This window comes from Variovorax sp. OV700, from assembly GCF_900099805.1.
In the GTDB taxonomy this organism is placed as follows: Bacteria; Pseudomonadota; Gammaproteobacteria; order Burkholderiales; family Burkholderiaceae_C; genus Variovorax.
Map to the genome: position 1 here is coordinate 1 of NZ_FNDR01000009.1, position 225758 is coordinate 225758.

Annotated in this window: 206 protein-coding genes, 1 pseudogene and 1 riboswitch (1 of these 208 running past the window's edge); of the genes and pseudogenes, 118 read left to right on the forward strand and 89 right to left on the reverse strand. The window is 66.4% G+C overall.

The window, feature by feature from the left end; genetic code table 11:
• Positions 1–165: 165 nt before the first annotated feature.
• The 3 genes from gyrB to dnaA form a co-directional block, all read right to left on the reverse strand.
• Positions 166–2790 carry a DNA topoisomerase (ATP-hydrolyzing) subunit B gene (gene gyrB / locus BLR24_RS20295; protein WP_093020199.1) on the reverse strand — a complete coding sequence of 875 codons (2625 nt, stop codon included), beginning with the start codon at positions 2788–2790 and terminating at the stop codon, positions 166–168.
• Positions 2791–2924: 134 nt separating this feature from the next.
• Positions 2925–4031: a DNA polymerase III subunit beta gene (gene dnaN, locus BLR24_RS20300; RefSeq protein ID WP_093020201.1), complete on the reverse strand. Its 1107-nt coding sequence runs from the start codon at positions 4029–4031 to the stop codon at positions 2925–2927.
• 90 nt (positions 4032–4121) lie between these two features.
• Positions 4122–5501 (reverse strand): chromosomal replication initiator protein DnaA, encoded by a 1380-nt coding sequence (gene dnaA, locus BLR24_RS20305; protein ID WP_093020203.1) that lies wholly within the window; start codon positions 5499–5501, stop codon positions 4122–4124.
• 320 nt (positions 5502–5821) lie between these two features.
• On the opposite strand from dnaA, the gene rpmH reads away from it, so the two are divergent.
• The 6 genes from rpmH to BLR24_RS20335 all read left to right on the forward strand — a co-directional run bounded on the left by rpmH (position 5822) and on the right by BLR24_RS20335 (position 10456).
• Positions 5822–5956, forward strand: coding sequence for a 50S ribosomal protein L34 (gene rpmH, locus BLR24_RS20310; protein WP_007834827.1), 135 nt, complete (start codon positions 5822–5824; stop codon positions 5954–5956).
• Positions 5957–6054: 98 nt separating this feature from the next.
• Positions 6055–6447, forward strand: coding sequence for a ribonuclease P protein component (locus BLR24_RS20315; protein ID WP_093020205.1), 393 nt, complete (start codon positions 6055–6057; stop codon positions 6445–6447).
• Positions 6444–6731: a membrane protein insertion efficiency factor YidD gene (yidD, locus tag BLR24_RS20320; RefSeq protein ID WP_093020207.1), complete on the forward strand. Its 288-nt coding sequence runs from the start codon at positions 6444–6446 to the stop codon at positions 6729–6731. The genes BLR24_RS20315 and yidD overlap by 4 nt, the downstream gene beginning before the upstream one ends.
• Positions 6728–8416, forward strand: a complete 1689-nt coding sequence (gene yidC / locus BLR24_RS20325) for a membrane protein insertase YidC (RefSeq protein WP_093020209.1) — start codon at positions 6728–6730, stop codon at positions 8414–8416. Before yidD ends, yidC begins: the two co-directional genes overlap by 4 nt.
• Positions 8417–8494: 78 nt before the next feature.
• A complete protein-coding gene (gene mnmE, locus BLR24_RS20330; RefSeq protein WP_093020211.1) occupies positions 8495–9904 on the forward strand; it encodes a tRNA uridine-5-carboxymethylaminomethyl(34) synthesis GTPase MnmE in 1410 nt (469 codons plus the stop codon).
• Between the two features lie 90 nt (positions 9905–9994).
• Positions 9995–10456, forward strand: coding sequence for a Crp/Fnr family transcriptional regulator (locus tag BLR24_RS20335; protein ID WP_093020213.1), 462 nt, complete (start codon positions 9995–9997; stop codon positions 10454–10456).
• An 81-nt stretch (positions 10457–10537) separates the two neighbouring features.
• Here the strand turns inward: BLR24_RS20335 and BLR24_RS31075 are convergent, their stop codons facing one another.
• Positions 10538–10990, reverse strand: a complete 453-nt coding sequence (locus tag BLR24_RS31075) for a hypothetical protein (protein WP_254787470.1) — start codon at positions 10988–10990, stop codon at positions 10538–10540.
• Here BLR24_RS31075 and BLR24_RS31080 point away from each other — a divergent pair.
• Entirely contained in the window at positions 10989–11501 is a 513-nt protein-coding gene (locus BLR24_RS31080) for a hypothetical protein (RefSeq protein WP_254787473.1), read from the forward strand. The genes BLR24_RS31075 and BLR24_RS31080 overlap by 2 nt on opposite strands.
• A 29-nt stretch (positions 11502–11530) precedes the next feature.
• On the opposite strand, the gene BLR24_RS20345 is transcribed toward BLR24_RS31080, so the two are convergent.
• Complete coding sequence (locus tag BLR24_RS20345) at positions 11531–13516, reverse strand: monovalent cation:proton antiporter family protein (protein ID WP_093020217.1); 1986 nt, start codon at positions 13514–13516, stop codon at positions 11531–11533.
• Positions 13517–13603: 87 nt separating this feature from the next.
• Here BLR24_RS20345 and BLR24_RS20350 point away from each other — a divergent pair, with 87 nt between their 5' ends.
• From BLR24_RS20350 to BLR24_RS20365, 4 genes are read left to right on the forward strand one after another with little or no spacing between them, the layout of a single operon-like run.
• Positions 13604–14602 (forward strand): KpsF/GutQ family sugar-phosphate isomerase, encoded by a 999-nt coding sequence (locus BLR24_RS20350; RefSeq protein ID WP_093020219.1) that lies wholly within the window; start codon positions 13604–13606, stop codon positions 14600–14602.
• Entirely contained in the window at positions 14602–15150 is a 549-nt protein-coding gene (locus tag BLR24_RS20355; protein ID WP_093020221.1) for a KdsC family phosphatase, read from the forward strand. The genes BLR24_RS20350 and BLR24_RS20355 overlap by 1 nt, the downstream gene beginning before the upstream one ends.
• A complete protein-coding gene (gene lptC / locus BLR24_RS20360) occupies positions 15147–15785 on the forward strand; it encodes an LPS export ABC transporter periplasmic protein LptC (protein WP_093020223.1) in 639 nt (212 codons plus the stop codon). The genes BLR24_RS20355 and lptC overlap by 4 nt, the downstream gene beginning before the upstream one ends.
• 36 nt (positions 15786–15821) lie before the next feature.
• Positions 15822–16604, forward strand: a complete 783-nt coding sequence (locus BLR24_RS20365; RefSeq protein WP_093020225.1) for an SDR family oxidoreductase — start codon at positions 15822–15824, stop codon at positions 16602–16604.
• An 89-nt stretch (positions 16605–16693) separates the two neighbouring features.
• Here the strand turns inward: BLR24_RS20365 and BLR24_RS20370 are convergent, their stop codons facing one another.
• On the reverse strand, positions 16694–17266 hold the full coding sequence (locus BLR24_RS20370) for an RNA recognition motif domain-containing protein (protein ID WP_093020227.1): 573 nt from the start codon (positions 17264–17266) through the stop codon (positions 16694–16696).
• A 261-nt stretch (positions 17267–17527) separates the two neighbouring features.
• Positions 17528–17703, forward strand: a riboswitch (yybP-ykoY riboswitch).
• A 16-nt stretch (positions 17704–17719) separates the two neighbouring features.
• Here BLR24_RS20370 and BLR24_RS20375 point away from each other — a divergent pair.
• The 4 genes from BLR24_RS20375 to BLR24_RS20390 all read left to right on the forward strand — a co-directional run bounded on the left by BLR24_RS20375 (position 17720) and on the right by BLR24_RS20390 (position 20785).
• On the forward strand, positions 17720–18283 hold the full coding sequence (locus BLR24_RS20375; protein ID WP_093020229.1) for a TMEM165/GDT1 family protein: 564 nt from the start codon (positions 17720–17722) through the stop codon (positions 18281–18283).
• A gap of 128 nt (positions 18284–18411) precedes the next feature.
• Positions 18412–19587: a homoserine O-succinyltransferase MetX gene (locus BLR24_RS20380; protein ID WP_093020231.1), complete on the forward strand. Its 1176-nt coding sequence runs from the start codon at positions 18412–18414 to the stop codon at positions 19585–19587.
• Positions 19584–20171 carry a methionine biosynthesis protein MetW gene (metW, locus tag BLR24_RS20385; RefSeq protein ID WP_093020233.1) on the forward strand — a complete coding sequence of 196 codons (588 nt, stop codon included), beginning with the start codon at positions 19584–19586 and terminating at the stop codon, positions 20169–20171. The genes BLR24_RS20380 and metW overlap by 4 nt, the downstream gene beginning before the upstream one ends.
• Positions 20172–20194: 23 nt before the next feature.
• The gene (locus BLR24_RS20390; protein WP_093020235.1) at positions 20195–20785 is read left to right on the forward strand and encodes an IMPACT family protein; all 591 of its coding nucleotides are present in this window, start codon (positions 20195–20197) and stop codon (positions 20783–20785) included.
• On the opposite strand, the gene BLR24_RS20395 is transcribed toward BLR24_RS20390, so the two are convergent.
• Positions 20730–21662 (reverse strand): ion transporter, encoded by a 933-nt coding sequence (locus BLR24_RS20395; protein WP_093020604.1) that lies wholly within the window; start codon positions 21660–21662, stop codon positions 20730–20732. The two genes, BLR24_RS20390 and BLR24_RS20395, sit on opposite strands and share 56 nt — an antisense overlap.
• A 137-nt stretch (positions 21663–21799) precedes the next feature.
• Here BLR24_RS20395 and BLR24_RS20400 point away from each other — a divergent pair, with 137 nt between their 5' ends.
• Positions 21800–22318 (forward strand): bactofilin family protein, encoded by a 519-nt coding sequence (locus tag BLR24_RS20400; protein WP_093020237.1) that lies wholly within the window; start codon positions 21800–21802, stop codon positions 22316–22318.
• Here BLR24_RS20400 and BLR24_RS20405 read toward each other — a convergent pair whose 3' ends face one another.
• Positions 22319–23116: a DUF72 domain-containing protein gene (locus BLR24_RS20405; RefSeq protein ID WP_093020239.1), complete on the reverse strand. Its 798-nt coding sequence runs from the start codon at positions 23114–23116 to the stop codon at positions 22319–22321. It abuts the gene before it with no gap.
• A 91-nt stretch (positions 23117–23207) separates the two neighbouring features.
• On the opposite strand from BLR24_RS20405, the gene BLR24_RS20410 reads away from it, so the two are divergent.
• Both BLR24_RS20410 and BLR24_RS20415 read left to right on the forward strand, forming a co-directional pair.
• A complete protein-coding gene (locus BLR24_RS20410) occupies positions 23208–24719 on the forward strand; it encodes a M20 family metallopeptidase (protein ID WP_093020241.1) in 1512 nt (503 codons plus the stop codon).
• A gap of 14 nt (positions 24720–24733) precedes the next feature.
• Positions 24734–25585: an alpha/beta hydrolase gene (locus BLR24_RS20415; RefSeq protein WP_093020606.1), complete on the forward strand. Its 852-nt coding sequence runs from the start codon at positions 24734–24736 to the stop codon at positions 25583–25585.
• Positions 25586–25594: 9 nt separating this feature from the next.
• Here BLR24_RS20415 and BLR24_RS20420 read toward each other — a convergent pair whose 3' ends face one another.
• From BLR24_RS20420 to BLR24_RS20440, 5 genes are all read right to left on the reverse strand, one after another.
• Positions 25595–26779 (reverse strand): MFS transporter, encoded by a 1185-nt coding sequence (locus BLR24_RS20420; RefSeq protein WP_093020243.1) that lies wholly within the window; start codon positions 26777–26779, stop codon positions 25595–25597.
• Positions 26780–26912: 133 nt separating this feature from the next.
• Positions 26913–27368 carry a YidB family protein gene (locus tag BLR24_RS20425; protein ID WP_093020608.1) on the reverse strand — a complete coding sequence of 152 codons (456 nt, stop codon included), beginning with the start codon at positions 27366–27368 and terminating at the stop codon, positions 26913–26915.
• Positions 27369–27470: 102 nt separating this feature from the next.
• Entirely contained in the window at positions 27471–28835 is a 1365-nt protein-coding gene (locus BLR24_RS20430) for a M20/M25/M40 family metallo-hydrolase (protein WP_093020610.1), read from the reverse strand.
• A 69-nt stretch (positions 28836–28904) separates the two neighbouring features.
• Complete coding sequence (locus BLR24_RS20435) at positions 28905–29639, reverse strand: 16S rRNA (uracil(1498)-N(3))-methyltransferase (RefSeq protein ID WP_093020245.1); 735 nt, start codon at positions 29637–29639, stop codon at positions 28905–28907.
• Positions 29640–30734 carry an aminoglycoside phosphotransferase family protein gene (locus BLR24_RS20440; RefSeq protein ID WP_093020247.1) on the reverse strand — a complete coding sequence of 365 codons (1095 nt, stop codon included), beginning with the start codon at positions 30732–30734 and terminating at the stop codon, positions 29640–29642.
• Positions 30735–30968: 234 nt separating this feature from the next.
• On the opposite strand from BLR24_RS20440, the gene BLR24_RS20445 reads away from it, so the two are divergent.
• Genes BLR24_RS20445 through rsmA form a run of 3 tightly spaced genes read left to right on the forward strand, consistent with a single transcriptional unit; the run spans position 30969 to position 35742 of the window.
• Complete coding sequence (locus tag BLR24_RS20445; RefSeq protein WP_093020249.1) at positions 30969–33548, forward strand: LPS-assembly protein LptD; 2580 nt, start codon at positions 30969–30971, stop codon at positions 33546–33548.
• A 17-nt stretch (positions 33549–33565) separates the two neighbouring features.
• On the forward strand, positions 33566–34975 hold the full coding sequence (locus BLR24_RS20450; protein ID WP_093020612.1) for a peptidylprolyl isomerase: 1410 nt from the start codon (positions 33566–33568) through the stop codon (positions 34973–34975).
• Positions 34975–35742, forward strand: a complete 768-nt coding sequence (gene rsmA / locus BLR24_RS20455) for a 16S rRNA (adenine(1518)-N(6)/adenine(1519)-N(6))-dimethyltransferase RsmA (protein ID WP_093020251.1) — start codon at positions 34975–34977, stop codon at positions 35740–35742. Before BLR24_RS20450 ends, rsmA begins: the two co-directional genes overlap by 1 nt.
• A 353-nt stretch (positions 35743–36095) precedes the next feature.
• On the opposite strand, the gene BLR24_RS20465 is transcribed toward rsmA, so the two are convergent.
• The 3 genes from BLR24_RS20465 to BLR24_RS20475 form a co-directional block, all read right to left on the reverse strand.
• Positions 36096–36521: a barstar family protein gene (locus BLR24_RS20465; protein WP_086012221.1), complete on the reverse strand. Its 426-nt coding sequence runs from the start codon at positions 36519–36521 to the stop codon at positions 36096–36098.
• Positions 36522–36571: 50 nt separating this feature from the next.
• The gene (locus tag BLR24_RS20470; protein ID WP_093020255.1) at positions 36572–36985 is read right to left on the reverse strand and encodes a guanyl-specific ribonuclease; all 414 of its coding nucleotides are present in this window, start codon (positions 36983–36985) and stop codon (positions 36572–36574) included.
• Between the two features lie 180 nt (positions 36986–37165).
• Complete coding sequence (locus tag BLR24_RS20475; RefSeq protein WP_093020614.1) at positions 37166–39508, reverse strand: NADP-dependent malic enzyme; 2343 nt, start codon at positions 39506–39508, stop codon at positions 37166–37168.
• 166 nt (positions 39509–39674) lie between these two features.
• Here BLR24_RS20475 and BLR24_RS20480 point away from each other — a divergent pair, with 166 nt between their 5' ends.
• The 9 genes from BLR24_RS20480 (at position 39675) to BLR24_RS20520 (ending at position 57090) form a co-directional block, all read left to right on the forward strand.
• Entirely contained in the window at positions 39675–40727 is a 1053-nt protein-coding gene (locus tag BLR24_RS20480) for an SPFH domain-containing protein (protein WP_093020257.1), read from the forward strand.
• Between the two features lie 9 nt (positions 40728–40736).
• The gene (locus BLR24_RS20485; protein WP_093020259.1) at positions 40737–42215 is read left to right on the forward strand and encodes a DUF4178 domain-containing protein; all 1479 of its coding nucleotides are present in this window, start codon (positions 40737–40739) and stop codon (positions 42213–42215) included.
• Positions 42216–42273: 58 nt separating this feature from the next.
• Entirely contained in the window at positions 42274–42492 is a 219-nt protein-coding gene (locus BLR24_RS20490; RefSeq protein ID WP_015868006.1) for a DUF350 domain-containing protein, read from the forward strand.
• A 14-nt stretch (positions 42493–42506) separates the two neighbouring features.
• Positions 42507–44048, forward strand: coding sequence for a polyamine aminopropyltransferase (locus BLR24_RS20495; RefSeq protein WP_093020616.1), 1542 nt, complete (start codon positions 42507–42509; stop codon positions 44046–44048).
• A 7-nt stretch (positions 44049–44055) separates the two neighbouring features.
• Positions 44056–45675 carry an FAD-dependent oxidoreductase gene (locus BLR24_RS20500; RefSeq protein WP_093020261.1) on the forward strand — a complete coding sequence of 540 codons (1620 nt, stop codon included), beginning with the start codon at positions 44056–44058 and terminating at the stop codon, positions 45673–45675.
• Entirely contained in the window at positions 45672–46790 is a 1119-nt protein-coding gene (locus BLR24_RS20505) for a saccharopine dehydrogenase family protein (protein ID WP_093020263.1), read from the forward strand. Before BLR24_RS20500 ends, BLR24_RS20505 begins: the two co-directional genes overlap by 4 nt.
• Before the next feature lie 511 nt (positions 46791–47301).
• Entirely contained in the window at positions 47302–53316 is a 6015-nt protein-coding gene (locus BLR24_RS20510) for an alpha-2-macroglobulin family protein (protein ID WP_093020265.1), read from the forward strand.
• Positions 53317–53336: 20 nt separating this feature from the next.
• On the forward strand, positions 53337–55661 hold the full coding sequence (gene pbpC, locus BLR24_RS20515; RefSeq protein ID WP_254787475.1) for a penicillin-binding protein 1C: 2325 nt from the start codon (positions 53337–53339) through the stop codon (positions 55659–55661).
• Between the two features lie 76 nt (positions 55662–55737).
• On the forward strand, positions 55738–57090 hold the full coding sequence (locus tag BLR24_RS20520; protein ID WP_093020267.1) for an esterase-like activity of phytase family protein: 1353 nt from the start codon (positions 55738–55740) through the stop codon (positions 57088–57090).
• Positions 57091–57136: 46 nt separating this feature from the next.
• Here BLR24_RS20520 and BLR24_RS20525 read toward each other — a convergent pair whose 3' ends face one another.
• Genes BLR24_RS20525 through speD form a run of 3 tightly spaced genes read right to left on the reverse strand, consistent with a single transcriptional unit; the run spans position 57137 to position 59642 of the window.
• Positions 57137–58531, reverse strand: coding sequence for an aminopeptidase P N-terminal domain-containing protein (locus BLR24_RS20525; protein WP_093020269.1), 1395 nt, complete (start codon positions 58529–58531; stop codon positions 57137–57139).
• Entirely contained in the window at positions 58528–59238 is a 711-nt protein-coding gene (locus BLR24_RS20530; protein WP_093020271.1) for a nucleotidyltransferase family protein, read from the reverse strand. The genes BLR24_RS20525 and BLR24_RS20530 overlap by 4 nt, the downstream gene beginning before the upstream one ends.
• A gap of 23 nt (positions 59239–59261) precedes the next feature.
• Complete coding sequence (gene speD / locus BLR24_RS20535) at positions 59262–59642, reverse strand: adenosylmethionine decarboxylase (RefSeq protein WP_093020273.1); 381 nt, start codon at positions 59640–59642, stop codon at positions 59262–59264.
• Positions 59643–59777: 135 nt separating this feature from the next.
• Here speD and BLR24_RS20540 point away from each other — a divergent pair, with 135 nt between their 5' ends.
• Together BLR24_RS20540 and gap are read left to right on the forward strand one after the other, a co-directional pair.
• The gene (locus tag BLR24_RS20540; RefSeq protein WP_093020275.1) at positions 59778–61889 is read left to right on the forward strand and encodes a transketolase family protein; all 2112 of its coding nucleotides are present in this window, start codon (positions 59778–59780) and stop codon (positions 61887–61889) included.
• A 66-nt stretch (positions 61890–61955) separates the two neighbouring features.
• On the forward strand, positions 61956–62957 hold the full coding sequence (gap, locus tag BLR24_RS20545; RefSeq protein ID WP_028259923.1) for a type I glyceraldehyde-3-phosphate dehydrogenase: 1002 nt from the start codon (positions 61956–61958) through the stop codon (positions 62955–62957).
• Between the two features lie 72 nt (positions 62958–63029).
• Here the strand turns inward: gap and BLR24_RS20550 are convergent, their stop codons facing one another.
• The 5 genes from BLR24_RS20550 to BLR24_RS20570 form a co-directional block, all read right to left on the reverse strand.
• Positions 63030–63626, reverse strand: coding sequence for a hypothetical protein (locus tag BLR24_RS20550; protein WP_175543315.1), 597 nt, complete (start codon positions 63624–63626; stop codon positions 63030–63032).
• A gap of 18 nt (positions 63627–63644) precedes the next feature.
• The gene (locus tag BLR24_RS20555; RefSeq protein ID WP_093020277.1) at positions 63645–64241 is read right to left on the reverse strand and encodes a YajG family lipoprotein; all 597 of its coding nucleotides are present in this window, start codon (positions 64239–64241) and stop codon (positions 63645–63647) included.
• Positions 64242–64324: 83 nt separating this feature from the next.
• Positions 64325–64633 (reverse strand): putative quinol monooxygenase, encoded by a 309-nt coding sequence (locus BLR24_RS20560; protein WP_055807416.1) that lies wholly within the window; start codon positions 64631–64633, stop codon positions 64325–64327.
• A 97-nt stretch (positions 64634–64730) separates the two neighbouring features.
• Complete coding sequence (locus tag BLR24_RS20565) at positions 64731–65069, reverse strand: protealysin inhibitor emfourin (protein WP_093020279.1); 339 nt, start codon at positions 65067–65069, stop codon at positions 64731–64733.
• Positions 65066–66136, reverse strand: a complete 1071-nt coding sequence (locus BLR24_RS20570) for a M4 family metallopeptidase (protein ID WP_093020281.1) — start codon at positions 66134–66136, stop codon at positions 65066–65068. The genes BLR24_RS20565 and BLR24_RS20570 overlap by 4 nt, the downstream gene beginning before the upstream one ends.
• 144 nt (positions 66137–66280) lie before the next feature.
• Here BLR24_RS20570 and BLR24_RS20575 point away from each other — a divergent pair, with 144 nt between their 5' ends.
• The gene (locus BLR24_RS20575; protein ID WP_093020283.1) at positions 66281–66571 is read left to right on the forward strand and encodes a YciI family protein; all 291 of its coding nucleotides are present in this window, start codon (positions 66281–66283) and stop codon (positions 66569–66571) included.
• 22 nt (positions 66572–66593) lie between these two features.
• Here BLR24_RS20575 and BLR24_RS20580 read toward each other — a convergent pair whose 3' ends face one another.
• The 3 genes from BLR24_RS20580 to BLR24_RS20590 form a co-directional block, all read right to left on the reverse strand.
• Complete coding sequence (locus tag BLR24_RS20580; RefSeq protein ID WP_093020285.1) at positions 66594–67649, reverse strand: pirin family protein; 1056 nt, start codon at positions 67647–67649, stop codon at positions 66594–66596.
• Between the two features lie 164 nt (positions 67650–67813).
• Positions 67814–68230: a VOC family protein gene (locus tag BLR24_RS20585; protein WP_093020287.1), complete on the reverse strand. Its 417-nt coding sequence runs from the start codon at positions 68228–68230 to the stop codon at positions 67814–67816.
• Positions 68231–68327: 97 nt separating this feature from the next.
• Positions 68328–69710: an amidase family protein gene (locus BLR24_RS20590; protein WP_093020289.1), complete on the reverse strand. Its 1383-nt coding sequence runs from the start codon at positions 69708–69710 to the stop codon at positions 68328–68330.
• A 52-nt stretch (positions 69711–69762) separates the two neighbouring features.
• Here BLR24_RS20590 and BLR24_RS20595 point away from each other — a divergent pair, with 52 nt between their 5' ends.
• A complete protein-coding gene (locus BLR24_RS20595; protein ID WP_093020622.1) occupies positions 69763–71379 on the forward strand; it encodes a CYTH and CHAD domain-containing protein in 1617 nt (538 codons plus the stop codon).
• On the opposite strand, the gene BLR24_RS20600 is transcribed toward BLR24_RS20595, so the two are convergent.
• The 5 genes from BLR24_RS20600 to BLR24_RS20620 all read right to left on the reverse strand — a co-directional run bounded on the left by BLR24_RS20600 (position 71376) and on the right by BLR24_RS20620 (position 74966).
• Positions 71376–72212 carry a DUF6216 family protein gene (locus tag BLR24_RS20600; RefSeq protein ID WP_093020291.1) on the reverse strand — a complete coding sequence of 279 codons (837 nt, stop codon included), beginning with the start codon at positions 72210–72212 and terminating at the stop codon, positions 71376–71378. The two genes, BLR24_RS20595 and BLR24_RS20600, sit on opposite strands and share 4 nt — an antisense overlap.
• A gap of 14 nt (positions 72213–72226) precedes the next feature.
• The gene (locus BLR24_RS20605) at positions 72227–72703 is read right to left on the reverse strand and encodes an FKBP-type peptidyl-prolyl cis-trans isomerase (protein WP_093020293.1); all 477 of its coding nucleotides are present in this window, start codon (positions 72701–72703) and stop codon (positions 72227–72229) included.
• A 23-nt stretch (positions 72704–72726) separates the two neighbouring features.
• A complete protein-coding gene (locus BLR24_RS20610) occupies positions 72727–73317 on the reverse strand; it encodes a hypothetical protein (RefSeq protein ID WP_175543316.1) in 591 nt (196 codons plus the stop codon).
• 18 nt (positions 73318–73335) lie between these two features.
• The gene (locus tag BLR24_RS20615) at positions 73336–73899 is read right to left on the reverse strand and encodes a hypothetical protein (RefSeq protein ID WP_093020295.1); all 564 of its coding nucleotides are present in this window, start codon (positions 73897–73899) and stop codon (positions 73336–73338) included.
• 122 nt (positions 73900–74021) lie between these two features.
• Complete coding sequence (locus BLR24_RS20620; RefSeq protein ID WP_093020297.1) at positions 74022–74966, reverse strand: LysR family transcriptional regulator; 945 nt, start codon at positions 74964–74966, stop codon at positions 74022–74024.
• Positions 74967–75051: 85 nt separating this feature from the next.
• On the opposite strand from BLR24_RS20620, the gene BLR24_RS20625 reads away from it, so the two are divergent.
• The 23 genes from BLR24_RS20625 (at position 75052) to BLR24_RS20735 (ending at position 99272) form a co-directional block, all read left to right on the forward strand.
• The gene (locus tag BLR24_RS20625) at positions 75052–75438 is read left to right on the forward strand and encodes a DoxX family protein (protein ID WP_093020299.1); all 387 of its coding nucleotides are present in this window, start codon (positions 75052–75054) and stop codon (positions 75436–75438) included.
• 46 nt (positions 75439–75484) lie between these two features.
• Positions 75485–76354 (forward strand): pirin family protein, encoded by an 870-nt coding sequence (locus BLR24_RS20630; RefSeq protein ID WP_093020301.1) that lies wholly within the window; start codon positions 75485–75487, stop codon positions 76352–76354.
• A gap of 299 nt (positions 76355–76653) precedes the next feature.
• Positions 76654–77445, forward strand: coding sequence for a class II aldolase/adducin family protein (locus tag BLR24_RS20635; RefSeq protein WP_093020302.1), 792 nt, complete (start codon positions 76654–76656; stop codon positions 77443–77445).
• A gap of 90 nt (positions 77446–77535) precedes the next feature.
• Entirely contained in the window at positions 77536–79104 is a 1569-nt protein-coding gene (locus tag BLR24_RS20640; RefSeq protein WP_093020304.1) for an ABC transporter substrate-binding protein, read from the forward strand.
• A 40-nt stretch (positions 79105–79144) separates the two neighbouring features.
• Positions 79145–80116, forward strand: coding sequence for an ABC transporter permease (locus BLR24_RS20645; protein ID WP_093020306.1), 972 nt, complete (start codon positions 79145–79147; stop codon positions 80114–80116).
• A complete protein-coding gene (locus BLR24_RS20650) occupies positions 80113–80964 on the forward strand; it encodes an ABC transporter permease (protein WP_093020308.1) in 852 nt (283 codons plus the stop codon). The genes BLR24_RS20645 and BLR24_RS20650 overlap by 4 nt, the downstream gene beginning before the upstream one ends.
• Positions 80961–82619 (forward strand): ABC transporter ATP-binding protein, encoded by a 1659-nt coding sequence (locus BLR24_RS20655; protein WP_093020310.1) that lies wholly within the window; start codon positions 80961–80963, stop codon positions 82617–82619. Before BLR24_RS20650 ends, BLR24_RS20655 begins: the two co-directional genes overlap by 4 nt.
• Positions 82619–83581, forward strand: coding sequence for a 2-hydroxyacid dehydrogenase (locus BLR24_RS20660; protein ID WP_093020312.1), 963 nt, complete (start codon positions 82619–82621; stop codon positions 83579–83581). Before BLR24_RS20655 ends, BLR24_RS20660 begins: the two co-directional genes overlap by 1 nt.
• A gap of 26 nt (positions 83582–83607) precedes the next feature.
• Positions 83608–84978: an aspartate aminotransferase family protein gene (locus BLR24_RS20665; RefSeq protein WP_093020314.1), complete on the forward strand. Its 1371-nt coding sequence runs from the start codon at positions 83608–83610 to the stop codon at positions 84976–84978.
• A 49-nt stretch (positions 84979–85027) separates the two neighbouring features.
• Complete coding sequence (locus BLR24_RS20670; RefSeq protein WP_093020316.1) at positions 85028–85954, forward strand: DMT family transporter; 927 nt, start codon at positions 85028–85030, stop codon at positions 85952–85954.
• Positions 85955–85994: 40 nt separating this feature from the next.
• Positions 85995–86738, forward strand: coding sequence for a GntR family transcriptional regulator (locus tag BLR24_RS20675; RefSeq protein WP_093020318.1), 744 nt, complete (start codon positions 85995–85997; stop codon positions 86736–86738).
• Positions 86739–86756: 18 nt separating this feature from the next.
• Complete coding sequence (locus tag BLR24_RS20680) at positions 86757–87785, forward strand: histone deacetylase family protein (protein ID WP_093020320.1); 1029 nt, start codon at positions 86757–86759, stop codon at positions 87783–87785.
• Positions 87782–88837: a phosphotransferase gene (locus BLR24_RS20685; RefSeq protein ID WP_093020322.1), complete on the forward strand. Its 1056-nt coding sequence runs from the start codon at positions 87782–87784 to the stop codon at positions 88835–88837. Before BLR24_RS20680 ends, BLR24_RS20685 begins: the two co-directional genes overlap by 4 nt.
• Positions 88838–88847: 10 nt before the next feature.
• Positions 88848–90131 carry an aspartate aminotransferase family protein gene (locus tag BLR24_RS20690; RefSeq protein ID WP_093020324.1) on the forward strand — a complete coding sequence of 428 codons (1284 nt, stop codon included), beginning with the start codon at positions 88848–88850 and terminating at the stop codon, positions 90129–90131.
• 64 nt (positions 90132–90195) lie between these two features.
• A complete protein-coding gene (locus BLR24_RS20695) occupies positions 90196–91401 on the forward strand; it encodes a M20 aminoacylase family protein (RefSeq protein ID WP_093020326.1) in 1206 nt (401 codons plus the stop codon).
• Between the two features lie 17 nt (positions 91402–91418).
• Positions 91419–92423, forward strand: a complete 1005-nt coding sequence (locus tag BLR24_RS20700) for a tripartite tricarboxylate transporter substrate-binding protein (protein ID WP_175543317.1) — start codon at positions 91419–91421, stop codon at positions 92421–92423.
• Between the two features lie 468 nt (positions 92424–92891).
• Complete coding sequence (locus BLR24_RS20705) at positions 92892–93809, forward strand: dihydrodipicolinate synthase family protein (RefSeq protein ID WP_093020328.1); 918 nt, start codon at positions 92892–92894, stop codon at positions 93807–93809.
• Between the two features lie 29 nt (positions 93810–93838).
• Positions 93839–94975 (forward strand): branched-chain amino acid ABC transporter substrate-binding protein, encoded by a 1137-nt coding sequence (locus tag BLR24_RS20710; RefSeq protein ID WP_093020330.1) that lies wholly within the window; start codon positions 93839–93841, stop codon positions 94973–94975.
• A 14-nt stretch (positions 94976–94989) separates the two neighbouring features.
• The gene (locus tag BLR24_RS20715; protein WP_093020332.1) at positions 94990–95925 is read left to right on the forward strand and encodes a 4-hydroxyproline epimerase; all 936 of its coding nucleotides are present in this window, start codon (positions 94990–94992) and stop codon (positions 95923–95925) included.
• Positions 95926–95936: 11 nt separating this feature from the next.
• A complete protein-coding gene (locus BLR24_RS20720; RefSeq protein ID WP_093020627.1) occupies positions 95937–97043 on the forward strand; it encodes an NAD(P)/FAD-dependent oxidoreductase in 1107 nt (368 codons plus the stop codon).
• On the forward strand, positions 97040–97288 hold the full coding sequence (locus BLR24_RS20725; RefSeq protein ID WP_093020334.1) for a (2Fe-2S)-binding protein: 249 nt from the start codon (positions 97040–97042) through the stop codon (positions 97286–97288). Before BLR24_RS20720 ends, BLR24_RS20725 begins: the two co-directional genes overlap by 4 nt.
• Entirely contained in the window at positions 97285–98577 is a 1293-nt protein-coding gene (locus BLR24_RS20730; RefSeq protein WP_254787478.1) for an NAD(P)/FAD-dependent oxidoreductase, read from the forward strand. Before BLR24_RS20725 ends, BLR24_RS20730 begins: the two co-directional genes overlap by 4 nt.
• A 26-nt stretch (positions 98578–98603) precedes the next feature.
• Complete coding sequence (locus BLR24_RS20735) at positions 98604–99272, forward strand: GntR family transcriptional regulator (RefSeq protein WP_093020631.1); 669 nt, start codon at positions 98604–98606, stop codon at positions 99270–99272.
• A gap of 39 nt (positions 99273–99311) precedes the next feature.
• Here the strand turns inward: BLR24_RS20735 and BLR24_RS20740 are convergent, their stop codons facing one another.
• The 8 genes from BLR24_RS20740 to BLR24_RS20770 form a co-directional block, all read right to left on the reverse strand.
• Positions 99312–100520, reverse strand: a complete 1209-nt coding sequence (locus BLR24_RS20740) for an acyltransferase family protein (protein ID WP_093020336.1) — start codon at positions 100518–100520, stop codon at positions 99312–99314.
• Positions 100521–100537: 17 nt separating this feature from the next.
• Complete coding sequence (locus tag BLR24_RS20745; protein WP_093020338.1) at positions 100538–101593, reverse strand: MerR family transcriptional regulator; 1056 nt, start codon at positions 101591–101593, stop codon at positions 100538–100540.
• Between the two features lie 17 nt (positions 101594–101610).
• Positions 101611–101934 carry a hypothetical protein gene (locus BLR24_RS20750; RefSeq protein WP_093020340.1) on the reverse strand — a complete coding sequence of 108 codons (324 nt, stop codon included), beginning with the start codon at positions 101932–101934 and terminating at the stop codon, positions 101611–101613.
• A gap of 88 nt (positions 101935–102022) precedes the next feature.
• A complete protein-coding gene (locus BLR24_RS30770; RefSeq protein ID WP_175543319.1) occupies positions 102023–102193 on the reverse strand; it encodes a hypothetical protein in 171 nt (56 codons plus the stop codon).
• 96 nt (positions 102194–102289) lie between these two features.
• Positions 102290–103741, reverse strand: coding sequence for an ATP-dependent RNA helicase DbpA (dbpA, locus tag BLR24_RS20755; RefSeq protein ID WP_093020342.1), 1452 nt, complete (start codon positions 103739–103741; stop codon positions 102290–102292).
• Positions 103742–103826: 85 nt separating this feature from the next.
• A complete protein-coding gene (infA, locus tag BLR24_RS20760; RefSeq protein ID WP_015867950.1) occupies positions 103827–104099 on the reverse strand; it encodes a translation initiation factor IF-1 in 273 nt (90 codons plus the stop codon).
• A 61-nt stretch (positions 104100–104160) separates the two neighbouring features.
• A complete protein-coding gene (locus tag BLR24_RS20765) occupies positions 104161–104427 on the reverse strand; it encodes a hypothetical protein (RefSeq protein WP_093020344.1) in 267 nt (88 codons plus the stop codon).
• Between the two features lie 387 nt (positions 104428–104814).
• Positions 104815–105870: a sugar phosphate isomerase/epimerase family protein gene (locus BLR24_RS20770; protein ID WP_093020347.1), complete on the reverse strand. Its 1056-nt coding sequence runs from the start codon at positions 105868–105870 to the stop codon at positions 104815–104817.
• Between the two features lie 127 nt (positions 105871–105997).
• Between BLR24_RS20770 and BLR24_RS20775 the strand changes: the two genes are divergently transcribed.
• The gene (locus BLR24_RS20775) at positions 105998–106885 is read left to right on the forward strand and encodes a gamma-glutamyl-gamma-aminobutyrate hydrolase family protein (RefSeq protein ID WP_093020349.1); all 888 of its coding nucleotides are present in this window, start codon (positions 105998–106000) and stop codon (positions 106883–106885) included.
• A gap of 12 nt (positions 106886–106897) precedes the next feature.
• Here BLR24_RS20775 and BLR24_RS20780 read toward each other — a convergent pair whose 3' ends face one another.
• Positions 106898–107080, reverse strand: a complete 183-nt coding sequence (locus tag BLR24_RS20780) for a hypothetical protein (RefSeq protein ID WP_093020351.1) — start codon at positions 107078–107080, stop codon at positions 106898–106900.
• A gap of 74 nt (positions 107081–107154) precedes the next feature.
• The gene (locus tag BLR24_RS20785; RefSeq protein WP_093020633.1) at positions 107155–110103 is read right to left on the reverse strand and encodes a DNA topoisomerase III; all 2949 of its coding nucleotides are present in this window, start codon (positions 110101–110103) and stop codon (positions 107155–107157) included.
• Positions 110104–110286: 183 nt separating this feature from the next.
• On the opposite strand from BLR24_RS20785, the gene BLR24_RS20790 reads away from it, so the two are divergent.
• Genes BLR24_RS20790 through BLR24_RS20800 form a run of 3 tightly spaced genes read left to right on the forward strand, consistent with a single transcriptional unit; the run spans position 110287 to position 111958 of the window.
• Complete coding sequence (locus tag BLR24_RS20790; protein ID WP_093020353.1) at positions 110287–110928, forward strand: SET domain-containing protein; 642 nt, start codon at positions 110287–110289, stop codon at positions 110926–110928.
• A gap of 2 nt (positions 110929–110930) precedes the next feature.
• Entirely contained in the window at positions 110931–111752 is an 822-nt protein-coding gene (locus BLR24_RS20795; protein ID WP_093020355.1) for a biotin--[acetyl-CoA-carboxylase] ligase, read from the forward strand.
• A gap of 8 nt (positions 111753–111760) precedes the next feature.
• Positions 111761–111958 (forward strand): sporulation protein, encoded by a 198-nt coding sequence (locus BLR24_RS20800; protein ID WP_093020356.1) that lies wholly within the window; start codon positions 111761–111763, stop codon positions 111956–111958.
• 21 nt (positions 111959–111979) lie between these two features.
• Here the strand turns inward: BLR24_RS20800 and BLR24_RS20805 are convergent, their stop codons facing one another.
• From BLR24_RS20805 to BLR24_RS20815, 3 genes are all read right to left on the reverse strand, one after another.
• Entirely contained in the window at positions 111980–113428 is a 1449-nt protein-coding gene (locus tag BLR24_RS20805; RefSeq protein WP_093020358.1) for a sensor histidine kinase, read from the reverse strand.
• A gap of 38 nt (positions 113429–113466) precedes the next feature.
• The gene (locus BLR24_RS20810; protein WP_093020360.1) at positions 113467–114141 is read right to left on the reverse strand and encodes a response regulator; all 675 of its coding nucleotides are present in this window, start codon (positions 114139–114141) and stop codon (positions 113467–113469) included.
• Between the two features lie 72 nt (positions 114142–114213).
• A complete protein-coding gene (locus BLR24_RS20815; RefSeq protein WP_093020362.1) occupies positions 114214–114702 on the reverse strand; it encodes a MarR family winged helix-turn-helix transcriptional regulator in 489 nt (162 codons plus the stop codon).
• 146 nt (positions 114703–114848) lie between these two features.
• On the opposite strand from BLR24_RS20815, the gene recA reads away from it, so the two are divergent.
• From recA to BLR24_RS20835, 4 genes are all read left to right on the forward strand, one after another.
• A complete protein-coding gene (gene recA, locus BLR24_RS20820; RefSeq protein WP_093020364.1) occupies positions 114849–115967 on the forward strand; it encodes a recombinase RecA in 1119 nt (372 codons plus the stop codon).
• Positions 115968–116012: 45 nt separating this feature from the next.
• The gene (recX, locus tag BLR24_RS20825; protein ID WP_093020366.1) at positions 116013–116486 is read left to right on the forward strand and encodes a recombination regulator RecX; all 474 of its coding nucleotides are present in this window, start codon (positions 116013–116015) and stop codon (positions 116484–116486) included.
• A 10-nt stretch (positions 116487–116496) separates the two neighbouring features.
• Positions 116497–116895 carry an SRPBCC family protein gene (locus BLR24_RS20830; protein WP_175543320.1) on the forward strand — a complete coding sequence of 133 codons (399 nt, stop codon included), beginning with the start codon at positions 116497–116499 and terminating at the stop codon, positions 116893–116895.
• Positions 116896–117020: 125 nt separating this feature from the next.
• The gene (locus BLR24_RS20835; protein WP_093020370.1) at positions 117021–117749 is read left to right on the forward strand and encodes a hypothetical protein; all 729 of its coding nucleotides are present in this window, start codon (positions 117021–117023) and stop codon (positions 117747–117749) included.
• A gap of 31 nt (positions 117750–117780) precedes the next feature.
• On the opposite strand, the gene argC is transcribed toward BLR24_RS20835, so the two are convergent.
• Positions 117781–118704 (reverse strand): N-acetyl-gamma-glutamyl-phosphate reductase, encoded by a 924-nt coding sequence (gene argC / locus BLR24_RS20840; RefSeq protein WP_093020372.1) that lies wholly within the window; start codon positions 118702–118704, stop codon positions 117781–117783.
• Between the two features lie 205 nt (positions 118705–118909).
• On the opposite strand from argC, the gene sucC reads away from it, so the two are divergent.
• From sucC to BLR24_RS20880, 8 genes are all read left to right on the forward strand, one after another.
• The gene (gene sucC / locus BLR24_RS20845; protein WP_055807511.1) at positions 118910–120076 is read left to right on the forward strand and encodes an ADP-forming succinate--CoA ligase subunit beta; all 1167 of its coding nucleotides are present in this window, start codon (positions 118910–118912) and stop codon (positions 120074–120076) included.
• 10 nt (positions 120077–120086) lie between these two features.
• Positions 120087–120980, forward strand: a complete 894-nt coding sequence (gene sucD, locus BLR24_RS20850) for a succinate--CoA ligase subunit alpha (protein ID WP_015867930.1) — start codon at positions 120087–120089, stop codon at positions 120978–120980.
• Between the two features lie 95 nt (positions 120981–121075).
• Positions 121076–121762 carry a TerC family protein gene (locus BLR24_RS20855; protein WP_093020374.1) on the forward strand — a complete coding sequence of 229 codons (687 nt, stop codon included), beginning with the start codon at positions 121076–121078 and terminating at the stop codon, positions 121760–121762.
• Between the two features lie 26 nt (positions 121763–121788).
• Positions 121789–122595, forward strand: coding sequence for a Stp1/IreP family PP2C-type Ser/Thr phosphatase (locus BLR24_RS20860; protein ID WP_093020376.1), 807 nt, complete (start codon positions 121789–121791; stop codon positions 122593–122595).
• A 68-nt stretch (positions 122596–122663) separates the two neighbouring features.
• Positions 122664–123317, forward strand: coding sequence for an FHA domain-containing protein (locus BLR24_RS20865; protein ID WP_093020378.1), 654 nt, complete (start codon positions 122664–122666; stop codon positions 123315–123317).
• A 66-nt stretch (positions 123318–123383) separates the two neighbouring features.
• On the forward strand, positions 123384–125648 hold the full coding sequence (locus BLR24_RS20870) for a CHASE2 domain-containing protein (RefSeq protein ID WP_093020380.1): 2265 nt from the start codon (positions 123384–123386) through the stop codon (positions 125646–125648).
• Between the two features lie 29 nt (positions 125649–125677).
• Positions 125678–126460 (forward strand): 3',5'-cyclic-nucleotide phosphodiesterase, encoded by a 783-nt coding sequence (locus BLR24_RS20875; protein ID WP_093020382.1) that lies wholly within the window; start codon positions 125678–125680, stop codon positions 126458–126460.
• 204 nt (positions 126461–126664) lie between these two features.
• Complete coding sequence (locus tag BLR24_RS20880; RefSeq protein ID WP_093020384.1) at positions 126665–127153, forward strand: pilin; 489 nt, start codon at positions 126665–126667, stop codon at positions 127151–127153.
• A gap of 296 nt (positions 127154–127449) precedes the next feature.
• On the opposite strand, the gene BLR24_RS30460 is transcribed toward BLR24_RS20880, so the two are convergent.
• The 7 genes from BLR24_RS30460 to BLR24_RS20915 all read right to left on the reverse strand — a co-directional run bounded on the left by BLR24_RS30460 (position 127450) and on the right by BLR24_RS20915 (position 135811).
• Complete coding sequence (locus BLR24_RS30460; RefSeq protein ID WP_139188781.1) at positions 127450–128157, reverse strand: energy transducer TonB; 708 nt, start codon at positions 128155–128157, stop codon at positions 127450–127452.
• Between the two features lie 102 nt (positions 128158–128259).
• Entirely contained in the window at positions 128260–132447 is a 4188-nt protein-coding gene (locus BLR24_RS20890) for a PilC/PilY family type IV pilus protein (RefSeq protein ID WP_093020388.1), read from the reverse strand.
• A 14-nt stretch (positions 132448–132461) separates the two neighbouring features.
• A complete protein-coding gene (locus tag BLR24_RS20895) occupies positions 132462–133106 on the reverse strand; it encodes a pilus assembly PilX family protein (RefSeq protein ID WP_093020390.1) in 645 nt (214 codons plus the stop codon).
• Complete coding sequence (locus BLR24_RS20900) at positions 133103–134329, reverse strand: PilW family protein (RefSeq protein ID WP_093020392.1); 1227 nt, start codon at positions 134327–134329, stop codon at positions 133103–133105. Before BLR24_RS20900 ends, BLR24_RS20895 begins: the two co-directional genes overlap by 4 nt.
• Positions 134326–134745: a type IV pilus modification protein PilV gene (pilV, locus tag BLR24_RS20905; protein WP_093020635.1), complete on the reverse strand. Its 420-nt coding sequence runs from the start codon at positions 134743–134745 to the stop codon at positions 134326–134328. Before pilV ends, BLR24_RS20900 begins: the two co-directional genes overlap by 4 nt.
• Positions 134745–135344 (reverse strand): GspH/FimT family pseudopilin, encoded by a 600-nt coding sequence (locus BLR24_RS20910; RefSeq protein ID WP_093020394.1) that lies wholly within the window; start codon positions 135342–135344, stop codon positions 134745–134747. The genes pilV and BLR24_RS20910 overlap by 1 nt, the downstream gene beginning before the upstream one ends.
• On the reverse strand, positions 135344–135811 hold the full coding sequence (locus BLR24_RS20915; RefSeq protein WP_302848515.1) for a type IV pilin protein: 468 nt from the start codon (positions 135809–135811) through the stop codon (positions 135344–135346). Before BLR24_RS20915 ends, BLR24_RS20910 begins: the two co-directional genes overlap by 1 nt.
• A gap of 156 nt (positions 135812–135967) precedes the next feature.
• Here BLR24_RS20915 and BLR24_RS20920 point away from each other — a divergent pair, with 156 nt between their 5' ends.
• The gene (locus BLR24_RS20920) at positions 135968–137713 is read left to right on the forward strand and encodes a PglL family O-oligosaccharyltransferase (RefSeq protein WP_093020398.1); all 1746 of its coding nucleotides are present in this window, start codon (positions 135968–135970) and stop codon (positions 137711–137713) included.
• Between the two features lie 21 nt (positions 137714–137734).
• On the opposite strand, the gene moaC is transcribed toward BLR24_RS20920, so the two are convergent.
• Positions 137735–138217, reverse strand: a complete 483-nt coding sequence (gene moaC / locus BLR24_RS20925) for a cyclic pyranopterin monophosphate synthase MoaC (protein WP_093020637.1) — start codon at positions 138215–138217, stop codon at positions 137735–137737.
• Positions 138218–138271: 54 nt separating this feature from the next.
• Between moaC and BLR24_RS20930 the strand changes: the two genes are divergently transcribed.
• Positions 138272–139840: a M48 family metalloprotease gene (locus BLR24_RS20930; protein ID WP_093020400.1), complete on the forward strand. Its 1569-nt coding sequence runs from the start codon at positions 138272–138274 to the stop codon at positions 139838–139840.
• An 18-nt stretch (positions 139841–139858) separates the two neighbouring features.
• On the opposite strand, the gene BLR24_RS20935 is transcribed toward BLR24_RS20930, so the two are convergent.
• The 3 genes from BLR24_RS20935 to BLR24_RS20945 form a co-directional block, all read right to left on the reverse strand.
• Positions 139859–140212, reverse strand: coding sequence for a phage holin family protein (locus BLR24_RS20935; RefSeq protein WP_093020402.1), 354 nt, complete (start codon positions 140210–140212; stop codon positions 139859–139861).
• A gap of 85 nt (positions 140213–140297) precedes the next feature.
• On the reverse strand, positions 140298–140762 hold the full coding sequence (locus tag BLR24_RS20940) for a hypothetical protein (RefSeq protein WP_093020639.1): 465 nt from the start codon (positions 140760–140762) through the stop codon (positions 140298–140300).
• Positions 140763–140843: 81 nt separating this feature from the next.
• A complete protein-coding gene (locus BLR24_RS20945; protein ID WP_093020404.1) occupies positions 140844–141590 on the reverse strand; it encodes a TerC family protein in 747 nt (248 codons plus the stop codon).
• 487 nt (positions 141591–142077) lie between these two features.
• On the opposite strand from BLR24_RS20945, the gene BLR24_RS20950 reads away from it, so the two are divergent.
• Both BLR24_RS20950 and BLR24_RS20955 read left to right on the forward strand, forming a co-directional pair.
• Positions 142078–142542, forward strand: coding sequence for a DUF3717 domain-containing protein (locus tag BLR24_RS20950; protein WP_093020406.1), 465 nt, complete (start codon positions 142078–142080; stop codon positions 142540–142542).
• A 13-nt stretch (positions 142543–142555) separates the two neighbouring features.
• Positions 142556–142861 (forward strand): putative signal transducing protein, encoded by a 306-nt coding sequence (locus tag BLR24_RS20955; protein WP_093020408.1) that lies wholly within the window; start codon positions 142556–142558, stop codon positions 142859–142861.
• 17 nt (positions 142862–142878) lie between these two features.
• Here BLR24_RS20955 and BLR24_RS20960 read toward each other — a convergent pair whose 3' ends face one another.
• The 4 genes from BLR24_RS20960 to purB all read right to left on the reverse strand — a co-directional run bounded on the left by BLR24_RS20960 (position 142879) and on the right by purB (position 148329).
• Positions 142879–143439: a YaeQ family protein gene (locus BLR24_RS20960; RefSeq protein ID WP_093020410.1), complete on the reverse strand. Its 561-nt coding sequence runs from the start codon at positions 143437–143439 to the stop codon at positions 142879–142881.
• A 34-nt stretch (positions 143440–143473) separates the two neighbouring features.
• Positions 143474–145639, reverse strand: coding sequence for a TonB-dependent receptor family protein (locus BLR24_RS20965; protein WP_093020412.1), 2166 nt, complete (start codon positions 145637–145639; stop codon positions 143474–143476).
• Between the two features lie 44 nt (positions 145640–145683).
• Positions 145684–146820 carry a PepSY-associated TM helix domain-containing protein gene (locus BLR24_RS20970; protein ID WP_093020414.1) on the reverse strand — a complete coding sequence of 379 codons (1137 nt, stop codon included), beginning with the start codon at positions 146818–146820 and terminating at the stop codon, positions 145684–145686.
• Between the two features lie 129 nt (positions 146821–146949).
• Positions 146950–148329 carry an adenylosuccinate lyase gene (purB, locus tag BLR24_RS20975; protein WP_093020416.1) on the reverse strand — a complete coding sequence of 460 codons (1380 nt, stop codon included), beginning with the start codon at positions 148327–148329 and terminating at the stop codon, positions 146950–146952.
• Between the two features lie 119 nt (positions 148330–148448).
• On the opposite strand from purB, the gene BLR24_RS20980 reads away from it, so the two are divergent.
• Positions 148449–149060, forward strand: coding sequence for a glutathione S-transferase N-terminal domain-containing protein (locus tag BLR24_RS20980; RefSeq protein ID WP_093020418.1), 612 nt, complete (start codon positions 148449–148451; stop codon positions 149058–149060).
• Positions 149061–149345: 285 nt separating this feature from the next.
• Here BLR24_RS20980 and BLR24_RS20985 read toward each other — a convergent pair whose 3' ends face one another.
• Positions 149346–149984 carry a glutathione peroxidase gene (locus BLR24_RS20985; RefSeq protein WP_093020420.1) on the reverse strand — a complete coding sequence of 213 codons (639 nt, stop codon included), beginning with the start codon at positions 149982–149984 and terminating at the stop codon, positions 149346–149348.
• A gap of 129 nt (positions 149985–150113) precedes the next feature.
• Between BLR24_RS20985 and BLR24_RS20990 the strand changes: the two genes are divergently transcribed.
• From BLR24_RS20990 to BLR24_RS21000, 3 genes are all read left to right on the forward strand, one after another.
• Positions 150114–150971 (forward strand): ferritin family protein, encoded by an 858-nt coding sequence (locus tag BLR24_RS20990; protein WP_093020422.1) that lies wholly within the window; start codon positions 150114–150116, stop codon positions 150969–150971.
• 81 nt (positions 150972–151052) lie between these two features.
• Positions 151053–151934 (forward strand): RNA polymerase sigma-70 factor, encoded by an 882-nt coding sequence (locus BLR24_RS20995; protein WP_093020424.1) that lies wholly within the window; start codon positions 151053–151055, stop codon positions 151932–151934.
• Positions 151935–152025: 91 nt separating this feature from the next.
• Complete coding sequence (locus BLR24_RS21000; protein WP_093020426.1) at positions 152026–152493, forward strand: carboxymuconolactone decarboxylase family protein; 468 nt, start codon at positions 152026–152028, stop codon at positions 152491–152493.
• A 37-nt stretch (positions 152494–152530) separates the two neighbouring features.
• On the opposite strand, the gene BLR24_RS21005 is transcribed toward BLR24_RS21000, so the two are convergent.
• On the reverse strand, positions 152531–153673 hold the full coding sequence (locus BLR24_RS21005; protein WP_254787480.1) for a septal ring lytic transglycosylase RlpA family protein: 1143 nt from the start codon (positions 153671–153673) through the stop codon (positions 152531–152533).
• A complete protein-coding gene (gene glnE, locus BLR24_RS21010) occupies positions 153666–156458 on the reverse strand; it encodes a bifunctional [glutamate--ammonia ligase]-adenylyl-L-tyrosine phosphorylase/[glutamate--ammonia-ligase] adenylyltransferase (RefSeq protein WP_093020430.1) in 2793 nt (930 codons plus the stop codon). Before glnE ends, BLR24_RS21005 begins: the two co-directional genes overlap by 8 nt.
• 25 nt (positions 156459–156483) lie before the next feature.
• Between glnE and BLR24_RS21015 the strand changes: the two genes are divergently transcribed.
• From BLR24_RS21015 to BLR24_RS21030, 4 genes are read left to right on the forward strand one after another with little or no spacing between them, the layout of a single operon-like run.
• On the forward strand, positions 156484–160698 hold the full coding sequence (locus BLR24_RS21015; RefSeq protein ID WP_254787482.1) for a YhdP family protein: 4215 nt from the start codon (positions 156484–156486) through the stop codon (positions 160696–160698).
• Positions 160695–161510, forward strand: a complete 816-nt coding sequence (locus BLR24_RS21020; RefSeq protein ID WP_093020432.1) for a carbon-nitrogen hydrolase family protein — start codon at positions 160695–160697, stop codon at positions 161508–161510. Before BLR24_RS21015 ends, BLR24_RS21020 begins: the two co-directional genes overlap by 4 nt.
• A gap of 2 nt (positions 161511–161512) precedes the next feature.
• On the forward strand, positions 161513–163561 hold the full coding sequence (locus BLR24_RS21025; protein ID WP_093020434.1) for a two-component system sensor histidine kinase NtrB: 2049 nt from the start codon (positions 161513–161515) through the stop codon (positions 163559–163561).
• A 37-nt stretch (positions 163562–163598) separates the two neighbouring features.
• Positions 163599–164225, forward strand: a complete 627-nt coding sequence (locus BLR24_RS21030; RefSeq protein ID WP_093020436.1) for a response regulator transcription factor — start codon at positions 163599–163601, stop codon at positions 164223–164225.
• Between the two features lie 4 nt (positions 164226–164229).
• Here BLR24_RS21030 and BLR24_RS21035 read toward each other — a convergent pair whose 3' ends face one another.
• From BLR24_RS21035 to BLR24_RS30775, 3 genes are all read right to left on the reverse strand, one after another.
• Positions 164230–164793, reverse strand: coding sequence for an OmpA family protein (locus BLR24_RS21035; RefSeq protein ID WP_093020437.1), 564 nt, complete (start codon positions 164791–164793; stop codon positions 164230–164232).
• A gap of 107 nt (positions 164794–164900) precedes the next feature.
• Entirely contained in the window at positions 164901–165560 is a 660-nt protein-coding gene (locus BLR24_RS21040) for a YiaD family glycine zipper/OmpA-like lipoprotein (protein ID WP_093020439.1), read from the reverse strand.
• A gap of 195 nt (positions 165561–165755) precedes the next feature.
• Positions 165756–165920, reverse strand: a complete 165-nt coding sequence (locus tag BLR24_RS30775) for a hypothetical protein (RefSeq protein ID WP_175543321.1) — start codon at positions 165918–165920, stop codon at positions 165756–165758.
• Here BLR24_RS30775 and BLR24_RS21045 point away from each other — a divergent pair.
• The gene (locus tag BLR24_RS21045; RefSeq protein WP_093020441.1) at positions 165919–167067 is read left to right on the forward strand and encodes a murein transglycosylase A; all 1149 of its coding nucleotides are present in this window, start codon (positions 165919–165921) and stop codon (positions 167065–167067) included. The genes BLR24_RS30775 and BLR24_RS21045 overlap by 2 nt on opposite strands.
• Positions 167068–167202: 135 nt before the next feature.
• Entirely contained in the window at positions 167203–169470 is a 2268-nt protein-coding gene (locus BLR24_RS21050; RefSeq protein ID WP_093020443.1) for a PhoX family protein, read from the forward strand.
• Between the two features lie 45 nt (positions 169471–169515).
• Here BLR24_RS21050 and BLR24_RS21055 read toward each other — a convergent pair whose 3' ends face one another.
• Positions 169516–169980, reverse strand: a complete 465-nt coding sequence (locus BLR24_RS21055) for an Lrp/AsnC family transcriptional regulator (protein ID WP_093020445.1) — start codon at positions 169978–169980, stop codon at positions 169516–169518.
• Positions 169981–170085: 105 nt separating this feature from the next.
• Between BLR24_RS21055 and mdeB the strand changes: the two genes are divergently transcribed.
• The 10 genes and pseudogenes from mdeB (at position 170086) to BLR24_RS21105 (ending at position 181778) form a co-directional block, all read left to right on the forward strand.
• Entirely contained in the window at positions 170086–172740 is a 2655-nt protein-coding gene (gene mdeB, locus BLR24_RS21060; RefSeq protein ID WP_093020447.1) for an alpha-ketoglutarate dehydrogenase, read from the forward strand.
• 72 nt (positions 172741–172812) lie between these two features.
• A complete protein-coding gene (locus BLR24_RS21065; protein ID WP_093020449.1) occupies positions 172813–173589 on the forward strand; it encodes a FadR/GntR family transcriptional regulator in 777 nt (258 codons plus the stop codon).
• Positions 173590–173778: 189 nt separating this feature from the next.
• Entirely contained in the window at positions 173779–175065 is a 1287-nt protein-coding gene (locus BLR24_RS21070) for an MFS transporter (RefSeq protein ID WP_254787491.1), read from the forward strand.
• Positions 175066–175075: 10 nt separating this feature from the next.
• A pseudogene (gene ltnD / locus BLR24_RS21075) lies at positions 175076–176005 on the forward strand (L-threonate dehydrogenase); the annotation flags it as partial.
• Between the two features lie 21 nt (positions 176006–176026).
• On the forward strand, positions 176027–177043 hold the full coding sequence (denD, locus tag BLR24_RS21080) for a D-erythronate dehydrogenase (RefSeq protein WP_093020455.1): 1017 nt from the start codon (positions 176027–176029) through the stop codon (positions 177041–177043).
• Between the two features lie 3 nt (positions 177044–177046).
• Positions 177047–178318, forward strand: a complete 1272-nt coding sequence (otnK, locus tag BLR24_RS21085; RefSeq protein WP_093020456.1) for a 3-oxo-tetronate kinase — start codon at positions 177047–177049, stop codon at positions 178316–178318.
• Positions 178319–178612: 294 nt separating this feature from the next.
• Entirely contained in the window at positions 178613–179278 is a 666-nt protein-coding gene (locus BLR24_RS21090) for a class II aldolase/adducin family protein (protein ID WP_093020458.1), read from the forward strand.
• 18 nt (positions 179279–179296) lie between these two features.
• Positions 179297–180115, forward strand: a complete 819-nt coding sequence (gene otnI, locus BLR24_RS21095; RefSeq protein ID WP_093020460.1) for a 2-oxo-tetronate isomerase — start codon at positions 179297–179299, stop codon at positions 180113–180115.
• Positions 180112–181314 (forward strand): amidohydrolase family protein, encoded by a 1203-nt coding sequence (locus tag BLR24_RS21100; RefSeq protein ID WP_093020462.1) that lies wholly within the window; start codon positions 180112–180114, stop codon positions 181312–181314. The genes otnI and BLR24_RS21100 overlap by 4 nt, the downstream gene beginning before the upstream one ends.
• Positions 181311–181778: a RidA family protein gene (locus BLR24_RS21105; RefSeq protein WP_055807648.1), complete on the forward strand. Its 468-nt coding sequence runs from the start codon at positions 181311–181313 to the stop codon at positions 181776–181778. Before BLR24_RS21100 ends, BLR24_RS21105 begins: the two co-directional genes overlap by 4 nt.
• Here the strand turns inward: BLR24_RS21105 and BLR24_RS21110 are convergent.
• The 8 genes from BLR24_RS21110 to BLR24_RS21145 form a co-directional block, all read right to left on the reverse strand.
• Positions 181771–182421, reverse strand: coding sequence for a TetR family transcriptional regulator C-terminal domain-containing protein (locus tag BLR24_RS21110; protein WP_093020464.1), 651 nt, complete (start codon positions 182419–182421; stop codon positions 181771–181773). The genes BLR24_RS21105 and BLR24_RS21110 overlap by 8 nt on opposite strands.
• Complete coding sequence (locus BLR24_RS21115) at positions 182418–183389, reverse strand: PDR/VanB family oxidoreductase (RefSeq protein WP_093020466.1); 972 nt, start codon at positions 183387–183389, stop codon at positions 182418–182420. Before BLR24_RS21115 ends, BLR24_RS21110 begins: the two co-directional genes overlap by 4 nt.
• An 18-nt stretch (positions 183390–183407) precedes the next feature.
• Positions 183408–183998 carry an NAD(P)H-dependent oxidoreductase gene (locus BLR24_RS21120; protein ID WP_093020468.1) on the reverse strand — a complete coding sequence of 197 codons (591 nt, stop codon included), beginning with the start codon at positions 183996–183998 and terminating at the stop codon, positions 183408–183410.
• A 155-nt stretch (positions 183999–184153) separates the two neighbouring features.
• On the reverse strand, positions 184154–185182 hold the full coding sequence (locus tag BLR24_RS21125; protein WP_093020470.1) for an ABC transporter substrate-binding protein: 1029 nt from the start codon (positions 185180–185182) through the stop codon (positions 184154–184156).
• 422 nt (positions 185183–185604) lie between these two features.
• Complete coding sequence (locus BLR24_RS21130; RefSeq protein ID WP_093020472.1) at positions 185605–186984, reverse strand: FAD-binding oxidoreductase; 1380 nt, start codon at positions 186982–186984, stop codon at positions 185605–185607.
• Positions 186974–187864, reverse strand: a complete 891-nt coding sequence (locus BLR24_RS21135) for an ABC transporter permease (RefSeq protein ID WP_217636336.1) — start codon at positions 187862–187864, stop codon at positions 186974–186976. The genes BLR24_RS21130 and BLR24_RS21135 overlap by 11 nt, the downstream gene beginning before the upstream one ends.
• Positions 187848–188642, reverse strand: coding sequence for an ABC transporter ATP-binding protein (locus BLR24_RS21140; protein ID WP_093020474.1), 795 nt, complete (start codon positions 188640–188642; stop codon positions 187848–187850). The genes BLR24_RS21135 and BLR24_RS21140 overlap by 17 nt, the downstream gene beginning before the upstream one ends.
• On the reverse strand, positions 188633–189454 hold the full coding sequence (locus BLR24_RS21145; RefSeq protein ID WP_093020476.1) for a creatininase family protein: 822 nt from the start codon (positions 189452–189454) through the stop codon (positions 188633–188635). Before BLR24_RS21145 ends, BLR24_RS21140 begins: the two co-directional genes overlap by 10 nt.
• Before the next feature lie 197 nt (positions 189455–189651).
• Between BLR24_RS21145 and BLR24_RS21150 the strand changes: the two genes are divergently transcribed.
• From BLR24_RS21150 to BLR24_RS21175, 6 genes are all read left to right on the forward strand, one after another.
• A complete protein-coding gene (locus tag BLR24_RS21150; RefSeq protein ID WP_093020478.1) occupies positions 189652–190167 on the forward strand; it encodes a DUF1269 domain-containing protein in 516 nt (171 codons plus the stop codon).
• 45 nt (positions 190168–190212) lie between these two features.
• Complete coding sequence (locus tag BLR24_RS21155; protein WP_093020480.1) at positions 190213–191373, forward strand: cytochrome c oxidase subunit II; 1161 nt, start codon at positions 190213–190215, stop codon at positions 191371–191373.
• Positions 191374–191399: 26 nt separating this feature from the next.
• A complete protein-coding gene (gene ctaD / locus BLR24_RS21160; RefSeq protein WP_093020482.1) occupies positions 191400–193166 on the forward strand; it encodes a cytochrome c oxidase subunit I in 1767 nt (588 codons plus the stop codon).
• A 138-nt stretch (positions 193167–193304) separates the two neighbouring features.
• Complete coding sequence (locus BLR24_RS21165; protein ID WP_254787493.1) at positions 193305–193919, forward strand: cytochrome c oxidase subunit 3; 615 nt, start codon at positions 193305–193307, stop codon at positions 193917–193919.
• Positions 193920–193930: 11 nt separating this feature from the next.
• Positions 193931–194632 carry a heme-copper oxidase subunit III family protein gene (locus BLR24_RS21170; protein WP_093020486.1) on the forward strand — a complete coding sequence of 234 codons (702 nt, stop codon included), beginning with the start codon at positions 193931–193933 and terminating at the stop codon, positions 194630–194632.
• A gap of 8 nt (positions 194633–194640) precedes the next feature.
• A complete protein-coding gene (locus tag BLR24_RS21175; protein WP_093020488.1) occupies positions 194641–194955 on the forward strand; it encodes a cytochrome C oxidase subunit IV family protein in 315 nt (104 codons plus the stop codon).
• A 14-nt stretch (positions 194956–194969) separates the two neighbouring features.
• Here the strand turns inward: BLR24_RS21175 and BLR24_RS21180 are convergent, their stop codons facing one another.
• The 4 genes from BLR24_RS21180 to BLR24_RS21195 form a co-directional block, all read right to left on the reverse strand.
• Positions 194970–196595: an MFS transporter gene (locus BLR24_RS21180; protein ID WP_093020643.1), complete on the reverse strand. Its 1626-nt coding sequence runs from the start codon at positions 196593–196595 to the stop codon at positions 194970–194972.
• Positions 196596–196658: 63 nt separating this feature from the next.
• Positions 196659–197429, reverse strand: a complete 771-nt coding sequence (locus BLR24_RS21185; protein ID WP_093020490.1) for an amino acid ABC transporter permease — start codon at positions 197427–197429, stop codon at positions 196659–196661.
• 28 nt (positions 197430–197457) lie between these two features.
• Complete coding sequence (locus BLR24_RS21190; protein ID WP_093020492.1) at positions 197458–198216, reverse strand: basic amino acid ABC transporter substrate-binding protein; 759 nt, start codon at positions 198214–198216, stop codon at positions 197458–197460.
• Positions 198217–198287: 71 nt separating this feature from the next.
• Entirely contained in the window at positions 198288–198764 is a 477-nt protein-coding gene (locus tag BLR24_RS21195; RefSeq protein ID WP_093020494.1) for an Lrp/AsnC family transcriptional regulator, read from the reverse strand.
• A 177-nt stretch (positions 198765–198941) separates the two neighbouring features.
• On the opposite strand from BLR24_RS21195, the gene BLR24_RS21200 reads away from it, so the two are divergent.
• The 5 genes from BLR24_RS21200 to BLR24_RS21220 all read left to right on the forward strand — a co-directional run bounded on the left by BLR24_RS21200 (position 198942) and on the right by BLR24_RS21220 (position 208651).
• The gene (locus BLR24_RS21200; protein ID WP_093020496.1) at positions 198942–202550 is read left to right on the forward strand and encodes an indolepyruvate ferredoxin oxidoreductase family protein; all 3609 of its coding nucleotides are present in this window, start codon (positions 198942–198944) and stop codon (positions 202548–202550) included.
• Positions 202551–202838: 288 nt separating this feature from the next.
• Positions 202839–203174, forward strand: coding sequence for a preprotein translocase subunit YajC (gene yajC / locus BLR24_RS21205; RefSeq protein WP_055807698.1), 336 nt, complete (start codon positions 202839–202841; stop codon positions 203172–203174).
• Between the two features lie 85 nt (positions 203175–203259).
• Complete coding sequence (secD, locus tag BLR24_RS21210) at positions 203260–205143, forward strand: protein translocase subunit SecD (protein ID WP_093020498.1); 1884 nt, start codon at positions 203260–203262, stop codon at positions 205141–205143.
• Positions 205144–205161: 18 nt separating this feature from the next.
• Positions 205162–206115 (forward strand): protein translocase subunit SecF, encoded by a 954-nt coding sequence (gene secF, locus BLR24_RS21215; RefSeq protein WP_093020500.1) that lies wholly within the window; start codon positions 205162–205164, stop codon positions 206113–206115.
• 142 nt (positions 206116–206257) lie between these two features.
• Complete coding sequence (locus BLR24_RS21220) at positions 206258–208651, forward strand: DUF1631 family protein (RefSeq protein WP_093020502.1); 2394 nt, start codon at positions 206258–206260, stop codon at positions 208649–208651.
• Between the two features lie 4 nt (positions 208652–208655).
• On the opposite strand, the gene BLR24_RS21225 is transcribed toward BLR24_RS21220, so the two are convergent.
• The 3 genes from BLR24_RS21225 to BLR24_RS21235 all read right to left on the reverse strand — a co-directional run bounded on the left by BLR24_RS21225 (position 208656) and on the right by BLR24_RS21235 (position 211664).
• The gene (locus tag BLR24_RS21225; protein ID WP_093020504.1) at positions 208656–209174 is read right to left on the reverse strand and encodes a Smg family protein; all 519 of its coding nucleotides are present in this window, start codon (positions 209172–209174) and stop codon (positions 208656–208658) included.
• An 84-nt stretch (positions 209175–209258) separates the two neighbouring features.
• Positions 209259–210428 (reverse strand): DNA-processing protein DprA, encoded by a 1170-nt coding sequence (gene dprA, locus BLR24_RS21230; protein WP_093020506.1) that lies wholly within the window; start codon positions 210426–210428, stop codon positions 209259–209261.
• A 21-nt stretch (positions 210429–210449) separates the two neighbouring features.
• Complete coding sequence (locus BLR24_RS21235; protein ID WP_093020508.1) at positions 210450–211664, reverse strand: LysM peptidoglycan-binding domain-containing protein; 1215 nt, start codon at positions 211662–211664, stop codon at positions 210450–210452.
• Positions 211665–211824: 160 nt separating this feature from the next.
• Here BLR24_RS21235 and def point away from each other — a divergent pair, with 160 nt between their 5' ends.
• The 5 genes from def to BLR24_RS21260 are packed head-to-tail and all read left to right on the forward strand — an operon-like array spanning position 211825 to position 214871.
• Positions 211825–212346 carry a peptide deformylase gene (gene def / locus BLR24_RS21240; RefSeq protein ID WP_093020510.1) on the forward strand — a complete coding sequence of 174 codons (522 nt, stop codon included), beginning with the start codon at positions 211825–211827 and terminating at the stop codon, positions 212344–212346.
• Positions 212347–212348: 2 nt separating this feature from the next.
• Positions 212349–212849: a hypothetical protein gene (locus BLR24_RS21245; protein ID WP_093020512.1), complete on the forward strand. Its 501-nt coding sequence runs from the start codon at positions 212349–212351 to the stop codon at positions 212847–212849.
• Positions 212846–213799, forward strand: a complete 954-nt coding sequence (gene fmt, locus BLR24_RS21250) for a methionyl-tRNA formyltransferase (protein ID WP_093020514.1) — start codon at positions 212846–212848, stop codon at positions 213797–213799. Before BLR24_RS21245 ends, fmt begins: the two co-directional genes overlap by 4 nt.
• On the forward strand, positions 213799–214539 hold the full coding sequence (locus BLR24_RS21255; RefSeq protein WP_093020516.1) for an AzlC family ABC transporter permease: 741 nt from the start codon (positions 213799–213801) through the stop codon (positions 214537–214539). Before fmt ends, BLR24_RS21255 begins: the two co-directional genes overlap by 1 nt.
• Positions 214536–214871 carry an AzlD domain-containing protein gene (locus tag BLR24_RS21260; protein ID WP_093020518.1) on the forward strand — a complete coding sequence of 112 codons (336 nt, stop codon included), beginning with the start codon at positions 214536–214538 and terminating at the stop codon, positions 214869–214871. Before BLR24_RS21255 ends, BLR24_RS21260 begins: the two co-directional genes overlap by 4 nt.
• A gap of 18 nt (positions 214872–214889) precedes the next feature.
• Here the strand turns inward: BLR24_RS21260 and BLR24_RS21265 are convergent, their stop codons facing one another.
• Genes BLR24_RS21265 through BLR24_RS21290 form a run of 6 tightly spaced genes read right to left on the reverse strand, consistent with a single transcriptional unit; the run spans position 214890 to position 220405 of the window.
• The gene (locus BLR24_RS21265) at positions 214890–215870 is read right to left on the reverse strand and encodes a Bug family tripartite tricarboxylate transporter substrate binding protein (protein ID WP_093020520.1); all 981 of its coding nucleotides are present in this window, start codon (positions 215868–215870) and stop codon (positions 214890–214892) included.
• Positions 215871–215911: 41 nt separating this feature from the next.
• Positions 215912–216889, reverse strand: a complete 978-nt coding sequence (locus BLR24_RS21270; RefSeq protein ID WP_093020523.1) for an MBL fold metallo-hydrolase — start codon at positions 216887–216889, stop codon at positions 215912–215914.
• A complete protein-coding gene (locus BLR24_RS21275) occupies positions 216886–217089 on the reverse strand; it encodes a DUF2783 domain-containing protein (protein WP_093020525.1) in 204 nt (67 codons plus the stop codon). The genes BLR24_RS21270 and BLR24_RS21275 overlap by 4 nt, the downstream gene beginning before the upstream one ends.
• A complete protein-coding gene (locus tag BLR24_RS21280; protein ID WP_093020527.1) occupies positions 217086–218735 on the reverse strand; it encodes an FAD-dependent oxidoreductase in 1650 nt (549 codons plus the stop codon). Before BLR24_RS21280 ends, BLR24_RS21275 begins: the two co-directional genes overlap by 4 nt.
• Positions 218736–218742: 7 nt before the next feature.
• On the reverse strand, positions 218743–219864 hold the full coding sequence (locus tag BLR24_RS21285; RefSeq protein WP_093020529.1) for an alpha/beta hydrolase family protein: 1122 nt from the start codon (positions 219862–219864) through the stop codon (positions 218743–218745).
• Positions 219857–220405 (reverse strand): VOC family protein, encoded by a 549-nt coding sequence (locus BLR24_RS21290; RefSeq protein ID WP_093020531.1) that lies wholly within the window; start codon positions 220403–220405, stop codon positions 219857–219859. Before BLR24_RS21290 ends, BLR24_RS21285 begins: the two co-directional genes overlap by 8 nt.
• Before the next feature lie 85 nt (positions 220406–220490).
• Between BLR24_RS21290 and BLR24_RS21295 the strand changes: the two genes are divergently transcribed.
• The 5 genes from BLR24_RS21295 to BLR24_RS21315 form a co-directional block, all read left to right on the forward strand.
• Positions 220491–221399, forward strand: a complete 909-nt coding sequence (locus tag BLR24_RS21295) for a LysR family transcriptional regulator (protein ID WP_093020533.1) — start codon at positions 220491–220493, stop codon at positions 221397–221399.
• A gap of 89 nt (positions 221400–221488) precedes the next feature.
• The gene (locus BLR24_RS21300) at positions 221489–222682 is read left to right on the forward strand and encodes a phosphoglycerate kinase (protein WP_093020535.1); all 1194 of its coding nucleotides are present in this window, start codon (positions 221489–221491) and stop codon (positions 222680–222682) included.
• 84 nt (positions 222683–222766) lie between these two features.
• Positions 222767–224215 carry a pyruvate kinase gene (gene pyk, locus BLR24_RS21305; RefSeq protein WP_021012969.1) on the forward strand — a complete coding sequence of 483 codons (1449 nt, stop codon included), beginning with the start codon at positions 222767–222769 and terminating at the stop codon, positions 224213–224215.
• A gap of 281 nt (positions 224216–224496) precedes the next feature.
• Positions 224497–225207, forward strand: coding sequence for a hypothetical protein (locus tag BLR24_RS21310; protein ID WP_093020537.1), 711 nt, complete (start codon positions 224497–224499; stop codon positions 225205–225207).
• Positions 225204–225758, forward strand: partial view of a hypothetical protein gene (locus BLR24_RS21315; protein WP_139188783.1) — the 5' portion only. Its footprint extends 483 nt past the window's final position; the window shows 555 of its 1038 coding nt (coding positions 1–555); it begins with the start codon at positions 225204–225206; its stop codon lies beyond the right edge, outside the window. The genes BLR24_RS21310 and BLR24_RS21315 overlap by 4 nt, the downstream gene beginning before the upstream one ends.

Below are 225758 nucleotides of genomic sequence, written 5' to 3' on the forward strand. Positions count from 1 at the left end.
AAAACGCCCGATGAAGTTCATCGGGCGTCTCTGGCCGGCTGGATCAAGCCGGTTATATGTCCTTCATAGGTGTCAACCTATGGCAGGACGGGTCAACCAACTCTGCCAGAAATTTTTTACCTATCTGGCACAGCTTTCACTTTCCGTCCGAGACGACACGATCGATCAAACGTCGATATTCGCCGCCCGCAGCGCGTTCTGCTCGATGAACTCGCGCCGCGGTTCCACCTCGTCGCCCATCAGCATCGTGAACACGCGATCCGCCTCGATGGCGTCGTCGATCTGCACGCGCAGCAGGCGGCGCACGGTCGGGTCCATGGTGGTTTCCCACAGCTGCGCGGGGTTCATTTCGCCCAGGCCCTTGTAGCGCTGGCGCGAGGTGGCGTTCTCGGCCTGGCCGATGAGCCACTTCATCGCGATGCGGAAGTCGGCCACCTTTTCTTCCTTGGCGCGCTCGCCTTCGCCGCGGCGGACGATGGCGCCGTCGCTGCTCAGCAGGTTGCGGAAGGTGTTGGCGGCTTCGGCGAGCGCGGCGTAGTCGGCGCCGTGCACAAAGTCCTGGGTGAGCACGCTGCTCTTGATGTTGCCGTGGTGGCGGCGGCTGATGCGCAGCAGCGGCTTGTCGGTGCGTGCATCGAACTCGCTGCTCACTTCGGCCGGCACGCCGGTGGTGTTGAGTTCGCGCAGCTTGGCCTGCAGCGCCACGGCCGAGGCTTCGGCCGCGGGGGTGGTGTCGAGGTCGAGCGCCACGCCGTCGGCAATGGCGCGGAGGGCCTCCGCATCCATGAAGTTGCGCAGCCGCGCAATCACGGCTTCGGCCAGCTGGTGCTTGCGCGCCAGCTCGGCCAGGGTGTCGCCGGTGAGCGTGGTCGAGTTGGGACCGCCGGTTTCGATGCTCGCGTCTTTCAGCGCCACCTTGAGCAGGAAGGCGTCGAGTGCGGGGCCGTCCTTCAGGTACTGCTCTTCCTTGCCGACCTTGACCTTGTACAGCGGCGGCTGCGCGATGTAGATGTGGCCGCGCTCGACCAGCTCCGGCATCTGCCGGTAGAAGAACGTGAGCAGCAGCGTGCGGATGTGGGCGCCGTCGACGTCGGCGTCGGTCATGATGATGATGCGGTGGTAGCGCAGCTTGGCAACGTTGAAGTCGTCCGCTCCGCCGCCCGCGCTGGTGGCGCCGGCGCGGCCGATGCCGGTGCCTAAAGCGGTGATCATGGTGAGAATTTCGTTGCTGGTGAGCAGCTTCTCGTAGCGCGCCTTTTCCACGTTCAGGATCTTGCCGCGCAGCGGCAGGATGGCCTGGAACTTACGGTCGCGGCCCTGCTTGGCGGAGCCGCCGGCGGAGTCGCCCTCCACCAGGTAGACCTCGCAGAGCGCGGGATCTTTTTCCTGGCAATCGGCCAGCTTGCCGGGCAGGCCCATGCCATCGAGCACGCCTTTGCGGCGCGTCATTTCGCGGGCCTTGCGTGCGGCTTCGCGGGCGCGGGCGGCCTCGACGATCTTGCCGCAGATGATCTTGGCGTCGTTCGGGCGCTCCTGCAGGTAGTCGGTCAGCAGGCGGCCGACGATGTCTTCGACCGGGGCGCGCACTTCGCTGGACACCAGCTTGTCCTTGGTCTGGCTCGAGAACTTGGGCTCGGGCACCTTCACGCTCAGCACGCAGCACAGGCCTTCGCGCATGTCGTCGCCGGTGACTTCGACCTTCGCCTTCTTGGCGAACTCGTTTTCTTCGATGTACTTGTTGATGACGCGGGTCATCGCGGCGCGCAGGCCCGTGAGGTGGGTGCCGCCGTCACGCTGGGGAATGTTGTTGGTGAAACAAAGCACTTGCTCGTTGTAGCCGCTGTTCCACTGCATCGCCACTTCGACGCCGATGTGCGTGCCCGGGATGCCGCCGTAGGTGTCGGCCGGCTTTTCGCCAGCGGCATAGAACGAGTTCGGATGCAGGACGGTCTTGCCCTTGTTGATGAACTCCACGAAGCCGCGCACGCCGCCGGCGCCCGAGAAGTCGTCTTCCTTGCCGGTGCGTTCGTCGTGCAGACGGATGCGCACGCCGTTGTTCAGGAAGCTCAGCTCGCGCAGGCGCTTGCTCAGGATCTCGTAATGGAAATCGGCGTTCTCTTTGAAGATCTCGGTGTCGGGCAGGAAGTGCACCTCGGTGCCGCGCTTGTCGGTGTCGCCGATGACCTTCATGGGCGACACCTCGAAGCCGTTCACGGTCTCGAGCAAACGGTTCTGCACGAAGCCGCGGCTGAACTCGAGTTCGTGAATCTTGCCTTCGCGGCGCACGATGAGGCGCAGCTTCACGCTCAGCGCGTTCACGCAGCTCACGCCCACGCCGTGCAGGCCGCCCGAGACCTTGTAGCTGTTCTGGTTGAACTTGCCGCCCGCGTGCAATTCGGTGAGCGCAATTTCGGCAGCCGAGCGCTTGGGCTCGTGCTTGTCGTCCATCTTCACGCCGGTCGGGATGCCGCGGCCGTTGTCGGTGACGGAGATCGAGTTGTCGCTGTGAATGGTGACGACGATGTCATCGCAGTGGCCGGCCAGTGCTTCGTCGATGGAGTTGTCGACCACTTCGAACACCAGGTGGTGCAGGCCCGTGCCGTCGGAGGTGTCGCCGATGTACATGCCGGGGCGCTTGCGCACCGCCTCGAGCCCTTCGAGGATCGTGATCGAGCCTTCGCCGTAGCTGGTGTCGGCGGGCGTGATCTCGATCGGCACCGCACTCTCGATCTCGGGGGTGTAGACCGGTTCGGTGTGGGGCACTTCGGGCTTGTTCTCTTCTGCACTCATTCGGATATTCCTCTATCTCTCACGGCATTCACGGGATTTTTCGGGCTCTGGGAGCCTGTTTTTCCGGCCTCTTGAAAGCGCAAACCCGCGGAGGGCCGCGGGCTGACTGCGCAAGGCGCTGTGCTTTCTGTCTTCTAGATTCGCATCGGCATCACGACATATTTGAAGGATGCGTTCTCGGGGATGGTCAAAAGGGCGGAGCTGTTGGAATCGGCCAGGTCCAGCTTGACCATGTCCTGATCCATGTTGGACAGGGCGTCGATCAGGTAAGTGACGTTGAAGCCAATCTCGATGGCGTCGCCGCCGTAGTCGATGTCGAGTTCGTCCTGCGCTTCTTCCTGTTCCGCGTTGTTCGATGCGATGCGCAGGGTGCCGGGCTCGATGTTGAGCCGCACGCCCTTGAACTTCTCGCTCGTCAGGATGGCGGTGCGCTGCAGGCTGGCCAGCAGAGGGGCGCGGCCGAGCGTGACGCTGTTCTTGTGGTTCTTGGGAATCACGCGGTTGTAGTCGGGGAACTTGCCCTCGACCAGCTTGGTGACGAACTCCATGCCGCCAAAGCTGAACTTGGCCTGGTTGTTGGCAAACTGCATCTCGATGGCGCCTTCGGCATCCGACAGCAGGCGCTGCATTTCGAGCACGGTCTTGCGCGGAAGAATGACTTCCTGGCGCGGCACTTCGACGTCGAGCGTGGCCGACGAAAAAGCCAGGCGGTGCCCGTCGGTGGCCACCAGGCTCAGCTGCTTGCCTTCGGCCACGAACAGGATGCCGTTCAGGTAATAGCGGATGTCGTGCACGGCCATGGCAAACGAGACCTGCGAGAGCAGGTCTTTCAGCGTCTTTTGCGGCACGCTGAACACGGGGCCGAAGTTGGCGGCTTCCTGCACCAGCGGAAAGTCCTCGGCCGGCAGCGACTGCAGCGTGAAGCGGCTCTTGCCGCCCTTGAGCACCAGCTTGCTCGCGCTCGATTCGAGGCTCACGGTCTGGTCGGCCGGCATGGTGCGCAGGATGTCGATGAGCTTGCGCGCGCCGATGGTGGTGGTGAAGCTGCCTTCATCGCCGCCGAGTTCGGCCGTGGTGCGGATCTGGATCTCGAGATCGCTGGTCGTCAGCTGCAGCTGCCCGCCGGTCTTGCGGATGAGCACATTGGCGAGGATCGGCAGCGTATGGCGCCGTTCCACGATGCCCGCCACCGATTGCAGCGCGGCGAGGACTTTGTCTTGGGTTGCCTTCAAAACGATCATGTCTTCTTCCTCTTCTCTTTATCTCTTGGAATCCGCTTGTAAGACGCCATTCTCCGCTGTCGCGAGGCGCATTCTTGATGACATTCGGGGTCAGCCCTTGAGCGTTTGCTCGAGCACGTGGAGCTGCTGGTTGAGTTCGGTGAGCTGCTGGCGCTCGCCCGAAATCTTGCGCACCGCGTGCAGCACCGTCGTGTGGTCGCGTCCGCCGAAAAGTTCGCCGATTTCAGGCAGGCTCTTTTGCGTGAGCTCCTTGGCCAGGTACATCGCGATCTGCCGCGGCCGCGCAATGCTGGCCGGGCGCTTCTTGCTGTACATGTCGGCGACCTTGATCTTGTAGTAGTCGGCCACCGTCTTCTGGATATTTTCGACCGAGATCTGCCGATTCTGGATCGACAGCAGGTCGCGCAGCGCCTCGCGCGCCAGGGCGATCGAGATTTCCTTCTGGTTGAAGCGCGAGTACGCCAGGATCTTGCGCAGCGCACCTTCGAGCTCGCGCACATTCGAGCGCACGTTCTTGGCGACGAAGAAGGCCACCTCTTCCGGCATTTCGGCCGATTCGGCGCGCGCCTTGTTGATCAGGATGGCCACCCGCATTTCGAGCTCGGGCGGCTCGATAGCGACGGTAAGGCCCGAATCGAAGCGCGACACCAGGCGCTCATGGATGTCGGCCAGGCCCTTCGGGTAGGTGTCGCTGGTCATCACGATGTGCGACTTCTTGGCCAGCAAGGCTTCGAACGCGTTGAAGAATTCTTCCTGCGTGCGATCCTTGTTGGCGAAGAACTGCACATCGTCGATCAAGAGCAGATCGAGCGAGTGGTAGCGCTCCTTGAACTCGTCAAAAGTCTTGCGCTGATAGGCCTTGACCACATCCGAGACGAACTGCTCGGCATGGATGTAGAGAACTTTGGAATCCGGACGGTCGGCGAGCAGCCGGTTACCCACAGCGTGCATCAGGTGGGTCTTGCCCAGGCCGACGCCGCCGTAGATGAACAGCGGGTTGTACAGGTGGCCCGGCATGCCGGCCACGTGCATGGCCGCGGCGCGCGCCATGCGGTTGGCTGTACCCTCCACCAGGGTGTCGAAGGTCAGGCCCGAATTGAGGCGGTTCTTGAAGCCAGCGGCCGCCGGCTCCTCGCCTGGCCCGGCCACGTCGCGCGGCACGTCGGTTTCGGCCAGAACGGCAACGGGCGTAGAGCGCACGGGTGCTTCCCGCGGAGCAAGCGCTAACTCAACTGCCACCGGCTGGCCGTACATCTTCTCGGCCATGGCGGCAATCTTGCCGGCGTACTGGGCCCGGATCCAGTCGAGCTTGAAGCGGTTGGCAACGAACACCGTCATGCGCGAAAGGTCGTCCGCGACCTGCGCCGTCAGGGGTTTGATCCAGGTGTTGAATTGCTGCTCGGACAGCTCCTGCGCGAGCTGGTCGACACAAGCCTGCCAGAGGCTCTCACCGATGCCGTCAGTCGACATGGGTGCTTGAAAAAGTGGTGTGTCCCTCGGCCATTTTTTGGTATATGTATTGTGGATATGCTCTGCTGCAAGGCGGCTCGCATTCTAACTTGTCAAAACCTTATCCACATCCCCGGGTGCACCCGGCAAAGGCCCGCAAAGTTGCTCGATGTTTGGTGTTGGGCCGAATGTTTGCGATAATTGCGGGTTTCCCTGAAAACCTCATTGCGTCTTTCGGGGGTCATCCGAAAAACGCTCCCAGCGCTCGCATGTCCGATATGGCCTTCATGGCTTCATAGGGGACATCGCGGATATCGGGGGAATCAGCAGGAAATCTCATCATGAAACGCACTTACCAAGCTTCCAAAGTCCGCCGCGCCCGTACCCACGGCTTTCTGGTCCGTATGAAGACCCGTGGCGGCCGTGCCGTCATCAACGCACGCCGCGCCAAGGGCCGCAAGCGCCTGGCCGTCTGACGGCAGTTCTGCCGTTGCCAGCCGCCGAGCCGCCAGCGCCAGCTTTCGCCGCCAGTCTTTCTGGCCCGACCAGCGACAACGCAAGCGACCCGGCTTCCATGCAGCGGCTCAAGACCCGCGCGCAGTTCCAGGCCGTCCTCGCAGGTGCCACCGTGGCGCGCACTGCTCATTTCGCATTGCATCGCTGCGCGCTCGATTCGTCGAGCGCGCAGCCTTTGTTCGCGTCCGACGATGTCTGGCTGGGCGCCATGGTGCCCAAGCGCTGGGCGCGCCGCGCGGTCACACGCAACGCCATCAAGCGCCAGATCTATATCGTGAGCGCCGCACCCGATGCGGGCCTGCCCCGTGCGGCGCACGTGGTGCGGCTGCGCGCGGGATTTGACCGCAAGGAATTCGTGAGCGCCTCCTCGGACAAGCTCAAGGCCGCCGTGCGCGCCGAACTCCAGCAACTGCTGGCGCGGGCCGCACGCTCCTCTGCACCCTCGTCATGAAGCTCTTGCTGATCGGCCTCGTGAAAGGCTATCGCCTGCTGCTGAGCCCCTGGCTCGGGCAGTCGTGCCGCTTCGAGCCGACCTGCTCCGTCTATTCGATCGAGGCGCTCGAAGTCCACGGCGCTCTCAAGGGCAGCTATCTCACCCTGCACCGCATCGTGCGCTGCCAACCCTGGTGCCAGGGCGGGCACGATCCGGTTCCACCGAAATCACGGCGTCGCACTGGCAAGCCAGGCTCGCTGTTTTCGTCTCTTCTCTCCTCCGACAAGAAGTCTTCGTCATGAACGATATACGCCGCACGATCCTGTGGGTGATTTTTGGTTTCTCGCTGGTGCTGCTGTGGGACCAATGGCAGGTCTTCAACGGCAACAAGCCGACCTTCCTGCCGTCGAGCAAGCCGGCTGCCGTGGCCTCCGCGCCGGCAGGCAGCACGCCGGCCGCCAGCAACGGCGTGCCAGCCGCAGCGTCCGCCACCGGCGGCAGTGCGGGCGCCGTGCCCACGCAGGCCGCTCCGGCCGCGCCGCGCGAGCGGGTCAGCGTGACCACCGACCTGTTCAAGGCAGTGATCGACAGCGAAGGCGCCACGGTCAACTACCTGGAGCTGCTGAAGTACGAGGAAGCCGACCGCACCAAGCACGTCGTCCTGCTCGAGAACGACTCGCCCGCCACCCGTTACGTGGCTCAGACCGGCCTGCTGAGCCAGACCGGTGAACCGTTCCCCAACCACCTGACGCCGATGACGCCGAAGGCCGGTCCGCGCGAAATGGCCGAAGGCCAGAACACGCTCGAAGTGAGTTTCGAAAGCGCGCCCTCGGGCGGTTTGAAGTACGTCAAGACCTACGTGTTCAAGCGCGGCGACTACACCATCGGCGTGCGCCATGAAGTCGTCAACGTGAGCGACCAGCCGCGCGACGCGCAGCTCTATATGCAACTGCTGCGCCACGGCACGGTGGCCGCCGGCACGATGTTCGGCACCAACACCTTTACCGGCCCGGCCGCGTACACCAACGAGAAGAAGTTCCACAAGCTCGACTTCAAGGACATCTCCAAGGGCAAGATCGAACCGCCGCCGCCCGCCAACGACGGCTGGATTGCGATGGTGCAGCATTACTTCGTCTCGGCCTGGCTGCTCAAGGGCGACCCGGCGAGCGAGCAGCTCAAGCGCGAGTTCCGCGTGAAGGACTTGGGCGACAACCTGTACACCGTGGCCATGGTGGCCACGCTGCCGAAGATCGCCCCGGGCCAGACGCAGGTGGTCAACAGCGCGCTGTTCGCCGGACCCGAAGAAGAAAAGAAGCTCGAAGCCATTGCGCCCGGCCTGGACCTGGTCAAGGACTACGGCATCTTCGCCATCATCTCCAAGCCGCTGTACTGGCTGCTGAACCAGCTGCACGGCATCCTGGGCAACTGGGGCTGGGCCATCGTGGCGCTGGTGGTGCTGCTGAAGGCGGCCTTCTACTGGCTCAACGCCAAGGCCTACGCCAGCATGGCCAAGATGAAGGCCATCAACCCGAAGATCATGGAAATGCGCGAGCGGCTGAAGGACAAGCCGCAAGAGATGCAGCAGGAGATGATGCGCATCTACAAGACCGAGAAGGTCAACCCGATGGGCGGCTGCTTCCCGATCGTGATTCAGATCCCGGTGTTCATCGCGCTCTACTGGGTGCTGCTGTCGTCGGTCGAAATGCGCCACGCACCGTGGATCGGCTGGATCACCGACCTGTCGGCACCCGATCCCTGGTACATCCTGCCGGTCGTGATGACGCTCACTTCGCTGTTTCAGACCTGGCTCAACCCGACGCCGCCCGATCCGATGCAGGCCAAGCTGATGTGGATCATGCCGCTCGCGTTCAGCGTGATGTTCATCTTCTTCCCGGCCGGCCTGGTGCTGTACTGGATCACGAACAACGTGCTGTCGATTGCGCAGCAGTGGTTCATCAACAAGCGGCTGGGCGTGCTGGGCAAGTAAGCGCAGCGGCCTTAGCCACCCACGCAAAGGGCCGCATCCGCGGCCCTTTGCCTTTTTTGCTGAAAGAATCGTGCTTCCATGACCTTCGCCCGCACAACCGATCCCATCGTCGCCGTCGCCACCGCCTCGGGGCGCGGGGCCGTCGGGATCGTGCGCGTGTCCGGTGCCCGGCTCGCGCCGCTGATCGAAGCCCTCTGCGGCCGGCCGCTGAAGCCGCGCGAAGCCACCTATCTCCCGTTCCGCGACGCGGCCGGTGAACCGGTCGACCACGGCCTGGCGATCCACTTTCCATCGCCCCATTCGTTCACCGGCGAGGACGTGCTCGAGCTGCAAGCCCACGGTGGAACGGTGGTGCTGCAGCTTTTGCTGGCACGCTGCCTCGAAGCCGCTGCCGAGGCCGATCCGGTCACCGGCCGCCCGCGCCTGCCCGGCCTGCGCGTGGCCGAGCCGGGCGAGTTCAGCCAGCGCGCCTTCCTGAACGGCAAGATCGACCTGGCCCAGGCCGAGGCCATTGCCGACCTGATCGACGCCAGCACCGAGGCGGCCGCGCGCAGCGCCGGGCGTTCGCTTTCGGGTGCGTTCTCGCGCGAGATCCACACGCTGCGCGAAGCGTTGATCCATCTGCGCATGCTGGTCGAGGCCACCCTCGATTTTCCCGAGGAGGAGATCGACTTTCTCCAGAAAGCCGACGCGGCCGGGCAGCTCGTGAAGTTGCAGACGCAATTGGCGGCGGTGCAACAGCGCGCGAAACAGGGGGCGCTGCTGCGCGAGGGCATCAAGGTGGTGATCGCAGGACAGCCCAACGCAGGCAAGAGCTCGCTTCTCAATGCGCTGGCCGGCGCTGAGCTGGCCATCGTGAGCGCGGTACCGGGCACCACGCGCGACGTGGTGTCGCAGACCATCCAGATCCACGGCGTGCCGCTGCATGTGGCCGACACGGCGGGCCTGCGCGAAAGCAGCGACGAGGTCGAGCAGATCGGCGTTGCGCGCGCCTGGGGCCAGATCGAGAGCGCCGACGCGGTGCTCTTCCTGCACGACCTGACACGAGCCGGCCTGCCCGACTACGCCGCGGCCGATGCCGAGATCTTGCGCGGCCTGCGGCAGAAGCTGCCCGCGAGCGTGCCGGTGCTCGATGTCTGGAACAAACAGGACGCCGCGCCAGCGGCAAACGCGGCACAGGGCGTCGTCCTGTCTGCCAAGACCGGCCTGGGCATCGAGGCGCTGCGCGAGCAACTGCTGGCCATGGCCGGTTGGCAGGCCGTGCCCGAAGGTGTCTACCTGGCGCGCGCGCGCCACGTGCAGGCGCTGGGCCGCGTCGAAACCCACTTGGCATTGGCTGCGAGCCATCTGGCAGCACAGGCGCAACTGCTCGATCTGCTGGCCGAGGAGCTGCGTTTGGCGCAGAACGCGTTGAACGAAATCACCGGAGAGTTCGGCGCGGACGACCTGCTGGGCGTCATCTTTTCGCGCTTCTGTATCGGCAAATAGAGACAGCCAACCCGAAAAACGTAAAGAGTTGTAGCCGAAAACCGCGCCCTTCGCGGATACTTCGGCACAGATGCGGGGGTTGAGAAAAGCATGTCCATCCAGAACCTGAGCCGCGCCATCGCGGAAAACAACAGCAACGACGCCTTTGCGCTGACGCTGAACGTACAACAGTGGGAAACGCTGGCGGGCTATCTGCAGCCCATCGCGACCGGCGTCGGCGACGTTCTCATCGAGCAGGGCACGCACGACCGCTCGGTGTACTTTCTCGAGAGCGGCGCCATCAGCGTGCACCGCGTGAGCAGCAAGGAACAGATGAAGCTGGCCGTGCTCATGCCGGGATCGGTGGTGGGCGAAGGCTCCTTCTTCTCGCGCGAGCCGCATTCGGCCAACGTGGTGGTCACCGGCGCGGGCCGGGTATGGCGCCTCACGGCGGTCCGCTTTTCGGAAATGTCGAATCGGCAGCCCAACCTCGCCCTCGAGATCTCCATGGGTCTTGGCGCGGTAATCGCCAAGCGCATGGCGCACCGGTCCAAGCGCGTCGCGGTCACCTGAAGGTTCCTTCCGGCCATTCCGCATGAAGTGCAAACCGTGGCGGCACGCCGCGGTCCGTTCCCGAAAATCGTTCCCCGTTCCCTAGAAGTCAGTCGAAATGGCCTTGATCTGTCCGGTCTGCAGCACGGAAAACCGCGAGGGCGCGAATTTCTGCAAGAGCTGCGGCGGCAAGCTGGCGCCTGCCGCACCCACGCCGATTCCACCGCCTCCCGCTCCGCGCAGCCGGTCGGAGCGCGAGTGGGCCACCACCGCGCCCGCGCAATTGCGCGCACCCACGATTCCCGGCGGGCTCTTCGGCGCCGGCATGCCAGTCGCAGCCACGGGACCGATTGGCGCCGCAACTCCCGCGGACGACCAAACCCTCCTTGCTGCGCTCGGCCGCTTGAGGCGCTCGCCTTCGTCGCCGCGGGAACCTCGGGCAAGGAAGTCCTCCAGGCGCGGGACGCCGCGGACCCCCCGTGCCGAGCCCCGGAAGCCGTGGCGCACGCGCGTTTTCTGGCTCTGGCTGTTGTTGCTGGCGGCGGGCCTGCTCATGATCATTGCGGGCTGGCGGGGCTACGGAACGGACACACCGGACGAAGAAGTCGAGATTGCAAAGCCGGCCATGCCGACCGAGACGCCTGTGCGACCGGCGCCATCGCCCGAGCCGGTAGCGGCAGTGCCTGAAACTCCGCCCGCGGTGGTGCCGCCAGCTGCGGAAAGCACGCCGCACGATGCAGCAGCGGCCGTGCCTTCACCCCCCAACTTCAAGCCGGCGCCTGCCGCCGCAGGCAAGTCGCGCAAGGCGACGCCCGCGGCACCGTCACAGGCTGGCGCTCCCGAGTCCGTGCCGGCCGCCACTGCCGCAGCTGCAACGCCGCCACAGGCACCCACGGCTTCAGCCGATCCGCAAGCCCTTTGCGGCGACCGCAACTTCATCGCGAAGGCCCAGTGCATGGCCGCGCAGTGCCTCAAGCCCGAATACAAGCCGCACGCGCAATGCGAAGCCGTGCGCCGGCAGCAGCGCATCGAAGAAGAAAAGCGCAATCCAACGCTGATCAACTAGCTCGGCGCCGCCGATTCCGCGGCAGGGGCCTAGCCCTTTTGCAGTCGTTCTATGGCGACCGCCAGGGCTGCCGGCTTGCCGGACAGCACGAGGGTGTCACCATCGGTCAACACCGTGTCGTCGGTCACTGTCTGGGCCTGGCCGTTCTGCCGGCGCAGGCTGGCGACACGCACGCCCAATGATTCCAGCGCCATTCGCGCCAGCGTCTGGCCCACAGCACGGGCGCCGGGGGTGAGAGTGAACGTGTCGAGCCGTTCATGGTCGATCTCGTCCGCGTTGTCGTCGTCGGCGCCGTGGAAGTAGCCGCGCAGCAGGTTGTAGCGCGCATCGCGCTGGTCCTGCACCACGCGGATCACGCGCCGCATCGGCACCCCCACCAGTGCGAGCGCATGGCTCGCGAGCATCAGCGAACCCTCGATGGCCTCGGGCACCACTTCGGTCGCGCCCGCGGCCTGCAGCTTTTCAAGGTCGTGGTCGTCCTGCGTGCGCACGATCACGGGCACCTGCGGCGCGTGGGCGCGGGTGTTGGCCAGCACCTTCATGGCGCCCGGCACGTCGAGGTAAGTCACGACCACGGCGCTGGCGCGGGCCAGGCCGGCAGCCATCAACGCCTGCAGCCGCGCCGCGTCGCCGAACACCACCGAATCGCCGGCCGCGGCGGCCTGCCGCACACGGTCGGGGTCGAGGTCGAGCGCCATGTACGGAATGCCTTCGTGCTCCAGAATGCGCGCCAGGTTCTGGCCGCAGCGCCCGTAGCCGCAGATGATTACGTGCTTCGCGGTGTTGATGGTCTTGCGCGCGATGCTGGTCATCTGCAGCGATTGCTGGAGCCAGTCGCTCGCCACCAGCTTGCGCACGATGGCGTTGGTGTACATGACGATGAACGGCGTGGCGAGCATCGACAGCACCATCGAGGCCAGCACCGGGTTGGCCAGCCACGGCGGCAGCAAGCTGCGCTCCTGCGCCAGCGTCAGCAGCACGAAGCCGAATTCACCGGCCTGCGCCAAGTACAGGCCGGTGCGCAGCGATACACCCGAGGTGGCGCCCAGCACTCGCGCCAGCACAGTCACCAGCACGAGCTTGAAGGCCAGCGGGAGCAGCAGCAACACGGCGACCAGGGCCCATCGGTCCACCACGATGTGCCAGTCGAGGGACATGCCCACCGTGATGAAAAAGAGGCCCAGAAGCACATCGTGGAACGGGCGGATGTCGGTCTCCACCTGGTGCTTGTATTCGGTTTCCGACACCAACATGCCGGCAATGAAGGCGCCCAGAGCCAGGCTCAGGCCGGCCAGTTCGGTGAGCCACGCCAAGCCGAGCGTGACCAGAAGCACGTTCAAAATGAAAAGTTCCTCGCTGCGCCGGCGGGCCACCAGGGTGAGCCACCAGCGCATGATGCGCGGCCCGCCATAGAGCAGCACGCCGATCAGCAAGGTGGCCTTCACCATCGCGAAGCCGATGGCCTTGGCCAGCGCTTCGGGCGGTGCGCCAAGCGCGGGAATCAGCACCAAGAGCGGCACCACGGCCAAGTCCTGGAACAGCAGCACGCCCATCACGCGACGGCCGTGTTCGCTCTCGAGCTCGAGCCGCTCGGCCATCAGCTTGACCACGATCGCGGTGCTGCTCATGGTGAGCGCGCCCGACAGCGCCAGCGCCGTCTGCCAGCCGAGCCGCCAGGCCGGCGGGAGCTGCGAGGCGATTAGAAGCGCACCGGCGGTGGCGATGGTCATCGTCAGCAGTACCTGCAAGAGGCCGAGCCCGAACACGTGCTTGCGCATGGCGCGCAGCTTGGGCAGGCTGAACTCCAGCCCGATCACGAACATGAGGAACACCACGCCGAACTCGCCCAGGTGCAGGATGGCTTCGGAGTTGTGCGCCAATCCCAGCGCATGGGGCCCGATCAGCACGCCGGCCGTCAGATAGCCGAGCATCGGCGGCAGTTTCAGCGAGCGGCAGACCACCACGCCGATGACCGCGGCCAGCAAATACATCAGCGTGAGATCGAACGTAGACATGGTCGGATGCTAGAGCAATGTCCATGCCCCGCGCGTGCCGCTTTCCCTCGGCGACCGGCCAGGACGGCCGGCCCGTAAAATCCTGCGATGAGTTCAGCTCCCCTGCCCCCCGTGGTCGATGCCGACGCGATCCTTGCGCGCGCCCGCGTCACCTTCGACATCGAGTCCGACGCCGTGCTCGGCCTCAAGTCGCGCGTGGGCCCGAGCTTCGTCGACGCCGTGCGCAAGATCCTCGAAGTGCGCGGCCGCGTGGTCGTCATGGGCATGGGCAAGAGCGGCCACGTGGGCCGCAAGATCGCCGCGACCCTGGCCTCGACCGGCACGCCGGCCATGTTCGTCCATCCGGCCGAGGCCAGCCATGGCGACCTGGGCATGATCAAGGCGGTCGACCTGGTGCTGGCCATCTCCAACAGCGGCGAGGTCGACGAGCTCACCGTGATCCTGCCGGTGGTCAAGCGCCAGGGCGTGCCCCTGATCGCCATCACCGGCCGCGTCGATTCCACCTTGGCCCGCCATGCCGACATCGTCATCGACGCCGGCGTCGCCAAGGAGGCCTGCCCGCTCAACCTCGCCCCCACCGCGAGCACCACCGCCCAGATGGCGATGGGCGATGCGCTGGCGGTGGCGCTGCTCGATGCACGCGGCTTCGGCTCCGAAGACTTTGCGCGCTCGCACCCCGGCGGCGCGCTCGGCCGCAAGCTGCTCACCCACGTGGCCGACGTGATGCGCTCGGGCGACGAAGTGCCGCGCGTCGCCCCCACCGCCACGCTCAGCGAACTGATGCGAGAGATGAGCTCCAAGGGCCTCGGTGCCACCGCGGTGGTCGACGCCGAAGGCCGGGCCATCGGCATCTTCACCGACGGCGACCTGCGCCGCCAGGTCGAGACCGGCGGCGACCTGCGCGGCCTGACGGCCGTCGACGTGATGCACCCCGGTCCGCGCACGCTGCGCGCCGATGCGCTGGCAGTCGAAGCGGCCGAGCTGATGGAAGAACACCGCATCACCAGCGTGCTCATCGTCGATCCCACGGGGCATCTGATCGGCGCGCTCAGCATCAACGACCTGATGCGCGCGAAGGTCATCTGATGCCGCTCGACTTCCAGGCCGAGACCTTGCTCGCTGCGCAGGATGTGCGCATAGCCTTCTTCGACATCGACGGCGTGCTGACCGATGGCGGCGTCTATTTCACCGAGCACGGCGAAACCCTCAAGCGCTTCAGCATCCTCGACGGCTACGGCCTCAAGCTGCTGCGCCTGGCCGGCATCACCCCCGCGGTGATCACGGGGCGAGATTCGAAGCCGCTGCGCGTGCGGCTCGAAGCGCTCGGCATCGAGCATGTGCGCTACGGCACCGAAGACAAGCTGCCGGCGGCTGAAGCCATGCTCCAGCAGCTCGGCTTCGGCTGGCACCAGGCCGCCGCCATCGGCGACGACTGGCCCGACCTGCCGGTGCTGGCGCGCGCCGGCTTTGCGGCGGCGCCCGCCAATGCGCACCTGGAGGTGCGCGAAGCGGTCAACTACGTCACCCGCGCACGCGGCGGCGAAGGCGCGGCGCGCGAATTCTGTGATCTGCTGCTGACGGCCTGCGGCCAATATCGGCGCCTGCTCGACGCCGCCCGGGGTCTCCAGCAATGAAGGGTGCCTGGAACCTGCTGCGCGACGTACTCGACCGCGCCACCATCTACCTGCCCATCATCCTGACCGCGGCGGTGGCGCTCGGTACCTACTGGCTGGTGCGCAATGCGCCCAAGCTGCTCGAACCCACCGCCAAGGTCGCACCCACGCACGAGCCCGACTATTTCATGCGTGGTTTCGTGATCAAGAACTTCCTGCCCAACGGCGACCTGCGCAGCGAACTCCATGGCAAGGAAGGCCGGCACTACCCGGACACCGACACGGTCGAGGTCGACGACGTGCGCATGCGCTCCGTCTCGCCGCAGGGCTACACCACGCACGCCACCGCGAATCGCGGCGTGTCGAACTCCGATGGCAGCGAGATCCAGCTCTTCGGCAATGCCGTCGTCATCCGCGACCCGGTCGTGGCGCCGGGTGGCAAGGGCACGCCACGCCTGGAGTTTCGCGGCGACTTCCTGCACGCCTTTCTCGACTCCGAGCGCGTGACGTCGAACAAGCCCGTCACGCTCATTCGCGGCACCGACCAGTTCACCGCCGACAACCTCGACTACGACAACCTGAGCGGCGTGGCCAACCTGACCGGCCGGGTGCGCGGCGTGCTGATTCCATCTGCCGCAGCCGGCAAACCGCGCTGAAGAAAAAAAGCCACCACCCCGGAAGACAACCCGCGAATGAGCCCATCTCCCCTTGTCTTCATCACCGGCGCGTCGAGTGGCATTGGCCAAGCCCTTGCCGCCAGTTTTTACCAGGCAGGCTACCGGCTGGCGCTGGCCGCCCGGCGCACCGGGGAGATCGAAACCTGGGCCGCCGCCTCCCAGTTGGATCCGTCGCGCTATCAGGTCTATAGCGCCGACGTGGCTCAGACCGACAGCATTGTGGGTGCGGGCGCCGCATGCATCGAACGCCAGGGCCTGCCCGACGTGGTGATTGCCAACGCCGGCATCAGCGTGGGCATCGACACGGCGGAGCGCGAAGACATCGAGGTGATGGTCCAGACCTTCGCCACCAACAACGTGGGCCTGATGGCCACATTCCATCCCTTCGTTGCGGCGATGCGGCAGCGCGGCAGCGGCCGGCTGGTCGGCATCGCGAGCGTTGCGGCCATCCGCGGCTTGCCGGGGCACGGGGCCTACTGCGCCAGCAAGTCGGGTGTGGTCGCGTACTGCGAGAGCCTGCGCGGCGAGCTGCACAACAGCGGCGTCAAGGTCGTCACGCTCTGCCCGGGCTACATCGATACCCCGCTGACGCAGGGCAACCGCTACGGCATGCCCTTTCTCATGAAGGCCGAGGACTTTGCGGACCAGGCGCTGCGCGCCATCGAGGCCGGCACCAGCTACCGCGTGATTCCCTGGCAGATGGGCGTGATCGCCAAGCTGATGCGCATGCTGCCGAACGCCTTGCTCGACCGCGCCGTGCAAGGCCGCGCCCGCAAGAAGCGCAGCGGCGAAAGCTGAGCCTTCCTCGGGCGCCGCCTCTTTGCGTCCGTCCCAATGAAAAAGGCTCCCGAGGGAGCCTTTTGTCTGTGCGAGCCGAAGTGCAGGGCTCAGTAGCCGCTGTTGCCACCGCCGCCGTAGCCGCCGCCGCCACCACCGGAGCGGCCACCACCGCCGCCGCCGCGAGGACCGGCGCCGTAGGGGCTGCGGAAACCGCCGTCGCCACCACCGCCGCCACCGCCACTGCGTCCACCACCGCCGCCGCCGTAGCCGCCACCACCGGAGCGGCCACCGCCGCCGCCGCTGCGATCGCCGCCGCCACCACCGTAGCCCCCACCGCCGCCGCCGTAGCCACCGCCACCACCGCCGCCATAACCACCGCCGCCGCCGCCGCCGCCGTAGCCGCCGCCACCACCGCTGCGCGGGGGACGTGCTTCCATCGGGCGTGCTTCATTGACGACGACGCTGCGGCCGCCCAGGGGCTGGCCGTTCATGCCGTTGATGGCGGCTTGCGCTTCCGCGTCGCTGCCCATCTCGACGAAGCCGAAGCCCTTCGAGCGGCCGGTGTCGCGTTCCATCATGACCTTGGCACTGGTCACCGAACCGAATTGTCCAAAAGCCTGTTCGAGATCACCGTCGCGCACCGAGTAAGGCAGGTTGCCGACGTACAGTTTGTTGCCCATCAAGGGACTCCTATAAACACATAGCAAGAAAAGCGATGGAGTCCCGAAAGCATCACTCAACCAAGAGCTGTCGAGTCGCGCGAAACTGACCGATCACCGAACTTCCTCCCGGCAAAATCAAGAGGGAGGCTCGTGCATTATGGGTGAAATATGTGAAATGCAAGCAGGAATTTGCCGCTTCCTGCAGGGCCTCCAAAAATTACGAAAAGCTAGCGTCTGCTTACCTGCAGACAGAGGGCGCTCGGCGGGTTAGGTAGAATCCCGAGCGTCATTGGGGAGTAGCCGCCTTCCACCGCGAGAAGGGCCCGCGTCAACAGACTTGTCCTGACCCACACAGGACATGGCGCGTGCAGTGAATCACCTGGCGAGACCTTTGACCGTGCAACTTCGGGAATATGGCCGAAGGTGTTGCACGGTCAATTGCGTCCTTCGGCCCAAGGAACCCCTGCTTTCATGGAAGCTTTTCTCGTTGCAACGGGCGTGGTTGCGCTCGCCGAAATGGGCGACAAGACCCAGTTGCTGGCCCTCTTGCTGGCCGCTCGTTTCAGAAAACCCTGGCCCATCGTGCTCGGCATCTTCGCCGCCACCATCGTCAACCATGCACTGGCCGGCGCGGTCGGCAACTACATCACCCGTTGGCTCGGCCCCGAGGTCCTGCGCTGGATCCTGGGGGGCTCGTTCATCGCCATGGCGGCCTGGATGCTGATTCCCGACAAGCTCGACGAAGACGACGCGCCAGCCGCCTCGCATTACGGCGTCTTCGGCACCACGCTCGTCGCGTTCTTCCTGGCCGAGATGGGCGACAAGACCCAGATCGCGACCGTCATGCTGGCCGCACGCTTCACGCAGGCCTATGTGTGGGTGGTGGCGGGCACAACGCTTGGCATGATGCTGGCCAACGCCCCGGTGGTCTGGCTCGGCGACAAGATCGTGAAGCGGGTGCCGATCACGCTGGTGCACGGCATCTCGGCCGTGATCTTCCTCGTGCTTGGCATCGTGATGATCGTCGGCTGGTAATCCGGCAGGGCGATATACTGCTTCTTGCGCCGATTTGCTTCAGCTTGCGGGCGCTTTATAAATTCAGCTAAAGACAGTCAGTTGGCGAACAACCCGGCTCGTTTTTGGCGAGGCCGGGTTTTTTATTGATGTCGTCACCTTCTTTGGTCGTCTCTTCGCAGTCGATGCAGTTCGCAGGCCCGCTGGCCTTGCGCAGCGGCGCCTCGCTCAGCGACTACACGCTCGCGTATGAAACCTACGGCACCCTGAACGCCGACCGCAGCAATGCGGTGCTGGTGTGCCATGCACTCAACGCCTCTCATCATGTCGCGGGCACCTACGAAGGGCAGCCCAAGTCCGAAGGCTGGTGGGACAACATGGTCGGCCCGGGCAAACCGGTCGACACCGACCGCTTCTTCGTGATCGGCGTAAACAACCTGGGCTCCTGCTTCGGCTCCACCGGTCCGATGCACGTGAACCCCGCCACCGGGCGCGTCTATGGCGCCGACTTTCCGGTGGTCACGGTCGAGGACTGGGTCGACGCCCAGGCCGTGCTGCTCGATGCGCTCAGCATCCGCACGCTGGCGGCCGTGATGGGCGGCAGCCTCGGCGGCATGCAGGCGCTGTCGTGGACGCTGCAGTACCCCGACCGCGTGCGGCACGCCGTGGTGGTGGCCAGCGCGCCCAACCTCACGGCGGAGAACATCGCCTTCAACGAAGTGGCGCGCCGCGCCATCGTGACCGATCCCGATTTTCATGGCGGCCACTTCTACGATCACGGCGTGATTCCCAAGCGGGGCCTGCGCATCGCGCGGATGATCGGCCACATCACTTACCTGAGCGACGACGTCATGAACGAGAAGTTCGGACGCATTCTGCGCAGCGCGGTCGAGGGCGAGGCGGCGGGGCTGAACTACCGCTATTCGACGCAAGAGATCGAGTTCCAGATCGAGAGCTACCTGCGCTATCAGGGCGACAAGTTCAGCGAATACTTCGACGCCAACACCTACCTCCTGATCACGCGCGCGCTCGACTACTTCGACCCGGCGCGCGCCCATGGCGGCAACCTCAGCGCGGCCCTTGCCCAGGCCACCGCCAAATTCCTGCTCGTGAGCTTCAAGACCGACTGGCGCTTCTCGCCCGCGCGCAGCCGCGAGCTCGTGAAGGCGCTGCTCGACAACCGCCGCAACGTGAGCTATGCCGAAATCGACGCACCGCACGGCCACGATGCCTTCCTGCTCGACGACGTGCGCTACATGGGCGTGGTGCGGTCCTACTTCGAGCGGGTGGCGCACGAGATCCAGGCCGAAGGGACAGCGCAATGAGCGATATCGAAACCCAGCGCCTCATCGCCAACCTGGTGCCCGAAGGCTCGCGCGTGCTCGACCTCGGCTGCGGCGACGGCGCCATGCTCGACCTGCTGCAGCGCGAGCGCGGCTGCAGCGGCTATGGCGTCGAAATTGCCGACGGCAACGTGCTGCAGTGCATCCGCCGCGGCGTCGACGTGATCCAGCTGAACCTCGACGAAGGCCTCGCGGTGTTCGACGACGCCACGTTCGACGTGGTGCTGCAGATCGACACGCTGCAGCACCTGCGCAATGCCGAGGTCATGCTGCGCGAAACCGCGCGCGTGGGCCGCATCGGCATCGTCGCCTTTCCCAACTTTGCGCATTGGCCCAATCGCATCAGCATTGCGCGCGGCCGCATGCCGGTGACGCGCCGCCTGCCCTACCAGTGGTACGACACGCCCAACATCCGGGTCGGCACTTTCAAGGACTTCGAAGTGCTGGCGCAAAAGAACAGCCTGCGCGTGCTCGATGCCTTCGGCGTGCAGGAAGGCCGCAGCGTGCGCTGGCTGCCCAATGCTCGGGCGGGCACGGCCGTGTTCAAGTTCGAGCGGGAGCGCTGAGCGCCCTGAAGCACGGCGGACTCATGAGCTTCACGCTCTCGCATCCGGCGCACAGCGAACTGCTGATCAAAAAAAGCCGCTTCATCGGTTGCGTCCAGCCGGTGGCCGACCGGGCCGCGGCACTGGCCGTGGTGGCCTCGCTTCGCAACGAACACCCCGCCGCGGCGCATGTCTGCTGGGCGCTCATGGCGGGCGGCCAATCGGCCGCCAACGACGACGGCGAGCCGGGCGGCACCGCCGGACGCCCGATGCTCGAGGTGCTGCGGCACCAGCAGCTCGAAGGCGTGCTTGCCACGGTGGTGCGGTACTTCGGCGGCATCAAGCTGGGCGCGGGCGGGCTCGTACGGGCCTACACCGATGCCGTGGCGCAGGCCTGCCTCGGGGCGACGCTGGTTCCGCTCGTGCGCCAGCGGCTGCTGCAATGCGCCGTGCCCTATGCGCTCGAGGGGCTGGTGCGGCGCGAGATTGCCGCCGTCGCCGGCGCTGCGCTGGTCGAGGTGCGGCATGGTGACGCGGTGGACTTCACTTTCACGCTGCCCGAGCCCGACGCCGCCAGCTTCATCGCCCGCCTCGACGATGCTGCGCAAGGGCGCGCCGTCTGGCCGCAGGCGTGAGCCGACGCGCGGGAGCCGTCGGGGCCAAGGGAGGCATCATCGCCAGCACGCCGCGCGGCGCAAGTGCCACCGACACCGTCGTATCGTCGTCGGGACCGCGCCGCGCCATCTCGGCGGTGACGATGCCCGTCGGCACGGCCAGCACGCCCCAGCCCAGCAGCATCATCACCGAGGCAATGGCACGGCCGAGGTCCGTCTTGGGCACGAGGTCGCCGAAGCCCACCGTGGCCATGGTCGATATGGCCCAGTAGATGGCGACCGGAATGCTGGTGAAGCCGTGCACCGGGCCCTCCACCACGTACATCAGCGTGCCCATCACCAGCACCACCAGCATCACGAAGCCGACGAACACCGTGATCTTGCGGCGGCTCGCGGCCACGGCCGAGACCAGCGCGCGGTATTCCACCGAGTAGCGCGACAGCTTGAAGATGCGGAACACGCGCAGCAGCCGCAGGACGCGCACGTCGATCAGGTAGGCGAGCTCGGGCGCGAGCGCCACCAGGAAGGTCGGCAGCAGCGCAAGCAGGTCGATCACGCCATAGAAACTCAGCGCATAGCGCAGCGGCTTGTTCACGCAGGCGAGCCGCGCGATGTATTCGAGCGTGAACAGAATGGTGAACGTCCATTCGAGCACGTTGAACACGGCCCGCCATTGCTCGCGGATCGGCTGCACGCTGTCGAGGATCACCACCAGCACGCTGGTCACGATCACGGCGATCAGGATCAGGTCGAAGAGCAGGCCCGCGCGCGTGTCGGCCTCGAAGATCACCGTGAACAGCCGGCGTCGCCAGCCGCTCGCCGGTTTGTCGAAGCGCGCGTCGATGGTTGAAGAGATGGCGAAGGTCCGGGCAACAGGGTCGGTGTTCGATCGGGTCATCTTTGCGGGGCCGGAGGCACTGGAGAGCGCCATTGTCGGACGGCCATGGGATTTATTCAGTTACGTTTCTTGCGCAATGAAGTGCCGCAGGCCGCGAGGGGGTTCTTACGATAGCCCCTTTGTTGAGGAGCTCCCCATTGGCTACACAGTCCCCCTTTTTCGGCAAGCGTGATCGTGACACCGACTCGTTGACCTCTCGCCCCGCGCCGCTGGTGGGCTCGGGTACCAATCTCTCGGGTTCGCCCGTCAATCCTTCTTCGCTGACCGCTCAGCAAGGCGGCCTCACCGCAGCAGCGACCGCACCCGCCAAGGAAGGCGGCAGCAAGCTCACCGTCGGCCCCAACATCAAGCTCAAGGGCGTCGAGATCACCGATTGCGACACGCTCGTGGTCGAAGGCCTGGTCGAGGCCACGATGGACTCGCGCCTGATGCAGATCGCCGAACAGGGCGAGTTCAAGGGCTCGGCTGAAATCGACATCGCCGAAATCCGCGGCGTGTTCGACGGCAACCTCACGGTGCGCGAAAAGCTCGTGATCCATTCGACCGGCAAGGTCACTGGCAAGATCCGCTACGGCAAGATCGTGATCGAAGAAGGCGGCCAGCTGTCGGGCGAAATCAGCTTCGGCGCCAAGCCGTCGCTGCAAGCCGCGGCCTGATCAGGCCGCTTCTTCAGGCGGCTTCCAGCCCAGGCGCTCCAGCAAGGCACCGGCCGCGGCCGGTGCTTTTTCTTTGGCGCCGTTGATGAAGTAGACGAACACCTCGCGCTTTTTGGGCGATTCGGCCCACTGCTGCGCGCGCTCGGCCCAGCTGTCGAGCGCTTTCGGCGCATAGCCCGTCTTGAGCTTGGCGTCGGCCATCATGAGCCGCGCATAGGCGAAGTCACCGTCGGGCTCTTCGAACGACGGGAACTTGTCTGCGTCGGTGAACACGGTCGATACCTTGTACTTCTTCGCGAGCGCCTGGTAGGCGGGCGTGATGAAGCTCTCGTGCCGCACGTCCATCACGTGGCGAAGCGCGCGGCTGCCCTCCTTCTTCGGCAGCAATTGCAGAAAAGCCTCGAAGTCCTCGGCGTCGAACTGCTTGGTGGGCATGAACTGCCACACGATCGGGCCGAGCTTGTCGCCCAGTTCGACTACGCCGCTTTCGATGAAGCGTTTGATCGAGTCTCCCGCGGTCGCAAGCACCTTGCGATTGGTGGTGAAGCGCGAGGCCTTCATCGAGAACATGAAGTCGTCGGGCACCTCGTCGTGCCACTTGCGGAAGGTCTCGGGTTTGAAGGTGCTGTAGTAGGTGCCGTTGATCTCGATGGCGCTCACGTGGCGGCTCGCATAGCGCAGCTCCTTGGCCTGCGCGAGCCCCTTGGGATAGAAGTTGTCGCGCCAGGGTTCGTAGGTCCAGCCGCCGATGCCTACCCTGATATCCATCTGGTTCGAAGTCGATGTTGCCTTGCTCACATTGCGCTCCGGGTTGAGATCGCCCGCACTCTACGCGGGGTCGCGCACGGGCGCAAAATGCGTTTTTTCGTCACCCGCGGAGAACTCCCCGATGAACGCCCCCCTGCACCGCGAAATGCCCGCCGCAACGCTCGATGCCGAGCGCGCCCTGTCCGATGTCAGCGCCCGATGGGACGGCGACATCGTCAGGCAACTCACCGACTACATCACCATTCCCGCCAAGTCGCCCGGCTTCGACGCCGACTGGGCCGCTCACGGCTACCTTGAAACGGTACTGCGCAACGCGGCTGCCTGGGTCGAGGCGCAGAAGGTCGAGGGCCTGAAGCTGGAGATCGTGCGCCTGGAAGGCCGCACGCCGGTGCTGTTCTTCGAAGTGCCGGCCACCGGCACCGACATGGGCGAGACCGTGCTGATGTACGGCCACCTCGACAAACAACCCGAATTCACCGGCTGGCGCAACGACCTCGGCCCCTGGACGCCCAAGTACGAGAACGGCCTGCTCTACGGCCGCGGCGGTGCCGACGACGGCTATGCGGTCTACGCCAGTGTCGCCGCGCTGCAGGCGCTCAAGAGCCAGGGCGCAGCGCATCCGCGCATCGTGGGGCTCATCGAGACCTGCGAAGAAAGCGGTTCCTATGACCTGCTGCCGTACGTCGACGCACTGCGCCCGCGGCTGGGCAATGTCGAACTGGTGATCTGCCTTGATTCGGGCGCCGGCAACTACGACCAGCTGTGGCTCACCACGTCGCTGCGCGGCATGGCCAGCGGCACGCTCAAGGTCGAAGTGCTGACCGAAGGCATTCACTCCGGCGACGCGTCGGGCCTGGTGCCTTCGAGCTTCCGCATCATGCGGCAGGTGCTCGACCGCCTCGAAGACAGCGCCACCGGCCGCCTGCTGCCGGCGAGCTTCCATTGCGAAGTGCCGGCCGATCGCCTGGCGCAGGCCAGGGCCACCGCGGCCATCCTCGGCGAAGAGGTCTACAAGCGCTTTCCGTGGGCGCACTACGACTGCGGCGGCTCGACCATGTTCGCGCTACCGACCACCACCGATCCGGTGGAAGCGCTGCTCAACCGGACTTGGAAGCCCACGCTGTCGGTCACCGGCGCGGAAGGCTTCCCGGCGCTCAAGGATGCGGGCAACGTGCTGCGCCCGTACACCGCGTTCAAGCTCTCGCTGCGCCTGCCTCCGCTCGTCGATGCGGCCGAGGCAGTGCAGAACCTGAAAAAGCTGCTCGAGGACAACGCGCCCTACCAGGCACGCGTGACCTTCGAAAGTGGCGGCGGGGCCACGGGTTGGAATGCGCCGACGATTACGCCCTGGTTCGAAGACGCGCTCAACAAGGCGTCGCGGGCGCACTTCGGCGCCTCGTGCGGCTACATCGGCCAGGGCGGCACCATTCCGCTGATGAACATGCTGAGCGCCGGCTTCCCGAAGGCCCAGATGATGGTCTGCGGCGTGCTCGGCCCGAAGAGCAACGCGCACGGACCCAACGAATTCCTGCATGTGCCCTACGCCAAGAAGCTTACCGCTGCCGTGGCCGAGGTGATCGCGGCCCTGCCCGCTGCGCATCGCGCCGCGGCCGCGGAGCCGGTCGCCGCTTGACCGGACCCGCGCCGCTGACGCCACCTTTGCCGCCGCCGCGCGTTTCGCTGTCCACGCATGACGGCGAGACGCTGGCGCTGCGCCGCTTTCCCGCGGCCGGTGCGTCGCGCGCCGTGGTGGTGCTGGTGCATGGGCTGGGCGAGCATGCCGGCCGCTATCAGGCATTGGCCGAGCGCTTGCACGGGTGGGGATTCGCCGTGTGGGCGCATGACCATCATGGGCACGGCGAGTCCTCCGGCGCGCGCGGCGGCCTGCCGAGCGAGTTGCGGCTGGTCGACGACCTTGCGCTGGTCATCGACGACGCGCGGCGCGAGAACCCCGGCCTGCCGCTGGTGCTGCTGGGCCACAGCTTGGGCGGGCTGGTCGCGGCCAGCCTGGTGGCGCGCGGCGTACGGCCGGTCGACGGGCTGGTGCTGTCTTCTCCGGGGCTCGATCCCGGCCTGAATAAGTTCCAGAAGGCACTGCTCGCGGTGCTGCCGCGCATTGCGCCCGGGCTTCGCGTCGGCAATGGGCTGGACGACAATTTTCTTTCGCACGACCGCGCCGTGGTGCAAGCCTACCGAGACGATCCGCTCACGCACGACCGCATCGGCGGCCGGCTTGCGCGCTTTCTCGCGCACGAAGGGGCTTTGGTGCAGCAGGCGGCGGCGCATTGGCCGGTCCCCACTTTATTGATCTACGCGGGCGACGATCGTCTGGTGGTGCCGGCCGCCAGCCGTGCCTTCGCCGAGGCGGCCGCGCCCAGCGGGATGGTCGAAGCGCGGTGCTTCGAATCCCTGTACCACGAGATATTCAACGAGCTGGATACCGGGCCGGTGTTCGCCGCGCTGCAGCGCTGGCTTGACAAGCGCTTTCCGCCGGACTGAAGGGGCGTTTCAGGCGCCTGCAGCGGCAGCCGCAGCAGCGCGCCGGCGCGTCTGCGCGAGCCACAGCAGTGCCGCGCCCGTGAGCACCACCGGCACCAGCGAACCGTAGTTCAGCAACTGCCAGCCCTGCGTGGTGACCAGCACGCCCGAGGCGAACGAGGTCAGCGCCAGCGTCGCGAACACGCAGAAGTTGAGCGCGCCCTGCGCCCGGTCGCGCTCTTCGGCCGTGTAGGCCGTCAGCGACAGTGTCGTGCTGCCGGTGAACAGGAAATTCCAGCCCACGCCCAAGAGGCAGAGCGCCACCAGGAAATGCTGCAGTTCCACGCCCGACAGCGCAACGGCGATGCAGCCGAAGTTGAGCGCGAGCCCCACCCCCATCACGGGCAGCGCGCCAAAGCGGCGGATGAGGTGTCCAGTGAAGAAGCCTGGTGCGAACATGCCGATCACATGCCATTCGAGCACCAGGGCAGCATCGGAAAAAGGCAGGCTGCAGATCTGCATGGCGATGGGCGTCGCGGCCATAAGCAGGTTCATCACGCCGAAGCCCAGCGCCCCCGCCGCGGCCGCCACGATAAACACCGGCTGCCGCATGATCTCCGAGAGCGGCCGCCCGCCCAGCGCCTGCTGGCGAGTCAGCGTGGCGGGAAAGTCAATGAACCGCATGACCCCCATCGAGAGCAGTGCCACTGCTGCCAGCGCGATGTAGGCACCCGCGAACGGCACCGCAAACACTTCGCGCGTGGCGGCCGCCAGGTTGGGGCCCGCCACCGCGCCGATCAACCCGCCGGCCATCACCAGCGACACGGCCTTCTCGCGCCAGGCCGGCGCCGCGAGTTCGGCGGCGGCAAAGCGATACAGGCCCGCGTTGGCGTTGTAGTAGCCGGCCACTACCGTGGCAAGGCACAAGAGCCAGAAGTTCTTCGACACGGCCGCGAACGCGCAGAGCAAAGCCGAGCCCAGCGCCACCGCCAGCCCGATCTGGAACGAGCCGCGGCGGCCGAAGCGCTGCTGGGTGCGCGCCACCAGCCCCGTGGTGAGGGCGCCGCCCACCACGTAGCCCATGACCGGCAGCGTGGCCATCCAGCCGTGCGGCGCGATGCTCAGCCCCACCAGCCCGTTGATGGCAATGAAGGTGACGTTGTTGGTCAGGAACAGGCCCTGGCAGATGGCAAGCAGCCAAAGGTTGCGGTTCATGGAAAAGTGGCGAAGGCGCGCAGCGGCATGGAGGCTGAGGTTCTACGCGATTCGCTTCCGGTGCGCCAGCCGTAATGCGCAGGCCAAAAAAAAGCGCCCTCGCGGGCGCTGGAATTCTTGATGAGCCAATGGCTCAGGGCTGCCTGTTCTGCAGCAGGCCGCCGAGCGAACTCAGCAGGTCGCTCTGGTCGCCAAGGCCCTGCTCCGGCACCTTACCGTGCGGCGTGAGCTGGTCGATGAGTACCGGCAGCAAGGTGGCCAGCATGGGCAGCAGCGTTTGCGCATTGATGCCGAGCCTGGAGGCGATGTTGGCAATGGTGTCGCTGCCCAGCGCGTCCTGCAGCTGTCCGCCGGATACCGGCTGGTTTTCTCCCTTGCCGATCCAGGAGCCGATCACGTCGCCCATGCCCGCTTGCTCGAACTTGGAAACCAGCCCTCCCAAGCCCCCTGCGCTGCCGTTGTTGGCGAGCAGCCCGCCCAGCGCGCCGGCCAGGCCGCCGAGATCGCCCATCCCGCCGCCCTGCGGTTGCTGCTGCTGTTGGCCCGCGCCTCCGAGCACCTGACCGAGTACCGAATCGAGCAATCCCATGGCCATTTCCTTGGTGTGTGACAGAACCGCCCGCATTTTCCAACGCAAACGGACCGCGAGCCGACAGTGGAGGTGCCCACTATCGCCGCGTCGTGTGACAAATTACCGGGTACGCGCCGGCCGTTTAGGCAGCAATGCGGGACTGACTCCTTGCATGCCCACCAGGCCGAGCACCGTGACGAGCGAATTCTGCGCGCCCTTCCATGCATCTGTCACGTCGATCGACTCGCTCAGGGCGTGAAAGCCGGTGGACCTGCCGCCCCCGCCGATGATGATGGCCGGGATGCCGTACGACATCGGCACGTTGGCGTCGGTGCTGCCGCCGCGCAGCAGCGTCTTGTGGCCGAAGGCCGTGTTCGAGCGGATGGCCGCTTCCACCATGACCGAGTCGGAGGGCGTGCGGCCGCCCGGCCGGTCGCCGATCAGCTTGTTGCTTGCGCTGAGTGTGCCGACGTTCCAGCGCTTGTTCTCTTCGACCACGGCCTCGTCGATGGCCGCGAGGATCTTCTTCTCCGTCTCGAGCAGCGAGGCCATGTCGTCCGAGCGGATGTCGACGGCCATGCGCGCGTCCGGCGCGATGGTGTTGACCGAGGTGCCACCGCCCACGGTGCCGACCGTGAACGTGGTCTTCGGGAAGCTCGGCGTGCGCACCTCGGCGATCTTGGCAATGGCGCGGCCCATGCCGTGGATCGCGCTGGGCACCTGGCCGAAGGCGGCGAAGCTGTGGCCGCCCGGACCCTTGAACGTGACTTCGTAGCGGTGGCTCGCGGTGCCCAGGATCAGCACATTGCCGTCCGGCGAAGGCTCCAGCCCCACCATGCCATCGATGTCCAGGTGGTCGCGAAAGATGGTCTTCATGCCGCGCAGGTTGCCCAGCTCTTCCTCGCCCACATTGGCGACGAACAGCAGGTCGCCCACCGTCTGCACCTTGTTGTCGTTGAGCACCTTGAGCCACGACAACAGCACGGAGAGGCCGCGCGTGTCGTCCGCAATGCCGGGCGCATGCAGCTTGCCGTCGTGCTCCTTCACCTTCACGTCGGTGCCGGCGGGAAACACGGTGTCCAGGTGGGCCGAGATCAGCAGCTTGGGGCCGTTGCCCGTGCCCTTGCGCAGGCCGACCACGTTGCCTTCGGCATCGATCTTCGCGTCGGCGAGGCCCAGCGCCTTCATGCGCGCGAGGAAAGCTTCGGCGCGCTTCTGCTCCTTGAATGGTGGTGCCTCGATCTCCGTCAGCATCTTCAGGTCTTCGACCGTGCGGTCATGGTCGGCCTTGACCGCGTCGAGCAGTTTCTGGACCGTGGGCGCCGCCATCAGTTGGGTAAAGGCTTTTTCCACCTCGGGACCGACCTGCGCGGGCGTGGGCGCAACGGCGGTGTTCTGGGCTTTGGCGCCCTGCACGGCGCAGAACATGGCCAGAACAACGGGCGCAAGGGGCGCGAGCCGGAGGGCGCGTGGTGAACGAAGCATGGCGTGAAGATCCTTCTCTTTGTCTGTCATGACGAATGGGTGAGGCACGCTCGCCTCACGGGAACACAGTCAGGGGCCGGCGAGCGATACCAGTGCCGCGAGCGCTGCCGTCTCGGCGCGCAGCACGCGCGGACCGAGAGTGATCGGCGCAAAGCCGCATGCCAGGGCCTCCTTCTCCTCCGCGCCGCTCAGGCCGCCTTCGGGGCCGCTCAGGACCAGCACGCTGCGATCCGCCGGGGCCGATGCGGTGGCATCGGCGAGGCGCCGCGTACCGTCGGCGAGGCTCAGGACAAGGCGCAGCGCGGTGCCGCTGTTGTTCGCATCGATCCAGGCCGGCGGGCTCGAGAACGGCCGCACTGGATGGATCACCGGCACGCGGTTGCGGCCGCATTGCTCGCAGGCCGCAATGGCAATCGCCTCCCAATGCGCCCTTTTCTTTTCAGCGCGCTCGCCCGAGAGACGCAGCACGCCATGGGCCGTCGCCAGCGGCTGGATGCTTGCAACACCCAGTTCGGTGGCTTTCTCGACCAGCCAGTCCATGCGCTCGTTGGCGGGCATGCCGACCGCGAGATGCACCGCGCGCGCTGCTTCGCGCTCTGTGGCCGCGTGAACGCCAAGCGTCACCGAAACGTCGCTGCGCCCCATGCGCTCGACCGTGGCCGCGTATTCGCCGCCCGAGCCGTCGAACAGCGTGAGCGCGTCGCCGGGTTGCATCCGCAGCACCTGCACGTGGCGCGCCGCGCCGGGTGGCAGTTCGAACGTGGCACCCGCAATCAGCGGCACCGGGCAATGGAAACGGGGCATCTAGGGCCGACCGTAGACGAAGCCGGTGAGCGCCGAGCTGCCTTCGATTTCGTCGATCACGCGCAGCAATGGCGTCAATTCCATGTAGCGGCTGGCCGTCGAGCGGATGTAAGCGATGAATCGGGGCGTGTCGGCCAGGTAGCGGGGCTTGCCGTCACGCAGTGTCAGGCGGGCGAAGATGCCGGCCACCTTGAGGTGGCGCTGCAGCCCCATCCACTCGACCGAGCGGTAGAAGGCGCCGAAATCGGCGTCGACCGGCAGCCCGGCCTTGCGGGCGGCTTCCCAGTAGCGGATCGTGACGTCGAGCACGAACTCCTCGTCCCAGCTCAGGAAGGCATCGCGCATCAGACTTGCGATGTCATAGGTGATCGGGCCGTAGACCGCGTCCTGGAAGTCGAGCACGCCCAGATCCGCTCCGTCGCGGACCATCAGGTTGCGCGGCATGAAGTCGCGGTGAACATAGACGCTTGGCGAGGCCAGGTTGCTTTCGACGATGAGCTTGAAGCTGCGTTCCAGCCGTTCCTTCAGCTTGCCCTCGACGGCAATGCCGCGGTGGCGCCCGATGTACCACTCGGGAAAAAGCGCCAGTTCGCGCTCGAGCAGCGCGCGGTCGTAGGGCGGCAGCACGCCCGGCCTGGATGCCAGCTGCCAGCGGATCAGCGCGTCGATGGCCTGGTCGTAGAGCGGACGGCTCGCGTCGGGCAGGGCCGGATCGATGACCTCGAGCATGGTCTGGCGGCCCAGGTCGTCCAGCAGCAGGAAGCCGTTCGCCCGGTCCCATTCGAGCACCTTGGGCGCGGTGATCCCGGCTTCGGCCATCAAGCGGGCGACCTGCACGAAGGGCTCGCTGTTTTCCTTGTCCGGCGGCGCGTCCATCACGATGCGAGTGTCACCATCGTCCGCGCCGTCGACGCGAAAGTAGCGCCGAAAGCTCGCGTCGGCTGACGCAAGGCGCACGGTTTCGGGCAGCAAGCGGTGCGTGGCGGAGATGCCGGCCAGCCAGTGCCGGAAGGTCGCGGATCGCTGCGGATCGGTCCAGGGAATGGCTTCGGCGGAGGGGGTAGGCTCGGAAGCCGGGAGCGGGGGTGCTGTCATGGATAATCGATTCTACAAATCCGCCTGGCGCGGCAACTCCTGCGGTCCTCCCCGGTCGAACAGGGCTGCCGCCGGCTCCTGCAACCCGCCGGCCTGCCGCGCCGTCCTCCCGACGATCCTTCGTTCCTGACCGATGCCTACGATCCAAAGCCCCCACGCTTGGCACCTTGTGCACTCGCAGCCCTCCCAGGGGAGACTGCGGGCCTTCTCCGGAACGACTGGGCGGGTGGCTTGATGAGCCGACGCGTTGCCTCGCGGCGTTCCGGCCCGCCCCTGCCATTGGCCGTGTTGTCGCTGGCGCTGCTGCATGCGCATGGCGCGTCCGCGCAGCCGGCGGGCGGCCTCGACGGTCCGCTCACGCTCAAGCGCACGCCGCAACTGACCGAAACGCTGCCGCCGAATGAACGCAGCCAGCTGCCGAGCCTCATCACCGGCGACCGGCTGTCGGGTCGCCAGGACCTCGAAACCGTGGTCGAAGGCCATGCGACGCTGCGGCGCGGCGAGGTCGCCATCACCGCCGACCGGCTCGAGTACTACCAGCCCGACGACCGCGCCAAGGCGCGCGGCAACGTGCGGGTCAACCAGGCCGGCAATGTGTACGAAGGCCCCGAACTCGAGCTCAAGCTCGAGACCTTCGAGGGCTTTTTCAACAACGTGCGCTACTCCTTCCTCGTCAACGGCGGGCACGGCGAGGCGCAGCGCATCGATTTCGTCGACAGCAACATATCGGTGGCCCGCAGTGCCACCTACACCACCTGCCGCCGCGAAGATTTTCCGGGCTGGATGCCGGCCTGGCTGCTGACCGCGGCCACGATGACCACCGACACCGAGGAAAACGTCGGCGTGGCCACCGATGCGCGACTGAGTTTCATGGGCATCAGCACGCCGCCGCTTCCGAGCGTGAGCTTTCCGCTGTCGAACCAGCGCAAGAGCGGGCTGCTGCCGCCCACGATCGGCGTCGACAACAACAACGGCATGGAGATCTCGCAGCCGTACTACTGGAACATCGCACCCAACCGCGACGCCACTTTCACGCCAACGCTGATGAGCAAGCGGGGCCTCAACCTGGGCTCGGAATTCCGCTACCTCGAGAAAGACTACAGCGGCACCATCCGCCTGGACCTGATGGGCAGCGACCGCCTGGTGGGACAGCGCTACAACGAGCTGCGCGCCACCCAGCTCCAGCAACTGGCCAACGGAGAAATCCAGGCCAAGGACCTGACCGCTGCGCCCAACAGCAACAAGCGATGGGGCATCTGGGCCAATCACCACCAGGAGTTCAATGCCAAGGCGCTGGGACTGGATTCGCTGTCGGCCAACATCAACATCAACCGGGTCAGCGACGACGACTACTGGCGCGACTTCACGCGCACGCCCACCCTGGCGCAGCGCCAGCTGCCGAACGAAGCGGCGCTCAACTGGGGCAAGGGCGACTGGAGCGGCGGGATTCGTGCGCTGCGCTACCAGACGCTGCAGTACAACTTGTCGCCCATCGTGCCGTCCTATGACCGGATGCCGCAGATCACGGCCAACTACAACAAGTACGACTGGCACGGCTTCGACGTTTCGCTGAACCTCGACTACACGCGCTTCCGCGTCAACAGCATCCTGGCGGGCCAGCCTGGCTTCGACATCAACCAGCAGTCGCAGCCCGACGGCGATCGCGCCTTGGCGATAGCCACGATCAGCCGGCCGTTCATCACGCCGAGTTCCTTCGTCATTCCCAAGCTGCAGCTGAACACGGCTTCGTACAACTACTACCTGCCGCAGTCGGACATTCCGAAGCTCACCGTCAATGGCATCACATATGTCAATGGCGTGCCCTACAACGGGAATTCGCTCTACTTCTTCCCGACCTCGAGCAACCGGACGGTGCCGACCTTCAGCCTCGACAGCGGCCTGATCTTCGAGCGCGACGCGAGCTACTTCGGCCGCGCCTTCCGCCAGACGCTGGAGCCGCGCGCGTACTACGTCTACACGCCGTACCGCAACCAGAGCATGCTGCCGAACTACGATTCGGCGGCCAACGACTTCAGCTTTGCGACCATCTACACCGAGAACGCCTTCTCGGGCAACGACCGCATCTCCGACACCAACACGCTCACGCTGGGCGTGACCTCCCGCCTGATCGACCCCGACACCGGGGTCGAGGCCGCGCGCTTCGGCGTTGCGCAGCGACTGCGCTTCAGCGACCAGAAGGTCACGCTGCCGGGCGGCATCCCGGTGACCGATCGTGCGAGCGACCTGCTGCTGGGCGCGCAGATCAACTGGACGCCCAAGTGGAGCCTGGACACGGTGGTCCAGTACAACCCCGACACGCGCAAGTCGGAACGCTCGGCCATCAGCGCGCGCTACAACCCCGAGCCGTACCACAACTTGAGCGCGGCCTTCCGCTACCAGGCGCCCAGCACGCCGACCGCGACCGACGGCAACAAGTCTTTCGATGTGGGCTGGCAGTGGCCCCTCAACGACCTGTGGGGCGACAAGGGCAAGGACCTCGGCCCGGGCAAGGGCCAGGGGGGCGGACGGTGGTACGCGGTCGGCCGGCTCAACTACAGCCTGCAGGACGAGAAACTCACGGACGGCGTGCTCGGCTTCGAGTACGACGGCTGCTGCTGGATCGGACGCGTTGTGCTGCAGCGCGTCACCACCGGCCAGGTGACGGCCAACACCCGCATCATGTTCCAGCTCGAATTCGTCGGATTTTCCAGCATCGGATCGAGTCCCATGCAGGCCCTGCGGCAGAACATCCAGCGCTACCAGCCTCTTCGCCAGCCCACCGAAGGGCCGAGCCGCTTCACCAATTACGACTGAGACGATTGAGCAACGCCATGAAACACATCCGTTCCATCCTTACCTTGGGCTGCCTCGCGGCGCTGGCCGCATCCTCCGGCGCGCAGGGCCTGCGCCCCGGTGGCGGCAGCGGCATCACGGACATCATGCGCGCCGGCCCCCGCCTTGCGGCCCCGGTTGCACGCCCGGCACCGTCCAGCGCCGCGCCGGTGCAGCGCTCGGCCGAGTACATCGTTGCACTGGTCAACTCCGAACCCATCACCAACACCGAAGTGCAGTCGCGCGTCACGCGGCTGATCCGCGAGAACGCCGAGGCCGAGCGCGTTCCGCGCGCCGAGCTCACCCGCCTGGTGCTCGAGCGCCTGATCTCCGAGCGCGCCCAGCTCCAGCTGGCCAAGGAAAACGGCATCAAGGTGGACGACGTCGCCATCGACCAGGCCGAGCAGACCGTGGCGCGGCAGAACCAGGTCACGGTCGAAGAGCTGCGCCGCCGCGTGGTGGCCGAGGGCATCTCGCCGCGTGAATTCCGCAACGACCTGCGCGACCAGCTGCTGCTCACGCGCCTGCGCGACCGCGAGGTGGAATCGAAGGTCAAGATCAGCGACTCCGAAGCCGACGAATACCTGCGCGACCAGCGAAATTCCCCCACCAAGGACGCGGCGCTTCAGAACATCAACCTCGCGCACCTGCTGGTCGCCGTGCCGGAGAACGCGACCCCTGCGCAGGTAGCCACTTTGCAGCAGCGGGCTCAAGGCCTGGCGCAGCGCGCCCGTTCGGGCGAAGACTTTGCCAAGCTGGTGCAGGAAAACTCCGATTCGCCCGACCGCGCCAATGGCGGCGCAGTCGGCATGCGCACCGCGGACCGCTATCCCTCGCTGTTCGTCGAAGCCACGCAATCCACAGCGGTCAACGGCATTGCAGGGCCCATTCGCTCGGGCGCCGGATTCCACGTGCTGAAGGTGCTGGCCAAGTCGCAGCTTGGCGCCACCGATGCCACCGTCACCCAGACGCAGGTGCGCCACATCCTGCTGCTCAACGACCCCAAGCGCACCACGGCCCAGGCCGTGGCGCAGCTCGCCGAATTCAAGCGCCGCGTGCAGTCCGGCACGGCCGATTTCGCTGGCCTTGCGCGCGACAACTCGCAAGACGCGAGCGCCAAGGAAGGCGGCGACCTGGGATGGTCGCGCCCCGGCCAGTTCGTCCCTGAGTTCGAGGAAGCCATGGACCGGCTCGCGCCGGGCCAGATCAGCGATCCCGTGGTATCGCGCTTCGGCGTCCACCTGATTCAGGTGGTCGGCCGGCGCGAATCCAAGCTCACCCAGGCCGAGCAGCGCGAAGCCGCGCGCGCCGTGCTGCGCGAACAGCGGGTCGAAGAGGCCTTCACCACCTGGGTGCAGGAAGTGCGCGCGCGCGCCTACGTCGAGTACCGCGAGCCGCCCCAGTCCTGATGGCCCATATCGCCAGGAAACGGTTCGGGCAGCACTTCCTGTCCGACGGGGGCATCATCGAAGCGATCGTGCACGAGATCGCGCCGCAGCCTGGCGACGCCATGGTCGAGATCGGTCCTGGGCTGGCGGCGCTCACGCAGCCCCTGGTGGAGCGGCTCGGGCGCCTGACGGTCATCGAGCTCGACCGCGACCTGGCCAAGCGGCTGCGCGATCATCCGCAGCTCGACGTCATCGAGTCCGACGTGCTCAAGGTCGATTTCGCCGAGCTCGCTGCCAGGTTTCCGGCCCCGCTGCGGGTGGTCGGCAACCTGCCCTACAACATCTCCACGCCCATCCTGTTCCATCTGCTGGGCTTTGCGCACCTGATTGCCGACCAGCATTTCATGTTGCAGAAGGAAGTGATCGACCGCATGGTCGCCCGGCCCGCCACGTCCGACTACAGCCGCCTGAGCGTGATGCTGCAGTGGCGCTACGAGATGGAAAACGTGCTGTTCGTGCCGCCTGAGAGCTTCGACCCCCCGCCGCGCGTCGACAGCGCCGTGGTCCGGATGGTGCCGCTGGCCCAGCCGCCCGCCGTGGATGCCGCCCGCCTCGGCGAGATCGTACAAGTCGCCTTCAGCCAGCGCCGCAAGATCATGCGGCACACCCTGGGCAAGTGGCTCGACGAGCATGGCTTCGAGGGCGAGTTCGACGCCCAGCGCCGGGCTGAGGAAGTGCCAGTGGCCGAGTACGTCGCCCTGGCGCAGGCCGTTCCCCCGCGCCAATGAAAAAAAGCCCGCCTTGGCAAAGGCGGGCTTTCGTTCGTGAACACCGCGGAACCGGCTTTGCCGGGCCGCAGGTGTTGCCCCCTTGAGGGGGAGGCGGCTACACGAAGTGAGCCGCTTCGGGGGTGGGCCTATTCAGGCTGCCGCTAGCCAGTAGCCCGCGTTGAACGGGCTGCTCATGCGCAATGCGAGCGGCGAGACGTCGACCAGTTTGTCGGTCGGCATTTTTTCGCCTTCAGGCTCCGTGCCGGCTGCTGCGGTGGCCGGGTTGCCGTTGATTTCGATGCCATCGAGTGCTGCGCCGTTCGGCTGAGCCTCGTTCGCCCGTTCTGCTTGGCTGGTGTGTGCAGAACGGGCTACAGAAAAGAATAGAAGCACCGGAACGGGACTTTTCGGTCCCCCCAGTAGTCGGAGGCGTCCCGGAAGATGTCGAGCAGTTGCTCGCGCGCTTCCTTGTCGAACTTGGCGTTGGCAGGGATCTGCTCGAGCACGATCACAAAGCCGGGCTGCGGGCCCGATTTATGCAACGGGTCCGTCATGCAGTCGTACAGCGCGTCAAAATTCTTGCCGAAGTGCGCCGGAAAGGTGAACTGCTGGGCAATCAGGTCGAGAACGTCCTGCTTGGTCTGGGCGTTGCCCAGGTTGGCGTACAGGAAATGCTGGCCCGCGGCGTTCGCGGCTTCCTGCAGGTCGTTCACGCGGAACGCACGAATCGACTGCACGATGTTCGGGCGTACGGCACGAAGGGATAGTGTCATCTCCGCTGGTCTTTCCATAGTCATCATCATTTCTTCGGGGCGCTTCGGGGCGCCGCTCAAGTCGTTGTCATCGCTCATGGTGCAATCCGTCTGAAACTCGCGTAGTGGTCTGCCGTGTACCAGCAGGCCTCGGGTGTCGTGCGCTGTTCACCGCCGCAGACAATGCGACGCGCCCCGCGATCGCGCGAGCCGGGCGTTGCCACCGTGTACTCGCGGTAATGACCGCGCCGCGCTGGCGGCAAGAGACGCTCGCGATTGCCAAATACCGTGCCGTCCTTTTCATATTGGAAGGGGCCGCCACTCAGAATGGCTTCGTAGGTTCGCTGGCCCTGAGCCGGTAGTTCGGCCAGTGCAATCGAATCCTGGGCGGGCTTTCCGGTGCCAAACCAATCGCGGCGGGCCTCGGCCCCGGTCGCCAACGCCGCCAGCAAAAAGCCGGTGAGCGCAAACTTAGTGACTGAGGACGTGATCGAGGCGTAAGCCGCCATGGGGCACCACAAGAAAAGAGCGGGGTTCCGAATTAGCGATCAACCCTGGGGTTAACCCGCAAATTCAAGCCCGCGAGTGTGCACCACGCCGACGAAAATAGCAAGCGACTGCCCAAAGTTTGAGCAGTGCGTGGGACGGGGAGTGGCGCCTAAAGTGGGCGGCCACTCTCGAAAAATGTCTTATCGCTCAGCGTTTGCGTCAGCGACTGTCAAGGCCGTCATGTTCACGATGCGCCGAACAGTTGCGCTGGCCGTGAGAATATGCACAGGTTTGGCCGCGCCGAGCAGCACCGGGCCGATGGCGATGTTGCCGCCTGCCGCAGTTTTAAGCAGGTTGTAAGAAATGTTCGCTGCGTCGATGTTCGGGAATACCAGCAGATTGGCATTGCCCGCGAGTGCGCTGTGCGGCATGACGACGGCCCGCTGCTTGCTGTCGAGCGCCACGTCGCCGTGCATTTCGCCGTCCACCTCGAGCCAGGGCGCCTGAACGCGCAGCAAGTCCAGCGTCTTGCGCATCTTGATCGCGCTGGGCTCGTTGCTGGTGCCGAAGTTGGAGTGCGACAGCAACGCGGCCTTGGGCTTGAGGCCGAAGCGCATCATTTCCTCGGCCGCCATGGTCGTGATTTCGGCCAGTTCCTCGGGCGATGGGTCGTAGTTGACGTGCGTGTCCACCAGGAACACCTGGCGATCGGGCAGCAAAAGTCCGTTCATGCAGGCGTACACCGGCACGTCCTGTGGGGTGCTCTCGCAGCCGCCGGGGCGCTTGCCGATCACCTGGTCGATGTAGTGCAGGTGGATCAGCGTGGTGCCCCAGGTGCCGCAGATCATGCCGTCGACCTCGTCCTTGTGCAGCAGCATGGCGCCGATCAGCGTCAGGCGGCGGCGCATCTCGATCTTGGCGGTCTGCACCGTCTGGCCCTTGCGCTCGGTCATGCGGTGGTAGGTCTGCCAGAAGTCGCGGTAGCGGTGGTCCTGCTCGACGTTGACGATGTCGTAATCGAGCTCTTCCTTCAGTCGCAGGCCGAATTTCTCGATGCGCTGCGCAATGATGGCCGGGCGGCCGATCAGCGTCGGGCGGGCAATGCCTTCATCGACCACGATCTGGGCGGCGCGCAGCACGCGTTCTTCTTCGCCCTCGCAGTAGGCCACGCGCTTCTTCTGCGCCCGCTTGGCGGCATCGAAGATCGGCTTCATCGTGGTGCCCGAGGCGTAGACGAAGCTCTGCAGGCGGTCGCGGTAGGCGTCCATGTCCTTGATGGGGCGCGAAGCGACGCCGCTTTCCTCGGCGGCCTTGGCCACCGCCGGTGCGATCTTCATCATCAAACGCGGATCGAAGGGCTTCGGAATCAGGTATTCCGGGCCGAAAGACAGCTTTTCGCCGACGTAGGCGGCAGCAACGCGCTCGCTCTGCTCGGCCTGGGCCAGATCGGCAATCGCGCGCACCGCGGCAATTTCCATCTCGTCGGTGATCGTGGTGGCACCCGAATCGAGCGCACCGCGGAAGATGTACGGGAAGCACAGGACGTTGTTGACCTGGTTCGGGTAGTCGGTGCGGCCCGTGGCCATGATCACGTCGGGGCGCACGGCGTGGGCGTCTTCGGGCGCGATTTCCGGGTTCGGATTGGCCAGTGCGAAGATCACCGGCTTGGCCGCCATCTTGGCCACCATCTCGGGCTTGAGCACGCCGCCGGCCGACAGGCCGAGGAACACGTCGGCACCCGCGATCACCTCCGACAGCTTGCGCATGTCGGTTTTTTGCATGTACTGGCGCTTGTCGTCGTCCATCAGCTCTTCGCGGCCTTCGTACACCACGCCGGCCAGGTCGGTCACGAACACGTTTTCGCGCTTCAGGCCCACCTTGAGCAGCAGGTTCAGGCAGGCCAGCGCCGCGGCGCCCGCGCCCGAGGTGACCAGCTTGACCTCGCCAATGTCCTTGCCCGCGACCTTGAGGCCGTTGAGCATGGCCGCCGCCACGGTGATGGCCGTGCCGTGCTGGTCGTCGTGGAACACCGGGATCTTCATGCGCTTGCGCAGCTCGCGCTCCACGTAGAAGCAGTCGGGCGCCTTGATGTCTTCGAGGTTGATGGCGCCGAAGGTCGGCTCCAGCGCGGCGATCACCTCGACCAGCTTGGCCGGGTCCTTCTCGTCAATCTCGATGTCGAACACGTCGACGCCGGCGAACTTCTTGAACAGCACGCCCTTGCCTTCCATCACCGGCTTGGCGGCCAGCGGGCCGATGTCGCCCAGGCCGAGCACCGCGGTGCCGTTGGTGATCACCGCCACCAGGTTGCCCCGCGCCGTGTACTTGAAGGCGTTGGCAGGGTCCTTGACGATCTCCTCGCAGGGCGCGGCCACGCCGGGCGAATAGGCCAGCGACAGGTCGCGCTGGTTGACCATCTGCTTGGTCGCGGCGATGGCAATCTTGCCCGGCACCGGAAGCTCGTGGTACTCGAGGGCGGCGCGCCGCAGTTCGGCGCGCTTGTCTTCGGGCGTGGGGGTCGATGAGGTCGTCGAATCGGACATGGGCCGTTGCTCCTGGTGGCGCTTCTTCTGGGGGCGCCGATTGTAGACCTCGGCCAAGGACGCCATAGGCCGCATGGCGGAGATGTGCCCTGCCGAAAGCATGGCGGCCCGTCAAGACGATGTGGCAATATGTACGTTCCGGAAAAAAATTAGACGAGGAGCGGCCATGGCCCTGATGGATTTCATCAAGAAACAGTTCATCGACATCATCCAGTGGACCGAGACTGGCGATGGCACGCTGGCCTGGCGATTCCCGATGGCCGAGATGGAAATCCAGAACGGCGCCTCGCTCACCGTGCGTGAGTCGCAGGTGGCGGTGTTCGTCAACGAAGGCCAGGTGGCCGACGTCTTCGGCCCCGGCATGTACAAGCTCACGACGCAGACGCTGCCCGTGCTCACGTACCTGAAGAACTGGGACAAGCTGTTCGAGTCCCCTTTCAAGAGCGACGTCTACTTCTTCAGCACCCGCCAGCAGGTCGACCAGAAGTGGGGCACGCCGCAGCCCATCACCATCCGCGACAAGGACTTTGGCGCGGTGCGCCTGCGTGCCTTCGGCAACTACAGCTTCCGCATCGGCGATGCCAAGCGCTTCCACACCGAGATTTCCGGCACGCGCGACATCTACAGCGTGGCCGACCTCGACGGTCAGCTGCGCGGCCTGGTGCTGCAGAACATCAGCAACGCCATCGCTTCCAGCGGCGTGCCCTTCCTCGACCTCGCGGCCAACCAGATCCAGTTTGCGCAGGCGCTTGCGGCGCAGCTGGTCCCTGAGTTCGAGAAGATCGGCATCAAGCTCGAGAACATCACGGTCCAGAACGTCTCGCTGCCCGAAGAGCTGCAGAAGATCCTCGACCAGAAGATCGGCATGGGCATGGTCGGCAACGACATGGGCAAGTTCATGCAGTACCAGACGGCGCAGGCCATTCCCAAGTTCGCCGAAGGCGCGGGCAGCGGTGGTGGCGGCATCGCGGGCGATGCCATGGGCCTGGGTGCCGGCGTCGCGCTCGGTCAGGTGCTGGCACAGAACCTCGCACAGGGCCTGAGCCCGAGCGCAGCGGCCCAGGCCGCGGCGACCCAGCAGCAGCCCGCCGTGGCGGTGGTGAGCCCGGCCGACGTGATGACCACGCTCGAGAAGCTCGGCGAGCTCAAGACCAAAGGCATCCTCACGCAGGAAGAGTTCGACGCCAAGAAGGCGGAGCTGCTCAAGAAGCTGGTCTAAGCACCGGCGATGGCTGAGCAACCAGGCGCCGAGCGCGCCTATCGCGCGCCCTGCCCCGGCTGCGGCGCGCCGGTCGAATTCAGGTCCGCGCAATCGGCCTTTGCCGTTTGTCCGTATTGCCAGAGCACCGTCGTCCGCCAGGGCGAGACGCTCGCGCGCATCGGCAAGATGGCCGAGCTGTTCGACGACTTCAGCCCGCTGCAGCTGTTTGCCGCCGGCCGAATCCAGAACCAGCCGTTCACCATCGTCGGCCGGCTGCAATACAGCAACCCCGGCGGGCGGTGGACCGAATGGATCGCCGCGCTCGACGGCGACCGCACCGGCATCCTCAGCGAGGACAACGGGGCCTATGTCTTTGCGCTCCCTTTCGAGCTGGAGCGCGCTGCGCCTCCGCCGATCGAGCTGCGCGTGGGCGCCACCACCGCGTTCAACGGCCAGAGCTACACCGTTTCGTCGAACGAACAGGTGGCGCTGCTTTCCGCCCAGGGCGAACTGCCGCACCTGCCCGAGCTGGGCCGCGCGTTCCCCATGGTCGAGCTGCGCAGCGACAAGGGCCTGGTGCTCAGCATCGACTACGGCACGGAACCGCCCAGCGCCTACCTGGGCCGCTCCGTGCAGCTGGAAGACCTGCAGCTCACGGGCCTGCGCGACGAATCCGCCAAGGACGAAAAAGGCCGCGCCTTCAATTGCCCCCATTGCGGCGCGCCAATCGCGGTCAACCTGGCCGACAGCAAGAGCATCACCTGCGGCTCGTGCAACAGCATCATCGACCTGTCGCAGGGCATTGGCGGCGAGCTGAAGCACGCGGAGCAGAACGAGCCCGTTCGCCCGCTCATCGCCATCGGCAGCATGGGCCAGCTGCAGGGCGCGCAGTGGCAGGTGGTGGGGTTCCAGCATCGCATGGGCGCGGAGCCCGGCGACGACGAGCACTTCGGCTGGAACGAGTACCTGCTGTACAACAAGAAGCGCGGCTTCAGTTTCCTGGTCGATGCCGAAGACGGCTGGAGCATGGTCAAGCCGACCACCGGCGCGCCGGTGATGGCAGAGAACGGCAGCACCGCTACCTACCTGGGCAAGCGCTATGTCCAGCAATACGCCTACAACGCCGAGACCACCTACGTGGCGGGCGAGTTCTACTGGCAGGTGGAGCGCGGCCAGAAAACCTTCAACCGCGACTTCGCCAACGGCAATGCGCTGCTCTCGATGGAGCGCTCGGCCAACGAGTTGACTTGGTCCTCGGGCAGCAAGCTCGACAGCGGCGTGGTGTCCGCGGCGTTCAAGCTCGACGACAAGAAAGACATGTTCGTGCGCGGCGATGCGTCGCCAGTCAGTGCCGCGTCGGGCCTGGGCTGCGGCACCATCATCTTCATCGTGATCGTTGTCATCGTGCTGCTGGTCATCCTGAGCACCTGCAGCGGCTCGTCCAGCGGATCGCGCAGTTCGGGCGGATCGTACGGCGGCTACTCGAGCGGCGGCGGCCACAAATGAAAGACAGGCAGGTTCGCATTGATGTCATCTAATACTGCTACTACGACTGGAGGTCCCCATGGGATTTGAATGGCTGAAACCGGGCGTGGTCCTCGGATCGCTCGTGTATGCGCTGCTTGGCGTGCTGATCTTCTGGCTCTGCTTCCTCATCATCGACAAGCTCACGCCTTATGACCTGTGGGGCGAAATCGTCGAGAAGCAGAACGTGGCGCTTGGGTTGGTCGTGGCCGCCATGAGCCTGGGCATCTGCGTCATCGTCGCAGCCGCGATCCATTGAGCGGGGAGGCGGCGGTGTCCGCGCGTTCTGCCGATGCGCGCGGGCCGCAGCCCGTCGAGATCGCGCTGCTAGCCAGCGTATTCGTGGTGGCCGCCTGCGGCCTGGTCTACGAACTGACCGCGGCCGCGCTGAGCTCCTACCTGCTCGGCGATTCGGTGCTGCAGTTCAGCACCATCATCGGCACCTACCTGTTCGCGATGGGCGTGGGCTCGTGGCTCTCACGCTACTTCGAGCGCCAGCTGCCGGCGCACTTCCTGCGCATCGAGCTGCTCGTGGCGCTCGTCGGCGGTGCCCTGCCGGCCATTCTCTTTCTCGCGAATGCCTACGTGCCCGGCGCGTTCCGGTTGCTGCTCTACGGGCTCGTGCTGGTGGTCGGCACGCTGGTGGGGCTGGAGATTCCGCTGGTGATGCGCATCCTCAAGCGCAACATCCAGCTCAAGAACCTCGTGTCGCAGGTTCTCACCTTCGACTATCTTGGCGCCCTCGCCGTGTCGGTGGCCTTTCCGCTCATTCTTGTGCCGCAGCTCGGCATGATCCGCACCGGGCTCTTGTTCGGCTTCATGAACGCGGCCGTGGCCGTGTGGGCGCTGTGGCTGTTTCGGCATGAGCTGCGCCGCATCGGCGCCCACGCGTTCGCATGCTTTCTTGCGCTGGCCGCGCTGCTCGGTGCTTTTGTGTGGGCCGACCATATCACCACGCTGGCCGAAGACAAGTTCTACCAGGACCGCATCGTCTTCAGCGCCACCTCGCCCTACCAGCGCATCGTGGTCACGCGAGGGCAGCTCGGGCATCGCCTCTTTCTCAACGGCAACCTGCAGTTCGCCGAGCGCGACGAATACCGTTACCACGAGGCGCTGGTTCATCCGGTCATGGCCGCGCAGGGCGCGCCAAAAAAAGTGGCGGTGCTCGGCGGCGGCGACGGCATGGCCGTGCGCGAGATTCTCAGGTACCCGTCGGTCGAGTCGATCACGCTGGTGGAGCTCGATCCGAACATGACGAAGCTCTTCACCGAGCACGAAACGCTGGCCAGGCTCAACGGACATTCGCTCTCGTCGCCGAAGGTGAAGATCGTCAATACGGACGCGTTTCAATGGCTGCAGCAGGAAGCAGACATGTTCGACGTGATCGTGGTCGACTTCCCCGATCCCACCAATTTCGCGATCGGCAAGCTCTACACCAACAGCTTCTATTCGCTGCTCGAAAAGCGCCTTTCTGCGAGCGGCTACGCGGTAATCCAGACCACCTCGCCGCTGGTGGCGCGCAAGAGCTACTGGACCGTGGCGACCACCATCGAATCGGTCGGCCTGCGGGCCACGCCGTACCACGCGCATGTGCCGAGTTTCGGCGAGTGGGGCTACATCATCGCAAGTCGCCGGCCCTATCGCATGCCCGATGCGCTGCCTTCGGGCCTGCGCTTCCTCGCGCCGTCAACATTGCCGCTGATGTTCGACTTTCCGCTCGACATGGCGCGCGTGCCGGCGGAAGTGAACCGCCTCTCGAACCAGACCCTCGTCACCACTTATGAGCAGGAGTGGGGCAAAGTGGTTGCGCACTAGCGTCGCCATGCAAAGGCGCGATTTCCTCGGCGTAGCGGGTGCGGCGGGCGCTCTTGCGCTCGCCGGCTGCGAGGCTTCGCTGCCGCCCATCGAAGGCGGCTTTACCGGCATCGACGTGGCACGCGGCCATGCGATGCGCGATGGCGCGCTCAAAAGCCAGGCACCCGCGGCCGTGAAGCGCACGCGCGTGGTGATTGCCGGAGGCGGCGTGGCCGGCCTTGCCGCCGCGCGCGCATTGCGTCTTTCGGGCATCGAGGACTTTGCCCTGCTCGAGCTCGAAGACACGCCCGGCGGCAACGCGCGCGGCGGCATCGTCAACGGCATTGCCTGTCCGCTCGGGGCGCACTATTTGCCCGTGCCCAACGACGACGCGCGCGAAGTGCAAGACCTGCTGGAGGAATTCGGCCTGCGCCGCCGCGTGGCGGGCCGCTGGGAATACGACGAGCGCAACCTTTGCCACAGCCCGCAGGAGCGGCTGTTTTTCCGCGGCGAGTGGCAGGACGGCCTGTTGCCCGTGCACGACGTGGGCGAAAGCACGCACGCGCAATACCGCAAGTTCGCGCAGCAAATGGACGCGTTGCAGCATGCAGCGCACTTTGCCATCCCCACGCTCAAGGTGGCCGTCACGCCCGAGCTGCTCGCGCTCGACGCCCTTCCGTTCGAGCGCTGGCTCGACAGCGAAGGCTTCAGCGACGCGCAACTGCGCTGGTATCTCGACTATTGCTGCCGCGACGACTACGGCGCCGGCATCGAGCAAGTCTCGGCCTGGGCCGGCATTCACTACTTTGCAAGCCGGCACGGATTTCACGCGCCGGGTTCATCGGGCAGCGGTTCTGACTCGACTCCCGAGCGCGACGGCGTGCTCACCTGGCCCGAAGGCAACGGCTGGCTCACCCAGCGCCTGGCCGCGCCGCTCGGCGACCGGCTGCATACGGGCCAGGTCGTCACGCGCATCGCCGAGATGCGTGGCGGCGTCGAGGTCGATGCGTGGGATGCCGCGTCGAAATCGGTGGTTCGCTGGCAGGCCGAGCGCTGCATCGTCGCGCTCCCGGTGTTCATTGCGGCGCGTGTGGTCGAGAGCGCGCCCGCGGTGCTCGCAAACGCCGCCGCGCATGTGCGCTACGCCCCCTGGCTGGTCGCCAACGTGCATCTGCGCGGGCCGCTTGCCGATCGTGCGGGCGCCGCGCCGAGCTGGGACAACGTGGTCTACGGAACCCGCGGCCTCGGGTATGTCGATGCACGCCACCAGACGCTCGACCCCACGCCGCGCGGCACCGTCATCAGCTGGTACCGCCCGCTCGGCCCGAGCCGCTACGACGCGGCCGATGGCCGACGCCTGCTGCAGGGGCGCCCGTGGACCGGCTGGCGAGACGAATTGCTCGCAGAGCTGTCGGTGCCGCATTCCGATCTGCCTGCGCTGGCCACGCGCATCGAGATCACGCGCTATGGCCATGCCATGGCCATTCCCACGCCGGGGCTGCTGGCCCGAATCGGCACGGCGGACCCGGCGCAGCGCGGGCGCATTGCGGCGGGCCGTCTTTCTTTCGCGCATGCGGACTGGTCGGGCTACTCGATCTTCGAGGAAGCCTTCACGCGCGGGCATGTCGCGGGCATGGGCGTTTCATGAAAGTCCTGGTGCTTGGCGGCTATGGCAACTTCGGCGCGCGCATCTGCCGAGCGCTGGCGCCGGATGCAGCCATCGACCTGATGATCGGCGGCCGCGATCTTCAGCGCGCAACCAGTCTGGCCGAGTCGCTGGGCGGCACAACGCGCGGCGTGCGCATCGACATCCAGTCCGGCGACCTTGTTGAAAGCCTGCGCGACCTCGGCGCCGAACTTGTCATTCACACTGCAGGCCCGTTCCAGAACCAGGACTACCGCGTGCCGCAAGCCGTGGCAGCAGCGGGCGCGCACTACATCGATCTGGCCGACGGACGACGCTTCGTCTGCGACTTTCCCGCCGCGCTCGACGCAACCTTCCGCGGCGCGGGCCGCACCGCCGTTGCGGGCGCGAGCACCGTGCCGGCGCTCTCGTCGGCGGTGGTCGACCATCTCGCTGCCGGATGGAAAAGCATCCGAAGCATCGACACCTGCATTGCGCCGGCACAGGGCGCGCCACGCGGCGTCGCGACGCTCGCGGCCGTGCTCGCCTATTGCGGAGAGCCGGTCCAGGTCTGGCACCGCGGCGAATGGACCGGCCGCCCCGGCTGGTCCAACGCGACGACCGTGCGGTTCGCGCGCATGAAGCCGCGCCGCGGCGCCTTGTGCGACATCCCCGATCTCGAACTTTTTCCGGCGCGTTATGCGGGCGTCCAGTCCGTCATGTTCCGAGCGGCGCTCGAAGTGGGTCTTGCGCAGCATGCCTTTGCTTTCATGGCGTTCATGCGCCGCGCGGGCTTGCTGCGTGCGCCGCAAAAACTTGCGCCGCTGCTGCATTCCGCAGGCGGTGTGCTCGATGCGCTCGGCACAGCGCTGGGCGGCATGGTGGTGCGCGTCGAGGGCACGGATGCGCGTGGTGCCGCTGCGCGCCGCGCCTGGCACATCGCTGCCGACGACAACCACGGCCCCGAAATTCCCTGCATGGCCGCCATCCTGCTGGCCCGCCGGCTCGCACGTGGCGATGCCTTGCCCATCGGCGCGCACACCTGCGCCGGCTTGCTCACGCTCCCGGAGTTCCAGCCCGAGTTCGCACGCTGGGACATGGTGACCGATGTGATCGACGAGTCATTGGCCATTTCATGACGTCTGGACCATGGTCGTCGTGTTCTGGCTGATGGTGAACAAGCCGCAATTTCATTCTGAGATGAGAACTTTGTTTGAAGCAGGTTGTTCAGGGCGCGCTCCCGCCGACGTGGTACCTTGCTCCGCGAATGTTCCCCGGCCTGCGGCCTCCTCCTTTATTTCGCTGCGCAAGGCACCCCATCGACGGGAGCGTTGGTCAGAGCACTGGTTGATCAGCCAGCACAACGACAGCTCTTGGCGGGCGCAGGGCGCCGGGCGCTCCCCGCAGCGAAATAAAGGAGGAGCCGAAGGCGGGGGACATTCGCGGAGGGGAGTACCCGGTGTCCTGTGCCCGCGCCCTGAACAAGAGCGCCCTGAACAAGAGCAACCCAACGCACAACGCACCATCCATCACTGAAGTGGCCTTGGCGCGGGCCTGTGCAGTTTTCACGCAGACTTCACACACAGCGCCGTCTCTTCACAGATCGCCGGCAGACTGCCAGGCGCCAACAAAAACATCGGGGGAGCTTCCATGCTTCAGGTTGCGAATCGAAAACTCGCGTCGCTCAGCGACGTGCTCTTCACCGGGCTGGGCCGTGCGCTCGGCTTTTTGCGTCCGCTCGCGCGCGGGCTCATCGGTTCCTGGCGACCCCCGGGCTGGCTGCGCATCGTGGGTGCGTTTCTTCTCTTCGGACTGCAGTGGCTGCAGCAACGGCTGGCCTGGCTGGTGGTGCTTGCATTGCTCGTGCTGGCCGGCTGGATGGCGAGCCCGCACATTCTTAAGTGGTGGCACGGCCTCACGCCCGACCGCGTCGAACCCGTGGTCGCCACCGCGCAGATCGTGCCGCCACCGCGCACGCAGATCGAGAACGACAAGGGACCGAACCCGCTCGTCATCAACTTCTCGGCCTCGGTCGCGCCGATTGCGCGCATCGGCCAGGAGGCCACCGGCATCACCATCGAGCCTGCCATTGCCGGGCGCTGGACGTGGAGCAGCCAGAAGAAGCTGGAGTTCCTGCCCGCGCAGGACTGGCCGGTGGGCCAGCCGTACAAGGTGCAGCTTGCGAACAGCGCGCTGGCGCCGCACATCGAGATGGCACTGCGCAAGTACGAGTTCACCTCGCCCGAGTTCAGTGCGCGCATCGCGGGTGCCGAGTTCTATCAGGACCCGGTGCAGGCGAACGTGCGCCGCGCCCTCTTCCGCGTGAGTTTCTCGCATCCCGTGAATACGGCCGAGTTCGAGAAGCGCCTGGTGCTCACCTATGACCAAGCCTGCGGCACCTCGTTCTTCGGCGTGGGCAAGTGCACGAGCGAGAAATTCACGGTCAGCTACGACAAGCTTCGCCTCGCCGCCACCCTGCAGTCCGAGCCGCTGCCCATCCCCGAGAAGACGCGTCCCGTGGTGCTCAGCCTCGCGGCCGGCGCGGTCGCACAAAAGGGCGGCCCCGGCCAGCGCAACGACGCTTCGCGCGCCGTCGACATCCCCGGACTCTTCAGCCTCGACATTGCCAGCGTTGAGCCCACCATCGTCACCGGCGAGAGCGGCGAGCCCGAGCATGTGATGCACATCACTGCCTCGATGCCGGTGCACGAGCGCGAGATGGCGCGCGTGGTGCAGGCCTGGCTGCTGCCCACCACGGAAGAAGCCAAGGGCGACCCGGACGAGAAGTTCGATTGGTCCGCCGAGCCCTCGAAGATCACCGACGCCGTGCTGCGCCGCGCGAAGAAGCTCGCGCTGCAGCCCATCGCGAGCGAGCGTGAAGTGACCGAGATGGTCAGCTTCCGCATGCCACAGGCCGAAGGCGGCCGCTACCTGCTGGTGCGCGTCGCCAAGGGCCTCAAGACGCCGGGCGGCTACCAGCTCGGCGCCGCGCGGCAAGAGGTGCAACTGCTCAAGACCTTCGCGCCCGAGCTCACCATCATGAGTCAGGGCTCGCTGCTCGCGTTGTCGGGCGAGCGCAAGCTGCCGATCCTGGTGCGCGACCTGCCGGGCATCCGTCTGGAAATCGGCCGCCTGCTGCCGCAGCAGCTGCAGCACCTGGTCACCCAGACCAACGGCGACTTCGCGCATCCGCAGTTCTACGGCGGCCTGCAGTCGGACAACCTCGTCGACCGCTTCCAGAAGGAGATTCCGCTCAGCATTCCCGCCGGCAAGGCGCACTACGAAACCGTCGACTTCGCCGAGTACCTGCGCAGCGACGTGGCGGATCGCCGCGGCGTGTTCCTGCTCAAGGTGCAGGGCTACGACCCCAAGGCCAAGAAGAAGGCCGAAGGCGATGCGGCGCAGGCCCAGCCGGAAGATGAACAACAGGAGCAATCGTCCGAAGGCGAAGGCGACCCCGAAAGCGGCAACCCCGAAGACAAGATTGACCAGCGCCTGGTGCTCGTCACCGACCTGGGCATCGTCGTCAAGAAGTCGCTCGACGGCACGCGCGACGTGTTCGTGCAGAGCATTGCCAATGGCCAGCCCGTGGCCGGTGCGCTGGTCGAGGTGTGGGGGCGCAACGGCATGATCATCGCGTCGCAGGCGACCGGCGCCACTGGCACCGCCAAGCTGCCAAACCTGGCCGGCTACCAGCGCGAGAAGGCACCCGTGGTGCTGGTGGTGCGCAAGGACGGCGACCTGAGCTTCCTGCCCTTCAACCGCAGCGACCGCACGCTCGACATCTCGCGCTTCGACGTGGGCGGCCTGCGCGCGGCCGGCGTGCCCAACCAGATGACGGCCTATGTGTTCAGCGACCGCGGCATCTACCGCCCGGGCGACACCATGCACATCGCGATGATGGTCAAGGCCGGCAACTGGGGCACGTCGCTGCGTGACCTGCCGCTCGAAGCCGAGATCATCGATGCACGCGGCCTCAGCGTGCGCCGCGAAAAGCTCAAGCTCGGTCCCGGCGGCGCGGCGGAAATCGCCCATGCCACGCAGGACACATCGCCCACCGGCAACTACACCGTCAACCTCTACCTGCCGCGCGAATCCTCGCCCGGCAACCCCGAGGTGGAGGGCCTGCTCATCGGCAGCACCACGGTGAAGGTGCAGGAGTTTCTGCCTGACCGCACCAAGGTCGTCGCCAAGCTCAGCAGCGAGCTCGCCGAGGGCTGGGTCAAGCCCAAGGACCTGAAGGCGCTGATCGATGTGCAGAACCTTTTCGGCACGCCCGCGCCCGACCGCAAGGTGGAGGGCACGCTCACGCTGAGTCCGGCCTTCCCGGTGTTCCGCGCGTTTGCCGACTACGCCTTCTTCGATCCGCAGCGCGCCACCGAGAAGCAGGTCGACGACCTGGGCAGCGTGCAGACCAGCACCGACGGCAAGGCCGAGTTCGACTTGCGCCTCTCGCGCTTCGATGCCGCCACCTACCAGGTGCACGTGCTCGCCAAGGCCTTCGAGCCCGAGGGTGGGCGCAGCGTTTCGGCCGAGGCCCAGACGCTGGTGAGCGACATGCCCTACCTCCTGGGTGTAAAGGTCGACGGTGACACCAGCTACGTGAGCAAGGGCGCCGCGCGCAATGCCACCCTGATCGCGATCGACCCGCAGGCGAAGAAGACCGCCGTGGCCGACCTGAAGATGGAGCGTGTCGAGCGCAAGGTGCTGTCGGTGCTCGTCAAGCAGGACAGCGGGCTCTACCGCTACGAGTCGCGCAGGAAGGAAATCGTGCTCGACGAGAAGCCGCTGGCGATCGTTGCGGCCGGCAACACCATTGCGCTCAATACGTCCACGCCCGGCAATTTCGCCTACGTGGTGCGCAATGCCGGCGGGCTCGAACTCAACCGTGTTGAGTACAGCGTGGCGGGCAATGCGAACGTCTCGCGCTCGCTCGACCGCAACGCCGAACTGCAACTCACGCTCGACCGCAAGGACTACGAGCCGGGCCAGGAGATCGAGATCAGCATCCGCGCGCCGTACGTGGGCGCCGGCCTCATCACCATCGAGCGCGACAAGGTCTACGCCCACGCGTGGTTCAAGACCGACAAGACCGCTTCGGTGCAGAAGATCACGCTGCCCAAGGAGTTCGAAGGCACCGGCTACATCAACGTGCACTTCGTGCGCGATCCGGCCTCCGACGAGGTCTACATGAGCCCGTTGTCGTATGGCGTCGTGCCCTTTGCCACCAGCCTGGCCAAGCGCACCGCCAACCTGCAGCTCGCCAGCAGCGAACTCGTCAAGCCCGGCCAGACCGTGAAGATGAAACTCACCAGCGACAAGCCCACGCGTGCCGTGCTGTTCGCGGTGGACGAAGGCATCCTGCAGGTGGCGCGCTACAAGACGCCCGATCCGCTCAAGCACTTCTTCCAGAAGCGCGCGCTCGAGGTCGGCACGCTGCAGACGCTCGACCTGATCCTGCCCGAGTTCAAGAAGCTCATGCAGGGCGCCGCACCCGGCGGCGATGGCGAAGGCGAGCTCGGCAAACACCTGAACCCGTTCAAGCGCAAGCGCGACAAGCCGGTGGCGTATTGGTCGGGGCTGGTCGACGTGAACGGCAGCCGCGAGTTCAGCTACACCGTGCCTGAAAGCTTCAACGGCAGCCTGCGCGTCATGGCCGTGGCGGTGAACGACGAGACCACCGCCGCCAAGAGCACCCGCACCGTGGTGCGCGGCGACATGGTGATCCTGCCCAACGCACCGCTCGCCATGGCGCCCGGTGACACGGTCGAAGTGGGCGTGGGACTCGCCAACAACATCGTCGGTTCGGGCAAGGAAGCGCCCATCGCGCTCACGCTTACCGCATCGGGCGGGCTCGAGGTGGTGGGCGACGCCACGCAGACGCTCAAGGTCAACGAGCGCGGCGAATCCAGCACCAAGTTCAACGTGCGCGCCAAGCCGGGCGAGCAGGCGGTGCTGGGGTCTTCCGCGCTGGTGTTCACCTCTACGCACAAGACCTTCAGCGCGCGTCTCTCGACAGAGGTGAGCGTGCGGCCCGCATCGCCCTTCGTCACCCTGGTACAGGCCGGCAGCTTCCAGCGCGCGGGCGAGCTGTCGAGCAGGGCCGACCTGTATCCCAACTTCCGCAAGAGCGACGTGGCGGTGTCTGCCGCACCGTGGGCCTTTGCCACCGGCCTCATGCAGTACCTGGAAGCCTATCCGCACGGCTGCACCGAGCAGATCACCAGCCAGACCTTCCCGGCCGTGCTGCTGTCGGGCCGCCCCGAGCTGGTAAAGGAAATGGCGCGCGGCCGCACCGCCGAGCAGGGCCCGATGCCCGAGGCACGCAAGACCTTCGAGCGCTACCTCGTGCAGCTGCGCGCGCGGCAGACGGCCGATGGCGGCTTCTCGCTGTGGCCCGGCGCCGGCACCGATGCCTTCGCCACACTGTACGCGGTGCACCTGCTGGTCGAAGCCAAGGACCACAAGCTGCCCGTGCCGCAAGATCTGCTGCAGAAGGCCAACACCTACCTGCAGGGCTGGCTCGGCAGCGGCGATGCCTCGCTCGACGGCTGGCGCCAGCGCACGCAGGCGGCCTACCTGCTGACGCGACAGGGCATCATCGCGCCGGCCGCACTGGCCAACCTGCGCGAAGCCTGGCGCACCCAGCAGACACGGCAGGCTCAAGGCTGGAGCGACGACCTCGGTGCCGTATACCTCGCCGCGAGCTACCAGCTCGTGAAGCAGGAGCAAGTCGCCAACGAACTGCTCAACCCCGTGTGGTCCGACCTGCTCGCGCGCACCGAGAAGAACACGCGCCGCAATGTCTGGGGCGCCTACTACGATCCGCTGGTGCACGACAGCATGACGCTGCACCTGGTGGCGCGGCACTTCCCGAGCCGCCTCAAGACGCTCAAGCCCGCGGTGTGGGAGCGCATGGGCGCGATGGTGCGCGACGGCTGGTACAACAGCCTGTCCTCGGCCTCGATGCTGCTTGCTGTCGACGCGTACTTTGAGGCGGTGGCGCAGAACGCCGAGGGCAAGCTCACGGCGCAGACCGTCAACGCGCAAGGCCAGGCCGCGGCGCTCGCGCTGGGCGCGGTGAACCCGATCACCCGCGCGGCGGTGCCCATGGGTACCGCGAAGCTCAAACTGTCGAACGACAGCGACTTCAACCTCTACTACAGCTGGGCCGAACAGGGTTTTGAACGCAACGTGCCGGCCACGCCGGTGAACCAGGGCCTCGAGATCTTCCATGAAGTGCTCGATGCCAAGGGCAACCCGGTCACCAAGGCCAAGCTCGGCGAAGAGGTCACGGTGCGGGTGCGCGTGCGCAGCCTGGAGCGCGCGCAGCTGAACGACGTGGCGCTGGTCGACGTGCTGCCTGGCGGGCTGGAGCCGGTGCTCCAGGCCGTGGGCGACGACGAGGAAGCCAACGCCGACGCGCCGATCTGGAAGAAGCGCCTCGGGGGCAACGGCTCGTGGAAGGTGCAGTACGCAGACATCCGCGAAGACCGCGTGGTGTTCTACGGTGCCGTCAACAAGGATCTGCTCGAAGTGACCTACAAGGCGCGCGCCACCAATGTGGGCGACTTCGTGGTACCGGCCGCGTATGGCGAAGCGATGTACGACCGGCGCGTGTACTCGCGCTCGGCGGGTGCGCGCTTCCAGGTCGTCGCGAACTGACGCTGGGCAGCGAGGCCGTCATGCGCTTCAGTGCAAAGCTGGGAAGACTCCGCAAGCCCGCGCTGTGGGCGCTGGCGGCTGCCTCCCTGCTCGCGCTGCTGCGCTTCTCGCCGCACGCCCCGCTCAGCGAAACCGTCGGCAGCTCCCGCGCCGTGTACGCGCAAGGCGGCGAGCTCTTGCGCCTTACGCTCGCAAGCGACGAGCAATACCGCCTCTGGGTGCCGCTCGACCGCATCTCTCCAACGCTGGTCGACGCAGTGCTGCTCTACGAAGATCGGCGCTTCTACGCACACCCCGGCGTCAACCCCGCCGCGCTGGTGCGCAGCGCCTGGCGCATTGCCAGCGGCGAGCGCAGGCAGGGTGGCTCGACGCTCACGATGCAGCTTGCACGGCGCATCTACGGCATCGACAGCCGCACGGCCATGGGCAAGGTTGCGCAGATCGGCGCGGCGCTGTGGCTGGAGGCGCGCTTCAGCAAGCGCGAGATCCTGGAGGCGTACCTCAACACCGCTCCCTATGGCGGCAACATCGAAGGCGTGCAGGCCGCGAGCCTCATCTACTTTCGGAAGGACGCCGCCAAGCTCAGCCTGCCCGAAGCGCTGACGCTCGCGGTGATTCCGCAGAACCCCGTCAAGCGCATTGCCGAGCGCGGCCGCAATGCCGAGCTGCAGTCGGCGCGCGAACGGCTCTGGGCGCTGTGGGCCGAGCGCGACTCGACCGCGAAGCAGCACGCGCCCGACGCGCAACTCGCGCTGTCGGCGCAGTCGCGCGGCAGCCTGCCCTTTCTCGCACCGCACGCCACCGACATGCTGCTCGCGCAGGAGCGTGGGGTGCAAGAGATACGGACCACCATCGACCTGCGCATGCAGGCCACGCTCGAACGCGTGATGAGCCAGTACCTGCGCACGCATGCCGACGTGGGCATGACCAACGCGAGCGCGCTGCTGCTCGACGCCTCGACCATGCAGGTGCGCGCCTTGATCGGCTCGGCCGATTGGCACAACGACGCCATCGCGGGCCAGGTCAATGGCACGCAGGCCAAGCGCTCGCCGGGCTCCACGCTCAAGCCCTTCATCTATGCGCTGGCGCTCGACCAGGGGCTGCTGCATCCGAAGACGATGCTGAAGGATGCGCCGACTTCCTTTGGGCCCTACACACCCGAGAATTTCGACCACCGCTTCGCCGGCCCGCTGCCCGCGCAGGAGGCGTTGATTCGCAGTCGCAACATCCCGGCGGTGGCCGTGGCCGCGAAGCTGTCGAAGCCCGGGCTCTACGACTTCATGCGGCTGGCGGGCGTTTCGAAGCTGCAGAGCGAATCGCACTACGGCCTGGCGTTGGTGCTGGGCGGCGGCGAGGTCACGCCCGAGGAGCTCGCGGGCCTCTATGCCACGCTGGCCAACGGCGGCGTCTCGCAGCCGCTGCGCTACACGCAGCCCGCGCCCGACGAGCGGCCGGCCCAGCCGCTGCGCCTGCTGAGCGAAGAGGCTTCTTTCATCACGCTCGACATGCTGCGCCACACGCCGCGGCCCGACACCACCGTGCCTGCTCGCCCGGCTATCGCATGGAAGACGGGCACCTCCTGGGGCTTCCGCGATGCATGGACCGCGGGCGTGTTCGGCCGCCATGTGCTGGTGGTGTGGGTCGGCAATTTCGACGGCACCAGCAACCCCGCGCTCGTCGGCGTCGATGCGGCTGCGCCGCTGTTCCTGCGCATGGTCGATGCGTTGCGCGCCGAGCGGCTCGATCCCGGCGAGGTCGCAACGCGGCAGCCTGCGGACTTGCGCCAAGTCGAGGTCTGCACCGCGACGGGCGGCCTGCCCGATGCGCTGTGCCCGGTGCGCACCACCACGTGGTTCATCGCCGGCAAGTCGCCGATCCAGGTCAGCAACCTGCATCGCGCGGTGTGGGTCGACGAGACGACCGGCAAGGTGGTGTGCGGCCCGCAGCCCAATGCGCGGCAGCAGGTGGTCGAGCAATGGGGTAGCGACATGCGCCGGCTGTTCCGCCAGGCCGGGCTGCCGCGCGCGAGCCTGCCGGCCGATGGCTGCGAGAAAGGCAATGCGTCTTCGGAGACGGCGCCGCTCATCACCTCGCCATTGCGCGGCGTGCGGCATACGCTGCGTGTGAAGAAGCCCGAGCCGCTGGTGCTGCGCGCCGAAGCGGCGGCCGGCACGCAGACGATCTACTGGTTCGCGGACGACGCGCTGATCGGCCGTGCCGCGCCCGGCGAAGGCATCACCTGGATGCCCGACCTCGCGGACTCGGGTCGGCGCTACGTGCTGCGCGCGGTCGATGACCAGGGGCGCACCGAATCGCGCGAGGTCACCGTCGACATCGCACCCTGACCCGGCTGCATGTCATGGCCGCGTCACGCGCAATCGGCATGGTCTCGCGTTTCGACTGAAACCGTTCTTCTTGCTCATGACGCGCCTCGCTTCTCTCTCTTTCATCGCCCTTGCCGCCGCGCTCGCTTGCGGCAACGCCGCCGCACAGACCGCCTTCCCCGCGACGCTCGCCGGCCACGCCGTGTTGCCCGCGCAGAGCTTCGTGGCCGCGCCCAAGGACGCACCTGCCGACTTGCAGGCCAGCGGCAAGTTCACCTCGGGCAAACGCGTGGAGGCGCTGGGCACGGTCGAAGGCCTTTCGGCCGGCCGCGGCACGGGTGTTTCGGTGCCCTTCAAGGGGCAGCCGCTGCAAGGCCATTCGGGCATCAAGAAGATGGACGACGGCACGTTCTGGATCCTCACGGACAACGGAGCCGGCGCCAAGGCCAACTCGCCCGACTTCATGCTCTACCTGAACCACTACAAGGTGGATTTCAAGAGCGGCAAGTTCAATCGCATCGACACCGTTTTCCTGCACGACCCCGACAAGAAGGTGCCCTTTCGCATCATCCACGAAGGCACGAAGCAGCGCTACCTGACGGGCTCCGACTTCGACCCAGAGAGCTTTCAGTTCGCCGGCGGTGCGTTGTGGATCGGCGAGGAGTTCGGCCCCTTCTTGATCAAGGCCGACTTGAAAGGCAAGGTGCTCGCGGTGTTCGACACGCTGGTCGAAGGCAAGGCAGTGCGCTCGCCCGACCATCCCGCAGTCATCACGCCGGGCGTGCCGGGCGGTGCGGTCGATTTCCAGATCAAGCGCTCCAAGGGCTTCGAAGGAATGGCTGCGTCGAAGGACGGCAGCAAGCTCTACGCGCTGCTCGAAGGCCCGGTGTGGAACGCCGAGACAAAAGACTACGAGAAGGTTGAAGGCAAAGAAGCGCTGCGCGTGCTGGAATTCGACGTGGCCACTGAGAAGTGGACCGGCCGCCACTGGAAGTACGTGCTCGAAGCCAACGGCAACGCCATCGGCGACTTCAACATGATCGACGCCACCACCGGCTTGATCATCGAGCGCGACAACGGCGAAGGCACGAGCGAGAAGGCCTGCCCCGAAGGTCAGAAGCGCACTGACTGCTTCCACGACATCGCGAAATTCAAGCGCGTCTACAAGGTCGAGCTGAACGACGCCAACGTGGGCGGTGCGGTACGCAAGATCGGCTACGTCGATCTGCTCAACATTGCCGACGCGGCCAAACTCGCGCGCAAGCCACTCAACGACGGCGTGCTCAAGTTCCCGTTCTTCACCATCGAGAACGTCGACGTGGTGGATGCCACGCACATCGTGGTGGGCAACGACAACAACCTGCCGTTCTCCAGCAGCCGCGAGCCGAACAAGGCCGACGACAACGAGCTGGTGCTGCTCGAAGCGGGCGCGCTGCTGCAGGCAAAGTAAAGGGGAAAGTTAAGGCGCTGCACCGCCGACCGCCGACCGCGGGCCGTCAGGCCCGCATCAGCGCCTCGATCTCGTCCGCCTTCACCGGCACGCCGCGCGAAATGAGTTCGCAGCCCGTGGCCGTGACGATCGCGTCGTCCTCGATGCGGATGCCGATGTTGTGGAATTGCTCGGGCACGCCGTCGCCGGGCCGCACGTAGATGCCGGGCTCCAGCGTCATCACCATGCCTGGATGCAGGATGCGGCTCGGCCGGTTCTTGATGACTTCGTTCGACAGCGGATCCTTGCGCTCGCTCACCTCGCCCACCTGCGTGGGCTCGACGTAGCTGCCGCAGTCGTGCACGTCCATGCCGAGCCAGTGGCCCGTGCGGTGCATGTAGAACTGGAAGTAGGCCCGGCTGTCGATCACGTCGTCCACGCTGCCCACCTTTTTGGCATCGAGCAGGCCCAGGTCGAGCATGCCCTGCGCCAGCACCTTCACGGCGGCATCGTGCGGATCGGTGAAGCGGTTGCCGGCCTTGGTGGCCGCGGCCGACGCATCCTGGCTGGCCAGCACCAGGTCGTACAGCGCGCGCTGCGGCCCGCTGAACTTGCCGTTGGCCGGAAAGGTGCGCGTGATGTCGCTCGCGTAGCTGTCGAGCTCGCAGCCCGCGTCGATCAGCACCAGCTCGCCGCTTCGCACCGGCGCCGCGTCGGCGCGGTAGTGCAGCACGCAGGCATTGGCGCCGGCCGCCACGATGGAGCCGTACGCCGGGTACTGCGAGCCGCCCAGGCGAAACTCGTGCAGCAGCTCGGCGTCGAGGTGATATTCGCGCACGTCCTTGCCTTCGCGCAGCATGCGGGCCGACAACTGCATCGCACGGATGTGGGCGCGCGCGCTGATCTCTGCGGCGCGCCGCATGGTGTCCTGTTCATGCGCGTCCTTGAAGAGGCGCATTTCATCGAGCGGCCCGCACAGGTCGCGCTGCTCTTCGGGGCACAGCGCGCCGTAGCGCACGCGCGCGCGCACCGATTGCAGCCAGCCGTCGATGCGAGTCTCCAGACCCTTGTGAATCGCGAACGGAAACCACACGGTCGACCTGTTCTCGAGCAGCTTCGGCAGCTTGGCGTCGAGCTCGTTGATCGAGAAAGCCTCGTCCACGCCCAGCGCCTCGGGGGCCGCATCGGGGCCCAGGCGGTATCCATCCCAGATTTCGCGCTCCAGATCCTTGGGCGCGCAGAACAGCGTGGCGCGGCCGTCGCCCGCGAGGACCAGCCAGGCGTTCGGTTCGGTGAAGCCGGTCAGGTAATAGAAGTAGCTGTCGTGGCGAAACAGGAAGTCGCTGTCGCGGTTGCGCTGCCGCTCGGGCGCAGTCGGCACGATGGCGATGCCGTCCTTGCCCAGTTGCGAGGCGAGGCGCGCGCGGCGCTCGGCGTAGATCTTGGTGTCTTCTGAGGTCATCTTGGCGTGTTCAGTTGAAGAAGCCGTTCGGGCGTTCCCACATCGGTCCAGGGCCCGGTGTAGAGCTGGGCGCTCACGAGTTCATTGTCCATCGCGGCGCGCAGGATGGGTGCCAGCGGGGCTTTGGCGCCCACCGGATTGCCGGGGGGAATGTCGCAGTAAGGCGGCCCAAAGAGCGCGGCCCGGTACAGGCCGATGGTCGAGAAGGTGTATTTTTCGGCCGCCGAATTGAGCGCCAAGCCATCGGCGGACAGCCCGAAATCGCCTTTCGGGTTGTGCGCCGGGTTCGGCACCAGCCACAGATGGGCGAGCTTGCCGCTCGCCGCGAAACGGTCCACCGATTCCTGAGTGAAGGCGAAATCCGGCGCGAACACATCGCCGGCCGCGACCCAGAAAACCTCGCCCAGCTGGGGCAGCGCGCGCACGATGCCGCCGGCCGTTTCCAGCGCTCCACCAAAGTCGCGGCCTTCGTCGGAATATGAAATTGATAGCGCGCTGCGCCCATTCAGCAAGGGCCTCGCGCCGAACCGGCTGGAAATCTTCTCGCCGAGCCAGTCGGTGTTGACCACCAGTTCGCTGAAGCCGCCGGCGGCCAACGCCTCCATCGGCCATTGCATCAGCGGCTTGCCGCGCACTTCGAGCAGCGGTTTCGGCGTGGTGTCGGTCAGTGGCCGCATGCGCTCGCCGCGGCCTGCGGCAAGGATCATCGCCCGAACGGAAGCCCGGGTGCTCAAGCCGCCACCTTGCCGCGCAGCAACTCGTTGCGTTCGCTGTGGCCGGGCTTGAACAGGGAGACCAGGCATTCCATCAGCGCATGCGCCTTCGCCGAATGGTCGCCGCCGAAGTTGCACACATACACGTCGAGCGTGGCGCTGCGCTGTTCGGGCCAGGTGTGGATGCACAGGTGCGATTCGGCCAGCAGCACCGTGGCCGTCACGCCGCCCGGTCCCTCTGGCGTGGCCGGAAATCCGTGGACCAGCTGGCCCACCGGCTGCAGCCCGGCGGCGGTAACCGCCTTGAGGCAGACGGCGCCGAGCGCCTCCTTGTCGGTGAGCCATTGCATGCCGCATTGGCAGTCGTGGAGATCGGCGGTGAGGTGCAGCCCATGCATGGGTGGCAACTCTAGCAGTCCGGGCGCTGCCAAAGAACATCGGCCGGGTGTCGAAGGCGTATTGAAGGGGGTCGGAGCGAGCCCGGTAAAATCGCGGGTTCCCCCCAATCCACATTCCCCGAAAGTCCTCCGCCCATGGCAAACCAAGCCCTGATGGCCAACGCGATTCGCGCGCTGGCCATGGATGCCGTCCAACAAGCAAACTCCGGACATCCGGGCGCACCGATGGGCATGGCCGACATGGCCGTCGCACTCTGGGGCGAGCACCTGCGCTACAACCCCGCGAACCCGCACTGGTTCGATCGCGACCGCTTCGTGCTGTCGAACGGCCATGCCTCGATGCTGCTGTACGCGGTGCTGCACCTCACCGGCTACGACCTGCCGATCAGCGAGCTCAAGAACTTCCGCCAGCTGCACAGCAAGACCGCGGGCCACCCCGAAGTCGACGTGACCCCCGGCGTGGAAACCACCACCGGCCCGCTGGGCCAGGGCATCACCAATGCCGTGGGCTTTGCGCTGGCCGAGAAGCTGCTTGCGTCCGAGTTCAACCGCAAGCACCACGCCATCGTCGACCACCACACCTACGCTTTCCTGGGCGACGGCTGCATGATGGAAGGCGTCAGCCACGAAGCCTGCGCGCTGGCCGGCGCCTGGCACCTGAACAAGCTGATTGCGCTGTACGACGACAACGGCATCAGCATCGACGGCCAGGTCAAGCCCTGGTTCATCGACAACACCGAAGAGCGCTTCAAGGCCTACGGATGGAACGTCATCGGCCCGATCGACGGCAACGACGCCAAGGAAGTGTCCAAGGCCATCGCCAAGGCGAAGAAGCAGGACAGCAAGCCCACCCTCATCATCTGCAAGACGCAGATCGGCAAGGGCAGCCCAAACCGCGCCAACACCGCCAAGGCCCACGGCGAGCCGCTGGGCGCCGAGGAAATCACCCTCACCCGCGCCGCGCTGAACTGGCCGTACGCAGCCTTCGAGGTGCCGGAGGAAGCCAGTGCCGACTGGGACCACAAGGCCGAAGGCGCCTTGGCCGAAGCGGCCTGGAACGACAAGTTCGACGCCTACGCCAAGGCCTTCCCCGAACTCGCGGCCGAGTTCACCCGCCGCATGCGAGGCGAGCTGCCCAAGAACTTCCACCAGGTGGCGTTCGACACCGTGGTGGCCGCCCACACCAAGGGCGAAACCGTGGCCAGCCGCAAGGCCAGCCAGCTCGCGCTCGAGGCCTTCACCGCCGCGCTGCCTGAAATGCTCGGCGGCAGCGCCGACCTCACCGGCTCCAACCTCACCAACACCAAGAGCACGGCCGCCCTGCGCTTCGATGCGAAGACCGGCACCGTGGTCATGGACGTGCCAGTCCAGCAGCCCAACCAGGGCGCCGAAGACGAAGCCGCACCCGAGAGCACCGCCGACAACGCCGAGCCGCCGCACGGCGTGATCGGCCGCCACATCAACTACGGCGTGCGCGAGTTCGGCATGGCGGGCATCATGAACGGCGTCTCGCTGCATGGCGGCTTCATTCCCTATGGCGGCACGTTCCTGACCTTCAGCGACTACAGCCGCAATGCCATCCGCATGGCCGCGCTCATGAAGCGCCGCGTGGTGCACGTGTTCACGCACGACTCCATCGGCCTTGGCGAAGACGGCCCCACGCACCAGTCGATCGAGCACGCCGCGTCGCTGCGCCTGATCCCCAACCTCGACGTCTGGCGTCCGGGCGACACCGCCGAAACGGCCGTGGCCTGGGCCGTGGCGCTGCAGAACCAGTCGCGCCCCACGGCGCTGCTGCTGAGCCGCCAGAACATCGCCTATGCGCCGAAGGGCGACCTCGGCGACATCAGCCGCGGCGCCTATGTGCTGTCGGAACCCGAAGTCGTCGGCCTCAAGAGTAAGAAGACCGCCGCGGTCATCATTGCCACCGGTTCCGAAGTGCAATTGGCCCTGGCCGCGCAGAAATTGCTGGCCGAGAAGAAAATTGCGGTGCGCGTGGTGTCGATGCCCTCGACCACCACCTTCGACCGCCAGGACGTGGCCTACAAGAAGAGCGTGCTGCCCAAGAAGCTGCCGCGCATCGCCGTCGAAATGGGCTGCACCGGCGGCTGGTGGAAGTACGGCTGCGCGGCCGTCGTGGGTATCGACAGCTACGGGGAGTCGGCTCCGGCATCGGCGCTGTTCAAGCATTTCGGGTTCACGGCAGAGAACGTTGCCGCCACGGTCGAAGCCGCCCTGCGCGACTGAGCCCGGCCAGGCGCATTCTTTCTTTCTGTTCGATCAAAAAGTTTTTCAACCTTAGGAGCAAATCAGATGGCTATCAAACTCGGTATCAACGGCTTCGGTCGCATCGGTCGCAACGTGCTGCGCGCAGCGGTGCAGAACTTCAAGAACGACATCGAAATCGTTGCCATCAACGACTTGCTCGAGCCCGACTACCTGGCCTACATGCTCCAGTACGACTCGGTGCACGGCCGCTTCAAGGGCGAAGTCACGGTTGAAGGCAACCTGCTGATCGTCAACGGCAAGAAGATCCGCCTCACGCAAGAGCGCGATCCGTCGCAGCTGAAGTGGAACGAAGTCGGCGCCGACATCGTGCTCGAGTCGACCGGCCTCTTCCTCACCAAGGAAACCTGCCAGAAGCACCTCGACGCGGGCGCCAAGAAGGTGATCATGTCGGCTCCCTCGAAGGACGACACCCCCATGTTCGTCTACGGCGTGAACGACAAAAAGTACGCCGGCGAAGCCATCGTCAGCAACGCCAGCTGCACCACCAACTGCCTGGCGCCGCTCGCCAAGGTGCTGAACGACAAGTGGGGCATCAAGCGCGGCCTGATGACCACCGTGCACGCTGCCACCGCCACGCAGAAGACCGTTGACGGCCCGAGCAACAAGGACTGGCGCGGCGGCCGCGGCATCCTGGAAAACATCATTCCCTCGAGCACCGGCGCTGCCAAGGCCGTGGGCGTGGTGATCCCTGAGCTCAACAAGAAGCTCACCGGCATGAGCTTCCGCGTGCCGACCTCCGACGTGTCGGTGGTCGACCTGACGGTGGAACTGGAGAAGGAAGCCACCTACAAGGAAATCTGCGCGGAGATGAAGTCGCAGAGCGAAGGCGCGCTCAAGGGCGTGCTGGGCTACACCGAAGACAAGGTGGTGGCCACCGACTTCCGCGGCGACCCGCGCACCTCGATCTTCGACGCCGAAGCCGGCATTGCACTGGACGGCACCTTCGTGAAGCTCGTGAGCTGGTACGACAACGAATGGGGCTACTCGAACAAGTGCCTCGAAATGGTGAAGGTCGTTTCGAAGTAAGCCTTCGAAGCTCCAACGAAAAACGCGCCCTTGGGCGCGTTTTTTCATGGGTTCGCGCAGAAGGGAATCGCGTCAGCGCAGCTTCTCGTTCCGCCGGATTTCGCTGCTGAGCTGCGACGTCATCCGCGTCGCCGCGCGCCGGGCGGCCAGTCCGTAGTCGCCGTTGAACTCGCCGAATTCCGCGGTGCCGTTGCCGACCGCGCGCACGCGCGTGACCTCGGCGCCTGCGGCATCGCTGACCACGCAGCTCACCTCGGCGGTGAACGACGTGGGCGGCCAGGTGATCCAGGAGGACGAGCTCGAATCGGTCTTGATCTGCGGCGTGAACACCAGCGACACGCCCGCTGTCTCGTTCGCCTTGGCATCACCGGCGGTCCGCAGCACGACCACGTCGCGGTACACCGCGCGCAGCGCGTCGCGAATCGACTTTTCGAGGTCGCGGTACGGGTAGTAGCTCACGCGATCGCCGCTGCCGCCGGCGGTGGTCACCTGCTGGTCGCGCTGGGTGTCGGTCATCACGTAGGCCACCTTCTTAGGAAGGAGATGGGCCCGTGCGCGGGGCGGCGCCGTTTCCGTGATCATCGTGATCGGATGGGAGCAACCTGCCACTGCGATGGTCAGGGCGACAGCGGCCAACAGGCGAGTGGCCGAAGAATGACGAGACGGCATGGTGCGGCTTTCTCCGTTCTAGGGCGCAATGGCCGCGACGAACTGCGGGTCGGCATACATCTGGCGCAGCAGCGCGCGCACCAGCCGCGGGTAGGCGGCCTGCCCGGCGGGCACGGCCACGATGTTCGCGTAGCTTGAATCGAAGGCGATCTCGCCGCGATAGGTCTTGCGCAATCGCTGCGCGGCCGCACGCGTCACGACCACTTCCACGTCCATGCGGCCGGTGCCGTTGATCACGCCAAGGTCGAGTTCGTTGACCACGATCCGCGCCGCGATGCGGGTCGGCGCCTTGGGGTCGTAGGCCGATATTTCTCCCAGGTCGCGCATCAGCGCGTCTTCCAGGTATTGCGCAAAGGTGCCACTGGGTGACACCAGTTTCGCGCGGCGCAGGCCGAGCGTGTTGATGCCGTCGTTCGGATCGGTCGGCTGCACCTTCGCCACGGCCACCATGCCGGGGCGCGCGGCTTCGAGCCGGTCGAGCGCTTCGTAGTCGGCTGCGTAGGGCGGCGCTGCAAGCTGCGCGCAGCCGGATACCAATACTCCCGCGGCCAGCGTGCCGAGCGTTGAGATGAAAGCGCGCAAGCGCAAACCATGCGGTCTGAAGAAGATCGCCATGCTTGTATCCCTCCTCGAGATGCCTGCTCCCGGCGCGAGGGTAGCAGGCATTGCGCCGCGCGCGAAGGCCGCTCTCGGACCTCTCAGACCGGTTCGAGCACGTGGATCAGCTTGCTCTCGACCAGCTCCTTCGTCCTGGCGCCGTGCGCCGCCATGTGCGGTGCCACCGCATGGGCCTGCAGGTGAGCCAGCGTTTCCCACTTCTCGATGACCACGAAGGTCTCGGGGCCGAAGCTGGCCTTCGATGTCGGAACGCCTTGCGCATCGATGGTGGCCCCGTATTCGATGCAACCCTCTTCAGCCAGCACGGCCGCGCGGTTGGCTGCAAAGGCTTCGAGCAGTTTGGCGCGCTGGCCCGGCTTGGCGTTGATGACGGCGACGACGTGAATCATGGAAAGAAGCTCCGGTGTGGTTGTGGATGTCAGTCGCCGAATCTAAAAGATTCGCCGCATCGGCGCCGGTCCCGCGCGCGACCCTGTCATCGCGCGCTCAGCGGTCGGCGGCGTCTTTCCAGAGGTGCACCAGCGCTTCGGGCGCCTCGGTCTCGGGCACTTCGAAGCTGACCGAACCCGAATGGGCGGTGGCGCTCTCCACCACCACTTCGACGCGGTAGAAGCGCTGGTCGCCACCCGGCGATCCGGGCTCGTCGCGCTGCTCCGCATGCGGGGCGGCGCTTTGCAATGCCTCGCCGATCCGCTGGCGCAGTTCTTCGCTGCAATTGCCCAGTTGGTAGCTGCGCGGGCGCGAAAGCCCCGGCAAGTAGGCAACGCCGCCTTCGCGCGTCACCCGCACGACGGAAGCCTGGTCCAGGGGCGGAAGCTGAATCATGATGGCGTGACTCCCACGGTGTTCCATGCGGCGCCGACCGCCTTGTGCACCGCGCTGTCGGCGCCAAAGCGCCTGGCCGCATTCTCCACGCTCAGTTGCGCGAAGACCTCGAAATCGGCGTCCTGGCGCAGCCGCCGGTCGCACACCGTGTCGTACCAGACGCGGCCCGCGGTCTCCCATGCCGCGCCGGGGATGGCCGTGGCGGCGAGGTAGAAGGCGCGGTTCGGAATGCCGGAATTGATGTGCACGCCGCCATTGTCCTGCCGCGTGACGACAAAGTCTTTCATATGGGCAGGCTGAGGGTCTTTGCCCAGCACCGGGTCGTCGTAGGCCGTGCCGGGCTCGGCCATCGAGCGCAGCGCGCGCGCCTCCACCTTGGCGGTGAAAAGTCCCGCGCCCACCAGCCAGTCGGCCTGCTGCGCCGTCTGCTTCAGGAGGTGCTGCTTGACCAGGACGCCGAACACGTCGCAGATCGATTCGTTGAGCGCCCCCGGTTGCCCTTGGTAGACCAAGCCGGACTCGTGGTCGATGACGCCGTGCGTGAGCTCGTGGCCGATGATGTCCACCGCGATCGTGAAGCGGTTCATCACTTCGCCGTCGCCGTCGCCGAACACCATTTGCTTGCCGTTCCAGAAGGCGTTGTCGTAGTCGTTGCCGTAGTGCACGCTGCCGGTCAGCGGCATGCCCGCGCCGTCGATGGAGTCGCGCTCGAAGACGTCGTGGTACAGGCGGTAGGTGGCGCCCAGGTAGTCGTAGGCCTCGTCGGCTGCGATGTCGCCGATGGCGGCCTGCCCTTCAGCGCGCATCAGCCGGCCGGGCAGGCTCATGGCGTGATCCGCGTCGTGGATGGCGCGCGCGGGCGAGCCGCGCCGAAGGTAGCGCGGCGCCGGGCCCGACGACACGCCTTTCGAAGCCACCGCTTCTCGAAGGCCGCGGTGTTCGCGGTCGATCATCAGCGTCTGGGCCGCTCGTGCGCTGGCATGCGCGCTGGCACGTTCCGCCAGGCGGTCCAGCAGGTACGGCGGTACGAAGCTGGGTGGCAAAAGGGGTGGCGACCGAAGCGGCATGGGCGACTTTCTCCAGCAGTGGGACGGTAGAAAAGACGGTAGCAGAAACCCGTAAAACCTGGATCACTCCGTTACTTCTGGTGTCACGTAATGCCACGGGCAGGCCATAGGATCGGAGCTCCCGATCCACTTGCCGCTTTAGCCATGTTCATCGTCACCCTTACCTACGTCCGCCCCCTTGAAGAGCTCGATGCTTTGATGGACGGGCACATGGCGTGGCTTCGAAAACACTATGAAAGCGGACTCTTCCTGGCCTCGGGCCGCCAGGTGCCGCGCAAGGGCGGCGTGATCTTCGCGCGGTCCGGCGAACGGGCCGCGCTCGAGGCGGTGCTGGCACGCGATCCGTTCGTGCAGAACGGCGTGGCGACCACCGAAGTGATCGAGTTCGTGCCGAGCATGACGGCACCCGCCACCGAGATCCTCAAGACCGTTTGACGCGGCCCCGAGGCTGCGCGCTTCAGGCCTCCGGCGTTTCCTCGCGTCCGCCAGGATGCCGCGCAAAGCGCGCGGCGCCGCGGCTGTGCACCGGTGCTGGGTCGTCCCAGGGCCAGCCGCCGAACTGCGTGCGGCGGTAGTCGTCCAGGGTCTGGCCGATCTCGGCCTGCGTGTTCATCACGAACGGGCCGTACTGCACCACCGGCTCGGCGATCGGGCGGCCCTGCAGCAGCAGGAACTCGCTTGCTTCGGCGTCGCCATTGAGCAGCTCCACGGACGCATCGGCACGCAGCTCGATGGCGACCGGGCCTTCCACGCGCTGGCCCGCGATGTGCGCGACGGCTCCCTTGAAGAAGTACAGCATGCGCCGCGTGCCTTCGCCCGCAGCCGCCGGCAGCGTCCATTGGGCGCCCGGCGTCATCTTGAGCGTCCAGATCGCCACGTCGGCATCGGCCTTTGCCGCCCATGAATCGGGCGGCGGCGCGAGCGGTGCAATGGGCGCGGCCGGTGCCTGAGCGTGGCCGAACCGGCCCGCGATGACCGCGACCTCGGTGCGGCCGCCCTTCGCGTCGTCCGATGCAAGGCGCGGAATCGCCTCCGACCAGAACATCGTGAAGTGCGGCTCGGCCATCTTGCTCTGGGCCGGAAGGTTGAGCCAGATCTGGAACAGCTCCAGCGGATTGGGCGCGTTCGCATCGAGCAGCGGAAACATCTCCGAATGCACGATGCCCTTGCCGGCCGTGAGCCACTGCACGTCGCCGCCGCCGAAGCGCGCGGTGGCGCCCAGCGAATCGGAATGGTCGACCAGCCCCTTGCGAACGATGGTCACCGTCTCGAAGCCCCGGTGCGGGTGCGAGGGAAAGCCCGGCACCGTCTCGCCGTGGTACATGCTCCAGCCGTCCTTGCGGCTGAAGTCCTGGCCGATCTGGCGGCCCGCCAGCGGGGCTTCGGGCCCCATCCGCGCGTTGGCCTTGGGATAGGCGTCGTCGTGATAGACGCAGAACAGGAACGGGTCGATCGTCTGCCACGGAAAGCCGAGCGGGCTCACCTGCAGGACGGGGGCTGCGGGCTTCTTCATCAAAGTTGTTGCTGGACACCTCGGTATTCCTTTCCGTTGGGGCGCCGCCGAACGTATGGCGGCGCTGTTCCCAGGAATATCGGGGCTCGCGCGCTTTAAGAAAGGGCCCTTTCGCGCAACAGTGAGAAGCGGATATGGAACGATGGGCATCGCTTTCGTTCTTTTCAGCGCCGCGGCATCACGGGGTTCTGGTGGGGCACTTCGGCGTTCGGGTCCATGTACATCAGCTCCCACAGGTGGCGGCCGTACATGAAGCCATAGTCCTGCGGCGCGCGCGGCACCGTGCCGCCAGCGGCCACGGCCTTGGCCACCATCTCGTCGACCTCGGCCCGGCTTTCGCACGAGAGGCACAGCAGCACCTCGGTGCTCTTGCTGGTGTCGGTAAGGCTCTTGTCGGTAAAGGTCTTGAAGAAGTCTTCGACCAGCAGCATGGCGTGGATGCTGCCCTCCTGAATCACCATGCAGGCGGCGTTGGCGTCGGTGAATTGCTCGTTGAAGGTATAGCCCAGCGCGGCAAAAAAAGCCTTGGACTTCTCCAGGTTCTTGACGGCGAGGTTCACAAAGATCTGCTTGTTGGCCATGGGTTGTCTTCCTGTTTCGATGAAGAGTGGATCGGATTTGCGGCGTGTTGTGTACGCCGTCCACAAAAGATATCAAAGAAAATGGACGGTGTCCACATTATTTTTCAAGCGCTGTTCTCGTCAGCAATCGGGCCAGGGCGATGGTGCTGCGGTCCTCGAAGTACGGACCGACGATCTGCACGCCCAGTGGCAATCCGCCCTTCGTGAAGCTTGCGGGAGCGACCGTGGCCGGCAGTCCGCCAAGGCTCGCCAGCGCGGCCCAGGCGCCCAGCGTGTCATATGGCACCTTGACTCCATCAACAGTGAGTGTTCGCTTTCCGAAGTCCGGCTCGCTCACATGCTCGAAGGCGGCGCATCCGACTGCGGGACACAGCACCGCGTCGAATTGCGTGAACAGCGCTCGCAGTTGCGTCCGGATGCGCGTGCGCGTGGCGAGCAGGTCGAACCAGGCGTGCAGCGACATCGGCGACCGGCCGCCCGGCTCGACGTGCGCGAGCACGGTTTGCACGATCTGGTCGTAGGTGTCGCCGATCTCGGCCAGATCGGGCAACAGATCGGACGCCTCGGCCACCACGGCGCCCGCCTTCGCCAGCCGCCGGCCCGCGCCTTCGACGGTGGCGCGCACGTCCGCGGCCACGGCGGCCTGCGGATGCGCCGTGACCACGAGCACGCGCCAATTCTTTGCGGCCGTGTGGCGCGGTGCGGGCAGCGCGAAGCAACCTTTTGCCACACGGACTGCATCCGGCCCAGACAGCACCTGGAGCGCCAGCAACAGGTCGTCGGCGCAATGGCCGATCGGCCCGATCACCGAAGGCAGCCCGGAGGGCGCCTCCTCGGTGCCCGGAAACGCAAAGCCGCGCGTCGGCAGCAGGCCCTCGCTCGGCTTGTGCGTGTACACGCCGCAAAAGCTTGCGGGCACGCGCAGCGAACCCGTCAGGTCGCTGCCCAGTTCCAGCGCCACCATGTCCGTGGCCACCGCCACGGCGCCGCCGCCCGACGAGCCGCCCGGCGTGCGCGTGTGGTCGAGCGGGTGCACTGTGCGGCCATACACCGGGTTGTCGCATTGCCAGTCGGCCAGGCCCGGCGGCACGTTCGTCTTGCCAAGAATCACCGCGCCTGCCGCCTTCAAGCGCTGCACGGCGACGGCGTCATGCGGCGGAACGAAATCGCGGAACGGCGGCAGGCCCCACGTGGTCGGCAGGCCCGCGATGTTGAAAGCTTCCTTCACCGTCATCGGCACGCCGAGCAGCGGCCGGCGCTCGCCGCGCGCGAGCGCCGCATCGGCTTCGGCGGCCTGGCGCCGCGCACGGTCGAAATCGCGCACCACCACCGCGTTGAGCGCGCCATCGAGCGCTTCGATGCGGGCGATGGCGGTTTCGCACAATTCCACGGCACTCGCCTCTCTGGCAACCAGTGCCTTGGCCGACCGTGCGGCGCCCGCGGCCAGCAAGGCGGTTGGGTCGGGTGATGTCGTGCGCATGGAGACCTTTCTCGCTTCGGCGGCGTGTCCGGGAATGCTCGAACGGAGCATCATGGCCGCCATGGAAATCGAGTTCAAGTTTCATATTCCCGCGGGGCGCCTGAAAGCCGTCGAGGCCGCCTTGCGGCGCGGTACCGTGGTGCGCACCCGCCTGCAGGCGCGCTACTTCGACACGGCCGAGCAGGCGTTGGCCTCCCAAGGCATCGTGCTGCGGCTGCGCAAGGAAGGGCGGCGCTGGGTTCAGACCGTCAAGGCCACGGGCGGCAACGCGCTGCACCGGCTCGAGCACAACGTCGACCTGGGCGCAGCAGCGGCCGGCAGCGCAGCGCCGATGATCGACCCGCAACGCCACCAGGGCACACCCGTGGGCGACCGGCTCGCCAAGGTGCTGGCCGCAAGCGGTGCGGCGCTGGTCGAGCGCCAGTCCACCGACATCGTGCGGCTCACGCGCGACGTGCGCACCACGGGAGCCGGCGGCGCAGTGGTCGAACTGGCGCTCGACGTCGGCCAGGTCGTCGCCCACGCGGGCACGCCCGACGAGCGCGAATCGCCCGTGTGCGAGCTGGAGCTCGAACTCAAGCGCGGCGATGTGCGAGGCCTGGTCGCGCTCGCACGCCGATGGTCCCACCAGCACGGCCTGTGGTTCAGCACCGTTTCGAAGGCCGAGCGCGGCGCGCGGCTGCTGGCAAAGCTCGACGTGGTTCCGGCCATCAAAGCCGAGACGCCGCGTTTTTCCAAAGAACCCGACGGCCGTGCCATTCAGCAAGGCGTGGTCGCGTCCTGTCTCGCGCAGATGCTGCCCAACGCCAGCGAGATCGCGGCGGGCAGCACCGACGAAGAGCAGATCCACCAATTGCGCATCGGCATCCGGCGCCTGCGCACGGCGCTGCGCGAACTGGCGGGGCTCGACGAGCGTACGGAGCTTTTCAATGGCGCCGAATGGGAGCCGCCACTGGTCGAGGCCTTTCGCGCGCTTGGCGTCCTGCGCGACCGCGATCAAGTGGTCATGCTGGCGCAGCCGCAACTGCGAGACGCGGGGGCGCCGGAGTTCGATCCGCTGGTCGGCGACGATGCGGCAGCGGCCCACGCGCCCTCGCCTGGCGACGTCGTGCGCGCGCCGGCTTTTCAATCGGTACTGATTTCCCTGATCGGATTCACCGCGGCGGAAACGGCGACAGTGGAAGACGCGCCGAAAAGTGATGCCGGAGCACCCGAACAAGCCCCCTCGCCATCGGGACCGCTGGATGCCAGCGATGCGCGCCGCTATCTGCGCAAGCGCTTGCAGCGCCTGCATGGACAGGTCGCGCGCGATGGCCGGCGCTTCGAGTCGCTGAGCTCCGAAGACCAGCATCGCACGCGCAAAAGGCTCAAGCGCCTGCGCTATCTCGCCGAGTTCGCGATGCCGTTGTTCGCCGATGCGGACGATAAAGAAGAAAAATCAGCCGCCGAGCGCTACCTGAAACGCCTGCGCCCGGCGCAAGACGCGCTGGGCAAGTTCAACGACGAAGCTGTCGCACAGGCGCTCTACCGCGAGGCCACCGCGCGCGATGCGCGCGCGTGGTTCGCCGTCGGCTGGTTCAGCGCTCGCCACGCGTCGGGCGCAAAGGCCTGCCGCAAGGCGCTCGGCAAGATCGTGAAGGCGCCGCGGTTCTGGAAGAAGCGCAGCTAGCTACGCAGATCCAGGCTCAACTGAGAACCTGGAAGCGATGGATCAATGCTGCGCTTTGCCAATTTGTGAGCTGCGGCTCCAGCTGCCCATGAAAACAGGCCCATCCACGAGAGCCACAGGGCGAGCGCAATGAGCATGATCAGAGACCATCGCTGCTCGCTCAACGTCTTCTTCATGAATGCGGCCGTGCCGTCCGACTTCAGGATGTCGCAAAGGATTCCGACTTCCTGTTCACTGAACGATGTGCGCATTGCATTCGTACTCGCAGCTTGCGAACAGTCGTCGACTTTCAAGGCCGCGACGTTGAGAGGCCAAACAGCTTTCATTTGAGTCGGACTCGCCCAGAAAGACCGCTGCGTGCTCTTCAGTGTGAGAAGTGCTTGAGACGAGAAGAGGCTCATCACGCAGACGCAGCCGATCGCGGCAACGAAAAAAAGCCGGACCAGTCTCAAAGCTTGAGAAAAACGCGACGGCAGCTTGTGAACCCGGACTTGACGAAGCTCCGCATCAAAGAGCTCTCCGCACATGCTCAACGTGCGCATCTGCACTGCGTTCAGCTTCGTCCATTCAATGAGTTGATGCGCCTCTTTCAAACTGGCGACGGGCACGCCAGCAAACATGCGAAACGAGATCAGGCTGGTCTGCTCATCAACGAATGCGCGAACCTGAGGGTCGGAAATTTCCTGGTTCCCATGGACCAACCGCCACAAGCGGCTAAAGAGCACATGGCGCGACTCAGTGCGGCACACAACCCAGAGAAAAGCCGCCCCGATCAACAACGGCGCCACGACGCCGAAAACACTGGAGATGTTGGAGGCGTTCGGGAAATCCATGATCCGACTACGGATCAGTGATGGTGCCCGTGCGCCCCATGCACATGCCGATGCTCGATCTCCACCGGCAGCGCCGCGCGCACGTCCGTCACTTGGAGACTGAAGCGCAGTGCCTTGCCGGCCCATGGATGGTTGCCGTCGAGCAAAACGACCGGGCCCTTGATCTTCATCACGGTAAACAGGTGCTCGCGTCCGTCGTCGAGTCGCCCCTCCAGCTGCCCACCGACCTTCACGCCCGGCGGAAAGTCGGCCTTGGGAATGCTGCGCACCAACGACTCGTCGCGCAGGCCGAAGGCGTCTTCAGGCGCCAGGTGCAGCGTGGTCTGGAAGCCCTTTTCCTTGCCATCGAGCGCTTCCTCGATCTTGGGCAGCGTGTTCTCGTACCCGCCATGCAGATAGGCCATCGGCTCGGGGCTGGCTTCGATCAGCTTGCCCTGGGCGTCGGCGACCTTGTACTTGAGGGTGACGACGGTGTCTTTTTCGATTTTCATGCGGTGATTGTCCCGCAGCCGGTTTATCGGAGCTTCGGATTGCCTCGAATCTCAGCGCTCAGCTTCTCTGCAACATCCGTTCCGGCACGGTTGGCCGCGAGCCCGAAGTTGCTTTTGAACTCGCTGAATTCCGCATTGCCCTTGCCGTTGACACGCACGCGCGTCACTTCCTGACCGTCGGCATCCGTCACGCGGCAGACGATTTCGGTGCCGAATTGCGTAGGTGGCCAAGTGAAAGGCGACGGCGAACTCGAGGTGGTGACGATCTCCGGCGTGAACACCAGCGATGCGCCCGATTCACGAAGAGCCTTGGTGTCGGCCGCGGAGGGGACCACGACCACATCCGTGTATACCGAGCGCAACGTGTCACGCAGGGCTTTTTCGAGATCGCGGTAGGGGTAGTAGCTGACGCGGTCACCGCCACCGCCGGGGGTAATGACCTGTTTGCCGCGCTCTGCGTCCGTCATGACATAGGCGACTTTCTTCGAGGAAAGGGTCGCTTCGACGCGTTCGGGCGTCTTCTCTGCCTGAATGGCGATGGGGTGCGCGCAACCTGCGAGCACTGCGACGAAAGCGATGGCTGCCGCAACGCGGCCGATACGAAGCATGGACATGATGGATTTCCCTTTGATTTATTTGCCGATGGCTGCAACGAAGGCCGGGTCCGAATAGACATTGCGGACCAAGGTGCGCACGAGGTTCGGATATTCCGACTGGCCCTTGGGAATGGCGACCGCGCCGGCGAAGCTGGATTCAAAGCTGGTGCGCGCCTGGTAGGTCTTGCGCAGCCGCTCGGCGCCCGCACGCGTCACTGTCAGTTCGACATCCATGAGCCCCTCGCCCGTGTTGATGCCGCCGATGGCCATTTCGTTGTGCTGGATCACTGCGTCGATTCGGGTGTTCGCGTCGGGGTCATAGACCGAGATCTCCTTCAGATCGCCGATCAGCGCGTTTTCAAGGTACTTGGCAAAGCTGCCGCTCGGCGACTTGAGCCGTGCGCCCCGGAGAGTCAGGTTGTTGACCGCATGGTTCGGATCGGTCGGCTGAAACGTTGCGACAGAAGTTTTCTCAGGCCGCGTTGTCTTGAGCCGGTCCAGCGACGCGTAGTCAGAGGAATAGGAGGGCGCCATGAGCTGGGCACAACCGGTTGCAAGCAATGTGGCCGTGCAGGCCACTGCGAAGCGCAGGCGAAACATCGTGAACTCTTCCCTCTGTTATGAATGAAGAGGAATCTAGCATGTTGTTACAAACCTCTCGGTTGAGTGCGGCGCGCAATTGCCCCGCCCAGAGCACTAAACCAGCTTGACCGCCAACTAATTCACGAAATCCGACCGGCCTTCGCCCCCCGCAACATCTCCGGCAGCCCCTCCACCCCACTCAGCTTCTCCATCACCATCCCGATGAATGCCGACACCGCCAGCGGCAGGTGCTTCCGGCTCGGGTACAGCACGCTCAGCCCCTGCCCCGTGCGCTGGTATTGCGGCAGCACGCGCACGAGCCGTCCGGCTTCGAGGTCGGGCCGGGCCATGGTGGGCGGCAGCAGCGCGACGCCCAGGCCGGCGAGCGCGGCCTTGCGCAGCGCCTGCGCGGTGTTGCCGGTGAAGCGGCCCGTCACCTGTACTTCTTCTTCCTCGCCATCTGGGCCGGCCAGGCGCCACGGGGTGCGGCCGCTGGGATGAGGCGAGGTGATGCAGTCGTGGTTCGCCGCCAGGTCTTGCAAGGTGGCGGGCGCACCGTGCGCGGCAATGTACGCGGGGCTCGCGACCATGCCATCGGTCCGCACGCTCATGAGCTTGCGTCCGACATAGCCTGAGTCGGGCAGCACGCCGCCGCGGAATGCGATGTCGATCTGCTCGGCGATCAGGTCGGCCTTGGCGTCGCTGAGCACGAAATCCACGCGCACCAGCGGATGCGCGGCCAGGAAGTCGGCGACCCATTCCATCGGGAAGAAATCGAAAAAGTCGGCGGTGGCCGCCACACGCACCAGGCCGCTGGGCTCGCGGCTGCCGGTGATCAGCTCCTGCCCGGCCTCGACCAGCCCGTCGACCGCGCCCGCGCAGCGCTCATGAAAAGCCTCGCCCGCGCTGGTGAGCGTGAGCTTCCGGGTGGAGCGCTGCATCAGCCGCGTGCCCAGCTGCGCTTCCAACTGCTGGACGCGCCGGCTCACGGTGTTGGGCGGCAGGCCGAGTCGGCGCGCCGCCTCGGCAAAGCTGCCATGGCGAACCACCTGCACAAACACGGCGATGTCGTTGAGGTCCAGCATGGCAGTGATTCCTTCTTTCTGTGGACGAGTGCAATCCGATTCTGCCGTCTAGTCGATCAATGGGTGCGGTCCTAACCTTGGAGCCATGACTTCTTCAGCTTTTTCTTCTCCCACCCAGCGCCGGATCGTCTGGGGCGTTCGCATCCTTCTGGCGCTGGCTTTCGGTGCCGCCGGCACCGCCAAGCTGGCCGGCGCACCGCAGATGGTCCAGGTGTTCGAGGCCATCGGCTTCGGCCAGTGGTTCCGCTATGTGACCGGCGTGGTCGAAGTCGGCGGCGCGGTGCTGCTGCTGGTGCCGGCGACCGGTTTCCTCGGCGGCTTGCTGATGGCCGTGACCATGGTTTTCGGCGTGGCCACGCACCTGGTGCTGATTGGCGGCAACCCTGCACCGGCCATGGTGCTCGCACTGCTTTCGGCGTTCGTGACCTGGCGCCTGCGGCCCGCGACGCGGCTGGCGGCCAGAGCGGCCTGATCTCTTTCCTCTTGTTCTTCTTCTTCTATCGATTCAGGAGCATCCCATGACCACCGCCGTTGCCACTGCTGCAACCACCACCGAAGCCCGCCCCATCGTCTACCGCACGCGCGGCTCGCAGCACGGGCCGATCATCCGGCTCATGAGCCCGGGCGACCTGGGCGAATTTCTGAAGCCCTTCGTGTTTCTCGACCTGTTCGGTTTCGACACCACCGGCAGCCGCAAGGGGTTCGGCATTCACCCGCACTCGGGCATCGCCACGCTGACGTGGCTGATCGAAGGCGACACAGTGTACGAAGACACGACCGGCGAAAAAGGCGTGCTGCCGGCCGGCGGCGTCGAATGGATGCGCGCCGGCAACGGCGTGTGGCACGACGGTGCGCCCGCGCCGGACACGAAACGCGTGCAAGGCTTCCAACTCTGGGTTGCTTTGCCGGCCGCAGAAGAAAACGCGCCTGCACAAAGCATCTACCTGTCACCCTCGCAGGTACCGAGCGAAGGCCCGGCGCGCGTCCTGCTCGGTCGCTACGGCGCGGCGCAAAGCCCCATTCCGGCCCCCGCGCCCATGAACTACCTGGCCGTGCAGCTGAAAGACGGCGAGCACTGGCGCTACACGCCGCCCGCCGGCCACACGGTGGGCTGGGTCGCAGTCAACGCCGGCCAGCTCGACGCCGGTGACGACAGCGGCGAGCCGATCGCCACCGGCGAACTCGCAGTGTTCGAGGAGTCCGGCGCAGCCATCGACTTCGTGGCCCGCGGCGACACGGCCTTCGTGTTGGGCTCGGCCGTGAGGCACCCGCACGATCTGGTGATGGGCCGTTACTCGGTGCACACCAGCAAAGCGGCGCTCGAGCAGGGCGAGGCCGAGATCCGGCGCATCGGGGCGCGGTTGCGCGAGGAAGGCCGCCTGGGCTGAAGTGCATTTTTGCGGTGCACCCTGGTGCATCCGGCGCCTTCATGGCGCACGACCGCCCCATCCGACATTGCCGCCGCGCGCACCTCACCTGGTGCCCGCGGCGTTCGTTTTTGGCGCCGGCCCTTGGCCAGCGCCGTTTTCCGCCTGTCGAAACCTTTCACCGAGGGCTTACCCCATCACGCGGGCCTGCATATTGCTTAAGACTGTCGCGGGTTGACTGTCGACAGTTTGCACAGTCGATCCGATGAACCTCCAACAAGGCGCGCCGCTTTCTGCCGCGCCCGAAATAGGAACGCGACATGCAATTGCAGGCAATGGACCGCAAGGCCCCATCCGTTTCCGATGTCGAACGCCAGGTGCGTGAAGACCTGGCCGCCGCCTATCGCCTGGTGGCGCACTACGGCATGGACGACAGCATCTACACGCACATTTCCGCGCGTGTGCCGGGGGCCGAAGACCAGTTCCTCATCAACCCCTTCGGCATGCTGTTCAAGGACATCACGGCCTCGTCGCTGGTCAAGATCGATTTGGACGGCCGCATCCTCGACGATTCGCATTGGGACGTGAACCCGGCCGGCTTCACCATCCACAGCGCCGTGCACGCGACGCGCCACGACGCGGCCTGCGTGCTGCACACGCACACGGTGGCCGGCGTGGCGGTGTCGTCGCTGGCGGGCGGCCTGCAGCCGTGCAACCAGTGGGCGCTGCAGTTCTACAACCGCGTGGTCTATCACGACTTCGAAGGCATCGCGCTCGATGCCGACGAGCGCGAGCGCCTGGTGGCCGACCTGGGTCCGACCGCGCGCGCATTGATCCTGCGCAACCATGGTTTGGTCACATTGGGGCGCACCGTGTCGGAGGCCTTCATCCTGATGCTGAACCTGGAGCGCGCCTGCCGCGTGCAGGTGGCCATCGCCTCGAGCGGGCAGCCCGTGTACCCCGTGCCGCCCGAGGTCTGCGAAAAGACCGCGCAGCAGTACGAAAGCGGCGACACCGTGCGCCAGCCGGGCCAGCCCGATCCGAACGCGCGCGAATGGCGCGCGCTGCTGCAGCGCATCGATCCGCTTCCCGCCACGTCATACCGCGACTGAGCGCGAGGGCGCGCGCAGCGCCCCGTGTTCTTCCGTCCCGTCTCTCTTCGTCCCCACCCGCTCGCACAGAGCCACAAGGAGTTTTCGCACATGAAACGTCGCAACCTCATCCAGATGGGCGCCGCCTCGGCCGCCGGCCTGACGCTCGCAGGCGTTCCCTTGCACCTGCTCGCCGCGGGCAAGAAGGGCGGTGTGATCAACGCGGTGGTCCAGCCTGAGCCGCCGGGCCTCATGCTGGGCATCACGCAGAACGGCCCCACGCAGATGATCTCGGGCAACATCTACGAAGGCCTGCTGCGCTACGACGAGAAGATCAACCCGCTGCCGTCGCTGGCCACCTCGTGGACCGTCAACAAGGAAGGCACGCTCTACACCTTCAAGCTCAAGCCCGGCGTCACCTGGCACGACGGCAAGCCCTTCACCTCGGCCGACGTGGTGTTTTCGGCCGACGTGTTCCTGCGCAAGACGCATGCGCGCCTGCGCGCCAACCTTGCGTCGGTGGAAAGCATCAAGGCCCTCGACCCGCTCACGGTCGAGTTCAAGCTCAAGTACCCCTTCGGTCCGTTCATCGGCATCTTCGAGGTCGGCAGCATGCCGATGCTTCCGAAGCACATCTACGAAGGCACCGACTTCGCGACCAACCCCGCCAACGCCACGCCCATCGGCACGGGGCCGTTCAAGTTCAAGGAATGGGTCAAGGGCTCGTATATCCAGCTCGTGGCCAACGACAAGTACCACGTCAAGGACGTACCGCTGGTCGAGAGTGTGTACTTCCACGTCATTCCCGATGCCGCCTCGCGCGCGGCGGCGTTCGAGTCGGGCAAGGTCGACCTGGTGCCGGGCGGGGCGGTCGAATACTTCGACGTGCTGCGGCTGTCCAAGCTGCCGGGCGTGGCGGTCACCACCAAGGGCTGGGAATTCTTTGCGCCGCATTCATGGCTGTGGCTCAACAACCGCAAGGCGCCGATGGACAACGTCAAGTTCCGCCAGGCGGTGATGTACGCCATCGACCGCGAGGCCATGGCCAAGATCGCATGGCAGGGCTTTGCAAAGCCCGCCACCGGGCCGTTCAACAGCAACATCAAGTTCCACAGCACCGACGTTGCCAAGTACCCGCGCAACATGGCCACCGCCAAGAAGCTGCTGGAAGAAGCCGGCTACAAGGGCGAGACGCTGCGCCTGCTGCCGCTGCCCTACGGCGAGACCTGGACGCGCTCGGCCGAAATCCTGCGCCAGAACCTGGCGCAGGCCGGCATCAAGGTCGAGCTGGTGGCAACCGATGTGGCGGGCTGGAACCAGAAGCTCAATGAATGGGACTACGACCTTGCCTTTACCTACGTGTACCAGTACGGTGACCCGGCACTGGGCGTGGCGCGCAACTACACCAGCAGCAACATCGCGAAGGGCTCGCCCTTCAACAACGTCGAGGGTTACTCGAACCCGAAGGTAGACGAGTTGTTCGACGCCGGCGCCAAAGAGGCCGACCCCGAGAAGCGCAAGGCCATCTACCTGCAGGTGCAGAAGATCCTGCTCGACGAAGTGCCCGTGGCCTGGCTGCACGAGCTCAACTTTCCGACGCTGTACCGCACCAAGCTTGGCAACCTGATCACGTCCGGCATCGGACTTAACGACAGCCTCGGTACCGCAACGCTCGCATGACGGCCAGCCTGCAGCACATGCAACTCCAGAGGAGCCCCCGATGAAACGTACGCAGTTCATGCTGGGCCGCGTGATGCAGGGCCTGCTGGCGATCCTGCTGATTGCCACGGTCAACTTCATGCTGGTGCGCGCGGCGCCGGGCGATCCGGTGTCGGTGCTGGCGGGCGAGGCGGGTGCATCCGATCCGCAGTTCGTGGCGCAGCTGCGCGCGCAGTTCGGGCTCGACCAGCCGATCACGACGCAGCTTGCCACCTATGTCGGCAAGGTGGTGCAGCTCGACCTGGGCTTCTCGTACCGCCAGCAGCAGCCTGTGCTCAAGCTCATCATGGACCGGCTGCCGGCCACGCTGCTGCTCACGGGCACGGCCTTTGCGCTGTCGCTTCTGTTCGGCATCACGCTCGGGGCGCTGGCCGCGCGGCGGGCCGGCACCTGGGTCGACAGCTCGATCACCGTGGTGGCGCTCATCTTCTATGCCACGCCGCTCTACTGGCTCGCGCTGATGGCGGTGCTGGTGTTCACGGTGCAGCTCGACTGGCTGCCGGGCTTCGGCTTCAGTACCGTGGGCTCCGGCGCCACCGGCCTGGCGCTGGCCTGGGACATCGCCGGTCACCTGGTGCTGCCGGCGCTGACGCTCGCGCTCTTCTACATGGCGGTGTACGCGCGCATGACGCGCGCCGCCATGCTCGAGGTGGCGCAGATGGACTTCGTGAAGACCGCGCGCGCCAAGGGCGTGAAGCCCGGGCGCATCTTGCGCGCGCACGTGCTGCGCAATGCGTTGCTGCCGGTGGTCACGCTCGCGGGCATTCAGGCCGGCGGAATGATCGGCGGGGCGGTGCTGACCGAGACCGTGTTCGCCTGGCCCGGCATCGGCCGCCTGATGTTCGACGCGCTGCTGCAGCGCGACTACAACCTGCTGCTCGGCGCCTTCCTCGTGACTGCGGCCATGGCCGTGCTGTTCAACCTCATCACCGACCTCGTCTACACGATGGTCGATCCGCGGATAGAGCTATGACATTGCTGCAAAGTCCATTCTGGCGGCGCTTCTGCCGCAACAAGGGCGCCGTGCTCGGCATGGCGGTGCTGCTGCTGGTGGCCGTGGTGGCCATCATCGGCCCGTGGGTTGCGATCAACGATCCGTGGAACATGGTCGAGCAGCCGTTCCTGCGGCCGTGGACGGAGCCTGGCTTTGCGCTCGGCACCGATACGCTAGGGCGCGACATCCTCTCGGGCGTGATCTACGGCGCGCGCATCTCGCTCTTGATCGGGCTGGTGTCCACCGTGGTCGCCCTGCTGATCGGCGTGACGCTCGGCGCCATTGCCGGCTACTTCGGCGGCTGGATCGACGCGGCACTGATGCGTTTCACCGAGCTGTTCCAAGCCGTGCCGAGCTTCGCGCTCGCCATCGTGCTGGTGGCCATCTTCCAGCCCTCGGTCAACTCGATCGTCGTGGCCATTGCCATCGTCTCGTGGCCGCCTGTGGCGCGGCTGGTGCGCAGCGAATTTCTCACGCTGCGCCAGCGCGACTTCGTGCAGGCCGCGCTGCTCGCGGGCCAGTCGACGCCGCGCATCATCCTCACACAGATATTGCCCAACGCGATGTCGCCCATCATCGTGATGGCCTCGCTCATGACGGCCACGGCCATCCTGCTGGAGTCGAGCCTGAGCTTCCTCGGCCTGGGTGACCCGAACCAGATGAGCTGGGGCTACATGGTGGGCGCCGCGCGCACCGTGCTGCGCCAGGCCTGGTGGATGGCGCTGTTTCCCGGCCTGGCCATCGTGCTGACCGTGCTGGCGCTCAACCTCGTGGGCGAAGGCCTCAGCGACGGGCTCAACACGCGGCTCGACGGGAGGGGCAAATGAGCGCTACCGTCACACCCATGAAGACCGTGCAGCCGGTGCTCGACGTCGTCAACCTGGGCATCCGCCTGCCCAAGGGCGCGGACCGCGCGCTGGCCGTCGACGGCGCCACGCTGTCGTTGCTGCCGGGCCAGACGCTGTGCGTGGTCGGCGAATCGGGCTCGGGCAAGTCGATGATCGCCAACGCCGTGATGGGCCTGCTGCCGCGCCCGCACGTGGAGCCCGTCGCCGGGCAGATTTTGTTCGAAGGCCGCGACCTGCTGCAGCTCACCGAGCCGCAAATGCGCGAGCTGCGCGGCCGGCGCATCGGCATGGTGTTCCAGGAGCCGATGACGGCGCTGAACCCCGTAATGCGCATCGGCGAGCAGATCGGCGAAGTCTTCGATGCGCACGGCAGCGTGCCTGCGGCCGAGAAACGGCGGCGCATCCTGGCCGCGCTGGCCGACGTCGGCCTGCCGGACCCCGAGCTGCTGATCGACGCCTATCCGTTTCGGCTTTCGGGCGGCCAGCGCCAGCGCGTGATGATTGCCTGCGCGCTGGTGCTCGAGCCCTTGCTGCTCATCGCCGACGAGCCCACCACCGCGCTCGACGTGACGACGCAGGCGCAGATCCTCGCGCTGATCCGCGAGCTGCAGCAGCGCCGCGGCACGGCGGTGCTGTTCATCACGCACGACTTCGGCGTGGTGTCCGAGATTGCCGATCACGTGGTGGTGATGCAAACCGGCAAGGTGGTCGAGGCCGGGCCGGTGCGCCAGGTGCTCGATGCGCCGCAGCACCCCTACACGCGCAAGCTGATTGCGGCCATTCCCACCGGGCACGCCGAGCGCGAAACGCCTTCGGGCGAAGTTGCGCGCGTGCTGCAGGTGCAGGACCTGTGCAAGACCTACACCTCGGGCAACGGCCTCTTCAAGCGCGGCCGCTCGGTGCAGGCCGCGAAGAACGTCAGCTTCGAACTGCGCCGCGGCGAAACGCTGGGGCTGGTCGGCGAATCGGGCTCGGGCAAGTCGAGCGTGGGGCGTTGCCTGGTGGGGCTCTCGCCGTTCGACAGCGGCCGCATCCTCTTCAAGGGCTGCAGCCTGTCGCAGGGTTCGGCCTTCCGCCGCGAGGCCGCGGGCAAGATCCAGATGGTGTTCCAGGACCCGTACGCATCGCTCAACCCGCGCCACCGCGTGGGCGCGGCCATTGCGGGCGGGCCGATCGCGCAGGGCGTCGGCAAGGCCGAAGCCATGGCGCGCGCCATGGAGCTGCTGAAGCTCGTGGGCCTGGGCGCCGACGCGGCCGAGCGCTATCCGCATGAGTTCTCGGGCGGGCAGCGCCAGCGCATCGGCATTGCGCGTGCGCTGGCCATGCGGCCCGAACTGCTGGTGGCCGACGAGCCGGTGTCGGCGCTCGACGTGTCGGTGCAGGCGCAGGTGCTCGAACTCTTCGCGCAGGTGCGCGAGCAGTTCGAGCTCGCCATGGTCTTCATCACGCACGATCTGCGCGTGGCCGGCCAGATGTGCGACCACATCGCGGTGATGCAGCGCGGCGAGGTCGTCGAATACGGCGAGACGCACAAGGTGCTCGGCGATCCGAAGCACGCGTACACGCGCAAGCTGATCGAGGCCGTGCCGCGGCTGGTGTCTTCCGCGTCGCCGGCCGAGGCGCTGGTGGCGTGATGGTGCCGGACGACAAAGCCGGCACGCCGCGTGTCGCGCTGCTCAGCGCGGTGCTGGACATGGAATACCTCGCCGCAGCTTTCCGCGAGGCCCATCCGGGTATCGACCTGCGCCTGGGCGCAGAGCTCGGCGCGCTGGACGAAATCGATGCGGCCGTGTGCTGGTTTCCGCCGCATGGCCTGCTCGCGCAGATGCCGAAGCTCCGGCTCGTGCAGTCGCTGGCCGCGGGCGTCGAGCACATCACGGCCGATGCACAGCTGCCGCGCCACTTGCCGCTGTGCCGCATCGTCGATACCGGCATGGCGGCCGGCATGAAAGCCTATGTCTGCTGGGCCGTGGTGCAGCGGCACCGCGGCATGCAAGCCTACGTCGCGAGTTCGCAGGCCCGCCGGTGGGAAGAGCAGCCGGTCGTGTCGCCGCGCCACCATCGCGTCGGCATTGCCGGCCTCGGCACGCTGGGCATGGCCTGCGCCGAAGCGCTCGCTGCCATCGGCTATCGGGTGCGCGGCTGGAGCCGCAGCGCGAAGGAGGCCCTGCCGGCCGGTGTCGAGGGGTTTCACGGCGCGGCGCAACTCGACCAATTTCTTTCGGGCTGCGACACGCTGGTGTGCCTGCTGCCGCTGACCGCCGAGACGCATGGCTTTCTCGATGCCGCGCTGTTCGCAAGGCTGCCGCGCGGCGCGCACCTGATCAACGTCGGCCGCGGCGACCACCTGGTCGAGGCCGACCTGCAGCCGGCGCTCGACGCGGGCCAGCTCTCGGCGGCCACGCTCGATGCCTTTTCGCAAGAGCCGCTGCCGCCGGAGCATCCGTTCTGGGGCGATCCGCGCATCCTCGTCACGCCGCACATCGCCACGCGCACCGACAGCCTCGTGATCGCCCGCCAGACGCTCGACAACCTCGCGTCGGTGCAGCAGGGCCGGCGCCCCGCAAACCAGGTCGATCTGGCGCGCGGCTATTGAATTCCCTCCACCACGGAACCGCCTTCATGAACGCAAGCATGCATGCCGAGAACGCTGCCACCGACATCGCCGCGCATCTCCATCCCTTCACCAACCTTGCCACGCATCCGCAAGTCGGCCCGCTGGTGATCCAGCGCGGCGACGGCATCTTCGTGGAGGACGACCAGGGCCGCCGTTATCTCGAGGCGATGTCGGGCCTCTGGTGCGCTTCGCTGGGCTTCAGCAACCAGCGCCTGGCCAAGGCCGGCAGCGATGCGCTGTACGGGCTGCCGTACTACCACACGTTCAACGGCCGCTCGAACCCGGCCGCCATCGCGCTGGCCGAAAAGCTGTTGTCCATGGCACCGGTGCCGATGTCGAAAGTGTTCTTCGCCAACTCGGGTTCGGAGGCCAACGACTCCGCGGTCAAGCTGGTCTGGTACTACCACAATGCCATCGGCAAGCCCGGGAAGAAAAAGATCATCGCGCGCCGCAACGCCTACCACGGCGTCACCGTCGCGGCATCGAGCCTGAGCGGCCTGGTGCCGAACCACCGCGACTTCGACCTGCCGATCGACCGCATCCTGCATGTCGATTGCCCACACCATTTTCGCTACGCCGAGGCCGGCGAAAGCGAGGAAGACTTCGCGACGCGGCTGGCCGGCGCGCTGGAGCAGCGCATCCTCGATGAAGGCCCCGAGACGGTCGGCGCCTTCATTGCCGAACCCGTGATGGGCGCGGGCGGGGTGCTGGTGCCGCCAGCCACCTACTTCGACAAGGTCCAGAAGGTGCTCGCGAAATACGAGGTGCTGCTGATCGCCGACGAGGTGATCTGCGGCTTCGGCCGCACCGGCGAAATGTTCGGCTCCACCACCTTCGGCCTGAAACCCGACATCCTGACCGCGGCCAAGGCGCTGTCGTCGGGCTACGTGCCGATCTCGGCCGTGATGGTGAACGAGAAAGTGCATGCGGCAGTGGCGGCCAACAGCGGCAAGATCGGCACCTTCGGCCACGGCTTCACCTACTCGGGCCATCCGGTTGCCTGCGCGATTGCGCTCGAGACGCTCAAGGTCTACGAGGACGAGAACATCGTCGCGCACGTGCAGTCGCTGGCGCCGCAATTTCAGCAAGGTCTGCAGAGCCACGCTTCGCGCAAGTACGTCGGCGAGGTGCGCGGCGTCGGGCTCATCGGCGCGATCGAGCTGTATGCCGATCCGGCGAAGCGCACGCCCTTCGACCCGGCGCAGAAGGCCGGTGCGCGCCTCGCCGAACTCGCGTTGGCGCAAGGGCTCATCGTCCGCGCCATGGGCGATTCCGTCGCCTTCTGCCCGCCGCTCATCATCACGGCCGAACAGATCGACGACATGTTCGCGCGCTTCGGCCGGGCCATGGCGGTGTTCGAAGAAACCTTCGCATGAAGGCCTTCTTCATCGACAAACGGTTCATGCGAGGCTTCGAGGCCGCGCGATGAGCACCGCAGCCACTGCCCTCCCGCTGCGCCCGGTGGGCTCGAAGAGCGCCGGCGTTGCGCTGTTCTTCTGCGCACTGGTGGCCTTTGCCTCCTACGACGCATTCTGCAAATACATGCTGCAGTTCTACCCGGCGCCCTTCGTCAACGTGATGCGCTACGTCGCGGTGAGCGGCATTGCCTTTGCGATGCTGCTGCGCCACGGCGACCTGCGCATGTGGCGCACGCGGCAAAAGCCCTTGCTGCTGTTGCGCGGGCTGATGCTCGCAACGGTGGCGACCTGCTTCATGACGGCACTCATCTGGATGCCGCTGGCCGAGGCCACGGCCATCTACTTCACCGCGCCGCTCCTGATGGTGGCGCTGTCGCCCTGGCTGCTTGGCGAGCAGGTGCGCCGCAGCCGCTGGGTGGCGGTGACGGTCGGCTTCGGCGGCATGCTGCTGATCGTGCGGCCGGGCGCCGACCTGCCTTTGCTCGGCACGGTGCTGATGGCCGTGGCCGCCGTCTGCTACGCAATCTTTCAGCTGCTTACGCGGCGGCTTGCAGGCCTGGTCGCGGGGCCGGTGCAATACGCCTGGACCGCGCTGGTCTGCTTCGTCGCCACGCTGCTTCCTGCGCCCTTCTTTTTGCCCGCCCACCAGCCGCCGTGGGGCGACGTGGCGCTGCTGCTCGCGGGCGGCGCCTGCAGCGCCGCGGCGCAATGGCTGCTGCTGGCTGCCTTCGAGCGCGTCGAGGCCTCCACGCTGGCGCCGCTCAACTACTTCCAGCTGCTGCTGGCCGTGGGCTTCAGCACCTTCTGGTTCCGCAGGCCTCCCGACGCGATCGCGTTGGCCGGCATCGCACTGATCATGGCGGCCGGCATCTACCTGGCGCGCGCCGGGCGAGGGCTCAAGACCGCAGCCGCTACGCCAGACGCCATCCGGTGAAGAATCACCCCTGGCGCATCCCAATGACGAGACAAGCAACATGGCAACTTCCGTAATTTCTCCTCCTCCTCCTCCTCCTCTTTCTCCCGATGCGGCCATCTTCGAATCGGTCGAGTCGACCGATCTCGTCGGGCTGGTCGAGGCTCAGCTGACGCGCGCCATCGTGGAAGGCCGCCTGCCACCGGGCAGCCGCATCGTCGAGGCCGACATCGCGCGCCGCATGGGCGTGAGCCGTGCGCCGGTGCGCGAGGCGGCGCGGCGGCTCGAACGCCAGGGCGTGCTGGTCGCGAAACCGCGTCACGGCTTCGCGGTGCGGACCATCAGCGTGCAGGAGATCGACGATCTGTTCGAGGTGCGCCTGAGCCTGGAGCTCACCTCGATCGAGCTGGCCTGCCGCAAGGCCGACGACGCCGGCATCGCGCGCGTGCAGGCGCTGGTCGAAGCCATGGTGCGCGAGGCGAGCACGCAGCCGCAGCACCACCGCATTGCCAACGACCTGGCGCTGCACACGCTGATCTGCGAGCTGTCGGGCAATGCGCACCTGCACCGCATCTTCATGAACACGCAGACCGAGATGCAGATGATCATCGCGCTGATCGATGCGGTCTACCACGACCCTACCGCGATGGCCGAGACCCATCGCCCCATCGTCGACGCCCTGGTGCGTCGCGACCCCGAGGCCGCCAAGGCCGCGATGCGCGTGCACCTGGAAGACGCCTGGCAGCACGTGCGCGCGCTGTTCGTCAAGCAGCACGGCGCGGCGCCCCTTCCCACCAACGCCTGACACCGGAGAAACCGCCCGATGAAAGTCGTCTACAGCGACACGCACAAGGACCACGACCCGCAGCTCTTCATGGTGCGCGGCAAGCTCAAGCGCAGCAACGAGCAGCCCGAGCGCGCCTTCCGCCTGCTGAAGGCGGTCGAGCAGGAAGGCCACGAGATCGTTGCCGCGCGCGACTTCGGCGCCGGTCCGCGCGGGGCCATCCACACGCCCGAATACCTGCGCTTTCTCGAAACGGCCTACGCGCGCTGGCAGCTGCTGGACGACCCGTCCGAAGAAGTGATGCCTAACATTCATCCCTTTCCGGGCCAGCCCTGCACCTACCCCGACAGCGTGGTCGGCCAGGCCGGCTTCCACATGGGCGACAACGCCTGCTCCATCGGCGCGCGAACGTGGGAGGCCGCCATTGCCTCGGCGAACATGGCCACGCATGCGGCGCAGATCGTGCTCGATGGCGAGCGCGTGGCCTATGCGCTGTGCCGCCCGCCCGGCCACCACGCCTACGCCGACCGTGCCAACGGCTTTTGCTACCTCAACAACGTGGCCATTGCCGCGCAGTATCTGCGCGGCGTGCACGACCGCGTGGCCGTTCTCGACATCGACGTGCACCACGGCAACGGTACGCAGGGCATCTTCTACCGCCGCGCCGACGTGCTGACCATTTCGCTGCACGGCGACCCGCGCAACTTCACGCCCTTCTTCATCGGCCATGCGCACGAACGCGGCGAAGGCGAAGGCCTGGGCTACAACATCAACAAGCCGCTGCCTCTGGGCACCGACATCGACGGCTACCTGCCCGCGCTGCGCGATGCCTGCGACAGCATCCGCGCCTATGCGCCCGGTGCGCTCGTGGTGGCGCTGGGGCTCGATGCGCACGAGCGCGATCCGTACAAGGGCATGAAGATCCAGACCGCCGGCTTTGCCGTGCTGCTGGCGGAGATCGCGCGCTTGGACTTGCCGACGGTGCTGGTGCAGGAGGGCGGCTATCTTTCCGATGACCTGGGTCCGAACATCGCCAGTGCGCTGCGCGGCTTCGAGGGTGCCGCGTGACGACAGTGGATTTCGCCGACGCACAGGTGCTCAGCGAAGGCTCGCCCGCACTCGACGACGACTGGGTGCGCCAGCTTGCGCGCGAGCGCTACGGCATCGAAGGCGAGATGAAGCCGCTGACCGGCGAGCGTGACCGCAACTACCGCTTCGAGCGCGCCACCGACGGCGCCCGCTTCATGCTGAAGATCTCGCATCCGGCCGAAACCGCCTTGGTCGCCGACTTCCAGACCCAAGCCCTGCTGTACCTCGAGGCCGCGGACACGGGCCTGCCGGTGCAGCGCATCGTGCCGACGGAGGACGGCGCCGCCTCCTTCGTGTGCGACCCGGGCGATGGCCTGCCGCGCGTGGTGCGCCTCTTCACCTACCTGCCCGGCCTGCCGCTGCCCGAGGCGCCACGCACGCCGCTGCAGCAGCAGAACCTCGCGCGCATGCTGGCCCGGCTCGACGTCGCGCTCGCGGGCTTCGACCATCCGGCCGGCGCGCTGCCGCTGCCCTGGGATCTGCAGCGCGCCGACAGCGTGCGCGGCCTGCTCGCGCACATCGCCGAGCCGGAACGCCGCGCCCTGGCCACCGCTGCACTCGACCGCTTCGAGCGCGACGCCAAGCCCGTGCTGCGCACGCTGCCCGCGCAGCCGATCCACAACGACTTCAACATCTACAACGTGCTGGTCGATCCGGGCGACACCGACCGCATCGCCGCCATCCTCGACTTCGGCGACATGGTGCGCGCGCCGTGCATCAACGACCTGGCCGTGGCCGCCGCGTACCAGGCCGGCACCGGTGACGATCCGCTCGCGGCCATCGTGCCGCTGGTCGCCGCGTACCACGCGGTGCGGCCGCTGTCGCCGGCCGAGGTCGGCGTGCTGTTCAACCTGATCACGGCGCGGCTCGTGATGGTGGTGGCGATCGGCGGATGGCGCGCCGCGCGCTATCCCGAGAACGCGACCTACCTGCTGCGAAACAACCCGCTGTCGTGGGCCCGGCTGCAGGCCTGCGAGCGCATCGGCGCTGCCGCCGCGACAGCAACCTTTCGACGCGCGTTGAACCTCTGAGAGATCGCCCATGACCACCCTCGCCCCTTCGACCCAGGTACTCGTCGAGCGCCGCGCACGCGTGCTCGGCCCGGCCTACCGCCTGTTCTACGAAACACCGCTGCATCCGGTGCGCGGCGAAGGCGTGTGGCTGTACGACGCCGATGGCAAACGCTACCTCGACGCCTACAACAACGTCGCGTCGGTCGGCCATTGTCATCCGCACGTGGTCGAAGCCATCGCGCGCCAGGCGGGCGTGCTCAACACCCACACGCGCTACCTGCACCAAGGCGTGCTCGACTATGCCGAGCGACTGCTGGCCACCATGCCCTCCGAACTCGGCCATGCGATGTTCACCTGCACCGGCAGCGAGGCCAATGACCTCGCGATGCGCATCGCCAGAGCGCATACGAAAGCCGAGGGGCTGATCGTCACGCGCTTCGCGTACCACGGCGTGACTTCGTCGATCGCGGAGGCCTCGCCCTCGCTCGGCAAGTTCGTGCGGCTGGGCGATGCGGTGCGCACCGTGCCCGCGCCGGACAGCTACCGCATCGCGGCCGGCGACATGGGCCGCGCGTTTGCGAACGGCGTACGCGAGGCCATCGCCGACCTGAAGGCGCGGGGCATCCGTCCGGCCGCGCTGATGGTCGACACCGTGTTTTCGAGCGACGGCATCTTCACCGACCCACGGGGTTTCATGGCCGAGGCGGTGGACGCGGTGCGCGAAGCCGGAGGCCTCTTCATCGCCGATGAAGTTCAGCCCGGCCTCGGCCGCACCGGTGATGCGTTCTGGGGCTTCCAGCGGCACGGCGCGGTGCCCGACATCGTCACCATGGGCAAGCCGCTCGGCGCCGGCCATCCGCTGGCCGGCCTCGCGGTGCGGCCCGAGGTGCTGGCCGCCTTCGGCCGCGAGTGCCGTTACTTCAACACCTTCGGAGGCAACCCGGTCTCGATGGCCGCGGGCATGGCGGTGCTCGACGTGATCGACCGCGAAGGCTTGATGGCCAATGCGCAGCGCGTCGGCCGCCATCTGCGCGCGCAAATCGCGAAGCTTGCCGAGCGCCACAGCTTGATCGGCGACGTGCGCGGCGCGGGCCTGTTCGTGGGTGTGGAGTTCGTCACGGACCGGAAAGCACGCACGCCCGCCACCGCGGAAACCGCGCGCGTCGTCAATGGCCTGCGCGAGCGGCAGGTGCTGCTGAGCGCCACCGGCGAGCATGCCAACACGCTGAAGATCCGCCCGCCGCTGGTGTTTTCCGAAGCCAACGCCGATCTGCTCGTCGAGACGCTCGACCAGGTGCTGGCCGGGCTCTGACGGCGGGCATGGCGGCCAGCGCCGCCTTGCGCCAGAATCGTTCGCCCTTACGACCTTTGCCATCATGAACATCGTCGATTCCTTCGCCAGCAACGCCTCCCGTTTCGTCGATATCCGGCGCGACATCCACGCCCATCCGGAACTCGGTTTCGAAGAACACCGCACCTCCGAAAAGGTGGCGGGCCTGCTCGCCGAATGGGGCATCGAGGTGCACCGCGGCATTGCCGGCACCGGCTTGGTCGGCGTGCTGCGCAAGGGCACCGGCACGCGCACCATCGGCCTGCGCGCCGACATGGACGCGCTGCCGCTGCACGAGGCCAACGATTTCGCCCACAAGTCCACGCACGCGGGCCGCATGCATGCCTGCGGCCACGACGGCCACACCACCATGCTGCTGGCCGCCGCCTGGCACCTGTCGCAGCAGGGGCCGGATGATTTCGACGGCACGGTGCATTTCATCTTCCAGCCCGCCGAGGAGATGGGCAAGGCCGGTGCGAAGAAGATGATCCAGGACGGCCTGTTCGAGCGCTTCCCGTGCGATGCGGTCTTTGCGCTGCACAACTTCCCGGTCGGTGACGTGGGCCGCTTCGCGCTCAACGAAGGCGCGCTGATGGCGTCGAGCAACACCTACAAGATCACGCTGCGCGGGCGCGGCACGCATGCCTCGATGCCGCACACCGGCATCGACCCGGTGGCCGCCGTGGTCACGCTCGCGCAGCAGCTCCAGACCATCGTGCCGCGCACCATTCCCAGCACGGAGCGCGCGCTGCTCGCGGTCACGCAGCTGCAGGGGTCGGATGCGCCCAACGTGATTCCCGACGTGGCCACGGTCGGCGGCACCATTCGCACCTTCTCCATCGAGGCCATCGACAAGATCGAGGCGCGTCTGCGTGAAGTGGCCGCCGGCGTGGCCGCGGCGCACGGCTGCACGGCCGAGGTCTTTTTCAACCGCTCGTCGCCGCCGGTGGTCAATCACGTGGCCGAGGCGCGCTTTGCCGCAAGCGTGATGCGCGAGGTGGTGGGCGACGACATGGTGACCGACAATTTTCCCGCCGTAATGGGCGCCGAGGACTTCGCGCACATGCTGCTCGCGCGACCCGGTTGCTATGCCTTCCTGGGCAATGGCGACGGCGACCATCGGCTCGATGGCCACGGGCCCGGCCCTTGCATCATCCACAACACCTCGTTCGACTTCAACGACGAGATCATTCCGATTGGCGCCAGCTACTTCGTGAAGCTGGTGCAGTGCTGGCTGCCTTCGGGCGGCTGAGCTTTTTTCTGTTGACGATGACGATGAAAGTGGCCGCCCCGATGACTTCCTCGATCCTGTTCACCCGACGTTCGCTGGTCGCCCTTGCCGCCGCGACGGCCCTGGGCGCCATCGCGCCCGTGCACGCGCAGCAGCAGCGCGTGATCCACATCGTCGTGCCCTTCGGCACGGGTGCGGTGCAGGATACGGTGGCGCGTGCCTTCAACGCCGAACTGGGCGCGGCACTCAACGCCAGCGCGATCGTCGAGAACCGCGCGGGCGCGGGCGGCACGGTGGGCGCAGCCGTGGTCGCCAAGGCGCCGCCGGACGGCAACACGCTGGTGCTCGCGGCCGCGAGCCACCACATCGCGGGCTTCCTGTACAGCAAGCTGTCCTACGACCCGCTGAAGGATTTCGTGGGCGTGGCCAACATCGGCAACGCGGGCTATGTGCTGGCGATTTCGAGCGGACTCAACGTGTCGAACACGGCCGACTTCATCAAGGAGGTGAAGGCCAACCCGGGCAAGTACAACTACGCCTCGGCCGGCAACGGCAGCGCCACGCATCTGGCCATGGCATCGTTCCTCGCGAAGGCCGGGCTGCAGATGACGCACATCCCGACCAAGTCGACCGGCGAGGCGGTCAACGAGGTGCTCGCGGGCCGTGTGCAGGCGGTCATCTCGTCGAGCATCGGCGTGATGGGTTTTCAGGCCGATCCGCGCTTGAAGCTGCTCGCCTCCACGGGCCAGGCGCGCAGCCCCTTCCTGCCGACTTTGCCGACCGTGGCCGAAAGCGGCCTGCCGGGCTACGCCTTCGATTCATGGATCGGCTTGCTCGCACCCGCTGGCACGCCGAAGGCCGAGGTCGAGCGACTCAACGCGGCCACCAACAAGGTGCTGGCGGATCCAGCGATCCAGGAACGGTTCAAGCGCCTGGGTGTGGAGCCACGCACGCAGAGCGCGGAAGAGTTCCAGAAGCTGCTGCGCGCAGACTGGGATGCGATGGGGGCGGTGGTGAAGGCTTCTGGGGCGAAGATCGACTGACTGGCTTCTGGTTTTTTGGCGCTCCTGTTCAGGGCGCGTGCAAAGGCCACCGGGTACTCCCCTCCGCGAATGTCCCCCGGGCTTCGCCCTCCTCCTTTATTTCGCTGCGGGGAGCACCCGGCGCCCTGTGCCCACTGGGCGCTGCGCCTGTTCCGCTCGATCAACCACCGCTCTAACCAACGCACCCGCTGGCGGGGTGCCTTGCGCAGCGAAATAAAGGAGGAGCCCGAAGGGCGGGGGACATTCGCGGAGAAAGGTACCCCGTCGGCGGGTGCGCCGCCCTGAACGCGGGGAGCATGAACAAAGCACAGCGCCCGGCGAACACACGGACGTCCGCGGCGCTTTCCGGCGGATATCACAGAAGACCTTGGTCCAAAAGAGCGCTTGCCCCACGCATATCCTGAAGATATATTATTAATATATTTAAACCGCGACCGCTTTCCGTCGCGCAACCCAGGAGCCCATCACGTGACCAACCCCCGCTGGCAAGGCATCTTCCCCGCCATCACCACCAAGTTCCACGCCGACGAAAGCATCGATGCCGAAGGCACCGCGCGCCACATCGACTTCCAGATCCGCAACGGCATCCACGGCCTGGTGACCTGCGGCTCGCTGGGCGAGGCCAGCACGCTTTCGCTCGAAGAAAAACTGCAAGTGGCCCAGATCGCGCTGGAAGCGGCCGACGGCCGCATCCCGGTGCTGGCGAATGTGTCGGAAACCAGCACCCGCGAAGCGCTGCGCTATGTGGACGGCGCCAACAAGCTGGGGGTGGCGGGCTTCATGGTGATGCCTTCGGTGATCTACGTGGCCGATGCGCGCGAGACGATGCTGAATGTGCGCACCATTGCCAACGCGGCTCAGAAGCCGGTCATGGTCTACAACAACCCGGTGGCCTACCGCGTGGATCTGAAGCCCGAGCACATGGTCGAACTGGCGGACTGCGAGTGGATCGCGGCGATCAAGGAGAGCACGGGCGACATCCGCCGCATCACGGACCTGCGCAACACGGTGGGGACCCGCTACCAGCTGTTCCTGGGGGTGGACGACCTGGCCTATGAGGGCCTGGCGCTGGGCGCGGATGGTCTCTTGGCCGGGGTGGGCTGCGCGTTCCCGCGGGAAACCGTGGCGCTGTACGACCTGATGAAGGCGGGCCAGTTCGCCGAGGCGCTGAAGCTGTACCAGTGGATGACTCCGATGCTGCACCTGGATGTCTCGAACAAGCTGGTGCAGAACCTGAAGCTGATCGACGCCCTGGTGGGCGTGGGCACGGAGCACATGCGCCGTCCGCGGCTGCCGCTCATCGGCGAGGAGCGCGCGGCCGTGGAGGCGATCGTGAAGAAGGCGCTGGCCACAAGGCCTGTGCAGTATCAGTCGGTCATGGCATAAACCCTCTCGTCCTCTACAAAGGAACAAGCATGAAGTCCAACGCACACATGATTCCGTTTCTCGGCCTCGTGGCCATCGCCATGGCGGGCCACGCCAATGCGCAGCAGGAGCAGGTCGTCAAGATCGGCCACAGCGGGCCGCTGTCGGGCCCCAATGCCTTCGCGGGCAAGGACAACGAGAACGGCGTGCGGCTTGCCATCGAGGAACTCAACGCGAAGAAGATCACCGCCGGTGGCAAGACGCTGAAGTTCGAACTGGTGTCCGAAGACGATCAGTGCGACGCCAAATCCGGCGTGAGCGTGGCGCAGAAGTTCGTGGACGAAGGCGTCAAGTACGTCATGGGCCCGTACTGCTCGGGCGTGGCCATTCCGGCTTCGCGCATCTACGCCGATGGCGGCACCATGGTCTCTACCGTCGGCACCAACCCGAAGGTGACGCAGGGCGGCTACAAGAACCTGTACCGCATCATCGCGAGCGACAACCAGATCGGTTCCAGCATGGCGGTGTACGCGGCCAAGGTGCTCAAGGTCGGCAAGGTGGGCGTGATCGACGACCGCACCGCCTTCGGCCAGGGCCTTGCGGAAGAGTTCACCAAGGAAGCGAAGAAGCAGGGCCTCACGGTGGTCGGGCAGGAGTTCACCACCGACAAGGCCGTGGACTTCACCGCCATCCTGACCAACATGAAGGCCAAGGCGCCCGAAGCGATCTTCTTCGGCGGCTACGCACCGCAGGCCGCACCCATGGCGCGCCAGATGAAGCAACTGGCCGTGCCCGGCAAGCTGCTGGGCGGCGACACGCTGTGCAGCCCCGCCACCGGCAAGCTGGGTGGCGATGCGGTCAACGACCTGGTGTTCTGCGCGCAAGGCGGCTCCATTCTCGAAAAGGCGCAGAGCGGCCCGGCGTTCAAGGCCAAGTTCAAGAAGCGCTTCAACGCCGACGCGGACGCGTATGCCGCCTCGTACTACGACCAAGTGCTGTTCATCGGCGAGTCGATGCAAAAGATCAATTCCATCGATCCCGACAAGGTGGGCGCCGAGCTCTACAAGACCACCTACAAAGGCGTGGCCGCCACCTACAGCTACGACGACAAGGGCAACATGAAGCAGGCGCCGATCACGGTGTTTACCTTCAAGAACGCAGCGCCCGTGCCACTCGCAAGCTACTGATCGGACCCAGCCACATGCAACGCATCCAGATCATCGATTCGCACACGGGCGGCGAGCCCACGCGCCTGGTCATTGGCGGGTTTCCCGATCTGGGCGGCGGCAGCATGGCGGAGCGCCGCGCGCTCTTGGCCGAGCGGCATGACAAATGGCGTGCCGCCACGGTGCTGGAGCCGCGCGGCAGCGACGTGATCGTTGGCGCGCTGCTGTGCGAGCCGGTGTCGAAAGATGCCGCCGCCGGCGTGATCTTCTTCAACAACACCGGCTACATCGGCATGTGCGGTCACGGCACCATCGGGCTGGTCGCAAGCCTTGCGCACATCGGGCGCATCGGCGTGGGCGAGCACAAGATCGAGACGCCGGTGGGCACGGTCACGACCACGCTGCATGCCGATGGTTCGGTGAGCGTGCGCAACGTGCCGGCGTACCGGCATCTGCACCGGGTCGCGGTCGAACTGCCTGGCCACGGCACCGTGCACGGCGATGTGGCCTGGGGCGGCAACTGGTTCTTCCTGGTGAGCGAACACGGCCAGCGCGTGGCGAGCGACAACCTCGCCGCGCTCACCGGCTACACCACCGCGTTGCGCAAGGCGCTGGCGGCGCAAGGCATCACGGGCGCCGATGGCGCGGAGATCGACCACATCGAACTCTTCGCCAACGACAGCGAAGGCGCGGACAGCCGCAACTTCGTGCTCTGCCCCGGCAACGCATACGATCGCTCGCCCTGCGGCACCGGCACCAGCGCCAAAATCGCCTGCCTCGCAGCCGACGGCAAGCTGGCGCCTGGCGAGGTGTGGACGCAGGCCAGTGTGATCGGGAGCCGCTTCGAGGCCAGCTACGCGATGGAAGGCGGCAAGGTCATTCCCACGCTGCGCGGCCGTGCGTACATCAGCGCCGAAGCCACGCTGCTGATCGAGGACGAGGACCCCTTCGGATGGGGCATCCGGCTCTGACGCCGGGCGGCATGGACGCGGACGTCATCGTCATCGGCGCCGGCATCGTCGGTGCCGCCTGCGCGCACGCGCTGGCGCAGGCCGGCCGCCGGGTGCTGGTGCTCGATGCACGCATCGGCGGCGCCACGGGCGCAGGCATGGGGCACCTCGTGGTGATGGACGACAACCCGGCCGAGCTTGCATTGAGCAGCCATTCGACGGCGCAATGGCGCGCTCTGGCGCCGCGCATGGGCGAGGACTGCGCGTACAGCGCCTGCGGCACGCTCTGGATCGCGGCCAACGAAGAAGAAATGGCCGAGGCCGAACGAAAGCAGCAGCGGCTGCGTGAGCACGGCATCGAAAGCCGCCTGCTCGGCGCGCAGGAGCTGGCTCGCGCCGAGCCCGCCTTGCGCAAGGGCCTTGCGGGCGCGCTCGAAGTGCCCGGCGACGGCATCCTCTATGCACCGAATGCGGCGCGCTGGCTGCTCGCTCATGGCGCAGATTCGATCCGCATCGAGCGTGCGAAGGTCGATGCCATCGAAGACGACGGCACGCTGCGACTCGCGGACGGCAGCCGTCGCAGCGCGCCGCAGATCGTGCTCGCCAATGGCATCGAGGCGACGACGCTCTGCCCCGAGCTTCCGATCCGCCCCAAAAAGGGCCACCTGCTGATCACCGACCGCTATCCGGGCACGGTGCACCATCAGCTCGTCGAGCTCGGCTACGTGACCAGCGCGCACCACAGTGACGGCGACTCGGTCGCGTTCAACGTGCAGCCGCGACCGACCGGGCAATTGCTGATCGGCTCCTCGCGCCAGTTCGACACCATCGATCCCGCCGTCGATGCGCCCATGCTCGCGCGCATGCTGCAGCGTACGCTCGACTACCTGCCGGGCCTCGCGGATCTCAACGCGGTTCGCTCGTGGACCGGCATGCGCGCCGCAACGCCCGACGGACTGCCGCTGCTGGGCAAGCACCCGTGGCGCGACAGGCTCTGGCTCGCCGTCGGCCACGAAGGCCTGGGCGTGACCACCGCGCCGGGCAGCGCGCACCTGCTCGCGGCGCTGATGACCGGCGGTGCACCCGGATTCGACGCGGCGCCCTATGCGCCGCGCGGGCTGCTGGAGAGGCGCGCATGAGCGGTGAGACCTTGCTGCTCATCGATGGCCAGCTCGTCCGCGTAACGGCGGGCAGCTCGGTCGCCGCTGCCTTGCGCGTCGCCGGCGGCATGGGCGTGGCGCGTACCTCGGTCACGGGGCAGCCGCGTGCGCCGTTCTGCGGCATGGGCGTGTGCCAGGAATGCCGCGTGCTCATCGACGGCCACCGCAGGCTCGCCTGCCAAACGGTCTGCGCCGAGGGCATGCGCGTGGAGACCTCCGAATGACGGACATGACGCTGGAACATTGCGATCTGCTGATCGTCGGCGCGGGTCCTGCCGGCATGGCCGCGGCAGTGGCGGCGGCGCCCAGCGGTGCTTCGATCGTCGTGATCGACGACAACCCCGCACCCGGCGGGCAGATCTGGCGCGACGGCCCTGGCGCCACGCTGCCGCCGGCCGCGCGCAAGTGGCGCGATGCGCTCGAACGCCACGTCAACATCCGCGTGTGCAGCGGCACGCGCGTCGTCGCGGCGCCATCGCGAAACGAACTGCTGCTCGAAGACGCAGAACGTGGCTGGCGCATGCGGTGGAACAAGCTGATTCTTTGCACCGGCGCGCGCGAGCTGCTGCTGCCCTTCCCCGGTTGGACGCTGCCTGGCGTCACGGGCGCAGGCGGCTTGCAGGCGCTCGTCAAGGCGGGGTTGCCGGTCGAGGGCGAACGCATCCTGATTGCGGGCAGCGGACCCTTGCTGCTCGCCGCGGCGGCGACGGCGCGCGCCGCGGGTGCGAAGGTCGTGCGTATCGCCGAGCAAGCCTCGTTCGCGGCGGTCGCGGGCTTTGCGGCCAGCCTGCCGAGATGGCCGGGAAAGGCTGTGCAGGCGATCACGCTGGCCCACGCGCAGTACCGCACTTCGTCGCATATCGTCTCGGTGCAAGGCGCCACGCAGGTCGAATCGGTCCGGCTGCGCCAAGGCGGCCGCGAAGCAGAAATTGAATGCGACCGCGTGGCCTGCGGCTTCGGCCTCGTCCCCAACACGCAACTGGGCCGGATGCTCGGCTGCGCCCTCACCCCCGAGGGCGTCGGCGCACAGGCCTTGAAAGTCGACGCGCAGCAAGCCACCACCATGGCCGACATCTACGCCGCCGGCGAGTGCACCGGCTTCGGCGGCAGCGAGCGCACCCTCGCGCAGGGCTCCATCGCCGGTTACGCGGCCGTCGGCAACGAGGGCGCCGCAAAGCAGCACGAACGCGAGCGCGCCCGCTGGGATGCCTTCGCCGCACAGCTGCACCGCAGCTTCGCGCTGACCCCTGATATCCGCCATATGCCGCAGCCCGACACCCTCGTATGCCGCTGCGAAGACGTGCCGTTCTCGGCGCTCGCAGGTTGCAGCGGCTGGACCGACGCCAAGCTCCACCGCCGCTGCGGCATGGGCGCCTGCCAGGGCCGCGTCTGCGGCGATGCCGCGCAGTTTCTTTTCGGCTGGACGCCGCCCGCGCCGCGCCCGCCGCTGTCGCCCGCGCGCATCGCAACCCTGGCCGGCCTCGCGGGCCCTGGCGATGTGGACCGACAATGAAGCCGAAGCAGCACCAGAAGAAAACAATGGCCCCCCCGAAGACCGTGCCTCGCCCCCAGCCCAAACGACGGGCCGCCGACCTCGCCTATGACGCGATCGAGACGCTGCTCTCCACGCTGCAGCTGGAGCCCGGCAGCCAGATCGTCGAAGCCGACCTGGCCGAGCGCACCGGCCTTGGCCGCACGCCGGTGCGCGAGGCGCTGATGCGCATGGTGTCGATCGGCCTCATCGTGCAGCAGCCGCGCCGCGGCCTCCTGGTGTCGACCATCGACCTGGCCGACCACCTGGACGTGATCCAGACCCGGCGCGTGCTCGAACTGCTGATTGCGGCCTGCTCGGCGCGCCGCGCCACCGCGCTGCAGCGCAAGGAGATCGTGCGCTGCGCTGAGGTAATGGTGAAGGCCGCCCACCGCGGCGACCTGAACGACTACATGCAGGCCGACCGCGCGCTCGACTTCGTCAACCACCAGGCGAGCCACAACGATTCGGCGGTGAAGGCCGTGACCCCGCTCATCGTTCAGTGCCGACGCTTCTGGTATGCCTACCAGCATGAAGGCGAGATCGTCGAAGGCGCGAACGCCCACCTCGAACTGGCGCAAGGCATCGCGACCGGTGACGAGGCGGCAGCCACGGCCGGCGCCAATCGCCTGCTGGACTATCTCGAGCTGTTCGCCCGCAAGATCATCGACAAATAGGCCAAGACCTCGGTCCAGTAGGCGCGTGATCTGCCGCGGCTAGCCTGCGGAAGCAGGCAACCCCCGCCGCGCCCGCGTGACGTGCCGCCCGCTCAAGAGCGTGCCGATGGGCGTGTAGCGCACCAGCAGCTCGTAGCTGGCCAGTGCCACCAGCGAGGTCGCTGCGATGTTGAGCCCCATCTTCGCCAAGGCCCCGAAGGGCGCGTTGAACAGCAGGATGCCGAAGCCGATGGTGCCGAGCATGTGCACCAGATATACCCAGTACGAACTCTGCGAAAGATAGGCCAGCACGGCGTTCCGGTGCGGCACATAGCGCACGAAGCCTCCGATCAGCGCCAAACTCCAGAGCCATGAAGTGGCGTTGTAGGCAAACGCGATCCAGAACGCAGGATGCGGCCAAGGCAGCGGCAGCGCAGTGCCGCCGCGCACGGCCCCCAGCAACACCGCCGTGGCGATGAAAAAGCCCAGCCCGGCCAGCGCATGGCTCTGGCAACGCGCAGCAAGGAGCGTGAGCAGGTGCTGCTCCCGCGGCCCATGCAGGTACCAGCCGAACACGAAGAACAGACCGCTTTGCACCCATTCGGCAAGCGGCGGCAGGAAAGAGCCGCTTCCCGCCACGATGCCGGAGGGATAGAACGAGCCCACCAGTGCCAGCGGCGATGCGAGCACCAGGAAGCCCCATCGACGTTGCGCGAGCAGCGCGAAGGCGCGGCGGGCCGCATCGCACAGCCTCGGCGGCATGAAGCGACGCAGGCGCAAGCCCGCCCAAGCCAGCACGCAGAGCCAGAACAGCTGATAGAGGAACCACAGGTGCATGGTGTTGAAAGGCGAACCGCCGGGCTGCCGCGCGGGCGTCAGCGCCCTGTCGAAGCCCGGCACGCCGCGCACCGTCAGGTGGATGTAGACCATCGAAAGCACCGCGGTCAGCACGAAGAGCGGCGGCCAGAACACCGCGAAGGGCAGTGCGAGCCGCAGGCCGCGGTTCTTCAGCATGCCGCCGGCGCCGCGCCGTTCGGCCAGCAGCGCCGCGAAGAAGCCGGCCAGGATGAAGAACACCGGCATCCGGAAGCTGTGGATGAACAGCAGCAGCAGGTCGGCCACCGGTGAAGTCTTCGGATCGCGCCAGGGCAGCGGCGAAGCGGTGGTGATGTGATTGACCGCCACGTGCAGCACGATGCCGAGCCACATCATGAGCGCGCGCAGGTTGTCGAGTGCGTCGAACCGTGTGGAGCTTTGGGCGTTGTTCATGGGGCCACTGTCGGGCCTCACGCAACGTCAGGGTCAAGCGGCTGCGGAGCGGGCTTCGGATCTTTTTGCCGGAGAACGGCAATGGCCTGCAGCAGGTAGCCGCGCACCGCTGGTTCGATCACCGAAGCGGCCTGCAGCACCGGCTCCGCGGCCATCGCGCGCATCAGCCGCTCGGCCAGGGCCGGGTCGTGGGCGGTGAATGCGTCGAAGAGCCGCACCCAGTCGAGCGCAATGGCCTGCACCGCTTCATCGCCGGGCGGCAGGCCGCGCGCCTGCAGGGCGGTGAGCTCGCTGGCGAGCCGGCGCCATTCTTCTTCGGGCGGCTTGCCCAGGCGCGCGAAGTCGTCGGTGCGGAGGTGGCGCAGCAGCGCGGCCATGCGCACGCCGATGGCCTCGCCGATGTAATCGATCAGCTCGGCCGGCGGCCCGTCGGCGCGCCGCACCCCCGGCTCGCGCCGGTACATCTCGCCCCATCGCGTGATGAGGTCGAAGCTGCCGTCCATCCACTGCCCCATCAGGTTCATCCAGCGGAAGGCGAGCGGCTGTACTTCGAGCGCATCGGCCGGCACGCCGCGCGCCATCAGCGCCGCCACGTCGGCGACGAGCGGCGGCCACTGGTCGGCCACGGTGTTCCAGTTGGCCATCAGCGACTTGATTTCGGCGGGGCTGAAATAGCGATAGCGGCCATAGGCGGTCATCTGCGCCAGCGTGGCGAGCCAGTCCTTCATGTCGGGCTGGCCGCCCTCCGCGAGGCGCCGTTCGAGCAGGCCGAGCCGTTCGCGCAAAGCCGTGGCTTGGGCGATCTGCTGGTCGAGCGATGCGATCTGGCGCGCGATGATCGTCGGCAGCGAGCCGCTTTCGGCACCCAGCAGTCCGCCGATTTCGGCCAGCGGGAGCCCCAGCAGCCGCAGTGCCTGGATCGCATGTAGCCGGCCGATATCGGCCGTGCCGTAGAGCCGGTAGCCCGCTTCGGAGCGCGCCGAAGGCGCGAGCAGCCCGATGGCGTCGTAGTGGTGCAGCGTGCGCACCGTGAGGCCGGTGTGCCTGGCCAGTTCACCGACCTTGAGCAGCACGGCGCGCCTCTCCAGTTCTACGCGTCAGCAGCCGGCGTCGGCTCGGGTCCGCGCCAGCCCAGCAGCTCGGCCAGCCGCTGCACGATCCAGCCGGCCTCGGCAACCGACACGCCGGCTTCGGGCGTCGCCAGCCCGGCGTGGATGCGGCGCAGGATCTCGCTCTCGACCGGCACCTCGGTGTGGTGCTGGATCTGCGCATGGCCCACCAGGTGGTTGGCCAGGTCTTCGCAGATCTCATAGCGCTCGCGCACTACGCCGATCGGCTCCAGGAGGCGCTGTCGCGCGTCGCTATAAACCGCGAAGAACGAGGGCGGAATGAAGATCTGGTTGTCGTCGGACATGGCGGCCTTGTTTGTAGCGGGCCCAATGACAAAACGCGCCCGAGGGCGCGTTCGTCGTGGCTCCGAAGAAAGAGCCGCGTGGGCTGGATCAGCCGCCCTTGGTCGGGCGCTTGCCCGGGTTCTTCTTGCTGCGCGTGGCGGTGCCGCGCTCGAGGCTGATCTTCTGGCCGCCACCGGTGCGAGGCGCGGTGTAGCCGGGCATGGGGGTCGGCTTCGGGCTAGCAAGACGGTCGGCTTCGGTACGGATTTTCTTGGGCATGGAAAGCTCGGATAAAAAGGATGTTCGACCCCCGATTAGGCCACATCGGCAGATTTTATCTGCCAAGCGCCGAAACGAGGGGCCATGGGAGGGATGTCAGGTGGACTGCGGTGTCAGGAGGCGCACCCTGACGCTCTTGCCTTTCACGCGGCCGTTGTCGAGCTTGCGTGCGGCTTCTTCGGCAATGCTGCGGTCCACCGCTACATAGGTCGAGTACTCGTTGACGTTGATCTTGCCGACTTGGTCCTTGGCATAGCCGCAGTCGCCGGTGAGCGCGCCCAGCACGTCGCCGGCGCGGATCTTTTCCTTGCGGCCGCCGACGATCTGCAGGGTGGCCATGGGTGGCCGCATCGGTTCGCCCTTGCCGGGTGTGAGCTCGGCCAGGTCGTGCCATTCGGATTCGCGGCCCTGCAGCTGCTCGATTTTGCCGACGCTGCCCATCTCGTCCATGCTGGCCAGGTTCAGTGCGAGGCCTTCTGCGCCGCCCTGCTGGCCCACGCGGCCGGTGCGGCCGACGCGGTGAATATGAATTTCGGAATCGGGCGTCACGTCGACGTTGATCACCGCTTCGAGCTGCGAAATATCGAGCCCGCGCGCCGCCACGTCGGTGGCCACCAGCACCGAGCAGCTGCGGTTGGCAAACTGCACCAGCACCTGGTCGCGCTCGCGCTGCTCCAGTTCGCCGAACAAGGCCAGCGCGCTGAAGCCCTGGGCTTGCAGCACCTCGACGAGATCGCGGCACTGCTGCTTGGTGTTGCAGAAGGCCAGCGTGCTCACGGGGCGGAAATGGTCGAGCAAGAGGCTCACGGCGTGCAGCCGTTCGCTTTCCTTCACCTGGTACCAGCGCTGGCGGATCTTGCTGCCTTCATGCTGCGCCTGCACCGTGATCTGCTGCGGGCTCTTCATGAACTGCTGCGCGAGCTTGGCGATGCCTTCAGGGTAGGTGGCCGAGAACAGCAGCGTCTGGCGCTCCTTCGGGCACTGGCGCGCCACCTTCACGATGTCGTCGAAGAAGCCCATGTCGAGCATGCGGTCGGCTTCGTCGAGCACCAGGGTGTTGAGCGCTTCGAGATTCAGGTTCTCGCGCTCCAGGTGGTCCATGATCCGGCCCGGCGTGCCCACCACGATGTGTGCGCCGTGCTCCAGGCTCGCGATTTGCCCGCGCAGCGCGACGCCGCCGCAGAGCGTGACCACCTTGATGTTTTCCTCGGCGCGCGCCAGGCGGCGGATTTCGGTTGTGACCTGGTCGGCCAGCTCGCGCGTCGGGCACAGCACCATCGCCTGGATGGCGAAGCGGCGCGGGTTGAGGTTGGAGAGCAGCGCCAGCGCAAAGGCGGCGGTCTTGCCGCTGCCGGTCTTGGCCTGTGCGATCAGGTCCTTGCCGAGCAGCGCCGGCGGCAGCGCGGCCGCCTGGATCGCCGTCATCTGCGTGTAGCCGAGCTGCGTGAGGTTGGCCAGCATCTGGGGCGAGAGCGCCAGCGTGGCAAAGCCGTGGTCGGCGGAGGCCTGGGCTGGGGAGCCGTCGGCTGGGGAATTGGTCGTGGTCATCGTCGTTCGGCAGCCGGACCCGGAAAAACAAAGGCCTTGCCGGCACCCTTCGCGGGGCGCCGCAAGGCCCTTCGTCCGTCGCGGATCAGCGGCGAGGTGCGTTGTTGTTGCCGGAGTTCGTCGGCGGCGGACCGCGGCGCTCCAGATGGCGGAAGGTGATACGGCCCTTGGTCAGGTCGTAAGGCGAGAGTTCGAGCGACACCTTGTCACCCGCCAGGATGCGGATGTGGTGCTTGCGCATCTTGCCGCCGCTGTAGGCGATCAGCTGATGGCCGTTGTCGAGCGTCACGCGGTAGCGCGAGTCGGGCAGGACTTCGGTCACTGCGCCGTTCATTTCGATCAGTTCTTCCTTGGGCATGTGTGATTACCTCTGAATTCTCGTTCGATGTGTGTTGGATATGAAGATGGGCGTAATTGTTTCAGCCTGCGCACGGAAGCGCGAGCGGGGCAACGCTGAGAGGGCTGCTGCGTTCGCGCACCCAGCAAAGACCCTGGTCGATGGCGTAGCGCAGCGCGGCGGCGTGGCTGGCAAAGCGCGGCGTGAAACGCATCACGCGGTCGTGCATGCCGCTGCCACGGCCAGAGCGGATCGAGACGGAAGCGGCGTAGTTGCCGTCGTCCTGGTGGCGAATGAGCGGGGAAACAAGGTACTTGCCCACCGCGATACTGTGTTGAATGATGTCCATGAAGCCTTGGCACCCTGCGCGAAAAGTGTGCGCAAAATGCCGAAAAATTGATTGAAAACGGGCGTGGGCCGGCCAGAACGGCGCGGCGGACGCGCTATTCGCTTCAACAAGAACGAAGGCAGTGGTGGCAATCATGGGCGCCCGGTCTGGCGCTCCAACACACTGTGAAGCCGGCTTGAAAAAAGAGGCCTGAAAAATCCAAGGGACGGTACAGGTCAGCCGGCGGAGTGACGAAAAGTGCTTCGTCGTGGTATCGAAACGAACCCGACATTATAGCGCGCGGGGTATGACAGTTGCTTGTCTTAAATACAACGCACCTGTGAATTAGGCACCAGACTCCCGCCGCACAGGTGTCTGGTGCTACTAAAGATATAGCTCGAGCGCGCGTCAGCCGAGGCCGAGCATCCGTTTGTTCGCGGCCACGTCGACACCGCCCGCGGCAAAATCGTCGAACGCCCGCTCGGCCACGCGAATGATGTGGTCGGCAATGAAGGCCGCGCCTTCGCGGGCGCCATCTTCCGGGTGCTTGATGCAGCACTCCCACTCAAGCACCGCCCAGCCGGGGAAGTCGTACTGCGCCATCTTCGAGAAGATGGCCTTGAAGTTCACCTGCCCGTCGCCCAGCGAGCGGAAGCGCCCTGCCCGGTTGATCCAACTCTGGAAGCCGCCGTACACGCCCTGCTTGCCGGTCGGGTTGAACTCGGCGTCCTTCACGTGAAAGATCTTGATGCGCTCGTGGTAGTGGTCGATGTACGCGAGGTAGTCGAGCTGCTGCAGCATGAAGTGGCTCGGGTCGTACAGCAGGCACGCACGCGGATGGTTGCCCACGCGCTCCAGGAACATCTCGTAGCTCACGCCGTCGTGCAAGTCTTCGCCGGGGTGGATTTCGTAGCCCACGTCCACGCCCGCCGCATCGAAGGCATCGAGGATGGGCCGCCAGCGGCGCGCCAGTTCGTCGAAGGCTTCCTCGATGAGTCCCGGCGGGCGCGGCGGCCACGAATAGAGATACGGCCAGGCCAATGCGCCCGAAAAAGTCGCATGGGCCGTGAGCCCGAGGTTGGCCGAGGCCTTGGCCGCCAAGTGCAGCTGCTCCACGGCCCACTGCTGGCGCCGCACCGGATCGCCGCGCACCTCGGGCGCCGCAAAGCCGTCGAAGCCGGCGTCGTAAGCCGGATGTACGGCGACCAGCTGCCCCTGCAGATGGGTCGACAGCTCGGTGATCTCGAGGCCGTGCGCGGCGAGCGTGCCCTTGATCTCGTCGCAATAGGTCTTGCTCCCAGCGGCCTTCTTGAGGTCGAACAGGCGCGCGTCCCAGCTCGGGATCTGCACACCCTTGTAGCCCAGTCCGGCGGCCCAGCCGGCAATGGCGTCGAGCGAGTTGAACGGGGCTTCGTCTCCCGCGAACTGGGCCAGAAAAATGGCCGGGCCCTTGATCGTCTTCATGGCTTGTCTTCCTTCTTGGTCGTAGCGGCGTTGAAAGCATACTTGGCGTGTCGTCCGACCCCGTGCGAGAGGCCAAAGCGCCAAAATGGACTTTCCTTTTCGCACAGCACGTCCTGCCAGTCCCGAGATGCCGCAACCTGTTTCCGCCCGGCTGAAGATCGGCTTGTCTGCCTGCTTTTCCCATGCGGACCCGGCGCGTTCGCTGTTCACCAACAAGACGCTGCAGTATGTCGAGCAGTCCATCGCGCACTGGCTCATGTCGGCCGGTGCCATGGTGGTGATGGTGCCCTGCCCCACGGGCGAAACCGCGCGCGGCGACACCAAGCTCTCGCACTACGCCGAATGGCTCGACGGCGTCGTGATGCACGGCGGCGCTGACGTCTGGCCCGGCAGCTACGGCGAGGAGCCGCTCAAGGATGCGTGGGTGGGCGACCGCATCCGCGATCTGTACGACCTGGCGCTGGTCGAAGCCTTCGAACAGGCCGGCAAGCCGATCTTCGGCGTCTGCCGCGGGCTGCAGCTCATCAACGTTGCCTTCGGCGGCACGCTGTACCAGGACATCGAGGCGCAGCACGGCCATCCCGAAACAATCCGGCACCGTGACCCGGTGACCTACGACCAGAATTTTCACCAGATCGAGATCGTGGAAGGCACGCGCCTGGCCAAGCTCTATCCGGAGGTGAAGACTGCAAAGGTCAACAGCATTCACCATCAGGGCGTGAAAGATCTCGCACCCGGTTTCGAGGTCGAGGCGTGGAGCCTGCCCGACCGCGTGCCCGAGGCCATTCGCCGCCGCACCGACAAGGGCCGCAGCTACATCTCCGCCACGCAGTGGCACCCTGAATTCCACAAGTACGGCAGCACCGAGACCGTGGACGACACGCCCATCCTGCACGACTTTCTCTGGGCCTGCGCCACGGCGAGGGTGGCGCCCCAGACCTCGATCGGCGCCGGGTCGGGCCGCATCCGCGACCGCGCGGCGCGGGTGCTGCGCCAGGCGCTGCTGCGGCGCTGACGCACCGACTGGCTAGCGCCGGTCGGAACGGTTCGTACTGCCGCTGACGCCGGCATCGATGGTGCCGAACACCGTGACACCGCTGCCGGACGACGAGGTGGCGCGGTCAGCGTTACCCGCCGACCCCGTACCGGCACAGCCCGCCGCCAGGGCGCCCATCGCGATGGCAAGAACAGCTGCAATCAATGGCTTCACGGAAAACTCCTGGCAAATGGTGAAAGACTGCGTTCACTATAGGCCGGTGCGTTTTCCGCCCGGTAACACCCGGTTCACGGCGCCGAGAGGTGCTTGCCCACGATGCCCGCGAGTTCGAACATCGTCACCTGGTCCTTGCCGAACACCGGCTTGAGCTTGGCGTCGGCATTGATCGCGCGCTTGTTGGTCGCATCCTGCAGGCCGTTGGCCTTGATGTAGTCCCACAGCTTCTTGATGACCTCGGTGCGCGCCACCGGTTCGGCGCCGATCACCGCGGCCAGCGAGTCGCTCGGCTTCAGGCCTGCGCCGGGCTTGCGCGGCGCGGCGGCCTTCTTCGCGGCCGGTGCCTTCTTGGCGGCGGGGGTCTTCTTCGCAGCCACCTTCTTGGCCGCGGCCGTCTTGCCTGCCGGTGCCGCCTTGCCGAAGGTCTTGCGCGGCGGGAACTTGCTGCCGCCTTCGCGCGGCGCAAACTCGAAGGTCACCTTGCCCTCTTCGGCGTTCCAGGTCAGGAAGGCCTTGAAGGCGCGGCGCGTGCGCATGCTCACGAACTTGTCGAGCAGGTCGGTCTTGCCGGTGGCGAGCAGCTTCTCCATCTGCGCGCGCTCCACCGGCTGCTGCAGGATGATCTTGCCGGTCTTGAAGGTGCAGCTCGGCGTCGGCTGCGCGTTGGTGGGCACCGACTTCTCGCAGACGTAGTTGCTGCCGTGCTCGAACACCGGTGCGCCGCAGACCGGGCACGGGCCCACCGTGTCCTGCTCGCCGAAGTCGACGATCTCGCCGGTGTCGCCGTTCTTGTCGTCGCCGAAGTCGAACTCCAGCTTCCAGTTCTTCGCTTCCTCGTCGAACTTCAGGATGATTTCGGAGGTGAAGGGCCAGCCGGCCTTGGAGCGGAAGCCCTCGAGCGGGCCGATGTGCTTGTTGGCCAGCAGCGCCTCGGCCTCGACCACCTCGAAGGTGCGCCCCGCCGGCGACTTGCCGAACGAGAAGCCGCAGGCGTCTTCGCCCGTGCCGCTCTTGCCGGTGCAGCCGTAGCGGCGGTAGTTTTCCTTCACCACGCCGCCGCAATTGGGGCACGGGGTCGAAAGCGTCGAGTAGTCGCCCGGCACGGTGTCGCGGTCGTACTCCTTGGCCTTCTTGACGATGTGCTCCGTCATTTCGGCGATCTCGCGCATGAAGGCGTCGCGGCTCAGCGCGCCCTTTTCCATCTGCGCAAGCTTGTATTCCCACTCGCCCGTGAGTTCGGCCTTGGAGAGTTCCTCCACGCCCAGGCCGCGCAAGAGCGTCATGAGCTGGAAGGCCTTGGCGGTGGGAATCAGCTCGCGGCCTTCGCGCAGCATGTATTTCTCGGTGATCAGGCCTTCGATGGTGGCGGCGCGCGTGGCTGGAGTGCCGAGGCCCTTCTCCTGCATGGCCTCGCGCAGCTCGTCGTCGTCGATGGTCTTGCCCGCGCCTTCCATGGCGCCGAGCAGCGTGGCTTCCGAATAGCGTGCCGGCGGCCGGGTCTTCAGCGCCTTCAGGTCGGCCGATTCGGTCTTCACCGTTTCTCCCGGCTTCACCACTACGAGGTTCTTGCCGTCCTTCTCGTCGTCGTCATTGACGGCTTCCTTGCCCCAGATGGCCAGCCAGCCCGGCTTGACCAGCACCTTGCCGTCACTGCGGAACGGGTACTTCTTGCCGCCGGCTTCCACCGTGCTGATGCGGGTGGTGACCTGGAATTCGGCACTCGGAAAGAACACCGACATGAAGCGGCGCACCACGAAGTCATAGAGCTTCTGCTCGGCCTCGGAGAGACCGCTCGGCGCCTGCAGCGTTGGAATGATGGCGAAGTGATCCGACACCTTGGCGTTGTCGAAGATGCGCTTGTTCGGCTTCACATAGCTGCCGTCGACCGCTTGCTGGGCAAAAGGCGCGAGATGCTTCATGCCGCTGTCGGCGAGCATCTTCATCGTGTCTTTCACCACCGGCAGGTAGTCCTCGGGCAGCGCGCGCGAATCGGTTCGCGGGTAGGTCAGCGCCTTGTGGCGTTCGTACAGGCTTTGCGCCAGCGCCAGCGTGGTCTTGGCCGAGAAGCCGAAGCGGCCATTGGCCTCGCGCTGCAGCGAGGTCAGGTCGAACAGCATCGGGGAGGCCTGGGTGGTGGGCTTGCTCTCCTCGGTGACGGTGGCGGGCTTGCCGCGTGCCGCATCGGCGACCTCGCGCGCTTCGCGCTCGCTCCACACGCGGTCGGCGCGAATCTCCGCGTCGGCCACGCCGTCGGGACCCGGCGGCGGCTTCTTGAAGTTCGCGTCGAACCACTTGCCGGGGTACTGGCCGGCCTCGGCCTGGAACACGCCGTGGATCTCCCAGTAGTCGCGGCTCACGAACTTGCGGATTTTTTCCTCGCGCTCGACCACCACCGACAGCGTGGGCGTCTGCACGCGGCCCACCGTCGTCAGGAAGAAGCCGCCGTCGCGCGAATTGAAGGCCGTCATGGCGCGCGTGCCGTTGATGCCCACCAGCCAGTCGGCCTCGGAGCGCGAGCGCGCGGCGTCGGCCAGGCCCTGCATCTGCTTTTCGGTGCGCAGCGCGTCGAAGCCGTCGCGGATGGCCTGCGGCGTCATCGACTGCAGCCACAGGCGCTTCACCGGCTTGTTCAGGCCGGTCTTGCCGCCCGCGTACTGCTCGATCAGGCGGAAGATCAGCTCCCCCTCGCGGCCCGCGTCGCAGGCGTTGATGAGCTGCGTCACGTCCTTGCGCTTGGCCTGCTTGACCACGGCGTTCAGGCGAGTCTTTGTCTTGTCGACCGGCTTCAGGTCGAAGTGCGGCGGAATCACCGGCAGGTTCGCGAAGCTCCACTTGCCCCGCTTGACGTCGAACTCCTCGGGCGCCTGGATCTCGACCAGGTGGCCGACGGCGCTGGTCACAACGTAGCTTTCGTTCTCGAAATGCTCGTCATGTTTGTCGAACTTGCCGGCCACCGGCGTGAGGGCGCGGACGATGTCCTGTGCCACCGACGGCTTTTCTGCAATTACCAAAGTCTTCATCAACATTCCTAAAAGAGTTCCCAGGCCGGCGCCGAGCCGCCTCAAGGCGGCCTGCGGCCCCCTCCGGGGGGCAGCGACGACACGCAGTGCGAGAGCGTGGGGGCCACATACAATCTGCGGCTTCCCGCGTGTGCGCACGCGCACACGCGCATGTGTGCATATTCAACCTAACAGACTTCGGCGATGCCTTCCAAATCCCCACAATTTGCCGGCCGCCGCATTCAGATGCGGCGATCGGATGTTCACGGCAACGGCGTTTTCGCCGTGGACGACTTGGCCGAAGGCGAGACGCTGATCGAATACAAGGGCGAGGTCATCAACTGGAAAGAGGCGCTGCGCCGTCACCCGCACGACCCGGCCCAGCCGAACCACACCTTTTACTTTCACATCGACGACGGCCGTGTGATCGACGGCAATGTCAACGGCAATGCCGCCCGCTGGATCAATCATTCCTGCGAGCCGAACTGCGAGGCCGACGAGGTCAGTGGGCGCGTTTATATCAAGGCGCTGCGAAACATCACTGCAGGAGAAGAGCTCAATTACGACTACGGCCTCATCATCGACGAGCCCTACACCCCGAAGCTGCTGGCCGAATTTCCCTGCTGGTGCGGCTCGGAGAGTTGCCGTGGCACCCTGCTGACGCCCAAGGACGAAGACGAAGAAAAGAAAAAGAAGAAAAAGGCCAAAAAGAAGGCCGAAAAGAAAAAGGCCGAGAAAAAGGAAGCCAAGAAGGCGGACAAGGAAGCCGAGAAGAAGGCCGACAAGAAGGCCGAAAAGAAATCAGAAAAAAAGAAGTCCAAGAAGGACGAGGCCGGCAAGGGCTGAGCATGGGCACCACGGCCGCCTGGTTCGAAGACCGCATCGCCGCCGCTGTCGCGCCGCTGCTGCCCGGCTTCACGGTCGAGGCCGTGGCCGAGATCGATTCGACCAACACCGAGCTGATGCGCCGCGCGCGCGCCGGCCACACCCCGCCGGTGCTGCTGGTGGCCGAGCGCCAGACCGCCGGGCGCGGCCGGCTCGGCCGGCCCTGGCAGAGCGCGCAGCAAAGCGAAGACAGCGCCGCTTCCCTTACCTTCTCGCTGGGCCTGCCGCTCGCGCCGCGCGACTGGTCGGGCCTCTCGCTGGCCGTGGGCGTCAGCGTGGCCGAAAGCCTCGACCCCTCGGGCGATGCGAAAGTCGGCCTCAAGTGGCCCAACGACCTGTGGGTGGACGACCGCAAGCTCGCAGGCATCCTGATCGAAACTGCCATGCCGCACGCGGTCCGTGCCGAGGGGCCGGCCGTGCCGCGCTACCTGGTAATCGGCATCGGCATCAACATCGGCCCGCGCGAAGCCGAGGGCATGCGCACCCCGCCCGCGTGGCTGCGCCAATGGCGCCCCGGCGCCACCGCGCCCGAGGTGCTTGCCGAGCTGGCCGCGCCGCTGGTGCGCAGCGTGCAGGTTTTCGAGGCCGAGGGTTTCGTGCCCTTTGCCGAACGCTTTGCCGCGCGCGACGCGCTGCGAGGGCGCGAGGTCCAACTCAGCGACGGCAGCTTCGGCTTGTGCGAGGGCGTTGCCTGGGGCGGCGAACTGCAGGTGCGCACTGCTGCCGGCCTGCAGATGGTCTCGAGCGACGAAGTCAGCGTGCGTCCGCGCGGCATGGCGTTTTGAGATTCACGATGAAACTGCGCCTCGTGCTGGTCGCCCTGCTCCTTGCCAATGCCGGCTACTGGTTGTGGTCGCGCGGCGATCTGGCCGGCTTCGGATTGGCGCCGGCGAGCCTCAACGAGCGCGAACCCCAACGCCTCGCGCGCCAGGTTCATCCCGACTGGCTCCAGATCCGCAAGGACGGCAAGAGCAGCAGCGCCGCTCCCTGACCCGGCGGTCCCAGCTGCGCCTCAGGGCGCTCCTTCTTCGTCCGCAAAGCGCACTGTGAAACGGGCGCCTGGCGGTTGCCGGCCCGGATGCGCGTCTTCGAGCTTGACCTGCGCATGGTGCTGGTTGGCAATCTCGCGCACGATCGGCAGGCCCAGCCCCGAGCCATCGGCTTCGTTGCCCAGCACGCGGTAGAACGGCTCGAACACCAGCTCGCGATCGGATTCCGCAATGCCCGGGCCGTTGTCTTCCACCTGCAGCAGCACCACGTGGCCGAAGGGGTCGGCCAGCACGCGCGCGGTGATCACGCCCGGCCGCCCGGGAGTCGACGGCGTGTAGTTGATGGCGTTGTCGACCAGGTTGCGCACCAGCTCCTTCAGCAAGGTCGGGTTGCCTTCGAACACCACGCCCGGGGCGCCCGCCTCGGCGCCGTCGTAGCCCAGGTCGATGCGCTTTTCGATGGCGCGCGGCACCGCTTCGCGCACCACCTCGATGGTGAGCCGTGCCAGGTCGCAGGGTTGGCGGCCTGTGCCAGCGCCGGTGCTTTCGGCGCGCGCCAGCGAAAGCAGCTGGTTCACCGTGTGGGTGGCGCGCACGCTGGCGCGGCCGATCTGCTTGAGCGACTGCTTGAGCTCGTCGGCATTGGCGCCTTCGCGCTGTGCCAGGTCGGCCTGCATGCGCAGGCCCGCGAGCGGTGTCTTGAGCTGGTGCGCCGCATCGGCAAGGAAGCGCTTTTGCGTGTGGATCGAATCGTTCAGCTTGTCGAGCAGCTCGTTGACCGAAGACACCAGCGGCACCACCTCCAGCGGCACCGACGACTCGTCGAGCGGGCTCAGGTCGCCCGGTCGCCGCTCGCGGATGCGTGCCTCCACGACCGACAGCGGCTTGATGCCGCGCACCAGCGCCAACCAGATCAGCAGCACGGCGAGCGGCAGGATGGCGAACTGCGGCAGCAGCACGCCCTTGATGATCTCGATGGCCAGCACCGACTGCTTCTCGCGCGTCTCGGCCACCTGCAGCAGGGCCGGGGCCGAATCGTCGTTGTCGCCGTCGGCCAGCCAGAGCGAGGCCACGCGGACCTGCTTGCCTCGCATTTCGCCGTTGCGAAGCGTGACCACGCCGGCGACCGGTGGCTCGTCGGTGTTGGGGTGGGGCACGTCGGGCTCGCCGCTGAGCAGCTTGCCATGGCTGTCGAGCAGCTGGTAGTAGACGCGGTCGGCATCGTCGGCGCGCAAGATCTCGCGCGCCGGCTGCGGCAGCACGAACTGCGTCTGGCCCTGCTGCACCGTGACGAGCCGTGCCAGCGTCAGCACGTTGTATTCGAGCGCGCGATCGAAGGGCGCATTGGCAATGCCCTGCGCCACCAGCCACGTGACGCCGATGCTCACCGGCACCAGCAGCAGCAGCGGCGTGAGCATCCAGTCGAGGATCTCGCCGAACAGGGAGCGCTGGGCGCGCTGAAACAGTTTCAAGGCTTACGGCCTCCCAAGCCGCCGGGCACGCCCGGGCGTCATTGCTGGATTTTTTCGAGGCAGTAGCCGAGGCCGCGAACGGTGGCGATACGCACCGGCCCTTTCTCGATCTTCTTGCGCAGGCGGTGGATGTAGACCTCGATCGCGTTCAGGCTCACTTCCTCGCCCCACTCGCACAGGCGCTCCACCAGCTGGTCCTTGCTGACCAGGCGGCCGGCGCGCTGCAGCAGCACTTCGAGCAGGCCCAGTTCGCGCGCCGAGAGCTCGACCATCTTGCCGTCGATGGTGGCCACCCGGCCGGCCTGGTCGTACACCAGCGGGCCATGCTTGATCGTGTTGCTGGTGGCGCCCATGCCGCGCCGCGTGAGCGCCCGCACCCGCGCTTCGAGTTCCTGCAGGCTGAAGGGCTTGGCCATGTAATCGTCGGCACCGTGGTCCAGGCCCTTGACGCGTTCTTCCACGCTGTCGGCCGCGGTGAGCACCAGCACGGGCAGCTGCGAGCCGCGCGCGCGCAGGCGCTTCAGAATCTCGATGCCATGGAGGTTGGGCAGCCCGAGATCGAGGATCAAAAGGTCGAACTCGCTGTGCGTCATGAGCGCGGCATCGGCCTGCGAGCCGTTCGCCACATGGTCGACCGCCGCGCCTGAGGTCCGCAGGCTGCGCAGCAGGGCATCGGCCAGCACCTGGTCGTCTTCGGCAATCAGAATCCGCATGAGCCACCTCCGGCCGTTCGGGCGCCGCGCTGGCGCCGCGTTCACATATGTCTCTGTCTCTCCCAGCCGAGTCTAGCCCTCCTCTGTGTACGCTTCCAGACCGATGGTGACCACGGTGGCAACGTCATTGCCGACGCTGGCGCGGAATTCGCGCTCGGCCTGCGTCACCGCGCTGCGAAAGGCATCGAGCCACGCCAGCCCGTCGGCGGTGAAAAGCACTTGCCGCGCCCGTGCGTCGAGGGGGTCGGGCCCGCGCGTGACGAGGCCCCACGCCTCGCACTGGTCCACCAGCGCGCCCATGGCCTGCTTGGTCACGCCGGCGCGCTCGGCCATCTCGGTCAGGCGCGAACCCTCGCGCGCCAGGTGTCGCGTGATGTGGATGTGCGCGGCGCTCACCTGGGCCCGGGCGGCCAGGTTCGACAGCGCCAGCGGCACGCCGACGTCGTGCGCCATGAGTTCGAGCACGCGCTCGTCGAAGCGGCGCATCGCGTGGCCCAGCAGGCGGCCCAGGTGGGTTTGCCGCCAGGCGTCGGGATCGGTCGGAAAAGCGGTTTCGGCCATCCGCTAAATAGTAAAGCAAACTGACCAAAAAATGGGTTTACTCAAACCAATCAACCCCTACACTACTGTTCAAGCATCCAGCCTGTGGTTAAAAGCAGATGGATGGCAGTCACATACAAACCGTTGATTTTCAAGGAGATTTCCACATGGACGCAGTCGTCAAGGGCTCAAGCATCTCGGTCGCCAACAGCGAAAAAGCCAAGGCTCTGCAGGCCGCGCTGGCCCAGATCGAAAAGCAGTTCGGCAAGGGCACGATCATGCGGCTCGGCGAAGGCGAGGCGCTCGAAGACATCCAGGTGGTCTCCACCGGCTCGCTGGGCCTGGACATCGCGCTCGGCGTCGGCGGCCTGCCGCGCGGCCGCGTCATTGAAATCTACGGCCCGGAATCCTCGGGCAAGACCACGCTCACGCTGCAGGTCATCGCCGCCATGCAGAAGCAGGCCGGCACCTGCGCCTTCGTCGACGCCGAGCATGCGCTCGACGTGCAGTACGCCCAGAAGCTCGGCGTGAACCTGTCCGACCTGCTGATCAGCCAGCCCGACACCGGCGAGCAGGCGCTCGAAATCGTCGATTCGCTGGTTCGCTCGGGTGCCGTCGACCTGATCGTCATCGACTCGGTCGCCGCGCTCACGCCCAAGGCCGAAATCGAAGGCGAAATGGGCGACTCGCTGCCCGGCCTGCAGGCCCGCCTGATGAGCCAGGCGCTGCGCAAGCTCACCGCCACCATCAAGAAGACCAACTGCATGGTCATCTTCATCAACCAGATCCGCATGAAGATCGGCGTGATGTTCGGCTCGCCCGAAACCACCACCGGCGGCAATGCGCTGAAGTTCTACGCCTCGGTGCGCCTGGACATCCGCCGCATCGGCACCATCAAGAAGGGCGACGAGGCCATCGGCAACGAAACCAAGGTCAAGGTGGTGAAGAACAAGGTCAGCCCTCCGTTCAAGACGGCCGAGTTCGACATCCTGTTCGGCGAAGGCATCAGCCGCGAAGGCGAAATCATCGACATGGGCGTGACCGCCAAGATCCTCGACAAGTCGGGTGCCTGGTACGCCTACAACGGCGAAAAGATCGGCCAGGGCCGCGACAACGCCCGCGAGTTCCTGCGCGAGAACCCCGAGCTGTCGCGCGAAATCGAGAACAAGGTGCGCGAGTCGCTGGGCATTCCGCTGCTGGCGGCCGATGCCGATGCCCCGGCGCCCGAAAAAGCCGAGAAGCCCGCCAAGGCGCCCAAGGCAGAGAAGGCCGACAAGGGCGAGTAAGTACAGGCGCGGCCTCCTGCGGGGCCGCGCAAGCGACCACCAGGCATGGCTTTCGGTGCCCCCTCCCTCAAAGGCCGCGCATTGCGGCTCCTGAGCCAGCGCGAACATTCGCGCGCGGAGCTGGAGCGCAAGCTGGCCCGGCACGAAGAAGAACCCGGCACGCTGGCCCGCGCGCTCGACGAACTGGCCGCCAAGGACTTCATCAGCGAGCCGCGCGTCGTGGCCTCGGTGCTCAACCAGCGCGCCGCCCGCTCGGGCGCCTTGCGGGTGCGGCAGGAGCTGCAGGCCAAAGGCATTGCGCCGGACGCCATTGCGGCGGCGGTGGCCAGCCTGCAAGATACCGAAGTGGAGCGCGCCACGGCTCTCTGGCGCCGCCGGTTCGACGCACCGCCCGCTGATGCGAAGGAGCGCGCCAGGCAAACACGGTTTCTGCTGGCACGCGGCTTTTCAGGCGCGGTGGTGGCCAAGGTACTCAGGAGCGATTTCGATGGCGACGACAACAACGAATCAAGCGAATGAAGGTGCCGCGATGCAGTCCCGCGTTGTCACGCAGCGCGTGGCCTGCGACTGGCGCCATGCCTATGCGCTGGCTTCCGACCCGGCGCGGCTGCCCGACTGGGCCAGCGGCCTGGCCAGGAGCGCATTGGTCCCGCATGGCGATCACTGGGTGGCCACGACGCCGGACGGCGAAGCCCGCCTGCGCTTCGCACCCGCCAACGAATTCGGCGTGCTCGACCATTGGGTGGCGCCCGAAGGCGTGCCCGAAATCTATCTGCCGTTCCGCGTGATCGGCGTCGCGCCGGGCATCTGCGAGCTGCAGTTCACGCTGCTGCGCCAGCCGCACATGGACGATGCCGCTTTCGAGCGCGATGCCGGATGGATCGCGCGCGACTTGCAGTCGCTGCGGCGCCTGCTCGAAGCCAGCTGAATCGCCGGCCACATTGCCGCACGCGCCAGTCGGCGCCGTGCCGTGGGCCCCACCCGATGGCATGATCGGCGCCGGCCGGTCCCGTGCGAGGACCGCCTTCAAAAAACTTCGGAGGGGGAAATCCCATGTCTTCAGGACCAACTGGCCAGCCGTCGCTCGTGCGCACGGGCGCCAAGGCCGGGGCCGCGTTCGTCGGCTCTGTCATCAAGGGCGGCCTGCTCGCGCTGATCCTCGGCGGCGGCGCCTTCTTCTATTACCTGGGCCAGCTGCAGGGCCCCGGCAACACGGCGGCGCGCGCGGGCGGTGCCGGCGCGGTGCTCGCGCTGATCACGTCGCCGCCGCTGCTGGTCGCGGTGCTGCTGCTTCTTTTCGTCGTCGTCTACGCGATGCTGGGCGTGCAGCAAGGCCGGGCCAAGGCGATGCAGCATCTGGTGGCTGCGCGCGGCGAAGCCGTGGCCGAGCGCCTGGCCGGCGCGATCGCGGGCCGCATCGAATCCATGCCGCGCACCCACGGAACGCTGCAGCGCGCGGCCGACTGGCTGTCGGTCGATGCCTTGAGCAAGCAGCTTGCGCCGGTGCTGGGCGAAGGCAAGGCCGTGCGCTCGGTAGTCGGCTTTGTGCTCAACCGGCTGCCGATGAGCGACATGCTGGCTGAATGGCAAGAAGGCCGTGCGGCGCATGGAGAACCGGTGGCAGCGGAGGGTGCGGCGCAAGACCCCGCCTTGCGCGCGCTGCTCACGCGCCGCATCAACGAGACGTTGAAGGAGATGTCGACGCCATCGCGCAAGCCGCTTTACATTGCGCTGGGCGCGCACGCGGTCTTGCTGGGCGTGGGCCTCTGGCTCGTCAACTGAACCGAGGCGAAACGCAGACGATGGCTGGCGCTCAGAGCGCCAGCATCAGCTTCAGGTTCTGCACCGCGGCGCCGCTCGCGCCCTTGCCGAGGTTGTCCAGGCGCGCGATCACCACCGCGTGGCGGTGGTCCTCGTTCGGAAACACGCGGATCTCGAGCTGGTTGGTGTCGTTGAGCGCCAGCGCATCGAGCTTGCCGTCATCGGTGGGCGGCAGCACCTTGACGAATTGCTCGGGCGTGTTGCTCCTGGCGTAGTGCGCGGCCAGGGCGTCGTGCAGGTCACCGGACTTCGGTTTGCCGGGCAGCAGGTCGAGGTGCAGTGGCAGTTGTACGAGCATGCCCTGCTTGAAGTTGCCCACCGAAGGAATGAAGACCGGCCGGCGGGTGAGGCCGGTGTACTTCATGATTTCAGGGATGTGCTTGTGCTTGAGGCCGAGCGCGTAGGTCTCGAAAAGCGGCGCCTTGCCGCTCTCGTAGTCCTCGATCATGGCCCGGCCGCCACCCGAATAGCCGCTGACCGAAGGCAGCGAAATCGGGAAGTCGGGGGGCAGCAGGCCGGCATCGACCAGCGGCCGCACGATGGCGATGGCGCCAGTCGCGTAGCAGCCGGGGTTGCCGACGCGGTCGGCCTTGGCCACGGCCTGCCAGTGGCCTTCGGCGAGTTCGGGAAAGCCGAACACCCAGCCGGGCGCCACGCGGTGCGCGGTGGAGGCGTCGATGATCTTGGGCTTCTTGCCTTGCAACTGGTCGATCAGCGCTACCGACTCGCGGGCTGCGTCGTCGTGCAGGCACAGCACCACCAGGTCGACGCCGGCCATCAGCTCGCGCTTGGCGTTCACGTCTTTTCGCAGCTCGGGCGCGATGCTCACGAGTTCGATCTGCGGCATCGTCTGGAGCCGTTCGCGAATCTGCAGGCCGGTGGTACCGGCTTCGCCGTCGATGAAAACCTTGGCCATATCGGAGTATGCGTAGTGTGGCTAGAAGAAAGTACGTATTGACCGCAAGGTCACGTCGGGATTGGTGCGGCGCACCATGATACAGTCCGCGGTTGTTCGCCGCCCCCAGCCGTCAGGCTGCCGTCGCCCGCGAACAACAGAGCCAAAGACGCCTCAGACCCCAGATCTCCCGTTCTCAACTTCCTCCTTCCGAGAGACATCCCTCATGAAGATTCACGAGTACCAAGGCAAGGAAATCCTTGCCAAGTTCGGCGTGCCGGTGCCGCGCGGCATCCCGGCCTATACGGTCCAGGAGGCGGTCGAGGCCGCCCAGAAACTTGGAGGCCCGGTCTGGGTCGTCAAGGCCCAGATCCACGCGGGTGGCCGCGGCAAGGGCGGTGGCGTCAAGGTCGCCAAATCCATCGAAGACGTCAAGAAGCTCGCCGGCGAGATCCTCGGCATGCAGCTCAAGACCCACCAGACCGGCCCCGAAGGCCAGAAGGTGCGCCGCCTCTACATCGAAGATGGCGCCGACATCAACAAGGAATATTACATTTCGGCCGTGACCGACCGCGCGACCCAGAAGGTTGCGTTCATCGCTTCGAGCGAAGGCGGCATGGACATCGAGGAAGTGGCCCACTCCTCGCCCGAGAAGATCATCACGGTGTTCGCCGACCCCAAGGAAGGCCTCACCGACGCGCAAGCCAAACAGATCGCCGACGGCATCGGCATGCCGGCCGACTCGACCGCGCAGACGGTCGACATCCTGAAGAAGCTCTACACCTGCTACATGGAGACGGATGCCTCGCTGGTCGAGATCAACCCGCTCAACCGTGACAGCAAGGGCAACGTCATGGCGCTGGACGCCAAGTTCAACTTCGACAGCAACGCGCTGTTCCGCCACCCTGAAATCGTGGCCCTGCGCGACCTCGACGAAGAAGACGCGGCCGAAGTGGAAGCCTCGAAGTTCGACCTGGCCTACATCAGCCTGGACGGCAACATCGGCTGCCTGGTGAACGGTGCCGGCCTGGCCATGGCCACCATGGACACCATCAAGCTGTTCGGCGGCGAGCCGGCCAACTTCCTGGACGTGGGCGGCGGGGCCACCCCCGAGAAGGTCACCGAAGCCTTCAAGATCATGCTGAAGAACAAGAACGTCGAGGCCATCCTCGTCAACATCTTCGGCGGCATCATGAAGTGCGACACCATCGCCACCGGCGTGATCGCAGCCTGCAAGGCCGTGAACCTGCAAGTGCCGCTGGTCGTGCGCATGAAGGGCACCAACGAAGTCGAAGGCAAGAAGCTGCTGGCCGATTCGGGCCTGCCCATCATCAGCGCCGACACCATGGCGGACGCGGCCCAGAAGGTCGTCGCAGCAGTCAAGAAGGCCTAAGGAACAAGTCATGTCGATCTACATCAACAAAGACACCAAAGTCATCACGCAAGGCATCACGGGCAAGACCGGCCAGTTCCACACCGAGAAGTGCCAGGAATACGCGAACGGCAAGAACTGCTTCGTCGCGGGCGTGAACCCCAAGAAGGCCGGCGAGTCGATCTTCAACATCCCGATCTTCGGTTCGGTGAAGGAAGCCGCCTCGCAAACCGGCGCCACCGTGTCGGTGATCTACGTGCCGCCGGCAGGCGCAGCCGCCGCCATCTGGGAAGCCGTCGAGGCCGACCTGGACCTGGCGATCTGCATCACCGAAGGCATTCCGGTTCGCGACATGCTCGAAGTGCGCAACAAGATGAAGGCCAAGGAAGCGGCCGGCGGCAAGAAGACCTTGCTGCTGGGCCCGAACTGCCCCGGCCTCATCACGCCCGACGAAATCAAGATCGGCATCATGCCCGGCCACATCCACCGCAAGGGCCGCATCGGCGTGGTTTCGCGCTCGGGCACGCTGACGTATGAAGCCGTGGCGCAACTGACCGAAATCGGCCTTGGCCAATCGTCGGCAGTCGGCATTGGCGGCGACCCGATCAACGGCCTCAAGCACATCGACGTGATGAAGGCCTTCAACGACGATCCGGACACCGACGCCGTCATCATGATCGGCGAAATCGGCGGCCCCGACGAAGCTGATGCAGCCCGCTGGTGCAAGGAACACATGAAGAAGCCGGTCGTCGGCTTCATCGCTGGTGTCACCGCCCCTCCCGGCAAGCGCATGGGCCACGCCGGCGCGCTGATCTCGGGCGGTGCCGACACGGCCGATGCCAAGCTCGCCATCATGGAAGAGTGCGGCTTCACCGTGACGCGCAACTTCTCCGAATTGGCCAAGCTGCTGAAGGCACAGCTCTAAGCCGCAGCCGATCTCCCCGCTACCACGCAAAAAGAAAAAAGCGCCCGCAGACATTGCGGGCGCTTTTTTCACAACAACACAGTGGAACAAGAGACATGGAACTCCTTCAAAGCACGGACTTCTGGATCGGTCTGGTCAAGATCATCTGGATCAACATCATTCTCTCGGGCGACAACGCCGTGGTGATTGCCATGGCGGCGCGTTCGCTGCCGCCTGCACAGCAGCAAAAGGCGGTGCTGTTCGGCTCGGGCGCCGCCGTGGTGCTGCGGATCGCGCTCACCGTGGTCGCGGCCAAGCTGCTCGCGCTGCCTTACCTGCAGATCGTCGGCGGCCTGCTGCTGCTGTGGATCGGCCTGCAGCTTCTCAGCGAAGAAGAAGACGGCGATGGCGAAAGCAAGGAATACGGCAGCATGATGGCGGCCGTGCGCACCATCTTGCTGGCCGACCTGGTCATGAGCCTGGACAACGTGATTGCCGTGGCCGCCGCGGCCCAGGGCAGCATGGTGCTCCTCGTGCTCGGCCTGGCCATCAGCATTCCGCTGGTGATTTTTGGCAGTACGCTCATGATCAAGCTCATGGAACGTTTTCCGATCATCGTCATGCTGGGTGCCGCCCTGATCGGCTGGGTTGGCGGCGAAACCATTGCGAGCGATGTGTCGCTGAAGGGCGTGCTGGCCGCCAACCCGTGGCTGCACTATGCGGCCGCCGCTGCCGGCGCCCTGTTCGTGGTGGCTGTGGGCCGCTTTCTGCAACGGCGTGCGCACGCCGCTGCGGGGCACTGATAGCGCCGCGCCCGCGCTTGTAAGACATGGCGAGCGTCGGCGCGTCCCTCTTTTCCAATCGGCCCTCGCTGAGCTGGGAGTTTGCCGCCTTGACCGACGTCGGGCGCGCCCGGGCCCACAACGAGGACGACCTCAAGGTGGACCCGGCGCGTGGTCTTGCCGTGCTGGCCGACGGCATGGGGGGCTACAAGGGCGGCGAGGTGGCAAGTGCCATGGCCGTTACCCTGGTGCATGCCAGCTTCGCCCGGTGGTATGCCCAGGCCGGCTCGCAGGCGCCTGCCCGGGTGATCCGGCGCGCATTGCAGGCGGCCACCGACGAGGCGAATTCGGCCATCTTCGAGGCCGGCATGACCAACCCCGAAGTGCAAGGCATGGGAACCACCCTGGTGCTGGCCGCCTTCAGGCCGCAGCGCGTGGTGGTCGGCCACATCGGCGATTCGCGCTGCTACCGGCTTCGCAACAACAAGCTCGAGCAGCTCACGCGCGACCATTCGTTGCGGCAGCAGCAGCTCGATGCGGGCGCCATTACCGCCGAAGAAGCCCTGAATTCGCCCCACCGCAACCTGGTGACGCGCGCGATGGGCGTGGAGCCCCAGGTCCTGCTCGAAATGCATGAGCACACCGCGAGGCCGGACGATCTCTACATGCTGTGCTCCGATGGGCTCAGCGAGATGATCACCGATGCGCAGCTTTTCACGCTTTTGGGCCACGATATCGGGCTCCAGCAGAAAGCTTCACTTTTGGTTGCAATTGCAAACGACAATGGCGGCCGAGATAACATTTCAGTTGTGCTGGCAAAAGCGCGCGTCGACAACACGCCTGGAGCCGCCTAGTGCAGGCCCTGGCGACACCCGTCGCGCCGCTTGCGGTCGATCAAATTCTGCTAATCGGGGAATCGGCAATGCCGAAAATGATCATTTCGATCGATGGTTTTGTCGTCGAGCAAGTGGCGCTCGCCAAAGACCGGACGACGCTGGGCCGACGCGCCTACAACGACATCGTGATCGACAATCTCGCGGTCAGCGGCGAGCATGCCGTGGTGCACATGCGCGGCAGCGAAGTCGAAATTGAAGATCTCAAAAGCACCAACGGCACCTACGTCAATGCACTCGTCGTCCAGAAGCAGGTGCTCAAGGACAACGACGTCATCGAACTGGGCGGCTGCCGCATCCAGTTCCGAGCCAGCAGCCACCTGGCGGTTGGCGGCGGCACGGCGCGCAACGACGCCACCGGCGATTTCGCGGAATCCATTCCTCTATCTTCCGCGCCGACTGAATCCGGGGCGCTGGTCGAACTTGGCGTGCCGGTGCTGCGCGTTCTTGCCGGAGCCAACGAGGGCCAGGACGTGTCTTTGCAGAAGGTGGTCACCACCATCGGCAAGCCGGGCGTGGCCGTGGCGGTTGTCACGCGCCGCCGGCAAGGCTACGTGGCCGCCAGCGTCATGGGCGAAGTCACGCTCAACGGCGCCCCGCTGGGCACCGACGCCGTGGGATTGCAGGAGAGCGACGTGCTGGAACTCGGCGGCGCCACGCGCATGCAGTTCAAGCGGGTCTGACGCCTTCTTTTTCTTCGGTTCTTCTTCTTCTCCCTTCCACAGCGCGGCCCGCGTGCGTGCGACGCCATGAAGGCGCTCCGGCGGCACTGGCCGCGCATTGCCATCACTTTGCTGCCGGTCTTGCTGGCGCTTGCGCACTCCACGGGCGCCTGGCGGCTGGGCGCGATCGATCGGCTCGACCACCTGGTCTACGACACCCGCCTGCGCGCCACCATGCCGCGCACGCTTGACCCCCGCGTGGTGATCGTCGACGTGGACGATGCCAGCCTGACGCGGCAAGGCCAATGGCCCTGGTCGCGCGACAAGCTGGCGCGGCTCACTGAAGAGCTCGTCGGGCGCCAGCAGGTGGCGGTGCTGGGCTTCGACGTGATGTTCATCGAGCCCGACCGGAGTTCCGGCCTCGACAAGCTCCGCCAGATCGCAAGCGGGCCGCTGCGCGACATGCCCGGCCTTGCCGCAGGCATCGAACGGCTCGCGCCCGCGCTCGACAACGACGCCACCTTTGCCCGCGCGCTCGAAGGCCGGCGCGTGGCGCTCGGCTACTACTTCACCCGCACCGAAAAGCCGAGCGCGAAGGGCCAGTTGCCCGCAACCCCGCTGCTCCAGCCCGAGGCCTTTCCGCCGGGCCACGCCTACGCCACGGCCTGGAACGGCTTTGGCGCCAACCTTCCCGTGCTGGCCGACGCCGCGCCTGCTTCGGGGTTCGTCAACACGCTGGTCTCGTCGGCGGGCGACGGCGTCATCCGCGCCGCGCCCCTCATTGCGCGCTACGAAGGCGATGCGGAGCGGCCCGGCTACTACGAATCGCTCGGGCTCGCCGTCTACCGGCTGGCCAACGGCAGGCCGCCCGTGCTGCCGGCCTTTGCCTCCGGTGGCGCCGCGCCCCGGCTCCAATCCCTGTTGGTGGGCCGCCTGCGCGTGCCGGTCGACGAAACCGCCAGCATGCAGGTGCCCTTTCGCGGCCCCGGTGGCGCAAATGGCGGTTCGTTCCGCTACGTGGCCGCCGCCGACGTGCTCGAAGGCCGGCTCGCGCCCGGTGAGTTGAAAGACAAGATCGTGCTCGTCGGCGCCACTGCGCCCGGCCTGCAAGACCTGCGCGCCACGCCCGTAGGTGCCGGTTTTCCGGGTGTGGAGGTGCACGCGAACGTCGTGTCGGCCATGCTCGACCATCGCCTGCTCGCGGTGCCCGACTACGCCGCCGGCTACGAAGTGCTGAGCCTGCTGGCTGCGGGCCTGGTGCTGGCGCTGGGGCTCTCGCTGCTGCCGGCCACGCGCGCCCTTCTGCTGGGCATTGCCACGGTGGCGGCGCTGGTCGGCGCGAACGCCTGGCTTTACCAAGACCACGGCCTCGTGCTGCCGCTGGCCGCGTCCCTGGCCATGGCGGCGCTGGCCTTCGTGCTCAACATGGGCTGGGGCTACTTCATCGAGTCCCGCGAGCGCCGCGGGCTGGTGCGGCTCTTCGGCACCTACGTGCCCCCGCAGCTGGTCGACGAAATGCTCACGGACCCCGGCCGCTACAGCATGCATGCCGAGAGCAAGCAGATGACCGTCATGTTCTGCGACATGCGCGGCTTTACCCGGCTGTCGGAGCAATTGGCTCCGGCCGAGCTCCAGGCCTTCTTGAACACCTTGTTCAGCCGGCTCACCAACGTCATCAGCGCGCACCGCGGCACCGTCGACAAATACATGGGCGACTGCGTCATGGCCTTCTGGGGCGCACCCGTCGACACCCCCGACCACGCCACGCTGGCCGTGCGCGCCGCGCTGGAAATGGCGCACACCGTGCGCGACATCAACCAGGCCCAGCGCGCCATCGGGCGGCCCGAAATCAGCGTGGGCATCGGCATCAACAGCGGCGTCATGTGCGTGGGCGACATGGGCTCCGTGGCACGGCGCAGCTATACCGTGGTTGGCGATGCGGTCAACCTCGCGTCGCGCCTCGAGGGCCTCAGCGCACACTATGGCGTGGAGATCGTCGCCAGTGGCGCCACCCGCGAACTCGCGCCCGGCTGCCTCTGGCAAGAACTCGACAGCGTGCTGGTCAAGGGCAAGGCGCAGGCCGTTGCCGTGTACACGCCCTTGGCCGCCGACACCGACCAAGCCCAAGGCCCGGCCGCCGAGCAGCGATCTCAGCACTTGCAGCGCTGGGCGCAGGTGCTAGAAGCCTACCGCCGGCAGGACTGGGCAGTGGGCCGAACCCTGCTGGACCCATTGCTCGCCGCGGATGCCAAAAAAGTCCTTTACCAGCTCTACGCCCAGCGATTAGCCTCAATGGCGTTGCGTCCTCAAGACCCCGAATGGGACGGCGCAACCCGGTTTGAAACCAAATGACCACAAACACAGGCGGGGGGTCTTTCACAATGCAGGTTCGCGTGCTGGGCTGCTCGGGTGCCATCGCCAAAGACTGCCGCACCACCTCGTTCCTCGTCGACACCGACCTGCTCGTCGATGCGGGCACCGGCGTGGGCGACCTCACGCTCGACGAAATGGCCCGCATCGACGACGTGGTGCTCACCCACTGCCACCTCGACCACATTGCCGCCCTCCCCCTCATGCTCGACGCCGTGGGCGGCCGCCGCACCCGCCCGCTGCGCGTGCACGCCCTGCGCGCCACCATCGAGGCGCTGCGCGCCCATGTGTTCAACAACGTCATCTGGCCCGATTTCGAGAGCATTCCCAGCCCGGAAGCCCCCTTCGTGAGCTTTCACGACATCGCCGTCGGCCAGACCTTGCAACTTGGCAGTGCCGCCCCCAAGCGCATCGAAGTGCTGCCCGCCGTGCACACCGTGCCCGCCTGCGGCTTTGCCGTGAGCCGAGCCGAAGGCGGCGCCAACTGGGTCTTTTCAGGCGACACCGAACGCAACGCCCCCTTCTGGGACCGCGTCAACGCGCTGGACGTGGCCATGCTCGTCATAGAAACCGCCTTCAGCAACCGCGAGCAGGCCCTGGCCGACCGCAGCCTTCATCTGTCACCCAAGGTGCTGGCCGACGAGTTGGCGCACATCACGCCCGGCAAGCAATACCCGATCTACATCACCCACACCAAACCCGCCGAAACCGAAGAAATCATGGGCCAGATCGATGCGCTGGCGGCGCAGCGGGACATTCGGTGGCTTAAGGCGGACGGGGTATTGACTTTTTGAGTCGGGCGAACGGCTCGGCATGACAAAATTGTCACGTTCTGTAGCATCTGAGCGCGTAAATGTCACTTGATGTAAATCAAATGACAACAAAAGTGTTCATTTTTTAGGTGGAGCGGGCCCTCCGACGGGTGGCACAAATGCTGCGGAAGGTACAACGCTCCGGGCTTGGTTCCCGGGCTCTACCAACCAACCTGGAGTTTTTGAATGAACCGTCGTTTGATCGCACGTAACGTGCAAAAGGGTTTCACCCTTATCGAATTGATGATCGTCGTGGCGATCATTGGTATCTTGGCAGCTGTGGCTCTGCCGGCCTATCAGGACTACACCGCGAAAGCCCAGATGACCGAAGCCGCCACCCTGGCCGATGGCGTCAAGAAGAACATTGAATTGTCCTTCCCGCAAACCAACGTGTGCCCGTCTAACGCAGCCGCTGCTGACGGTGACATTGGCATTGCCTCCGCCATCACTGGCAAGTATGTTCTGAGCACGACGGCTGCTGGTACGGCCACTTCCACCGGCAGCTGCACTGTCACCGCAACGTTCAAGGCGTCCGGAGTGAATACCAAGTTGGTGAGCAAAGTTGTTACCTACACGCTCGTCTACTCGGTGAATGGCTCGAAGTGGACCTGCGGCTCGGATGTGGACGCCTCGATCCTGCCGAAGACCTGCGGCACCATTGCTGCTCCGCTGTAATCGACGCCACCAACTCTCGAACAAGAGCCGCCTTCGGGCGGCTTTTTTTATTGACGTGACTCGTCCTGATCTTGGTTGACACTTTTTCCCTCAACAAAAGGTAAGTCAATGGGTCAAGGTAAGCGGTCGGTTATTTCATCTTGACGCGTCGCGGCTGTTCGGATTGCAGCGAACTCCCTCATTGCCCAGCAGCAGGCGGCCAGGTGGCAAAAAATCCAGGGTCAAAAAATCCAGGGTCAGATTCCAATTCGGCGAATCAAGAAATCAAATGCCATCTCAACCGCGTTCGCTCTTCCTCAGCGCTCGAGAATCGGCATGTCGTCGAAAATCACTTCGACCCATACGCGTGACTTGACGGCGGCGCCGTCGATTTCCCCTGGCGAGAATTGCGCTGCCATGAACGCATCACGCGCGGCTTGCTCAAAAGCTTCAGGCAAGCTGGCCGCGTCGGCCTCGATACGCTGCACCTGGCCGTGTTCGTCGATGAAAAGAGAAAGAACGCCGACGTGCCTGCCGCGGAACATTTCGCCTTCAGGGGCTGCAAAGATGACCGGCGTTTTCGCGACGGGTGGGACCGTCAGAAGCGGTCGAGGCACATAGTCGTCGCCGAAGTTGCCGGGGCGAGGCAACGGCGCTATGGCAAGCGGTTCTGGCTCGACACGGCTTTCGCCAGGTGCCTCAAGCTTTGCCGGCAACTTCTCCAAAAGCGAATTCTTTTGGGGGACGACAAGAGGCGAAGAACGATGAGTGCCGGCAAGTTGAGTGTGCGTCTCTGGCGCAGCCCGCGAAGCGGACGATCGCAATGGCACCACCCTGCGAACACCTTCATCGTGACTCATGAAGCTCTGCCGACTCTGTGCGGGGCTCGAGACAGGTAGGCGCAGCGACAGCAGCATGCCGTGCAATGCGACGGAAAGAACCGCACAGAGCGCGGCCGCGCGAATGCCATCAGCAGATGATGGAAATCGGCCCTTATGGGCCGATGGCACCGGAGCTGCCGTCATTCATGAATCTCCAAATTTCAGTCCGGCAGTCGCGCTGCGAAGTCCGGTGCGGCAAGCCCGGCGCCGCGGCAGAGGGGAAGCGCGTGCACTTCCCCTATTCAATCAATCCGCCGTCGGCACTTCCCGCCAGTTCAGCAGCCGCAGCGTAGTGCCGGGCGGCGGTGTGAAGCCGATCTTGTCCAGATTGCCGCGCACGTCGCCGGAGATCAGGCGCACGGTGCCGTCGACGCTCACGAACTTGAGGTCGGTGATCGCTGTGGTGGATTGCACGAATGCGGCGCCGCTGGCCAGCGCCGTGCGGCCGGTGTTGAAGTCGATGGCGTAGACGCGGCTCTGGCCCGAGGGGCTGCAGGCATCGCCGCTGGTGAGCAGCGACGCGAACGCCACGATGCCGTTGAAAGCGGTCGGGCTCGCCACCATGCGCAGGCCAATGCTGCCTTCGGTCCCCAGGTCAAGGTACCAGCCGAGCGAATCGGTCGGAACGACGGTGCCACTCACCAGGTTGGTGACGGCGGTGAGCGCGCTGCGTGTCGCGGGCATGGTGCTGTCGGCGGGCTTGAAGGCGGTGGCGGTTCCGTCGATGACGGCATAGAAGCTCTGCACCGCACCGGAGTTGATGTCGCTCGCATCGAGCAACTGGCCGGTGCCGACCATCACGTAGCGCTTGCGGGTCGTGGGCTGGATCTGAACCAGGGGGCGCGAAGTGATGGGTTGGGCTCTCGGGGTCGTTGCGCCATCGGTGAAAAGGGCGATCTTGGTCGGTGCCGGGTAGTCCGTGGTCGTGCCCGCGGGTGCGGTCACGTCAAAGCGCCAGAGCTGGCCGTTGAGATCGCCGACATAGATTGCATCGGCCGTGCCGTCGGTCAGGTCCAGGATGGAGGCTGTGGCATGGGTCATGCCGTTGGCCGTCGCGCCGGTGCTTACCTTCTGCAGCAGAGCCCCGGTTTGAGGGTTCACGAAATAGAGGTAGCCGTTGTGGTTGCTCGTGTCGTTGTGATAGCCCGAGGTCAGCACCACCACCCAGCCGTAGCGCTTGGTCTTGAGGACCAGGGGCGCGCCGTAGCTGAAGCCCATGTCGGCATCGGTGAACTCCCACAGCACCTTGCTTGCCACGACGGTTTCGTCGGTCATCGCGGCCGGATCGGTCACGTCGATGGCGTAGAAGCTCTTGCCGCCCTTGCCAAGGCCGCCGACCAGCAGCGAGCGCCAGTTCGAGCCAGTGGCTGCGAAGGTGCCGCCGGCGCGGTCGAAGTCCACGTCGACCACTTCGGGTGTGGCATCGACGTAGTACTTGTGCAGGTAGTTCGGGTTGCCCAGCTGGGCCAGGCCGTCCGCGGCCGGCGTGGCCGGGCTGCTGGGGCCGTTGAAGAGCGCGCTCGGCACGTAGGCGAACTGTTCGAGGCCGGCGTTGGTGCCGGTGAGTTCGCCGCGGAATGCATGCAGCATGCCGTCGTTCGCGGCGGCGTAGACCATCGTGGGGCGCGTGGCCTTGGCCGTCTTGAAGGCGGCGTAGCCGCGGTTGACCGCGTCGGAGTAGCTCGATGCGGGCGGGCCGACGGGCTTCACCTTCGAGTTGACGATGTCGCCCAGCAGCTTGCTGCGAAGCCGGTAGGGCTTGGTCCCATCGCTCGCCGTCTTCTCCTGGCTGCGATCGCCGCGCAGGTAGTTCAGGTAGTTGGCGCTGTCGTCGCCGGTGACATAGAGCGTGTCGAGCGCGGCCGCCTGGCTGCCCGTTCCGGTGGTGAGGCTGCCGATGCGGAAGGGCACGCCGGCCGTGCCGTTCCAGGTGGCGATGCGCCGGTTGGTGTTCCAGCCCGTGCCGGCGAACTGTGTCGCGAGCTTGTCGGTGCTGGTCCATGCCGCCGTGAGCGAGGGCGTGCCGTCGGCGGCAAAGCTGATGCTGCTCGCGCTCACCACGCCGGTCCAGTCCTGGGCATCGTATTGCGAGGCATACGAAGCCGAACCCGTGGCCGAAACCTGCAGGGCCGAGAGCGAGAACGAAGTGGTGTACGCCTGAATGGCGTTCACGATGCGCTCGAAGGCTTGCGTGAGGCCCCTGACCAGCGTGTCGGGTTGGCCTGCGGCAAAGTAGTTGTCGGGACGCGGCTGCGTCAGGTTCGCGGCACGTGCGTCGGTCAGCGTCTCGCCGCTGGTCGACCACCAGTCCAGCGGAATGGTGCCGGCAAAGGTGTAGGGGTCGAAGTTGGCTGGCAGCTTCTTCTGGTCCAGTCCGCCGAACTTCGCAGCGAGGTAGAACTGGTTGTTGTATTGGAAGGGCTGCTCCAGCACGTCTACCCAGTAGGTGCTGACCGTCTGCTTGCCGATGGTGTTGGCCTGTCCCGCCACGTCGGGACGGATGTCCTTGGTGTTGGCGTCGAAGGCAAGGCCTGCGATGAAGGCGGAGTTGTTGCGACCGCTGTAGTCGTTGGAGTTGCCGAGGTCGCCCAGGCCCTGCAGCGCGCCGACGCGGTTGGTGGCTGTGACCGCATTGACGGTGTTGTCGGCTGCCACCTCGTTCGGCATGGTGGGCTCGCGGGTGCGGTAGGTGGTGTTGCCGGCAACGTTCTTGTCGACGTGGGTGTAGATGTCGCCGATGCCCAGCACGAAGTTGCGCTGGCAAGAGTACTGGATCGGGTCGCCCCAGTTGGTGATCACGGGGAAACCATCGACCCAACTGGTCTTCGTCGGGGCGTCGGCAGTGCCCATCGAACTCCAGGCCGAGACGTTGCCGAGGTTCCTGTAATACCGCATGACCGCGTAGTACAGCTCGCTGACCGGGTCGTAGTTCTTGTAGTCGCCCGGAAGGATCTGGCCGAACTTGTTCAGGTAGTTCATCACGCCGCTGTCCGCGATGGCCACCTCGGTCGCCGTCGTGGTCGCGGTTGCATCGTCTGCGTCGGGATTGCGGATGAAGGTGCCGTCCGTCTCGCTCCACTCCTTGTTCGCATTGGTCGCGGGCGCCTGGCCAGGGGTCGGCGCGGTCGGCCCGACGAATTTTTGCCTGGCGCGCAGCACGCCGCCGTCGCGCTGGTCGCTGCTGTCGTTCAGGTAGCCGAAGGCGCTGAAGCGCATCTTGTCGGCGTACTTCTGGATCAGTCCTTCGGGCTTGTAGTTGGTGCCATAGGCTTTGCAGTTGGCCTCGAGTCCACCGGCCGCGGTCGAGGGATCGCATACCTTCACGCGCATCGTGAAGTCACCATCGGCGGGCCCGGCCACGGAGAAGGGCGTGAAGGCGGTCGCCGAGGGCATGCGCCAATGGAACTGCATCACCGCGCCGCCGCCACGCTCGTAATACTCGATCTGCACGCGGAACGACTGACCCGCCGTGAGTGCGATGGTCGCAGAGTCGTTGGTGGTCGTACCGTGATCCGTCCAGTTGTCGATCCGGAGGTCGCCGTTGCCGAAGTTGTTGCCGTTCCCGGTCTTGACCCAGAGCCGCACGCCGTCGTCACTGATGGTACGGAACGTGTAGTTGCCGGTCTCGGGTGCCGTATAGGTGCCCGAGAATCTCGCCGAAAAATTGTCGGCATTCACGCCTGTCGCGGGGCCTGCGGCGCCCCAGTCGTGGTTGGCGTTGTCGTCGTTGACCGTGGCGGTCACCGGGTTGTTGAGATTGATGTTGTTGAAATACTGCGCCGACATCGTGCGGGTGCCGCCGCCCGTGGCGGTCATGCGCATCTTGAAACCGCGGTTGGTGATGCTCACGCCCAGTGCGGTGGCATTGTTGAAGGGCGTGGCGCCAGCGATGGCGGATGGCGTGAGATTGCGGTCGGGAAACAGGCTGCGGTTGCCGTGCCAGGCTTTCTCGAGGATGGTGGTGGTGGCCGTGTCGACCACGCGCCGTCCGCCGGTCATGGCCCAGCGGAAGGGGTCGATGGTGGCGGTGGAGGCCCAGTTCAGGAAGTTGCCGCTCCACTTGTCGTCGTTGCCGCCCGTGCAGGTGCGGTTGGTGGCGGCGCCGGCCGGGTAGAAGTAGCTGGAATCCCCCTTGTCGGTCGTGCTGACGCCGTTGGCGGTGGCGTCGACCTGATACAGGTAGCACTTGGCCGGATCGAAGTAGCCCAGGTAGTTGGTGTCGCTGGAATAGTCGCCGACGTGGGCTGTGCGCGATGCCGTGGGCCATTCCACCGACAGCGCCAGTGCCAGGTTGCCCGGAACTTCCGAGGTCGAGAACACGGGCTGGTTGGCGAGCGGGATCGCGGACGCGAACATGGCGCTGCCGAGCGCCAGGCTGGTGACGACGCCCGCGCGGCACACCGCGCGAACGGACGAACGAATTCTTGTTTTCATGACTCGCCTGTGCCCTATTCGGGCTTGGTGAAGGAGGCTTGCAGGAACACCTGCGTGTCGCGCGGACCGTCGACGCGAACCGAGACGCGATAGATGGGCGGGCTGGGAATGGACGGGCCGGGCGTGCTCAGCTGGCTCTGGTCGCCGCCCAGCGTTTCGGTGCTCGACGGGGTGTAGACGCAGCCGCTCTTGCCGATGGTCGAGAACGCGCCGGTGGCGTTGCACATGCGGTCGATCACATAGCGCACGGTGACGCCGCCGTTGCCTGAGATGGGGGTGCCGGTTGGCGCGAAGGTGTTGCCGACCACGTCGGCCCCAGTCAGCGTGGTTTTCTTCAGCAGCACTTCAGGGATGCCTTGGGCATTGGCAGCCAGCTGGATCGCGCTGTAGTTCGCCCCAGGCAGGCTGCTTGAGGTCGCTCCCGTCGCAGCGAGCGCGCCGCTGGTCTGGAACTCCCGCATGGCCTTTGCGATCGCGATTTCGCCCTGGTTGACCAGGTCGCGCTTGAAGGCGAGGTTGCCGGCGCCGAAGAGCGAGGTGTCCATCGACCGCATGACCGCCACGCCGCCGGCGAGCAGCACCACGAGGATGATCAGGCAGAACAGTAGAACCACGCCGCGCTCACGCGCCGGGCCGTGCATCTTGGAAAGTGTCTTCATGGGAAAGGCAGCAACAGCATGTTGCGAAGCGGGATGGTGGTGTCGATGACGCGGTAGCGGAAGTTCTGGTCGGCGGTCGCGATGGTCAGCGTGCGCTGGCGATCGGTCGGGAGGTCGCTGAAGATGGTCAAGCTGCTCGGCGTGACAGGTTCCTTCTCGAACAGGCTGCTTTTCATGACCAGTGCAACGCGAGCCGCCACGATGTGGCGCATGGTGTCGGGCGCGAGCATGAGGGTGCCAATCGCATAACCCGTGGCGGCGGGATCGATCCATGTGTCGACGACGCCGTTGCTGTCGGTGTCGACGCCGTACACCGCGTACAGGGCAACGACGCCGTCGGCCAGCGCCTGCATGGCCGAGGCATCGGTGCCCTCGTCGCTCCCGGTGCCGGCCGCCCGCAGCAGGTCGTAGGCGACCAGCGTGCGATTGGCGTCCACGCCGAGCAACTGAAACTGCAGGTTGTTGGCACCCACATTGCCGAGCGTCGAGAAGAGCGCCGTGCCGTCCGCCGCGAGCGTGGCAAGCGACGTGGTGGCGCCGGTCGATGTGAAGTAGCGCCCTCCCATCCCCAGCACTTCGTTCCCCGCCGTTGCCAATTCGGTGTTCGTCGAACTCACCTGCTCGATCAGGCAGTCGGTTGTGCCTTCCCTGCTCACAAGGCCGATGTCCCCGTTGCGCAAGCCGATGGTGTTGTCCAGCCGCAGGTTGTCGTTGCCCGGAATCCCGGAGCGGATGCGGCGCGGCACGTCGCCCGCCGCTGCGTTGCCGCCCATGACCACGAGGGTGTCCGAAGCGCCGGAGGCGCCTTTGGCAATCAAGAATGGTGCCAGCCGCAGATTGCCCGCCGCGGCGGCCCCGGAACCGCCGAGCAGCGTGTCGAAGGGCGCCGGAAACGCGGATGCGGTTCGCGGCAGGATCGTCGTGGCTGCGCCGCTGACGCTGCGCGCGGCGCTCAGCCGGCAACCAAACATCCCGCGCGTGCCGGTCTGCGCGAAGCCGGAGCCGGCGCTTCGCAGCAGGCGATCGATCATGTAGACGGCATAGGAGCCGCTCTGGTTCATGTCGTTGGTCGACGTGGTGCTGCGCTTGCGTGCCTCGCCGAGCGTGACGACGCTGGTCACGGCGAGCACCACGACCAGGCCGATGACCAAGGCCACCAGCATTTCGATCAGCGTCAGGCCGCGCTGCGCGGCGTGGGCAAAGGAGTTGGAGCGGGCGTTCATGGCGCGGGCGGCAGCGTGACGCGCGTGGTGAGGCGGCTGTCCTGTTCGGCGGTTGCGCGCTGAGGGGGATGCCAGGTGATGAGGATGTCGGCGGTGTTGGTCGTGGTGTCCGAAGTGATCTGGACGTTGCCCCCGGGAAGGCCGCCGGCTTGCGGGTTGCTGGCGCGGGTGGTCCAGGCTGCGGCGTCGATCGCCACTGTGCGAGTGGTCCACATGGCTGCTGCGATGTCGTTGGCGATCAGGGCGGCACGGTTGCGGTCTTCCGCATCGATCGACAGGCTGATCGCACGCGTCTGAAGGCCGACCAGGCCCAGGATGCCGAGTGAGAACAGCAGGACCGACACCAGGACTTCGATCAGCGCGACACCGGACTGAGAAGCGCGCGCAGGGGAGGGAGTGGGGCGCTGGTGCTTCATCACGCGGGGCATCCGTCAGGATTGGTGTTGGAAAGCGTCTTGGCCGGGTCGCACAGGCGCACCTGCCCGCCCAGGGCGACCAGCACGCGCATCGGGCGATCGGCATTGGGGATCGTGATGTTGTAGGCCGCAGCCGAGGCGCTGCATGCCACGCCGGTTCCAGGCGCGGGGTTGTCGACGACGCGCCCCAGGGAGTTGAAGCACAGCGTCGCGGGGCCGGTGATCCGGACATCAGGGGCCAGGCCGGTCAGGCCGCCTCCCTCGATGAACGTTGCAGCGGTCTCCTCCCCCGTGAGTAGCGGCACGAAGTTGACCGACCAGTTGGCGCCGTTCACCGCGGCAGTCAGACCGTCCGCCGGGTTCGTGTCGGCCGTCAGCGAGAAGACGGTCTGGCGGCTGCGCCGCAGGGCCTCGGTCTGTGCAAGGCGAAGGCCGTTCTGCAGCGCATCAGCGACGGTGCGTATGCGGCTGTTGCGCACCCATTCGCTCATTGCCGGGAAGGCCAGCGCCATCAGGATGCTCAGCAGCACCACCGTCACCATCATCTCGATCAGCGTGAAGCCGCGCGCGGCACGCGGCCGATGGATTAGCGTCTTCATCAGCAGCCCGACTTCCTTGTAGTCCAGCCGGTGGTGCAGCGTGTCCAGCCCGCGCCAACGCCGGTCGTGGCGCGGACGTTCAGCTGGTCCACGGTGAACGTGAAACCATTGGTGGGGCCGCTGCCCACGGCCTGCGCCGTGAATGTCGTGGCCGTCAGCGTCGGACAGGAGATGGCGAAACTACCTGCCGCAGCCGGCGCGGCGCACGGCGAAATGAAGGTGGTGCCGATGGATTGGTAGTCCCGGTTGTCCTGGAAGTGCCGCTCCATGTTGGCGCGCAGCGCCGAGAGCGCGTTCTGGGCGTCCACGAGCTGCCCGCGAAGCACGTAGTCCCGATAGTTGGGAATTGCAACCGCAGCCAGAATCCCGATGATCGCGACGGTGATCATTACTTCGATCAGCGTGAAACCCGATGAGCGGCGCCAGGCCCGGCCAGCGCGACGCAGATAGCTTGTTTGTTTCTTCAAGAGACACCTTTCGGGCCGATTTCGGCCTTCCGCCAGAGGGCGAACAGCAGTTGTAGACAGTTGTCAAAGAATGTCTCTAATTGTGTTTTTCTGCAAAACCGCTCGTCTCCCGCTCGTAGCCATTCGTCGGCTCGCCCCGCCGGCACAATCGACCGAATGACGTCCCGTGCAGCACCTATCGAGGTGGCCGTCCTCCCATCGAAAGCCCTTGGCGCCCTGCGTGCCGGCTTGGTCGCGTTTCCTTTTCTCTGCCCGCTTGTGGCGGGCCCTTCGGTCCAGGCCTGGCAGTTGTTCGCCACCTGGGTTTGCCTCGCGGCGATGGTTCTGGTGATTCGTCCGGGTGCGCCAGCGCGGAGCGTCTGGCTCTGGCTGGCCGCTGCAGCGGCGGCAATCGTGTTGTCTTCTGCCTTCTTCTCCTCGCACGCCGCAGCATCCTGGTTGCCGGTCGTCGGGGTGCTGGGCGCCGTGGCCGTTTCGGCCTGCGTCGGGGTCGGCATGGCGCGCGGCGGGCCCTCGGTTTCGGCCGCGCTGGCGGTGGGCATCCTCGTGGCCGGCCTGGTCAGCGCCGTGCTGGGCCTGCTCCAGTACTACGGGCTGGCCGAACCGCTGGTGCCTTGGACCACCACACCCGCGCTGGGCCAGGCCTACGGCAACCTGCGCCAGCGCAATCAGTTCGCCACGCTGATCAGCATGGCGCTGGTTGCGGCGTTGTGGATTCACGCCACGCAGCCGTCGGTGCGTGCGCGGCGCTGGCTGGTGGCGGCGGCCTTGATGTTGCTCGTGGCCGCGGCGGCGTCCACCTCGCGCACGGGCTTGCTGCAGCTGGTTTCGATCGTTGGGGTGGCCGCCTTGATCGCGCGTCGGGAGCGCCGCGGCATGTCTAAGGAAAGCACGGCGGGCGTTGGTCGCTTCAGCTTGCCGCCGCCGTGGGTGCTGCTGGCGATGATTCCGGTCTATTTCGCCATTGCCTGGGTGTTGCCGCAGCTTGCGGCGGGCGAGGTCGAAGGCATGATGCGGCGCCTGCAAGAGGGCGCGCCCGGTGACCACACGCGGATCATCCTGTGGCGCAACGTGCTCACGCTGATCGCCCAGCATCCGCTCGCGGGGTGGGGCTGGGGCGAGCTGAGCTTTGCGCACTACAGCACGCTGTACGAGGGATCGCGATTCCCCGAGATCCTGGACAACGCGCACAACCTGCCGCTGCACCTGGCCGTGGAGCTGGGCATCCCGGTGTCTGTGCTGATCTGCGGCGGCTTCATATGGATGGTGCTGGCGGCCAGGCCGTGGCGCGAGCGCGATCCGGCGCGGCTCATGGCGTGGGGCATGCTGGGCGCCATCGTGCTGCACAGCCTGCTTGAATATCCGCTTTGGTATGGGCCGTTCCAGCTGGCGTTCGGGCTGTGCCTGGGCATGCTGTGGCCCGCCGGGCGCAACGCTTCATCGCCCTTGCGGCAACGCTTCGACAAAGACCGGTGGGCGGAGCCGGCTGTGTTGTCGTCCGCTGCGGCGGCGGCCGTGCTGGTGGCGGTGGTCGGCTATGCCGCCTGGGACTACATCCGCATCAGCCAGATCTATCTACCGCGCGACGAGCGCTTGCCGGCCTATGAAGAAAACACGCTGGCCAAGGCCAAGGGGTCGTGGCTTTTCGCAAGGCAGGTGGGTTTTGCGGAACTGACGCTCACGAAGGTGACCCCCGCCAACGCGGCTGCATTGCATTCGCTGGCCGAGCGCACGCTGCATTTTTCACCCGAGCCGCGCGTGATCGTCAAGCTGATCGAAAGCGCCGAACTGATGGGCCGACGCCAGGAAGCCCAGGATCAGGCGGAACGCTTCCGCATTGCATTTCCGAACGAGTACGAGCGCTGGCTGAAGGGCCTGCCGGTCGAGGCCGATATGCCTTAACCGCCTGGCTCGACCTTGTCTTTACTCCGCCACGTAGCTCCCCGACTTGCCGCCATGCTTCTCCAGCACATGCACATCGGTGATCCGCATCCCGCGGTCCACGGCCTTGCACATGTCGTAGATGGTGAGCAGTGCGACCTGCACGGCGGTCAAGGCTTCCATCTCGACGCCGGTCGGCCCCACGGTTTCGACCGTCGCAGTGCAGACCACCTGCGGCGCATTGCCCTTTTCGGCCAGCGCAAACGCCAGTGCCACGCGCGTGAGGGCCAGCGGGTGGCACAGCGGAATGAGGTCGCTGGTTTTCTTGGCCGCCTGGATGCCCGCGATGCGGGCGATGCCGAGCACGTCGCCCTTCTTTGCGGTTCCCGATTCGATCAGTGCCAGCGTCGCGGGCTGCATCTCGATGCGGCCAGTGGCCACGGCCACGCGGTGGGTGGCGGGTTTGGCCGCAACGTCGACCATGTGGGCCTGGCCCTGCGCGTCAAAATGGGTGAGGGAACTCATGTGTGAACGATCGATGTGTGGATGCATCATACGAGCCCGAGCCATGGACGAGGAATGCCGCGCTTGACTCCTTCCGCCACGAAAAAAAGTTCTGCCGCGCCCGCGTTGCGGGCACTGTGCGCTACGGTTCTCATAGCGTCGCAAATCTTGCTGCCGGTACCCGCCCGCGCGCAGCTGCAAGCGCTGCCGGGCCTGGGAGACGGCGGCGAAATGACCGCCAGCGCCGAGCGCAATCTGGGCGACCAGATCGCCCGCGAGCTTTACCGCGACACCGACTACATCGACGACCCGGTCATTGCCGCCTACGTGCAGGAGATCTGGCAGCGCCTCTTGGCCGCCGCACGGCAGCGCGGCGAACTCACGCCCGAGCTGGACGAGCGTTTTGCCTGGACCATCCTGCTGGGGCGCGACCGCAACGTCAACGCCTTTGCGCTGCCGGGCGGCTACCTTGGCCTGAACATGGGCCTGATTGCCACGGTAGGCAGCCGCGACGAGCTGGCAACGGTGCTCGGCCACGAGCTGTCGCACGTCACGCAGCGCCACATCTCGCGCATCATGAGCCGGCAGGGCAAGCAGATGCCGTGGATGCTGGCCGGCCTGATCCTCGGCATGATCGCGGCCAGCAAGAGCCGCAACGCCGACGCGGGGCAGGCCGTGATCATGGGCAGCCAGGCGCTCTTCATGCAGAACCAGCTGAGCTTCTCGCGCGACATGGAGCGCGAGGCCGACCGCGTGGGCTTCGGCGTGATGACGCAGGCCGGCTTTGCGCCGCAGGGCGCGGCCACCATGTTCGAAAAGCTGCAGTACGCCTCGCGCCTCAACGACAACGGCTCCTACCCGTACCTGCGCAGCCATCCGCTCACGTCAGAGCGCATTTCCGACATGCAGGGCCGGTTCCAGTTCCGCCTCGATGCCGCGCCGGCCATGCCGCTGGCCATGGACCACGCCATGATTGCCGCACGTGCGCGCGTGCTCACGCGGCCCGGTGTCGACGTGCTGCGGCTCTGGGTCGAAGCGGCTTCCAGCGGCGAGTTCGCAAAGAGCAGCCCGGCCCAGCAGGCGGGCACGCTCTACGCAGCGGCGTTGTCGGCCAAGGATCTGCGCGATTTGAAGGCTGCGCGCGCACTGGCCGAGCGGCTGGCGGCACGCACCGCGGAAGATCCATCGGCCGCCAAGTTGGCGCGCTGGCTCACGGCCGAGATCGAACTTGCCGGCGGCGGCGCTGCCAAGGCCGCTGCCTTGCTCGATGTGAAGTCCAAGGAGCGCCCCGAGATGCTGCTGGCCGCCGACGCAGCCGTGGCCACGCGCCAGCCGGCGCCGATGGTGCCGGTGCTGCGCGACTGGGTCGCCACCCATCCGCGCGACGCCACCGTCTGGCGGGCGCTGGCCAATCTGTATGGCGCGCAGAACGACACGCTGCGCGCGGTGCGTGCCGATGCCGAAGCGAACGTGGCCATCCTCGACTACCCCGCCGCGCGCGACCGCTTCAAGGCCGCACAGGAACTGGTGCGCAAGCCCGGCGCGCCCATTGACCACTACGAGGCGTCGATCATCGACACCCGCGCGCGGGACGTCGAAGCATTGGTGAAGCGGCAGGCCGAAGAGCCCCCGCTCAGGCAATGACGACGAACGGGCCGTGGCTCAGCGCTTGGACAGAAGCCCGCCCAGCGCGGCTTCGATGATCAAGCCCAGCAGCGAATAGATCAGCGAGCCGATCAGCGCAGCCACGAAGCCGCTGACCTGGAAGCCCGCAAGCAGGCCCGACGCGGCCCAGAACAGCAGTGCATTGATCACGAACAGGAACAGCCCCAGCGTGACGATGGTGACCGGCAGCGTGAGCACCACCAGCACCGGCCGCACGACCATGTTGAGCAAGCCGATGACTGCCGCGGCAATCAGCGCGGAGCCGAAGCTGTTGACCTGGACACCTTTGTAGAGATAGGCCACCGCCAGCAGCGCGACGGCGCTGAGCAGCCATTTGAGGATGATGCGCATGCGCCGCAGGATACCCCACCGGCCCGCAAAAAGACGAGAGCCCCGGCGCGTTGCCGCACCGGGGCTCGTCGTGAAGCAATAGTGCTTACTCGGCCAGTTCGTTCGCGAGCACCAGCAGCGCGCCCATGCCCATCACGGCGCCGGGAAAGGCCCAGCCCGACTGGTGCGCCGGGGTCTGGTCGGGCGTGACCGGTTCCAGGTCGACGCCGATCTTGGGACGGCGCGCATCGACCACGTGGGTGGCCGAATGCTCGCGCTTCAGTTGCTGCGTGAGTTCGGTCAGCGGGCCTTTGGCCAGCACCGGCGTTACCTGTCCGCCATTGCGTTCGAGCACCGGCAGGAGCTGCGCTTGAACCTTGCTGAACCACTTGGCACGCCAGTTCTCTCTTGCGCTGTGGCTCACCCATTTGCTGATGCGATGCGTCATGCGCGGTGCACAAGCCACGAGTACCCAATGGCGCGCCACGACGCTGTTCGCGTCCGGAGCGAGTTCGGCGAACTGCTCGCAGGCGTAGCCGGCGTCGTCGACATAGAGAATGATCGTTTCCACGTAGCGCTCCTTCAAGCCGTTAGAGTGGCAGAGACTGGTCGATGAGGGAAGAGCATTTTTGCTGATGATGCCTGCGAGCCGTCAGCTCGTGCTGGCAGCGGTGGTGGGCCGTTGGCGCGCCTGGCGCACCGCCACCCACTTGCCGATGACCAGCACCAGCAGCGCACCGCCCACGCCGGCTGCATACCTGATGACGTCGGTCTGCGGCACCTTCGGCACCCACGTCCAGGCCGCGGTGTTCGACAGCGCGGGGTCGGACACGGCCATGGTACCGGCGATCCAGCCCAGCAGCATGCCGCCCAGCGTGATGATGATCGGGAAACGGTCCATCAGCTTGATGACCAGCTGGCTGCCCCAGACGATGATCGGAATGCTCACCAGCAGGCCGAAGATCACCAGCGGCATCTGGTGGTTCTGGCCTGCGCCTTGCGCGGCACCAGCAATGGCGATCACGTTGTCCACGCTCATCACCAGGTCGGCGATGATCACGGTCTTGACCGCGCCCCACAGCTTGTCGCTGGCGGCAATGTTGCCGTGCGCATCGTCGTGCTCGGGGGCCAGCAGCTTCACGCCGATCCACAGCAGCAGCACCGCGCCCGCAAGCTTCAGGAATGGAATGGCCAACAGCGTGAGCGCGAAGAAGATCAATATCACGCGCAGCACGATGGCACCGGCCGTGCCCCAGAGAATGCCCTTGGTGCGCTGCGCAGGCGGAAGCTTGCGGCAGGCCAGGGCAATGACGACGGCGTTGTCGCCGCCGAGCAGGATGTCGATCATGATGATCTGACCGACCGCGACCCAGAATTCCGGGGTCATGAACTGTTCCATAGCTTCCTCTTGTCTTCGTGCGTGGCCTGTTCATCTTCGGTGATGGCAACAGTCCGGCGCAAGTGCGCGTTTTCGATTCATCCCGGGAAGGAATGATCGAAGCGATGACGAAGACCGGGGTGACGACCGGGGACTCAGGAACGCTTCGATCAAACCTGCGCAGGTTCAAATCGAAGGTCTTGCTCGACAACGCGCACCCAGGGGCGCGTGGTGTCCGACAGGCCGGAAGTGTTGTGCTTCGTATTGACGACCTGTCGATTTCCGCTGCCATGGACAGCGGTCGGGAGCTACTCCCCTTCGTGGATGGGATTAGAGCATCCGGACCGGGCCTCTGGCAACCTGAAATTTCCGGCACTTTAAAAAGAATGCCTTCGAAAGCCTCGTGAATAAAAGGTGTGGAGCTATGAATCTTGTAGCGCCTATAACCTTCAGGGGCCGCGGGGCATTGCCGGACTATGATCGGCCGCTCGCTGTTTTTTCTCTCTCCATGGCCGCCATTCACATCATCGACATCGAGGCCGCCATCAACCATTGGCGCGAGAAGAGTCCTTCGCCCGACGGCATCACCCTGGCGCCCGAATTGCGCGCACTCGCCGAGGTCTACGCGCTCATGGTGTTCCACCACGAAGACGAGGTCGACGAGTTCGGTTTTCCCCCCGACGCCTGGGCGGCATGGCTCGACTGGTACCACAGCACGCCCGACACGCCCTGCATCGCGATCTGTTCCACCAGCCAGGGCGACGACGAGTGCAAGGGCTGCGGCCGCAGCTTCGACGAAGTGCAGCATTGGCCCGCCATGTCGCCGGTCGAAAAGCGCGTGACCTGGCGCCGCATCACCATGGAAGACACGGCCTGGCGCTTCAACAAGTACGCTGAGCGCGCGCGCGAGGCCGAACCGGCGCAGTGGCCCGACGATCCGGCGGAGCCCCTCGGCCCCGACGACACCGCCTGAGTTGGGCCGCCCCATGCGCCGTCTCGCCCAAGCACCCAACCTCGCAATCGCGACCTTGTGGGTGCACGCATTGCGAGAGGAGGGCGTAGAAGCGACGGTGCAGCGTGAATTTCTCGGTGCCGTGATGGGCCAGCTGCCGCCCGACCAGTGCCTGCCTGAAATCTGGATCGACGACGAAGCGCAGTTCGAGCGCGCGCAGCAGGTGCTGCATGCGGCGCAGCACAGGCCGCAGCGCAACTGGCAATGCGTGTGCGGCGAGCGGATCGAAGGCGGCTTCGAGCAGTGCTGGCACTGCGGCGCGATGATGCCGGCGGCCTGAAGCCGGCAGGCGAGAGCCTATTTCCAGCGCAGCAGTTCGACGTCGATGCTGTTTGCGCCGTCGCCCAGCGTCAGCGTGTTTTCCTGGATCGTCGCTTGCAGCTGCATGCTGCGTTGCGCCAGCGCGGCCAGCGCCTGCGAGGCTTCCGTCGGCACGCGGTACACCTGCAGGTTCTGCGGCCGCGTGAGCTTGGTCTCGATGCCGCGCCACCAGATCTCGGCCGCGTGGTTGAAGCAGTAGACGATCACTTCGTCCGACTTGCCGCAGGCCTTGATGATGGGCTTGTCTTCCGGCTGGCCGACCTCGATCCACAGCTTGGTCTCGCCCGTGAAATCGCGCAGCCACACGTCGGGCTCGTCGACGTTCGACAAGCCCGCGCCAAAGGCCAGCGTGCCGTCGCCCTGGCACACGTCCTGCAGCTTGTGCGCGTTGAGCGCGAGCGCGACGAGCCGGATCATCATCCGCTCGTCGGTCTCGCTCGGATGGCGCGCCAGCGTCAGCGCATGGTCGGCGTAATAGCCGTGGTCGATGTCGGCCACCGCGAGGGCGGCCTTGAAGATGGTGGATTTGAGGGCCATGGGTGCGCGAGTGTATGCGCCCCCACGGGCTTCGTCAGAACGCCACCGAGGCCTGCAGGTACAGCGTGCGCGGCTGGCCCACGTACTTGCCGCCGTTGTTGTCGACCGAGCGGTTGTAGTAGCGGCGGTCGAACAGGTTCTTGACGCCGACGGCCAGCTTCAGGTTGCTCATCGAAGGGCCGAAGTCGTACGCGGCGCGCAGGTTCATGGTGGCGTAGCCCGGAATGTTGCCCAGGCGGCCGGTCGAGTCTTCCATCGTGACGTAGTTCGCGCCGTCGTCGGGCGACCCCGGCGAGCGCTGCTTCGATTGCGCGTACACGTCGGCGTTGAAGGTCCACGGCCCGCGCTCGTAGCGCGCGCCGAGCGTCGCCACCTGGCGAGAATAGAACGGCAGGTCTCGGCCGGCAAAAGCGCCGGCCTTGGCGATGGCCTGCGTGTATGTGTACGTCGCGGACACCGACACGCCCTTGAGCGATTCGCTCAGCGTGCCAAGGTCGTAGCGCAGGGCCGACTCCAGGCCGCGGTGCCGCGTGGCGCCCAGGTCGGTCCACTGGCCGACGTCGCCGGTGATGGAGCGGGCCAGCAGCAGTTCCTTGTCGAAGTTGATGTTGAACAGGGTCAGCTCGCCGCTCCAGGCCTCGCCCTTGTAGTGCGTGCCAATTTCATAGGTCTTGGCCTTCTCGGGGTGCAGGCCGGTGGTCGATTGCGCGAGCTGGGCATACTGCTGCGGGCCAAACGACACGCCGGCATTCGCGAACACCGACCACCGCTCGTTCATGCGGTAGAGCACCGACAGCGTCGGCAGCACCTCGTTGGAGTCGATCTTCGGATAGTTGGCGCCGGTGACCCGATTGTTGGCCATCGTGAACACGTCGTTGTGCGAGCGGATGGACTCGTAGCGCACGCCGGGCGTGATGGTCCAGTTGCCGAAGTCGATCCGGTCGTCGATGTAGAAGGCATGCGCGGTCGTGCCGCCCTTGCTGGTCTGGTACGCGGGCTGGGCGAGCGTGTACGCATCGAAGCCGGGGCGCGGCAGGTAGTAGGCGCTGCGCGTCGCCACCTCGGAGGCCTCTTCCTTGAGGTAGCGCGCGCCGACGCTGATTTCCTGCACCACGCTGCCCGAATCGATCAGGCGCGAGTAGCGGGGCTCGACAGCAAAAGTCTTGTAGTTGCGCGGCGCGCTGGTCAGGCGCCGCCTGTTGGCGTTGGCGCCCGTGCCTTCCTGCTCAAGGTAGCTGCTGCGGAACGAGTCCGTGTAGTAGCTCAGCATTTCGAACTTGTTCACGCCGTCGTTGTGCGTGTACTTGATCGACCCGTCGGTCCGGCGCCCGGAGAACTCGTCGAAAGGGCGGTCGGACTGGAACGGGTTCGCGGCAAACTGCGCCGTCGTCAGGCCGCCGGGCATGCGGCCCTTGCCTTCGAAATGGTGCAGCGAGACCGCGATGTCGTCGGTCTTCGAGATCCGGTAGGCGCCCTTCAGCATCAGGTCGTCGATGCTGGTGTGGTCGTTGCTCTGGCGAAAACCGTCGCCATGTGTGCCCGAATACAGCAGCGCAAGCCCGAGGCCGTTCTCGTTGGTGCCGCCCATGAAGAGGGTGGGCGTGGTCTTGATGCCGCCGCCGTGGCTGGCGCTTTCGACGCCTACGCCCACTTCGCCCGCAAACTGCTTCGGAATCGCCCGCGTCACGAAGTTGATGATGCCGCCCACGTTCTGGGGGCCGTAGCGCACCGAGCCCGCGCCGCGCACCACGTCGACCGCCTCCAGGCTGCCGAGCGACAGGGGTGCGAGCGAGAGCTGCGGCTGGCCGTAAGGCGCATAGGCCAGCGGCACGCCGTCCAGCAGGATGGTCGAGCGCGGCGACAGGCGCGACGTCAGCCCGCGCACGCCCACGTTGAGCGAGATGTCGCTGCCGCCGGTGCCGTTGCTCTCTTGCACCTGCACGCCGGGAACCTGGCGCAGCACGTCGCGCACGCTGGTGGCGCCGGCTTCCTGGATCTGCTTGCGCTCGATGATGCTGCGCGCACCCGGGTGCTCGAGCACCTTGGTTTCACTGGGCGTGCCGAGCCAGTCGCCCGTGACGGTCACCGCCTCCAGCGACTTCGTGCCATCGGTCGCCGGCTCGGCTTCGGCCGCAAAACTCTGGAAACTGATGGGGAACAGCGCCATCACCAGGGCGGCGCACTTCTTTTGCTTGAACACGGGTTCTCCTCGAATCGAAAAATCGACCGCAGCAACCGTCCCGTTCAGGACGTCGTGCGGTTGCTGTTGTTGGAAAGCGCGGCGCCTCGGGCCGCCGCGGCCACGGCGCGGCGCCGCCACCAGAGCCAGATGCCGCTCAGCCCCAGGCCGCCGAGTGCCAGGCCCAGAAGCGCGACGACCGCCTGGTGCACAGGCCCGCCCAATACGCCGGTGTGCAGCGGATAAATCACCACCACCGCGCCATTGCCGGCGTCGAGGTCTTGCCATCGGCGCACCGCCAGCACCTCGCCGGTCAGCGGATGCAGCCACACCGAGCTGATGCCGTTCGGGTGCGGATCGTCAGCCAGCCGGAATCGCACCCGCATGGGACGGTTCGGCTTGCCGGGCACTTGCACATAGCCGATCGGCTGGCCCGGGAACACGTTCTGAGCACGGGCGACGAGGTCGTCGAGCGAAAGCCGGGGCCCAGCGGCCGTGCCTTTGGGCACCGTGGGCGGCTTGACCGGCTCCTGGCCCATGGTGGCCGAAATGAAGTTGCCGAGCGGGCGCCAAGCCATGTAGGCGCCCGTGAAGACCGACACCGCAATCAACAGCCCGAGCACGGCGCCGCCGGTGCGGTGCAGGTCGAACAGCCCGCGCAGCAAGCCGCGGTCGAGCGCGATCCGCAGCGAAGGCGGCCAGCGCGTGGGCCACCAGAGCACCACGCCGGTGATCAGCGTGAACAGATAGGCCAGCGCCACGAAGGCGAGGATGCCCTTGCCGGTGTCTTCCAGCAGCAGGCTGCTGTGCAGTTCGAACAGCAGGTTGTAGGCACCCTCGTGCGTGCCGCGTCGGCCTTGCTCCGCACCGGTGGCGGGATCGAGATAGAGCGTGCCGTCCCAGGGCCCGCGCACATACACCCAGAGCGTCTCGCCGGAGTCGCGCGGCGGTCGCAGCGTGAAGTTGGTGTCGGGCCCGAACTCGGCCAGGATGCGCTGGCGCAGCGGCTCGAGCGGCAGCGCGGGCGCCGCAACGGCCGTGTTCCGGGCCACGAAGAGCTCGGGATGCGCATAGCGGTCGATCGGCAAGGCGACCACCAGCACCGCGCCGAGCAGCGCCGTGAGGGCAAGTACCGGTCCGAGCGTGAGACCGATCCAGCGGTGAACCTTGAGCCAGAGGCGTCGGAGGGGGGCGCGCAGCATGAACAACAGGGGCTTGAAGCCCCGTCAGGTTGTTGGCTGGCGCACCGCGGGCGGCGCGTTGGCTGAAGAGGGGCGTGAAACGACGCAGGCAGCCGCCTTCAGGCGGCTGGGGCGTCGGTGCGGGAAGCCTCAGATTCTACTGGCGAGCTCCGCGGCCTTGCCCACGTAGCTCGCGGGCGTCATGGCGAGGAGCCGTTCTTTTTCCGCCGCGGGAATGTCGAGCGAGCGGATCAGTCCGTGCAGCGCCTCGGCCGTCACGGTCTTGCCGCGCGTCACTTCCTTGAGCTGCTCGTAGGCGCCCTGCACGCCGAAGCGGCGCATCACGGTCTGGATGGGTTCGGCCAGCACTTCCCATGAAGCATTGAGGTCGTCGGCCAGCGCTTCCTCGTTGAGCTCCAGCTTGCCGAGGCCGGTGGCCAGGCTCGCGTACGCCAGCGTGGCATAGCCGAAGGCCACGCCGATGTTGCGCAGCACCGTGCTGTCGGTCAGGTCGCGCTGCCAGCGGCTGATCGGCAGCTTCTCGCTCAAGTGGCGCAGCACCGCGTTGGCGAGGCCCAGGTTGCCTTCGGCGTTCTCGAAGTCGATGGGGTTGACCTTGTGCGGCATGGTCGAGGAGCCGATCTCGCCCTTCTTGAGCCGCTGCTTGAAGTAGCCCAGGCTCACATAACCCCAGATGTCGCGCGAAAAGTCGATCAGGATGGTGTTGGTGCGCGCCACGGCATCGAACAGTTCGGCCATGTAGTCGTGCGGCTCGATCTGGATGCTGTAGGGCTGGAAGCTCAAGCCCAGACCAAGCGGCGCGGGCGTTTCGATGACCTTGCGGCTGAACGCCTCCCAGTCGAAATCGGGCCAGGCTGCCAGGTGGGCGTTGTAGTTGCCCACGGCGCCGTTCATCTTGCCGAGCAGTTGCACCGAGGCAATCTGCGCGCGCGCCTTCGACAGCCGCACCGCCACGTTGGCGATTTCCTTGCCGACCGTGGTCGGGCTGGCGGTCTGGCCATGGGTGCGCGACAGCATCGACACGCCGGCGAACTGGTGCGACATCTCGCGCAGCTTGGCAATCAGCCCGTCGATCGCCGGCAGCATCACTTTCTCGCGTGCGGCCTGGATCTGCAGCGCATGGCTGGTGTTGTTGATGTCTTCGCTGGTGCAGGCAAAGTGAACGAATTCGGCGGCGGCCAGCAGCTCCGGCCGGGCGTCGAACTTGGACTTGATCCAGTATTCGACGGCTTTCACGTCGTGGTTGGTGGTTTTCTCGATTTCCTTGATGGCGAGGGCGTCTGCCTCCGAGAAATGGGCCACCAGGCCCAGCAGGTACTTGCGGGCGCCGCCCGTGAGCGGCTTGAATTCGGCAAAGCCGCAGTCGGACAGCGCAATGAACCACGCCACTTCGACCTGCACGCGCCGGTGCATATAGCCCTGTTCGCTCATCAGCGGGCGCAGTGCCGCAAGTTTGGCCGCATAGCGGCCGTCAAGTGGGGAGAGGGCGGAAACGGTGGAGAAGCTCATGCCCGAATTTTAGGCGGCTCGCGGCGACGTTCGTTCGCGACAGATCGAAGCCGCGCTTTTGGCGTTCCCCTAAAATGAAGTTGAATAAACGTAAATCAAAGCCTAGGGAGAGAGCTTTCATGAAACTGATCGGATCGGCCGCCAGCCCTTATGTGCGCAAGGTGCGCGTGGTGCTGGCCGAAAAGCGGCTCGACTACCAGTTCGTGATCGAAGATGTCTGGGCTGCCGACACCACCATTGCGCACTCCAACCCGCTCGGGAAGGTGCCCTGCCTCATCATGGAAGGCGGCGACGCGATGTTCGATTCGCGCGTCATCGTCGAATACCTCGACACCCTGTCGCCCGTGGGCAAGCTCATTCCGCAGCAGGGCCGCGAGCGTGCCGAAGTCAAGACCTGGGAGGCATTGGCCGACGGCGTCATGGATGCCGGCGTGCTCTGGCGTCTGGAATCCACGTGGACCGGCCGCAGCGATGGCGAGCGCAGCGCAGCCTGGATCGAACGTCAGCGCGCCAAGGTCGAAGGCGGCATTGCCGCCATGGCCAAGGGGCTGAGCGACAAGCCCTTTTGCAGTGGCATCCACCTTGGCCTGTCCGATATCGCCGTGGGCTGCGCGCTGGGCTGGGTGGGGTTGCGCTTCCCCGAGATCGACTGGCGCGGCCAGCACCCCAATCTGGCAAAGTTGTACGACAAGCTGCTGCTTCGGCCCAGCTTCATCGACACCCAACCATGAAAAAAGGCGCCTCTGGCGCCTTTTTCGTTTCAGGGCGCCTGTGTTGCCGCGCCCCGCCCCTGAGGGAAATACAAAAATGCTGCGAGGCGCCCCGACGCGAAGGAGGGAGGGAGGGAGGAGGAGAAGAATCGCCTCGGGATTTCAACCAGACTTAGACGCCCAGAAGACCTCGCAACATGAAACCGGAGGGCATTTGCTGCCCACGCTCGATATGAGCACAGTGTGCCAGCCCGGTTCCCGCCCTAGTGGTAAACGTTTGTGACGACTCGTATGACCTCGGGTGCGTCAATGCGCGGCCAGCTGGCTCTCGATGACCTTCACGAAGGCCGCCTCGTCAGGCGCCGTCATGCTCGACCAGGCCTGCACCACCTTGCCGTCCCGCCCGATCAGGTATTTGTAGAAGTTCCACTTCGGCGTGGTGCCGGAGGCCAGCGCGAGCTGCTTGAAGAGCGGGTTGGCGTTGGCGCCGCGCACCGACGATTTGGCGAACATCGGAAACTTCACGCCGAAGGTGCTTTCGCAGAAGTCTGCAATTTCCTTGTTGGAGCCCGATTCCTGCGAGAAATCGTTCGACGGAAAGCCCAGCACCACCAGGCCGCGCGAGCGATATTTGCTGTCCAGCGCCTCCAGGCCCTTGTATTGCGGGGTAAAGCCGCAGAAGCTCGCGGTATTCACCACCAGCACCACTTTTCCGGAGTACTGGCACAGATCTTGGGGTTTTTCGTCTTGCAGCCGCGGGAAGGTGTGTTGCAAGGTGGCGGGGCAGGCGGTGGCCACGCCGTCAGCAGGGGCGGCCGACGTCGGTGCGGCAGGGGCCGCGGAAGGGGTCTGAGCACCGGCCGTCCCGAGGGCAAACAGGCATGCTGCCAGTGCGGCGGCCGGAGTGCAGCGCTTGAGCGCCGACAATCGGGAGGGGGTTCGCATGGGGGCTCCTGATACAAAAAAGAGGGGTGTGAATCCGTGCCGCCAGGCAGCGCGTATTCGCATCATCGCGCGTCTGTCACCGGCGCGCCAAACGGGCCGACTAAAATCGGCGGCCTTAGAAAGATTTTGATGCTTTATCCGGAACTCTTCAGACAACTCGAATCTGTCCGCTGGGACATGGACAAGGACATTCCCTGGCAGTCGTTCGATGCTTCGCTACTGTCTGAAGAACAGGCGCAAACCATCAAGATGAACGCCATCACCGAGTGGGCGGCGCTGCCGGCCACCGAGATGTTCCTGCGCGACAACCGCCACGATAGCGACTTTTCGGCTTTCATGTCGATCTGGTTCTTCGAGGAGCAGAAGCACTCGCTGGTGCTGATGGAATACCTCAAACGCTTCAGCCCCAAGCATGCGCCCACCGAGCAGGAGCTGCACGAAGTGCGCTTCGACTTCGACCCGGCGCCCCCGCTCGAAACCCTCATGCTGCATTTCTGCGGCGAGATCCGCCTCAACCACTGGTACCGCCGCGCGGCCCAGTGGCACACCGAGCCGGTCATCAAGCACATCTACACCACGCTGAGCCAGGACGAGGCCCGCCACGGCGGCGCGTACCTGCGCTACATGAAGCGCGCCATGGAAAAGTTCGGCGACGAGGCCCGGGCCGCGTTCACCAAGGTCGGCGTGCTGATGGCCAGCGCGCGCCGCACCGCCCAGGCGCTGCACCCGACCAACCTGCACGTCAACAAGGCGCTGTTCCCGAACGACACCATCCAGAGCCGGATGCCCGACCCGGATTGGCTCGAGCACTGGCTCGACAAGCAGATCAAGTTCGATGCCGTCTGGGAAAGCAAGGTCGGCGAGCGCATCCTGCACAACCTGAGCCTCTTGATGGACCGCAGCTTCAAGACCGTGCAGGAGCTCAACCGCTACCGCAAGGAATTGGCCGCATCCCTCGGCCCCAAGCCCGAATACCAGGGCGCGTAACGGCGGGTGGTTCCCTGATAAATTCGGCCGGATTGCGGGCAGCGGTGTCACAAGGACGCGCTGCCAGCCGTCTAGCCGAACATGGACGACGCCACCCTCACTTTCGATAGCCACCGCCGACGCCTTCAGGGCATCGCCTACCGCATGCTCGGCTCCGTTGCCGAGGCGGAAGAGGTGGTGCAGGACGCCTGGCTGCGCTGGCACGAGGCCGACAAGGCCGGTTTCGACAGCGCCGAAGCCTGGCTGGTCACCGTCGTCACGCGCCTTTCGATCGATCGGCTGCGCGCCGCCAAGGTCCAGCGCGAGCACTACATCGGGGCCTGGATGCCCGAGCCCACGCTGACCGAATCGCCCGACACGCCGGAAGAATCGCTGGAGCGCGCCGACAACATCTCCGTCGCATTCCTCGCCGTGCTCGAGCGCCTGGCGCCCGAGGCGCGTGCCGCCTTCCTGATGCGCGAGGTGTTCGACGCAGACTACGACGAGGTGGCGCTCACGCTCGGCAAAAGCGAAGCCGCCTGCCGGCAACTGGTGCACCGCGCCAAGGCGCAGGTGCAGGAGGCGCGCCCGCGCTATCAGGTGTCGCGCGAAACCCACCAGCGCCTGCTGCGCGCCTTTGCCGATGCGGCCGCGCGCGGCAGCCTGCATGACCTGAAGGCGCTCATGGCGGAAGACGTGGAGCTCATCGGCGACGGCGGAGGCAAGGTGCAGAGCTTCAGCAAGGTGCTGCGCGGCAGCCAGCGGCTGGCACAGCTGTACTTCGCGCTCTGGCGCCGGTTGGGCGCGGCGGTGCGCATGGAGCTGGCGGAGATCAACGGCGAACCCGGGCTGCTGCGCTTTGTCGACGGGCAACTCGAATCGGCGCAGACCTTCGAGATCGAGGGCGAGCGCATCGTGCGCATCCGTGCACAGCGCAACCCCGACAAGCTGGCGCGCATCGCACAGCATTTTTCTTCGAAATAATTCGCCCGGCGTGTCACAGGGCCGAGGGCCGGCCCGTCTTCAACAGGTAGCAAGCAGATTTTTCGAATCTCAACCACCTGGAGTACACGCCATGAGCAACACCATCGCCCCCCGCCTCACCTGGTACAAGACCGCCCCCAAGGCCTTCCAGGCCATGATCGCCGTCAATGGCACCATCGAATCGAGCACGCTCGGCAAGGTGCTGATCGATCTCGTCTTTGCCCGCGTCTCGCAGATCAACGGCTGCGCCTACTGCCTCGACATGCACGTGCGCGACCTGCGCCAGCAGGGCGAAGACTGGCAGCGCATCAACAGCCTGGCCACCTGGCGCGAAGTGAGTTTTTTCAACGAGCGCGAGTGTGCGGCGCTGGCCTGGGCTGAAACGCTGACGCGCCTCGCCGACCGTCATGAAGACCGCGACGCCGAGTTCGAGGTACTCAAGGCGCATTTCAGCGAACTCGAAATCGTCGAGCTCTCGATCGCCATCGCGCAGATCAACGCCTGGAACCGCATGGGCGTCGGCATGCGCTCGCAGGTGCTGGCCAAGGCGATGCCCTGAGGCCGTGTCTCCGGTGCCGCGTGCCCGAAGTTGCGGCTTAGCGGCGTTCCACCACCATCGGCGCGATGCGCAGGCTCTCGCGCAGTTGAGCGACAGCTTCGCCGGCCGCCGAGCGTGAGGGGAAGGGCCCGGCCTGCAGTCGATGCGTGCCGGCTTCGCTGAACACGCGCAGCTGCGGCGCCAGCGCGGGCAGGCCTCGCGCGGCTTCACTCAGCAGGTTCTGAGCGCCATCGCGTTCGCGGAAGGCGCCGAGCTGCACCCAGAAGCCAGCCGTTGCGGCGGCGGAAGAGTTTGCGGCCGTTGAACGAGCCATGGGCGCCGGCGCCGCGATGGGCGCCATTGGCGGCAGCTCGGCGACCTCCATCTGCCGGGGCGATGCGGCCTCCGGTGTCGGCGGCGCAGTTTGCGCCAGAGGCTCCGCCCCCGTCATCGGCGTCATCGTCGTTTGCGGTGCGACCGGCATCGTCGAAGCAGCCGGCGTGTCCATCGCCACCTGCGCCACCCATGCCGAGGGAACCGGCACAGGCGCCGTTGCGCGCGGCGGTTGCACAGCCGGGGCCGCCGAGGCATACGCCGTCCCCGAATCCCGCCGCCACGCGCCGGTGCGTATGTCTTCGTTCGTGATGCGTTCGATCTCCACCGGGGCCACGCCGCGCAGCAGGTCGAGCTTGAGCGCCGCCGTGTAGCTCAGGTCGATGACGCGGCCGTCGACGAACGGCCCGCGGTCGTTCACCCGCACGATCACCTCGCGCCCGTTGGCCGGGTTTCGCACGCGCACATAGCTGGGCAGCGGCAACGTCTTGTGCGCGGCCGTCATGGCGTACATGTCGTAGGGCTCGCCGCTCGCGGTCGATACGCTGTGGAACTTGCGTCCGTACCACGAGGCAATGCCCGATTCGCGAAACGGCCGGTCGTCGGTGATTGGCTGGTAGCCCCGGCCCAGCACCGTGTAGGGCTTGCTGGTACCGCCGCTGTTGCGGATGGGTTCGACGCGGGGTTCTGCGTCGGGCACGCGGTCCAGATCCGGGGGAATGCTGGTGCCGGGGCCGTCGCGGCCGCCTGGAGCGCCGCCCCCGCTGCGCGGGCCGCTCGCGCAGCCGGCGAGAAGAACGGCGACAGCCACCGCACAGGCGGCCATCGCCGATGTGGCGAGGGTGGGGGTGCGGGTGCTGTCAGCCAAATACCGCCTTCCAGAGCGCCAGCATGGCGCCGCGCTCCTGGGCCAATGCGGGCGGCGTGACCTGCGTCGGCTCTTCGTTGAGCCGCGCGAGATGTTGCACGCGGCGCAGTTCGCGATAGGCGGCCGCCGCATTGCGGCCAACGGCGGCTGGCAGCAGGCCGGCTTCTTCCGCGCGCACCAGCAGCGCGATGTTGCCCACGTTGGGAATGAGTTCCCGGTGCCCGGCCGACTCCGACAGCACCAGGAACTGCACCGCGAACTCCGCGTCCACCATGCCGCCGGGGCTGTGCTTCACGTCGAAGCGATCGGCCTTGACCGGCCGCGCGCCGCGCACCTTGTCGCGCATCGCGATGATCTCGGACTTCAATGCCTGGTGGTCGCGCGGAGCCACGATGACGGCCTCCCGCACCTGGTCGAAGCGCGCGCCCAGTTCGGCGCTGCCGAGCACGAAGCGTGCGCGCGTCATGGCCTGGTGCTCCCAGGTCCACGCCGTGTTGCTGCCGCGCCCGAGCTGGTAGCGCTCGTACGCTTCGAAGGTGGTCGTCAGCAGGCCCGAGTTGCCGTTCGGCCGCAGAGCGGTGTCGATCTCGAAGAGGTCGCCTTCGCGCGTCTTCACGGTGAGCCAGTTGATCAGCTTGCGCACATAGGCCGCGTAGACCTCGCCCGCGCGTTCGTCGTCGTCTTCGTAGACGAACACGATGTCCAGGTCGCTGCCGTAGCCCAGCTCTTTGCCGCCCAGCTTGCCGTAGCCGATGATCGCGAATTGCGGCACTTCGCGGTGGCGGTTGCGCACGTGCGGCCAGCACCAGCGGGCGGTGACGCGCAGCGTGGTGTCGGCCAGCGCGCTCAGGTCGTCGGCCACCTGTTCCACGGTGAGCCGGCCGTCCACGTCGCGCGCCAGCGTGCGGAACACTTCGGCATGGTGGGCATGGCGCAGCAGGTTGAGCAGGCGTTCCTCGTCGGCTTCGCCGGTGCGGCTGAGCGAGGCATGGCGCGCTTCGAGCTCCCGCTCGAACTCCGCCGCCACGAAGCGGCCCGACAGCATTTCGTCGCTCGCGAGCTCGTCGATGACGCCGGGGTGCTGCATCAAGTAGCGCGCCGGCCACTTCGCGGCGCCCAGGAGCCGCAGCAGCCGCTCCTGCACGGCGGGCCGTTCGACCAGCAGCGCCACATAGCTCTCGCGCCGCAGCAGCGGCTCGATCCAGTCGGCCCAGCGCAAGGCGGCGTCCACGTGGCGCGGCGTTTGTCCCGGGCCGTCGCCATCGGGTTCTTTCAGCCATTGGCCGGTGCGTTGCACCAGCTGGCGCAGCCGGGCCCGTGTTTCCTCGCGCAGCGCCAGCACGCGGGGCTGCTCGCACCAGTTGCCGATGCGCGCGGCAAATGCGGGCGGCAGATCGTCGAGCAGATCGACCAGGTCGGCGGGCGCGCCTGCCTTCTTGCCGTTGCACTTGCCGTTGCAGGGCTTCACGCCGCCGAGCAGCTTGTCGAATTCCTGCGCCACGAGCTCGCGGTGCGTGTCGAGCTGCTCGAGAAAGGCACAGGAGCCGGCATAGCCCATGGTCTGGGCAATCCAGCGCAAATCGTCGTCGGCCACAGGCAGCACGTGCGTCTGCTGGTCGTCCAGGTACTGGATGCGGTGTTCCACGCGGCGCAGGAATTCATAGGCCGCCGCCAACGCATCGGCGGTTTCCTGCGGCATCAGGCCGGCACGCGCCACGCGCTGCAAGGCATCGAGCGTCGGCCGGGTGCGCAGCTCGGGAAACTGCCCGCCGCGCACCACCTGCAGCAGCTGCACCGTGAATTCGATTTCGCGGATGCCCCCGCGCGACAGCTTGACGTCATTGGCGCGCTCGGGCCGGCCTGCGCTCCGGCGAGCCGATTGTTCGCGGATCTGCCGGTGCAGCGTGCGCAGCGAATCGAACACGCTGTAGTCGAGATAACGGCGGAACACGAAGGGCAGCACCGTGGCGCGCAGGCTCTGCGCGAGCCCTTGCGAAATGACGTCGCGCGGCGCGACCACCCGGCTCTTCATCCAGGCAAAGCGCTCCCATTCGCGGCCCTGCACCTGAAAATATTCGTCGAGGGCGTCGAGCGACACCACGCTCGGCCCCGAATTGCCGTTCGGCCGCAGCGCCAGGTCGACACGGAACACGAAGCCGTGCTCGGTGATGTCGCCCACCAGCGCATAGATGCGCTTCACGGCGCGGGAAAAGTACTCCTGGTTCGAGAGGCGGCCGCGGCCGTCGGCGTCGCCGCGGGTTTCGCCATCCAGGTCGTACAGGTAAATCAGGTCGATGTCGCTCGACACATTGAGTTCGCGCGCACCGAGCTTCCCCATGCCCACCACCCACAGCTGCGCGCGCTGGCCTTCGGGGCCCAGCGGTGCGCCGTGTGTGGCGTCGAGTTCCTGGCAGGCGTCGCGGCAGGCGATATCGAGCGCGAATTCCGCAAGCTCGGTCACGGCGGTGGTCACCACCGCCAGCGGCGCCTGGGCATCGCAATCGAGGGTGACGAGCCGCTCCATCACCAGCTGTCGCACAATCCGAAGCGCATCGCCGACGCCATCCCCGCGTTCGCGCAATGCCTCATAGGCCTTTGACATCGACTCGCGCAGCGGCGCGCCAGGGGGAAGCAATGCAAGCTCCGCCGCATACCTGCGGCGCAGGCGCTGAACGAAGCGCGAGTAAGAAGAAAACGCGACCTCGATCGCGGTCGGTGGCGTGGCTGGCAACTGGTTCACGCTGATATCGGTTTCCGTGGAACCCCTCTGAGTGCTGGCGGTCATAATTCCTGACACAGCGCGATCCTCAATGAACGACACGGCGTCTTCCCCTTCACGTCTGCTCAAGATCACCGCTGCGACGGCGCGCTGGCTGTTGGGTCTACTGATCGCTGCATGGCTTCTGCTGGCACTGTCAGTGGTTGTCCTACACGCGTGGATTGTGCCGCGAATCGGCGATTACCGTGGTGCGCTCGAGGCGCAAGCCAGCAAGGCCATCGGGGTACCTGTGCGCATCGGGTCGATCACCGCTCGTTCGGACAGCCTCTTTCCCGTCTTCGAACTGCGCGATGTGGTCCTGCAGGATGCCCAGAAGCGAGAAGCCCTGCGCCTTGTGCGGGTGGTGGCGAGCGTCTCGCCGCGTTCTTTGTGGCGCCTCAACTTCGAGCAGCTCTACATCGAGGGGCCGCAGGTCGACGTGCGCCGCGACGTGCTCGGCAAGCTGCACGTGGCCGGCCTCCACATGGACACCGACACCACCGGAGAGACCCGCGCCGCCGACTGGTTTTTTGCCCAGCGCGAGCTGGTCGTCGAAGGCGGCACCGTGCGCTGGACCGACGAGCAGCGCCAGGCCGAGCCCCTGCTGCTGAGCGACGTGCGCTTCGTGGCGCGCAATACCGCCCGGCGCCATGGCCTCAGGCTCGACGCCACGCCGCCGGCCGGATGGGGCGAGCGCTTCACCCTGCGCGGCCAGTTCCGCCAGCCGCTGCTGTCGGTGCGTTCCGGCCGCTGGCAGACGTGGGACGGCCAGATCTACGCCGACTTGCCCTACATGGACGTCACCCGCCTCGGCCGCTACGTTTCCATCGACGCGCGCATCCGCGAAGGCAGCGGTGCGCTGCGCCTGTGGGCCGACATGAAGAAAGGGCAGATCGTGGGCGGCGCGGCGGACCTGGGCCTCAACCGCATCGACGCCTCGCTCGGTCGCGGCCTCCAGCCGCTGGTGATGCGTTCGGTGACCGGCCGGCTCGCGGGCCAGCTGAACGAAGAAACCTTCGAGTTCTCGACCGCCGCGCTGCAGTTCGACACCGCCGACGGCATGCGCTGGCCCGGCGGCAACCTGTGGCTGCAGCACTCGCCCGCGCAGGGCCGCACGCCCGAGCACGGCGCATTGCGTGCCGACCGGCTCGACCTGGCGGCGCTGGCCCTGATTGCCGATCGCCTGCCGCTGGGCGATGCCACGCATCGCGTGCTCGATGCCTATGCGCCGCGCGGGCTGGTCGAGCGCATCGACATGAATTGGCAGGGGTCGCTGGGCGCGCCCGAGCGCTACCAGGCCAAGGGGCGGGTCAGCGGCCTGCGTGTCGCCTCGCAGCCCGGGGCGCCCCAAACCGCCACAACCGCGCCCGCCGCACCCGCTGCCGGCAACACCGCGGGCAGCACGGCCTCGGCCCCACAACGCCCGCATGCCGGCTCGCCCGGCGTGAGCGGCGCCACGGTCGAGTTCGAGGCCACCCACGCCGGCGGCACCGCGGCACTGACCATGGCCAAGGGCACGCTCGAATTTCCGGGCGTGTTCGAAGAGCCGGTGATTCCGATCGACCGGCTCGCCGCCCAGCTCCAGTGGAAGCTCGACAAGGGCAACGCGCAGCTCCAGGTCTCCAAGCTGCGCTTCGCCAACACCGACGCCGAGGGCGAGGCCGAAGCCAGCTGGCGCACCAGCGACCCGGCCGTATCGTCCGGGCGCGCGCGCTACCCCGGCGTGCTCGACCTGCAGGGCAAGCTGACGCGCGCCGACGGCACGCGCGTGTTTCGCTACCTGCCGCTTGAAATTCCCCAGCACACGCGCGACTACGTCCGCAATGCGGTCACCAAGGGCACGGCCAGCAGTGTCGATTTCCGCGTGCGCGGCGACCTGCACGACATGCCCTTCATGGACCCCAGGAAGGGCGAGTTCCGCATCGTGGCCAAGGTGGCCGACGTGAACTACGCCTACGTCCCACCCACGTCGGCCATTGCCGCGTCGACCGCGTCGAAGGCTGCGGCCTCCGCAACGCGCGCCGGCACGCCCGCGCCGGTCTGGCCGGCGCTCACCGGGCTCTCGGGCGAACTGGTGTTCGAGCGCGCGGGCATGCTGGTGCGCAATGCGCGCGGGCGGCTGGTCGGTGCATCCGGCATCGAGGTGACCAAGGCGGAAGCCCAGATTGCCGACATGTCGCACCACGCCTCGCTGCTGCGCGTCGATGCACAGGCCAAGGGGCCGCTCGGCGAACTGCTGCGCGTGGGCGCCCCGCTGGCCGGCGAGACCGGCGAGCTGCTGTCCCGCGCACGCGCCACCGGCGTGGCTGACTACCGCCTGCACCTCGAACTGCCGCTCGCCGCGATGGACGCGGCCAAGGTCCAGGCCAGCATTGTGCTGTCCGACAACGAACTGCAGTTCGTGCCCGAAGCGCCGTCGTTCACGCAGGCCAAGGGCACGGTCAGCTTCACCGAAACAGGTTTTTCGCTGGCCGGCGTCCAGGCCAGGCTGCTGGGCGGCGACATCCGCCTCGAGGGCCGCGGCCGCTTCGCCGGTGCCAACCGCGAAGTGGCGCTGAAGGCGCAAGGCACCGCCACGGCCGAGGGCCTGCGCAGTGCGCGCGAGGCCGAGTGGCTCACCCGGATCGCGGCCAAGGCCAGCGGCAGCACGCCCTACGCGGCCTCCTTCTCGATGCGCGACGGCGCACCCGAGTTTTCTCTCACCAGCACGCTGCAGGGCCTGGCCTTGCAGTTGCCAGCGCCCTTGGTGAAGACGGCCGACGAGCAGATGCCGCTGCGCATCGAGAAGAAGGTGTTGCAGCGCGAAACCCGCGCGGGTGTTGCCGTCGCGGTGCAGGACCAGCTCTCGCTGGAACTCGGACGCATTGGCGCGGTCCAGTATGTGCGCGACATCTCGGGCGCCGATGCGCGAGTGCTGCGCGGAAGCGTCGCCATCGGCCTCGCCGCGGGCGAAACCGCCAGCGTGCCAGATAGAGGCGTGACGGCCAACGTCAACATCGCCAAGCTCGACATGCCCGCATGGCAAGCCCTGGTGGGCGACACCGGCACGGGCGCTGGTGCGGCCGAGGCGCCGGGCGGCGGTGAACGGCCCGAGGACGCGGCCATGAGCTACGTGCCCACGCGCATCGCGGTGCGCGCGCAGCAGCTCGGCATTGCGGGCCGCACGCTGCACAACGTGGTGCTCGGCGGCACGCGCGAAGGCACGCTCTGGCGCGCCAACATCGACGCCACAGAACTCAGCGGCTATGCCGAGTACCGCCACGCCCAGGCCGGCCGGCTCTATGCGCGGCTCGCGCGGCTCAAGATTGCGCCGGCCGAGGCCACGCAGGTCGAAGCGCTGCTCGACGAGGAGCCGGGCACGCTGCCCGCGCTCGACATCGTCGTCGATGATTTCGAGCTGCTGGGCAAGCGCCTGGGCCGCGCCGAGATCGACGCCGTCAACCGCGGCGGCGCAGGCCGCGAATGGCTGCTGAACAAACTGAGCTTCACCATGCCCGAGGCGAACTTCACCGCCAAGGGCACCTGGGCCGCGAGCTCGGTCACCACGCCCGGGCGGTCCGAGCGACGCCGCACGGCAATGACCTTCACGCTCGACATCGCGGACGCCGGCAACCTGCTCACGCGCTTCGGCATGCCCGGGGTGCTGCGGCGCGGCAGCGGGCGGCTCGAGGGCGACGTCCATTGGCGCGGCTCACCGTTCTCGCTCGACTACCCGAGCCTGGGCGGCCAGATCCAGGTCAACGTCGAATCGGGCCAGTTCCTCAAGGCCGACCCCGGCCTTGCCAAGCTGCTCGGCGTGCTGAGCCTGCAGGCGCTGCCGCGCCGGCTCACGCTGGATTTCCGCGACGTGTTCAGCCAGGGCTTCGCCTTCGACTTCATCCGCGGCGACGCGAAAATCACCAACGGCATCGCGAGTACCAACAACCTGCAGATGAAGGGCGTCAACGCCGCCGCGCTGATGGACGGCTCGGCCGACATCGTGCGTGAGACCCAAGACCTGCGCGTGGTGGTGGTGCCCGAAATCAACGCCGGCACCGCCGCGCTGGTGGCCACCGCCATCAATCCCGCGATCGGCCTGGGCACCTTCCTCGCGCAGTGGGTGCTGAGCAAGCCGCTCGCCACAGCCGCCACGCAGGAGTTCCACATCGAAGGCACCTGGGCCGACCCAAAGATCGCCAAGGTGCCACGATCCATCGTGCCGAACGCCTCGGCCCTTCCCGCGCCGCCCGCGGGCGGCGCAGGCAAGAAAACGGAGACCACGCAATGAAAGTCGCAGCCATCCAGATGGTGTCGGCCATCGCTCGCGAAGCCAACCTCGCGCGCGCCCACGGCCTGCTCGCCCAAGCCGCTGAGGCCGGCGCCGAGCTGGCGGTGCTGCCCGAGTATTTCTGCATGATGGGTGCGCGCGACACCGACAAGCTGGGCCTGCGCGAAACCGCCGGCGCCGGCGCCGTGCAGGGCTTTCTTGCGGATGCGGCGCGCGAGTTCGGGCTCTGGATCGTCGGCGGCACGCTGCCCATCGAGACCACCGATGCCGAGCACGTGTTCAACAGCTCGCTGTGCTATTCGCCCGATGGCCAGTGCGTGGCGCGCTACGACAAGATCCACCTGTTCTATTTCGACAACGGCACCGAGCGCTACGACGAGCGACGCGTGATCGCACCGGGCGCCACGCCCGTGGTGTTCGACCTGCCCTCGCGCGACGGACACCGCTGGCGCGTGGGCATGAGCGTCTGCTACGACCTGCGCTTTCCCGAGCTCTACCGCGCGCTTGCCAGGCAAGGCGCCGAGCTGCTGCTGGTGCCCAGTGCCTTCACCCGCACCACGGGCGCCGCGCACTGGGAGGTGCTGCTGCGTGCCCGCGCCATCGAAAACCTGGCCTGGGTCGTGGCGCCCGCGCAGGGCGGCACGCACGAGAACGGCCGCCAGACCTGGGGCCAGTCGATGGTGGTGGACCCCTGGGGCACGGTGGTGGCGCAGCAGGCCAGCGACGAAGGCATGGTGCTGTTCGACATCGATGCCGGGCAGATCGAGCGCATGCGCGCCCAGCTGCCGGTTCTCTCGCACTGCGTGCTCTAGCGATGGAGGATGCCTTGCGAGTCGCACCGCCGCGGTGGGCGCTGTCCGCCTTCGCGCGCCTGCGTTCGCTCTGGCAGCGCTGGTTTCTCTGGCTGATCCTGGCCGTCCTGGTGTCGGCCTTGCTGATCACCGTGGTGTGGCTCGCGGGGCGGCACGAGATCGAGCAGGTGCAGGCGACACTCGACCGCGACACCGCCGACGCGGTTTCCGACCTGCGCAACGGCCTGCAGCGCAATGCCCAGAGCCTGCGCGCCACGCAAGCCTCCGGCCTGGACCGCACGCACTGGCCCGAAGCTGCGGCAAGCCTGCTGCGCGAGCACCGCGAATGGCTCCGGCTCGAGTGGCGCGACGCCGCGCTGCGTCCGCTGGAGGCCGTCAACACGCCCTACCGCATGCGCCTGATCGGCGAGGAGAGCCGCGGGCCCGACCAGTCGGACGTGGCGCTGGCCTGCGCGGCCGCGCGCAAGCTCGGTGCGCCGGCCTATTCGCCGAGCCACTACGTGCCGATCCTGGGCGGGGGCGGCGTCGAGGTGATGGAGCTTTGCGTGCCCATCGATACGGGCGGCTTCCTCGTGGCCAGTTACTCGCTGCGCGACACGCTCATCGAACTTGTCGGCCCCACGCTCACGCGCGGGCAGGAGGTGGCATTCACCGAGGCCGACGGCACGCGCCTGGTGGCGCTCGGCACCTCGCGCCGGACGGGGACGCGCGTCTTCACCTCGCAGCAGCTGATCGACCTGCCCGGTGCCGCGCTGATGCTGCGCGTCGACGGCTGGCGTGCCGCGCCCGATCTTTTCCCCAACGTGCTCACCGCGCTGGTCACGGCCATTTCCATCGCGCTGGTGTCCGTGCTGGTGCTGCTGGCGCGCGACACGCGCCGCCGGCTGCGCGCGGAGCGCGACTTGGCCGATGCGCTCGCTTTCCGCAAGGCGATGGAAGATTCGGTCATCACCGGCCTGCGCGCGCGCGACCTGCAGGGGCGCATCACCTACGTGAATCCCGCGTTCTGCGAAATGGTCGGCTTCAGCCCCGAAGAGCTGATGGCCGGTAGCGGCGAATCGATCGAGGCCCCCTACTGGCCGACCGAGCTGGCGCACGAATACCAGCAGCGGCAGGCCCGGCGCCTGGCTGGCGGCATGCCGCCGCGTGAAGGCTTCGAGTCGGTCTTCATGCGCAAGGATGGCACGCGCTTCCCGGTGCTCATCTTCGAAGCGCCTCTGATCAATGCGCAGCGCGTGCAAACCGGCTGGATGAGCGCCTTCATCGACGTCAGCGAGCAGCGCCGCGTCGAAGAACTCTCGCGGGCCAGCCAGGAGCGCCTGCAAGCCAGCGCGCGGCTCGCCACCGTCGGCGAAATGGCCTCGCTGCTGAGCCATGAGCTCACGCAGCCGCTGGCCGCCATTGCCAGCTATGCGACCGGGTCGCTCAACATGCTGGGCCCGCACGCCAAGGGCGAGCAGGCCGAGGTGGCCATGGCGGTGCGTCGCATTGCCGAGCAGGCCGACCGTGCCGGCCAGGTGATCCGCAGCGTGCATGACTTCGTGCGGCGGCGCGACCGCACGCGAGAGGCCGTGGCGCCGCAGGCGCTGATCGACGCGGTGCTGCCGCTGGTGCGGCTGCAGGCGCGCAAGCTCGGCGTGAGCATCGAGGTGGCGCTCGAAGACGGTTTGCCCAAGGCCATGTGCGACCGCACGCTGGTCGAACAGGTGTTGCTGAACCTGGCGCGCAACGGAATGCAGGCGATGGACACCGCGGACAGTGCCACGGGGCGGATCCTGCGTCTGCGCGTGGCGCGCGTCGTGGCCGTCGGCGGCCCGGGCGCGGAAGACGCGCGGCGCTGGCTCGAATTTTCGGTGGCCGACTTCGGCAGCGGCATCAGTGAAGAGGTGGCGAGCCGCCTCTTCACGCCTTTTTTCACCACGCGGGCCGATGGCATGGGGCTCGGCCTCAGCCTGTGCCGCACGGTGGTGGAGCAGCATGGCGGCGTGCTCATGTTCGAGCCCAACAGTCCCCGGGGCACCGTGTTCCGGTTTACCCTGCCGAGTACATGACTCACCGCCAGGCTTCGCGCTCGTTTTTGGAATCGATATGCAACCGCTGATCGACGGTCTCATCTTCATCGTGGACGATGACGCCAGCGTGCGTGAAGCGCTGGCTTGGCTGCTGCGCTCGCGCCGCCTCGAAAGCGAACACTTCGCGAGCGCCGAGGCTTTCGAGCAGCGTCTGGCCGAAGGTCCGCTGCCCGAGCAGCCGCTGTGCCTGCTGCTGGACGTGCGGATGCCCGGCACCAGCGGCCTGGTGCTGTTCGACCGGCTCGCGGAACGCGGCGTGCTGGACGCCATGCCGGTAATTTTTCTCACCGGCCACGCCGACGTTCCGACCGCAGTGGACGCGGTGAAGCGCGGGGCCTTCGATTTTTGCGAGAAGCCGTTCTCCGACAACGCACTGGTCGACCGCATCGAGCAAGCGCTGGGTGCCTCGCTCCGGGCGCTGAAAGTACAGCGCGCGCGCAAGAGTCTGGCCGGCCGCGTGGCCGAACTGACCGAGCGCGAGCGCGACGTCATGCGGCTCGTGGTCGAGGGATTGCCCAACAAGCTGATTGCCGATCAGCTCGCGATCAGCGTGCGCACGGTGGAGGTCCACCGCGCGCGCGTGTTCGACAAGATGGAAGTGAAATCGGCGGTCGAGTTGGCCAACCGCCTGAGAGATCTCTAGGAGATCAGACCTTTTCCGCGACGAAGATCTCGACGCGGCGGTTTTGCGCACGGCCGGCCGGCGTGCCGTTGTCGGCCAAGGGTTCGCGCGAGCCGCGGCCGTCGGTGGTGATGGCGGTCGTCGAGACGCCACGGCCCACCAAGTGGTTGCGCACGCTGTCGGCGCGGCTCACCGAGAGGCGCTCGTTGCCTTCTTCGCTGCCGGTGTTGTCGGTGTGGCCCACCACGCGCACGCTGGCGGCCATGGCGCTGCGCAGGCCTTCGGCCACCTTGTCCAGTACCTGGGCGAGGTTGCGCTTCACGTTGGCACGGCCCACGTCGAACGACAGTTCATTGGGAATCACGAGATGCAGCTGGTTGTCCGTGGTCTGCTCGATCACCACGCCCGTGCCCTTGGTCGAGTTTTCGAGCTCGGTCTTGAGCGAGGCCAGGCGCGCGGTCCAGCTGTTGGCTGGTGCGGCCGTCTGTGCAGCCGGCGCGGCGGCCGACCCCGGCGCGTTGGATTGCGAGGCGCACCCCACAACGAACAATGCGGCCGCAGCCGCACCCGAAACAACAAACTTCCTCATGAGTTTTCCCTCTGAATTGACATTGAAACGATGGCGATGAGCGCCGGCCGCTCCCGCCCGGCCGGCTTGTTCTTTTTTGATTTGTCTTTTTATCTGTCGATGTCCGGTCAGCCTCGTGGCGCGCGCTCGCCCACGTAGATTTCGACGCGGCGGTTCTGCGCCCGGCCGCCGTCGCTGTTGTTGTCGGCGATCGGTTCGTGCGAGCCGCGGCCTTCGATGCGGAAGGCTGCTGCACTCACGCCGCGCGCCACCAGATAGTCGCGCGTGCTCGCGGCGCGGTCGACCGACAGCGGGTTGTTGATGGCGTCCGAGCCGGTGCTGTCGGTGTGGCCGATGATGCGCACCTCGGCATTCGGGTTGTTGCGCAGGCCGCTCGCGAACTGGTCGAGCACCGGCGCGAAGTTGGACTTGATGTTCGAACGGCCCACGTCGAAGGACACGTCGCTCGGGATCTGGAGCTTGAGTTCGTTGTTCGGGGTTTGCGTCACGGCCACGCCGGTGCCCTGGGTGGCGGCTTCCATCTGGCGCTTCTGGTTTTCCATGCGCTGCGACCACAGGTAGCCACCAAGCGCGCCAGCCGCGGCCCCGACCACGGCACCGGTGCCGATGGCGCCGCGGTTGCCGCCGGTGGCGGACCCAATGGCTGCGCCGCCCAGTGCGCCGATGCCGGCGCCGATGCCGGTGTTGCGCTGGGTGTCGGTCATGCCGCCGGCACATCCGGACAGGACGAGAGCGGCGGCGGTGGTAGCGAGTACGAACTTTTTCATTGCAATCCCTTTCAAGGTTGAATCAGGCGGGACAGCTTAGCGTCGGCAAGCTCGCGATGGTACGGCTTTCCTGCTGTGGAGGAAAGAGGTAAACCTTCTGCAAAGCCGCGTGAATACTGCGATGATTGCTACTAAAGTAATAGCTGATAGCCTGTTTTCCGACACTCCGCGCCGACTTTGGGCTACGCAAGGAATTCACGGTTTTGGCGGCGGATTCTTTTCGGCGGAGCGGTTGTCGTCATCGGCAGCCTCGTCCTCATCGTGCAGCTCACCCTTCTTCCGACCCGAAAACATGGTCCACCAGACGATCAATATGAATACGAGCCCGGCCCCGAGGGCTTCAAGCAAAATCAAACCCATGAGAAATGGACTCCAGTGGCTGGTTGGGCTCGCGATCGTAGCAACGCTGGCCGGCTGCTCGGTCGGGCCGCGCGCGCCCGACACCCCGGTGCGGCCCGCCGCCACGCCCCCGCGCGACCTCGGTCCGCTGACCGGCTCGCTCGCGCATCCCAAGAGCCGATGGGTGCCGGTGGGGTGGTCGGAACTGCCGGGTTTCGGTGACGATCCGCTGCACGAAGCCTGGATTGCGCTGCTCGCCAACTGCGCCCGGCCCAACGCCGCCTTTGCGCCGCTGTGCCGCGAGGTGCGCCAGCTGGCCATTGCCACGCCGGAGGAACAGCGGCAGTGGATGACGGAGAGGCTCCAGCCCTACCGGATCGAGTCGCTGGCGGGCTCGAGCGAGGGCAAGCTCACGAGCTACTACGAGCCGGTGTACGAGGCTTCGCGCGTGCCCACGGCCACCTTCAGCGTTCCGATCTACCAGGCGCCGGAGGGCCTGGTGCCGCGCCGCGCCTGGTACACCCGGCAAGAGATCGATACCCTGCCCGAGGCGCAGGCCGCGCTGCGCGGCCGCGAGATCGCGTGGATGGCCGACCCTATCGACGCGCTGATGCTGCACATCCAGGGCTCCGGGCGGCTTCGCATCACCGAGGCCAACGGCGTGCAGCGCACCGTGCGCGTGGCGTTCTCGGCCACCAACGAGCAGCCCTACAAAAGCGTGCAGCAATGGCTGATCTCGCAGGGCGTGGCCAAGGTCGGCAAGTGGCCCGACGACACCAAGGCCTGGGCGGCGCAGAACCCGCAGCGCGTGTCGCAGCTGCTGTGGAGCAACCCGCGCTACGTGTTCTTCCGCGAAGAGACCATGAGCGAGGTTGATGCCGCCTTTGGCCCGCGCGGCGCGCAAGGCGTGCCGCTGACGGCTGGGCGCTCCATCGCTGTCGACCGCGAAAGCATTCCGTACGGCACGCCGGTGTGGCTCGCCTCGAGCGGGCCCGCGGCGCAATTGCAGAAGCTGGTGGTGGCGCAGGACACCGGCAGCGCCATTCTCGGTGCTGTGCGTGCCGACTACTTCGCCGGCACCGGCGCCGACGCCGGCCGTCTCGCCGCCAGCATGAACCAGTCCCTGCGCCTCTGGGCTCTCTGGCCAAGGCAGCTGCCCGCGCCCTGAAGGGCGCGCGGTGTTCTCGAAGATTGGGGGCGAGCTAATTCTGACCAGAAGCTGAGCGTTTCACGCGGGTGTCATGCGAAGTACCTACCTTCGCGGGTTGATTTCTTGTTGTTCAACCCACGAAAGACATTGCGCATGACAGCAATCTCCCGCAGCGACGATCCTTCGATCGATCTCGACGACATCGGCACCAACCCCACGGCGAACCCGTCCTTCAATGACCTGGTCGCGGCGCGCTTGAGCCGCCGCCAGCTTTTCGGCCTGGGTGTGGGTACGGCCAGCACGGCGCTGCTGCAGGCCTGCGGCGGCGGGGGTGGAGGCGGCGCCGCCTTCCCCGTGCTGCCCCCCGCACCGGCTCCCGCTCCACCGGCCCCGCCGCCGCCCGCGCCCGCACCGGCTCCGGCTCCGACACCCCTGAAGCTCAACTTCAGTGCCGTGGCCAAGAGCCTGGACGACGTGGTGAGCGTGCCTGCGGGCTACACCGCCAGCGTGCTCTATCGGCTGGGCGATCCGATTGCGGCCGGCGTGCCGGCCTATGCCAACGACGGCACCGATGCACCCGCCACCTATGACCGCCGCGCCGGCGATCATCACGACGGCATGACCTTCTTCGGCATGGGCGCTTCGAACAAGTGGGATCCGGCCAACGCCGCGCGCGGCCTGCTCACGATGAACCACGAAGCCATCACGCCGCTCTTCCTGCATCCCACCGGCCAGACCATCGTCGGCACGGGCAATACGGCGGTCCGCACCGTGGCTGACGAAGTGCTGCGCGAGTTCTACCTGCACGGCGTGAGCGTGATCGAGGTCAACAAGAGCGGCAACAGCTGGAGCTACAAGCAGGATTCGAGCTTCAACCGCCGCGTCCACACGCTCACCGAAATGACGTTCTCGGGACCGGCCGCCAAGACCGACTACCTGAAGACCAAGTACTCGACGGACGGCAGCAAGACCCGCGGCACGCTCAACAACTGCGCCAACGGCACCACGCCCTGGGGCACCTACCTGACCTGCGAAGAGAACTGGGCCGGCTACTTCCGCCGCATTGCCGCCACCGACAACCCCAACCGCACCGCCAAGGAAATCACCTCGTTCACCCGCTACGGCGTTGCGAGCACCGGCCGCGAACTGTGGGCCACCGTCACGCCCGACACGGCCGACAACATCTACGGCCGCTGGAACACGCAGGTGGTCGGCGCCACCGCCACCGACGACTTCCGCAACGGCTCCAATACCTACGGCTGGGTGGTCGAGATCGATCCCTTCAACCCGACCAGCACGCCCAAGAAGCGCACCGCGCTCGGCCGCTTCGGCCACGAAGGCGCCTGCCTCGGCCCGGTCGTGGTCGGCAAGCCGCTGGTCTGGTACATGGGCGACGACTCGCGCAACGAGTACATCTACAAGTTCGTCTCGACCAAGGCCTGGGACGCGGCCGACATCGGCGGCGGCATTGCGGCCGGCGACAAGTACATGGACGACGGCAAGCTCTACGTCGCGCGCTTCAACGCCGACGGCAGCGGCAACTGGCTCGAACTTTCCCTGGGCGTGAACGGCATCACTTCCGGCAACCCGACCTACCCCTTTGCTGACGCGGCCGATGTCGTGGTCAACGTGCGCCTTGCGGCCGACGTTGCCGGCGCGACCAAGATGGACCGCCCCGAGTGGACCGCAGTCAACCCGAAGACGGGCGAGGTGTACGTCACGCTCACCAACACCAACGCCGCCTCGCGCCCCATCACCGCGACCGACGGTGCCAACCCGCGCTACTACAACGACCCCAAGGGGCTGTCCGCTACCGCGCAGACCGGCAACCCGAACGGCCACATCGTGCGCTTTGCGGACGACGGCGCCAACCCTGCCGCGCTCACCTTCAAGTGGGACGTGTACCTGTTCGGCGCGCGTTCCACGGCCTCGGCCGACATCAACGTGTCGCAACTGAGCGCCGACAACGACTTCTCCAGCCCCGACGGCATGTGGTTCAGCCACGCCAGCGCCGGCCTTCTCTGGCTGGAGACGGACGACGGCGCCTACACCGACGTGACCAACTGTATGCTGCTGGCCGCGTTGCCGGGCAAGCTGGGTGACGGTGGCGCGAAGACGATCACCAACGTCGACGGCGCCACCACCCGCACGCAGGCCACCTTCGTTGGCAAGGCGCCCGGCGCCGACGGACTTCGCCGCTTCCTCGTCGGGCCGAAGGACTGCGAAATCACCGGCATCGCCGAATCGGGCGACGGGCGCGCGCTGTTCGTCAACATCCAGCACCCGGGCGAAACGACCGCTGTGGCAAACATCAGCGACCCGACCAAGTTCGGCAGCCACTGGCCGCAGGGCGGCAGCGCCCGTCCGCGCTCGGCCACGGTCGTCATCACCAAGGATGACGGCGGGCTAATCGGTCTCTAAGGAAAAGCAGCTGCGCGTAAGTCCTCCCGGATTGCTCCGGGAGACTTAGCGCGGCAGCGGCAGCGCCGTCTTGTACCTGACCTGCTTGAGCGCAAAGCTCGAGCGGATTTTCTCGATGCCCGGAATCGGCGTGAGCTGTTCCAGGATGAATTTCTCCAGCGCCGCCATGTCGGCCACGGCGATGCGGATCAGGTAGTCGCTGTCGCCCGTCATCAGGTAGCACTCCATCACCTCGTCGTGCTCGGCAATGCGCTCTTCGAAATCGGCGAGCGACTGCTTGCTTTGCGTGGTGAGGCTGATCGAGATGAACACGTTGAGCCCCAAGCCCAGCGCCTTCGCGCTCGCAAGCGCCACATAACGGTCGATCACGCCATTCGCCTCGAGCATCTTCACGCGCGCGAGGCACGGCGAGGGCGAGAGGTGCACGCGGCGCGCCAGCTCCACGTTCGACAGCGCGCCGTCGCGCTGCAGTTCGTCGAGAATGCGCAGGTCGATGGCGTCGAGTTGCATGAAATGCCGCAAAATCTAAAGTGACCGGAATTTTATGCTGCGAAGACCGCATGGGATTGCCCCCACCGGTAGCTAATTTGCTGCCCAGCGGCTTAAAGTGCCGGCATGAATGCGCCGATTTCCACCGACCAGATGCGTGCACTGCTGCTCGACACGCCGCTCTCGCACGACCCCGACCCTGCCGAGACCGCCGAGTGGCGCGACGCCTTCCTGGCGCTGGCGCAAACGCACGGCCCCCAACGCGCACGGCAGATGCTGGTGGAGCTTGCCCGACTCGCGCGGCAGCAACGCATCGGCTGGCAGCCCGAGCTCGCCACGCCCTACGTCAACACCATTGCGGTGGAAGACCAGCCGCCGTTTCCCGGCGACCTCGCGGTCGAGGAGCGCCTGGCTTCGCTCATGCGGTGGAATGCGCTCGCGATGGTGGCCAAGGCCAACCAGGCGTATGGCGAACTCGGCGGCCACATCGCGAGCTATGCAAGCGCGGCCGATCTCTTCGAGACCGGCTTCAACCACTTCTTCCATGCGCGCAGCGAGCAACACCGCGGTGACCTTGTCTTCTTCCAGCCGCACAGCGCGCCCGGCGTTTATGCCCGCGCGTACCTCGAAGGCCGCCTCGGCGAAGAAGACCTGAAGCACTACCGGCAGGAACTGACTGCGCCCGCATTCACCGAAGGCAGCGGCGCGCGCGGCCTCAGCAGCTATCCGCATCCCTACCTGATGCCGGACTTCTGGCAGTTTCCCACCGGCTCGATGGGCATCGGCCCCATCAGCTCGATCTATCACGCGCGCTTCATGCGCTACCTCACGCACCGCAACCTGCTCGACTGCGAAGGCCGCAAAGTGTGGGGCGTGTTCGGCGACGGCGAGATGGACGAGCCCGAATCGATGAGCGCCCTGACGCTGGCCGCGCGGGAGAAGCTGGACAACCTCGTGTGGGTCGTCAACTGCAACCTGCAGCGCCTCGATGGCCCAGTGCGCGGCAACGGCCGCATCATCGACGAGCTCGAGAAACTCTTTGCGGGCGCGGGCTGGAACGTCGTCAAGCTGGTCTGGGGCAGCGACTGGGACGGCCTGTTCGCGCAGGACGTGAGCGGTGCCTTGGCGCGCGTGTTCGCCAACACCGTCGATGGCCAAATGCAGACCTTCGCGGCCAAGGACGGCCGCTTCAACCGCGACAACTTCTTCGGCCAGAACCCCGAGCTCGCGCGCCTGGCCGAAGGCATGACCGACGAGCAGATCGACCGCCTGAAGCGCGGCGGCCACGACTTGGTGAAGATCCACGCGGCTTATGCAGCCGCGAACGCGCACAAGGGCCAGCCCACCGTGATCCTCGCCCATACCAAGAAGGGCTACGGCATGGGCAGCGCCGCGCAGGGCAAGATGACCACGCACTCGCACAAGAAGATGGGGGACGTCGACCTCATCGAATTCCGCGACCGCTTCAGCCTGCCGCTGACCGACGCGCAGGCCATTGCGATGGACTTCTACCGCCCGCCCGAAGACAGCGCCGAGATGCAGTACCTGCGGAGCCACCGTGCCGCGCTCGGCGGCGCGATGCCGCGCCGCGAGACCGCGTGCGACGTGGTGCCCAAGCCCGACATCACAAGCTACGCGCAGTTCGCGACAGCGGCAGCCGGCAAGGAAATGAGCACCACCATGGCCTTCGTGCGCATGCTGGGCAACCTCATGAAAGACAAGGCCCTGGGCCCGCGCATCGTGCCCATCGTGGCCGACGAGGCGCGCACCTTCGGCATGGCCAACCTGTTCAAGCAGGTCGGCATCTATTCGAGCGTGGGCCAGCGCTATGCGCCCGAAGACATCGGCTCCGTGCTGAGCTACCGCGAAGCCACCGACGGCCAGATCCTCGAAGAGGGCATCAGCGAAGCCGGCGCCATTGCGAGCTGGACGGCCGCGGCCACCAGCTACAGCGTGCATGGCCTCGCGATGCTGCCGTTCTATATCTACTACTCGATGTTCGGCTTCCAGCGTGTCGGCGATGCGATCTGGGCTGCGGCCGACCAGCGTGCGCGCGGCTTCCTGCTCGGCGCCACCTCGGGCCGCACCACGCTCGGCGGCGAAGGCTTGCAGCACCAGGACGGCAGCAGCCACCTCGTGGCCGCGACCATTCCGAACTGCAAGGCCTACGACCCCGCCTTTGCGGGTGAGATGGCGGTGATCGTCGATGCCGGCATCCGCGAAATGATGGTCGAGCAGAAGGACGTGTTCTATTACGTCACGCTCATGAACGAGAACTACGCGCAGCCCGACGTGCCGCAAGGCGCGGAGGCGGACATCCTGCGCGGCTGCTATCGCTTCGGCGTGCATGCGCCAGCCGCGGGCAAGGCGAAGAAGAAGGTCACGCTCATGGGATCGGGCGCGATCCTCACTGAGGTCGTCAAGGCGGCGCAACTGCTGGCCGACGAAGGCATCGAGGCCGAGGTGTTCAGCGTCACGAGCTGGAGCGAACTTGCGCGCGACGGCCTGGCGTGCGAGCAGCGTGCACTGGCGGGCGAGACGGAGGCCGGCGTGCCGTTCATCGCGAGGCAGCTCGGCGCCGGCACGGGTCCCGTCGTCGCCGCCACCGACTACGTGCGCGCCGTGCCTGAGAGCGTGCGCGCATTCTTGCCCGAAGGCCGCCGCTATCTCACGCTGGGTACCGACGGCTTTGGCCGGAGCGACACGCGCGCGGCGCTGCGCAACTTCTTTGGCGTGGATGCGGCGAGCATCGCGAACGCGGCGCGCCGCGCACTGAACTGAGTCTTCGGCGGGGTAGGGATGGCCATCGTGCGGGCCTGCGTTAGAGTCGCAGACCCCGTCCCTTTCGCGCCCATGACCGCCCGCTTCCAATCCATCGCTCCCGGTGCCCGCCTTGCCGACCAGGTGGCCGACGCGTTGGCCGCCGAGGTGCGCAGCGGCCGCCTCTCGGAGGGCGACCGCCTGCCGACCGAGGCTGCGCTGGCCGAGCAATTCGGCGTGAGCCGCACCGTGGTGCGCGAGGCGGTCTCGCGGCTCAAGTCGCTGGGACTGCTCGATTCGCGCCAGGGCAGCGGCGTGTACGTGCGCGCCGCCGGCGTCGAGCCGCTGCGCTTCGAGATGCCGCACGTGGCCTCGCGCGAAGCGGTGGTCCAGATGGTCGAGCTGCGCCGCGCGCTCGAAGCCGAGGTGGCTGCGCTGGCTGCCGAGCGGCGCACCCCTGAAGACGTGCGCCGCATCCAGGAAGCCATCGAGGCGCTGCACGCCGCAGTGGCGGCCGGTGGAAACGGCGCGGACGAAGACGTGCGCTTTCACCGTGCCATTGCCGAGGCGGCGCGCAACCCATTCCTGATCGGCACGCTGCAGTACCTGCGGCAATTCCTGCACGGCGCCACGCGTGTCACGCGCGCCAACGAGGCGCGCCGGGCCGACTTTGCGCGTGAGGTGGCGCAGGAGCACGCGCGGATCGTCGAGGCCATCGAGGCCGGCGATCCGCTGCGCGCCCGCGAGGCCGCCAAGTCCCACATGGACAACGCGATCCGGCGCATCGAGCAGGCCGACCCCGCCTTCTGGCAGCAGGAAGGCGCACAGCTCGCGCGGCCGCTGGTCGAAGGCTGGCCCGTGGGCAAATAACGGAAAAAACGAAACGAGGTGTAGCTTGCGGGTTTACCCGAATCGGGTAACTGGTATCAAATTTGTATGATGACCTGACAAATGAGAGGCGGACCCATCGCATGGGCAACCCGCACGGCTCAGTTCCTCATTCCAACGGACCTCCCAATGACTTCAACACTCCAGGCGCCTCTGGTCGCCACTGCAGGCATGCAGGCCGATGTCGCGCTCGAGAAGCGCGCCTACGCCAAGGTGTTCTGGCGCCTCGTTCCCTTTCTGATGCTCTGCTACGTGGTCGCGTACCTCGATCGCGTGAACGTGGGTTTTGCCAAGCTCCAGATGGGGCAGGACCTGGGCTTCAGCGAAACCGTGTTCGGCCTGGGCGCCGGCATCTTCTTTCTCGGCTACTTTTTGTTCGAAGTGCCGAGCAACCTGCTGCTCAACCGAGTCGGCGCGCGCATCTGGATCGCGCGAATCATGATCACCTGGGGCGTGCTGTCGGCCTGCTTCGTGTTCGTGGAAACGTCGACCAGCTTCTACATCCTGCGTTTTCTGCTCGGCGTGGCGGAGGCGGGCTTCTATCCGGGCGTGATCCTGTACCTGACCCAGTGGTATCCGGCCCACCGGCGCGCGCGGATCATCGCCGTCTTCATGTCGGCAATTCCGGTCGCGGGCATCTTCGGCAATCCGCTCTCGGGCTGGATCATGGACAGCTTCCATGGCATCTCCTCGATGCAGGGCTGGCAATGGATGTTCATCATCGAAGCCATTCCGGCGATTCTGGTGGGCGTGATGGTGCTCCTCTACCTGGACAACAGCATCCAGCATGCGCGCTGGCTCGATCCGGACGAAAAGCGCCTGCTGCAGCGGGAAGTCGAGCGCGACCAGGCGCATGGCGCCAAGGGCCCGCATTCCGTGGCCGCGGTGTTCCGCGATGCGCGCGTGTGGTGGATGGCGCTGATCTACTTCGCTTTCGTCATGGGCCAATATGCACTGACCTTCTGGCTGCCCACGCTGGTCAAGGCCACGGGCGTGAAGGGCAACCTGCACATCGGCCTCTTGAGCGCAATTCCGTTCATCTGCGCGATCGTCGCCATGAACCTCTTCGGCCGCAGCGCAGACCGCCGGCAGGAACGCCGCTGGCACCTGATCGTGCCGGCGCTCATGGGCGCCATCGGGTTCACCGTTGCGGCCTCCTACACGCAGAACACCGTCGTGTCGCTCGCGTTTCTGTCGCTCGCCGCTGCCGGCGTGCTCACCTGCGCGCCGCTTTTCTGGTCCCTGCCCACCGCCTTTCTTTCGGGCACGGCGGCGGCGGCCGGTATTGCAGCCATCAATTCGGTGGGTAATCTGGCGGGGTTCGCGAGTCCCTACCTCATCGGCTACCTGAAGGACCTCACGGGCAGCACGCAGATCGGCATGTACGTGCTGGCCGGCGCGCTGGTGCTCGGAGCCATCGGCGTGTGGCTCACGCCCAAGCAACTCGTCAACCGCTGACCGGAGAAACCACACCATGACCACACACATCAATACCCCCGTCGTCGGCGTCGTCGGCCTCGGCGCGATGGGCGCAGGCATGGCGCAATCGCTGCGCCGCGCAGGGCATGTGCCGCGCGTTTTCGACGTGCGCCCCGAAGCGGCCCAGGCCTTCGCGCGCGACGGCGGCGTGGCCTGCGACACGCTGGCAGCACTCGGCGCGCAAAGCGACATCGTGGTCTCCGTCGTCGTCAATGCGGCGCAGACCGAGTCGGTGCTGTTTGGCGACGGCACCACGCCGGGCTGCGCGGCATCGATGAAGCCCGGCAGCCTGTTCGTGATGTGCTCCACCGTGGACCCGAACTGGTCGATCGCGCTCGAGGCGCGCCTGGCCGCGCAGGGCATCCTGTATCTCGACGCGCCAATTTCCGGCGGTGCCGCCAAGGCCGCCAGCGGCCAGATGACGATGATGACCGCCGGCACGCCCGCCGCCTATGAAAAGGCCGGCGCCGTGCTCGACGCCATGGCGGCCAAGGTTTATCGTCTCGGTGACCGCGCGGGCGCGGGCAGCAAGGTCAAGATCATCAATCAGCTGTTGGCCGGCGTGCACATTGCCGCCGCGGCCGAGGCCATGGCGCTCGGCCTGCGCGAGGGCGTGGATGCGGCTGCGCTGTACGAGGTGATCACGCACAGCGCCGGCAACAGCTGGATGTTCGAGAACCGCATGGCGCACGTGCTGGCGGGCGACTACACGCCACTCTCGGCCGTCGACATCTTCGTGAAGGACCTGGGCCTGGTGCTCGACGTGGCGCGCGCCACCAAGTTTCCGCTGCCGCTCTCGTCCACCGCGCACCAGATGTTCATGCAGGCGTCCACGGCCGGCTTTGCGCGCGAGGACGACAGCGCGGTCATCAAGATTTTTCCCGGCATTGAATTGCCGGCTGCCGACAAGAAAGCCTGAAGAAGAAGGAAGACGAGCGCCATGAACATTCTCATCACCGGCGGCTGCGGTTTCGTCGGAGCGCGGCTCGCGCGCACTCTGCTCGCGGGCGGTCCGCTGGCACTGGCCGGCCGCACGGCCGAACCCATCTCGCGCGTCACGCTGGCCGACCGCGCGCCGCCCCCCGCCGATCTGGCCGCCGACGGCCGGGTCCAGTTCCTGCAGGGCGACTTGTACGAGCAGGCCACGAACGGCGCACTGCCGCTGGCCGACACCCACGCGGTGTTCCACCTCGCTGCCGCAGTCAGCGGCGAATGTGAGGCCGACTTCGATCTCGGCATGCGCAGCAATCTCGACACCACGCGCGCGCTGCTCGAAGCCTGCCGCCGCGCGGGCCATGCGCCGGTCTTCGTGTTCTCCAGCTCGGTCGCTGTCTTCGGCGATTCGCCGGAACAGCGGCTGCCGGCGGTGATCGAAGACACCACGCTGCCGACGCCGCAAAACAGCTACGGCATCCAGAAGTTCATCGGCGAGCAGCTCGTGGCCGACTTCACGCGCAAGGGCTTCGTGCAGGGCCGCAACGTGCGGCTCATGACGGTCTCGGTGCGGCCGGGCCGGCCCAACGGCGCGGCCTCCAGCTTCTTGAGCGGCATGCTGCGCGAGCCGCTGGCCGGCGAGCGTGCGCGCTGCCCCGTGTCGCCCGAGACGGCGGTTGCGCTCGCGTCGCCCGGCAACACCGTCGCCGGCATCATCCGCGCGGCCACGGCGAGCGCCGCCGAATGGGGCGCGCGCACCGCCGTCAACTTGCCCGCGCTGACGACCACCGTTCGCGAAATGGCAGAGGCGCTCGAGCGCATTGCGGGCAAAGAGGCTGCGGGGCTGATCGACTGGGAGCCCGATGCCGGCATCGCCAAGATCGTGACCAGCTGGCCCAGCCGCATTCATGCGGCCCGCGCCGAGGCGCTGGGCCTCCAGGCCGACGCGAGCTTCGACGCCATCCTGCGCGACTACGTGCGCGAGAACCCGCAGGCCGTGAAACTGCCTGTGGCGAAGGACTGAGCCATGGCGAAACTATTGCTGGGCTGCATTGCCGACGATTTCACCGGTGCTACCGACCTTGCCAACAACCTCGTGCGCGCCGGCATGCGCGTGGTGCAGGCCATTGGCGTGCCCGAGGGTCCGCTCGATGCCGACGTGGATGCCGTCGTCGTCGCGCTCAAGTCGCGCACCATCGCGCCGGCCGAGGCCATCGCGCAATCGCTCGACGCGCTGCGCTGGCTGCAGGCCCAAGGCGCGCAACAGATCTACTTCAAGTACTGCTCCACCTTCGACAGCACGCCGCAGGGCAACATCGGCCCCGTGACCGAAGCGCTGATGGAGGCATTGGGCTGCGATTTCACCATCGCCACGCCGGCCTTCCCCGACAACAAGCGCACCGTGTTCAAGGGCTATCTGTTCGCTGGCGATGTGCTGCTCAATGAGAGCGGCATGCAGAACCATCCGCTCACGCCGATGACCGACCCGAACCTCGTGCGCGTGCTGCAGGCGCAGTGCCAGCGCAAGGTCGGGCTCATCGACCATGCGGTGGTCGCGCGTGGCGCGGCGGCCATCTCGGAGCGAATCGAACAGCTGAAGGGCGAGGGCGTGTCGATCGCCATCGTCGACGCGGTATCGAACGACGATCTGCTGCGCCTCGGCCCGGCGATTGCGAAAATGCCGCTGCTCACGGCCGGCTCGGGTGTGGCCATTGGCTTGCCAGCCAACTTCGGTCTGGCGCCCTCGTCGCAGGCCAGTGCGCTGCCCCCAGCAGGAGGACTGCGTGCCGTGGTCTCGGGCAGTTGCTCGCTCGCGACCAACCGGCAGGTGCTGGACTTCATTCAGCGCGGCGGCGCGGCGCTGGCCGTCGATCCACTGCGCATTGCCGCGGGTGTCGACGTCGTGGCCGAGACCCTGGCCTGGGCCGCACCGCTGGTCGCGAAGCAGCCGGTGCTGGTCTATTCCACCGCCGAGGCCGGTGCCATCAAGTCGGTGCAGAGCAGGCTCGGCGTCGAGGAAGCCGGCGCCATGGTCGAGCGCACCATTGCCGCCATTGCGCGCGGCCTGGTCGAACGCGGCGTGCGCCAGCTCGTGGTGGCGGGCGGCGAAACCTCGGGTGCCTGCGTGCAGGCGCTGGGCATTGCGCAGATGCAGATCGGTCCGCAGATCGACCCCGGCGTGCCGTGGTGTCATGCGCGCACCGATGTTGCGGAAGGCACGTCGGTGCACATCGCGCTGAAGTCCGGCAACTTTGGGGGGGACGACTTCTTCACCAAGGCATTTACAGTGCTGGCATGACGTCCAAACTCAGCACTCGAGCACGTTCGGGGCGCGCTCCCGCCGACGGCGTGCTCTGCTCCGCGAATGTCCCCCGCCCTTCGAGCTCCTCCTTTATTTCGCTGCGCAGAGCACACCATCGACGTGATCGTTGTTCGGAGCGGCCGTTGGTCGAGCGGAACAAGCGCAGCGTCCAGTGTGCGCAGGGCGCCGGGTGCTCCCCGCAGCGAAATAAAGGAGGAGCCGAAGGCGGGGGACATTCGCGGAGGGGAGTACCCGGTGGCCTGTGCACGCGCCCTGAACAGCCGAACTGACATGACAGAAACCCAAGCCCGCGAAGAAATCTGCCGCGTCGGCCGCAGCCTGTTCGACCGCGGCTATGTGCATGCGACCGCCGGCAACATCAGCGTTCGACTCGACGACGGGTTCCTCATCACGCCGACCGACGCCTGCCTCGGCTTTCTCGACCCGGCCCGCCTGGCCAGGCTCGACACGCAAGGCACCCAGACCGGCGGCGACCGCGCGAGCAAGACCATCACCCTGCACACGCGCATCTACGCAGCCGCGCGCAGGTTCGATGCAGGTACGGCCTGTGTCATCCACACGCACAGCACGCACTGTGTTGCGCTCACGTTGAACGCGCCGGGCGACGAGTTGCTGCCCGCGCTCACGCCGTATTTCGTGATGAAGGTCGGCCACGTGCCGCTCATTCCTTACCACCGCCCGGGCGCACCCGAAGCGGCCGAACTGGTGGCACAGACTATCGAGCGCCATGGTGCCGCCGGCACGCCGATCCGCGCCGTCATGCTCGAACGCCTCGGCCCCAACGTCTGGCACGAGACGCCGGCCGCCGCCATGGCCGTGCTCGAGGAACTCGAAGAGACCGCCAAGCTCCATCTGCTCACCGAGCCCGCCAAAATCGAGCCGTTGAGCAACGAACAGATCGATGAACTGCGCCGCACTTTCGGTGCGCGCTGGTAGCAAGAGTAAAAACACACCATGCCCCAATTCGCCGCCAACCTCTCGATGCTCTATCCGGAGCTCGATTTCCTCGACCGCTTCGAAGCCGCCGCGAAAGACGGCTTCAAGGCCGTCGAATATCTTTTTCCCTACCCCTACGAGCGCCGCCAGCTTGCGGCCCGCCTGAAGGACAACGGCCTGCAGCAAGTGCTCTTCAACGCCCCTCCGGGCAATTGGGACGGCGGCGAGCGCGGCCTCGCGTGCCTGCCGGGTCGGGACACCGAGTTCCGCGAAGGCATCGCCACGGCCATCGACTATGCGGTGGCGCTCGACTGCCCGCGCATCCACGTCATGGCGGGCCTGGTGCCGGAAGGCGTGGAGCGCGAGGCCGTGCAGCCCGTGTACGTCGAAAACCTGCGCTGGGCCGCCGCCGAGGCCGCCAAGGCCGGCCGCGACGTGCTGATCGAGCCGATCAACACGCGCGACATTCCGCGCTTCTTCCTCAACCGGCAAGACCACGCGCACGAAATCATCGACATGGTGGGCGCACCCAATCTCAAGGTGCAGATGGACCTGTACCACTGCCAGATCGTCGAGGGCGACGTGGCGATGAAGATCCGCAAGTACCTGCCCACCGGCCGCGTCGGCCACATCCAGATTGCCGGCGTGCCCGAGCGTCATGAGCCTGACATCGGCGAGCAAAACTACCCGTACCTGTTCGACCTGATCGACGAGGTGTCGGCGCAATGCGGTTGGCAGGGCTGGGTCGGCTGCGAGTACCGGCCCAAGCGCGGCATGGAACCCGGCGGTACTTCGGCCGGGCTGGGCTGGCTTCGGGCATTGCAACAGCGCGCATGAAGCTCGAGGCGCTGCGCATTCCACCGCGGCTGCGAGGTTTTGCCGCGGACGATGCGCAGGTCTTCGACGTCACGCTGGCCGGCGATCGCGTGCAGGCTATCGTGCCGAGCGCATCGCAGGCGCAGGCGCAGGCGCGCGGCACCCTGCTGAGCGCGTTGGTCGAGGCGCATGCGCACATCGACAAGAACTACACCGTCGAGGAAGTCGGCGCCGCCCAGGGCAACCTGTTTGCGGCCATCGAACGCATGGAGAAGCACCGCGCGGGCTGGACCGGCGAAACGCTGCGCCCGCGCATGGAGCGCGCGCTGCACGAGGCCTGGCAGTCGGGCACGCGCGCGCTGCGCACGCACATCGATTGGGTGCAGGGCGACCCACCGGCCGCGCTGGCCGTGTTCGAGGCCCTGCGGCACGAGTGGCGCGGCCGCATCGAGTTGCAGTTCGTCTCGCTCACGCCGCTGGACCTGTTCGCGGACCTCGCCGCCGGCGAGCGCATCGCGCGCGAGGTGAAGCGCGCGGGCGGCACGCTGGGTGCCTTCGTTTACCGAAACGAGGGGCTCGTGCATAAGCTGGGCCGCGTGTTCGATCTTGCGCAGGACCACGGCCTCGGACTCGACTTTCATGTCGACGAGGGGCTCGACGCCGATGCGAGCGGCCTGCGCAGCATCGCGCAGCTAATGCGTGCGCGCGAATTCCGGCACGGCGTGGTCTGCGGCCATTGCTGCTCCCTGGCCATGCAGGACGACGCCGTTGCCAACGAAACGCTGGCGCTGTGTGCCGGTGCCGGCATCCACATCGTCGCGCTGCCGACTACCAATCTCTATCTTCAGGGCGCCTGGGAACGCACGCCCGTGCCCCGCGGCATCACGCGAATTCGCGAAGCGGCGGCACGGGGCTTGCGTGTGAGCTTGGCAACGGACAACGTGCAGGACGCCTTCTATCCCTACGGCGGCTACGATCTTCTGGAAACCTTCGGGCTCGGCGTGCAGATGGCGCATCTCGCGCCCGCGGACGAGTGGCTCGACGCCATCACCGTCAGCCCCGCGAAGGCGCTGGGGCTCGCGTGGGACGGGCGCATTGCACCGGGCTGTCCCGCCGACCTGGTGCTGCTCGCGGCCACCGGCGAGCATGAACTCATCGGTCCACGCGGGCGCCAGCGCACCGTGATCCGTAGCGGCCGAATCCTGGAGAAAACTCAATGAGCATGGGCAAGCCAATGGCCAACTACGCCGCCGCCAAGCGCGTGGGCGATTTCGTCTTCATGAGCGGCGTGGTCGCGGTCGATCCGGCCACGCGCCGCGCCGTCGCCGGATACGACGCCATTCCCGAGGAAGCCCGCACGGCCCTGCAGGGGGTTGGCTATGCCACGGGCCAGATGTCGGTCGATATCTTCGAAGCGCCGATCGTCGCGCAGAGCTGGTTCGTGCTCGAGCGCATCCGCCAGATTGCCGCCGAGCATGGCGGCACGATGGAAGACGTGGTGAAGCTGGTGCAGTACTTCCGTCACCTGCCGCACTATGCGTTCTACAACCGCGTGCGCGGGCTTTTCTATCCGGGCGAGCCACCGGTCAGCACGGTGGTCGAGGTGTCGCGCTTCCTCCCGGGCGACGAGGTGCTGGTGGAAGTGGAGGCCACCATGTACCTGCCGCAGCACCGGCCTATTTGACCCCCGCGCCCTTGAGCAGGAATTCGGTCACCTGCTCGACCAGGTAGCGCCGGTCGTTGTCGTCGCCTTGCTGGGCCACGTTGCGGAAGTACGCGGCCTGCGTGGCGTGGTCGGCATAGAACTGCGTCACCGCCCAGACGTGGAACAGCACCAGCATCGGGTCGGCCTTGTCCATCAGGCCCTGGTTCATCCAGTTCTGGATCACGGCGGCCGCCTGGTCGGTGTGCTGCTTGCTCGTGTCCATCATGGTGTTGAGCACCGGTGCGCCGCGCATCATCTCGGCGGTGAAGATGCGGGAGCGCAAAGGGTGCTCGAACGAGAAGACCATCTTGCGGCGGATCAGGTCGCCCAGCACCTTGCGCGGACCGAAGGCTTCGTCGGCAAAACCGAACACCACGATCCAGTCGTCGAGGATGTCCTGCAGGATCTGCCGATAGAGCGCTTCCTTGCTCTCGATGTAGTAGTGCAGCTGCGCCTTCGAAAGCCCGGCCTTGTCGGCAATCGCCTGCGTCGACGCGCCGGCCAGACCCTCGCTCGCAAACACCTCGATGGCGGCCTGGTTGATGAGGCCGAGCACCTGGGTGTACTTGCGCGAACGCCCGCGCGTGGGGGGCGCCTCGCCGTCGCTTTCTTCGGTGCTCACAACTGCAGCACCAGTTCCTGGCCTTTGGCGCGCGAGCAGCACAGGGCCACCTTGTGGCGCCGCTCGCTGCCGGTGAGACAGAAGTCGCGGTGCTCCGCGCCTTCGCCATCGCCCTCGACCACGCAGGTGCCGCACAGGCCCTGCTGGCACGACACCGGAATGTCGATGCCGACTTCATGCAGCGCATCGACGGCGGTCTGGTCGGCCGCCACCGGCACGCGGATGCCGCGCTGCGCGAGCTTCAGCGTGAAGGGCAGGCCGGTCGTGGTGTTGGCGTTGGCCGGTGCGGCGAAGTATTCGGCATGCAGCGCGTCATCGGGCCAGTGCGCGGCGGCCTCGCGCACGGCTCGCATGAAGCCGCCGGGGCCGCAGACGTACAGGTGCGTGCCGGGTGCGCGGTCGGCGAGCAGCGCGTGCAAATCGATGCGCTGCGAGGCATCGCCCTGGTCGAGGTGCAGCCGTAGGTGTGGTGCCAGCGCAAGGTCGCGCAGCGCATCAGCAAAGGCCAGGTGTTCTTCACTGCGCGCGAACACGCAGAACGTGAAATCCGCGCCGCGCGCCGCGAGCGCCTGCGCCATCGCCAGCAGCGGCGTCATGCCGATGCCGCCGGCCAGCAGCAGGTGGTGTTTCGCTTCCTCGCGCAGCGGAAAGGTGTTGCGCGGCGCGCTGATCGCGAGCAGGTCGCCTTCGCGCACGCGCTCGTGCATCGAGGCCGAACCGCCGCGGCTCGCCGCCTCGCGCTTCACCCCGATCACGTAAGACGCGGCGTTCGACGGTGCACCCGCAGACCATCGCGCCAGCGAGTATTGGCGCGAAAAGCCCCCGGGCATGTGCACGTCGATGTGGGCGCCGGCTTCGTACCCCGGCAACGTGCGGCCCCACGGATGCGTCAGCTCGAAGGCGAGGATTTCCGGCGTCTCGCGCGAGATGCGTTCGACGCGGACGGTCAGCGTGCGTTCGAGGCTCATGGTGTGTCGTCTCTCCGGCTAAATGCTCTGCAGCTTGCGCGCAACGCGTTCGATGAAATGGGTGCGGTCGCGCTCGGTCACGGCGTTCATGTCGTGCAGCTGCAGCCACGTCACCTTGCAGCGCCATGCAAACAGGGCACGCAGCGCCCGCGTGAAAAGCCGCCGGCCCGGGTCGCCGATCATCATCACGAACCAGCGCGGCGAGCCGCCCGTGGTCACCACCGTCAGCCGCCGGATGTGCCGCATGCCCGACTTCGCGAGCTGTCCCTTGCGCTCCGCCGGCAGGAAGGCCACGCCCGGCAGCCACACGCGTTCGAGCCAGCCCTTGAGCATGGACGGCGGTCCGTGAAACCAGGTGGGATAGACGAACACCAGGTGCTCGGCCCACAGCAGCGCGTCGACATGCGGCTTCACGCGTTCGCGGATCAGTTCGGGGTTCTCGAGATAGGCGATGCGTTCTTCGCGGGTCAGCGTGGGGTCGAAGCCCTCGGCATACAGGTCGATGGCCCGGACGGGATGCCGGGGCTCGAGGGCTTCGAGGGCCGTGCGATAGAGCGCGTGGTTGAAGCTGTCAGGATTCGGATGGCAGTGGACGACGAGCGTTTTCATGGTTGAGGGCCGGTTCGCCTGTCGGCGAGACGGGGTCAGAGCCCAAGGAATCAAAGGCCGCGCGGCGCCTTATGGCAACCCAGGCACCGGCATCTGACCCCGGCGCAAGCCCCGCGCGACCCACGGGAAAAACGGTGAAGCTCTTGCCTGCTTGCTTACTTTGCAGCGAGCTTCTTGCGAACGTCGACACCGACGCCCTTGTTGACGAATTGCGTGGTGACGACCTTGGAGAGATCGATCTCTCCGGGCTTGTACAGGCCGGCCTTCACCATCTTGTCGTAGAAGTCCTTCACGCGGGCTTCGTCCATGGCGCCGATGCCCTTGGTGAGCGAGTCGCCGCTGTCGACGATGCCCATCTTCTTCATCAGCTCGATGGAGCCGAGCGATGCGGCAACCGGCGAATCGGGGTTGATCTTGGCGATCATCTCGTTGGCGGCCTTGTTGTCGCCGTAGAGATAATTGTTCCAGCCGATGATCGAAGCTTCGACGAACTTGCGCACCGTCTCGGGCTTGGTCTTGACGAGGTCGGCGCGCGTCTCGATGGTGGTCGAATAGGTCGAGAAGCCGTTGTCGGCCAGCAGTTGCACCACCGGGTCGAAGCCGGCCTGCGCCTTGATCGAAAGCGGCTCCGAGATGGCGTAGCCCTGCTGGATCGACTTCTTGTCGGCCAGGAACGGGCCCACGTTGAAGGTGTAGGGCTTGAGCTGCGAATCCTTGAAGCCGTGCTCCGACTTCATCCACTGCCAGAAGCTGAACTGGCCGTCCTTGCCGATGAAGGCGACGGGCGCCTTGGCCATGTCCTTGAAGGTGTCGTAGCCCTGACCCGGATGCGCGAACATGGCCTGCGGATCTTTCTGGAAGAAGGCCGCCACAACCACCGTGGGCACGCCGTTCTTCACGTTGTCGAAAGACTGCAGCAGGTTGCCGGTCATCAGAAAATCTACCTTGCCGGCCGGCAGCATAGGCCGGTTGTTGACCATCGGGCCGCCCTGCTGAATGTCGACGTCCAGGCCATACTTCTTGTAGGTGCCGTCCACCAGCGCCTGGTAGAAGCCGCCGTGTCCGGCTTGCGCTTTCCAGTTGGTGGCAAATACCACTTTTTCCTGCGCCTGCGCGGCGAGGGCGGCAGCCGCGAGGGCGATACCGAGAGCAAGCGGACGGATGGTCAGAGCGGGTAGGCGCATGGCAGTGGACTCCTGTGTTGAATGCTGCGAAGGATTTTCATGTCACCGTCGATCATGTGATGGAACGGACTTTTTGAGGGTGCGTTTTTCGGGGGAGCTGTTGTTCTTGGCACTGCTGTTCAGGGCGCATGCAAAGGCCACCGGGTACTCCCCTCCGCGAATGTCCCCCGGCTTCGCCTCCTCCTTTATTTCGCTGCGGGGAGCACCCGGCGCCCTGTGCCCGCCAAGCGCCGTCGTTGTGCTGGCTGATCAACGACCGCACTGAATAACGATCCCGTCGATGGGGTGCCTTGCGCAGCGAAATAAAGGAGGAGGCCGCAGGCCGGGGGACATTCGCGGAGCAAGGTACCCCGTCGGCGGGAGCGCGCCCTGAACAGCAGCCCTCGAATCCAACGCGACGGACAACAAAGCAAGCGTTCATTTCAACGCTCGATAGCCATGTCGGAAGTCCAGCCGCGCGTCTTGCCCGGGTTCATCAAACCCATCGGATCGCTGCGCTTCTTGAACTCGATCTGCTGCGTGTCGATGGTCTTCATGCCCCCGTCCTCAATGGTGACGACATGCGGGTTGAAGATCTTGGAGCCGCCCTGCGACTCGATCTCGCGGATCACGTCGTACTGGTGGGCCTCGCCCTTCCAGCGCACCAGCAGGATGCCGAAGGTGCCGCACTCGCCGCCGGCGCGCGCGAAGTCCTGGTGCTGCAGCACGTCGTCGCCAAAGATCTGCAGATGGCGCGCCACCACCAACGGATCGAAGGGCTGCGCGTAGGCGACCTGCAGGTAGGTCCAGCCGCGGTCTGCTTTCAGCGCCTGCAGCGTGGTGTGGTTGAACGCGCATTCATACGCGGGAGGCAGGCCTTCGGCGAGCAGCTCGGCCTCGGTGCCCGCGACGGAGATGGTGCCGCCGTGTGCGGCGGCGAGCGCGCGCAAGTCGGCCATCGAATCGGGCGCGACCATGCTGAACACCGCGTGCCGGTCGGGCGGAAAGCGGTCGCGCATCGCCGTGTAGTAGGGCGAGAAGCGCGCCTCGACCGTCGAGAGCAAAAAGATGTCGAGCGTGGGCACCTGTGCTGCGACGGCGAAGGCCAGCGCGCCGCGGTACGTCTCGAACAGCACCGTGCAGTGCACCCATTCGACGGCCGGGCTCAGGGCGACTTCCACGTCCAGGATCACGCCGTTGGTGCCGTAAGCATGGTGCACCTGCTGGATCTCGTCGCCTTGCAGCTCGATGACGCGCGGCTTCCGCTCCACGGTCATCACGCGCGCGCGCAGCAGGTTGCCGGGGTCGCGCAGGATGCCGTGGCGGAACGAGCCGATGCCGCCGAAGCCGCCCGCGATGAAGCCGCCGATGCTGGCCACATGCCAGGTCGAGGGCCACATGCGCAGCGCCTGGCCCGTCTCGCGCGCGACAAGGTCGATGTCGTGCATGCGCGCACCGGCCTCGACGCGGATACAGCCTGGCTGGATGTCGAGCACGCGGCACATCTGCGTCACGTCGAGCACGATGCCACCCTCGAGAGGCACGCACTGGCCGTAGTTGCCGGTACCGCCCGCGCGCACCGTGAGCGGCAGCTTCCACTTCGCGGCCGTGGCCGCGACCTGGCGCACATCGTCCTCGGTGCTGACCTTGACGACGAGGTCGGCCACGCAGCCCGCGAGCTGCGCCGTGAGGATGGGGCTGTACCAGTAGAAGTCTTTCGAGAGCTGCTTGCGCTGGTTCGGTGCGGTGATCACATTGAGGCCGCGCAGGTCTTGGCGCACGGCATCCCAATCGACAGCAGGCGCGATGGTCCTAGCGTTCACGGCGCATCTCGCTCTCGTGCCAGTGGCCGAGCACCAACCGCGACAACGCGGCGAACACGATGAAGATCACGATACCGAGCAGGGACACCAGCAGCAGCGCCGCGAACATCATCGGGATCTCGGTGCGAAAGCTCGATTCGAGGATGCGCGAGGCGAGGCCCGTCTCCTTGCCGGCGGTGCCGGCCGTGAACTCCGCGACCACCGCGCCGATCAGGCTCAGCCCGCCCGCGATCTTCAGGCCCGCCATGAAATAGGGCAGCGCGCTGGGTGCGAGAAGGTAGCGGAAGGTCTGCCACGGCGAGGCCTTGTAGAGCTGAAACAGGTCACGCAGATTGCTGTCGGCGCTTTTCAGGCCGATGACGGTGTTCGACAGGATCGGGAAGAAGGCCACGATCCAGGCGCACAGCAGCAGCGCCGCCGTGGTGCTCGATACGTAGATCAATATCAGCGGCGCGATCGCAATGATCGGCGTCACCTGCAGGATCACCGCGATCGGAAAGAGGCCGATCTCCACCCACTTGAAAAGCGCGAACGCAATCGCCAGAAGTACGCCGCCCACGATGGCCGCGCCGAGCGCGAGCAGCGTGAGCTTCACGGTGAACCACAGCGCGCTGGAGAGCGAGCCCCAGTTGTCGAACAACGTGCGCAGGATGAGCGAGGGCGCGGGCAGGATGTAGTGCGGAATGCCGTTGGCGCGCACCATCCATTCCCACGCCAGCAGCAGCACGATGACGATGCCGGCCGGCACTGCGATGCGCAGCATTGATTCGCGCCGGTGCAGCCTGTCTTCGTGCGCGCGCAGCATCGCTTCGGAGGGCGCGACGTCCGCCGCATCCATCGGCACGTCGGCCGGCACCGCAGGCTCAGTGATCGATGTCATGCAGCGCTCCATGCAGGGATCGCGACACCGCCGTGCAATGCGCGTTGTAACGGCTCGAAGTGCGAAAGTCCTCGCCGCGCGGATAGGGTTCGTCGATCCGGATCTCGTCGATCACCCGGCCAGGCCGCGCCGCCATCACGACGATGCGGTTCGAGAGATAAACGGATTCATAAACGCTGTGCGTGACGAACACGACCGAGAAGCGATGCTCGCGCCAGATGGCCAGCAGGTCGTTGTTGAGCTTGATGCGCGTCATCTCATCGAGCGCGGCAAAGGGCTCGTCCATCAGCAGGAGGCGCGGGTGCGTGACCAGTGCGCGCGCAATCGACACGCGCATCTTCATGCCGCCCGAGAGCTCGCGCGGATACACGTCGGCGAAGCGCGATAGGCCCACCATCTCCAGTACCTGCCGCACCACGGGCGCGGCCGCGTCCCGGCTTTGGCCCGCGAGCTTGAGCGGCAGCCACACGTTGTCGAACACCTTGGCCCAGGGCATGAGCGTGGGCTCCTGGAACACGAAGCCCAGGTCGCGGTCGCTCTGCGTCTTGCCCGTGTTGGCGCCGGACCACTGCATTTCGCCCGAGCTGAGCCGGGTGAGCCCTGCGATCAGCCGCAGCGCGGTGCTCTTGCCGCAGCCGGAGGGTCCCAGAAAACTGATGAAGTCGTGCTCGCCGATGTCGAGCGTCATGCCCTGCAGTGCGAGCGTGCCGTTGGCAAAGCGCTTGCTGACGTGGCGCAGGCTGACCAGCGGTGGCGTTAGTTCGGAGGTCATTTCCAGGCGGGCTCGTTGGCGAGGCGCGAGAGCGGGAAGCGGTCTACCTCCTGCAGCAGTTCGACGAAGCGGCGGCCCACGTGGTCGAGCACCGCGGCGCCCTTCTCGGCCGTGGCGCGCGTGGCGTCGCCGGCCGCGCCCGATGGGTTGATGTCGTGCATCTGCCAGCCGAGCTTGCCACTCGGGGTGATGGAGAGGAACTTGTTTTCGGCGGCCAGTTGCTCGGTCATCGAGCTGAAGTTCTGGAACTGGTCCTTGCGCACGAAGTCCGGTGTGAGGTGCAGCATCACCGAGCTTTCGAGGTCGCCCGCGTGGATGCCGTGCCTGCCTTCATGCGCGGTGAATAGGCCCTCGGGCAGTCCCAGCGTGTACCAGTTGGCGGCGACGACCATCATGCCGTGCTCCTCGCGCAGGTCGCGCGCCACGATGTCCATCACGCTCATCTGGCCGCCGTGGCTGTTGTAGAGCACCAGCTTGCGCACGCCGGCCTTCGCCACGCAGGCGCCGATGTCCTTCCACAGCGAGATCAGCGTGGTGGCCGAGACGGTGAGCGTGCCCGGGTAGCGCGAATGCTCGTTGCTCTTGCCGTAAGGCACGGTGGGGAGAAACAGCACCGGCAGGTCATCGGGCAGGTGCGGGAGCGCGGCGCGCACCATGCCGTCGATGGTGGCCGTGTCGGTCGACATCGGCAAATGGGGGCCGTGCTGCTCGGTAGCGCCCACCGGCAGCACGGCGATGAGCCGTTCGCGGTCGAGGCGAGAGAACTCTTCGCTGGTCAGGTCGGACCAGAAGCGGCTGCGCAAGGGGACCGGGTTCATCGTGGCGTACCTCGTGGTGACGGGCAACAAGGGCGCGATGATGATCTAAATTATCCGTTTGGTCAAAAAAAGGTGGGCAAATAGGTACCCCCAATCGCCTCCGCCCGAAGTGCCGCACCCACTTGATGGCCGCTCGGCTTGGGCATATAAGTCGTTTCATGGTTCCTTGACTCGTCGCAAGACGAAAGGGGGATGCTATGAAAAGACGCATCTACTGGTTGATGCCCGACCTGGCGAGCGCCAGAAGGGCAATGAACGATCTGGTCCGGGCGCGCGTCGACGTGGCGCGCATCCATTTCGCCGGACCCGAAGGCATGGACATGGCCGGGCTCCATGCGGCCAACGTGTGGCAAACCTCCGACCTCGTCCACGCAGCCAAGACCGGCTGGGTGGTCGGCAGTGCCTGCGGCATCGTCCTTGGCCTCGTGGCCGCGCTGATGTTTCCGATCGTCGGCGACGACCCCGAATGGGAGGTGGCCGTCTTGGTGGCCATCCTGGGCGGCGTGGTCGGCGCCTGGTCGGCCAGCATGGTCGGCATTTCCATCCCGAGCCCCAGGCTGCAACGTTTCGAGGGCGCCATCGCAGAGGGGCAGATCCTGCTGATGGTGGACCTGCCGCGTTCGCGCGTGCAAGACATCGAGGCGCTGCTGCAGTCCGCGCATCCCGAAGCCCGGTTCGAGGGTGAAGAGCCCCAGGTCCCGGCGCTCCTCTGAAGCGCGGATGAGCCCCTGAGCCTATGCCGAGCCAAGGGAACGCACATGACCATGGCCGTTGCCCTGTTGCTCATCGTGGCCGGCTCGGTGCTGTTTCACGTTTTCAATCCATGGTGGACGACGCCCCTGGCTTCGAACTGGAAGCTGATGGACGACACCCTCGGCATCACGCTGGCGATCACGGGCATCTTCTTCATCGTGATCAACGTGTTCGTCGCCTACATGCTGGTGCGCTTTCGTCATCGCGAGGGCCGGCGCGCGGCGCATGAGCCCGAGAACAGGAAGCTCGAGCGCTGGCTGATAGGCGGCACCACGGTCGGCATCATGGCGCTGCTGGCGCCCGGGCTCCTGGTGTACGCGAATTACGTCAGGGAGCCCCGCGACGCCCTCGTGGTGGAGGTGCTGGCCCAGCAATGGCAATGGCGCTTCCGCTTTCCGGGCGAGGACGGCAAGCTGGGCGCGACCGATGCGCGCTTCTTCAGCGCCACCAATCCCTTCGGGATCGACCCCGCCGACAAGGCGGGGCAGGACGACCTGCTGATCGCCGGGGCCGAGGTGCATCTGCCGCTCGGCAAACCGGTGCTGGTGCTGATGCGTTCGCACGACGTGCTGCACGACTTCTTCGTGCCGAACTTCCGTGCCCGGATGAACACGGTGCCGGGGCAGGTCAGCCGCTTCTGGTTCACGTCGACCGTCGCGGGCCGCTACGAAGCGCTTTGCGCGCAGCTGTGCGGCGTGGGCCATCCCAACATGCGCGGCTACGTGGTGGTGGAAGATCCGGCGGCCTACCAGGCTTGGCATGCGGCGCTGCCGACCTTCGCCAAGACGCAGGTCAGGGCGCCCGAGCCCCCCGCTGGCGCCGTCGCGGCGGGCGGTGGCGCACGCGTTGAACAGGGCCGCGCGCTGGCGGATGCCAAGGGCTGCGTGGCCTGCCACACGATCGATGGCAGTGCGCGGGTGGGACCGACCTGGAAGGGCCTGTACGGCAAGACCGAAAGCATGGCGGACGGCTCCACCGCGCTGGTCGACGAAGCCTATCTGCGCAGCTTCATCCGCGATCCGCAGGCCCGCCACGTGAAGGGCTTCCCCCCGGTCATGCCCAAGATCGATTTGACCGATGAAGAGCTGGCCGCGCTGGTGGCCTATATCCAGAGTCTGGGCAGCCCGCCGGCGCAGGCTGCCGCCGAACAGAAGGCTCCGCGATGAACGCTCCTTTGTCCCCCGGGCACGCCGTGCCGCACGCCGACGACGCCGGGCACCCGGCGCCCCAGAGTTTCCTGACCCGCTACGTCTGGAGCCAGGACCACAAAGTGATCGCCGTCCAATATGCCTGCACCGCCATCGCGGTGGGCGTGGTGGGCGTGGTGCTGTCCAACCTGATGCGGCTGCAGCTCGGCTTTCCCGGCCAGTTCGAGTTCATCAACGCAGAGCGCTACTACCAGTTCGTGACCATGCACGGGATGATCATGGTGATCTACCTGCTCACGGCACTGTTCCTCGGCGGCTTCGGCAACTACCTGATTCCGCTGATGGTGGGGGCGCGGGACATGGTCTTTCCCTACCTCAACATGCTGAGCTTCTGGGTCTACCTGCTGTCGGTGGTGGTCCTGATGGCGAGCTTCTTCGTCGCGGGCGGGCCCACCGGCGCGGGTTGGACGCTGTATCCACCGCAGTCGATTTTGCCCGGCACGCCGGGCCATGCGGGCGGCATCGTGCTGATGCTGGTGTCGCTGGTGATCTTCATCGTGGCGACCACGATGGGCGGCCTCAACTACGTGACCACCGTGCTGCAGGCGCGCTGCGAAGGCATGACGCTGCTGCGCATGCCGCTCACGGTGTGGGGCATCTTCGTGGCCACCATCCTCGCGCTGCTCGGTTTCCCGGCGCTGTTCGTCAGCGGCGTGATGCTGCTGCTCGACCGGACGCTGGGCACCAGCTTCTTCATGCCGGCGCTGGTGTCGATGGGCCAGGTGACGGGCTACAAGGGCGGCAGCCCGCTGCTGTTCCAGCACCTGTTCTGGTTCTTCGGCCATCCGGAGGTCTACATCGTGGCGCTGCCGGCCTTCGGCATCGTCTCCGACCTGATCAGCGTGCATGCGCGCAAGTGCATCTTCGGCTACCGCATGATGGTTTGGGCCATCGTCGCCATCGGCGGACTCAGCGTGGTGGTGTGGGCGCACCACATGTTCGTGAGCGGCATGAATCCGTACTTCGGCTTCTTCTTCGCGACCACCACGCTGATCATCGCGGTGCCCACCGCGATCAAGGTCTACAACTGGATCCTGACGCTGTGGCGCGGAGACATCCACCTGACGGTGCCGATGCTGTTCGCGCTGGCCTTCCTGTGCACCTTCCTCATCGGCGGGCTGACCGGGCTGTTCCTGGGCAACGTGAGCGTGGACATCCCGCTGTCCGGAACCTATTTCGTGGTGGCGCACTTCCACATGGTGATGGGCGTGGCGCCGCTGCTGGTGGTGTTCGGCGGCATCTACCACTGGTTCCCCAAGGTCACCGGCCGCATGCTGGACGACAGGCTCGGCCAGCTGCATTTCTGGATCACCTTCCTCGGCACCTACGCAATCTACTTTCCGATGCACTACCTCGGCGTGCTGGGCATGCCGCGGCGCTACTACAACTTCGACGGCTACAAGTTCATTCCGCCGTCGGCGTTCACCATGAATGAAATCATCACTGTGGTGGCGCTGATCGTCGGCGTGGGGCAGCTGCTGTTCATCTTCAACCTGGCCTGGAGCGCCTGGCGCGGCCGGCCGGCCACCGCCAATCCATGGCGGGCCGCCTCACTCGAATGGCAGACGCCCGCCACGCCGCCGGGCCACGGCAACTGGGGCCCGCGTCTGCCTGTGGTCTATAGGTGGGCCTATGCCTACGCAGAGCCGGGTGCTGCGGAAGATTTCATTCCGCAGAACGCGCCGCCGCAAGCCGCGGCCGGAGAGCCCGAGCCGGAGGGCCAGAGCGAGGTCCGGGGAGCACCGGCATGAGCCCTCGCCCGGCCGTTCCGAAGGGGGCTCGCACCGCAGTGCGTAGCACGGAGGTTACCCAATGAGCCCCCGCCCGGCCGTTCCGAAGGGGGCTCGCACCGAAGTGCGTAGCACGGAGGTTACCCATTGACTGCAGCACTGAGCCGCTTCCAGGCCAACTCGCCCCATGGCGGCCGCCCCCGCGATGCGCACGCGAGCGCGGCCAGCATCGGCCTGTGGGTCTTCATGGGCGTGGCCACCGCGTTGTTCTCCCTCTTCATCGTGGCCTACGTGATGCGCATGAGCGGCGAGGACGCGATCACGATCGCGCTGCCGTGGCAGCTCTGGCTCAGCACGGCGCTGCTCGTGGCGGGCAGCGTGGCGCTGCAATGGGCCGTTGGCGCGTCGCGTGGTCGCGGTCCGACGCGGGCCCTCCGCCTGCTGGTGGCGGGCGGCCTCTGCGCGGTGGGCTTCCTGTGCGTGCAGCTGTGGGCCTGGCAGTCGCTGCTGGGCGCGCAGGTCATGCCAGCCGGCAACCCCGCAGGCAGCTTCTTCTACCTTCTGACCGCCATGCACGGGCTCCACCTGACTGGTGGGCTGGCCGCGTGGACATGGACCGCGCACGATGCATGGCCCGAGCCCGGCAAGGCCGCATGGCGCATCGCGCTGTGTGCGCGCTACTGGCACTTCATGCTGGCGGTATGGCTGGTGCTGTTCGGACTGCTGGGCTGGGTGACGCCGGAGGTGGCGCGCTTCATCTGCGGCACATCCTGAGGAGGCGTCCCATGAACGACACCGCAACCATCGCGGCAACACCGTTGACTCCCGAGATCGCGGCAAGCGGCTGGCGCGGGCTGATTGCCGACTGGTCTTCCGACCGCCAGGCGTTCCACGTCTCGTGGGGCAAGGCGATGATGTGGATCTTCCTGCTCAGCGACACCTTCGTGTTCAGCTGCTTCTTGACCGGCTACATGACGGTGCGCGTTTCGACCACCGCGTCGTGGCCCAACCCCAGCGAGGTGTTCGCGCTCCACGTGGGTGGCGCCGACATACCGTTGCTGTTGATCGCGATCATGACCTTCGTGCTCATCACCAGCAGCGGCACGATGGCAATGGCCGTCAACTTCGCCTACCGCGGCGACCGGGTGAACGCCGCCACGCTGATGCTCGTGACCGCGACCTTCGGCGAACTCTTCGTCGGCATGCAGGCCTTCGAGTGGTCCAAGCTGATCCTCGAAGAGGGCGTGCGGCCCTGGGGCAATCCGATGGGTGCGGCGCAGTTCGGCTCGGCCTTTTTCATGATCACGGGCTTTCACGGGCTGCACGTGTCGGCCGGCGTGGTGTTCCTGTTCGTCGTGGCCTTCAAGCTGATACGCGGCGACTATGACAAGAGGGGCAACTACCAGATCGTCGAGATCACCGGCCTGTACTGGCACTTCGTCGACCTGGTGTGGGTGTTCATCTTTGCGCTGTTCTATCTCTGGTGAGGACAACCATGGACCACGTCTCCGGCCAACAACATCCGATCAGCCTCTATCTCAAGATCTGGGGGCTGCTGTTCGTGCTCAGCACGATGTCTTACCTTGTCGACTATTTCCATTTCCAGGGATATCTGCGCTGGGCCCTGATCATTACCTTCATGTTGCTGAAGGCCGGGCTGATCGTCGCGGTCTTCATGCACATGGCGTGGGAACGGCTGTCGCTGGTCTATGCCATCCTGGTGCCGCCGCTGTGCCTGCTGGTCCTGGTCTGGCTGATGGCGGCGGAGGCCGACCATACTTTCCTGACGCGGCTGCTGTTTTTCCACTGACGGCTTGCGCCCGATCACCGCCGCACGATGTAGCGCGTGACGACAGGCTGCATTTCGCCCACGTGGAATGCGAGCCGGCGCTCCCGCAGCGCCATGTCGCTGGCCGTGGCGCGATTGAAGCGGCGCAGGTGGTCGGTCCACGAGTCGTCGACGATCTGCTCCACATAGCGACTGGGCTGCGCAATGTCGTGCAGCAGCTCCCAGCCGATGGCACCCTGGCTCAGGCGCGCGCGGCGCGTCTGCTGCATCACGAGATGGAAGGCCGCGGCGCGCGACGGCTCGATGAGGTATTCGACCGTGATCACCACGCGGCCGTCTTCCTGCGGCGCCTCGGCGGGCGGGCCGGTGGCCCAGCCGGCTTCGGCGGGGCGGGTGTCGTCCTCGCCAACGCCGTCGGTCACCCAGCGCAGGGCCACCAGCATCAGCAGCGTGCCGCTGGCGGCGGCAATGGCGAGGCTCAGGTTCAGCGACGTGACGGTCGCCACCTGGCCCCAGAGCGCCGCGCCGATCGCACTCGCGCCCATGATCGCCATCTGGTAGGTCGACATGCCGCGTGCGCGCACCCAGTCGGGCAGGGCGAGCTGCGCCGAGACCGAAAGCGAATTGGCCACCGTGATCCAGGCCATGCCGCCGAAGAACATCGCCGGCACCGCGACCCATGCGTTGGGCGCAAAGGCCATCACCGCGGTGGCGAGCGACTGCAGCACCGTGCCACGCAGCACCAGCTGGTCGCGCCCCAGCGCCTGGCGCAGCCGCGGCAGGAACAGCACCGCGATGATCGCGCCCGAGCCCATGGCAGCCAGCAGCAGCGTGAAGGTACCGGCGCCGCCGCCCTTGAGGTTGCGCGCCAGGAGCGGCAGCAGCGCGAGCAGGGCCGTGGAGTGGAAGAAGAAGATCGTGATGCGCGAGAGCACCGCCCGCATGCGCTGCGACTGCCAGACGAACTGCACGCCCACGCGCATGGCGCTGATGAGCTTCTCGCGGCCCAGTGGATTGGGCTTGTGTTCGCGCCGCCAGCGCAGCACCACGAAGCCCGAGGCCACCGAGAGGACGGCGTTGAGCGCAAACACCCAGACGCTGCCTGCGCTGGCAATCAGCATGCCGGCCGTGAGCGGGCCGATGATGCGCGAGGCGTTCATCGCGATGCCATTGAGGCCGAGCGCCGCCGGCAGCTGCGGCCGCGGCACCAGCTCGGGCACGATGGCCGAGAACACCGGCCAGCGCAGCGCCAGGCCGATGCCGTTGGCGAAGGTGAGCCCCAGCAGGAGCGGCGCGGTGATCATGTCCAGCGCAATGGCCGCGCACAGCACGATGGCCGTGCCTGCCAGCCAGAACTGCGTGGCCACCAGCCAGCGCCGGCGGTCGAGAATGTCGGCCAGCGCCCCGCTGGGCAGGCCCAGAAGGAACACGGGCAAGGTGGAGGCCGACTGCACCAGTGCCACCCAGATGGGCGAGGTGGTCAGCGAGGTCATCATCCACGCCGCCGCCACGTCGCTCATCCACATGCAGATGTTGGCGATGAGCCAGGTGCTCCACAGCATGCGGAACACGGGCAGCTTGAGCGGCACGAGCGCCGCGAACTTCGGTGGCTGCGGCCGGGCGGGGGGGATGGGTGTCTCTTCGGGCGATATCGGTGGCATGTGGCCCAATTGTGCCGATGCCATCGAGACCGGTCGAAAAATCCGGCAATCCCCGGGAAGAGCCTATCCCCTGTCGCTGCGTGCCAGGCGGTGCTCGAGGCGCCGCAGCATCGTGGTGAGCACGAGCGTCATCACCCAGTACACCACCGAGATCGCGAGGTACGGCTCCCAGTAGCGCGCATAGGCGCCCGCCACCGTGCGGGCCGCGTAGGCCAGTTCGGCCAGCCCGATGGCCGACACCAGAGATGTGTCCTTCAGGAGCGCGATCGCGTTGTTGCCCAGCGGCGGCAGCATGCGGCGGAAGGCCTGCGGCAGCACCACGTAGCGCATCACCTGCAAGGGCGTGAAGCCGATCGACCGGCCGGCATCGAACTGTCCGCGCGAGATCGACTGGATGCCGGCGCGAAACACCTCGGAGATGTAGGCCGCCGAGTTGAGCGTGAGCGCCACCACGCCGGAAATCAGCGCGCCGTGTTCCTGCTTGAGCTCTCGTGCCAGATCGCCACTGATCAACAGGCCGGTCGCCGGATGAATGAACACCGGCATCACCGCAAAGTGGATCAGCAGGATCTGCACGAAAAGCGGCGTGCCGCGGAAGAAGCTCACGTACACCGTGGCGGGCCAGCGCAGGAAGAAGCGCGCGATCCAGGTCCACGGCGCATGGCGCGGATGCGCCAGCCGTGCGAGCGCGAGGCAAAGCCCCCAGCTCGAACCCAGCAGCACGCACACCACCGTCATGCGCAGCGTCATCCAGGCGCCCTGCCAGAACAGGTCCTTGTACTCCACCAGGATGTCCCAGCGGAACCATCCGAACAAAAGGACGGGTTGTTCCATCTAGCGCTCTTGCTCGGGGCGGCCGTGCTCATCGGGCGTTCGGGTCCTTGTTGAACCACTTCTTGTAGATGCTGGCGTAGCTGCCGTCGGCGCGAATCGCGGCCAGGCCGGCCGTGAGCTTGTCGAGCAGCGCCTTGTCGCCCTTCTTCACGACGATGCCGAAGCCTTCTTCGGGAAAGGACTTGTCGTCGAGCGTCTTGAGTTCGGGGTTCTGCGCCACGCGGTAGGCGATCACGCCGTTGTCGCCCATGGCGGCATCGACGCCGCCGCCGGCCAGCTCGGAAATGATGAGCGGCGTGCTCTCGAAGCGGCGGATGTTGGGGTTGGTCTTGCCGAATTCGCGCGAGGCGATGTCGTCGGCGGTGGAGGCGCTGACCACGGCGATCTTCCTGCCGGCGAGGTCCTTCAACGAGGCGACCGTGCTGCTCTTCGGCAGCGCGATCAGCTGGCGCGCCGCGAAGTAGGGCGGCGTGAAGTCGTAGCTCTGCTTGCGCTTCTCGTTGATGGTGACGCCCGAGATCACGAGGTCGACGTCGCCGTTGTTGAGCGCGCCGAAGATGCCCGTGAACGGCGTGTTCACGACCTTGATCTTCAGGCCTTGCTGCTTGGCAATGGCCTTGATGATGTCGATGTCGAAGCCGACGATCTGCTTGTCCTTGTTCTCGAAGGCGAAGGGCGCGTAGGTGGCGCTCGAGGCCACGGTGAGCTCGCGGTTCTGGGCCTGGGCGCCGAAGGCGAGCGAGGCGGCGGCAAGGCCGAGCGCCAGGGCGCGGCGAATGGTGTTCATGGGGCTTCTTCCTCTTGTTGCGCCGGCTCGGCGGGTGTGTATATGTGGTGGGCGGGAATTCTAGGTTGCAGCTAGCGTGCCAGGTGCCCGAGCGGCAAGGCGCTGCTGGCCTTCACCTCGCCCAGCGAGAAGCTGGTGTGCAGGTCTTTCACGTTGGGGAGGTTCATCAGGTGCTGCCGCGCGAAGGCCGAGAAGCCGTTCAGGTCCTGTGCCACCACCTGCAACTCGAAGGTGCCGGTGCCGCTGATGTAGTGGCAGGCCACCACCTCGGGCATCTTGCGGATCGCTTCCTCCAGCTTGCGGGTGGCTTCGTTGGTGACGCGCTCGGTGTCCACCCGCACGAAAGCGAGCACGCCGAGCCCGATCTTGTGGCGGTCGATTTCGGCGTGGTAACCCTTGATGAAGCCGGCTTCTTCCAGCGCGCGCACCCGGCGCCAGCAGGGCGCGGCCGAGAGCCCCACGCGCTGCGCAAGCTCGGCGTTGGTCAGGCGGCCGTCGGCCTGCAGTTCTTGCAGGATTGCAAGGTCGAACTTGTCAATGCTTTCCATAAGCGACCATCTTAAGCAAGATTCTTTCTGAAAGGCGGTTTTTAGAGGCGAAGAACGCAAACACCTGTCGCGTACCCCGGCATACACTTTGCGTGATCATGGGCTCGCGCCCTACCGGGCACAGACCCATAGCCAATCAGCCAAGCCCACCAGGCCCTGCCAAACGGAGACAGACACATGAACGCACCGCTGCCCGAGCACATTCGCAAGGCGCTGGAAACCGTCACGCTCGACGACAAATACAGCCTCGACTATGGCCGTGCCTTCATGAGCGGCGTCCAGGCGCTCGTCAAGCTACCGATGCTGCAGCGACTGCGCGACAAGCAGGCCGGCAAGAACACGGCCGGCTTCATCAGCGGCTACCGTGGCTCTCCGCTCGGCGGCTACGACCAGGCGCTGTGGAAGGCCAGCAAGTTCCTGAAGGAACAGAACATCGTCTTCCAGCCGGGCGTGAACGAAGAGCTTGCCGCCACGGCCCTATGGGGCACCCAGCAGCTGGGCTTCTCGCCCGCGGGCACCAACAAGTTTGACGGCGTTTTCGGCATCTGGTACGGCAAGGGCCCGGGCGTGGACCGCTGCTCCGACGTCTTCAAGCACGCCAACATGGCGGGCACGACCGAATGGGGCGGCGTGATCGCGGTGGCGGGCGACGACCACATTTCGAAGAGCAGCACGGCCGCGCACCAGAGCGACCACATCTTCAAGGCCTGCGGCACGCCGGTGTTCTTTCCGACGAACGTGCAGGAAATTCTCGACCTGGGCATCCACGCCTTTGCCTTGAGCCGCTTCTCGGGCGTCTGGTCGGGCATGAAGACGATCCAGGAAATCGTCGAGTCGAGCGCCACGGCCATGATCGATCCGGACCGCGTCGAGATCGTCATCCCCACCGATTTCCAGATGCCGCCCGGCGGCCTGCACATCCGCTGGCCCGACCACGCGCTGGAGCAGGAAGCGCGCCTCATGCACTACAAGTGGTATGCCGCGCTGGCCTACATCCGCGCCAACCGGCTGAACCACAACGTGATCGAAGGCCCGAACGACCGCTTCGGCATCATGGCCAGCGGCAAGGCCTACAACGACACCCGCCAGGCCCTGATCGACCTGGGCCTGGACGACGCCACCTGCCGCCAGCTGGGCATCCGGCTGCACAAGGTGGGCGTGGTGTGGCCGCTCGAGGCGCAGCTCACGCGCGACTTTGCCACCGGCCTGCAAGAGATTCTGGTGGTGGAAGAGAAGCGCCAGGTCATCGAATACCAGCTGAAGGAAGAGCTCTACAACTGGCGCGCCGACGTGCGCCCCACCGTGCTCGGCAAGTTCAACGAGCTCGACGGCGATTTCTCCGGCGGCGAATGGGCCATGCCCAATCCCACCGCCAACACGCTGCTGCGCGCCAACGCCGACCTGAACCCGGCACTCATCGCCAAGGCCATTGCACAGCGCCTGCGCAAGCTCGGCATCCTGGACCAGGCCGGCGCCGACATGCATGCGCGCATCGATGCGCAGATCGCCATCCTCGAAGCCAAGGAGCGCTCGATGGAAGTGCTCAAGGTGGGCGGCGTGCAAGGTGCCGACCGCCAGCCCTGGTTCTGCTCGGGCTGCCCGCACAACACCAGCACCGTGGTGCCTGAAGGCTCGCGCGCGATGGGCGGCATCGGCTGCCACTTCATGGCGACCTGGATGGACCGTTCCACCATCGGCTTCACGCAGATGGGCGGCGAGGGCGTGCCGTGGGTGGGCCAGCAGCCATTCACCACCGACCAGCACATCTTTGCGAACCTGGGCGATGGCACGTACTTTCACAGCGGCCTGCTCGCCATCCGCCAGAGCATTGCCGCGGGCGTGAACATCACCTACAAGATTCTCTACAACGACGCGGTGGCCATGACCGGCGGCCAGCAGGTCGGCGAGCGGCCCGAAGGCCATTCGGTGCTGCAGATTGCCGAAAGCCTCCATGCCGAAGGCGCCAAGAAGGTCGTCATCGTCACCGACGAACCCGAGAAGTACGAAGGCGTGAACATCCCCGGCGACCACGTGGCCGTGAAGCATCGCGACCTGCTCGACGAGATCCAGCGCGAGTTCCGCGAGATTGCCGGCACCACAGCCATCATCTACGACCAGACCTGCGCCACCGAGAAGCGCCGGCGCCGCAAGCGGGGCACGGCCGTCGATCCGGCCAAGCGCGTGGTCATCAACGACCTGGTCTGCGAAGGCTGCGGCGACTGCAGCGTGAAGAGCAACTGCCTGTCGGTCGAGCCGCTCGAAACTGAGTTCGGCCGCAAGCGCACCATCAACCAGAGCAGTTGCAATAAGGACATGAGCTGCCTCAAGGGCTTCTGCCCCAGCTTCGTCACGGTCGAAGGCGGGCAGCTCAAGAAAAAGTCCAGGAACAAGGCCGATTCGCCGCTCGAGCTCGGCCCGCTGCCGGAACCGGCCGTGCCGGCGCTGGCGCAAGACCAGGTGTGGGGCATCGTGGTCGCCGGTGTCGGCGGCACGGGCGTCATCACCATCGGCCAGCTGCTGGGCATGGCCGCGCACATCGAGGGCAAAGGGATCGTCACGCAGGACGCGGCCGGCCTGGCGCAGAAGGGCGGCGCCACCTGGAGCCATGCGCTCATCGGCGCCTCGCAGGCCGCGATCCGCACCACCCGCGTGGGCACCGCTGCGGCCGACCTGATCCTGGCCGCCGATCCGCTGGTGGCCGTGAACGCCGAAACCCTGGCCCGCATGCGCGAGGGCCGCACGCACGTGGCGCTCAACACGCACAGCACGCCGACGGCCGCCTTCGTGCGCAACGCCAACTGGGTGAATCCGCAGGACGACTGCGCGAACCAGATCGCGCGCGTCGTGGGCGCCGAGGCGCTCGGCACCTTCGACGCCGATGCCGCCGCTACCACGCTGATGGGCGACAGCCTCTACGCCAATCCCATGCTGCTGGGCTTTGCCTGGCAAAAGGGCTGGATCCCGCTGGCGCTGGAGTCGCTGATGCGCGCCATCGAACTCAACGCCGTGGCCATCGACAACAACAAGGCCGCCTTCGCATGGGGCCGCCAGGCGGCCGCGAATCCGGCTGCGCTGCAAAAGCGCGTGCGCCCGGGCCAGGTGGTCGAATTCAAGAAGCGCGAAACCGTCGACAGTCTGGTGGCGCGCCGGGTCGAATTCCTCACGGGCTACCAGAACGCAGCCTACGCCGACGAGTACCGTCAGTTCGTGGGCAAGGTCCGGCAGGCCGAATCGGTGCTGGGCAAGACCGCGCTCGCCGAAACCGTGGCCCGCTACCTGTTCAAGCTCATGGCCTACAAGGACGAGTACGAGGTGGCGCGCCTGCATACCGACCGCGCCTTCCTCGACCGGGTCGAAGGCATGTTCGAGGGCCAGATGGGCAAGGATTTCAAGCTCAACTATCACCTCGCACCGCCCATCATCGCCAAGAAGAACGCCAAGGGCGAACTGCAGAAGCAGAAGTTCGGCCCCTGGATGCTCACGGGATTCAGGCTGCTGGCCCGGCTCAAGGGCCTGCGCGGCTCGGCCCTCGACATCTTCGGGCGCACCGAAGAGCGCAAGACCGAGCGCGCCCTGATCGGCGAGTACCGCGCGGCCATCGACGAGGTGATTGCCGGACTCAACGCCGAGAACCACGCGCTGGCGCTGGAGATTGCGAGCCTGCCCGAGCAGATCCGCGGTTACGGTCACGTGAAGGACCGCAACCTGGCCGCTGCCCGCACCCGCTGGAGCGAGCTGCTCGCCAAGTGGCGCAACCCGCAGCCGGTGCAGCGCTCGGCCGCCTGAGTTTCTGAAGGAAGGCGCCCGCGGCGGCCGGCCGGCTGCCGCCGCTGCCATTCAAAGAACGCTGCTATTCAAAGAAGAGCACAGGAGGCGCGGCTGGCGCCCCTGGAAAGCCCTGCCCCCCGCGCCGGATAAGCGCGGAGCGCGGGGCGTTGCCACGAATACAATGCCCGGTGCTGTTCGCGGCCGATGCCGCTTCAAGCGCTGGTTCGCGGCCTTTTTCACAGGGCCGCGGAACCGCGGGCCCGGCTCGCGCTTCTGACATCCCTCTTCTCTCTGCTGGAGACTCTCTTGTTCATTTCCTCTGCTTTCGCCCAAACCGCGCCCGCTGCTTCCGGTGGTGGCGACATGTTGTCCTCGCTCGGCAGCATGTTGCCCCTGGTGCTGATGTTCGTGGTGCTGTATTTCGTCATGATCCGCCCGCAAATGAAGCGCCAGAAGGAAGCCCGGGCCATGATCGAAGCCCTCGCCAAGGGCGATGAGGTGGCGACGGCCGGCGGCGTGCTCGGCAAGATCACCTCCATCGGTGACCAGTACCTCGGCCTCGAAATCGCCAATGGCGTGGAAGTCAAGATCCAGCGCAGCGCTGTGGTCCAGGTCCTGCCCAAGGGCGCCGTCAAGCAGTAATCAAAATCAAAGCGCGACCCGGCCTTGCGCTTCCTGGCGCAAGGCCTCAAGTCACGCGGTGTTCCGTTTCTAAAAGCGCTTTCTCATGAACCGTTATCCGGTCTGGAAGTACGCGATCATCGTGATCGTGCTGCTTGTGGGGTTGATCTACTCCCTCCCCAATTTCTTCGGCGAGGCGCCTGCAGTGCAGGTGTCCGCGGCCAAGTCGACCGTCAAGGTCGACGCGGCAACCCAGGGCCGGGTCGAGGAGGCGCTGAAGACAGCCGGGGTCAAGCCCGACCTGTTCACGCTCGAGGGCGGCTCGCTGCGCGCGCGCTTCGCCACCGCCGACGAACAGATCAAGGCGCGCGATGCGGTGCAGCGCGCGCTGGTGCCCGATCCGGCCGATCCTTCCTACGTGGTGGCGCTGAACCTGGTTTCGCGTTCGCCGGCCTGGCTCACGGCGCTGCATGCGTTCCCGATGTACCTCGGCCTCGACCTGCGCGGCGGTGTCGACTTCCTGCTGCAGGTCGACATGAAGGGCGCCATCGACAAGAAGGCCGAATCCTTCGCGGGCGACCTGCGCACCACCTTCCGAGACAAGGGCATCCGCGGCACGTCGGTCAACCGCAACGGCCAGACGATCGAGGTTTCGCTCCGCGACGCGGCCGCGCTGCAAACGGCCAAGCAGCTGATCCAGGACCAGTTCCAGGATCTCACGACCACCGACAGCCAGGACGGCAACGTCTGGCGCCTCACGGCCACCATCAAGCCCGAAGCCGCGCGCCGGCTGCAGGACGCGGCCCTGAAGCAGAACATCACCACCCTCCACAACCGCATCAACGAACTCGGCGTGGCCGAGCCGGTGATCCAGCAGCAGGGGCTCGATCGCATCGTGGTGCAGCTGCCGGGCGTGCAGGACACGGCCAAGGCCAAGGACATCCTGGGCCGCACCGCCACGCTCGAAATGCGCCTGGTCGACGAGAGCGCCGAAGGCCGCGCAGCCGAACTGAGCGGCGGACCGGTGCCCTTCGGCTCCGAGAAATTCTTCGAGCGCAACGGCCGCGCGGTGATCGTGAAGAAGCAGGTGCTCGTCACTGGCGAAAACCTGACCGACGCTCAGCCGGGCTTCGACCAGCAGAGCAACCAGCCCAAGGTCGACCTGACCATGGACGCCAAGGGCGGCCGCATCATGCGCGACGTGAGTCGCGAGAACTTCAAGAAGCGCATGGCCATGCTGATCTTCGAGAAGGGCAAGGGCGAGGTGCTCACGGCTCCGTCGATCAACGGCGAGCTCGGCAACCGCTTCCAGATCTCGGGTTCGATGAACGTGGTCGAGGCCAACGACCTCGCGCTGCTGCTGCGCGCCGGCTCGCTGGCCGCGCCCATGGAAATCATCCAGGAACGTACCATCGGCCCGAGTCTGGGCGCAGACAACATCGAGAAGGGCTTCAAGAGCGTGATGTATGGCTTCCTGGCCATCATGGTGTTCATGTGCGCCTACTACGCGTTGTTCGGCCTGTTTTCGTCGATCGCGCTGGCCGTCAACCTGATGCTGCTGGTGGCCATTCTCTCGATGCTGCAGGCCACGCTCACGCTGCCCGGCATTGCGGCCATGGCGCTGGCCATCGGCGTGGCCATCGACTCCAACGTGCTGATCAACGAACGCGTGCGAGAAGAACTGCGCAACGGCGCTTCGCCGCAAGCGGCCATCCATGCCGGCTACGACCGCGCCTGGGGCACGATCCTCGACTCCAACGTGACCACGCTCATCGCGGGCATTGCACTGCTCGCCTTCGGCTCCGGGCCGATTCGCGGCTTTGCGGTGGTGCACTGCATCGGCATCGTCACCTCGATGTTCTCCGCCGTGTTCTTCTCGCGCGGCCTCGTCAACTTCTGGTACGGCCAGAAGAAAAAGCTCAAGACGGTGTCCATCGGCACTGTATGGCGGCCCAAGACCGACGGCACCGCCGTGGCCGAAGGCAAGTAAAGGTCAAGGACAAGCGCCATGGAATTCTTCCGCATCCACAAGACCATCCCGTTCATGCGCCACGCCCTGGTGCTGAACATCATCTCCTTCGTCACCTTCGCGCTGGCGGTGTTTTTCCTGCTGCACCGCGGGCTGCACCTGTCGGTGGAGTTCACGGGCGGCACCGTGATGGAAGTGGCCTACCAGCAGTCCGCGGACATCGGCAAGGTGCGCGAGGCCGTCGGCAAGCTCGGCTATCCGGACGTGCAGGTGCAGAGCTACGGCACCTCGCGCGACGTGCAGATCCGCCTGCCGGCACAAAAGGGCATGAACTCGGACCAGCAGAGCGCGCAGGTGATGCAGGCTCTCAAAGCTGTCGACCCGTCGGCCACGCAGCGCGGCATCGAGGTCGTGGGCCCGCAGGTGGGCGACGAGCTCACCACCAACGGCCTCAAGGCGCTGGCCATGGTGGTGGTGGGCATCATGATCTACCTGGCGTTCCGCTTCGAATGGAAGTTCGCCGTGGCCACCGTGCTTGCCAACCTGCACGACGTGGTGATCATCCTGGGGTTCTTTGCCTTCTTCCAGTGGGAGTTCTCGCTCGCGGTTCTGGCGGCGGTGCTGGCGGTGCTGGGCTACTCGGTCAACGAGTCGGTCGTGATCTTCGATCGGGTGCGCGAGAATTTCCGCCGCTACCGCAAGATGAACACGGTGGAGATCATCGACAACGCGATCACCTCGACCATCAGCCGGACCATCATCACGCACGGTTCGACCCAGCTGGTGGTGCTCTCGATGTTCTTCTTCGGCGGCCCGACGCTTCACTACTTTGCACTGGCGCTGACCATCGGCATCCTGTTCGGCATCTATTCGTCGGCCTTCGTGGCCGCGGCGATTGCCATGTGGCTCGGCGTCAAGCGCGAGGATCTCGTCAAGGGGCCGGTCAAGCGCGACGGCGGCCCGGACGATCCGAACGCCGGCGCGGTGGTCTGACCCCTATCGAATTCGAGAGGAACGCCCCGCGGGAGCCAGCGAGAATGACGGAGCTGATGCACACTTGTGCGCTTGCATTTCCCGATGCAAGCTCGCGGTCATCGTCCACCCACGGAGCCCCACTGGTCTTCCCGATCCTTCAATGAGCATTGCGCGGTCCGCCTCTTCTTTGCAGCTCGCACGCGAGACGCGCGAGCGCTTCGTTCTGGCGACCGGGGGCGTGATCGCCCCGTTGGCGCAAGCCATCCGGGACCGCCTGACGCAGCAGGCTTCGGAGATGAGCAATGCGCGCGCCATGCAGGAGAGTCGCGACGATTTCGTGGCCTTCCAGGGCCAGGCATCGCACTGGGTGGCACTCGCGCAAACGGGCTGGCGCAAGTCGGTCGATGCGCCAGGCGCGGCGTCGGGCGTGTCATCCAACGCGAAGCTGCGGCTCGAACTCATCGACGACGACGCGATGGAAAGCAGCATTCTGTCGTCGCGCCTGGCGCAGGTGATCCATGACAAAGCCAGCTTTGAACTCAGCGACCTTCGGCTGCGCATCCAGCATCTGGAAGGCTCCAGCGAACTGGACGCCCACGACGTGCTCCGGCCCGAAACCATGGCCAAGCTGCTCGTCGATCAGTGGCTGGCGGCCGGCTTGAGCCGCACGCTGTGGACGCGGGTGCAGGACACCGTGCAGCAGCACCTCGTCGGCGTGGTCGTCAAGGCTTATGAAGACGCCAACGCGTTCCTGATTTCCAAAGGCGTGATGCCGGAAATCGATCTCAAGAGTTTTGTCCGGCGCACGGGCGCTTCCGGCGGTGGACCGTCGACGGTGCCCGCGCCCCCTTACGCGCCCGGCGCACTCCAGGCCGCGGGCGCACCCCAGACCACCGGAGCCGTGCATCGCCAACAAGGCTTCGATGCGCTGTCGCAACCGCGGGCCTTTGCTCCTTCGGTGCCAGCCGCGACCACCGGCGGCTCGCCCTTGATGGTCGCGCGCCAGCGCGCGCAGACGGCGCTCCTGAGTCTCAAGCGCTTCGTTGCCGCCCGCATTGGCGCAGAGTCGCCGAACGTCTCCTCCTCCCCGACGACGACCGGAATGGATGGACGCGCGCCAGGTGCCGGACCGGCCGGCGACGGTTCTTCGCGCGCTGCTTCCAAGACCTTTGCAGGGCTCATCGCCGAAGCCGAAGCCGCCTACCGGATGGCCGCCACGCAGTACATGGAAGGCTCCGCGGAGCAGGCTACCGTCATACAGCAGGCGTCAGTCGACCTGCGGCGGCGCAGCGCGGAGCTCAAGAAAAGGGCGCCCACCACCGCCGACAAGGCCACGGTCGAGATCGTGGCGCTCATGTTCCAGGCCATCCTCGCGGAGGAGCGCATTCCCTTCTCGGCGCGTGTCTGGTTTGCGCGCCTGCAGATGCCTGTGCTGCGCGTGGCCATTGCCGAGCCCGAATTCTTCGGCACGCTGCAGCATCCGGCGCGCATGCTGATCGACCGCATGGGCTCCTGCGTGATGGGCTTCGACGCCGCAGCCATTTCCGGCAGCGCGCTCGAGGGCGAAATCCGGCGCGTGGTGCAGGTGATCGAGCAATACCCCGAAACAGGCCAGCGCGTGTTCAAGCTGGTGTTCGACGAGTTCGTCGCGTTCCTGAACCGCTATCTCACGCAGAGCGACGCCACCCAGCGCGTCATGAGCGTGGCGCAGCAGGTCGAGCAGAAGGAAACGATGGCGATCCAGTACACCATCGAACTTCGCAAGATGCTCAACGACATGCCGGTGCGCGAGGAGATACGCGAGTTCCTCTTCAAGGTCTGGGCCGAGGTGCTGGCGATTGCCGCCTTGCGCTATGGCGCACAGGGCGAGCAGACCGTGATGCTCAAGCGCGTGGCCTCCGAACTGGTGTGGGCCGCGAGCGCCAAGCCCAACCGCGCCGACCGGGCGCGCGTGATCCAGGACCTGCCGCAGCTGCTGCAGCGCCTGCGCCTGGGCATGAACCTGCTCGGCATCATCGACGAGCCGCAGGAAGCCCATATCAAGACCATCGGCGCAACCTTGTCGGATGCCTTCCTGTCCAAGACCGAAGCCATTCCCGCGGCCAAGATCGAAGCCATGGCCGAGCACCTGGCGCACCTGGAAGATTTCGTGAGCGACGACGGCAGCGCATCCAGCCTGCCGCTCGACGCGAACAGCATCGAATTGCTGCTGGGCATCGACGCGGCCTCGATCGAGGTCGTGGCCGACATCGCGGGCGGCGCGCCGGCCGAAGACATGCTGGCGTGGGCCCACGAGCTGGAGGTAGGCAACTGGTTCATGCTCGACCACAACGATCGCGTGAGCCAGGTGCAGTTCGTCTGGCGCAGCGACCGCAAGCAGCTGCACCTGTTTGCAACAGCCGACGGCCGCAGCTTCCTGATCCAGGTCGGCCGGCTGGCGAACTATCTGCAGGCCGGCCTGCTGGTGCCGGCCGAGGAAGAAACCCTTACGGTGCGCGCCACGCGGGAGGCGCTGGCCAAGCTGGATGCGAACCCGGAACGGCTATTGAACTAGCCGCCTAGTGCGCCACGCGCCCTTCGCGGCTTTCGCTGAGTTCGTCGAGTACCAGCGCGTCGGGCTCGATGCCCGTGCTCCAGTGCACCATCAGCACGATGATCTTGAGTTCGTCGAGTGCGACCGGGTCGCCCGGTGCCGCCATGGCACGTTCGACGACGATCTCGCGCAGGCCGCAGGACAGCACATCCGACGACTCGAGAAAGCTGATGAAGCCGAGGCATTCGGCGCCCAGGTGCTCCTGCTCGGCCTGCGAATAGACCCGCATGGCGTTGTCCGACTGCGGCAGGGCCGGCTCGGGTGCACCCCGCAGCGTGACCGTGGCGACCGCGTCGTCGATCGCGCTTCGCTCGAACTGCAAGCCCTGCGTTGCAAGGCTGAGACCGTCAAGCCATTGCAGTGCGTCGCGAATTTCCTCTGCCTCGAAGCCGTGCGCGCTGAGCTTGCGGCCCAGCTGTTCGGGTTCGGGGCAGGCATCGCCGCGCCAATAGTTTTCGTAGACAAACACGAGCACTTCGAACATGGGCCCAATATAGCCGAAGCAGGTCGCCCGCTCGCGAGCTTCGTGCGCTGCGCCGTCTTTCTCTTTGACAGAGAGCGAGATCTGTTACGCCGCTGCCGCCCGTTGAAAGAGGCCGCCCGGCAGGCGCGCGACGTGGCCGTCAAGCTCGAGTTCGAGCATCTTGGCCTGTAGCGCGGCGGCGCTCCAGCCGGTGCGCGCGCTCAATGCGTCGAGGCTCACCGGGTCGAAACCGAGGGCTTCGAGAAGCGGATTTTCCTCGCCGGAGGAGGAGGAGGAGGCCGAATCGCCCGCACTCGCATTTTCGAAAAGACCTGGACCCGTGCCGCCGGCTGCGCGCAGCGCAGGCAGTTCTTCGAGGATGTCGTTCACCGACTCGACCAGCTTCGCGCCCTGGCGGATCAGCGCATGGCAGCCGCGCGATTGGGGCGAATGGATCGATCCGGGAATGGCGAACACTTCCTTGCCTTGCTCCGAGGTGAGCCGGGCGGTGATCAGCGAGCCCGATTGCAGCGCGGCCTCGACCACCAGCGTGCCGCGGGCCAGGCCGGCGATCAAGCGGTTGCGCTTCGGAAAATTTTGCGTGAGCGGGGGCGTGCCGAGCGGCAGCTCGCTCACGATCAGCCCCTGCCGCATGATGCGGTGCGCGAGATCGCGATGCCGCGCCGGGTAGACGCGGTCGAGCCCGGTTCCCACCACGGCCACGGTCGCAAGCCGCAGGGCGTCGCCGGCCGCGTCGAGTGCGCCCTGGTGCGCGGCACCATCGACACCGAGCGCCAGCCCCGACACCACCGGCAAGCCCGCTTCACCCAGCGCGCGCCCGAATGCGCGAGCATTGGCCGCGCCTTGCGGTGTCGGGTTGCGGCTGCCCACCACGGCAATGCTGTTTCCCAGCTGCGTCAGGTCGAAGGCCGCCGCGCCGAGCACGTAGAGCATCAGCGGCGGGTCGGACATTTCGAGCAGCGACGCGGGGTAGCTGGCGTCGCCCAGCGTCACCAGGCGGCGCGTCGTGCCGCCGTCATCGGCGGCGGGTTGCAGCCATTGCCACGTCTGGTCGATCTGGGCCTGAAGGCCGGGCGGCGCCTGCTGCAGGGCATCGGCCTGGGCCGCCGACACGACTTGCCGCAGCGCCGCGCTGGTCTCCGCAAAGATTTTCTCGGGCAGGCCGAATGCGGCCAGCAGCCGGCGAGCGGCACCGTCGCCGATGCCCGGCGTCAGTGAAAGCCGCAGCCAGCCGGCGAGTTCTGCGCGTTCCAAGCGAAGGCGAAAGCGAAAGCGTCAGGGATTGACGAGGAAGTCGCCGGCACGCGGAGTGTCGGTAATTTCGAGCACCAGCGCGTACGACACCTTTTCGAAGGGCCGGAACACCATCAAGAGGCCGATGCGTTCGTTCGGGAGCTTGATCGTCTCCTTGCGCTCGCCGGTCCGGTCGAGAATAGTTTCGCCGTTCTTCAGGATGGCCAGCACGTGGCCGCTGTCGATGCCGTCGCGCGTGCCCTTGTTGATGGCCACCACCTGGTTCTGCGCCGCGAACTGCACCGCATTGCCATAGACCGAGATGATGCGGCCCTCGACCTGCGTGGAAGGTGCGCGGGGCACGTAGCTCAGCAACTGGCGTGGCGGTTCCGGCAGCAGGCGGTCGCCGGCGCGGATTTCTTCGCGTGCCGCGATGATGTCGATGCTGGCCGGCACCACGGTGATGACGTCCTTGTCCTTGTCGGTCTCGACCGTGGTCGATTCGCCACGCTTGAGCTGGGCTTTGCCCAGGTACTGCGCCTCGTAGCCGAGGATTTCGCCCGTTCCAGGGTCCTTGAGCGGCGTGGCGCTGCGGAACACGCGGAAGTTCTTCAGTGGGCCGGGGGTCTCGAGCAGTGGCGTCTCGGCATTGCCGCGCGCATAGGCACGGTCGCCGCGCGACAGCAGCACGCGGCTGTCGTTGCCGGCAACGATGCGCGGCGCGCTCTGCAGCGTGTCGGAATCCACCACGATCGGCTCGCTGAGGAAGGGCTCGATGATGCTGGGATTGAGCGTGGGCAGCGCCATGCCGGCCAGCGAATCGAAGCGCGTGCGCGGCGACAGCTTGATGGTGCCGCCGTCGCCGCTGCCGCCCGCGCCTCGGCGCATGGTCAGCCGCGCACGGCCCCCGGTCTTGTCCAGGTAGAGGACCTGACCGGGGTAGATGCGGTGCGGATTCGCGATTTCATTGATGTTCATGCCCCACAGTTCCGGCCAGCGCCACGGGCGCAGCAGGTAGAGGCGGGAAATGGCCCACAGCGTGTCGCCGGGCTTTACCGTGTATTCGTCAGGCGCAGTGGGCGCCAGTTCGCTCAACGGAACGCCGTTCTGGGCGGTCTGCTGGGCCGTGGCGCGCTGCTGCGGGGTGACAGGATAGTTTTGCGCCCAGGCCGTCGTGCCGCTGCTGATCACTGCGAGGGCTGCCAACGTGGCGAAAAGGTGCGTGCGCTGGCGGACAGGGGTTCGGAGCTTTTTCATGTCTGGATGGGTGAGCGCACCGAGTATCGGTGCACATACGAATCTCACAATTTGCTACGAATTCTGCGCCCGAAGCCCTTGGGAGGGCAACGTTTTCAGGCGATCCCGGCTCATCGCGTCGCGGAATTGGCGAAAATAGCCACAACTTTTCCCCTTTTTCATGGCCAAACGAATCATTCTGAGTTACCCGGACAAGCGCCTGCACACGGTGGCCAAGCCCGTGCAGGGCGTGGACGCGCGCATCAAGGCGCTGGTTGCCGACATGCTGGAGACCATGTATGACGCCAGCGGCATCGGCTTGGCAGCGACCCAGGTCGACGTGCATGAACGGCTGGTCGTCATCGATGTTTCCGAAGAGCGCAACGAGCCGATCGTTCTCATCAATCCCGAGATTATCTGGGCCAGCGACGAAAAAGTGCTGAACGAAGAAGGCTGCCTGTCGGTGCCCGGCATCTACGACGGCGTCATGCGCTCCACGTCGGTCAAGGTTCAGGCGCTGGACGAGAACGGCGAAATGCGCACCATCGAGGCCGATGGCCTGCTTGCCGTCTGCATCCAGCACGAGCTCGACCACCTCCTGGGCAAGGTGTTCGTCGAATACCTGTCGCCGCTCAAGCGCAACCGCATCAAGAGCAAGCTGCTCAAGCAGCAGCGGGAAGAGGCCAAAGAGGGTCGGGCGTGACCATGCCTTGCCTGCGGCCCTGGGCGGCCGTTCTGGCCGCGGGGCTTGTCGTCGTCCTGGCCGGCTGCGCCAGCGAACCCACGCGCATCGTTCCGGGGACCACGGCGGCCGAAACGCTGCAGCGCCTGGGTGCGCCCACGGGCCGCTATCCGCTCAACGGCGGCGGTGAGCGGCTCCAGTATTCGCGCATGCCGGCGGGTTTCGAAGTCACCGACATCGACGTCGATGCCGCGGGCAAGGTGGTTTCCGTCACCCAGGTGCTCAACGAGGCACGCTTCGGCCACGACATCAAGGTCGACCAATGGCGCCAGAACGAGGTGCTCGCCTTCTATGGCCGGCCCTATGAAACCAGCCGCGTCAGCTCTTTCGACGGCACCGTCTGGACTTGGCGCTACAAGGCGGTGAGCGAGCGCCGAATGCTCTATATCTATATCGATCCGACCGGCGTGGTCCGCCGCTATCACACGGGGGACGATCTCGAACTCGATCGGATCCGCGATTGACCGCGCTGAAAGTCGTTTTCGCGGGCACGCCCGAGTTCGCCCGCGTCGCGCTCGAAGCCATTGCCGCCGCCGGCCATGAAATCACGCTGGTACTGAGCCAGCCCGACCGGCCCGCGGGTCGCGGCATGAAGCTCCAGGCCTCGCCCGTCAAGCAATGCGCCGTGGCCCACAACTGGCCGGTGGCGCAGCCGCGCAGCCTGCGACTGGACGGCAAGTACCCGGAAGATGCCTCAGCCGCACGCGAGGCCCTTCTGGCGGCGCAGCCCGACGTGATGGTGGTCGCCGCCTACGGGCTCATCCTGCCGCAGTGGGTGCTCGACCTGCCGAAGTTCGGCTGCCTCAACATCCACGCCAGCCTGTTGCCGCGCTGGCGCGGCGCAGCGCCGATCCACCGCGCCATCGAAGCCGGCGACGCGCAGACGGGCATCACCATCATGCAGATGGACGCCGGCCTGGACACGGGCGACATGCTGCTGCGCGAAGCGGTCGACATCGGCGGCGACAACACCGCCCGCCTGCACGACCGCCTGGCCGAGCTAGGCGGCCGCATGATCACCCAGGCGCTGGCCGACATCGGCAAGCTGGCGCGCACGCCGCAGCCGGCCGAAGGCATCACCTACGCCAACAAGGTCGAGAAGCAAGAAGCCCAGATCGACTGGAACCAGCCCGCCGACGCCATCGTGCGGCGTGTCCGCGCGTTCGATCCCTTTCCGGGCGCCAACAGCCCGCTCGACGGCGAGACCATCAAGCTCTGGTCCGCGCACGCGGTACCGGGCGAAGTGTCGGCCGCGCCGGGCACCCTCCTGGCCGTGACCGACGCCGGCGTTGCGGTGGCGGCGGCCGGCTCCATCGTGATGGCGACCGAACTCCAGCGTCCCGGCGGCAAGCGCCTGGCCGTGGCCGATTTCCTGCGCGGCTTCGACCTGAAGCCCGGGCAGCGCTTCGGCTGATGTTTCTGTCCGCCGCCATTCGCCGCCGGCCCGAGTTCCGCGCGGGCATCCGCGACATGTCGTCGGCCGCGCTGGGCATCGGCGCCTGGGGCCTGATGACCGGCGTGGCCATGGTCAAGTCGAACATGAGCGTGCTCGAGTCGGTCGCCATGACGCTCTTGGTCTACGCCGGCAGCTCGCAGCTTGCGGCCATTCCGCTGCTGTTTGCGGGGGCGCCGGCATGGGTGATCCTGGCCACGGGCTTTTGCGTCAACCTGCGCTTCGTGGTGTTCAGCCTTCACCTGCGGCCCTACCTGATGCACATGCCGCGCTGGCGCCGCATGACTCACGGCTATCTCACGGCCGACCTCAGCTACGCCCTCTTCACCAGAAAGTACCCCTCGCCACCGCTCGTCGGCGATGAGCAGAAGGCTCAGGAGGCCTACCTCACCGGCAACTACTTCGTGACGTGGTGCTCCTGGATGGGCATGAGCCTGTTGGGCATCGCACTGGCCAATTTCATTCCGCAGAACTGGGGACTCGGCTTTGCCGGCGTGCTGAGCCTGGTGGCCATTGTTTGTTCGATGGCCACCACGCGGCTGCGCGTGCTGGCCGCGCTGATTGCCAGCGTCACTGCCGTAGCCGCCTACGCCCTGCCGCTCAAGCTCAACATCGTGGTGGCCATCGGCGTGGCGGTGCTGCTGTGCTTCTGGCTCGAGAAGCAGTTCGGACTCGATCCCGACGCGGAGGACGACAAGTGAGGGGCACCGACCTGTGGACGCTGGGCGTGATCGTCGGCCTGGCCGCGGTCACCGTGCTCACCCGCTGTTTCTTCTTCATTCTCGACCGGCCCTGGGGCCTGCCCGAGTGGGCGCACCGCGCCCTGCACTACGCACCGGCCGCGGCGCTCGCGGGCGTGATCGCACCCGAAATCGTGATGACCCAGGGGCATCTCATCACCACCCTGCACGACGCCCGCCTGTACGCCGCAGTGGTCGGCGCCGCTTACTACTACTGGCGGCGCGGCGTGTTCGGCACGATGCTGGCGGGCATGGCCGTGTACCTGCCTTTGCACCTGGGGCTCGGCTGGTAGCCGGGTGGCGGGGCCATATCAGTCCAGTTTCACGCCCGCCGCCTGAATGATCTTGCCCCAGCGCTCGCTCTCCGCCCGCGAGAGCGTGTAGAACTCCTGCGGCGTGCCCGGCAGCGCCTCGAAGCCGAACTCCGCGAACAGTTTCGCCACCTTCGGTGCCTTCATCGCCTTGTGCAGTTCACCGTTGATGCGCGCCACCGCGTCGGGCGGCATGCCGGCCGGGCCGATCAGGCCGTGGAATGCATAGGCGTTGACGTCGTTGAAGCCGGCTTCCGTGAAGGTCGGCACATCGGGCAGTGCGCTCGCACGCTGCGGCAGCGCGATCGCCAGCACGCGCACCTTGCCCGCCTTGATGATCGGCAGGCCCGAAGCCAGGTCGAGCATCATCGTCGGCACCTGGCCGCCCATCACGTCGGTCATGGCGGGCGCGGCGCCCTTGTAGGGCACGTGCGTGATGCTGATCCCGGCCTTCTGCTTGAAGAGCTCCATCGCCATGTGGTGCGGCGAGCCGTTGCCCGGCGAGGCGTAGCTCACCTTCTCCGGGTTGGCCTTCACGTAGCGCACGAACTCGGCCACGTTCTTTGCGGGAAAGTCGGGGTGCACGACCAGCGCCACCGGGAAGCGGCCGATGGTGCCGATGTACGTGAAATCGCTCGCGGGCTTGTAGGGCAGCTTGGCGAACATGTGCTCGTTGAAGAGCAGCGCCGCGTTCTCGGCCTGCATGATCGTGTAGCCGTCGGGCTTGGCCTGCATCAGCACCGACACGCCGATGTTGGTGGATGCGCCCGGCCGGTTGTCGATGATCAGCGGCTGCCCGAGCGATAGCTGCATCGCCTCCGCCAATGCGCGCGCCAGGTTGTCGGTGCCGCCGCCGGCCACGTAGGGCACGATCCATTTCACGGGCTGGCTCGGGTAGGCCGCCTGCTGCTGCTGCGCGGATGCAAAGGAGCTGGCGGCCAGCGCGAGGGCTGCGGCCAGGAGGGGAAGGAAGCGTTTCATCGTCTTTTGTCTCCGTTGCTTGTCTTGAAATCGTTCGCGGGTCAATCGCCGCGGAGCGTCTGCCAGAGCTCGCGGTCGCGCTCCGCCGTCCACACCACGGGATGCTCGATGCCGCGCAGCTCGTCATACGCGCGCGATACGTCGAAGGGCAGCACGTGCTGGAACACGGGCCAGGTGCCGAAGCGCGGCGCCATGGCCGCCTCTGCTCGCGCGAAACAGCCCTTGAGCGTTTCGCCTGCGGCAATGCCGGCCTTCACGCTGCCCAGCAACGTCCCGAGAAAAGCCTTGGTGAGCCCGATGGCCTCGGCGCACGCGGCTTCGTCCTGCAGCACCGCGCCGCGTCCCGGCACCAGCACGCTCGGCTTCAGCGCCAGCACGGCGTCGAGCGTGCCGGCCCAGTCGCCGATGTAGGCGTCGCCCGCATACACGCCGCAGTGGTTCTCGACCACGTCGCCCGAGAACAGCACGCCGCAGTCGGGCAGCCACGCCACCGTGTCGCCGCTCGAATGGCCGCGGCCCAGTGCCATCAAGCGAAGCTCACGGCCCAGGCCAGGGCGCGGGCCGAGCCACAGGCTCATCTCGCGCTCGAAGCTCATCGTCGGGAACGTGAGGCCCGGAATCTCTTCCACGCCCGCGAACAGGCGTGGAAAGCGGCCGACCTCCGAATCGAAATCGGCCTGTCCGCGCGTGCGGATCCAGTCGAGCGTGCCGTTGCTCGCGACGATGGCCTCGACCTCGTCGAAGGCACTGGCGCCCATCACGCGCACCGCGTGGTAGTGCGTGAGCACGATGGTCTTGATGGGCTTGTCGGTCACCGTGCGGATGGCCGCGAGAAAGTCGCGCGCCATGCGCGGCGTGGGACGCGTGTCGATCAGCACCACCTGTTCGTCGCCGACAACGAAGCCGCAGTTCGGATCGAAATCGCTGATGTAGCCGTACACGCCGGGCGCGAGTTCCCGCAGCCGGGGTTTCTGCTCACGCGTGTCGGAGGCAGAGGCGAAGGAGACGTTGGCGTTCATGGGGCTTTGCTAGTGGGGGAGTCTTCGACCGCCGCGCGGATGCAGGCCAGCAGCACGTCCTGGTCGCCGCACTGGTTGGCCAGCAGCAATACGAGGCGGGCGTTGAGGTCGGCGCTTTGCGCGCCGTCCAGGCCTTCATGCGCGGCGAGCAAGGCCGCGTAGAAGCCGTCGGGATCGGGGATGCGGGGCTCGGTGATCATTGGGTGGTGTTCAGGGCAAGGGCTGTGCGCAACGCATTGGCGACCGATTCGGCAGTGGCCTGCGCGAGCAGCGCCGCGCGATAGGCATCGGGACGCACGAGCACAAAGCTGCCCGGATCGCCGATGCCCAGATGGCTGGTGAGCCGATCGTCGGCTTGCAGCGTCGGCAGGTCGCTGTCGCCGCCGATGGCCAGCAGCCGCAAGGGGAGCGATGCCGTTGCCTCCATGGCCGCCTTGGCCCGGTCGGGTGTCGGGGAAAGCCATAGTCCGAGGCACTGCGTGCCCTCCGCCAGCAACTGCATCAGCGTCGTCTCGCGCCCATCGGCCCAGCGCAGCGGCAGGTTCTGCACGGTGCGCCCACCCTCGGGCAATTGGGGCGCGGATGGATAGTCATTGGCGACCGACATGCGGCCGGTGTTCACCAGCGCCCGCGCGAACGGGTAGCGCGCAGCCAGCGCCACCACGGCGCGGCGCAGCGTGTGCTCGGCCGGCGAACGCGGCGCGAGGAAGCGCGCCGAGCGGCTCGTCACTTCGAGGTTCTGCCGTGCCGCGGGCTGGCGTTCGGCGTTGTAGCTGTCGAGCAGCGCGTCGCCGGCCTGCCCTTGTGCGACCAGCGCGAGCTTCCATCCGAGGTTCGCGGCGTCCTGGATGCCGCTGTTGCCGCCGCGGGCGCCGAAGGGGCTCACCACGTGCGCAGCGTCACCGATGAAGAACACGTGGCCGTGGCGGAAGCTGTCGAGCAGGTGGTCGCGGTAGCCGTACGGGCCGATCCACACAAACTCGAACTCCACACCCGGCCCGAGCCGCGCGCGCAGCCGCGCGCCCGCCACTTCGGGCTGGCTGATGGTGGCCGGATCGCAGTCCTCGGGCATCTGGTAGTCGATGCGCCACACGCCATCGGCCATCAGGTGCTGCCACACGCCACGGCCTTCGTTGAAAGGGGCGTCGACCCAGGTCCATCGTTCGACCGGCAAAGGCTTCTTGAAGCGCACGTCGCTGATGCACCAGCGGTCGGTGCTACGCGACGAATGCGTATCGATGCCGAGCTGCGTGCGGATCGGGCTGTTGGCGCCCGTGGCGTCGATCAGCCGGTCGGCCTCGATCGTGTAGCGGCCCGCGGGCGTCTCGACGTCGATGCGCACGCCGTCGCCGAGCGGCTCCACGCGCGTCACCCGGCTCTTCCACCGCAGGTCGGTGAGGCCGAGCTCGAGAATGCGCTCGACCAGGAACCACTCGAGATAGAACTGCTGCAGGTTGATGAACGGCGGCTGCCTGGAGACGCTGTTCGCTTGCAGGTTGAAGTTGTAGACCTCCTGTTCGCCCGAGAAGGTGCGCCCGAACGACCACGTGACGCCCTTGGCCGCGATGCGCTCGTAGATGCCCAGGCGCTCGAAAATCTCAAGGCTCTTCTGCGCATAGCAGATGCCGCGCGACGAGGCGCCGCGCACGCCGACGGTGTCGTCTTCGTCCAGCAGCACGGCACGCACCCCGCGTTGCGCCAGGTCGCAGGCCAGCGTGAGGCCCGAGGGCCCGGCGCCAACGATCACGATCGGGTGCCGAACGATCCGGGGGTTGCCCAGTTCGGGCGGCGGCGTGAAGGGCCAGCTCGGAAGCTCGTAGGCCGGCGCAAATGCAAAGCTTTCCATGTTTCTTCTACAGCGCGTGCGCGAATTCGGCGATGGCATCCGCTGCCTTGGGCACCAGCTCGGGCTGACCTGCGAGATAGTGATTGCCGCCCCCGATATCGACGTTGCGGATGCGCGCGCCGCCCGCGGCAAGCCACGCATCGCGCGTGCTCGGAAAGGTCGATTGGTCGCCCGTGTAGGTCAGCAGCAGATTGGGCACCGTGGTGCGTGCGAGGTTGGTGGGCCCGTCGGCCTGCGAGCGCGACGACCATTGCGAAAGAAAGGCCGTGAGCGAGGTGGTGCGCCCCATCGCGTTGGCCGAATAGTTCACCTGCCGCGCATCGCCCCACACGCTGCCCGGCAGGCGGTCGTTGGCGTCGAGCGAAAGATCGACGCAGCGCGGATCGGCGTGCGTGCGGTAGACGATGAAGGCCTGGTCGCGCGGAGCGCCCGGCGTGTTCCGAAGCAATGCGAGGCGGTCGACGCACCACTGCTCGATGCGATCGAGCCGTGCCTTCTGCGCGGCGCTGAAGCGCATCAGAAAGTCGGCGTCGTAGGGCACGCGGCGGCGCGGGTCGTACATGTCGAGCTCGGGGTCCACCGAAAGCGGGTCGTGCTCGTCGGTGACCGAGGGATCGATCCAGTCGCGCATCAGCCGCGTGCGGCCCAGGTGCGCGGCGCACAGCGCAATGCCGTCCACCGGCGGCAGGTCGCTCGGGTGCAGGTGGGTCGGGTCGCCGTCGGGAAAATGCGTGGCCGTGAGCTTCTCGGCCTGCGCCTGGTAGAAGCTCGCGAGCGCCGCGCCGCCCGAGTTGCCGATGAGAAACACCTTTTCGTAGCCGGCCGCGCGCAGGTACTGCACGCCGGCGCCCAGGTCCTGGATCGCGCGCTCCATCAAGAGCACCGTGTCGTTCCCCACGTAGCGCGAGTTCAGCCCCATGCAGCAGATACCGCGCTCGGCCAGCGGGCCGATCAGGTAATGGCCCATGAAGTTGCTGGTCGGGTGCATCACGATGGCCGCGATCTTTTTCGGCCCCAGCGGCGCGCGAAACGCGCCGTAGATGCGCGGGCGCAGCATCTGCAGGCCCGACTGGCTTTCCATGGCCGCGCCGGGTTTCACATCGATGACGGCGAGTTGCAGTTCAGACATTCGCATCGCCTTTCGCTGCACGAAGCTCCGCCTTGCGTGCGGTCCACGCATCGAGGTCCGCGCGGGCGCGCCGCGCATGCGCATCCATCTCGGCCTGCGGCACGGTCGGCGTGGTGAGTTCCACGCGGATGCCGTTGGGGTCGAAGAAATAGATCGACTCGATGATGTGGTGGTCGGTCACGCCCAGCACTTCCACGCCCGCGCCTTCGAGCCGCGCCTTGGCAGCCAGAAGGTCTTCGACGGAATCCACGCGCAGTGCAATGTGGTTCACCCACGCGGGCGTGTTGGGCGAAGGCAGTGCGGCCACGTCGTCGCCCAGGTCGAAGAAGGCGATGTACGAGCCATCGCGCATCTGAAAAAAGATGTGCACGTAGGGGCAGTACTCGCCCGTGCTCGGCACGTGGTCGCTCTTGATGACGTGGGCGAGCGGCAGGCCCAGCAGGTCCTCGTAGAAGCGGCGGGTTTCCTCGCTGTCGCGGCAGCGCCAGGCGAAATGGTGCAGCCCGCGAACTGGCGGGGCCGCGTTGGCAGTCGTCGGCATGGCTTGTCTCCGGTAAGCCGTGATTGGGCGATGTCGCGTCTTATGATGCAATCGAAATTAATTCATCCATTGATGAAATAGTCATATGAATCTGACCCTGCGCCAATTGCGCGCCTTCGCGGCCGTGGCCGAAACCGGCAGCTTCACCGCCGCGGCGCAGCAGCTGCACCTCACGCAGTCGGCGCTCAGCGTGCTGGTACGTGAGCTCGAGCGCGAAATGGGCGTTCAACTGCTCGACCGCCACACGCGCCGCGTGCAGCTCTCGGAGGCCGGCCGCGAGTTCCTGCCCTCGGTGCACCGGCTGCTCGGCGACCTCACGACCGCGGTAGCTGGCGTGACGGATTTGCGTGACAAGAAGAAAGGTGTGTTGCGTCTTGCAGCGCCGCAACTCATGGCCTGCACCCTGATGCCGCGCGTGATTGCGGTCTACCGCCAGGCCTATCCCGATGTCGACGTGCGCCTGGCCGACACGCTGCCGGAGCACCTGCTGGCCGGCGTGATGGCCGGCGACGTGGAGCTTGCGGTGGGGCAGGACGTGGCGGTGGATGCCGCCATCGAGCGCCGCACGCTCCTGCGCGACCGGCACTGGCTGATCTGCCCGCCCGGCCATGCCTTTGCCAAGCGCCGCAAGGTGCGTTGGCACGAGTTGGAGCCCTACACCTTCATTGCGCCCACGCGGGACTTTCGCCAGCGCGTGCTGCCCGAACTGGCGCCCGCAGAGCGCGACTACATGCTGCGCCCGGCGACGCAGGAGGTGTCGTACATGACCACGGCGCTCGGCATGGTGGCGTCGGGCCTGGGGCTCACCGTGTGCCCCACCTATTCGGCGCCGCTGGTGCGCGCCCACGGCCTGCAAATGGTGCGGCTGGAGTCGCCCGACTTTCATCGCGAGGTCTGCGTCTACAGCGCTGCCCGGCGCTCCCTCTCGCCCGCCGCCGCGAGCTTTGTCGAGGTCCTCGAACGCTTTGCCCGGGAGCAGCAAAAAGGCGGCTGAAAGCATCGGCGTGCGGCATGACTCGGGTAGGGCCCTCGCGGGGCGAAACCTACAATGCGGGCGACTTGTCTTCCACCACCTCCAGATCCATGAACGTCATTCGATTCACCGACCTCTGCGCGCAGGGCAAGGCCGCCGGCCAGCGCGTCTTCATCCGTGCCGACCTCAACGTGCCGCAGGACGACGCGGGCAACATCACCGAAGACACGCGCATTCGCGCCTCGGTGCCCTGCATCCAGCTGGCGCTCGATTCCGGCGCCGCCGTGATGGTCACCTCGCACCTGGGCCGCCCGACCGAAGGCGAATTCAAGCCCGAGGACTCGCTGGCTCCCGTGGCCAAGCGCCTGGGCGAACTGCTGGGCCGCGAGGTTCCGCTGGTGGCCAACTGGGTCGACGGCGTCGATGTGAAGCCCGGACAGGTCGTGCTCCTCGAGAACTGCCGCGTCAACAAAGGCGAAAAGAAGAACGACGAAGCGCTGGCCCGCAAGCTCGCCGCGCTCACCGACATCTACGTGAACGACGCCTTCGGCACCGCCCACCGCGCCGAAGCCACCACCTACGGCATTGCGCAGTTCGCCAAGATTGCAGCCGCCGGCCCACTGCTCGCGGCCGAGATCGACGCCATCTCCAAGGCGCTGGCCTTGCCCAAGCGGCCGCTGGTGGCCATCGTGGCGGGCTCCAAGGTGAGCACCAAGCTCACCATCCTCAAGAGCCTGTCGGCCAACGTCGACCAGTTGATCGTCGGCGGCGGCATTGCCAACACCTTCATGCTCGCGGCCGGCCTCAAGATCGGCAAGTCGCTGGCGGAGCCCGACCTCATCGACCAGGCCAAGGCGGTGATCGAATCCATGCGCGCGCGCGGCGCCGACGTGCCGATTCCGGTGGACGTGGTCACGGCCAAGACTTTTGCGGCCGACGCGCCCGCCACGGTGAAGGACGCAAACGACGTGGCCGACGATGACCTGATCCTGGACATCGGCCCCAAGACCGCCGCGCAACTGGCCGCGCAACTGCGCGAAGCCGGCACCATCGTTTGGAACGGCCCGGTGGGCGTGTTCGAGTTCGATGCCTTCGCGGGCGGCACCAAGGCCATCGCGCAAGCCATCGCCGACAGCAGCGCCTTCTCGATCGCCGGCGGTGGCGACACGCTCGCGGCCATTGCCAAGTACGGCATCGAAAAGCAGGTCGGCTACATCTCGACCGGCGGCGGCGCGTTTCTCGAAGTGCTCGAGGGCAAGACGCTGCCGGCTTTCCAGATTCTTTCAAAGCGTGCCGCGGGCTGATTTTTCACGCGGCGCGCGCCGCGTCTACTTCCTGTAGTCACATAAAGTGTATACAGTAGAGAATACAAAATGGAGACTAGCTCAATGATCACGGATCGCCTTCCTCGCCACGCCACCAAGATCGTCGCCACGCTCGGCCCGGCGTCCAATACGCCCGAGCTGCTGGAACAGATGATCCTGAACAAGGTCAGCGTGGTGCGGCTCAATTTCAGCCATGGCACGGCGCAGGACCACATCGACCGCGCCGCCATGGTGCGAGAGGCTGCCCGCAAGACGGGCCGCGAAGTGGCGATCATGGCCGACCTGCAGGGCCCCAAGATCCGTGTCGGCAAGTTTGCGCAAGGCAAGGTCTGGCTCGAGCCCGGCGCCAAGTTCGTGCTCGACGCCTCGCGCACCGAACCCGGCGACACCGACGCGGTCGGCCTCGACTACAAGGACCTGCCGCGCGACGTGCGCCCCGGCGACAAGCTGCTGCTGAACGACGGCCTCATCGTGCTCACGGTCGACGCGGTGCGCGGCGAGGCGGTGCACACCACCGTCAAGCTGGGCGGCGAGCTCTCCAACAACAAGGGCATCAACAAGCAGGGCGGCGGCCTCACGGCGCCGGCGCTCACGGCCAAGGACATGGAAGATATCAAGACCGCGATGAGCTTCCAGGCCGACTATGTGGCGGTGAGCTTTCCCAAGAACGCCACCGACATGGAAATGGCGCGCCAGCTGTGCAACGTGGCGGCGGCCGAATTCGGCCACAAGCCGGGCCTGATCGCCAAGATCGAGCGTGCCGAGGCCATTCCCAAGCTGGAAGAAATCCTGCGCGCAAGCGACGGCATCATGGTGGCGCGCGGCGATCTCGCGGTGGAGGTGGGCAATGCCGCCGTGCCCGCGCTGCAGAAAAAGATGATCCGCATGGCGCGCGACATGGACAAGGTGGTGATCACCGCGACCCAGATGATGGAGTCGATGATCACCAACCCCGTGCCCACGCGCGCAGAGGTGAGCGACGTGGCCAATGCCGTGCTCGACGGCACCGATGCCGTGATGCTCTCGGCCGAAACCGCCTCGGGCCGCTACCCGCTCGAAACCGTGCAGGAGATGAGCCGCATCTGCGAAGCCGCCGAATCGGCCGAGGACAAGATGCTCGATGCCGACTTCAGCGGCAAGACCTACAGCCGCATCGACCAGTCGATTGCCATGGGCGCGCTGTTCACCGCCCATCATCTCGGCGCCAAGGCCATCGTGGCGCTCACCGAGTCGGGCTCCACGCCGCTGTGGATGAGCCGCCACCGCGCGCACATTCCGATGTACGCACTGACCTCGCGCCTTGCCACGCAGCGCAGGATGGCGCTCTACCGCAACGTGCGCCCGCTGTTGATGGATTCGGAAAGCGACCGCGACACCGCGCTCGAGCAGGCCGAAGCCCACCTGAAGAAGCGCGGCATCGTGCAGACCGGCGATGTCTACGCAATCACCTGCGGTGAGCCGATGGGCGCCCCGGGCGGCACCAACATGCTCAAGATCTGCCGCGCCAGCTGATTGATCGAGCGGGCATCGACGATGTCTCGAGCGCCGGAAGGGCGGGGGACATCAAATGGGCAATTTGCTACATCCAAGGCGATGCTGCCGGCCTTGCTGACGCGCTGTCCGTTGCAGGGTGCGGCGTTCCGCCGGGTGTGTCGGATTTCAACCCTTCCAACGCATAGACGTCGATAAGTTCACGATCGGCGGGAAAAGGCGTGTGGGTTTTGAATCGACCCCAAGAAATCCTGCGTGACACTGCGGATGTGATCGCGACATCCGGAAGGGCAGGAACATCAATGAAGCAATTGCGTGCATTCAAAGCGCTGCTGCTGGCCTTGGCGGCGGCGGTGTCCGTTGCAGGGTGCGGCGTTCTGCCGGGGGGATCGAATTTCAACTCCTCGACGACAGCGTCATGCGCGGTTCAGAGCGCCGAAGCCCGGCCGCCGAAACACCCCATCGTCGAACTGGCGTGGTGCATCGCGCGGACGGATGACCTTTCCGATCCAAACCGCCTGTTTCATGAGACGCTGGAGATCAAGAACGACCGGGACTACAGCGAGTCCAGAAACGTCCCTTGGCGAATCTCGGCGGGGGCGGGGAATGCAGAAGAGCTTCAACATTTGCCAGCGGGCGTCAGCAACTTTTACTACACGCGTGCGGATGACGACAGACCAAGAATTGGGGGGAAAAGGTACTTCAGCTTTGCCGTCGACATCAGGAAATCATGCGTGACACTGGCGGATGTGATCGCCACCTTCGGCGATGGCTTTACCGTCTCGCCACACCGTACCGTAGCGCCTGCTGTGGCGTTGCCAGGGGTGGTGCCATCGCCGCCCTTTCAAACAGGAAAGCTCCAGGGCATCTTCTATGTCACTCCCCGCTTCTTCAAGGGGCCCAGCAACGGGCGAGTTGAATTCGATTTCAGCTACTACGAATGCGTGGGACGCATTACCGTCCAGCGCGACCTCGAATCATTGAAAAATCAGAGGGAGGAAGGCAAGAAATGAGCACGATTACCACAGCCATCACAGCAGAGTGGATGGCCGACAAAAATAACAAATTCAAGGCGTACAACATTTCGCCGGACGCACTCGCGATGATCAACAGGTCGGAAACCCTCAAGGCCGACATGCGCGCTTACGCAGCCAGTGACTACACCGTCGCTGCAGAGGTCAATCCCAGGACCGGTGCGGGCGAGTACAGCACGCCGATGAGCAAGGACTTCCCAGGCTACCTCCACATCGCCTCCGACCGCTTCGACACCTCCGAAGGCACGGTCAGCATCCTGGCCCACGAACTCGGGCACTTTCGCGTTGAAGAACCCAATGCCGCCATCGCGACCGCGCGCTCCAACGCCCTGACGGGAAAAGACAAGGCCGCTTACGAGAGCGCCTGCCACCTGACCGAAGGCTACGCCCACTACAACGAAGTCAAAGTGCGCGATGAGATCCTGGAAACCAATCGCTTGGCTGCCGAACTCGAACAACGGCCCCTCACGGAACAGGAAGTTCAACTGAAATCCCGCTGGCGCGGTGAAGGGGTGTACGGCAGCCGGGGC

Bases quoted from the DNA above. Each gene is read 5' to 3' on its own strand.
- gyrB (WP_093020199.1), bottom strand. From the start codon at position 2,790: ATGAGTGCAGAAGAGAACAAGCCCGAAGTGCCCCACACCGAACCGGTC.
- dnaN (WP_093020201.1), bottom strand. From the start codon at position 4,031: ATGATCGTTTTGAAGGCAACCCAAGACAAAGTCCTCGCCGCGCTGCAA.
- dnaA (WP_093020203.1), bottom strand. From the start codon at position 5,501: ATGTCGACTGACGGCATCGGTGAGAGCCTCTGGCAGGCTTGTGTCGAC.
- rpmH (WP_007834827.1), top strand. From the start codon at position 5,822: ATGAAACGCACTTACCAAGCTTCCAAAGTCCGCCGCGCCCGTACCCAC.
- BLR24_RS20315 (WP_093020205.1), top strand. From the start codon at position 6,055: ATGCAGCGGCTCAAGACCCGCGCGCAGTTCCAGGCCGTCCTCGCAGGT.
- yidD (WP_093020207.1), top strand. From the start codon at position 6,444: ATGAAGCTCTTGCTGATCGGCCTCGTGAAAGGCTATCGCCTGCTGCTG.
- yidC (WP_093020209.1), top strand. From the start codon at position 6,728: ATGAACGATATACGCCGCACGATCCTGTGGGTGATTTTTGGTTTCTCG.
- mnmE (WP_093020211.1), top strand. From the start codon at position 8,495: ATGACCTTCGCCCGCACAACCGATCCCATCGTCGCCGTCGCCACCGCC.
- BLR24_RS20335 (WP_093020213.1), top strand. From the start codon at position 9,995: ATGTCCATCCAGAACCTGAGCCGCGCCATCGCGGAAAACAACAGCAAC.
- BLR24_RS31080 (WP_254787473.1), top strand. From the start codon at position 10,989: ATGATCATTGCGGGCTGGCGGGGCTACGGAACGGACACACCGGACGAA.
- BLR24_RS31075 (WP_254787470.1), bottom strand. From the start codon at position 10,990: ATGAGCAGGCCCGCCGCCAGCAACAACAGCCAGAGCCAGAAAACGCGC.
- BLR24_RS20345 (WP_093020217.1), bottom strand. From the start codon at position 13,516: ATGTCTACGTTCGATCTCACGCTGATGTATTTGCTGGCCGCGGTCATC.
- BLR24_RS20350 (WP_093020219.1), top strand. From the start codon at position 13,604: ATGAGTTCAGCTCCCCTGCCCCCCGTGGTCGATGCCGACGCGATCCTT.
- BLR24_RS20355 (WP_093020221.1), top strand. From the start codon at position 14,602: ATGCCGCTCGACTTCCAGGCCGAGACCTTGCTCGCTGCGCAGGATGTG.
- lptC (WP_093020223.1), top strand. From the start codon at position 15,147: ATGAAGGGTGCCTGGAACCTGCTGCGCGACGTACTCGACCGCGCCACC.
- BLR24_RS20365 (WP_093020225.1), top strand. From the start codon at position 15,822: ATGAGCCCATCTCCCCTTGTCTTCATCACCGGCGCGTCGAGTGGCATT.
- BLR24_RS20370 (WP_093020227.1), bottom strand. From the start codon at position 17,266: ATGGGCAACAAACTGTACGTCGGCAACCTGCCTTACTCGGTGCGCGAC.
- BLR24_RS20375 (WP_093020229.1), top strand. From the start codon at position 17,720: ATGGAAGCTTTTCTCGTTGCAACGGGCGTGGTTGCGCTCGCCGAAATG.
- BLR24_RS20380 (WP_093020231.1), top strand. From the start codon at position 18,412: ATGTCGTCACCTTCTTTGGTCGTCTCTTCGCAGTCGATGCAGTTCGCA.
- metW (WP_093020233.1), top strand. From the start codon at position 19,584: ATGAGCGATATCGAAACCCAGCGCCTCATCGCCAACCTGGTGCCCGAA.
- BLR24_RS20390 (WP_093020235.1), top strand. From the start codon at position 20,195: ATGAGCTTCACGCTCTCGCATCCGGCGCACAGCGAACTGCTGATCAAA.
- BLR24_RS20395 (WP_093020604.1), bottom strand. From the start codon at position 21,662: ATGACCCGATCGAACACCGACCCTGTTGCCCGGACCTTCGCCATCTCT.
- BLR24_RS20410 (WP_093020241.1), top strand. From the start codon at position 23,208: ATGAACGCCCCCCTGCACCGCGAAATGCCCGCCGCAACGCTCGATGCC.
- BLR24_RS20420 (WP_093020243.1), bottom strand. From the start codon at position 26,779: ATGAACCGCAACCTTTGGCTGCTTGCCATCTGCCAGGGCCTGTTCCTG.
- BLR24_RS20425 (WP_093020608.1), bottom strand. From the start codon at position 27,368: ATGGGATTGCTCGATTCGGTACTCGGTCAGGTGCTCGGAGGCGCGGGC.
- BLR24_RS20430 (WP_093020610.1), bottom strand. From the start codon at position 28,835: ATGCTTCGTTCACCACGCGCCCTCCGGCTCGCGCCCCTTGCGCCCGTT.
- BLR24_RS20435 (WP_093020245.1), bottom strand. From the start codon at position 29,639: ATGCCCCGTTTCCATTGCCCGGTGCCGCTGATTGCGGGTGCCACGTTC.
- BLR24_RS20440 (WP_093020247.1), bottom strand. From the start codon at position 30,734: ATGACAGCACCCCCGCTCCCGGCTTCCGAGCCTACCCCCTCCGCCGAA.
- BLR24_RS20445 (WP_093020249.1), top strand. From the start codon at position 30,969: ATGAGCCGACGCGTTGCCTCGCGGCGTTCCGGCCCGCCCCTGCCATTG.
- BLR24_RS20450 (WP_093020612.1), top strand. From the start codon at position 33,566: ATGAAACACATCCGTTCCATCCTTACCTTGGGCTGCCTCGCGGCGCTG.
- rsmA (WP_093020251.1), top strand. From the start codon at position 34,975: ATGGCCCATATCGCCAGGAAACGGTTCGGGCAGCACTTCCTGTCCGAC.
- BLR24_RS20465 (WP_086012221.1), bottom strand. From the start codon at position 36,521: ATGACTATGGAAAGACCAGCGGAGATGACACTATCCCTTCGTGCCGTA.
- BLR24_RS20470 (WP_093020255.1), bottom strand. From the start codon at position 36,985: ATGGCGGCTTACGCCTCGATCACGTCCTCAGTCACTAAGTTTGCGCTC.
- BLR24_RS20475 (WP_093020614.1), bottom strand. From the start codon at position 39,508: ATGTCCGATTCGACGACCTCATCGACCCCCACGCCCGAAGACAAGCGC.
- BLR24_RS20480 (WP_093020257.1), top strand. From the start codon at position 39,675: ATGGCCCTGATGGATTTCATCAAGAAACAGTTCATCGACATCATCCAG.
- BLR24_RS20485 (WP_093020259.1), top strand. From the start codon at position 40,737: ATGGCTGAGCAACCAGGCGCCGAGCGCGCCTATCGCGCGCCCTGCCCC.
- BLR24_RS20490 (WP_015868006.1), top strand. From the start codon at position 42,274: ATGGGATTTGAATGGCTGAAACCGGGCGTGGTCCTCGGATCGCTCGTG.
- BLR24_RS20500 (WP_093020261.1), top strand. From the start codon at position 44,056: ATGCAAAGGCGCGATTTCCTCGGCGTAGCGGGTGCGGCGGGCGCTCTT.
- BLR24_RS20505 (WP_093020263.1), top strand. From the start codon at position 45,672: ATGAAAGTCCTGGTGCTTGGCGGCTATGGCAACTTCGGCGCGCGCATC.
- BLR24_RS20510 (WP_093020265.1), top strand. From the start codon at position 47,302: ATGCTTCAGGTTGCGAATCGAAAACTCGCGTCGCTCAGCGACGTGCTC.
- pbpC (WP_254787475.1), top strand. From the start codon at position 53,337: ATGCGCTTCAGTGCAAAGCTGGGAAGACTCCGCAAGCCCGCGCTGTGG.
- BLR24_RS20520 (WP_093020267.1), top strand. From the start codon at position 55,738: ATGACGCGCCTCGCTTCTCTCTCTTTCATCGCCCTTGCCGCCGCGCTC.
- BLR24_RS20525 (WP_093020269.1), bottom strand. From the start codon at position 58,531: ATGACCTCAGAAGACACCAAGATCTACGCCGAGCGCCGCGCGCGCCTC.
- BLR24_RS20530 (WP_093020271.1), bottom strand. From the start codon at position 59,238: ATGATCCTTGCCGCAGGCCGCGGCGAGCGCATGCGGCCACTGACCGAC.
- speD (WP_093020273.1), bottom strand. From the start codon at position 59,642: ATGCATGGGCTGCACCTCACCGCCGATCTCCACGACTGCCAATGCGGC.
- BLR24_RS20540 (WP_093020275.1), top strand. From the start codon at position 59,778: ATGGCAAACCAAGCCCTGATGGCCAACGCGATTCGCGCGCTGGCCATG.
- gap (WP_028259923.1), top strand. From the start codon at position 61,956: ATGGCTATCAAACTCGGTATCAACGGCTTCGGTCGCATCGGTCGCAAC.
- BLR24_RS20550 (WP_175543315.1), bottom strand. From the start codon at position 63,626: ATGCCGTCTCGTCATTCTTCGGCCACTCGCCTGTTGGCCGCTGTCGCC.
- BLR24_RS20555 (WP_093020277.1), bottom strand. From the start codon at position 64,241: ATGGCGATCTTCTTCAGACCGCATGGTTTGCGCTTGCGCGCTTTCATC.
- BLR24_RS20560 (WP_055807416.1), bottom strand. From the start codon at position 64,633: ATGATTCACGTCGTCGCCGTCATCAACGCCAAGCCGGGCCAGCGCGCC.
- BLR24_RS20565 (WP_093020279.1), bottom strand. From the start codon at position 65,069: ATGATTCAGCTTCCGCCCCTGGACCAGGCTTCCGTCGTGCGGGTGACG.
- BLR24_RS20570 (WP_093020281.1), bottom strand. From the start codon at position 66,136: ATGCCGCTTCGGTCGCCACCCCTTTTGCCACCCAGCTTCGTACCGCCG.
- BLR24_RS20575 (WP_093020283.1), top strand. From the start codon at position 66,281: ATGTTCATCGTCACCCTTACCTACGTCCGCCCCCTTGAAGAGCTCGAT.
- BLR24_RS20580 (WP_093020285.1), bottom strand. From the start codon at position 67,649: ATGAAGAAGCCCGCAGCCCCCGTCCTGCAGGTGAGCCCGCTCGGCTTT.
- BLR24_RS20585 (WP_093020287.1), bottom strand. From the start codon at position 68,230: ATGGCCAACAAGCAGATCTTTGTGAACCTCGCCGTCAAGAACCTGGAG.
- BLR24_RS20590 (WP_093020289.1), bottom strand. From the start codon at position 69,710: ATGCGCACGACATCACCCGACCCAACCGCCTTGCTGGCCGCGGGCGCC.
- BLR24_RS20595 (WP_093020622.1), top strand. From the start codon at position 69,763: ATGGCCGCCATGGAAATCGAGTTCAAGTTTCATATTCCCGCGGGGCGC.
- BLR24_RS20600 (WP_093020291.1), bottom strand. From the start codon at position 72,212: ATGGATTTCCCGAACGCCTCCAACATCTCCAGTGTTTTCGGCGTCGTG.
- BLR24_RS20605 (WP_093020293.1), bottom strand. From the start codon at position 72,703: ATGAAAATCGAAAAAGACACCGTCGTCACCCTCAAGTACAAGGTCGCC.
- BLR24_RS20610 (WP_175543316.1), bottom strand. From the start codon at position 73,317: ATGTCCATGCTTCGTATCGGCCGCGTTGCGGCAGCCATCGCTTTCGTC.
- BLR24_RS20615 (WP_093020295.1), bottom strand. From the start codon at position 73,899: ATGTTTCGCCTGCGCTTCGCAGTGGCCTGCACGGCCACATTGCTTGCA.
- BLR24_RS20620 (WP_093020297.1), bottom strand. From the start codon at position 74,966: ATGCTGGACCTCAACGACATCGCCGTGTTTGTGCAGGTGGTTCGCCAT.
- BLR24_RS20625 (WP_093020299.1), top strand. From the start codon at position 75,052: ATGACTTCTTCAGCTTTTTCTTCTCCCACCCAGCGCCGGATCGTCTGG.
- BLR24_RS20630 (WP_093020301.1), top strand. From the start codon at position 75,485: ATGACCACCGCCGTTGCCACTGCTGCAACCACCACCGAAGCCCGCCCC.
- BLR24_RS20635 (WP_093020302.1), top strand. From the start codon at position 76,654: ATGCAATTGCAGGCAATGGACCGCAAGGCCCCATCCGTTTCCGATGTC.
- BLR24_RS20640 (WP_093020304.1), top strand. From the start codon at position 77,536: ATGAAACGTCGCAACCTCATCCAGATGGGCGCCGCCTCGGCCGCCGGC.
- BLR24_RS20645 (WP_093020306.1), top strand. From the start codon at position 79,145: ATGAAACGTACGCAGTTCATGCTGGGCCGCGTGATGCAGGGCCTGCTG.
- BLR24_RS20650 (WP_093020308.1), top strand. From the start codon at position 80,113: ATGACATTGCTGCAAAGTCCATTCTGGCGGCGCTTCTGCCGCAACAAG.
- BLR24_RS20655 (WP_093020310.1), top strand. From the start codon at position 80,961: ATGAGCGCTACCGTCACACCCATGAAGACCGTGCAGCCGGTGCTCGAC.
- BLR24_RS20660 (WP_093020312.1), top strand. From the start codon at position 82,619: ATGGTGCCGGACGACAAAGCCGGCACGCCGCGTGTCGCGCTGCTCAGC.
- BLR24_RS20665 (WP_093020314.1), top strand. From the start codon at position 83,608: ATGAACGCAAGCATGCATGCCGAGAACGCTGCCACCGACATCGCCGCG.
- BLR24_RS20670 (WP_093020316.1), top strand. From the start codon at position 85,028: ATGAGCACCGCAGCCACTGCCCTCCCGCTGCGCCCGGTGGGCTCGAAG.
- BLR24_RS20675 (WP_093020318.1), top strand. From the start codon at position 85,995: ATGGCAACTTCCGTAATTTCTCCTCCTCCTCCTCCTCCTCTTTCTCCC.
- BLR24_RS20680 (WP_093020320.1), top strand. From the start codon at position 86,757: ATGAAAGTCGTCTACAGCGACACGCACAAGGACCACGACCCGCAGCTC.
- BLR24_RS20690 (WP_093020324.1), top strand. From the start codon at position 88,848: ATGACCACCCTCGCCCCTTCGACCCAGGTACTCGTCGAGCGCCGCGCA.
- BLR24_RS20695 (WP_093020326.1), top strand. From the start codon at position 90,196: ATGAACATCGTCGATTCCTTCGCCAGCAACGCCTCCCGTTTCGTCGAT.
- BLR24_RS20700 (WP_175543317.1), top strand. From the start codon at position 91,419: ATGACGATGAAAGTGGCCGCCCCGATGACTTCCTCGATCCTGTTCACC.
- BLR24_RS20710 (WP_093020330.1), top strand. From the start codon at position 93,839: ATGAAGTCCAACGCACACATGATTCCGTTTCTCGGCCTCGTGGCCATC.
- BLR24_RS20715 (WP_093020332.1), top strand. From the start codon at position 94,990: ATGCAACGCATCCAGATCATCGATTCGCACACGGGCGGCGAGCCCACG.
- BLR24_RS20720 (WP_093020627.1), top strand. From the start codon at position 95,937: ATGGACGCGGACGTCATCGTCATCGGCGCCGGCATCGTCGGTGCCGCC.
- BLR24_RS20725 (WP_093020334.1), top strand. From the start codon at position 97,040: ATGAGCGGTGAGACCTTGCTGCTCATCGATGGCCAGCTCGTCCGCGTA.
- BLR24_RS20730 (WP_254787478.1), top strand. From the start codon at position 97,285: ATGACGGACATGACGCTGGAACATTGCGATCTGCTGATCGTCGGCGCG.
- BLR24_RS20735 (WP_093020631.1), top strand. From the start codon at position 98,604: ATGGCCCCCCCGAAGACCGTGCCTCGCCCCCAGCCCAAACGACGGGCC.
- BLR24_RS20740 (WP_093020336.1), bottom strand. From the start codon at position 100,520: ATGAACAACGCCCAAAGCTCCACACGGTTCGACGCACTCGACAACCTG.
- BLR24_RS20750 (WP_093020340.1), bottom strand. From the start codon at position 101,934: ATGTCCGACGACAACCAGATCTTCATTCCGCCCTCGTTCTTCGCGGTT.
- BLR24_RS30770 (WP_175543319.1), bottom strand. From the start codon at position 102,193: ATGCCCAAGAAAATCCGTACCGAAGCCGACCGTCTTGCTAGCCCGAAG.
- dbpA (WP_093020342.1), bottom strand. From the start codon at position 103,741: ATGACCACGACCAATTCCCCAGCCGACGGCTCCCCAGCCCAGGCCTCC.
- infA (WP_015867950.1), bottom strand. From the start codon at position 104,099: ATGCCCAAGGAAGAACTGATCGAAATGAACGGCGCAGTGACCGAAGTC.
- BLR24_RS20765 (WP_093020344.1), bottom strand. From the start codon at position 104,427: ATGGACATCATTCAACACAGTATCGCGGTGGGCAAGTACCTTGTTTCC.
- BLR24_RS20770 (WP_093020347.1), bottom strand. From the start codon at position 105,870: ATGAAGACGATCAAGGGCCCGGCCATTTTTCTGGCCCAGTTCGCGGGA.
- BLR24_RS20775 (WP_093020349.1), top strand. From the start codon at position 105,998: ATGCCGCAACCTGTTTCCGCCCGGCTGAAGATCGGCTTGTCTGCCTGC.
- BLR24_RS20785 (WP_093020633.1), bottom strand. From the start codon at position 110,103: ATGAAGACTTTGGTAATTGCAGAAAAGCCGTCGGTGGCACAGGACATC.
- BLR24_RS20790 (WP_093020353.1), top strand. From the start codon at position 110,287: ATGCCTTCCAAATCCCCACAATTTGCCGGCCGCCGCATTCAGATGCGG.
- BLR24_RS20795 (WP_093020355.1), top strand. From the start codon at position 110,931: ATGGGCACCACGGCCGCCTGGTTCGAAGACCGCATCGCCGCCGCTGTC.
- BLR24_RS20800 (WP_093020356.1), top strand. From the start codon at position 111,761: ATGAAACTGCGCCTCGTGCTGGTCGCCCTGCTCCTTGCCAATGCCGGC.
- BLR24_RS20810 (WP_093020360.1), bottom strand. From the start codon at position 114,141: ATGCGGATTCTGATTGCCGAAGACGACCAGGTGCTGGCCGATGCCCTG.
- BLR24_RS20815 (WP_093020362.1), bottom strand. From the start codon at position 114,702: ATGGCCGAAACCGCTTTTCCGACCGATCCCGACGCCTGGCGGCAAACC.
- recA (WP_093020364.1), top strand. From the start codon at position 114,849: ATGGACGCAGTCGTCAAGGGCTCAAGCATCTCGGTCGCCAACAGCGAA.
- recX (WP_093020366.1), top strand. From the start codon at position 116,013: ATGGCTTTCGGTGCCCCCTCCCTCAAAGGCCGCGCATTGCGGCTCCTG.
- BLR24_RS20830 (WP_175543320.1), top strand. From the start codon at position 116,497: ATGCAGTCCCGCGTTGTCACGCAGCGCGTGGCCTGCGACTGGCGCCAT.
- BLR24_RS20835 (WP_093020370.1), top strand. From the start codon at position 117,021: ATGTCTTCAGGACCAACTGGCCAGCCGTCGCTCGTGCGCACGGGCGCC.
- argC (WP_093020372.1), bottom strand. From the start codon at position 118,704: ATGGCCAAGGTTTTCATCGACGGCGAAGCCGGTACCACCGGCCTGCAG.
- sucC (WP_055807511.1), top strand. From the start codon at position 118,910: ATGAAGATTCACGAGTACCAAGGCAAGGAAATCCTTGCCAAGTTCGGC.
- sucD (WP_015867930.1), top strand. From the start codon at position 120,087: ATGTCGATCTACATCAACAAAGACACCAAAGTCATCACGCAAGGCATC.
- BLR24_RS20855 (WP_093020374.1), top strand. From the start codon at position 121,076: ATGGAACTCCTTCAAAGCACGGACTTCTGGATCGGTCTGGTCAAGATC.
- BLR24_RS20860 (WP_093020376.1), top strand. From the start codon at position 121,789: ATGGCGAGCGTCGGCGCGTCCCTCTTTTCCAATCGGCCCTCGCTGAGC.
- BLR24_RS20865 (WP_093020378.1), top strand. From the start codon at position 122,664: ATGCCGAAAATGATCATTTCGATCGATGGTTTTGTCGTCGAGCAAGTG.
- BLR24_RS20870 (WP_093020380.1), top strand. From the start codon at position 123,384: ATGAAGGCGCTCCGGCGGCACTGGCCGCGCATTGCCATCACTTTGCTG.
- BLR24_RS20875 (WP_093020382.1), top strand. From the start codon at position 125,678: ATGCAGGTTCGCGTGCTGGGCTGCTCGGGTGCCATCGCCAAAGACTGC.
- BLR24_RS20880 (WP_093020384.1), top strand. From the start codon at position 126,665: ATGAACCGTCGTTTGATCGCACGTAACGTGCAAAAGGGTTTCACCCTT.
- BLR24_RS30460 (WP_139188781.1), bottom strand. From the start codon at position 128,157: ATGACGGCAGCTCCGGTGCCATCGGCCCATAAGGGCCGATTTCCATCA.
- BLR24_RS20890 (WP_093020388.1), bottom strand. From the start codon at position 132,447: ATGAAAACAAGAATTCGTTCGTCCGTTCGCGCGGTGTGCCGCGCGGGC.
- BLR24_RS20895 (WP_093020390.1), bottom strand. From the start codon at position 133,106: ATGAAGACACTTTCCAAGATGCACGGCCCGGCGCGTGAGCGCGGCGTG.
- BLR24_RS20900 (WP_093020392.1), bottom strand. From the start codon at position 134,329: ATGAACGCCCGCTCCAACTCCTTTGCCCACGCCGCGCAGCGCGGCCTG.
- pilV (WP_093020635.1), bottom strand. From the start codon at position 134,745: ATGAAGCACCAGCGCCCCACTCCCTCCCCTGCGCGCGCTTCTCAGTCC.
- BLR24_RS20910 (WP_093020394.1), bottom strand. From the start codon at position 135,344: ATGAAGACGCTAATCCATCGGCCGCGTGCCGCGCGCGGCTTCACGCTG.
- BLR24_RS20920 (WP_093020398.1), top strand. From the start codon at position 135,968: ATGACGTCCCGTGCAGCACCTATCGAGGTGGCCGTCCTCCCATCGAAA.
- moaC (WP_093020637.1), bottom strand. From the start codon at position 138,217: ATGAGTTCCCTCACCCATTTTGACGCGCAGGGCCAGGCCCACATGGTC.
- BLR24_RS20930 (WP_093020400.1), top strand. From the start codon at position 138,272: ATGCCGCGCTTGACTCCTTCCGCCACGAAAAAAAGTTCTGCCGCGCCC.
- BLR24_RS20935 (WP_093020402.1), bottom strand. From the start codon at position 140,212: ATGCGCATCATCCTCAAATGGCTGCTCAGCGCCGTCGCGCTGCTGGCG.
- BLR24_RS20945 (WP_093020404.1), bottom strand. From the start codon at position 141,590: ATGGAACAGTTCATGACCCCGGAATTCTGGGTCGCGGTCGGTCAGATC.
- BLR24_RS20950 (WP_093020406.1), top strand. From the start codon at position 142,078: ATGGCCGCCATTCACATCATCGACATCGAGGCCGCCATCAACCATTGG.
- BLR24_RS20955 (WP_093020408.1), top strand. From the start codon at position 142,556: ATGCGCCGTCTCGCCCAAGCACCCAACCTCGCAATCGCGACCTTGTGG.
- BLR24_RS20960 (WP_093020410.1), bottom strand. From the start codon at position 143,439: ATGGCCCTCAAATCCACCATCTTCAAGGCCGCCCTCGCGGTGGCCGAC.
- BLR24_RS20970 (WP_093020414.1), bottom strand. From the start codon at position 146,820: ATGCTGCGCGCCCCCCTCCGACGCCTCTGGCTCAAGGTTCACCGCTGG.
- purB (WP_093020416.1), bottom strand. From the start codon at position 148,329: ATGAGCTTCTCCACCGTTTCCGCCCTCTCCCCACTTGACGGCCGCTAT.
- BLR24_RS20980 (WP_093020418.1), top strand. From the start codon at position 148,449: ATGAAACTGATCGGATCGGCCGCCAGCCCTTATGTGCGCAAGGTGCGC.
- BLR24_RS20985 (WP_093020420.1), bottom strand. From the start codon at position 149,984: ATGCGAACCCCCTCCCGATTGTCGGCGCTCAAGCGCTGCACTCCGGCC.
- BLR24_RS20990 (WP_093020422.1), top strand. From the start codon at position 150,114: ATGCTTTATCCGGAACTCTTCAGACAACTCGAATCTGTCCGCTGGGAC.
- BLR24_RS20995 (WP_093020424.1), top strand. From the start codon at position 151,053: ATGGACGACGCCACCCTCACTTTCGATAGCCACCGCCGACGCCTTCAG.
- BLR24_RS21000 (WP_093020426.1), top strand. From the start codon at position 152,026: ATGAGCAACACCATCGCCCCCCGCCTCACCTGGTACAAGACCGCCCCC.
- glnE (WP_093020430.1), bottom strand. From the start codon at position 156,458: ATGACCGCCAGCACTCAGAGGGGTTCCACGGAAACCGATATCAGCGTG.
- BLR24_RS21015 (WP_254787482.1), top strand. From the start codon at position 156,484: ATGAACGACACGGCGTCTTCCCCTTCACGTCTGCTCAAGATCACCGCT.
- BLR24_RS21020 (WP_093020432.1), top strand. From the start codon at position 160,695: ATGAAAGTCGCAGCCATCCAGATGGTGTCGGCCATCGCTCGCGAAGCC.
- BLR24_RS21025 (WP_093020434.1), top strand. From the start codon at position 161,513: ATGGAGGATGCCTTGCGAGTCGCACCGCCGCGGTGGGCGCTGTCCGCC.
- BLR24_RS21030 (WP_093020436.1), top strand. From the start codon at position 163,599: ATGCAACCGCTGATCGACGGTCTCATCTTCATCGTGGACGATGACGCC.
- BLR24_RS21035 (WP_093020437.1), bottom strand. From the start codon at position 164,793: ATGAGGAAGTTTGTTGTTTCGGGTGCGGCTGCGGCCGCATTGTTCGTT.
- BLR24_RS21040 (WP_093020439.1), bottom strand. From the start codon at position 165,560: ATGAAAAAGTTCGTACTCGCTACCACCGCCGCCGCTCTCGTCCTGTCC.
- BLR24_RS21045 (WP_093020441.1), top strand. From the start codon at position 165,919: ATGAGAAATGGACTCCAGTGGCTGGTTGGGCTCGCGATCGTAGCAACG.
- BLR24_RS30775 (WP_175543321.1), bottom strand. From the start codon at position 165,920: ATGGGTTTGATTTTGCTTGAAGCCCTCGGGGCCGGGCTCGTATTCATA.
- BLR24_RS21050 (WP_093020443.1), top strand. From the start codon at position 167,203: ATGACAGCAATCTCCCGCAGCGACGATCCTTCGATCGATCTCGACGAC.
- BLR24_RS21055 (WP_093020445.1), bottom strand. From the start codon at position 169,980: ATGCAACTCGACGCCATCGACCTGCGCATTCTCGACGAACTGCAGCGC.
- mdeB (WP_093020447.1), top strand. From the start codon at position 170,086: ATGAATGCGCCGATTTCCACCGACCAGATGCGTGCACTGCTGCTCGAC.
- BLR24_RS21065 (WP_093020449.1), top strand. From the start codon at position 172,813: ATGACCGCCCGCTTCCAATCCATCGCTCCCGGTGCCCGCCTTGCCGAC.
- BLR24_RS21070 (WP_254787491.1), top strand. From the start codon at position 173,779: ATGCAGGCCGATGTCGCGCTCGAGAAGCGCGCCTACGCCAAGGTGTTC.
- denD (WP_093020455.1), top strand. From the start codon at position 176,027: ATGAACATTCTCATCACCGGCGGCTGCGGTTTCGTCGGAGCGCGGCTC.
- otnK (WP_093020456.1), top strand. From the start codon at position 177,047: ATGGCGAAACTATTGCTGGGCTGCATTGCCGACGATTTCACCGGTGCT.
- BLR24_RS21090 (WP_093020458.1), top strand. From the start codon at position 178,613: ATGACAGAAACCCAAGCCCGCGAAGAAATCTGCCGCGTCGGCCGCAGC.
- otnI (WP_093020460.1), top strand. From the start codon at position 179,297: ATGCCCCAATTCGCCGCCAACCTCTCGATGCTCTATCCGGAGCTCGAT.
- BLR24_RS21100 (WP_093020462.1), top strand. From the start codon at position 180,112: ATGAAGCTCGAGGCGCTGCGCATTCCACCGCGGCTGCGAGGTTTTGCC.
- BLR24_RS21105 (WP_055807648.1), top strand. From the start codon at position 181,311: ATGAGCATGGGCAAGCCAATGGCCAACTACGCCGCCGCCAAGCGCGTG.
- BLR24_RS21115 (WP_093020466.1), bottom strand. From the start codon at position 183,389: ATGAGCCTCGAACGCACGCTGACCGTCCGCGTCGAACGCATCTCGCGC.
- BLR24_RS21120 (WP_093020468.1), bottom strand. From the start codon at position 183,998: ATGAAAACGCTCGTCGTCCACTGCCATCCGAATCCTGACAGCTTCAAC.
- BLR24_RS21125 (WP_093020470.1), bottom strand. From the start codon at position 185,182: ATGCGCCTACCCGCTCTGACCATCCGTCCGCTTGCTCTCGGTATCGCC.
- BLR24_RS21135 (WP_217636336.1), bottom strand. From the start codon at position 187,864: ATGACATCGATCACTGAGCCTGCGGTGCCGGCCGACGTGCCGATGGAT.
- BLR24_RS21145 (WP_093020476.1), bottom strand. From the start codon at position 189,454: ATGAACCCGGTCCCCTTGCGCAGCCGCTTCTGGTCCGACCTGACCAGC.
- BLR24_RS21150 (WP_093020478.1), top strand. From the start codon at position 189,652: ATGAAAAGACGCATCTACTGGTTGATGCCCGACCTGGCGAGCGCCAGA.
- BLR24_RS21155 (WP_093020480.1), top strand. From the start codon at position 190,213: ATGACCATGGCCGTTGCCCTGTTGCTCATCGTGGCCGGCTCGGTGCTG.
- BLR24_RS21170 (WP_093020486.1), top strand. From the start codon at position 193,931: ATGAACGACACCGCAACCATCGCGGCAACACCGTTGACTCCCGAGATC.
- BLR24_RS21175 (WP_093020488.1), top strand. From the start codon at position 194,641: ATGGACCACGTCTCCGGCCAACAACATCCGATCAGCCTCTATCTCAAG.
- BLR24_RS21180 (WP_093020643.1), bottom strand. From the start codon at position 196,595: ATGCCACCGATATCGCCCGAAGAGACACCCATCCCCCCCGCCCGGCCG.
- BLR24_RS21185 (WP_093020490.1), bottom strand. From the start codon at position 197,429: ATGGAACAACCCGTCCTTTTGTTCGGATGGTTCCGCTGGGACATCCTG.
- BLR24_RS21190 (WP_093020492.1), bottom strand. From the start codon at position 198,216: ATGAACACCATTCGCCGCGCCCTGGCGCTCGGCCTTGCCGCCGCCTCG.
- BLR24_RS21195 (WP_093020494.1), bottom strand. From the start codon at position 198,764: ATGGAAAGCATTGACAAGTTCGACCTTGCAATCCTGCAAGAACTGCAG.
- BLR24_RS21200 (WP_093020496.1), top strand. From the start codon at position 198,942: ATGAACGCACCGCTGCCCGAGCACATTCGCAAGGCGCTGGAAACCGTC.
- secD (WP_093020498.1), top strand. From the start codon at position 203,260: ATGAACCGTTATCCGGTCTGGAAGTACGCGATCATCGTGATCGTGCTG.
- secF (WP_093020500.1), top strand. From the start codon at position 205,162: ATGGAATTCTTCCGCATCCACAAGACCATCCCGTTCATGCGCCACGCC.
- BLR24_RS21220 (WP_093020502.1), top strand. From the start codon at position 206,258: ATGAGCATTGCGCGGTCCGCCTCTTCTTTGCAGCTCGCACGCGAGACG.
- BLR24_RS21225 (WP_093020504.1), bottom strand. From the start codon at position 209,174: ATGTTCGAAGTGCTCGTGTTTGTCTACGAAAACTATTGGCGCGGCGAT.
- BLR24_RS21235 (WP_093020508.1), bottom strand. From the start codon at position 211,664: ATGAAAAAGCTCCGAACCCCTGTCCGCCAGCGCACGCACCTTTTCGCC.
- def (WP_093020510.1), top strand. From the start codon at position 211,825: ATGGCCAAACGAATCATTCTGAGTTACCCGGACAAGCGCCTGCACACG.
- BLR24_RS21245 (WP_093020512.1), top strand. From the start codon at position 212,349: ATGCCTTGCCTGCGGCCCTGGGCGGCCGTTCTGGCCGCGGGGCTTGTC.
- BLR24_RS21255 (WP_093020516.1), top strand. From the start codon at position 213,799: ATGTTTCTGTCCGCCGCCATTCGCCGCCGGCCCGAGTTCCGCGCGGGC.
- BLR24_RS21265 (WP_093020520.1), bottom strand. From the start codon at position 215,870: ATGAAACGCTTCCTTCCCCTCCTGGCCGCAGCCCTCGCGCTGGCCGCC.
- BLR24_RS21270 (WP_093020523.1), bottom strand. From the start codon at position 216,889: ATGAACGCCAACGTCTCCTTCGCCTCTGCCTCCGACACGCGTGAGCAG.
- BLR24_RS21275 (WP_093020525.1), bottom strand. From the start codon at position 217,089: ATGATCACCGAGCCCCGCATCCCCGATCCCGACGGCTTCTACGCGGCC.
- BLR24_RS21280 (WP_093020527.1), bottom strand. From the start codon at position 218,735: ATGGAAAGCTTTGCATTTGCGCCGGCCTACGAGCTTCCGAGCTGGCCC.
- BLR24_RS21285 (WP_093020529.1), bottom strand. From the start codon at position 219,864: ATGTCTGAACTGCAACTCGCCGTCATCGATGTGAAACCCGGCGCGGCC.
- BLR24_RS21290 (WP_093020531.1), bottom strand. From the start codon at position 220,405: ATGCCGACGACTGCCAACGCGGCCCCGCCAGTTCGCGGGCTGCACCAT.
- BLR24_RS21295 (WP_093020533.1), top strand. From the start codon at position 220,491: ATGAATCTGACCCTGCGCCAATTGCGCGCCTTCGCGGCCGTGGCCGAA.
- BLR24_RS21300 (WP_093020535.1), top strand. From the start codon at position 221,489: ATGAACGTCATTCGATTCACCGACCTCTGCGCGCAGGGCAAGGCCGCC.
- pyk (WP_021012969.1), top strand. From the start codon at position 222,767: ATGATCACGGATCGCCTTCCTCGCCACGCCACCAAGATCGTCGCCACG.
- BLR24_RS21310 (WP_093020537.1), top strand. From the start codon at position 224,497: ATGAAGCAATTGCGTGCATTCAAAGCGCTGCTGCTGGCCTTGGCGGCG.